This is a genomic window from Chryseobacterium sp. UYP7 (assembly GCF_056279225.1).
The window spans coordinates 460,332-691,017 of the sequence record NZ_JBWBQW010000001.1 but is presented as its reverse complement, the minus strand read 5'-3'; the positions used below and the strand labels follow the sequence as shown (position 1 = coordinate 691,017).

Genomic DNA, 230,686 nt, shown 5'->3' with positions numbered 1-230,686 from the left:
TTTCAAAGGAAATATTGATCTCGAAAAATTGGAACTGGTTTATCAATCGTATCCGCAGGAGAAAATTCCGTTTTGTTTAATTACGATTACTTGTAATTCTTCTGGCGGACAACCGGTTTCTCTGGAAAATGTAAAAGCGGTGAAAGAACTTTCTGACCGTTATGGGATTCCGATCTATTTTGATTCTGCGCGGTTTGCAGAAAATGCTTACTTCATTAAAATGAGGGAAAAAGGTCAGGAAAACAAAACGATCAAGGAGATTGCGAAAGAAGTTTTTTCTTACGGAGTTGGAATGACGATGAGTTCTAAAAAAGACGGTTTGGTCAACATCGGTGGTTTCATCGCTTTGAATGATAAAAAGATTTTTAGAGCTGCTTCGAACTTCACCATTATTTATGAAGGTTTTATTACTTATGGCGGAATGGCGGGACGCGATATGGCAGCTTTAGCGGTTGGTTTGAATGAAGCTACAGAATTTGCTTATTTGGAAAGCCGTATTTCTCAGGTAGAATATTTAGGAAACCGATTGATCGAGTTTGGAATTCCTGTACAGAAACCAATTGGTGGACACGCTGTATTTATCGATTCTTTGAAATTCTTACCGAATATTCCGAGAGATCAATATCCGGCGCAAACTTTAGCCAACGAAATTTATAAAGAAGCCGGAATCAGAACCGTAGAAATCGGAACTTTATTGGCCGACAGAGATCCTGAAACCCGGGAAAACCGTTATCCAAAATTAGAACTGGTTCGTCTAGCGATTCCTCGCCGAACGTACACCAACAATCACATGGATTATATTGCGGTTGCGATTAAAAATGTTTTTGACCGAAAAGACGAAATTCAAAAAGGATATAACATTACCTGGGAATCTGATATTCTGCGTCACTTCACAGTGCAACTGGAAGAAGCTTAAAATCATCTTCCATATTTTAAAATATAAAAAACCTCGGCTTTCGTCGAGGTTTTGCATTGCTATCTTCAAGAAATTGAAGTTTTATTTTTTGATCAAACCCAATTCAACCAGTCTTTCATATAAAAATTCTCCGGCGGTCGTATCTTCATACAATTTCGGGTTATCTTCATCTACACAATTTTCTAAAGCATTCAGTGACATTTCGCTCACCGGATGCATAAAAAACGGGATCGAATATCTTGAAGTTCCCCACATTTCTCTTGGTGGATTTACAACCTGGTGAATCGTAGATTTCAGTTTGTTGTTCGTTAATCTCGAGAGCATATCGCCAACATTGATCATTAGTTCATCTGGTTGCGCAATCGCATCAATCCATTCGCCTTCGTGGTTTTTTACCTGAAGACCTTTCCCTTGAGCGCCCATTAAAAGGGTGATCAAATTAATGTCGCCATGAGCTGCGGCGCGAACTGCATTATCAGGTTCAGACGTGATTGGTGGATAATGAATGGGTCTTAAAATAGAATTTCCTTCACCTACGAACTTGTCGAAATAAAACTCATCCAGTCCAAGATAAAGTGCCAAAGCTCTGAGAACATAAATTCCAGTTTTCTCCAGCATTTTAAAAGCTTCTTTTCCGACTGCATTGAATTTTGGATTTTCTGCTACTTCAACATTATCCGGATATTCTGCCGAATATTTAGAGCCTTCTTCTAAATACTGACCAAAATGCCAGAATTCTTTTAGATCCCCTTTTTTGAATCCTTTTGCAGTTTCTTTACCAAAACCGACGTAGCCACGTTGTCCGCCAATTCCGGGGATCTCGTATTTCTGTTTTGTTTCTACATTCAGATCAAAGAATTGCTTCACTTCTTCATAAAGTTCAGCAACCAATTGGTCATCTAGAAAATGTCCTTTTAGAGCGACGAAGCCGATTTCTTCGTATGCTTTTCCGATTTCATTTACAAATTTTTGTTTGCGTTCCGGGTCACCCGAAAGGAAATCACGCAAATCCACACTTGGGATCTGTTTCATTTTGTTAGATTTAAAATTGAACTGCAAAATTAAGATATTTAGATTAAGATTACAATCTTGATGATGTCTCAAATTCTATTAAGATTGATACTTCCCATTAAAAGCGTTCCGAAAAGTGTCTTGGAAATAAATGCCTTTTTGAAGTATACTATTAATGTAGATTTTATATTTTTACGCAAACTATATAAATGAGCCACGGAAAACTTAGAGAAGAGAAAAACTGCCTGAATTGCGGACATACCGTGGACGAAAAGTTCTGCCCCAACTGTGGACAGGAAAATACAGAAAACCGAAAGCCATTTCATTATCTCTTTACTCATTTTGTAGAAGATTTTACGCATTACGACGGGCAGTTTTGGGGAACGATCAAAAATCTCCTTTTTAGACCGGGAAAACTGACAGAAACATATATTGAAGGGAAACGACAGCGATTTGTTCCACCTGTAAAACTGTATATTTTCATTAGTTTTATTACCTTTTTCCTGTTTGCTATTTTTCCACCTTATAAGGTTTATGATAATGCGCCAAAATCTGAAGCCGAAAAGACCGCAAAATTAAAAGCAGAAAATAGTGCGGTAGTGCAGATGCAAAATGAGCTGGAAAAACTGGAAACTCAAAAAAATATAAGTCCTGAAGATTCAGTGAGTATTGGACGGCTTTCAGCTCTTATGAAGGATACAGTATCGCTCAAAAAACTGCAGATGAGCACGGATTTAAATACAGGATTAGAAGGATTTCGTTATAAAAACGCTTTAACCAGAAAATCGTACGATTCTGCACAGGCAAAAAACCCAATGTTTTGGGACTTTATCGATAAGCCGATCGCTCACAAATTATTTGAATTAAAAGAAAAAGGCGTAAAAAAGGGAGACATTTTACGAAATCTGTCGGAAACATTGCTTCATAATTTACCAAAAGCACTGTTTTTTTACCTTCCTGTTTTTGCTTTCTTTTTATGGATCATTCACAATAAGAAAAAGTGGTGGTATTTTGAACACGGTGTTTTCACGCTGCATTACTTTTCTTTCTTGCTGCTGACTATTTTAGTGCTGTCTTTATTAACCAAATTGATACAAATAATAGATTCCAGATTCATTGATACTCTTCTTTATATTTTAATAACAGTGTCCGCGGTTTACAGTTTACTCTATTTTTTCTTTGCACATCACCGAGTTTACAAATATCGTGGAAGAAGCAGTTTTGTTATCGGCTCTGCTTTATTTACAATTAATTTTATGGCATTTATGTTTGTGGTGAGTATCCTTAGTGTCATTAGTTTCTTAATGATTCATTAGGTTGAAATTCCTTTGAATTTAAGAAGAAAAAGGAATTGAACTTTTAGCCCCGATAGCAATGAAAATCCTTTTTTTGAAAGGGAAATGCAGCGGTGAAAAAAAGATTGTAATGGATAGCGGGTGGAATGTTGGGAAGAGTAAAAACTCTTTATGCTTCGGAAAAAACACCTTCGCGCCATTGTCTATTTGATTGATATTATGATTAAATTTGCAGATCAATCTATTACATGAAACAATTCTCTTCAAAACGAAGCATTCAAATATTAGCTTATCTCCTAAAAGAATACGAAATTTTCGATGTCGTTATTTCTCCCGGATCGCGAAATGCGCCTTTAGCGATTCACTTTTCCGAAAGTGATGATCTGAATTGCTACAGTATTGTGGATGAAAGAAGTGCCGCTTTTGTAGCAATGGGAATGGCGAAAAGTTTACAGAAACCTGTCGCAATAACGTGTACAAGTGGTTCTGCATCTGCAAATTATTATCCGGCAATTACCGAAGCGTTTTATTCGAATAACCCGCTCTTGATTTTAACAGCCGACCGACCTGTAGATTTTGTAGATATTTTTGATGGACAAACGATCCGGCAGAAAGATCTGTATCAGCAGCATTCTTACGGAGATTTTCAGTTGCTGGAAGATTCTGAAGAAAATGCGGAGGAAGAAAATTTCGCTTTAATTAAAAAAGCCATTGAACTTTGTTTTGAAAAACAAGGTCCGGTTCACATCAACATTCCTTTAGAAGAACCTTTGTATCAGTTGGTTTCTGAAATTCCGAACTTTCCGCCTGTAGAAAAAACGATCCAGAAAAAGACAATAGAATTTGCTCCGAATCTTGCCGCTGAGTGGAATACTTCGAAACGAATCATGATTTTGGTTGGAACAAGAGATTTCAGTGAAGAGCTGGAAATGCAGTTATCGCAATTGGTTAAAAATCACAGCGTTGTTGTATTGAAAGAAGCGAACTCCAATTTGAAACACGACAAATTTTTCGCTCATATCGATCGGTACATCTTTAATTTTAACGAAGAGGATTTCAAAACGTACGCACCGGACTTGTTGATCACCGTTGGGCAAAATATTGTTTCAAAAAAAATCAAACAATTCTTAAGAAAAGCAAAACCTAAAAATCACTGGCATGTCGATGAGTTTTGGCATCCTGATACCTTCTTTAGTCTCACAGAAAAAATTAAGATAAAGCCGGAAAAATTCTTTGGTAAATTATTGAATTTCATTTCTTTAGAGCCAAGTCCTTACTATAATTTATGGGATGTTTTGCGGGATAAAAAAGACCTCAAACATGCGAAATACTGCATTGGAACTTCTTACTCCGATTTTAAATTTTTCGAAATTCTGGCGCAGAAAATTCCGGAAAATGTCAACTTACATATCAGTAATTCGTCAGCAATTCGGTATGCGCAACTTTTTGATTTTCAAAAGAACAGCGTTTACTGCAATCGCGGAACAAGTGGAATTGATGGCTCAACTTCGACGGCGATGGGATTTGCGATGAAAGACTCCAAACAAACAATATTAGTGACGGGAGATCTTAGTTTCTTCTACGACATTAATGGCTTGTGGAATAATTACATTCCGCCTTATACGCGAATTATCGTTTTTAATAATGGCGGCGGCGACATTTTCAAAATTATTCCGGGTCCGGATTCTACTAATGCTTTGGATGAATTTATCTTGACGAAACATCATAAAAACGCAGAATATCTAGCGAAACATTTTGGTTTTGGTTATACGAAAGTGGAAGATGAAGACACACTCTCGCGAGTTTTAGATAATTTCTTTAAACCTGATGTTAAAGCAAAAATCCTGGAAATTGATACTTCCGCCATTGAAAATGCGGATGTTTTGAAAGGCTATTTTGAGTTCTTAAAGTAATTTAGAAATTCGCCTGAATACCGAACTTAATTCCAAATTTAGTAACATCTGGACGGTCGAGATAATTTCCGCGCCAGTTGAAATCGATGCGGAGAATCTTTAAATTTCCGAAACCGATATTCTCTAAACCGAAACCGTATTCGTAATAAATCTGTTGATCCGGAGCTGAATAAAGTCGATTTTCAAAATTGATATTTTTGGAAGCATTGCTTAAAGTTCCATACGCACCGCGCCAAAAAATAACCTCGCGAAGTTTCAGTTTTTTGATCAACGGAATATATGAAAACACTTTCCCCTGAAAATGATGTTCAACGTTTAAGGTCGAATAAGCATCAGCGACAAATTCATAATATTTCAGGAGCGCAAAAGTATTCGGAACCAGGCTGTAAGATTGATTTCCAGGAATAATATTCTGTAATGCTAAAGGAACCGTATCGAAATTTTTACCTGCTTCAACGTTAACGATCGTTCGTCCGAAATTCCCCAGGATGATCGGTTGTGAATACAAAAACTGCAATTTATTATAATCGAAATCGCCGTTCAGAACATTTTCAAAACCGTGTGTAAATTTGAGGACGAAGGTTGGCGAAAGCGTGGTAAATGAATAGCGGTCAACTCCGTACTGAGAGTATTTCGCACCCGGCGTCGCCATTAAAGTAAACGTCGTATGAAAATCATTTAACTCCGATTTCAGTGCATTGTTTTTATAAAAATCAAGATTAAAATTGAGTGGATTCGCGGATTTAATGTTCTGCACGGAAGCATCTAATCTCACCACAAAATTCTTCACGGGCTCCAGAGAAAAGAACATATTATTCTGTTTTACAAAACTCAATGAAGCATTGGTTCCGGAAGAAAAAACAGAAGACGACGCGAAAGACCTTGTCATTATTCCGTCATCATTCGTCAATTGTCCACCAAGTTGGATCACATCATTTCGACTTCCTAAACCGATGGTTGCGCGATTATTTCGGTTAAACATATATCGTCCTTCAACGCCATATTTAAATTGGTGATCTTTAAAACCGTAAGCGGTGTAACCTTCTAAACGCCACATATCGTTGGCTGAAAAATAAGTTCTTGCTCCAAGACGAATCCTATCACCTTCAACAACATTGTTCCCGTAAATTGAAAAGATATCTCCGAAATCGATGGCTTTCCAGGCATTAATATATCCGGATTGCAAAATCTCTACAATCTTCACGATCCTTTTAAACTTCGGTACATTTTCTAGCTGAGAAACCATTTGATAAACCTTCTTTTCAGACTCCAGCAAAGGCTCCTCTCTCTCCTTTTCCCAAAATTCATCGGGTTTTGTAAGATTGTTATCGCTTAAAGTCTGGCCTTTATCAGTTAAAAATGATTCGGCAAAGTTTTGATTAAAGAGATAATCGCTGTAAATATCTGTCCGTTTAAAAAGAACTCCTTTTGCATCTTTCTTCTTATTGAAGATGGACATTTCCAGTTCTGTATAGGTTTTCTTCGGCAGAAAAATGGTGTCGTTTGGCGAGTCATATTCCAGTTCCATATAAATTCCGTTCACAAAATTAACGTTGATCTTGTTAGTGGATTTCAGCGTCGCTTTTACAACATTATAAGTATCTCTGGAGATAAACAAATTTCCCTGGAATGCCAGAGTTTCCTTCCTTCTCGGCGAATATTTAATTAAATAACAATCAATGCCATTTACCGAAAGCGAATCAGAAAGTTCATATTCATAATTGCTAAAACCATCTGTTCCAACAGGACTTGGAAAACCGATATTGAAGAAATTTAAAGTGTTATCGTAAATATTAACGTCTTTAAACTGGTTCTTTGCAGTAGAAGCAATAAGTTCATTATTGTTAAATCCAGAAAATTTATTGGCGACAATAATTTTATTTTCCTTCTTTTCAGGTTGATTTCTTCCGTAGGTTTTGAAGATCGTTTCATTGAAAAAAACGGGCAGGGTCAATTTTTTTTCGAAGTTGGCTGAATCTGCATAATCAAAAACAAACTCGAGTTTATTAAAGATTTTTTTCTGCATAAAAGCACTGTCGATATTGTTCAGACCGATCTCAATTTTTTCGTATTCTTTGTATTGATAGTCGTCGTAATTAGCAAGACCATTCGTTTTTTTCCGCTTCCAGACCTCCTGCATGATCGCATACGCAGGATTTTCTTTTTTGTTTTTGTATTTTTTTTTGTTGATTCCTGAGAGCATTACCTCTTGAATTTGCTCTACTCTTTCCGCCTGCATTTTAACAACCAGATTTTCAAAATTGAGATCGTTGAAATTGAGGATTTCAGTTTTGTAATTTTTCTTGAAAAAAGAAGCGGTGGCAATGCCGGAATCGCCCACGATTGAAAAGTGGGAATCGCTCGTAATGATCTCGGATTTCTGGTGATTATTGATGAAGATCTCAACACCAGTAACTGGTTTCTGCGTTTTCGCATCAATGATGGTCCCGGAAATCTTATTTTGCGAAAAAAGCGTGGCACCAAACAGAAAAAAAAATAAGATTTTTATATTTGGAATTATCTGAAACAGGTACGGATTTCTTTTCTTCATAACGTCGCAGCAATTTTGCGAAGGCGAAAATGTTTCATAGCGAAAAACAGACCAACGGATGATTGGAGGAAATTATTTAAACTGCTAAGTACTCTGAATTTTCTGGCAAATTAGTGATTTTCGACATTGGATAGATAAACATGTCATCAAAATCATTCATCGCGTTAATGATTTGAAAGTGAGAGTATTCCTTTAAATTCTGCAAAGTGATCTCTGCTTCTTTAATTTTTTTAGCTTTAAGTAAATGCTGTCTTTGCACACCATTTAAAAGGTAAGTAGAAGGCGTAAACCAGTCTTTACCTTTTTTAAATAAGATGTTGGAATAGGAAGTATCGGTGATGTGATTATTTTTCACGATAATAATTTCGTCCGCTTTAGCTTTCTGTTTCATTCGCTCCAACTCCTTGCGATCCTCAAATTTAAAGGAGTAATCGTAGATATTGTTTTCTACCAAAGTAATTTTGTCAATCTCAGAGATGGCATAGGGAATCATTTGAGTCCGAACGCTTTTATTAAGATCATAGGTAATTTTAAGCTTGTATAAACCATCTTCGTTATGGTCCAGATTTTTAAAAACTGCAGCCAGATCCAGCGATCCTTCTTTCCCAAAATGCTCAAAAGTCTTATTGACTCTGGCTTGGTGAAGATCCAAAAGAAATATTTTTTGATCTTCTACCTTAATGCTTTCAATGAATTGGGACATAAATTTTGTTTTTCATTTCTTCGTATTCGTCGGCAAATTTACTCAAATGCGTGATTCCACCACCACTTTTAAAAAATAATTTTCCGTTTTCTTTTTCGATAAACCGGATCATGACGCAGGAATCCAAATTCTCTCCGTCGAACCAGCCGCAAACGCCGGTGTAGAAGCCTCTGTCATAATTTTCAGCTTTCCAGATTATTTCTAAGGTCTTTTGTTTTGGCGCGCCTAAAATTGATCCGGCCGGAAGCAATGTTTTTAAGACGCTCCCTATTTTGTTCTGAAATTCAGGTTTGAATTTTCCGGAAATCTCGGAACTCATCGCATACAAATTTTTTTGCTGCGTTTTTATATAGTCGATCCTTTGGAAGTCATCGAGTTTAACTTCATCTGCAACCATACTCAAGTCATTCCGAAGCAAATCGACAACGGTGTAATGTTCGGCTTTTTCCTTCGCATCATTTTTTAAAATTTCGACGGCATTTTCTATGGATGCATCGATCGTTCCCTTCATAGGATGTGTGCTGATTTGACCTTCAGTAATTTCAACAAAAGTCTCCGGAGAAAAAAATACGAAGCGATCTTTAAATAACACTTTATACTTGGCTTTGGAACGTTTGAAGATTTCCTCTAAAGTCAAATTAATCTTGATCTCCGATTTACAGGTGAAATTGGTAAGATAAGAATTCCCGAGTTTTAAATTTTTCTGAACATAGTCGAAACCTTTCCGGTAAGTCTCCGGACTCTCAGGAAATGCTTCCAGAATAATTTCTTTCTTTGGCTCTTTCTGTGAGGAAACGTTCGTAAAATTCGGGAAATCAATGAACAAGCCTGAATTACTTATTTCATTTTCGGTGATGACCTCTACATTTTCCATTGAGAAATCGATCATAAAAAAGAAGGGAACTTTCTGTTGAGAAAGCTCATCAATTCGATCGAAATTTGGATGATAAGTGGGGAACATTTCGGCAAAAATAAGGAAAAGAGCTAAGTAAAATATAAAAAGAAGAACGTTTAAACTTAAAAGATTATTTTTGCGCCATGGAAAACAATTATCCCATAAAAGCGGGAACCCAGAAGATCCTGAAAACGGCATTTGAGTACTGGATCAAAACCCTGCGTTTTCAACTGATTTACAGCTTGCTTTATTTCTCCCTGTTTTTTCTGGGGTACATTTATCTTTTCAAATATTTTGGGCTTTGGGATGAATTTTCAAAATACAGCGATCTTGTGAGAACCGATATGCCAGCCTTCAATAAAAAAATGGAGGAAATCGCCAGTTTGCCACAAGCTAAAAATTTCGGCTTGGCGTTCTTCTTTCTTCTTGCACTTATCAACCCTTTGAATGTGGGACTTTATAAAATATTTAGAAAGATAGATCTGAAAGAACCTGTTGTGATGAACGATCTTTTCGCAGGATATCTTGGTCTGGACTTCTTTAAATTTTTCGGTTTTTATTTATTCTGGATCATTATTTTCACCTATGCCAATGCACTTTTGATCTTAGGATTGGTGTGGGTTTTTGTGACTTTATTTTCGATCCCGCTGATGTTTTTCATGCAGGTAAATACTTTTGAAGGAATCAGTTTAACAGTGAAGGGTTTACGACGTAATTTAGGCACCGTGGTGATTTGTATTTTAATCGCCGCCCTTTTCAGTTTTTGTGGACTTTTACTTTTCGGAGTAGGATTTCTGCTTACTTTTCCTTTCTGGAATGCCATGATCTACACTCTTTATCAACACATTTACAAAGAAATAGGCTAAAAATTATTTTTAAATATCATAGTTTCGGATTTAAATTTTAAATTTGAGAAACATTAAAAATAAAACTATGGACAATTTTCAAGAATTTGAGCAGCCGGCTGGACCACAAAAGTCCTCGGGTGACATTATTTCTCACGCCTTCGAAATGTATAAAGGCGTTTTCCTTTACGCGCTTTTAGCAATGGTCATTTACATTTTGGCCTCTATTTTTATTCAGGCAATTTCGGGATTTGACTCTATGAGTATCTCCGAAGAAATGCGCTCCTCCGACGGAGATTTCTCAGGACTGAACTTATGGGGAATTCCTGGAATTAGAACTTATTACGGACTTTCCGGATTGTTGGGAGTTATTGTCGCTCCATTGTTTGTCGGAATTATTTACATGGCGAATAAATATAACTTTAAAGAACCTCTGCAGCTTTCTGATCTATTCATCGGTTACAAACAGAACGTTCTTAATATTATGATTTACAGCTTAATTTCCAGCATTATCATTACAATTTCTTTCGCCTTGTGCGTTATACCAGGATTCTTTGTAATGCCGCTTTTATTATTAGGCTATCCTGTTTTGCTATTTGAAAATGCTACTTTCTCTGAAGCTTTAAGTAAATCCTTTAATATTGCTAAAGAAAATTATGGTGTATTTTTAGGCGCATCTTTTTTAGGATTGCTCATTAGTGTGGCGGGAATTGTACTTTGCGGAATCGGAATTATTGCGACAATGCCGTTTTTCCTGATCGTAATGTACTCAACTTACTGCGCATTTTGTGGCAGACCGAGACCACTTGCTGTAGAAAATAAAATTTTGTAAAAAATAATACAATTTTATTGTACTTTTGAAAGCAACAGAAATTTCTGTTGCTTTTTTTATAAACCTCAGATATGCAGAATATTAAAGATCAAATAAGCGAAGTAAAAATAAAGCAGGTTTTCCTTCTTTTAGTTATTATCGTTCTGGCAGGACTGGTTTGCTTTAACCTTGCCATGTTCATTCCTTCAATTTTAGGAGCGATCACCCTTTACATTATTACGAGAAAGTACAATCTTTACCTACAGGAAGTTAAGAAGTGGAAACCCTGGGTGGCGTCGCTTGTAATTATTGTTGCCACTTTAATTGTATTGATCTTGCCCATTTATTTCATCGCTGATCTGCTCGTAGATAAGCTGGGGAATGCAAATGCTTACATGGGGAAGTTTAATATCTTTATTGATAAAATTCACGATTTCGTTTATCAGAAAGTTAAGATCGACATTCTGAGTAAAGAAAATATTACGAAACTAAAAGAAACTGCAGGCAGGTTTTCTACAAGTGCTTTAAGTGGCACTTTCAACACCATTACGGTAATTGCGTCGATGTATTTTATTCTCTATTTTATTTTAGAAAAACCGCGTCTTTTCGAAAGATTGCTAAGAAGTTCGGCACCCTTGAAAAAAGCCAATATTAATTTGTTAGGAGAAAAAATTCGTAAAATGGTGATCGCAAATGCTATAGGAATTCCGGTAGTTGCGATTGGTCAGGGAATTATAGCGCTTGTCGGATATTTTATTTTTGGAGCACCAAGTCCTGTTCTTTTATTTGCTTTAACGGTTGTTACGGCGATGATCCCGATTGTTGGAGCAGCGATCGTTTATCTGCCGGTTTGTATTTTTATGATTGCAGAAGGCAACACCGGTGCTGGTTTAGGACTGGCTGGTTATTGTGTGATCGTAGTTGGTTTAACCGATAATCTGATGCGATTTACGCTTTTGAAGAAGCTGGAAGATATTCATCCTTTAAATACTGTTTTTGGAATTATTTTAGGTCTGAATCTTTTTGGGTTTATGGGCTTGATCTTCGGACCAATTCTGGTTTCGATCACCGTAATGCTTATTCAGGTTTACCGTGATGAATTCGGTTATGATGAGCACGAAATTATCATGCCGGAACCACAGGAAATCGAAGAGAAAATAGATCTATCCATTTAGAAGTAAAATATAGAATATGACAGAAGGTTTAAACCCAGAAATATTACAGGAGATCTGCAAGGTCGAAATGCCTTTCGGAAAACATAAAGGAACTGTTTTGGCAGACCTTCCTATCAATTATCTGGAATGGTTTCAGCGCCAGGGAATGCCGCCGGGAAAACTCGGAATGCAGCTTTCCACTATTTATGAAATTAAAATGAATGGATTAATGGATCTGCTTACGCCACTTCGGGGAAAAGCACAAAAACAAAAACCTACAAATAAAATTTATAGGTTTTGATGATGTTAAGGTTAAAAAAATTATTAGTCCCTTTTCTAACAATTTTCATATTGACCGTTAACTTTTGGTACGTATTGGATTAGTCCGTGGATTCAGCTATATAAGAGACATTAAAGCAAATGCTGGTTTACTAGAAAAATATATTTGGATCAATTTCAATATTACTATTTGGATAATTATTTTTAATTTCTTTTACATTTTATTTTTATCTCTAAAAAGCTTTCGTTTAATTCTAAAAAATTTATACCCGAGTAATTAATTAAGGAGCAATTTTATATCCGGAATTCTCTGCAGCTTTTACCGCAATATTGTGGTCATTTTCTCCGCCTCCACCTCCGGAAACACCAATTCCACCGACAAGTACTCCATCTTTAAAAATTGGAGATCCACCACCCAATAAAAGAAGTTCCGGCAACGTATTTAAATTTTTAGCATCCGAACTTTTTTCTGCATTTTGCATCAGAATATAACTGGGCGTTTTAGTTGATAATGAAGTGTAGGCTTTTCTTCTTGAAGCTTCTGTATTGTGAGGTCCAACGTTGTCGCCTTTCAGTAAAAGTAAAGTAACTCCCGAGGAATTTAAAACCGTGATCGATACATTTTTATTCAATTTCTGCGCTTCCAGATTTGCCTGTTTTGCCAGTTGCATCGCTCCTTCCTGCGTTAAGTCGGCAGATTTTGCGACCATTTGCGCTGATAAAAAAGAGGTGAAAATTAAGAATAATACCAGTCCTGCTATTTTTTTAATATTGATCATAATTGTTATTTTTTATAAATTTATAAGCCTGTTTTAAGCTTTCAAAACTGCAAGCTCATCCCGCAATTTTGCAGCTTTGATGAAGTCTAAATTTTTTGCCGCCGCTTCCATCAGTTTTTGTTTTTCGGCGATCGCTTTTTCTAAATCCGGACTGGAATAAGTGCTCTTCTGTTCCGCAACTTTCTGTAGAATTTCTTTCTGAGTATATTTTTCATCGGGGAAATCTTTACTTCTACCGACCAGAATTTCGGATATTTTTTTATTTAAAGCCGTTGGAACTTGTCCGTGCTTCTCATTATATTCAATTTGTTTCTGTCGGCGATAAATCGTTTCATCAATCGTTGCCTGCATCGATTTGGTCATTTTGTCGGCGTACATGATCGCTTTACCATTCAGGTTTCTCGCAGCCCGACCAACAGTTTGGGTCATCGAACGTCGGGAACGCAACATTCCTTCTTTGTCTGCATCTAAGATCGCTACCAAAGAAACTTCCGGTAAATCAAGTCCTTCTCGCAATAAATTAACACCAACTAAAACATCAAACAATCCCACACGCAAATCCTGCATGATCTGAATTCGGTCCAGAGTTTCTACATCTGAGTGAATATATCGGGTTCTGATACCAAATTTTGTAAAATATTTCGTGAGCTCTTCTGCCATTTTCTTCGTTAAAGTCGTTACCAAAACGCGTTCATCAACTTCAGTTCGTTTGTGAATTTCTTCAATCAAATCATCGATCTGGTTAATGGAAGGGCGAACTTCAATAACAGGATCCAATAATCCTGTGGGACGAATAAGCTGCTCAATGTATTCTCCGCCACTTTTCTCCAATTCATAATCCGCTGGAGTTGCGGAAACGTAGATCACCTGATTTTGAATGCCTTCAAATTCCTCAAATTTCAAAGGTCTGTTATCCATCGCTGCCGGAAGTCGGAAACCATGTTCCACCAAAACTTCTTTTCTGCTTCTGTCGCCGCCGTACATGGCGTGAACCTGCGGAACCGTCACGTGACTTTCATCAATGACCATTAAAAAATCTTTCGGAAAATAATCTAAAAGACAAAAAGGTCTGGTTCCGGGTAGTCTCCCATCAAAATATCTGGAATAATTTTCGATACCGCTGCAATAACCGAGCTCCTTCATCATTTCCAGATCGAGTTCCGTTCTTTCCTGCAGGCGTTTTGCTTCGAAAGGTTTTTCGATATCCGTAAAGAAATCGACTTGTTTTACCATGTCGTCCTGAATTTCTTTGATCGCGCTCACCTGCGTTTCTTTCGAGGTCACAAACAAGTTCGCGGGATAAATAATAATCTCCTCAAAAACATCCATTACATTTCCGGAAACAGGATCAAAACTTTGAATGGTATCGATCTCATCGCCAAAAAACTGAATGCGCACTGCATTATCTGCATACGCCGGAAAAACATCAACAACATCTCCTTTAACGCGAAAAGTTCCTCGTCCAAATTCATTTAAAGTTCTGGAATACAGTGCACCAACAAGAGAATGAAGCAACGAAGTCCGCGTCATTTTCTCATTCTTTTTTACAGAAACTAAGGATTTGTGAAATTCCTTTGGATTTCCGATCCCGTAAATACAGGAAACAGAAGCGACAATAATGACGTCTCTTCGCCCTGAAAGTAAGCTCGCAGTCGCAGAAAGACGCAATTTTTCCACTTCCTCGTTGATGGAGAGATCTTTCTCAATATAAGTATTTGTGGAAGCGATAAAAGCTTCCGGCTGGTAATAATCGTAGTAAGAAACGAAATATTCTACGGCATTATCGGGGAAATATTCCTTAAACTCAACAAAAAGCTGAGCGGCCAATGTTTTATTGTGCGCTAAAACGATGGTTGGTTTCTGCGTATTCTGAACCACATTTGCCACCGTAAAAGTTTTCCCGGAACCGGTAACTCCAAGAAGGGTTTGGTATTTTTCGCCAATGTTTAAACCTTCCGTCAATTTTTCAATTGCCTGAGGTTGGTCACCGGTCGGTTTATATTCTGACTCTAGTCTAAATTGCATTTTGCAAAAATAAGGAAATAAAAATACTGAATTTTATTTCTTTACATTAAGCTTGAATAGAAAACTTCTATGGAAATGAAGAAAATTATAAGTCGATTAATCACATTTACTTTTCCGCGTATTGACGCTTTATTGATAATTGATTCGATGATTTAATTCAATTGGATTATTATTCTCCCGAATTTCGAGCTGCTCTCTTTCATTCATTTCTTTAAAGTTGGGAACTAATTCATTTCCCTGTTCATCGACCCATTTTAAGATGGGCGCTCCACTTCCCATATTTTTCCCATTAATTTCCCGCGTTGGATCGCTATAGTAATCTTTGGCTAATTTTCCATACTGTTTCCAAGAGATAGGAATGGCTTTTTCTTTTTCGTAAATCTGCCCGTTGGAATTGCGGATCTGGATCAAAGAAAAAAAGTAATTATTCTCATCATCATAGATATCAGTAATTAATCCGGGCAATCCATAAAAAATATACGGACCTTCCTGCAGCGGAATATCATTCGTAAACCACGCCGTCCAATTTCTACCTCCATAATTCACTGTTGCTTTTTGCGTTTTCATGGAAGATGTTACTTTCGTCTCACTCTCAATTTTCCATTTCAATTCTTCTTCCACTTTAATGGAAAAGAGCTTTTGAAAATTGTTAATGAACTTCTTGATCTCCTTTTCTTTTAAATCTTTGGAAACGCTCCGAAAATCTTTAAACGACGTCGTCATGAAACCAAAACGTTTCGTGAGATAAGCCGTAGAATCAGCCTCTTTATCTTTTACTGTCCGGAACATCGATTTCCCATCAGTAACATCTAAAATAAAAGTTTCCTTTGCAATACTGTCTTTGGTAGGATTAGGTTTGAATTTCAGTTCGTACACAAAACTTTTGCTTTGGGAAAAAAGAAGGCTAAAAAGGAAAAGAAAAAGCACATTCAGAATTTTTTTCATATTTAATAAATTACATGTATTTCAAATGTAAAGATTTTACCCGGAATAATTATTGTAATTTAATGCACCAAATCATTAAACATCAACCAATGAAATCAATACTGATTAAAAACCTTCCCCTTTTAGGATTAGCCCTACTAACCTCGTGTGGCGGAAGCACGAAGAATACCACCGAAAAGAACAAAGTTCTGGTAGAGAGTGGTCAGACTCCCAATCCTGAAACACTCGATAAAAATTCTCCGGAATACCAACCGGCTTTTGCTGGACAAACAAGAATTGCGGGTGTAAAAACTCAAACTCCGTACAATGTAGAAGTTATTAATGCTACACTGGGGAAACCTTGGGGAATTACCAATCTGCCTGATGGAAGATTTTTGATCACTGAAAAATCAGGATTTATGAATATTGTTTCAGCCGATGGAAAGACCGTATCGAAAGTCGAAGGCCTGCCAAAAGTTGTAGACAAAGGTCAGGGTGGGTTATTAGATGTTGTCCTGGATCCCGATTTCAAGAATAACAGAATGATCTTCTTTACTTTTTCTGAACCTGTTTCTGGTGGAAATCACACTTCTGTAGGTAAAGGAAAATTGTCAACGGACGAAAAAAAAGTTGAAAATGTGGAAGTGATCTTTCGCGCAACGCCAACTTATGATGGTGATAAACATTTTGGAAGCAGATTGGAATTCGCAAAAGACGGAAGCCTTTTTGTAAGTACAGGCGAACGTTCCGATATGGAAACAAGACCTTTAGCGCAAAACACAATGGCTTATTTAGGGAAGATCTTAAAAATTACAAAAGAAGGCAAGCCTGCACCAGGAAATCCATTTATTGGAAATGTAAAATATAAACCGGAGATCTATTCTTATGGTCAAAGAAATCCACAAGGTTTAGCGATGGATGAAAAAGGTCAGCTTTGGGAGGCTGAAATGGGTCCGAAAGGCGGTGATGAAGTAAATCTCATTCAACCCGGTAAAAATTACGGCTGGGGCGATGTAACTTATGGCCGGGAATATAGCGGCAAAAAAGTAGGTGCGGGAATTCAACAGAAAGAAGGTACAGAACAACCGGTTTATTATTGGGATCCTTCAATTTCCATGAGTGGAATAAGTTTTTACACGGGAAATATGTCGGAATGGAAAAATAATTTATTTTTAGGTTGTTTAAGCGGCGAAAAAATCATCCGTTTGGTGATTGAAAACAACAAAGTGGTTGGCGAAGAATGGCTTTTAAAAGACCAAAAAGAAAGATTTCGTGATGTTTTAAATGGACAGGATGGAAACCTTTATGGCATTACAGACAGCGGTAAATTATATAAAGTTTCGAATAAATAATCCAACTTCTAAGTAAAGAAAACCTCAACGTTGATTGAGGTTTTTTTGTGCTGTAATCCCGGCGAATTCAAATTGAAAAATACGGAAAAAGGAATTATTCTTTTAAATAAACGAGATCATTGCCGAAATCCTCTTCTACATTTTCTAAAATCTTTGCCGATTTAGTTTTATCTAAAAGATGTTCTATAAAAAAGCTGGTTTCGAAAAACTGGCGGTGAATTCCGGGCAGCATCTCTTCATAAAGATTCATCCCAACCAGGTTATTGTGCAGATCCATCTTTGTTTCCAAAGGTTTATTGGGGAAAAGTTCTTCGTGAAGATCGGTCATTCTTTTGCAGAAATCAAGTGCTTTTTTTGGGGAAGAAATTTTACTGCAGTACATCGTGATCAAACACGTCCAAAGTGCGTGGCGGAAAGCATTTCCAATTCCATTATTCGAATTGGTTTTCGGAAACTGATTTTTGGCAATAGCAAAACTCTTCATCGTCGCATAAAATCCCATGATCGCGAACAACGGATGTGGAACGAGAAGCTTCAAAAGTTTTATAATTTTTTTGAAACTTAATGTTCGCAGCGTATTAAAGAGTATTAGTAATGTTTTTCTCATAAAGAAATCTCTCCTTATGAGGAGAGATTTTAGCAATTAGTTATCTATTTTCTAAGAGTGAACCAATAGATTCACTGTTTTAGAAACTTTATCTTTTATCTCTGTTCTTTTCACAATAAAATCTACAAAACCTTTTTCCTGCAGGAATTCCGAAGTTTGGAAACCTTCCGGCAAATCCTTACCAATAGTTTCCCGAATTACTCTTGGACCCGCGAAACCGATCAAAGCTCCGGGTTCTGCCATTATAATATCGGCTGTCATTGCAAAAGATGCGGTAATTCCACCAAAAGTTGGATCACATAAATAAGCAATGTACAAAAGACCTGCTTCTGAAAGTTGAGCCAGTTTCGACTGAACTTTCGCCAATTGCATTAAAGAGTAGGTCGCTTCTTGCATTCTAGCACCACCCGATTGACAGATAATCATGTACGGAAGTCTGTTCTCAATACAATAATCTACTGCTCTTCGAATTTTTTCGCCCATCACCGATCCTAAAGAACCTCCGATAAAAGCGAAATCCATACAGGAGATGACCATTTTTGTTCCGTTTACGGTTCCAACTGCATTTCGGATAGAATCTTTCAGTTTAGTTTTGGCACTAACTTCTTTTAATCGATCAGCATACGCTTTTGTATCTTTAAAATGAAGCATATCAACACTTTCTACATTCTCATCGAGTTCCTGAAATTTGTTCTCATCAAAAAGAATAGAGAAAAACTCTCTGCTTCCGATCCTAACATGGAATCCATCCTCCGGAGAAACATAATTATTAGCTTTGAGTTCTTCGTGCTCGATAATTTTTCCCGTTGGCGTTTGATGCCACAGTCCTTTGGGAACGTCTTTCTTATCCTCCGTAGAAGTTGTGATATTTTGAGTTTTCCTTTTAAACCAGTCGAATGCCATGAACTTATATTTTAGATTCTAAATTTTAAATGCGCTTGCATAAAAATCTACTGTTTTTTATCAATAATTATTTAACAGTACCCACATTGTTCAGATCTTCGAAAGCCTCAACCAATCTCGTAGAGAATGTTTCCTCTCCTTTTCGAACCCAAACTCTTGGATCGTAATATTTTTTATTTGGTTTTTCTTCGCCATCCGGATTACCAACCTGAGTTTTTAAGTATTCAAGATTGTTCACCATATAATCTCTGATCCCTTCTGTATAGGCAAACTGCAGATCAGTATCAATATTCATTTTAATGGCTCCGTAACTTACGGCTTCTCTAATTTCTTCATTAGTAGAACCAGAACCACCATGGAATACGAAATTCACTGGTTTGTCACCTGTTCCGAATTTTTCCTGAACATATTTTTGAGAATTATCTAAAATCTTCGGAGTTAGTTTTACATTTCCTGGTTTGTAAACGCCGTGTACATTTCCGAAAGCTGCAGCAATAGTAAAGTTCGGAGAAATAGCGTTTAATCTTTCGTAAGCGTAAGCAACTTCGTCCGGCTGTGTGTATAATTTAGAGGAATCAACATCTGAATTATCAACACCATCTTCTTCACCACCGGTAACCCCTAATTCAATTTCTAAGGTCATTCCCATTTTCGCCATTCTTTCGAAATACTTACAGGAAATATCTAAATTTTCTTCGATAGGTTCTTCAGATAAATCGAGCATGTGCGAGGAATAAAGCGATTTTCCGGTTTGCGCGAAGAATTCTTCGTTCGCATCCATCAATCCGTCAATCCAGGTCAATAATTTTTTAGCACAGTGATCGGTGTGTAAAATTACGGTTGCGCCATACGCTTCCGCCAAAGTATGAATATGTTTTGCACCGGCAACAGCGCCTAAAATTGCAGCTTTTTGCCCATCATTACTCAATCCTTTTCCTGCATTGAAAGCAGCGCCTCCATTAGAAAACTGGATAATTACGGGGGAATTTAATTTGGCTGCCGTTTCCATTACTGCGTTTACGTTGCTCGACCCGATCACATTAACTGCAGGAAGGGCAAAGTTGTTTTCTTTCGCGTAATTAAAAATATCGGTAACCATTTGACCTGTTGCAACACCGGCCGGAAAAAGTCTGCTCATAATTTAAATTTTAAAGGATTTTCTACTAAAAATTTAGAAATGTAAAGTTAAGAATTTTATGCGGAAAACATTAGTTTCTTTTGTCTTTTCCCCAAAGCAATTTCTGCCGAATGGTTTCGTAAAAACTCAAATTATTAGGATGGATGAGTAAAATCTGGAACTTCGCTTTCCGTAGAACGATCTGCACATCAGTTTCCATGTGAATGAGTCTGGAATCCAGGGATAAGGAATATTGTGGAACCCGACTTTCAACTTTCAGGCGAATTTCTACATCATCATTTACTATTAAAGGACGCACATTTAAGTTATGCGGTGCAATTGGCGTGATAACAAAATTGTTGTTCGTCGGTGTAATAATTGGTCCGCCGCAACTTAAAGAGTAAGCTGTAGATCCGGTTGGCGTGGAAACGATAACGCCATCACCCCAAAAAACATTCAGGAATTCTTCATTTATATAAGATTCGACCGTAATCATTGCGGTAGTTTCTTTTCGGGAAATGGTAATATCGTTTAAAGCGTAGGGGAAAAACATCGATTTGTTGGGCGAAACGATCTCAATTACTGATCTTCTGCTGATCTTAACTTCGCCTTTAATAATGTCATCGAGCTCCAAAAAAACTTCATCTTTGGTAAAACTGGCTAAAAATCCGAGTCTTCCTGTATTTACTCCAACAACGGGGATTTCCAGATCCTGAATAAAAAGGAGTGAATTGACAATGGTTCCGTCGCCCCCGAAAGTAAAAAATAAATCAACTTTTTTTTCTTTCAGATCTTCTCTGGCCGCGAAGGTTTCGAAATCTTTCGAAAATTGCATGGCATTTGCCATTTCTTCGTAAAGAATAGGCTGGATTCCTCTTTTCTCGAGTTCAGATACGAATTTGCTCAAATACAGAAAAGTATCTAAATCATTTTTTTGGGAATAAATTGCTACTTTCATCTGTGTATTCTTGTTTTTTCAGGGGTCAGATGTAACAATAAAAAATCCTTATTTCTCTTCAGTAAACGATTAGCGTGTTTCATCATCTAAAATTCCAGGTATTTTTGAAAAAATCCGAATCGGTCTTTCATTAGTTCTTCTTTCTCGTCATCGTAATATTTATGCACGACGTTGTAACCATATCTTTCGAAAGTTTCATCAATGGAACTAAGATTTTCACTGCTAATTTTCAAGGTGATCTGAATAAAATCCTCGCCGATCTGATTAACAAAACAGCCATAAATTTTACCGTTGTTCGATTCTACGATTTTACAAACTTCCGTAAAAGAATATCGCATGTCGTTTGTCTGCACAATCATTACGGCACCATTTTCAGAGAAAAGCGGGTATTTTGAAAACTCATTAAAAATATCGTCACAGGAAAGATAACCCTGATATTTTTCTTTTTTTGAAATTACCGGAACCACGTTGGTATTAAAAGTATGGAAAAGTTTTATGGAATCTAATAAATTGCCATCATCAAGAATCGCAAATTTATCAAAATGCACATCTAAACTTCCAAGCGTTCCTTCCGGACTTTCCTCTAAAAAAGACTGACTGATCGCACCCTGGTAAATTCCTTTTTTCTTAATAAAGACGTGGGTATAGCCAAATTCTTTTGCCATTTCGTTAGCTTCCTCAATTCTGTCGCTGGAATTGAAGGCCGGATAATCTTTGGAAATGTAATCTTTGATAAACATACTGCTAATTTAAGAAAATATTAAAAAGAAGACGAAGTTTTAAATATATTTAAAATTCTGAAAAAATTGTTTGCATCATATTAAAACAAAATATATCTTTGTCGCCTTTCATTTTTACTTTTTATTAGATTTATTTCAAACTGCGATGCTTTCGGGCGTTGCAGTTTTTTTATTTGGTCAATATTGGTTTGGCTCGAAGGAAAATTAATCCAGCCAAAATAATCACTCCACCAAAACCTTGCAGCAGTGTTAATTTCTCTCCATCTAAAATCCCCCAGATCACAGCTACAACTGGCATTAATAAGGTAACTGTAGAAGCGAATAACGGTGTGGAAATATTGAGTAATCTGTAATTCAGCATCATTGCTAAACCGGTGCCGAAGATGGATAATAAACTTACGAATCCGAGTCCGATGAGTAGATCCTTATTGGGTTCCAGGTCAGTAAAAAATCCCGCAGAAACCAAAGCAATCATTGAGGGTAAAATCAACACAAAAGAAAAAACAAATGCGGATAAGATCTTGGCTGGAATTTCATGCAGCTTCGACTTTACAGTGGTCATAGAAACAGCATAACACAATGTGGCGATCAATAATAAAACGATCGGAATTAATTTTATATCTCCGCTTTCACCACCAGAAAGAGCTAAAATACAGGCGCCGGAAAAACTAATCGCAACTCCAACCAACTGTCTTTTTGTGGTAGAAAATTTCCAGAAAAGAGCACCAACGATGATTACGAATATGGGCATCATAGAGTTTACAATTCCGGCGATGCTGCTGCTAATCTGCGTTTCTGCAATTGGAAACAGAAACATCGGAATAAAATTCCCCGTTACTGCAGCAATAATTAGCCATTTCAAATTTTTTTTCGGAAACTTTTTAATATTTGTAATTGCCACCGGAAGCAAAAGAATTCCAGCGATCAAAACGCGCAAAGCCCCAACTTCGTAAGGATTAAAATGCTCAAGAGATTTTTTGATGAGTATAAATGAGGAACCCCAAATAAGGGAAAGCACCACGAGTAAGACCCATCTTTCTTTTTCAGTATTCATTATTTCTTTTTAAAATTGTTAAATAGTCTTTTTTAGAAATCATTGCCGCTCCTAAACTTTCCAGATGTTCGGAATGGATCTGACAGTCGATCAATTCTAATTTTTCTTTCTGATTTTGAATAAATTGAATAAATCCAGCTTTGGAAGCGTTGCTTACTTTTGCAAACATACTTTCGCCACAAAAAACTTTACCGATCTGAATTCCGTAGAAACCTCCGACCAGTTCATCGTTTTGCCAAACTTCGATGCTTTTTGCAATTCCACTTTCATGAAGTTCTACAAAAGAATCGATAAGCTCCTCTGAGATCCAGGTTCCGTCCTGATCTTCGCGGTAAGCATCTTTGCATTCCTCCATCACTTTTCGAAAACATTTATTTTCGGTAAATGTGAAAACCTCATCTCGTAAAATCTTTCGCATCGATTTTGAGATTTTTAAATCCTGTGGAAAAAGAACAAAACGCGGATCAGGGCACCACCATAATATTTCTTCGCCGGGATTAAACCATGGGAATAATCCTAATTGATAAGCAAAATTTATTCTTTCGCCAGATAGATCGCCGCCAATCGCCAATAATCCATTTTCGGAATCTGTAGATTCCGGATCGGGAAAAGAAATGATCTGAGGGTCTAGCAAAATCATTTTTCAAAAATGAAATCCTGCTCTTGGAAAGCAGGATCTCTATCAATTTTTAATATTTAAATACTAGAAAGGTAAGTCGTCTTCATCTTCTTCAAAAACATTTGAGCCTGAAGCAGGAGCAGTTGTTGCAGATGAGGCAGAAGCCTGTATTGGTTCCATACCGCCACCGGACTCTACATTTTCGATCTTCCAACCGGTAATAGAGTTGAAATATTTCACATCGCCTTGTGGGGAAGTCCATTCTCTACCACCAATATTGATAGAAACTTTCACTTTATCACCTTCTTTAAGTTGATTTAGCAAATCTCCTTTTTCCTTTAGAAATTCGATACTGATGGGCTGCGGATATTGTTCTTCGGTCACGAGAACCATTTCTCTTTTCTGAAATCCGCTCGGAAAGGTCTGAACCTCACCTAATTTCTTTATAATTCCTTGTAATTCCATAATTGATTGTTAAAGTGGTAAAAGTAAGAAATTACGGAGATAAAAAAAAGGGTTGAGATTTAAAACTTTGCTAAAAATAAAATTTTTAAACTTTTCTTGGTTTAAGACGAAAAAAGTATTTATATTTGCACTCATCAAAAAAAGAACAGTGTTCATTAGCGGATGTGATGTAATTGGTAGCCATGCCAGACTTAGGATCTGGTGCTGTGAGGCGTGTGGGTTCGAGTCCCTCCATCCGCACATTTTTTAGAAATATTTGTAGCTTTTACCAGCACGTTTCTAAAAAATATTATCGCGAAAATAGCTCAGCTGGTAGAGCACGACCTTGCCAAGGTCGGGGTCGCGGGTTCGAATCCCGTTTTTCGCTCTCCACTTTGCCTTGGTGGTGGAACTGGTAGACACGCAGGACTTAAAATCCTGTATTCGTAAGAATGTACGGGTTCAAGTCCCGTCCGAGGTACTTTAAACCCTCTGAAACGTAAGTTATCAGAGGGTTTTTTGTTTTTAGGGGGAACGTAAGGGGGACTTAAAGTTGGGGTTAATTTTAAATCATAAAATATTTTTATACATGTGATTTTAAATGAAAGGAGATAAATCCACTGTAGAAATATTTACTTAATTAAGTAGGAAGGACTTGTGCGAACAGGTTAATTTAGTTTATGATATAATTACGAGTGTAGAATTCTGGGTTAGTTTCTTTTTAAAGCAATTTATTAATGAATGTCTAAAACTTAAAACTATGAATATATTTAAAAGCGTAATTGTCGGAGTGGGTGCTATTGTGTGGAGCCATACACAAATTCGACTCGTAGGATTGATTAAACGACATTAATTTGACAAGATGATAGCAAGGGGGTTCGAATCCCCCTCTCCACTCTTTTATAAATTGAAAAAATTCAGGAGTCTTTTCCAAATATTAATTTTGCTATTTTCATGGTTAATTAATATTCCCGTTGACGGTTTGACTTCTTCAAAATATTCTATCTTTTTTTCTAAATCATTTTCTCGGCCAGAATCAATTTGGTCTTTAGTCCAACGACCCGCAAATTCAATTTTGTTATTTTTTATCCAGTAGTGAGATTGGCAATCAAAATTCCAATTACCTATAGATGGATACAGTGACACTGTTTTACCATTAAAAGTTAATTTCCAATCTGTCGGAGATAAAGGAGTTACAACCTCGTTTCCACAACCACAAATACATTTATGTATTGTGGTGCAATATTCTATTGAAATATAAAGAACCCCCTCCTCAATATTTCCGGGTATAAATTCAACGAACCTATGCTGTAACATCTTCATTAAAAATTTTAGATGTGCTAATAGTATATGAACTATGATGCTCATTTTCTAGATCTACATAAATTCCGCTTATTTTTTTCCACTTTAAGACAGCAAAAATTGCATTTAATGCATTTAATTCTGCAATCTGAATATTGGTAGCATAATCATTGTTATCAGAATCTTCAGAGAAAATACGAAGTGGTAAGTGGTCAAATTTTCTAGGGGTTGCTGATGTAACACGTACAGCACCAATTAATTGATCATCGACAATGTTCACTCCCAAGCCTACATCCGAGAAAGCCACACCTACATCAACCAGATAATCTGTAATTATTTTTCTCACACTATTCTTATCAACACATATAAAAACATAATTCATTTGATCCAACTCTTGTAAATTATCCTTCTTTATATAATAATCATGAGCATAAATATACTTGTGCATGTTTGAATAGATATTTTTGTAATAAATTGTTTTCCTCGGATTATTAATCAAATCATTCATTGATGCTGCACCAGGAGAACGAAAAGCATTATGCTGATCAAAACTATCACCGTCATAAATATGTATTTCATTTACCGGCGTTTTAGCAATCATATCTAAAATATATGCGCCGGTACCACCCAATCCAACAATTGCAATTTTTTGCCCTTCCAATTTAGAGTTAATTTTTTCAATATTTGCTCGACTGGAGTTTGTATCAATATATTGAAAGACCGTCTCATTGTTACTATCAGTAATAATTTTAAAAGTTTTTTCTGTAACTGATGAATCAATATATTTTGCAGGTGCAGATATCATATCAGCATACCTTTTAATTTTTTCGTAATAATTTGGATATCCTGCCGGTGGCCTATTTGAAAAGGATCTGTTTATAGTGATATAGTTATTAAGTACTGTCGTTGTATTACCATGCTGTATTGCTGTTATTAGCGTACCATCTACTTCGCAAGGATTTTCTCCTATAAAATGTATAACATGATTGTCTGGAGTTCCAGTCTGGTTGCTATTTATCAAAGTGAGTGTACTTACTAATACACCATATTGTATTTGCCTATTTGAATCCACAAAAGGAATATGATGGATAAGTAAATATCCACCATTTATTTCCATTTCGTAACCTTCGTCTCTTAAACGTTTAAGATCAGGACTATGATTTATCAGTTGCTGTGACATCGAATATCATTTTATTTTTTATACAAACACTTGAATTTTTCACCATAGTACCTTCTGGCTTTGGTTCGCAACCTCTGCTATAAGTTACCGTATATCCTTTATTTGGATTGTCTTCATAAGTTCCAAAAGCCAAGGCAATAAGTTCTTCAAAAGTTATCTTTTCTTCTTTCCTAATATGCGGTCTTGCATTTACAACAATTGTAAATTCTTTGAGTTTTGGTTTAGAAAAAAAATTCTCTTTCCCAGGTCTAGCAAGATCAACTATTTCATCATCCAAAATTTGATCGTCTTGCCACCCTTCTTGAAGGTCAAGAAAAACATCATCATTAATTGATATATTACCTAATTCTCTAATTTGAATACCCCGAATGTATTGTTTATACCATGTAAAAGGTTTTTTATTAATAAAAAACCTCAATTTTTTCTTTACAAAAAAATATTCTGTTTCAGGTCTGGCTAGATTTATTTGCTTTTCATTTTCAATAAGTTCATCTTTATAAGGTTTGCTTATTGATAAAAACAATTCGGTTTCTAAAGGTATTCCGGCAAGTTGTTTTAATTCTGCCCCAGTTTTGTACTGATCAAAAGTTTCATATTGTTTCCCTTCTATAATAAAATTTAAAGAAGTTGTTGGATTGTGGGAGTGCGGTATCCCTTGCTGCTTGTGTGAATTCATTTTTATAAATTTTAAATTATTATTGTGTTTTTAATTTTGGTGAAGGATTTTGCAACCGCAAAATTTGTTTTCTTGATGGTTTACCGTTATCTATTTATTAATGTTTTTTGTCTTTGATTGAACTTGGATCATTTCCAGGTTTTACGGTGTCACTATCTCGAATCGGACCACCATCTGGTCGATGTATTCTAACTTCCCCACCGCCATTATTAGATGAGTATTGTTTTGCTATTTTTTCAGCCTCTTTTTGAGTACTTACAATTGCCGAAGCTCTATTGCCTCCTTCTTTTTGAACATTCCATCCTTGTTGTCCCTTTTTCTGTGTTACATGGTAATTTGCCATTTTATTGTTTTTTAAAATTATTGGAGAAATTTTGTAACTTCCCTCTATATTATATACTTAATTCCGTGAATTTTATTTTTATATGAAATATTCACGGAACTAGGTATAACTTATATAAGCTTAACACTCGATGAAACAAATGCAAAAATTAAAGAATGAAGAAGATGATTCTGATGATGATTTGATAGAATTAATAGGTCTTAAAGAAGATTTTCCTAAAGAAGCCATGACCGCTTATGGATACTTTTATGACAGATTTTGGCATGAAATGCTTACTATAGCAATAAGAGTTACGAAGAATGAACAAAAAGCAATGGATCTTGTTGCTGATACTTTCAATATGGTTTATTCAAAGGCTTCCACTTTTAAAAAAGGGAAAATTAGAAATAAAGAAAATATTCACATCGCCATTCTTAATTGGATGAGCACAATAATGAGAAACGTCTTTTATGATAATTATCTTGACGAAGAATATAAACAATCAAAATCCCATGAAGAAAAATCTACGGATAATGAGTCTCAAAATATAATTGAAAACAATTTTAAACATAAACAATTTGATTCTTACGAAGAGGACTTTATCAATTTACTAGAAAAACAAGAGAATGATGCTCATAATGAATTGGCGCTATCCTATGAAATAATAAAAGATGAAGAAAAAGAAACCAAGTCTGAAAATTTAAAAAAAATTGAAGAATATCTTTCAAAAATTTCTGATAGAGATAGAGATATTATTTTAATGACTTATAATTATTATACACCAGGAAAAAAAACCCCAACCTCTGTATTGGACGAGTTAGAGCAAAGGTGGAGCACAAGCAGGGAAAATATTCGCCAAATATTAAGTAAGTTCAGGCGATCTATATCAGAAGATTTAAGCAATCAAATATTTTTAAGAAAATAAAAATCTAATAATGAGTACCATTTCAAATAATATCGATGATTTTTTAGATGATGAATTACATCAATCTCTATCGAAATTAGGACATATTTTTCCGAGTACTATAAGTGATTTCAAAGAAATTATAAAAAGTACTAAAGAGGAAAAACGCAAACAACCAAAACAATTGAAAGATCCTTATGAATTTCTAAATCATAAAGTTTATAACAGTCATAAAAAATTCATATCTATTAATGATGCAGCAGAGTATTCTGAAAAATTTGCTCAAGCTGCAAGAGAAGGGAAACAAATTTCCGAAGAAGTCAAAAATGAAATGCAAAACGATAAATTAAAATCGAGAGATAAAAACAGTAATGTCTAAATGTTATCTAAAAAAAGAGAAAATGAATTATCTGAACTTGCAGATTTTATTGCTAATCAATATTGTCCAAAAGGGATTATTGAACCAGCAATAATTGCAAAAGAAAAAAAAATATCTTATTGTTATGGTCAATATAAAGATTCTTTTGATGGCTTAATAGAATATGAAGCCGGTAGTTTTCATATTTATATTAATTCAAAAGATATTAATTCTCCTCGAACACGATTCACTTTTGCGCATGAGTTAGGCCATTACTTCATAGATGAACATAGAAACGCTTTGCTTGACGGAAAAACTCCTTCACATCCATCTCATACAAATTTCTCATCAAAAAATCTTGTAGAAATTGAGGCTGATTTTTTTGCGTCCAGTCTTCTTATGCCTGAATCAAGAATTAAACAGGATTGCTTCAGAAAAAAATTTAATTTTGAGTTAATTGAAAAAATATCTCAAAAGTATAATACGAGTATTACTGCAACAGTTTTAAAATTAATGACAATAGATCAACATCCTATAATGATTGTTTGCTCAATTAATAATAAGATTAAGTGGTTTAAATATAGTCATGACTTTCCTTTTAAATGGCTCAAAAAACCTAATAGCACTGTTCCTCAGGATAGCATTGCTGGTGAGTATTTTAAAAATATGAAAAAATATGAAAAAACAGTTCCTGTAGCTGCCGATGATTGGTTTGAATATGTTCCAGAAAAAGATTATGATCGGTACTTTTATGAAAAATGTATTTATGCGGATAAACACAATTTTGTTTTAAGCATAATTTGGGAAGACTAAATACTATTTTAATACTAATTTTTGTTTCTCAAAATCATATCTATAATTCAATATTCCCCCAGAAATAATTAATTCAATAACTTCGTTTATAATCGTCAAAGGCACTACAAACCATTCCCTTGGATTACTACGCTGCTTTTTTTCGTCAAAAATATCAATATTTAAACATGATTTTCCAAAAAACCTATGCAACAAACTTTCAAAATTCTGCGTATTGACATTGTAGCATTTATAACTTGCCACTATTTCTACATCCGCAAAAAGGTAAGTGGCTTCTTTTTTAGCATTCATTATTCTTTTCTGAACACTTGATGTTGAAAACCCGATCTTATATAAATTTTTCAATGCAATAATTTCCGAATTTTTAGATTTAGATTTTAAAACATAAATCCATCCGCTTTTTACATCTTCTTCAGATACTAGACCGGCATTTTTGAATAATTCATCTTCACTATATTCATTTGTGTCAGTAATTAATTTACCATTTTTTAAAATCGCTTTTCCTAAAGAACGAAAGAGCATATTTGATTTTGTGCCATTCTCAAAAATCGTTGTAGTTCTTCCCTCTAAACGAACTCGATCGCCGGATTGATTTTCCTTTAGTATTTTTTCGGCATTTGATTCTTCGAAATAAGCAATTATTCCATCTATTAAATAAAACTTTCCTTCAATAAGGTTAGTTTCGGCGTTATTAAATTCTGCTAATTTTCTTTTTCCTTCTTTTAACTCCTTATGAACTTGCCGGAACATGGTTTCATATTTCTCAAATTCCTTATCGGACATTGGCTTCCTTTGAGCCATAAAATCTATGGGTGCGCGATCCTCTGCTTTTGGTGTATGATTAAAATTAAATATAGAATTGTCTGATTCAGTGTCTAAAAGTCCTAATGTATCATCGTTTAAAATATCATCAATAGAAATATCTTCCATTTCAACCTCGCCCAGAAGATTAAATTTATCAAAACCTTTTACTGTTTTTTTATATTTCTCTTCAGCGCGTAAATTTTTCAGTCTTGCGCACAAACCATATTCTGCCATAGAAGTTTCTGATGGTTCTCTACCTCTTTTTTCAAAAAATTCATTTATTTCCAGAAATGAATCTATCAGTCGGTCGTCATCAGATTTTACAATAGATTTACTCTCCTTAAAATCAAGCAGACCAAAAGCATCATCGTTAAATATGTCTTCTAAACTTTTAGGCATCTTGCTCTTTTTTTCTTTTCAATTCGCGTAAATAAATAATTGCTTCTGCCATTCTAACTTCTTTCGGATCATAAGATTGCAAACTTGGTTGCTCCCCAGTTTTTTTATAGAATTCATTTATTTTCGGCCAAAGACAAATGGCTTCTTGCTCTGTCATTTCCAATTTTATCGAAGTTATAGTGTCTTGAATGGCTTTTAATACTCTGGTGGTAACATTTTTCGATAGAATTTCAAAAGCACGTTGAAATGGATTAATAGTATCAATTAAATCAATGTGAATATCATCAATATTTACAAAACTGCCCGCCATTTTTATAAATTTTTTCCCACCTTGTTCTTCAACAGTTCCTGCTTTAATTACAGAATCTACGACTACATATTGCCGAACTGATTCCACTTCTTCATCATTCAAATCGGGATAAACTTCCCGAATAATTTTAGGAATTAAAACCGTATTTATAACTTCCGGATCTACATTTCCCGGCATTGCTTTCAGCATCGTTGGATCTTGCAAAATTCTGGCTTTTAGATCGTTTATGTCACTTTCTACAATATCTTTTGCTCTTTGAGAAGTTGGTAATTTGAAACCTTCAATTTTTATTGTTCCAATTGTTCCATCTTCTTCCTCGTCATCTTCATCTAAATCGTCCGCTTGTTTTGGTTTAAATTTGAAATTTGGGGCTAACACCTGTTCCATTAATAATGAAGCCGTAATCGCTTTTAACATATTATTGACCGCTACTTTCACATCTTCATGTTCTGCTTCAGGCGATGCAATAAGGTTGGTAAATTGAGCGTGCGTTTTATTAGAACTATCACGAGTGGCTCTACCAATTATCTGAATAATTTCCGTTAATGATCCTCGATAACCAATGGTCAATGCATGCTCACAGAAAGGCCAGTCAAAGCCTTCTTTTGCCATTCCTAATGCTATGATGATATCAATATCTTCTGGCTGCGAAACGGCTCTTAAATAGGATATTACTTTATCGCGGGAACTTGGGTCATCATTAACTAAATCTGCGATTTTTAAAATCTTTCCAGTGCGTTTACTTTTGATATAAATGATTTTAGTTTCATCATCTTGGTATTCCATTTCTCCCAAACAATCGATAATATGATTTACTTCCTCATATTTCTGTTTAGAACTTTCCGCAGAATTAACGGACGGAATATGAATAATCGTTTTTTTATTTTCGTCTAAAATCTCCTCCAACGCAGAAAGACCGGTTTCCGGATTGGTTTTATAATACCTTCCCATGTAGAAATGATAACCGATTCCTAATGATTTTAAATAATCGTAACCATTTAATTGCTGATAATAATTGTAGGTCACTTTAGTAAATTTCGCTTCATCTTCTGGTAACAAAACAGGGACGCTGTCTCCTCGAAAATAAGAGCCAGTCATTGCTACCAAGTGTGTATTTGCTTTTTCTAATATCTTACGGATTACTTCCCCTAATTTATTATCGCCATCTGCCGAAACGTGGTGGAATTCATCGATTGCAAGCAAAGTATCATTTAGATCTGTGGGTTCTATTCTTTCAAAAGCAAAACGCAAAGTGGCATGAGTACAAATCAAAATTCTTTCCTCGCTTTCCAAGAATTGAATAAATGACTTAACCTTACTGGTATCACTTCCCGGTGTGCAAAGATTATATTTAAGATTTGGCTCCCAATTAGCATAAAAACCATGCGACATCAAATCTGTTGGACTGAAAGAACTTCCAATTGATCTCTCCGGTACAGCGACAATCACTTTTTTTATACCCTGTTTTACTAATTTATCCAAAGCAATAAACATCAATGCCCGAGATTTTCCAGAAGCAGGTGGCGCTTTTAATAATAAATATTGAGCAGTCCTGCCTTCAAATGCTTTTTGTTGCATTTCTCGCATTCCCATTTCATTTATCTTTTTACTTTGCCCCGTTCTTGCATATTCTACTTCTATCAAATTGATGGGCTTCACGTATTCAGGATGTTTGATCTCTTCCTTTTTAATAACTTTCTTTTCTCTTTTCTTGGTCGGAATCAAAATAGAAAAACCTACAGAATCATATTCTATCTTTCCTAAAATTAAGTTAATCGAATCTTCGTATCGGGCATAATTTGAAAAATCTGCGGAAGATGGATAATTCTTACCTTCAATTACCCAACCTTTGCATTCAATCAACATTCTAGGACTATCCGCATTGTAACCGCCCTGAAATAAAATATGTGTAATTGGTTTCATTGCCGAATAATTCTTCTCTTTATCTTTTAAAAATAATTTTGCAAGATAAAATTCTGAAACATCACGGTATTCCACGTCTTTTTCGCCAGACCTCATCTCGTGTAAATATTCATTCTTGATCGTCAGATATAGAATATTCTCTTTTTTAAGAGCCAATTCGTCTATTTTATTTTGAAGTTCTTTTGAATAATTCATTGGGTTTTTATAAAAATCTAAAGTTTGTCTAAAATGCTTCAAGTCTATTTAATTCTCACATCTCAATTTAGTGAATAGGTGAAATATAACTGTAATGTTTGTCTAAATGTTTGTCTAAATGTTTGTCTAAATGTTTGTCTAAATGTTTAAATATTTTCTGATTTTAGTTAAACTTTAGTCCAGACAGGATTTCTATTTGTGCCTAGATTAGTAATTATTCTGTCTTTTTTAGACATGGCATAAACAATATTCCTTAACTTATTTCTCTTCTGCTCAAACGACAATATGCTTGGTAACAAGTCTAATATTAATTTATCCATTTCTTCCTTTGAAGCTGTTTTATATTTATCCAGATACTCAATGATCATCTTTTTATAATGATCATCTTTCAAGCCCCTCATTTTTATATATTCATCTTTCTGTTCTGTCATATTTGCTATTTCAGAAGAGATATGAAAATTAGGCTTTCTTCCTTCTATTAATTTTTTTCTTTTTAGAATTTTTAATTCTTCATTATCTAAAACTTTATGCTTTGAAACTTTGTCTAAACAAATAATTTCTTCCAAAGTTAGATTAGGCATTTGTGCTAATTTCCGGGCAAAATCAATGTCTACAACTTTCCCTATAATTGTGACTTGAACCCGATTATTAGAGAGATCGTATTCTGGAAGCGGAAAAAACTTTTTACTTTGAATATTGAACATTCTTTTAATTCCACTACCAATTGTATCAATCATATTAAGATTTTTCATAGCCTCCGCAAGAAAACGATTGCGGTATTTTTCTTCAGGAATTTCTTTTGTAACAACATATTTTATGCTTTCAGGTATAAAACTTCCTGAATTGGAAAAACTCAAAATACCATCTTCATTCTCAACCACTATTATTTTTCCACCTAAAGTGTAATCCTGATGAGCAATCGCATTATTTAGTGCTTCACGAATTATATAAGGATCAAATTGATCTACTTCTTCGGGAAATAAGGTATCTGTGATGTACCGGTATTTCAAATTTCTTATTTTAGATCTTACTTCATCTACTGCAAGAATTAATGGGCAGGAAAAATGCTCGTAATCCTTTTCTATATTTTCTTTGTCTTTTAGAATCCAAGTTATCTTTGCAACAGCAGGTGTTAAAAAATATTCAGATTCAGGTTTTCCTAAAAGAATTATGGTGGCATTAGTAATTTGACCTTTAACTGTTATTTTTGCCTTATTCAGAAAAACTTTATCTGACCAGCCAATTATTTCTTCTGTGAGTTTAGGATTCTTTTTTGTGAATTCTTCTCTTGCTTTCTGTATTGCAGTTTCTGAAAGATCAGATATGTCTGCCTCTGTAATTATCTGTGCGCTCCAGTCAGTATTTGTTATCTGCTCTTCTATTCTTCGGCGTTCAGTGTCATTAAGTGCTCCTAAACTTTCGCCATCACGTCCATATTTATGCCCTTTCCAAGACATTGGAATACCTAGTGGTGTTGCGGGGATTTCTAACATTAATACATCTCCTTCTTCTCTCTTTATTCTATGTACTTCGATGAAAGAACTCTTTGGAGAAGTGTGGTTTGCAATCTCCAGTTTATATTCATTAATCTGTCTCTCCGAAATTTTAGTTCCTGAAATAGATTTGTCATTTTGTACACCAAAAATCATCCAGGCATTTTTTAATCCTTTAAGATTTGCTTCATTGCTTAAAGCAGAAAAATATTGCCCTAATTTATCCTTATCAAATTGATTTTCTGCTTTTTTAAATTCTACTATCTCATTTTCTTCAGGCATAGACAGTAAAGTATTTAAAATATTGTTTATGTTCATTTTACTGTTTTTTATCGTGTTTTCCTATCCTTCGCAAACAGCATGTCTTTTTTCTTCATTTGGACGTATAATTTAAATTTGTGAAAATTTAATAATCGATTAATAATTGTCATAAAAATTCTTATCTACTATTTCTCCACCCATTTTTGCTTCATAAACTAATTTGGTGCTTTGAGAAAGTTCATATTCTTTTTTACCTTTAAATTTTGCAAATGCTTTTATAAAATCTTTTTCAGGAATAAGTTTAAATACAGCCTGTTCAAAATCATCATACAAATATACTGTCCTGTTCATTTTTAAGTTATCGTATAAGAATTCAATATTGCTCATCTAACAAATTTACAACGCTTCGTTTTTATTTTAACAATTTATTTTTAATTTCAGCAAATAAGTCGTCTAACGAAGTTGGATGATTCCAAATTATATTTTGTACAGTAATTTTAAAATCATTGTCTTTGAATTCCACGCCTACACCATCGATAACTCCCTCTAAAAGAGTTTTTTTAAAGTCTTTTGACTTTTGAAAACCTTTTTCTAAATAGGTTCCAATATTTTTCACAACTTTAGTTTTTTTAGAAATAAAATCCACTCCTTCATCAGCATTTAAAATGCGTTGCCAATCTAATGGTCGTTCCAAAACACACAGTGCATAATTGTCTTTAAATGTTGTTGCACCAACTGCTTGATTATAGGACATTTTAACTTTTTTTGATTCTGTGTTTTCTGCTATGGATTTTAATTCTACATAATAAAAGAGCTCATCATTTATTATTTTAAAATCTGCGGGATTTTCCATCTTCTGAACTACAAATGGCAAATTTTGCTTTTCAAAATATTCCTTAAATAATAGTTCAAAAGCATTACCTATACTTTTCTTAAAAATAAAATCGCTTTTCTCTTCTTTTTTTTCTGCAATAAAATTCCTTACATCTTCTATTTTAACATCTTCAAGCTCTTCACTTAAAAGTATTAACTCATCAACTTCTTGATATGTATATTTTTCAAAAATTAATGCGAAATTGTTCAATTCTTCTATGGTTTTATTTTCTATAATCCTGCTTAATGCAACTATTTTATCTCCATCTGATTTTAGAATAGAAAACATAGCTTCTTTAACATCGCCTTCTTCAAATTTAAGTAATAAAACATGTGGTTTAAAATTCTTGAACCAATTAAAATGTTTTTCACAAATCTGTTTAGTAGTTGAATCTTTAGATACCCATTCAAGCAATTCTAACACATTATTTTTTTCTGCATTATTGGAGCTTCCCCAACCGTAGTATGTTTCTTCCGCCTTTTTATCCAAATCATTGCATATTTCTGATAGGTTTTTAGATTTGCCCATGTCGAATTCAAAGGAAGGCAGAAGTAAATAATTTTTCAATTCCAGATTAGACAACATTTTATCATGTAGGTCTATGATTTCAGCGGGAACTGGTTCACCTTTACTACCGATATTATAAATTGTAGAATAGTTAGAAAATTCTTCATGAAAATTCGGAAATACTTTCGCTTTTAACAAAATTTCGGCAAATGTTGAACTATCGCTTATAAATGACAATAAATCTTTTAACCACAATATTGAATCTTTTTTTGTTTTATCAATACAAAGTGAAAGTGCTTCTATAGTTTCTAATTCCTTTATTTCTTCTAGTATTAATTTAATTGCTTTCTTTGTAACAAGACTAAAATCAAAATTATCTTCTTCTCTTTTTATAATATTGAATTCATACTGAAATTTGAAAAGATCGCAATACGCTCTAAAAACTTTACTTTTAAAACTAATTTTATCGTCAAATTGAAGACGCAAAAATTGGTAAATTAAATTTCTCTCATCGTGATCTATTCCAAAATCATCTTCTTTAATTAAATCATCTATTTCTCGTAAAACATCTTTAGTTGTTTTTTTCTCATGTCCAACGCAAATTTTTACATCTTCATGGATTAAAAAATTTCGATATTGTTGTTGATCCAATTCTATTATTTGTAAAAACGCTTCTTGAATGTTAGCATTAATAGAAAGTTCTCTAAGAATAAGTAATTCCCCATAGGAATTAGGAATAATTTTCTCGGATTGGATAACATTCGCCATTCCATTTTTATGAAGAAATGAGAATAGTGCATTGAATTTATTTGTAAAATCTTTTGTTTCCGATGTTTCCGTGATTTTACTGAAGTCTGTTTCTTGAATTTGTATTAAAAGTTCTTCAACTGAGACTTTGAAATTAGTATCCCAATTACTATAATCACTTTTTACTGCTTTTAACCAGTATTTATATTCGTCAACATTTACTAATTCTGATTTAGAGTAAAAATGGCTGCAAATTTCATAAAATTCTTCCTGCTTGTAATTCTCTACAGGCTCTATAAATGGAATTTTAACATCTAATAAATTTTGAAAATTTCCATCAGCAGTTTTTGCCGTTAAATTTTCCAAAATAAATTTTTGGTAAGGCAATCTTACAAGTTCTTCAAACCATTCTTTTACATCATCTTTTAAGACAGTAGGGATTTTTGAGTTGGCAAACAAATAATTATTAGCATTATCTCCCAGTTCTTCTACAAAAGATTGTGCAAGTACATATGCATTGGCTAATATTTCTCGATTAGATATTACTTGAATATTCTCCTCGTTGACAAGATATAATCCGCTTCTAGTCTCATCAGGATAAAATTTATTGCTATTTATTACGAATGGACTATGAAATTTTTCTGAACCAATTAAAGGAAAATCTCGGTAGAGTTTCGGGGTATCATCATTCCACTTTATAGGTGTTAAATCAGTTGCAGAATTTACGCGTAAAGCAATTTGTAAATCATCGTTGCTTTTAATCCAAAAATAATCAGATTTTACATCACTAATTATTTCATAAACATCAGTATTTTCGTGAAACTTTTTTTCAAAGTTGTACACTTTACCTTTTATTTTATCTTCAACTATTAAATTTTTTATTTTTTCAACAAAGATTTGGGTTAGTGGTAGTGTATTCACCATATCATCAATCCCATCTTTTGCATATTTTAAACTTTTCTCATTCAGCGGGAATTCAAATACAGTTTCAAAATCTGTTTCAGCTTTATTAAAATCTATTATTTTTTTAAAATTAGAATTAATATCTGCATTAGAAACTTCAGAAATTAAATCTTGCATTTTTTTGGATAAATCTGTGCTGTTTGTTGAATCTCTATCTATTTCAATATTAAATAGATAAGAATTCAACCCTGCTTCGTGCAGAACTCCTTTTAGTTTTAATTTTTTCGACAACAAGTGAGTTACCATAAAACCCGTTCCAAATTTTCCTACAAAATCATCCTCATCTTCTTCTACTTTAGAAGAAACTTGCTGTATTAAATTAATAAGATTTTTAAGAGAAAAGGGGTTACCATTATGGCAGATTTTAATTGATTCTTTAGTTAAAATTAATTTTATAGAAACTCCACCCCATTTATTAGGTACATCTCTCGCATTCTGCATCAATTCCCAAAGCCATCTCCGTGAAGAAATTTCTGGATTTTCTTCAACCTTTACAATTCCTTGAAGAATTTTATCTGAGGCTAATTTTATAAGTGCTTCTCCACTTGTACGTAAGGTTAATTCTTTATAGTCCATATTATTTATATCTTTTTTCTCACTTTCTTCTCCTTCGCCCAAAGCGTGTCTTTCTTCGTCATTTCATCATACATTTTAAAGAGGTATTCTAACCGTTCTGCATCACTTGTAAAAGGTTGAATTCTATAAATTCTTTCTATGGCCTGGTCTAATTCCTGATGCGCTTTTAGCAGATCTTTGGGCATTGTTTCTGGGTTGTAAAGCCACGCCATTGTTTTTTGGGGAAATTTTGCACGCTCATCTAAAACCGCAAAAACATATTGGTTGATGATTTCTTTTTGTTTAATAGAAATTTCTGGAAACGGAAAAGTATTGTAACAAAGTGTTTTAGAATATTGAATGTCTGTTTTCATTTTCCCACCAATATTTTTAATCCAAATCATATGCATTTTCGAAGAGACAATACCTAAAACAAAAGGTTCATTTGTTGCTATTGTAAAAAATGAATCAGTAACTTTAAAAATTGAACCGTCCAATAAAGCAATGGGTAAATATTCCCTATTTTCAGAGGAAACTCGTGGAATAATTAAAACATTAGCATTTTCAGGTTGTGTTATTTGAGCAAAAAGATGAGAATTTTGTGCGAGTTGAGGACGTGATGATTTCAATCTAATTTCTCGAACTTCATTAATAACTTTTGAAATTTCTGGTAAATTTTTTATTTCTTCGTTCGTAATATCTTCTAACCATAAACACCATCTATCTCTTCCGTTCAAATATTCACGAGCAGAAACCAATTTTTTAAACCATTTTTCAGATGCAGGTTCTTTTGAAATAAATTCATCTTTATCTGCCGTATTAAATAAAAATTTTCCGCCATCCGCAGGCATATTTCCATGATTTATTTTGGGTAGTTTCGAGATTGAAACGCTTTTTTGCTCAATAAATATATTAGTTTTTGTTGGTATTAGATACGCATTAATATTTTCAACTTCTTTTCTAGTAACGCCATCAAAAAGGGTCGCCATATTTGAATTACTATTTTCTAAACCAATAATTATAACAGTAACTCCAGCATTTCCTCTTGCATTATTAGTCCATTTGAAAGAAGAATATGCATATTTAATTTTCACGTTTAAATCAAAAATATGCGGCCACAATAAGGAAACTTGTTCGCCTTGGCAAATGGAATTTGTAGAAACCAAACCAGATTTTATATTAAATCCTTTTAAATATTGTGCGCTTTTTAAAATCCAAATAGAAATATAATCGAGGTCTTTATATTTTTTGAATTTTTTAAACACGAGTTCTAATTCTTTCTTTTGTTCTTCTTTTTGTTTACGTGAACCTAGATATGGCGGATTTCCAATGATATAAATCTCATCATTCTCATCTTTTGGGCAGGCTTTTTCCCAATTCATTGTCGCTGCATTTCCCAAAGAGATCTGTCCACTTTCTTTTAAAGGTAAAATAGGCTTCGTCTGTCCAAAACCTTCCAACTGTTCCTCAAAAACTTTGTTCATCTGGTGTTCTGCTAACCAAAGAGAAAGAATGGCCATTTCGTGCGCAAAATCTTTGATCTCAATACCATAAAACTGGGAAAGTACAATTCTTGGGAAATGTATTTTCGCCTGTTTTCCTGCAAAATTTATTTTCTGTTGCGTAGCAGGAACACTTACTATTTCTCCTCTGCCACTAAAATTGAGTTTGCTTTGTGCATTGATTGTTAATTCTGCAGGTTCATTATCTAAATCTATGAGTTGCTGAATGATTTTAATTTCCAGCAAGCGCAATTCTTTGTAGGTAATGATCAGAAAATTTCCGCTACCACAGGCAGGATCAAAAAATTTAATAGTTGATAAACGTGCTAATAATTTTTCCAGTTTTTTAGGTTGATCTCTGTTGTTTTCAAATTCGTCATACAATTCATCTAAAAATAAAGGCTTTATTAATTTCAAAATATTCGGAACTGAAGTATAGTGCATTCCCAAACTTGTGCGTTCATCCGGATCTGCAACCGCCTGAATCATAGATCCGAAAATATCAGGATTAATTTCGTCCCAATTCAGATTTCCACAATCAATTAAAATATCCCGGGATTTCTTTGAAAATTTTGGAATTTTAATTTCATCTTTAAAAAGTCCACCATTCACATAAGGAAAAGATTTCACACTATTAGGAAAATCCGTTTTTCTACTGTTCAGTTTTGCAAAGAGATCTTTAAAGAAAACATCCAGATCTTTACCGTCTTCATTAGTATTATTTCCAATAGCATCTGTAAACAAACCTTGTTTTTCAAAAATGCCGGTATCTTCCGCAAAAAAGCAAAACAATAATCTTGATAATAAAATATTTAAACTGTGACTATCGCCTTTATACAGATCTGGATTGTCCTGAATTATGATATCATAGAAACGGGCCAAAGCATAAGATGCTTCCCGATCAACTTTGTTATCATTACTTGATTTATAAATTTCTGCACCCGTAAGCGGAATGAAAAAATCTTTAAAATTGGGCAGTTCTGCAATTGGAAAATCTTTACTTGCTTTGGTTTTTAAATCTTTTGCTACAATACTTTTGAAATCAGTAAGCAAAATAAAACGTGGCTTTTGTTTTAGAATTCTTTCATCTTTTGCCAAATCTTCACTATCAATAAGCATTTGACCAGTTTCACCAACTTTAAAAAAGATTTTTCCTTTGTAAAGAAATTCTCCCGCAATTTTAGATTGGTTGTAGTCGCCACTTTTAAATCTGGAAACCGACGCTTTCGGAAAACCAAAAGCCAAAAGAAAATCAAAAATGAAATCTTCGGGGTTTATATTTTGCGAAAGTTGTAGTAGATTTTGTTCTATTTCTTTTGGTGTCATCGGTTGGTTTCTATTGAAAAAAGTTTTTTTGGTCTGCTATTTTATTTAAAATCTTCAATAATTTTTTAAATTCCTTACTGTAAGATTCGGAAGATTCTACAACGATTTCTCCTTTTGCTTTTATCACTTTTGGATAGTCGTTACTACCAAACAAAATTTTGCTCGTTTTTCGGTTGTTGTATTTTATTTCCAGTTCCCATTGGGTTCCGTCACAGATTTCGTTATTATAATATTTTCTATTCCACTTCGGAAGATGAATTTCATTTAGAACAGAAATTAATTCTTGTTTTAGTTCCATAGAAAGTTCGTCATCTAGATTGGGCAGCATATTTAAAAAATCTTCTTTAGATTTCTTAATTTCAAAACAATTATCTTGAATTCTTATCTCATTGTAACCATCAAAGTAACCTCCAATATTAAATTGAAAAAATTCCAGAGATTTTATTTGAACTGCCATAATTTCAAAGATAACTATTTTGCATAAAAATTTAGAAACATATTAGAAGAAAAGTAATGGCATAAAAAAGTCCAATATTTCTATTGGACTTCAAAATAAATTAAACAATCTATTTTTTTGGTGTAGGAGGAGAAGTTTTTCCTGGAGCGGTAGAATTATTTCCTCTATTTCCGCCTGAAGGATTTCCTGTTTTACTTGGTCCATTTGCTGGAGTGTTTCCTTTTGCCATTTTAATTAATTTTTGTTTTGCTTACTACTTTTAACGTCTTTGTTGGGCTAGTTTTGACATGATTGATAATACGAAAGATATGCCAAATTTTAACATTTTATTAACGTTTTAGATATAATTTTAAAATTTATATATCATTGATATTCAAACTAAAAAAAAGAATCTAGAATCAACGAATTCGTAATTCAAAAATTTCCGGTTCGCTTTTTTAAAAATCGAAGTTTGCATTCTACGCATTCCCATTGGGGACTTTCTACAGTTATGCAGCATCCTCCTAAAACCAATTTCTTTTCGTCAGAAAGTTGCATTGCAAATTCAGTTGGTTCACCGTAAAGAATTTCCACAACCTTTCCTTTACAATTACCACATCTTACAGGTTTTCTATGCACATCTTTTATTTTAGAATCGTCCATTTATCTATTTTTATAATAATCTTAATTGCAATTAAATTTAAAATTCATTCCGTAAAAATAATGATAATCGGGGATAAGCAAAATATGAAAATTTTAACAAAACAAAAATTATCTCGGATATTTTCTTCTTACTAATTAGTTTAAGTTTATTTTTTTTCAGCAATAATTTATTATAAAAAGCGGCGAAAATTTTATTCAGATCTTACTTTAAAACAGAGCGATTTCAAAATAAAAAACGAGTTCCGAAGTTTTTTTATCCTTTTCGCAGAAAAGGCAAGAAAGTCCTTTGATAGTATAAAATGTAAATTTTGTATGCACAAAGACACATCTTGCTAGTACCTTTTTCAGAGTAATGAAATTTTATTTAGACTACCACATTTTAGACCAGTTAGAACAGCATATTTTAGTCTACGTCCGGTCGCCGGATATTTGGAGTTGTAAAGGCGGAATTGTTTTCATTAGGAAGAGATAATGCAATCATGTTTATGTTTTTTTCAAGAACAGATCGCCAATCCAAAATAGGTCTTCCAATTGCATTTTTCCAATCCGCTTTTTCCCATTGATGAAATTTATGAATCAATAGATCGTCTAATTTTACTGAATAATCTTTTAAGGTTTTGGCAAAATCCATAAACTGAATTAGAGTTGGGTATTTGGAAAACGAATTAGTTGCAATAATTTTTGGCTCTGAAATCCATTTTAAATGTTCAACAGGAATTTCTTTAACTTCAATTATTGTAGGTTTTTCATTAGGAAATTCATTTCCACTTAATATAAAACGATTTGGAAAACCAGGATTTCTTTGATAATCTAAAAGCCCTAAAAGTTTTAGTTTATTTTTCGCCGTAATTACCGTCTGTCTGGAAAGTCCAAGTTCTCTCGCCATTTCGTAATCAGACAAAACAGTTTCTTTTTGAGGATCTTCGCATTTGTAAAGAATAAATGTAAAAACGGTTATCGTAGTTGCACCAATTTTATTATTTGAATTTAATTCAAAAATCTTTTCAAATAAGTCTGCTTCAAAAATTTTGGAATCTTTCATCTTTTAAATGCAGATTTATAATGAATTTCAACTTCATTTGATGGATTTTCGTGAATCATCCAGTCATTTAAATCTTTAAAACTAGAATATAAAACCCTACAATCTTCTGCCTTTTTACTTTCACTTTTAATCATTTCAACAGCACGATTTCCAGCCTCGTCATTATCAAAATAAAGTTCAACATTTTGATAATTGCCCAAGTCATTTTTAATATTTTTTACCATCGAAACCGAATTCAAAATAATGTAATCCGAAGATTGTTTCTCCAAATATTTTTCTACATTTTTAAAGGAAATAAAGTCAAAAAATCCTTCGAAAATTCTTAAATCTTTGGAATCGTTTTTTATTGTTGTCACATCTTTTTTACCCAGACAAATTTTAGAATAAGCGTTTCTCATTTCATAACCTCCGGAATCATTTTTAAAACCAATTCCGAAATAGTTTTTATCATTCATTTGATAATGGATCTCTTTCAAAAATTCGGTTTGATTTTCTACTTTTCGGCTTTTTAAATATTCCAAAAGTGCTTGGTGCTGAATTTCTTTTACTGCCGCTATTTCGTAAGATTTGGAAATATTTGCCAGTTTCATTTTAGGGAGATTTCTTTGATTTTGAAAAGAAGAAAAATTTTGATTTCCTGCCCAAACTAAAACTTCAGATATTGAGGCGTTTAAATATTTCTTCATAAAATCGATATTATTTCCGCCAATTCCTTCTGAAAATAAATACCAAATATTGAGGCTTTTGTTTAGTTTAAAAGAGGCGTGGTTTTCTGATCCAAACGGATTCAGAAACCATGCTTCTTTTTCCATTTGTTTTGTGGGAATGTGTCCGAGATTTTGAAGGACTTCTTCCAATGAGATTTTATTAAATTGACTGCAATTCATTGTTGTGAGTTTTCTGGGTTTTGTGAGAGAGATTTTTTGTTGAATTGTTGAGGAAACCTTGTAACTTATTGATTGTATATTATTTAATTCCTCAACAAACTCTCAACAATTCAACAAACTGGAGTTTTTTCGCTCAACAAGCGCTCAACAAAAATGAGCGTATAAAAGTTTGTTGAGGATTTTGTTGAGAGTTAAGTATTTGATTTTCTTTTCATTATCAATCAATTCAACAATTCAACATATTTGTTAAGTATAAAATCCTTTTTTATGGTAAAATAGCGACCAACTGAATTATTTTGATAAAATGTTCCTGCAAAGTCGATGTCGTATCTGAAGTAAGTCAAACCATTATTTTGTGGATTTAATTTCCAGGTTTCTTTCAGCAAATTTCGAATGTCATTTCTCGTCCAATAAGTTGGTCGAAACATTTTATTCATCATATTGAGAAGATCTTGCGGAACAATATTAATTTCTTCGTCTTCATTGCTTTCAAAGAACTCGTAGAGTAATTCGATGATTTTTGATTCGAGCTTATTGTTATTTTTAAAAACTAATCTTTGCAGTGCTTTTGTTCTTATTTCATCAGCAGAAAACCACATTCTCGTTTTCTTATGGGTTGAAAATGGCCGCTCGATTAAAAACTGCAAGAAATTGGGTATTTCAGAAATTAGATTATTTAGAAATTCGGTGTTTTCGGTTTTGATGGGATTAATTTTTAAAATCCAGAATCGGATCTCATTTTCATCTATTTGAATGAAATTTTCTTCGTTATTGGAACACAAAATAAATTTGGCGAAAAAATCAATCTCTTCTCGGTCTTTTCCCTTTGCTTCCAATTTATCTTTGTTGGTTGTAGAGAGATATTTCAAACGTTCAGTAATTTCTTTTTTATCAAAGAAAACTTCATCGATTGCTACAACCAACATTGCTGCCCAATCGCTATTAAACTGGCTCCCGAATGAATCACCTTTGATGTAAGTCATGTTCAACCCAAAGATCTCTTTTAGCCATTTAATGAACGTTGTTTTGCCGGTTGCTCGTTCTTTAGATACCAAGCATAAGATCGGTAGAATTTGTGTCGGATACTGCAGCAGAATTTTCAAATAATCCAAACCCATTTCCAGTTGTTCTCCGAAAATGTGTTCTACAAAATTCAAGGAGAAAGGGATAGCATTTTTTAAATTATCATCTTCCGTAGAAGGCGAAAATGGAATTTCATTGTAAATATTATAGAAACCCTGTACGATTTGCTTGTACTCTAAATGTTCAGGAATACAACAAAAACCATCAAATTTCGGAATTCTTGAAACGTAGGTTTTTCCGTGATCGCTAATTATAGTTTCTCGATTCCACCGAACTAATATTGAAATTTTATCGCCTGAAATTAGTGGTTTTTCAATTGTTTTATAGTAGGTGGTTCCCACTCTTAAGTAGGGGATTTTTTGACTCATTTTAATGAATTATATGTTATACGGGATTTGTTAAAAAGATTTTGATGTAACTAAAAAGGATTAGTTGCGTTTATCTTTTCCGTATTTAAGCAATTCTTTTTTTGAGTAAAAGAACCTTCCATTAAAATTGTAATGAGGTAAATCTTTATGCTTTCTCCAGTCTATGATTGTGGGCATAGAAATATGTAGAAATTGTGCTGCTTCGCTTTGAGATATAAGATCTTCGGGATTTTCTGCAGTAGATTCGATTGGTAATCTAAAATCTTTGGCTTTGTTGAGAATAATTTCCACCGCCTTTTCCAAATCACTTTTGGAATGTGAATAAAGTTGTACTGACATATTATTGTATTTTAAATTAGTTTAAATTCAAATGCAATAATATTGTATTAATCGCTGATAATCAAATAGTTAAACTACCACCCAGAATAGCCCAAATTAGCCCAGAATAGACTTTTTAGGTTCTTTTTGAACCCAGAATAACCCAGATTAGCCCAAGTTAACATTTAAGAAAATTGTAAAATTTAACTGAATTTAACTAAATGCATATTTTTTTTAATAAAGTTTAACATAGTTAATTGAAATCTAAACGAAAATATTTTGCCTTCTATTAAATCAAAATAAGATGTTAGAAAAATTATCCCCATGCTTTATCCATCTGTTCATCTGTAAATGCTTCTGTGACTTTCATATATTTATCCAAAACAGCATCTTTTTTAATATTGGCAATTTTCTTGATCGCTTTGGGCTCCATTCCCAGAAGAAGGGAATTGGTTATGAAGGTTTTTCTTGCAGTATGGCTTGTTATGAATTTATACTTTGGCTGTGTTAAAGATTTTTTCTGATTTCCAACAAACCAATGGCTTGTAAATGGCTGATTGATTTTCGCTAATTCGCAGCAGTCCTTGATGTACTCGTTAAATTTCTGCGATGAAATTACTGGTAAAGGCTCATAAATTGTGCCTTTGTATTTATTCAAAATCTCTTTTGCGTACTTAATTAATTTTATAGCATGGTTTTGAGTTTTTGTTTTCTGAATAGAGATTACAATGTGGTCATCAGAAATATTTGCCAAATGAAGTTTTGATAAATCTGAAAAACGCAATCCCGTAAAGCAACCCATACAGTAAAAATCTCTGACTTGAGATAATTTATCGCTCTTCAAATCTTTATTATAAAGCGTCATTAATTCTTCGAACGATAAATAAATGATATCTATATCATGATCCGTAGCCTTAAATTTTTCGAAATCTCTCTTCGTGTTATATCCTTTTTCTGTTGCCCAGTTAAGGAAGGATTTTAGAACTTTAATTATTTTGCAAAAATAATTCTGTTTAATTTCTTTAGTTTGATAGGAGTAATCTCTCAACATGTCAAAATAATCTTCATCGATAATATTGAAAGATGTTACAAATCCTTTTTCTTCAGCAAAGTTCTCTAGAAAATTTCTCACTGTAACCTGACCCTTGATAGTGTTGTAAGTTTTAACCGGTTTCCCTTTCTCAATATAATCGTCAAAAGATTTAAAGAAATCTAATTCAGGAGAAACAGTCACTTCACCTTTTGAATCAAATTTATCAATAAAAGAATCTTTAGTCAGTTCTAATTTATTTGCTCTAAAAAATAAAGAAATGTCTTGAATTTTAGATTCTATTTTCTGCAACCCTTCATTGATTTCATCATGACCATAATTGTGTTCTTTTTTAGAATTCGCTTTTACACGGTTGTTTTGCCAATCTGCAGGCTTACAATTGAAACCAGTATTTCTTTTAATTACGGCACTATCTATTCTAAATAATAGTCTTATTGGCATTAAACCATCTTGTGTCACTTTGTCTTTCCTTAACTGAAAATTATATTTGATCATAGTATTAAAATAATTTAAATGAATGAAAGGGGGAACAAAAGGGGGACTAATTTTAAATTTAAACTTATTAAGATTGATGTTATTAATAAATCAAAATCCCTTTGCTCATCAAATTTATTGAATATAAACGGATTAAAAAGAGTGTAATAATAAATAAATTTAACAGTACCTCCGTCCGAGGTACTTTAAACGCTGTTAATCATTTGATTAGCAGCGTTTTTGTTTTAAGATCAGTAGATGTTTTTAAATTTCGGATTTCTCTTTAATCTCCACGGATATTTTTAATTACTTTTTGAAGTAACATCTACTTTAGCACAAACAACACAGCCGTTTGTACGTTTGAGAAATGTTCCGTGCACCATTCAGATACGATCATTTTTCTTTTCAAAAATTAATGGTTTTGTTTTATAATTGATTTCCCGTAAATTTTTACCAGTTTCAACTCTACAATATTGAATGCAATTTCATTATCAGAATGAATGATAAAACCTTGTCTGAGTTGTTTTTGCAGCCAACCAAAGTGAAGAATATCAGAAAAAAGGCTTATTTCATTTTGCAGAAATTTATATTCGTTGCTGTAATCTCAAAAATAATTATCTTTAAGACAATCAGACCATTTAAATATCAAGATCGTCCTTGTGCCTTAATATTTTTTCTCGGTGGTACTTTTTTTGTAGCTTTAGGAAACTAAATAAAATATCATGGAAGATAACAACTTAAAAACGCTTTCTCAGGTTCTGAACATTTTAATTAAGCGTGGGATCACCAAAGAGATCTGTATGAATGACCAACATCAAATGATTTTGGGAAAAGATGAAAAAACGTATCAGCCGGAAGATCTTTGTATTGTAAAATCCTATCGTTTTGAGGGAGACAGTAATCCCGATGATAACGCAGTCCTTTATCTGCTCGAAGACAAAGAAGGTCAGCTTTCAACAATATTAGATTCTTACGGTGCAGACAGTAATCACAGTGGCGAAGAATTTGATAATTTCCTGCGCAAGGTTCCCATACAGGAGAATCCAGAATATGATTTCGACTAATATAAGATCCGTCTCGCTTTAATTACGAGGCGGATTTCTTTTTAAAGATATTTTTGAGAACGCCTTTTTTCTTTGTTTCCTGAACTTTTTCTTTTACGGCTTCTACCTTTTTCTTTACTTCGACTTTGGTTTCCTGCAAGTCTTTTTTATTTTCCTGTAATGCAGTTTTTGTATTGTCTACCGTTTTTTTAATGGCTTCTTCTGTCTTTGGTGCAATTCCGAGGAGGGTTTTCTTCAAGCCCTGTTCAATACCCTTCCACAATAAATTGAAAAAAGATTTTGTTTTGTCTCGTTCTACCTCTTTAACCTCAACAGATTCAGGATAATTCCCCGAATTGGTTTTAACGAAAATGTTAGCAACTGCAGAAAGTACGGTATTTTTATTCCCAGATTCTGTTAGCAGTGAGATCTTTAGATTTTCGTGTTTCATATTTAAAGTTCCGCCCAGTCCGTTATAATTTCCTTTAAAATTGAAAATAAGATCCGATATTAAACCTGTTGCACGCACTTTTAAGTAAGGTTCTGTGAATGCATTAATTCTGGCAGCAGGCAGATCTGCAACATTTCCCGAAATATAAAATGCATCACTCGTATTTAAAGTATCGAAACCCCATTTAATATTCATGGGCGATGCATTCATAAAAAGACATTTTATAGCAATGGCAATCTGGGTAGATTTGCCTTTCATCTTCCCGGAGTTCAGGTTTTTAACGTTTAGATTAAAATTATTGAAAGTCAGTTTTCCCGGTCCATCGCTTTTTTTGGTATCTTCTTCATAAACCAAAAGAGAATTTTTAATATCTAAATTGTTGATGAACATTGGAAATTTAATACCTCGTAATAATTTAGAATACATTGGTTTTTCGGTCAGATCATCGTTTGGTATTTTACTTCGGAAGATATTCGCGTTAACATGATCTAAAGTCACCTTTGAAGCTTCCAAAAATTGATTGGCAGAGAAGAAATCCCAGTTTCCTTCCATCGTGATCTGATTGACTTTAATATCATACAAATCTTTTTCTGTGGGAATCATCCGTATAAACTGCGCTCGCGAAACCGTTGGAATCATGGCGAAGTTAGAAACCTGCACCGTATTTTTATTTAATTTCAGCAGAGAAGCTGACATATTATAGAATTTTGTTTTATATTTAAAATTACGACTTGATAAACTATAGAAACCAATTTTGAAAGGAACCGCTTCTTTAACAGTCTTTTCATTCATTTCGATATTTTGAATGGTCGCATTTAAATTCTCAAAAGCCAGCGGTTTGCTTCCCTTATCGTAAACCAGATTTGAATTTTTTAGACTTATATTTTTAATGATCAAAGGGAAAGCGATTCCCTCAAAAGCCGGTTTTTTTGTTTTCTTAGGATGATTAGATCCAACGATTTTACCGTTTAAGCCATTCACCAGAACATTGTCGATATTTAATTTTAATTTATTTTTTAAAAACTTCCAGTCATTAATTTTGAGGTTTAAATTTTGTACAGACAGATCGAGCAACGTTTTGTCGGAAGTAGAAACAGTTGGCTTCATTGAAATATTCTTAAAATCTGCCATTTTTGGATCCAGCGCGATCGTCGAAATATTTACATTTTGGGTATTGGAAACATAGTTGATCTTCTGCCCGTTTATTTTGAAATCGTTGTACTGAAAAGGTATATTCCCCTTTGCTGTTTCTTCATTCATTACAAACACCTTAATGTTCATGGTCAGATTTCCGGCAGAAAATAACGGCGAACCATTAGCCTGAACAATGTTGATCTTTGCATTGTCAAACAAAACATCTTTTAACTGAACATCGTATTTAAAACTTTTTTCCTTTTCTGCTGGTTTCACATTGGTCGTAAACATTTTGAGTTCTGGATTTTCAAAACGAACTTTAGTGAGCGTGACTTTATTATCCTTCAGCACAATATCTTTAAACTCCAGATCAGATGATTTAAAGTCGAAAAGGTTTCTTTTTTTCGGGTAATATTTTGTGAAATTCTGGTAAGAAAGCAGTGGAATCACCGCAAGATCTTTAACGCTAACCTGACCTTCTTTTGTTGTGATATATTTTGCAGTAAAAGCATAAATATTATCGGTGCGAAAATAAAGATTTTTCCCGTTGATCTGATAGTCGTCAAACGTAAAAGGTAATTTTCCCGAGGAAGCTTGTTCTGTCAACTGCAGATTATCTACCACAAGATTAAGGTCACTAACCGACAGCATTTTCTGTTTTGTTGCTTTGAAAACTTGAATATTTCCCTCCGTAATTTTGATGTTTTTCAGAATAATATCAGTTTGCTTCTTACCTTTTTTATCATTGTTTTTTGGAAGAATAATATTTAAATGAGGTTTGTTTAAAACCAGATCCGAGGTTTTAATTCTCTTTTTGAAGATGGCATCGTAGATCCCAAGCCTAGAAATAGAAATCGTATCAATCGTTCCCTGAAAACCGATAATTTCCTGATTCTGAGGATCCTTACTGTTGACAGTAACTCCAGTTGAAAAGATATTTCCGGTGCCCAGATCAACGTCGAGCGTATTATAGGTAACAATGTAATCAGAATTATTCTTGATGTAACTATCCAGATTATTCTTAAGCCAAAAATTAATCCCAAAATTAACCACGAGAAATAGCAGGAAAACGATTCCTGCAATAATTGAAAAAATTCGGATATGTTTTTTTTTCATAAAATGCACTATAAGAATTTTATGCCATTTAGTAGAGTTGACCTTTAAATATCAATTATTTAGCTCTTATAATTTCAAATCAAATATAAAAAAAACATCCTAATAAAGGATGTTCTAAATTTTATATCGAAAAAAGATGCCTTTACTTCCGTTGATCTTCTTTCAACTTTTCAGCGGCAGCTTTTTCCTTTTTAATAGCGTTCATTTCTTCATCCTGCACTCCTACCGAAGTTTTTACGGTTGCAGAGTCATCGCTCAGAATGGTAGAATCACTTACAATTAGGGAATCTGAAGGAGTAGAAACAACTGCCACATCATTTTTTACATTTGCGGTTTCCTTCTTATTGCAGGAGTTTATAATAAAGAAAGCAGTTGTAACCGCTAACGAGAATTGAATAATTTTTGTTTTCATCGTTTTAGTTTAACTCACCAATATTACAAATTATTTTCTCAATATTTTATGCTTCAAATCATACGTTGTGAATTACTTGCAGAAAATAGTGACGAACTATCTTTAATATGAAAATATTTTCACGAAAGAGTTTTCCAAAAAAACATGCTATTCAATTTCCAATTCGACTACGTAACCTTCATGTGCTCTCACGTTCACAAAATTTCCACCTTCAAAAGAAAGGTATTGCCCTTTTATTCCTCTTAAAACGCCGGTAAAGTCTGGATTTTTATCTAACGAAACAGAAACGATCTTTTCGGGTGCTTCATATGGATAATCTAATCTGCACATTTCGTCTGCCATCGAATAAAAGTTCTTAAACTCCTCTGGGAAATAATCTTTTACTTTCTCCCGGAAATCTGCCAGATCCAGATCGTCTTCAAAATCGTCCTCCAGCATTTTTCGCCAGTTCGTTTTGTCGGCGAGATGTTCCTTCATGGCAACCTCGATCATTCCGGCTTCATATCTGTTATCTGTTTTTGCAATTGGTAGCGCGAAAGTGGCTCCCTGATCGATCCAGCGCGTAGGGATTTGAGAAGCGCGGGTTACTCCCACTTTTACGTCGCCTGTATACGCGAGATATACAATATGTGGCGCGAGTTGTATGGATTGTTCCACTTCAAGATTACGTTCGCCAACTCCCAAATGTGCTTTCGAAAGTTCCGGACGAATGATCGATTCACTGGCATAAGGACTTTCGAAAAAACATCTTCGACAAAATCCCATCCGGTAGATCTTTTCGTCGTTACCACAGTTTACGCATTCAAAACCGATATGTTTTAACTTAATTTCTTTGCCGATAACCTGATTCATATTGATCAGATCATTTGAAAGATTAAGGTAATATTGAATAGGCTGCGCGTTTTGCGTCATCATTTTCAGGACTTGTCCGGAGAATTTCATGTAAATAAATTTCAGTAAAATTAATCATTTGAATTTAATTAAATTTGTATCAAGAAACAACAACGATGAACTATTTAGTTACTGGTGGAAGCGGATTTATTGGATCTCATTTGGTAGAGCACCTGCTTAAAAATGGACATTCTGTCATTAACATTGACAATTTTGATGACTTCTACGATTATGAAATTAAAATCAAAAATACATTAGAGTCGATCAATAAAACACTGGAGTTTTCTTTTCATGAAAAGGAGCTGGATATTCAGAAACTGATCTTCGAAACTTCATCCAAAGATTACCAACTTTATTATCAGGACATCAGAGATAAAGAGGGCTTAGAAAAGATCTTTGCCAAACATAAAATTGATTTTATTATTCACTTAGCCGCACTCGCCGGAGTTCGCCCTTCAATTGAGCGACCGCTGGATTATGAAGAGGTGAATGTTAAAGGAACTCTGAATCTATGGGAACTCTGTAAAGAATTTCAAATTGATAAGTTTATAAATGCCTCAAGTTCGAGCGTTTATGGAAACAATAAAAAAATTCCGTTTTCTGAGCAGGATGCGGTTGATGAGCCAATATCTCCTTATGCGGCTACCAAAAAATGTACAGAAATTCTGGGTCATGTTTACCATCATCTTTACGGAATTGATATGATCCATCTGCGTTTCTTTACCGTGTACGGACCGCGACAAAGACCGGATCTTGCGATCCATAAATTCACCAAGTTCATTAATGTAAATACAGAAATTCCTTTTTATGGCAACGGTTCCACCGCCAGAGATTATACGTACATTGATGATATTATTGATGGAATCCTTAAATCTATTAATTATTTGGAAACCCATCAAAATGTTCACGAGATCATTAACCTGGGCGAAAATGAAGTCATCAGTTTAAATCAGATGCTTTCTACCATCGAAGAAAATCTGGATAAAAAGTCTCAAAAAAGAATACTGCCACTGCAACCCGGCGATGTGCAAAAAACCAGCGCAGACATTACAAAAGCGCGGTCTTTGATCGGTTATCATCCAACAACGCATTTCCAAAATGGCATAAAAAAATTTGTGGAATGGTTTTTGAAAAATGGTTCCTGAAAAAATTAGCAGAAAAAAATCAAAGTTTATTGAAAATCAACGGCAAAAACCTTTTTTATGTCGCTGATTTTTATACTTTTGCAAAAAATTATATTATATGTATTGGACATTAGAATTAGCTTCTTATTTAAGTGACGCACCTTGGCCGATGACTAAGGCTGAACTTATTGATTATGCAATTAGAACAGGTGCACCAATGGAAGTTGTAGAGAATCTTCAGGCAATTGAAGATGAAGGTGAAATTTATGATTCTATCGAAGAAGTTTGGAGCGATTATCCAACCGATGATGATTACCTCTGGAATGAGGATGAATATTAAAAAACACTGCCGGTTGTCCTTAAAGACGATTGGCATTTATATTTTAGAAAAATTCTAAAAAATTAAAAATTTTAAAATGGTTAAATGTCTAGCACATTGAGCCTAAAGCGAATAATATGGGTTTTATAGACAATGTTCTTAAAGGTTTCCTGGGTGATAAAAACATAACCGACCTGAAGGAAGTAAAAAAAGTAGTATCAAAAATAAAAGCTACTGAGGTAGCTATTAACGAACTTTCAGATGACGGGTTAAGAGATAAGACCGCAGCGTTTAAAGAAAAATTAAAAGCTGCCACGGCAACTATTACTGCTCAGATCGACGAGACCAAAGAACAGATCAAAAACTCTACGAATGTTGATGAGAAGGAAGCACTTTTTGGCAAAATAGAACAGTTAAAAAAAGATTCCTATCAAGTAGAAGAAAAAGTACTTAACGAGATTCTACCCGAAGCTTTCACCTTAATAAAAGAAACATCCAGAAGATTGGCAGAAAACGGAGAAATTCGGGTCAAAGCTACAGAGCTGGACAGGGAACTCGCTTCTACGAAAGATTTCGTTTTAATTGATGGCGATACTGCAATCTGGCAAAATCATTGGGACGCAGCTGGAACACCGATCAAATGGGACATGGTACATTACGATGTTCAGTTTATTGGTGGCGTAATCCTACACAGTGGTAAAATTGCCGAAATGGCGACTGGTGAGGGTAAGACCTTAGTAGGAACCTTACCAATATACTTAAATGCACTTTCAGGACGTGGTGTTCACGTAGTTACCGTAAATGATTATCTGGCGAAACGCGACTCGGCCTGGATGGGACCTTTATACCAATTTCACGGTTTAACGATCGACTGTATTGATTTACACCAACCCAATTCAGACGCACGAAGAAAAGCTTACAATTCCAGTATTACTTACGGAACAAATAACGAATTCGGTTTCGATTATTTAAGAGATAACATGGTTACTTCGCCCACAGAACTTGTTCAGAGAGAACTGAACTTTGCGATTGTTGATGAGGTAGATTCAGTTTTGGTTGATGATGCAAGAACACCTTTAATCATTTCCGGACCGGTTCCTCAAGGTGACCGTCAGGAATTTGATGTGTTGAAACCTTCTGTAGACCGGATCGTTGACATTCAGAAAAAAACAGTTTCTGCCCTTTTTGCCGAAGCTAAAAAATTGATCACTAACGGAAAAAATAAAGAAGGCGGTTTCAAATTATTGCAGGCTTACAGAGGTTTGCCGAAATCACGACCTTTAATTAAATATTTATCAGAAAGCGGGCACAAAGCACTTCTTCAAAAAACAGAAGGAACTTATATGGCGGATAATAACCGCGATATGCCGATCGTAGATAAAGATCTGTATTTCGTTATCGACGAAAAAAATAACCAGATCGACCTTACCGATAAAGGAGTAGAATATATGTCTGCCGGGAATGAAGACAAAGATTTCTTCGTTTTGAATGACATAGGAACTGAGATCGCAGAACTGGAAGCGCAAAACTTAACAAAAGAAGAAGAGTTTGAAGCCAAAGAAAAAATATTCGGGGAGTTTGCTGTTAAATCTGAACGGGTTCACACTTTAAGCCAATTATTGAAAGCATACACATTATTTGAAAAAGATGACGAGTATGTAGTGATCGATGGCGAAGTAAAAATCGTAGATGAGCAAACCGGCCGTATTATGGAGGGAAGACGTTATTCAGACGGACTTCACCAGGCGATCGAAGCAAAAGAAAATGTAAAAATTGAAGCTGCAACCCAGACTTTTGCAACGGTAACGCTTCAAAATTACTTCCGGATGTATAATAAGCTTGCGGGAATGACGGGTACTGCAGAAACAGAAGCTGGCGAACTTTGGGAAATTTATAAACTGGATGTAGTGGTAATTCCTACAAACAGACCAATTACGAGAGATGACAGACAGGATCTGGTTTACAAAACCAATCGCGAAAAATATAATGCGGTAATTGAAGAAATCGAAAGATTAACAGCCGATGGAAGACCTGTTTTGGTTGGTACAACTTCGGTAGAGATCTCTCAGTTATTATCAAGAGCATTATCTTTAAGAAAAATTCAGCATAATGTATTAAATGCAAAGCTTCACGCAAGAGAAGCAGAAATCGTAGCAATGGCAGGTGGACCTGGAGTTGTAACGATTGCAACAAATATGGCAGGTCGTGGAACCGACATTAAATTGCAGGGCGACGTGAAGAAAAACGGCGGTTTGGCAATTATTGGAACTGAAAGACATGATTCAAGACGGGTCGACAGACAGCTTCGTGGTCGTGCCGGAAGACAGGGTGATCCAGGAAGTTCTCAGTTCTATGTTTCTTTGGAGGACAATTTAATGCGTCTTTTCGGTTCTGAAAGAATTGCGAAAATGATGGATAAAATGGGTCATAAAGAAGGTGAAGTAATTCAGCACGGAATGATCTCAAAATCAATTGAAAGAGCTCAGAAAAAAGTAGAGGAAAATAACTTCGGTGTCAGAAAAAGACTGTTGGAGTATGATGATGTAATGAACAAACAGCGTGATGTCATCTACAAAAGAAGAAAGAACGCACTATTTGGGGATCACTTGAAATATGATATTTCAAATATGATCTTCGATGTTTCGCAGTCTATCGTTACGCAAGGAAAATTACAAGGTGATTTTAAAGATTTCGAATATGAGATCATTAAGAACTTCACTATGGAAGCGCCTTTCACTGAAAATGAATTCAAAACGAAACAGGTTCCGGAATTAACGAATATGCTTTTCAAAGCAGCTTCCGACGATTATCAGATGAAGTTGAATCTGTTGAAAGAAAAATCTTTCCCGATCATCGAAAATGTATTCCAAAATCAGGGATCAATGTTTAAAATGATTCAGGTTCCGTTCACAGACGGTATTAAAACAATGACGATCGTTACGGATTTAAAAGAAGCTTTCGAAACGAAATGTGATTCTTTGGTAACCGATTTCGAAAAAAATATTTCGCTTGCGATCATCGATGAGAACTGGAAACTTCACTTAAGAGAAATGGATGATCTAAGACGTTCTTCGCAAGGTGCAGTTTACGAACAGAAAGATCCGTTGGTAATTTACAAACAGGAATCTTTTTATCTTTTCAGCGAAATGGTTGAAAAAGTAAATAAAGAAATTATTTCATTCTTATACAAAGGAGAAATTCCGGCGTAAGAATTCACAAATTATATTTAAAAACTTCTTCAATTTTTTTGAGGAAGTTTTTTTTATGATGCTTTACTAATTTTTGTATTTTTAATGACTAAATAATTTTGAATGTCATTAATAGACTTATCCAAACAAGTAGCACTCGGTGTAGACATTGGTGGAACCAATACCAAATACGGACTGGTAAATCACCGCGGAGAAATTTTAGACAAAGGAAGCCTCAAAACTGATGATTATCCGAAAGTTGAGGATTTTATTGATGCGCTTTACGAAACCGTTTCTCCCTTAATAATGAAGCATTGTGGCCAAAAGCAATTCGATGGTATCGGCGTGGGTGCGCCCAATGCGAATTACTTTCGTGGAACCATTGAGCAGGCTCCGAATTTACACTGGAAAGGCGTAGTTCCTTTTGCAGAATTAATGAAAGCGAAATTTGAAGTTTCCTGCAAAATGACCAATGACGCAAATGCTGCAGCTTTGGGTGAAATGATGTTTGGTGCCGCACGTGGAATGAAGGATTTTATTATGATGACGCTGGGAACCGGAGTTGGAAGCGGAATTATTTCTAATGGACAATTAATCTACGGTCACGACGGATTTGCGGGTGAATTGGGTCATACGATCGTAAAACCTGGTGGCAGAAAACACTGGAGCACTGGATCGGAAGGTTCTTTGGAAGCGTATGCCTCGGCAACGGGAATCACCATTACAGCCAAAAAAATGCGCGCAGAATTTCCGAGTTCTATGTTGAATGATTATCCGGAAGAACAGGTGAACTCAAAAGTCGTTTTTGAATGTGCAACAAAGGGAGATCCTATTGCGATTGAAGTATTTCGGTATACCGGACAGAAATTAGGAGAAGCTTTGGCAAATTTCGTCATGTTTTCTTCACCGGAAGCAATTTTACTTTTTGGTGGCGTTATAAAAGCAGGTGATTTTTTAATGAAACCGACTAAACTTCACATGGAAAGAAACCTGTTACCGATTTTTCGAAATAAAGTCAAACTTGTTTTCAGTGAACTCGATGAAGCTGATGCTGCTATTTTAGGCGCAAGTGCTTTGGTTTGGGAGAAGTGACTGGCATGGTTTTCGTGAGAATTAAACCCTAGAAAAGATTAATTCTTATCATCAACATATTTTAATTTTCAGACTGAACAGGAAATTAAAATTCAAAAAAATAACAAATAAATGAACAAACAGAATTTAGAAACGATCACTTTTGGTGGCGGTTGTTTTTGGTGCGTTGACAGCGTACTTGATTTATTAAAAGGCGTAGAATCTACGACATCAGGATATGCAGGCGGACATACAAAAAATCCTACCTACGAAGAAGTTTGTACTGGAAATACGGGTCATGCGGAAGTGGTTCAACTCACATACGATCCTGCCATTCTTTCTTATGACAAATTAATGGACGTTTTCTTTTTCCTACACGATCCAACGCAGTTGAACAGACAGGGAAATGATATCGGAACACAATATCGCTCTGTTATTTTTTATAATGACGAGGCTGAAAAGGAAAGAGCTGAAGAAGCAATGAAAAAATCAGAAGCTTCCGGGAAATACGAAGGTAAGTACGTTACAGAAATTACAAAGCTTGAGGAGTTTTTTCCGGCGGAACAATATCACCAGGGTTATTATGAGATCAATCCTAACCAACCTTACTGCAGTGCCGTAGTTGGACCGAAGATCGCGAAATTCAAAAAACATTTCGGAGAATTGGGAATGCTGAATACAGAAACTAATTAATATATAAAGCGGAGATTTTTCTTCGCTTTATTTTTTTCTGAAAATATAACAACCTGCTTCTGATGGATGATCCTGAACCAAATCTTCCTGATATTTCCCTTTGATGAGATTGTATATCATAATATCGCCTCTATCCGCACCTGAAAAAACAATTCCGAATATCATCAGTAAAAATGAACCCGTTGCAACGCCAACAATACCCGGAATTATACCAAGCACTAATAATGGTGCAAATAAGGCCATAATGTAGTGTTTCACTTTCAAAGGTTCTTTACAATGGAAGGGGTCAGCATTTTCCAGAGGACGCCAAACTTCACCGATTCTATTCCTTTTGAAGCAAAGGCTGCAAAAAATATCCCATGGATCAATTCATGCAGAACAATTCCAACAACGAAAACCAATAAGGGCAAAATCGCCTTCAACACTTTATTTTCAGGAAAAAGGCCAGAAAGATCAAATCCCCAGATGATATAAAACGGAAGTCCAAAAATCAGCGCAAAAAAAAGAAGATATTGTAATGCGGTCAAATTAGCTTTCGCCAGATCGATCGTCTTTAGATCTTTCGAATAATTTTCCAGATTCATCATTCAGTATTGTAGGTTAATATTCTTCTAAATTAAGATAATATCTTCTGCTTTCAAAACAAAAAAGACCGCTGAAAATTTCAGCGGTCTTTACTTAAAAATATCTTATTGGTTTATTTCACCAAAGTCATTTCGCTGATCAAGTGACCGGCTTTACCGTATTTTTCGATGGTCCAAAGAACCATTCTAATATCTACGTTGATGGTTTTCTGCCATTTCTGGTCGAAAATAATATCACCGCTTAATGCTTCGCTGTTTCCGTCGAAAGCTAAACCAAGCAGTCTTCCGTTTCCATCCATAATTGGAGAACCGGAGTTTCCACCAGTAATATCATTATCTGACAAGAAATTTACAGGCATAAATCCTTTTTTGTCAGCATAACGGCCGAAGTCTTTTTTCTTAACAAGATCAAGGAATCTTTGAGGTAAGTCAAATTCTTCATCACCTTTTTTATATTTTGCTACCATTCCGGTAACATCTGTATAATAATTATCTTTTGCACTGATGCCGAAATACTTTCTGTCTGTTCTTTCTGGCAACGTTGAGATTTTACCGTAAGTAAGTCTCATCGTAGAGTTTGCATCTGGATAGAAATCTTTGGTTGGTTGAGATTTTCTTAAACCATCTAAAAATATTCTGCTGTTTTTTGCAAATGCTTCATCAACTTTCGCGTATTTTTCTCCAGCTAACTTTTGATCGGTAACAAATCCGTTTGCCAGTTTGTACATTGGATCCGCGTCAATTTTTAATCGGTCCGGATTATTCACAAAATTCATTGCAGATTCTTTCGTTGCAAATATTGAAGAGAAAGCTTCCAATGAAAGTTTCTTTCCGTCTGTTGCCATTAAAGACGGAGAAGCAACATCTTTGTTCACTCTTTGTTGATAAAGGTCAACCATAGAATTTAACATTTCGCCTTCTAACTTGGTATTCAATCCGTCATAAGCTTTATCAATAGCTTCGGTAACTTTAGTTTTCATAGCAGCTTTTCCGTTGTCATCCTGGTCAGCATAGGATTTTAACAAAGTCCCCAATTGATAAGCGATCGGAATATATTTCGCATTTCTTTGAAGTTGAGAGGAATAATTTCGCTCTACATTTCTATCGGACATCTGCGTATAATTAGTTTTGATATCCGCTAAAACTCCACCGTACATCGCTTGATTTTCTGGCATCAAAGCCCAGTTCATATATTTTTCTTCTAAAGCTTTCTTCTCAGCGATTGTGCCGTTCATTTTTACTGCATCAATCGTTCCCTGTCTGTTTTTCCAGTAATTTGCAACAGAAGCGTATTGGGAAGCGTAATTAAGTTTTGTTGCCTGATCTTTGTCCATGTATATTTTCATTACATCCATAGCAACTTTTGAAGCTTCAACCCAAGCCGGATAATCTTTATTAACCATTTGCTCGATACCATAAGAAGTCAGATATCTGTTTGTTCTTCCCGGGAAACCAACGATCATTGCAAAATCTCCGGGTTTGTAACCTTTCAAAGAAATTGGCAGCGCGTGTTTTGGGGTCATTGGTACATTAGTCGGAGAATATTCTGCCGGGTTTCCGTTTGCATCTGCATAAACTCTGAATACAGAGAAATCTACAGTATGTCTTGGCCATTCCCAGTTATCGGTATCACCACCAAATTTTCCTAAAGAATTTGGAGGAGTTCCTACCAATCTTACATCTTTAAAATCCTGATAAACAAAATAATAAAATTCGTTTCCGCTAAAGAAATCTCTTACTACCACAGAATATTTACCGTTTTCGGAATTTTCTGTTTGGATGGCTTTGTATTCTGCATCGATGATCGCTTTTCTTTCATCCGCAGACATATTATTGTTTAACTTACCGTTAATCCGTTTTGTAACATCATCCATTCTCACTAAAAATCGTACAGAAAGACCTTTGGAAGGAAGTTCCTCACTTTTTTTCATCGCCCAGAAGCCATTGGTTAAGTGATCGTTTGCAGGAGTCGAAAGTTCTGCGATGGCTCCATAACCACAATGGTGATTTGTTAAAAGTAATCCTTCTTTAGAGACCATTTCGGCAGTACAACCACCACCAAACTGAACAATTGCATCTTTTAAACTGGAATTATTTACAGAATAAATTTCTTCGGCAGTCAGTTTTAGACCTTCTTTTTGCATATCAACTCCATTGAGTCGCTTGATCATCATTAAAAGCCACATTCCTTCGTCGGCCTTAAGTTGTAGGAAGCTCAACATGAACGTGAGCAGTAAAAATATTCTTTTCATTTATAAAATTTTTTAATAGGGCTAATTTACTAAAATCATTTCATATAGGACTTTAATAAAAAAGAATGGATGAGAAACCTCATCCATTCTTTTAAAAAAAATTATTTAAAATTATTTTTTAATGATTTTAGTATTTTCTACAGCACCATCAACGTATGATACTTGTAGAATATAAGTTCCTTTAGTTAAAGATGAAACGTTAATTTCTCCTTTAGTTTGAACGGATCTTACTTTTTTACCGGAAAGATCAATAATTGTTACTGCTTTAATTTCTCTGTTTGCAGAAACATTTACAACATCAACCGCTGGGTTAGGATATACCTTTAATCCAGTTTTAACCGCACTTTCGTTTGTTGCTAAAGCTAAATCACCACTAAATTTAAAGATTCCAGCAACACCTGTAGGTCCATCGCTGAAATAACCACACCACCCTGTTGTAGAATTAAGGAATTGAACAGTACCTCTTTGCTGTCCATTATCAATGGCAGTCCAGTTTAAACCACCATCTGTGGAATATGAACTCCCTGTCATCGTAGCATCAGCATTTGTGATTCCAGTAGAAACATAAGTATTTGCAGTTCCCGGAACGTAAGTGATATCACCGTAGTACCAAGGCCCGTTTGGATTCACTGGGCTCCATGTTGCTCCACCATCTGTTGTATTATAAAGTGCAGCTGTAGCAGTTTGTCCAGCAATAGCACCATCAGCAGTGATCAAAAGACCATTGCTAGAATCTTTGTAAGCCATGTGAGCTGATGATCCATCAACACCACCACCTGCAGCGCCACCACCAAAATCTAAAGCCGGGGAGAAATAAATATTCCAGGTAAGACCTTTATCATTTGAACGGGCAATTTTTCCGGTAGTAGTTCCGAACCAAACTGAATTTCCAGCAACAGCCTTAACTCCAGTTAAACCATACCCTGCGCCTACTGCACTTGGTGCATTTGCATTTGCAGTCCACGTCGCACCTCCATTTGAAGTGGTGTATACTTCAAATTTTGATGCTGCATTTGTAGGAGGATCACCTGCGGCAAAACCATTGTTAGCATCCCAGAAATAAACGAGATTTGCAAATGAAACAGTACTAAAAGCAGTTTGTTTAGCCCATGCACCACCACCATTGGTAGTTTTATAAATACCATTTCCTGCAGTACCGGCAGAAGGTGCAGTAACTACCCAAGCAGTATTTGCATCTAGACCAAAAATATCACCTACCAAAGCATTAGCTGGAGGTCCTGCGATATTACCAGGAGTCCAGGTTGTTCCGCCATTAGTTGTTTTGATGAATGTTTTAGGATAAGTTCCTCCACCTGAACCATCTGAAACCGATGCCCAAACAGTAGTAGCATTTACAATTGAAATTTCTCTTGGAGCAAAGGAAGTAGGAAGTTTCGTCGCCTGAGGCACCCAAGACTGAGCCTGTGTTGCCATTGAAACTAGCGCAAAGCCAGTAAGTAGAATTTTTTTCATAATATTTAAAGTTAAATGAATTTATGTAAAACTACATAATTCAGAAACTATATGCAAACAATATTGGAACTTTTTCAGCTTATTAGATTTAATGGTATGAATTTGATAATGTCAATTTAACATAATTTTGAACAGCAACGGCCATCACTGCACTAACAGGCGCAACTAAAGCTTCTACTCTTTGCGCATTTCCGTGTGTGGAATGTCGTCTTCTAAATAGGATTTTCCGGTAGATTGAAATCCGAGTTGAGTATAAAACTTAAACAGATAATCCTGTGCTGAAATTTTTACGCTGTTCGTATGAAATCTTGCTTCAATTGTATCTAAAGCAATCCTCATTAAAATTTTTCCAAGTTTTAAATTTCTAAAATCTGGATGCGTTAAAACCCTGCCGATAGAGGACTCCTCGTATTTTATATTGGGTTCGAAGATTCTGCAATACGCCACAATTGCTCCGTTCTTTTCTGCCCAAATATGAACCGCTTCCTCATCATGGCCATCTGCATCAAGATAAAAACAAGTCTGTTCTACTATAAAAACCTCCTGCCGAAGTTTTAAAATTTCATACAGCTGTTTAACAGAGAGTTCGCTGAATGTCTTAATTTTCCAGATAATGTCGTTCATTATTCAAACGTGACTTTATTCTTTACTAACATATCGTTGGTTGCGGTGATAAAATTCAAAATTTCATCTCCACCAATTTTTTTCTCTGCAGAAGTTACATACATATCAGGCAATTCTTCCCACGTTTTAAGGAGTTCTGTTCGGTACGCTTCAACATTAGCATTTACGGTGTTAGGCTTCAATTTATCGGCCTTCGTAAAAACGATAGAGAAGGGAATATCACTTTCGCCACACCATTCTATAAATTCAATATCGATTTGTTGCGGCGTATGACGGGAATCTACCAGGACAAAAAGGTTGACCAGGTTTTTTCGGTTAAGAATATAGTTGGTATTAATTTTCTCGAAGTCTCTTCTCATACTTTTTGAAACTCTTGCGTACCCATAACCGGGCAGATCTGTTAAGTACCATTTTTCATTGATTAAAAAATGATTGATCAACTGCGTTTTTCCAGGCGTCTGTGAAGTTTTCGCTAAATCCTTATGATTTAACATGGCATTGATCAGAGACGATTTTCCCACATTAGACCTTCCTATAAATGCATATTCCGGCAAAGTAGGTTCCGGACATTCCTGCCACTTTCCGCTACTCTTTAAAAATTCTGCTGTTTTGATAACCATTTGTTATTTTTTTAAAATTAAATTAAATAAAAAATGGAAGCTTAAACTTCCACTCTATTATTTTTCTAAGCTCTGTAACCAGTCGTACAATATTTTGTTGAATTCATCCGGCTTTTCCATCATCGCTGCATGACCACATTCTTCAATCCAGTTCAAAGATGAATTGGGCAAAAGTTTATGCATATCTACTGCAACTTCTGGCGGAGTTACATTATCCTGTCTCCCCCAAATTAGACAAACAGGTGTCGTAATTGTAGGCAAATCATTCATCATATTATGTTTAATGGCGCTGCGTGCAAGCATTACTGTTTTGATTCCTTTCATTCTGTCGTTAACTACAGAAAAAACCTCATCAACCAGTTCTTCAGTTGCTATAAAAGGATCGTAAAAAACTTCCTGCGTTTTTTTACGAATATATTCTTTGTCGGATTTTCTTGGAAAACTATCTCCGAAGGTTCTTTCGTAAAGTCCAGAACTTCCTGTTAACACTAAGTTTTTAACTAATTCTGGTCTGGCCAAAGTTAGAATTAAACCAATATGTCCGCCCATAGAATTCCCCACGATCGTTGCGGGTTCGTTCGTTTTCGCTTCAATAAACTTCGCAACATATTTCGCAATCGTTGTTAAGTTCGTATTTAAAACAGGCAAGTCATATATAGGAAGAACGGGTACGAAAACTTTGTAACCTCTTTCAGCAAAAAAGTTTACTGTTGAATCGAAGTTACTTAAACCACCCATTAATCCGTGTAATAAAACCAACGGATGCCCTTCTCCAGCTTCTATGAAAGAGAATTTCTTTTCTTTTTTCGTAATAAATCTCATAAAAATGCTTTATCAGCACTGCAAAAATACAAATTTAACACCAACTATAATTTAGGTCACCTAAATTTCATTAAAAATACATTTTTTTAAGAATACGGTTTAAAAAAACTTTCAGAATTTTCTAAAAATATCTGATCCCGCTAACTGCTTTTTAATCAATTATTTAATGATAATAATCAAAACTTATTAACAATAAGTCAAAAAGTGGGAAAAAGTGGGAAGTTTTAGAAATTTTTATATAAATTTGTCCCAAATGGAGAATTTCATCGGTACATATGAATGCAAAATGGACGACAAAGGTCGCATCAAACTCCCTTCATCTCTGGTAAAACAGATGGAGAATTTTGATGGTGATTCCTTTGTGGTAAAGCGTTCTGTGTTTCAATCCTGCCTAGAGGTTTATCCAATGCAGGGTTGGGAAAAACTGATGGAAAAAATAAATAAACTGAATCGCTTCCAAAAGAAGAATGCTGATTTCATTCGTCAGTTTACTGCAGGTTTAAAGACTGTTGAGCCAGATAATGCTGGAAGAATACAGATCTCGAAGGATTTAACTGTTTTTGCAAATCTCACAAAAGAGATCGTGATCACCAGTGCCGGCGAACTTTTTGAGATTTGGGATAAAGATGCTTATGAGCAGGTAATTGCCACTTCTGAAGAAGATTTTGCAAAACTGGCAGAAGAAGTGATGGGCGACATTAGCTTCGATGACGAAGAAAATTAATACGGATAATAACTAGAATATGTATCATAATCCCGTTTTGCTAAGAAAAAGTGTAGATGATTTGGTAACGAATCCCGACGGAATTTATGTGGACGTAACTTTCGGCGGCGGCGGTCATTCCAGAGAGGTCTTAAAGAAACTTTCTTCTAAAGGGAAGCTCTACGGTTTTGATCAGGATCTGGATGCATTGAAAAACACGTTTGAAGACGAAAGGTTTACACTCATCAATCAGAATTTCAGATTCTTGGAAAATTCTTTAATGGCTTACGGAATAAATAGCGTCGATGGGATTTTAGCGGATCTGGGCGTGTCGTCTCATCAGTTTGATGAAGCCGAGCGCGGATTTTCTACCCGAAGCAATGCACCGCTAGATATGCGAATGAATGTAATGCAGGATCTAAACGCAAAAAAGGTCATTAATGAATATGAAGAGGAGCAATTAGCCAATATCTTTTATTACTATGGCGAACTGCGGGAATCCAGAAAACTGGCGCGGGAAATTGTGCATCACCGTAAAATAAAAACAATTGAAACGACCGAAGATTTAAAAAAACTCTTCAGTTATATTCCTCAGTTCAAACAGAATAAATTCTTCGCTCAGGTTTTTCAGGCCGTGAGAATTGAAGTAAATCAGGAATTAGAAGTATTGAAGGAGTTACTTGTTCAATCCCATAAAATGTTAAAACCTAACGGCAGATTGGTCGTGATCTCTTATCATTCCCTGGAGGACAGACTCGTTAAAAGATTTTTGAAAAACGGAATGTTTGAGGGCGAACCCGCAAGAGATATTTATGGGAACTTTTCGAAAACATTTGAACTTCTTCAGACGAAAGCAATCATTCCGGATGAGGCAGAAATAGCAGAAAACTCCAGGGCAAGAAGCGCAAAAATGCGTGTCGGAATTAAGATATAAGTAATAATTAGTGGGCGATAAGCAATTAAATTACCCATTGTTAATTACTCATTACAGATAAAAGAACATGGCAAAAAGACCAACAAATCGTCCTCAGAAAAAACTCACTTTTATAGACATTGTAAAAGGGAATTTTCTGAACCGCGATGAGGTTAAAATACACTACAAATATTTTATGCTGGTCTTTGTATTAATGATGATCATTATTTACAGCAACCACCTGGTTAGTAAAAAAATAGAATTGGTGAACGATTTAAAAGAGCAGACAGAGGAGTTTAAATCCCGAAACGCTTACGCTCAAAGCAAATTAATTAAAGTAAAATTAGAATCGGAATTAGGAAAAGAAATGGTGCAGGATTCCTTATTATCATTGGAAAATCACCCTCATAAATTATTGATAAAATTAGACAGTACAGATGGCAGTTCAAAATGAATTCGAAAATAAACGCGCAAAAACACTACGATGGGGTTACTTCTTCGCAGGGTTTGCCTTTGTCTTATTCATTGTTTTTCTTGCCAGAATTATTGTCTTGCAAAACACTAATGTTCAGGAAATTAAAGATGATTACATCAATAAAAATTACCGCGAAGCAACTCTTAAAGCAGCGCGCGGAAATCTTTACGCAGCAGATGGTTCTATTTTAGCGACAACGGTAATGCGATATGATGTTTATTTAGATTTCAAAATCATCAAAGATTCTGTTTACTCAAACAATATTGGACCATTGACAGATTCTTTATCGAAAATGTTCGGTAAACCAAGAAGTTATTTCAGAGACCGTTTAGATCAGCAAAAAAAGGCGAAAAATCAATATTACGGACTGGTGAAAGGTTTAGATTTCGATGATTATGATCGGATCAGAAAATTCCCAATTTTTAGAAGAGGGAAAAATAAAGGAGGTTTTATTATCGACAGAAATTTCAAACGGGAATTGGCTACAACACAAATTGGCGCCGGAACGATTGGGATGGATAATGCCGCCGCACAATCAGGATTAGAAGGTGCTTTTTCTAAATATCTCACCGGAATAGACGGAACGAGGTTAGAACAAAGAGTAAATTCCAGTCAGTGGAAACCTATCGATTACTGGAAGGTTCAGGAGCCTGTTGATGGACAGGATGTTTACACCACAATTGATATGAGAATTCAGGACATTGCAAGTTCTGCTTTAGAGAAACAACTCGTAAAATTTGATGCGGAACACGGTTGCGTTCTCGTAATGGAAGTAGCGACAGGTAAAGTAAAAGCGATGGTCAATCTCCGCAGAACGGAACCCGGAATTTATGTTGATGCCTACAACTATGCTCTGAAAGACGCGACAGAACCAGGTTCAACATTTAAAACAGTTTCTCTTTTAGCAGCAATGGACGATGGTTTTATTGATGAAAATACGACGGTAAACGTTGGAAACGGAGTCTGGACTTACGCAAAACAGCGAATTTCCGATGGTCACGGCGGCGGAACATATGATATTTCTGATGTCCTGGCGAAATCAAGCAATGTTGGTTCGGCGAAACTCATCACAAAATTTTATGCAGATAATCCAGAAGTTTTCTTGGATCATTTAAGAAGATGGAAAATGTTCGATAAAATGGACATTGAACTTCCCGGAATTACGAAACCATATATCGTAACACCAGAAAGTAAAAGATGGAATGCCGCGACTTTGGCTTCTCTGGCTTACGGATATTCCTCCCGATTTAATCTTTTGCAGTTAACGACTTTCTACAACGGAATTGCCAATAAAGGAAAAATGCTGAAACCGCTTTTCATTGATAAAATTATGAAAGACGGCCGGATTTTATATGAAGCGAAACCTGCAACAATGGTTAACAAAATGGCTTCCGAAAAAGCCATAAAAATGATGACGAGTGCTTTAACCAAAGCTGTGGAGAAGGGAACCGGTAAAAGTATTTTTACACCGAATCTTAAAATGGCCGGAAAAACAGGAACGGCAAGATTTGAATACTGGAAACCTGGTCCACCAAAATATCAGGCGAGTTTCGCGGGATTTTATCCGGCAGACAATCCGAAATACACGTGTATCGTGATGGTCAACCAGCCGGATAATTCAAAAGGTTTTTATGGAGCAACTGTTTCAGCGCCGGTTTTTAAAGAAATCGCGGGTAAAACATTTTTGAAAACTCCTCAAAATATAGAAAAAGAATTGCTGGTTGATAAAAAGGTTGATTTGAGCAAAATGATCGAGCCGAATGTGAAAATTGCAGTTAGCGGAAATCAAATGCCGAAAATCGTCGGCTTGATCGGCAAGAATATTATTCCACAACTGGAAAACCAGGGTTACAGAGTGGATTACAAAGGAGTTGGTAGAATTAAAGAACAGTTTCCTTTAGAAGGAACCATCATTAATAAAAGCCAAAGAATTTATCTGCAGCTTCAGAATTAAAAAAATGTAGGTACAGGCCGCGACTTGTCCATTTGAAAATAACAAAATGAAATTAGAAGAACTATTAAAAAGAATCCCAGTTCTGCAAATCATCGGAAATCAAAATACCGATATTTCAGAAATCGTGTTCGACAGCCGAAAAGTTGTTGCGGATTCTCTTTATGTTGCCGTAAAAGGAACCATTTCCGATGGTCATTCTTTCATCGATTCTTCTATTGAAAAAGGCGCAACCGTAATTATTTGCGAGACATTACCAGAAACTCTAAAAGACCAAATAACCTTTGTGAAAGTGAAAGATGCCTCAAAAACTTTAGGCCAACTCGCTTCGAATTTTTACGGCAATCCTTCAGAAAAATTAAATTTAATAGGAATTACAGGCACAAATGGAAAAACATCTGTAGCAACATTACTATTTGATATTTTCGAAACCTTAGGTTTTAAATCGGCCTTGATTTCTACAGTGGAATATAGAATAGCAGGTGAAATTATTCCTTCAACGCATACAACACCCGATGTTATTCGCATCAACCAAATGCTAGCAAAGGCGGTAGAAGTTGGTTGCGAATATGCTTTTATGGAAGTTTCATCGCACGGCATTCATCAGAACAGAACGGAAGCTTTGCATTTTAAAATCGCCGGTTTTACTAATATTACGCACGATCACTTAGACTATCATAAGACTTTTGATGAGTACATAAAAACGAAAAAAAGATTTTTCGACGAACTGAATACGGAAGCCATCGCCATTACTAATGTTGATGACAAAAACGGGAAGGTCATGCTTCAAAATACAAAGGCGTTGAAAAAAAGCTACGCTTTGAAAACAATGGCAGATTTTCACGGAAAAATTTTGGAGGCAGATTTTAACGGAATGCTTCTCAACTTCAATGGAAAAGAGTTCTGGACAACCTTAACCGGAAAATTCAATGTTTACAATTTACTGCTCGCTTATGCAATTACGGTGGAAAGTGGATTTCACAGCGATGATGTTTTAAAAGCGATGTCTCAACTGAAAAAAGTAAAAGGCAGATTTGAAACTTTAAAATCAGAAGGCGGAATTTTCTTCGTCGTTGATTATGCACACACTCCGGATGCTCTAGAAAATATTTTAGATTCCATTAATGAGATCCGCACAAAAAACGAAAGACTTATCACAGTATTTGGCTGTGGTGGCGATCGGGACCAAGCAAAACGACCTGAAATGGGAAAAGTCGCTTCCCGGAAATCGACGTTAGCAATCATTACTTCCGACAATCCAAGAACGGAAGATCCTGCAGAGATCATCAAAGAAATCGAAGCGGGCGTGGAGCCACAATATTTCAGCAAATACACTTCGATTCCAGATCGGAAAGAAGCGATTAAAATGGCAATAAAATTTGCTGAGCCTAAAGATATTATTCTCGTAGCCGGAAAAGGACACGAAAATTACCAGGAAATAAATGGCGTAAAACACCATTTCGACGATAAAGAAATGATTATAGAATTGGCAAAATTAATGTCTAAATAAACCAGTAAACCAAACAGAATGTTATATTATTTCTACGAATATTGTACAGCGCACGGAATTCACGTTCCTGGTCTTGGTATGTTCAGATTTATCTCTTTTCGTGCAGGAATGTCGGTTTTGCTCTCCCTGATCATTGCTCTGGTTTTTGGGAAGAAGATCATTAATTATCTACGCAAAAGACAAATGGGCGAACTGGTTCGTGATTTGGGTTTAGATGGCCAGAAACAAAAAGAAGGCACGCCAACAATGGGTGGACTGATCATTATTCTAGCCACTTTAATTCCGGTTTTACTATTCACCAGAATATTTAATGTTTATATCGTTTTACTCATCGTGTCCGTCGTATGGATGGGTGCGATCGGTTTTATCGACGATTATTTAAAAAAAATCAAGAAAAACAAAGATGGTTTAAGCGGAAAATTTAAAGTGATCGGTCAGGTAGGTTTAGGTTTAATTATAGGAGTTACGATGTATTTTCACCCAGATATTACGGTGAAAAGAAAATATGCAGACGCCAAAGAAGTCAATAGAAATAACGTTGAAACTAACTTTATGCCCACGGAAAAAGCGACTGTTTCTACCGTGCCTTTTGTCAAAAATAATGAGTTCGATTATAGTGGTCTTTTATTCTGGATGACCCCGGAAAAAGCGCACGAATGGGCCTGGATCGTTTTTATCCCTATTGTAATTTTCATCGTAACAGCCGTTTCAAACGGAGCCAACATTTCAGATGGCGTCGATGGTCTCGCCGCAGGAACAAGTGTCGTCATACTGTTGACGCTCTCCTTTTTCGCCTACGTTTCGGGGAATATCATTTTCGCCGATTATCTAAATATTATGTTTCTGCCCAATATGGGTGAAACGACGATTTTTGCCCTCGCTCTGGTCGGAGCTGTTATTGGATTTTTTTGGTATAATACTTATCCGGCGCAGGTATTTATGGGTGATACGGGAAGTTTAATGTTGGGCGGTGTGATTGCAGTATTGGCAATTATCTTAAGAAAAGAACTCATGATCCCTGTTTTGTGCGGAATTTTCTTAATCGAAAATATTTCCGTGGTTGCGCAGGTTGCAGTCTTTAAATACAGAAAGAGAAAGTTTGGGATAGAATATGCCCAGAATAACAGATTGTTCAAAATGTCCCCACTTCATCATCATTACCAAAAAGAAGGGTACCACGAAAGTAAGATCGTGAATCGAATGGTGATTATGGGTGTACTGTTTGCGATTATTTGTTTAATTACCCTCAAGGTAAGATAAAAATTATATGAAAATAGTTGTTTTAGGAGGCGGAGAAAGCGGTTTTGGCGCAGCTTATTTAGCGAAGAAAAAAGGCATGGATGTTTTCTTGTCCGATAAAGGACTGATCAAAGAGGACTTCAAAAGACTTTTGTCTGAGGCCGGAATCGAGTTTGAAGAAGGGCAACATTCGGAAGAAAGAATTCTTTCCGCGGACTGGATCATAAAATCTCCGGGCATTCCAAAGAAAGCAGACATTATTTATAAAATAAATCAGAAAGGAATCAGACTCTCCTCTGAGATTGAATTCGCCTCGGAATTTACAGATGCAAAAATAATTGCGATCACCGGAAGCAACGGTAAAACGACGACCACTTCGCTAATCTATCATATCTTGAAAAATGATGATCTAAAAGTTGGTTTGGGCGGGAACATCGGAAAAAGTTTTGCAAAACAGGTTGCAGATGAAAATTTTGATTATTATGTTTTGGAAGTCAGCTCTTTTCAATTAGATGATATTCAGAACTTTAGACCTTATATTTCTTTATTATTGAATTTAAGTCAGGATCATTTAGATCAGTATAATTATAATTACGAAGAATATGCTTTAGCGAAATTCAGAATTACCGAAAATCAGGAGAATGATAATTTTTTCATCTATAACAAAGACGACGTAATGAGTTTGAGTCTTTTGGAAAAGTTAGAAGTGAAAGCAAAAATGATCCCTTTTTCCACGAAAGAAAAGTTGAAAGAAGGCGGTTACCTCAACGATAATAAAATGGTGGTAAAGTTGGCAGATGAGTTTATTATGAAGATCGATGAACTGTCCTTGGTTGGAAATCACAACATTGCAAACAGTTTAGCAGCTTCAATTGCCGGAAAGATTTTACAGATCAATAATGAAAGCATCCGTAATTCTTTAATGACTTTTCAGGCGGTGGAACATCGTTTAGAACAGGTTGCAGAAATCAACGGCGTAAAATTTATTAACGACAGCAAGGCAACGAACGTAAATGCGACTTACTATGCTCTGGAAAGTATGAAACAACCCGCAATTTGGATTGTTGGTGGCGTAGATAAAGGAAATGATTATACCGAAATCGAAGATCTCGTAAAGAAAAAAGTTAAAGCGATTGTTTGTTTAGGACTTGATAATCAGAAAATTATTGATTTTTTTCAGGATAAAACTGAATTGATCTACAGCACATCAAGTATGGAAGAAGCGGTGAAAGTTTCGAAATCTTTGGCAGAAAAAGGCAACACAGTTTTACTTTCTCCAAGTTGTGCAAGTTTCGACTTATTCAATAATTACGAAGACCGTGGAAATCAGTTTAAAAGTGAAGTATTAAAGTAGGGACAAGTCGCGACTTGTCTATGTTCAAAATATATAATCGGAAACGATTCAAACAAAATGCAGGAAACAGAAAACAAATTCGAACTTTTAAAAGGCGACAAAGTACTTTGGAGCGTGGTCTTGCTGATCTCGTTCTTCTCTGTATTTCCCGTCTATTCCGCGAGTTCAAATTTGGAATATATCGTAAATAACGGAACCACGACTTCTCACCTCATCAAGCATCTATTTTTCGTGGTGCTCGGTTTGGCTATTATGCGTGGAGTCGGCTTTTTGAAATACGAACATATTGGAAAACTCAGCAGTATTTTACTCGGAATAATGGTTCTGCTTCTTTGTTTAACCATGTTTACAGGTCAAAAGATCGACGGTGCTTCTGCCTCGCGGTGGTTAAAAATTCCGGGAACGCCAATATCATTTCAACCTTCATCATTTGCGTATTTGTTACTTGTGATCTATCTCTGCAGATATTTAACTAAAAGAATAAAAAGGGAACGGCTTCCTGTAGAAAACATCTTCTACATTTTCGGACCGGTCATGATTGTTTTTGGACTTGTTGCAAAAGACAATGGTTCTACCGCTTTGATGATCTTGATGGTTTCACTGGCTGTAATGATCATTGGGCAACTGAATAAAAAATATATTCTCGGCTTCATGGGAATCTCCACAGTTGCAATTGGGATGTTTATGTTTTTAGCCTTAAAGACAGATCTGATCGGAAATAATCGGGTTCACACCTGGATGAGTCGTGTGGAAACCTTCAGCAATACCAAAAAAACTACGGACGTTGAAGATGAAACCTTAAAAGCCAAAAATTATCAGGTAATGCAGGCAAAAGCCGCCATCGTTCATGGTGGAATTACCGGAATGGGACCTGGGAAAAGCGCTTTGAAACAGATGCTTCCTCAATCTGCCTCCGATTTTATCTTTGCCATTATTGTTGAAGAATATGGGTTTTTTGGGGCCGTATTTTTAGTCACGCTGTACCTCATTATGATCATACGAATTGTAATGATCGCCAGTAAAATGCCTGCTTTCTTTGGAAGCTTGCTGGTGCTCAGTTTGGGAATAATGATTTTCGTGCAGCTGTCGGTCAATATTGCCGTCGCCGTGAATTTGATTCCCGTTACCGGTCAGCCGTTGCCTTTGATCAGCTACGGTGGAACCTCGATGTTGGTAACCTATATCCAGTTAGGAATTATTTTAAATGTAAGTTCCAGAATACAGGTTTACGATGAAGAAGGCATGGGTAAAACGCAGAATATTGAAGAAATAAACGATATCGCATAAATCGCAGAGACGTAATTTATAGCGTGTCAAAGAAAGTTATATGAACAAAAATTTAAAAATAGTAATGAGCGGCGGCGGAACGGGTGGACACATCTTCCCGGCAATTGCTATTGCCGACGAGATCAAAAAAAGATTTCCGACGGCCGAATTTTTATTCATTGGTGCAAACGGAAAAATGGAGATGGAAAAAGTTCCACAGGCAGGTTATAAAATCGTGGGTTTAAATATCGCCGGATTTGACCGTGGAAGTTTATTAAAGAATTTAAATCTTCCTTTTAAAGTCATTTCAAGTTTGTTAAAAGCGAAGAAAACAATTAAAGAATTTAAACCAGACTTTGCTGTTGGAACAGGAGGGTTTGCGAGCGGACCTGCTTTATATACAGCTTCAAGATTAGGCGTTCCGATTTTTGTTCAGGAGCAGAATTCTTTACCCGGAAAAACGAATATATTTCTGTCTAAAAAGGCGAAAGCAGTTTTCACCGCCTATCCGAATATGGAGAAATTTTTCCACGGAACGAAAACCTTTTTCCTTGGAAATCCGATTCGTAAGAATATTATTACAGATTTAATCGAAACTAAATCCGCGAAAGAAAAATTAGGTTTAAATCCAGATAAATTAACCATTTTGTCCGTTGGCGGTTCTTTAGGATCACGAACATTAAATAACGGATGGAAAGAAAATCTAGACGAAATCAACAACAAAGATTATCAACTCATCTGGCAAACCGGAAAAACGGATTTTAAAGAATTATCATCAAGTATTGAAAGTTCAGCTCCCATCCAAATTAAGGAATTTATTTCCGATATGGCTTTAGCGTATTCTGCAGCAGATATAATTGTTTCCAGAGCCGGAGCGATTGCGATTTCAGAATTGGCGATGGCGAAAAAGCCCGTGCTTTTGGTGCCGTTTCCATTTGCTTCAGAAGATCATCAAACCAAAAATGCATTGACTTTGGTAGAAAAGAATGCAGCGAAAATGGTAAAAGACACAGAAATGAAAGAAAAATTTCTGCCTACTTTACTAGTGATCTGCGAGGATGAAAATTTAAGAAAAGAAATGTCAGCAAATCTAAATTTTTTTGCAAAACCAAAAGCAACGGAAGAAATTGTAAATGAGATTTTAGAAATATTAAAAATCAGTTCATAAACGAAAAATAAACAAGCCCTGAAAGGGAGCAATCAATAGCAAAGGGTGGAGCCCTTTGGAATAAAAAGATGATAACGAAAGCCACGAAGTGGCGCAATCAATAGCAAAGGGCGAAACCCTTTGACTTTGACAAAAAACAATAATAGAAAGCCCTGAAAGGGCGCAATCAATAACACGAAAATGAAACCTTTAACAAGCTATCAAAACTTCTACTTCGTAGGAATCGGCGGCATCGGAATGAGTGCTTTGGCGCGCTATTTTCAGGCCTCGAATCACCATGTTTTGGGATACGATAAAACCGTAACCAAGCTGACTAATATCTTGGTTTCAGAAGGGATTGATATTGTTTTTGAAGATATTATTAGCGATAAAATCAAAAATTTAGACAAAGAAAATACGCTTGTCATTTATACGCCCGCTATTAAAAAATTAGATATTCTCAATTATTTTAATGACAATGGTTTCACCGTTTTAAAAAGAGCGAAAGTTCTCGGAATGATCACCGAAAACACGAATTGTATCGCAATCGCAGGAACGCACGGTAAAACGACAACTTCCTCTTTAGTAGCGCATTTGTGTAAAGAAGCAGATCTACCTTTCTTTTGTTTTTTGGGAGGAATTGCAGAGAATTTTAAATCGAATTTTTTGTTTAATGGAAATGAAATTTCTGTTGTTGAAGCCGATGAGTACGATAGAAGTTTTTTAAACCTTTCTCCAAACTGGGCAGCAATAACTTCAATAGATGCAGATCATCTGGATATTTACGGCGATAAAGAAACGATCGAAAAAGGATTTAGAGATTTTGCAGATCTGGTTCCGGAAAGTGATCAGCTTTTTGTGCGAAAAGGAATTCAGATTGGAAGAGAAGCGAAAACCTACGCAGTTAATGAAGAAGCCGATTTCTATTCCGATAATATTCGGGAGATAGGCGATAAAATTCACTTTGATTTCCACACACCGAATGAGGAGATTGAAGATTTCGTTTGGGAAATTCCGGGAATTCATAATGTAGAAAATGCGACGGTTGCAATTGCAATCCTGAATAATTTAGGAGTGAATTTTGAATCATTAAAAAAGGGAATCGCCAATTTCAAAGGCATCAAAAGAAGATATACAAAACACAATTTCGAAAATGGTAAAATTTATATCGATGATTACGCGCATCATCCAACAGAATTAAATGCCGTGATTGGATCGATTAAAACTTTTTATCCACATCAAAAATTACTGGTGGTTTTTCAGCCCCATTTATTTAGCAGAACGCGGGATTTCGCAGATGGTTTTGCCGAAAGTTTAGACAAAGCAGAAGAATTGATCTTGCTTGATATTTATCCGGCGCGAGAATTACAGGAGAATTTTGAAGGTATTACTTCAAAATGGCTTTTAGAGAAAATTAAATTAGAGAAAAAGGAGATTTCAACTTTAGACGAAGCCTTTAATAAAATAAAAGAAAAGGATTTTGATATTATTCTAACAGTTGGGGCAGGCGATATTGATACGTTGTCTGATCCAGTGATTAAGTGGCTAACTGAAAAAAGTTCTGCCTGATGAATTTAAAATCTTTACAGTTAATATTGATTTTATTTTTTGGAATTGCTTTATCACAGTCCAAGGCAGAACTATTAGAAATAAAAAGAATTGATAATTATTCAAAAAAAATAGACAGCGATAAAAATGTAAAGAAGTACACATTTAATGTGAAAGGGAAGGATAAAACGATACGATATTCTTATCAGAAAAAAGGAAACATAGTCGTGAAACTCTCCAGAGAATGGAATGAGCAAAGAGATGATCTTACTTACACCTATTCAGATGATTTTTTATTGGAAAATGGAAAGAAGATTTATGCCTATCAAACCGAATTCTGGACAGATAAAGAAGCAAATGAATATGGCTGGTATTGTCAATTTTATATTAAAAACAATAAAGTCTTTTATATGCCGTCGATGGGTCACGGAAAAACAGAACTTGACGATTGGGATTATGAACTGGAGCTCAAAGAAAACTTAAGTTATATGTTAAAAACAGTAAAAAACTTTGATAATAAATTAAGTCAAAAAAGGTAAATGAAGAACAAATTCAGAATATTAAAAATTTTAATTACAGTGATCATCTTTGGATTCCTGCTGAGTTTTTCGTTGAAAAGATTCAATAATAAACCCATGGAAAAAGTTTCGGTGAATTTGACCAAAACTAAAAATCCGGTTTACTTTATTGATGAAAAAGATGTAAAAGAACTGGTAAAGAAATCTAATCCCACCAAGAGAATTGGCGATATCGATATTCCGGAATTAGAGAAAAAACTAAACCAACTCCCGTCCGTAGACAGCGCAAACGTATATTTGAATTTAAATGGAAACCTGAATCTAGACATCAAACAGCGGGTTCCGGCCTTCAGACTAAATAAAGATGGAAATGATTTTTATGTGGATGGAAAAGGAAATGAGTTTCCGATCTCGACAAATTATTCGTTCCCCTGCATGCTGGTAACAGGCGATGTACAAAAATCTGAATATAAAAAGTTAGCGGAATTGGTTGACAAGATCGACAGAGACGAATTCAGTAAAAGATATTTTATTGGGATATCAAAAGAAAAAGGTGGTTACAATTTGTTAACGAGCCAGGGAAATTATAAAGTGGAAATCGGTGATTTAGAAAGGATTCATCTCAAAGTAAAAGGCTTTAAAACCTTTGTCGAAAAATATTTGATTTATCAGCAACCTGAAAAATATACCCGGATCTCTGTAAAGTATGACAATCAAATTGTAACAACGCTCAATCCTAATTTTGCTGAAAATGACAGTATTATTAATGTAGGAAATAAAGAATTGGCCAAATTACCCATCATTGCTCAGAAAAAAGCAGAAGCTGCAAAACAGAACAGTTCAAGTGCCGCAAAAGTAGAATCGCCAAAACCGACGGTTAAAAAAACGATTACTAAAAAAGTGTCGTCCGCGAAATCAACTTCGACAAAACCGAAAACGACAGTCAAGAAAGAAATTGCGAAGCCAAAAACTTCAACCCCTAAAAAAACGACTACTTCTGCTTCAAAGACTTCAGTAAAACCGAAGCCTAAAGCGAAAGTTAAAATAGAATAAAATAGCAGTCACAAAGTGCGGACTAAATAAAGCAAAGGATAAAATCCTTTGGACATTTCAAAGTAAAGGATCAAATCCTTTGATAGTAAAAAGAAAAATCAAATCAAATCGACATACAAATGGAAAATCACGAGTATTCAGTAGGCCTCGACATCGGCACCACAAAAATTGTGACGATTGTTGGTAGAAGAAATGCCCACGGAAAAATTGAAATTCTCGGCGTTGGAAAAGCAAAAAGTTTGGGTGTTCACAAAGGTATTGTGAATAATATCTCCCAAACCATTCAGTCCATCAAAGCCGCAGTAGCAGAAGCGCAATCCAGTTCCGGCGTTCCTATTCACAAAGTTACAGTGGGAATTGCTGGCAAACACATTCGCTCTCTGCAACATTCAGATTATATTATGAGGGAAAATCCTGATCAATATATTACGGAAGACGATATCGAGAAGCTGAAAGATCAGGTTAAAAAATTAGTAATGCTTCCGGGTGAAGAGATCATTCATGTTCTTCCTCAAGAATATAAAGTCGATTCTGAAGGTGAAATTCAGGAACCGGTAGGCATGCACGGGAAACGTTTAGAGGCTAATTTCCACGTTGTTGTAGGACAAATGGGTAGCATTCGAAATATCGCAAGATGTGTTCGTGAAGCTGGTTTAGAAATGGAAGCTTTAACTTTAGAACCGTTGGCTTCTTCCGAATCGGTTTTAACGAAAGAAGAAAAAGAAGCTGGTGTTGCCATCGTAGATATTGGTGGTGGAACTACCGATATTGCTATTTTTAAAGACAACATTATTCGTCACACTTGCGTCATTCCTTACGGTGGTGGAATTATTACTGATGATATTAAAGAAGGTTGTTCTATCATTGAAAAACATGCAGAACAATTAAAAGTTAAATTCGGTTCTGCCGTTCCGGAACTGGAAAAAGATTCTACTTTCGTTACCATTCCAGGTTTACACGGAAGACCGGATAAAGAAATTTCCCTAAAAACTTTAGCGCAAGTTGTAAATGCCCGCGTCGAAGAAATTTTAGAAATGGTGAATACCGAATTGAAAGCTTACGGCGCTTTCGAACAAAAGAAAAAATTAATCGCTGGGATTGTTTTGACTGGAGGTGGTTCTAACCTTCGTCATCTTCGCCAGTTGGCCAATTATACGACTGGCTTCGACAGTAGAATTGGTTTTGCGAATGAGTATGTTGCCAACGACAAAAACCAACATTTAAAAGGTCCGGAATACGCAACATCCATCGGACTTTTAATGGAAAGTTTAAAGATCCGCGATAAGAAGAACGGTATTGAACCCGCAGAAGAAGTCAAGGAAAAAGAAGATGCAGTAACTCCAACTCAAAAAAGTGTTGCGACTGAATCTCCAGAATTTCGAACTGAAGAAGCAGCAAATTCTCAAGCAGTAGAAAAAAGAGCATATAAACTCACCATCGGACAAAAAATTATGGAAAGCGTTAAAAAATTCTTCGAAGAAGTAGAATAACTAAAAAAATACAACACTATGGAAAATATGAACACACAAGGATTTTCGTTTGATTTACCCAAAGGAAATTCATCAATTATAAAAGTTATCGGAGTTGGTGGCGGTGGAAACAACGCTTTGAAACACATGTACGAACGTGGAATCCACGGCGTAGATTTCGTGATCTGCAACACCGATTCGCAAACGCTTGACAATAATCCTGTTTCTAATAAAGTTCAGCTTGGTTTAGCTATTACAGAAGGTCTTGGCGCCGGAGCTGATCCTGAAGTGGGCGAGAAAGCGGCGATAGAAAGCATCGAGGATATTAAAGCTGCAATGGGACAAAACACCAAAATGGTTTTTATCACTGCCGGAATGGGTGGTGGAACCGGAACTGGTGCTGCTCCAATTATCGCGAAAGTGGCGAAAGACATGGGAATTCTTACTGTAGGAATCGTTACCATTCCTTTCAGTTTTGAGGGAAAAAGAAGATTGGAACAAGCAGATATCGGTTTAGAAAAATTAAGAAATAACGTTGATTCCCTGATCGTCATCAATAATGATAAATTACGCCAGCAGTTTGGAAACCTTGGATTTAAATCTGGTTTCTCTAAAGCTGATGAAGTTCTAACGAACGCAGCAAAAGGAATGGCTGAAGTTATTACCGGTTATTTCGATGTGAATATTGACTTCCGTGATGCAAAATCAGTTTTAGCTAATTCCGGGACCGCATTAATGTCAAATGGAGTTGCTTCAGGTGAAAACAAAGCAGAAGACGCTGTGAAGAAAGCCCTGGATTCTCCACTATTAAATGACAACAAAATCACAGGTGCGAAAAATGTATTGCTTTTGATCAGAAGTGGTTCCGAAGAAGTAACCATGGACGAAATCGGAGTTATCATGGATCACATTCAGAAAGAAGCAGGAAACACTGCCGATATTATTTTCGGGGTGGGAACTGATGAAGAATTAGGCGATTCAGTAAGCGTTTTGGTTATTGCAACTGGTTTTTCTAATGAAGATCAAAAGCACGCAGGATCAACGGAGAAAATCAAATTTTCTTTAGGTGATTCTATGGAACCGACCAGAATCTCTCCCTTCAAACAAAAAATGGAAAAGGAAGAAATTACGAGAGAAGATTTCAACAGGAAAAGTCTTTTTATCTTAGATGATGAAGATGATTTAAATACTCCGGAATTCAAAGTAAAATCCTCCTCAAGACCTTCTTTTATCGAGCAGGAAACTCCTACAGAAGTAAGGTACTATGATCTGGACGAAGAAGAAAAACCGGATCAAACATTTAATGTTTCTGCAGAAGAGAATGAAATGAATCTTTTCTCTTTCGATAATAATGAGGTTTCCGAATCTTTGGAAAGAGAATCTTTCACCTTTGAAACTGAAGAAAGAATAGAAAAAAAACCGACTCCAGCCAGTACTAATTTTTCTAACGAAATCTCCAACGAATTCACTTTTTTCGTAAACGAACCGATTGAGGAGCCAAAAGCTGTAACACCGCAGCCAAAAGCAGAAATTAAACCGCAACCGGTTCAGAAAACAGAAATTAAGGTGGAAGAAGAAGTCCTGGAAACTAACGAAGAATTATCAAAATTTGAATCAGAAGATGATTTTACCTTCATTACAAAAACAACTTCATCAGACAAAATTTTAGAAAGGAGAAACAAACTGAAAGAGTTCAACTCCCGATATCAAATTTCGGACACAGAAAGCGATTTTACAAACATCCCTGCCTTCCGACGTAAAAATATTGTTTTGGAGGGGAGCAAAGCCTCCGAACAAACCATCAACAATTTCTTAACAGAAACCGATGGCAGAATGCAGGTTCGCGAAAACAGATTCTTAAACAAAGATGTAGATTAAAATTAATGTGACAATGTGTTAATTTGTTAACGTGCTAATGAATTTGCATCACCAAATTTTCAAATTAAAAAATATGAGCTTAGAAATTATTATAACAGATGCGATCAAAGACGCAATGCGTGCGAAAGATAAAGTAGCTTTAGATGCTTTGCGTGCTGTAAAATCTCAAATCCTAATGTTGAAAACTGAAGCAAAAGGCGCCGAAGTTTCTGCAGAACAGGAAATTGCTATTTTACAGAGAATGATCAAGCAGAGAAAAGATTCTTACGACCAGTTTACCGCCCAAAACCGAAGCGACCTGGCTGAAGTGGAAGATGCGCAGTCTAAAGTCATTGAAAAATATCTTCCGCAGCAACTTTCAGCGGAAGAGTTAGAAACGGAAATAAAGAAGATCATTGCCGAAACAGGTGCAGAAAGCGCCAAAGACTTAGGAAAAGTAATGGGAATGGCTGGTAAAGCTCTTTCCGGAAAAAGCGATGGAAAAAGTATTTCCGACATGGCCAAAAAATTACTTTCCTAAGCGCGGGATGCTGGAAGATTAATGCTTGATGCTTGATGTTGATTATCATTAAAACAAACATCCGTCATCCGACTTCTGACATCCCTAAGAAACGGATATTCAACCTTTGCATATCGATTTGATTGAAACCCGGAGCATTTTATGTTTCCGGGTTTTTTCTGCCAAAAAGACAATTATCGAAAAATGGAATGATTTTGATCACTTCTTTAGATGAACTCAATAATTGAAAAAGTTTTAAATTTGCAAAAGAAATATTCTTAGTAGATTGAGTCAAAATAATAAACCAAAAATAATATAAATATGTATCCAGAAGAATTAGTAATGCCAATGAAGGCAGAGCTTACCGATAAAGGTTTCCAGGATTTAACTTCCTCAGAAGCTGTAGATAACGCAATTAAGCAAGAAGGAACAACTCTTTTAATGATCAATTCTGTTTGCGGTTGCGCAGCGGGAGCAGCAAGACCGGGAGCAATTTTTTCTTTGGCGGGCGAAAAGAAACCACAGCATTTAACAACTGTTTTTGCAGGTTTTGATGTTGAAGCGGTTAATGAAGCCCGTAAATTTCTAGCACCATTTCCACCAAGTTCACCATGTATCGCACTTTTTAAAGATGGTGAGCTGGTTCACATGCTAGAAAGACACCATATCGAAGGAAATCCAGCCGGAGCCATCGCTGCAAACCTTCAGGCTGCTTATGACGAATATTGCTAAACTAAACCTTTAGTTCAAAACAAATTCCGCTCTGTAAAGGGCGGAATTTTTCTTTTAACCTATTTTTCAAAATCCTTCTCTCTTCAGTTTAGTTTGAAAATCAAACCAAATTTCAATTTAAATTTTGCATTTTAAAATCGATCTTTTAACCTTCAAGGTCGTTTACGATGCGATACGTTTCACTTTACTGGTGTGAAGTTAACAGGTCTTTAACTGAAAAATATTATATTTGTCTATATGGCAACGAAAGCGCTTTTCAATACGGTGGTTAATTACTTTATTCGACAACGGATCGATCAGATTCAGAATTTCATGAACCATCCTATCGAGACGCAAAACGGGGTTTTACTTTCTCAACTTTATCAAGCCGAAAACACGGATTATGGTAAAGTTCATGGCTTCAACACCATTTCGTCCTACGACGATTTCCGTCGGAATATTCCCATCGTTACCTACGAAGATTTTGAACCTTACATTGAACAGGCGCGACAGGGAAAACCGGATATCAGCTGGCCCGGCTACATCCGAAAATTTGCTAAATCTTCGGGCACGACCAACGCCAAAAGTAAATTTATTCCCATATCCGATGAAAGTCTGGCGGATTGTCATTTTAAGGCAGGCAAAGATCTGGTTTCAATTTATGCTAACAATCATCCCGACAATTGCCTTTTCCTCAATAAAAATTTAAGACTTGGCGGCAGTTCCGAACTCTACAAAGATTTCAATACAAAATTTGGTGATCTTTCCGCGATCATTATCGAAAATTTGCCTTTTTGGGTGGAAATTACAACGACTCCAAGTAAAAAAGTTTCCCTTATGTCGGAATGGGAAAGCAAGTTGAAAGCCATTATTTCTGAAGTTAAGAATGAAGATGTCGGGAGTTTCACAGGTGTTCCCAGTTGGATGATGGTTTTGCTGCAACGTGTTTTAGCCGAAACCGGCAATAAAAATATTGCTGAACTCTGGCCGAATCTGGAAGTGTTTTTTCATGGCGGAATCAGCTTTAAACCTTATAAAGAACAGTACCGAAAACTCATTGGAAAAGACATTAATTATTACGAAATATATAATGCGTCTGAAGGTTTTTTTGGAATCCAGGACCAACACGGCAGCGATGAAATGTTGCTCATGCTCGACTACGGAATTTTCTACGAATTTATTCCTATGGAAACTTTTGATCCTAAAAATTTAGAAGCAATTCCTTTAGAAAAGGTAGAGATCGGTAAAAATTACGCAATGGTAATAACGACGAACAGTGGATTGTGGCGTTATTTAATTGGTGACACGGTAAGATTTACTTCTTTAAAACCCTTTAGAATAAAAATTTCCGGCAGAACCAAACACTTTATTAATGCTTTTGGGGAAGAATTGATGATCGACAATGTAGAAACCGCGCTTACGAAAGCTTGCGAAATCACAGAATCCTGCGTTTCCGACTTTACGGGAGCTCCCGTTTTTATGACTGATGGTGAAGGCGGTGCTCACGAATGGATCTTTCAATTCACAAAAGAGCCAGCAGATCTGAACCATTTTACAGAAATTTTCGACGGTCATTTAAAATCCATCAACTCCGATTACGAAGCCAAACGTTATAATGACATTACTTTAAAAAAGCCCATCGTTCATATTGCAAAACCTCATCTTTTTTACCAGTGGATGGCTGAACGCGGCAAATTGGGAGGACAAAATAAAGTTCCACGACTTAGCAACGACCGGGAATATATTGATCCACTATTAAAAATGAACCAATAAAAAATCCGTTGATGATCAACGGATTTACTATTATTTTTTCTGCAGATCTTCCTTCGCTTTTTCAGCACCTTTCTCGACTTTTTCTGCACCTCTCGCCGCAGCATCTTTTACGTCTTCACCTGCTTTTTTCAGGTTATCGCCCATTTTATCCGCGGCTACGTCGATTTTTTCTCCTGCAGTAGTCAGTTTTTCTTTGGCTTTATCAACCGTAGAATTTATTTTTGCAGAATCAAATGCGGTCGATTTCTGAGTTTCAACAGTCTTTGTTGTAACGCTTCCATCGGGATTTTCTAAAGTTTCGATCTTCGTTTCAGACTGTTTGCAACTGTTTAAAAACAAAGCGATTACCGCTGCTGATAAGAAATATTTTTTCATAATGTATTATTTTTACTGAATTCAAATATAAAGAAATTATGGCTTTGGTAAGCTCTGAGTTGCGGGAGCTTCCATTTCTTTGGTTTTCTCCTTTTTCAATTTTGAAGCTTCCGCCTTTTTCTTATCTTCTTCTGCTTTTTTATCTGCCTTATTCTTTTCATCGGTTTCTTTCTGAAGTAATTTTTCAGCATCCAGCTTTTTTCGGACATTCTTTAAGGAATCCTGATAGATCTGAGATGACATCTTGATCTTTCTGGCAATATTTACAGAGATCGCGCCTGTTGAAAAAGAATCTATCGCAATGGTATCATAAGGTGCTACTGAAGAATTGTCCTGCACGCTGAACTTCTTTGCAGCTTCTTTTTTCGTACAGGAAATCATCATTATAGAAATAAAAAACACAAAGATCTTTTTCATATTAATCTATTTTGAATTCTGCGATCACTGGAAAATGATCCGATAATTTCACACTGCGATCCACACGGTAACTGATTGGCTTAATTTCTTTGGAAGTAAAAATATAATCGATCCTGATCGGAAATTTGTAATCGTGAAAACTGGTTGAACTTCCTCTTCCTACTCCCACAAAAGCATCGGTTAAGCCTTTACCCAAATTGTAATACTCGTAAGAATTAGGAACCGAATTAAAATCTCCCGCTAAAATTACAGGATACGGCGAGTTATCGATTGCTCCCCGAATATCTTGAATCTCGTCCTGATGAATTTTGAAGGTAGGAATTAATCTTCTTAGAACATACATTATTTTGACTTTATTTTCTTCCAGATCTTCGGCAGGTTTTACCTTCGCCTTATCAAAGGAGAACGGATTCAGATATACATTGATGATGCGAATTACTTTTCCATTAATTTTTATATCTGCATAAAAAGCATTGCCATTTCCGCTGGTGGCTAATTTTTCCTGTTTCAGGATCTCATACTTCGAATTAATGGCGACAATTTCGTACTTATCCGTTCTGTATTCATAACCGGGAACTTTAAATTCGCTGCCATATTCTTGTCCGAAAATGATATCAGCATTTGTAGCTTTTAAATAGTCGTAGATCTTTTCCCGCCCCATTATGCCACTTTTTATATTCATGGTGACAATTTTCAGGTTCGGTTTTTCTGTTATTTTTGAAGTATAGTTTACCCATCTCTGCACAGGATTAAATAATAACAATGATATTAAAATAAAAAAAAACGCTCTCTTTTTACGTAAAATGATCCATAACAAACAGAGCAGAATATTGATGATCATTAAAATCGGGAACGCCAAAGAAAGCAGATTAAACCACGGAAAGGTTTTTGGTAAAACATAATCATTTAGCAAAGTCCCAAAAAGAAGAACAATGACAAAAAGATGCATCAACACTAAAAAAAATCTCAGGATCTTCACTTCAAGCTCTTAATTAATTTGGAAGCGGTTTCTCTTCCAGTACAACGCTAAAAGAAAACCTACAAGTGCACCACCAACATGGGCAAGATGCGCGATCCCTCCAACGTTTCCGGTAACTCCTAAAATAATAGAACCTCCAACGATCACGGGTAAAACATATTTTACTTTTACGGGAATTGGGATGAACATGATCCCAATTTCTGCATCTGGAAACAACGTTGCAAAAGCCGCTATCACTCCAAATATCGCTCCGGATGCTCCGACCATTGGAACGGAAATTATAGATTGTAAATTATCAACAAGTCCTTGCTGTGTCGCAATTGCGGCGGCATTTCCTTTAAAAGAAACACTTTCGCCAGATAAAAAGCCACTTAAATTAAAGCCGAAACTTTCTAAACTGGACTGGATCTGCTGAACCTCGATAAAATTCCACAAATTGAAAAGAAAAAAAGCGCCAAGTCCGCTCACAAAATAAAGAATGACGTATTTTTTTTCGCCTAAAACTCTTTCCAGCACCGGTCCAAAACTGTAAAGGGTGAACATATTAAAAAGAATGTGCATTAAACCACCATGCATAAACATGTGCGTAATGATCTGCCATGATCTGAAATACGGAGAAAAAGGGTAAAAAGCCGCAAACTTCATATAAAGTGCCTGGTTGCTGAGCAACGAGAAAACGATGAAAACAATAACATTTATGATGATTAAGTTTCGGGTAATTGGCGGTATCGTATTGAACATATTTTTTAAAATTTATTTTTTAATTCATCCAGCGGAACTTCTATAAAACATCTTTTTCCAGACGGTAGATAGTCGGGGAATCCTAATGCGGTAAAGTCGCGGATCACTTGTTCTGCATCAATTTTATAGAGGAAATCAAATCTGGATTTGCTTTGAATTTTATTCCATTGATTGTGATAAAAATGAAGGAACTCTTCTTCTGTTTTGTATTCTAAAATTTCGAAAAGCTGCTCCATAAATTTCATGACCTGCGTTTCCTTTAATCCTTCCGGAACGGCATCGATCCGCAAAACATTATCGTTGGCGATGATCATTTCGAAACCCAGATCAGGCAAAAACTTTTTGATGGAGCGAAACTTATTTTTTTCAGTTTCGTTCATGTGATACTCCAGAGAAAAAAGCAAAGTCTGTTTTTCGTTGCCGCGCTTTTTCTTGCCGTTTCTTTCGCTCACGATCAATCGGTGCATTCTGCCCAGATCGAGCATCAGGGTTTTGCCACTTTTATTAAAAAGCCAGTAACCGTTCGGAAGACGCATTAGATCTTCATCGAAATCTTCGTCTTCAAAAAGATTAATTTTCGACGGCTCTGCCGAATTATTTTGCTGATACATTTCGGTCATTGCAATTTTCTCAACTGCAGAAACCGTTTCTTCTAAGAAAGGATTGTAGTTTCGGTCAACCGTAATTTCCGGAGATTTATAACTGCCCGATTTATTGCTTTGATGAACGAAAGCATCAATCGCACTGTCTTTTTCGAAATCTAAACTTGGAGCAACATTGTAAATTCCGAGCGATCTTTTGATGGTAGAGCGCACCAAAGCGAAAATCAGATTTTCATCTTCAAACTTGACCTCTGTTTTTTGGGGATGAATATTTACATCAACTTTTTCGGGACCCAATTCTAAAAATAGAAAGAAGGTCGGGATATATCCGGGTAAAAGTAAGCCGTCAAAAGCTTCCTGAACTGCTTTGTTAAAATAAGCACTCCGGAAAAACCTTCCGTTGACAAAGAAAAACTGTTCACCCCGAACTTTCTTGGCTCCTTCGGGTTTTGCAACGAAACCATTCAGTTTTACCCAGCCCATATCTTCTCTGATCGGAACTAAAAGTGGCTGCAGTTTTCGTCCGAAAATCTCAATTATTCTTTGGAGTAAGTTGGATTTTCTTAGTCTGAAAATTACATCGTCGTTATGGAAAAGTTCGAAATCAACATTTTCATGTGCTAAAGCTACACGCTGAAATTCATCAATAATATGCCGGAATTCGACATTATTATTTTTGAGAAATTTTCGACGCGCCGGAACATTATAAAAAAGATTTTTGACGAGAAAGTTCGAACCTTCCATGGTTTGAATGGGTTCCTGAAACTGAAAACCACCGCCTTCAATATAAATATTAGTGCCAGCTTTGGCATCTTTGGTCTTCGTCTTCAATTCTACCTGAGAAACTGCCGCGATAGAAGCCAAAGCTTCACCCCGAAATCCCTTTGTAGAAATCCGGAAAATATCTTCGGTTGTGCTGATCTTAGAAGTGGCGTGTCTCTCGAAGGCGAGTCGCGCATCGGTATCGCTCATTCCGCTGCCGTTATCTACAACCTGAATAAGATTTTTTCCCGCATCGCGAATAATGAGTTCTACTTTTGTAGCATCCGCATCTATAGCGTTTTCCATAAGTTCTTTTACGATAGATGCAGGTCTTTGCACCACTTCGCCAGCGGCGATCTGGTTGGCAACATGATCGGGTAAAAGTTTAATAATATCTGACATATTTAAATAATCGCCACAAAAATAGTGATTCGAAAGGGGTTTATGGAATTATTTACTGAAATACTTTTCCCCAATTATTTATACTTGATCCCGTCGATTTTGTCTGAAACTTTTTTTGAAATTTTTTCGGTAATATTTCTTTGGTCTGAGAGGTGTTCTAGTCTGAATTTTTGCTTTTTTCGGATCACCATAAAATGGTAATCATCTACTTCCCAAATGCCGTACTTTTCAAAGAAAATGATTTCCAGATCATGTTTTTCTAAATGCTTCATCAGCGGAAATAATTCCACTTCCTGATCGATGACCTGTAAACTTTCGGGATGATTAAGTCTTGCGTAAGCGATATATTGCGGGTTCGGAATATTAATGGCGATCCTGGTTTTGTCGGTACAGATCTTCGCTAAATTCTGAAATAACTCTTCGTGCTGATCAAGGGGAATATGCTCAATCACATCCATTAAAGTGATAAAGTCGAAGTCTGAATTTTGAGGTTGGTATTTTACAACATCGGCGACATCTAAAAGAATATTATTCTTCCCTTTTAATTCTTTCTTTGCGACAGCGATGCTTTTTTCACTAAGATCTACGGATTCTAAAATCCCTGCCGTTAATTTTTTCGATAACAATTTGGTGAAAATTCCTACGCCGCAACCCAGTTCCAAGACTTTGGAATCTTCTTTCGAGCCTAAATTAAGGAGTCTTTTATACAAGAAACCAATCTTTCGTTCGCTCCAATTTTTAGTTGGCGCTGCACATATTCATCGTAAAAATCAGAAACCGCTTTTTGTTTCATGCGGTAAAAATAATTAATTTGCTTTTGTTTTTGTGGAAGAAATTAGAGGTGATCAATCATCAACTAAACCATAAATATTTAATTTAACAACCTGAACGCTTACAATAATTGGTAACTTTAGCCTAAAATCAGGAAAGCATATAATATTTTATCATCTAGTTTTTCATGCAGAAATTGAAATAATTAGAATATTAGACTAAGGAATGGATTTGAAAACCAAGATCGGCGATAAAAAATCCTAGTCACAATATTTAATTTCTTCAATCTATCTATGAAATACTTCGTTCACTATCTAAACAACTTTGTGCTAGTTTAATAGTAGAATTCTGAAATTTCTTTTTGTTTCATGTGGTAAAAAAATCACGTGTTTCTTAAACGCCTAATTCTAATTCGTTCCAAATCATCATTATAATCTTTTATAAACGATTCTCTATAATTATTTTTTATTAAATCTTTAACACTCTCCCTATCCCACTTTTTTACTAATGGAAAAGATAAATAATTTCTTTTTAATTCACTCAGATCGACGTTTAAAATTCCATTTTGTAAACTCTTGATCATTTTACAACATTCTAAAGGATTATTTAAAATTTGCTCTTCACAAAATCGTATTGTTACCCAAAGATTATCATGAAAAAATTTATTTCTTTTTGCATCAGATAAATGAAAGGGCTTTTTAGTTTTTAATGAATATGGCTCATCAATTTCAATTACGACTTTTAAATTATCGCGAATTACTGTGAAATCTGTAACGTATTTACCTCTTGGCTTTGAATCTTCAAAAGTATTATAGTCAACAAATTCAAAACTCTCATATTTCTCTGCAGATTTATCATGAATATCTACATATGTATTTTTAGATTTAATAGATAAATTTTCATAGATACTATCGTAATTATCCAAATCAAAACTTTCATTAAAGTTAAGTGCCATGATACCTTTAAAAGAATCATGTGAAAAACCTTTTCGATAATCATCGTTCTGAATAAAATCACTTGAATAATCTATTTCAAGTTTTAATTTCTGTAATTTCTCATTCTTAATATAAGTTTGAGCATCAGAATTGTAGAGTTTCATGTTTAAATAATATTTTTTTAGATCTTTTTCATAATTCTCCTTTTTTTTTAGGTAATTTTTAATTTGTTCTTGATCGGGTTCTTGATTGAAAATTTTGAATATACCTGAACTTAATCTCGGAAATTCAACTTCTATTGGCTTAATAGGCGAATAATTATTATTGTTAATTATATTAGTAAAGTATTTAGGAATAATAATTATAGGATAGTATTTTTGCATAAAATATCTGATTAAATAGTATTTTATCAAATTTACAAGTTTAGTCTTTAATATAAAAATCTCTAATTGTAAAAATCGACAATAGATTTGCATTACCGCAAACTTCTCACTTTAACATATATAAACAAACTCGTTGATATTTTTAAGTCTTCCCCAGAATCATTCCGTCTCCCAAATGAAGAACTTCGTTATCACCATGAAGAACTTCATCTACATTATGAAGAATTACGAAGCTTTATTGAATTACTTGGTTAGTTCTGTGAAGTTCATGTTGATAACGTTGAGGTACTGCGTTGATTCTCGAGGTTTTTCATTACTTCTTTGACGTATTGAAATGCCTATTTGAAATAAAATTGACCAGTCGTACTAGATTATTGTAGTGTTTTACATTTGAGCTTTTTTTTGGATATTTTGGAGAAACTTTTTTAGGTAAAAAACACTTGTAGTATATAATAAAACCTCGCAGCCCAGCCTGAATGGAGCTCTTTTTGGGAGGAACGAGCAAAAAAGCGGGAGTGGAGGATGGAAAAAGCTGCCCAAATAAAAATGATTATTGAGCACCTTTCCCAAGATTAACTTCTGCTATTTCTTCAATTCTTTAAATCCCATTTCAGAAAGTGCAAAACTTAAGATATCTGCATTCTCCCCGATTACCTGATCGGTACTTCTACCGGCGCCATGACCAGCATTGGTTTCAATTCGCACCAAAACCGGATTTTTACAGGATTGCTTTTCCTGCAGTTCTGCCCCAAATTTAAAGGAATGCGCGGGAACTACTCTATCGTCGTGATCGCTGGTAATGATCATTGTCGAAGGATAACAAACGCCTTTTTTCACATTTTGAACGGGAGAATAGGAGGCGAGATAATCAAACATTTCTTTGCTGTCTTCGGCGGTACCGTAATCGTAGCTCCAACCCGCTCCGGCAGTAAATTTATTGTAGCGCAACATATCTAAAACACCAACTCCCGGGAAAGCAACTTTTGCGATATCCGGACGCATGGTCATGGTTGCACCCACTAAAAGTCCACCATTTGACCGGCCCGAAAGCGCAGTATATTCTTTGGAGGTGTAATTATTTTTTTGCAAATATTCTGCAGCCGCTATAAAATCATCGAAGACATTTTTCTTTTGCATTTTGGTTCCGGCATCATGCCATTTCTTGCCGTATTCGCCTCCACCACGAATGTTTGGAACGGCGTAAATCCCACCGTTTTCCATCCAGATCGCATTGACTACAGAAAAAGCGGGTTGTAAACTGATATTGAATCCACCGTAAGAATAGAGAATCGTCGGGTTTTTTCCGTCGCGTTTCAGGCCCTTTTTGTAGTTGATCATCATCGGAATTTTTGTTCCGTCCGGTGAATAGTAAAAAACCTGCTCAGAAACATAATTTGCCGGATCAAACTTGACATTCGGTTTTTGATATACTTCCGAACTTCCGTTTTCTGAATTGTATTTGTAGATCGTGCCCGGCGTAATATAATTAGTAAAAGAAAAATACAGATCTTTCTCTTTTTCCTTACCACCAAAGCCACTTGCTGTGCCTATTCCAGGCAAATCTATCGTTCTGATCAACTTGCCTTTGTAATCAAACTGTTTTACAGAGGTTACAGCATCTTTCATATATTTCGCGAATAAATAACCGCCGCCTGTAGAGACGCTGAGTACATTTTCAGTTTCCGGAATAACATCGGTCCAGACATCGGGTTTGTTGATATTGAATTTCACCAGGCGCATATTCGGTGCGTTTTTATCGGTTAGAGCGTAAATAATATCGCCTTTGGAATCGATAAATTCGGTATTAAAATCATATCCTTTTTGAACCGGAATAAAATCTTTTTTACTTTTTAAATCTTTAATATAAAGTTCGTTTCCGTTTGTGGCTTCAGAAGCACTTAAAACCTGATAACGTTCATCATCAGAAACGCCAACGCCCATATATCTGCGTTTGAATTTATCGCCACCGATCACCAATTTATCCTGCGCCTGTTTTGTGCCGAGTTTATGGAAATACACTTTATGAGTGTCTGTTTTTGCCGAAAGCTCTGAACCTTTTGGCTTATCGTAACTCGAGTAGAAAAAACCTTGATCACCTAACCAGGACGCGCCGGAAAATTTTACATCGATAATGGTTTCATCGATCACTTCTTTGGTTAATGCATTGATAATGATTATTTTATTCCAGTCACTTCCACCTTCAGAAATAGAATAAGCTGCCAAATTTCCTTTTTTATTAAAGGACACTCCAGCTAACGATGTGGTTCCTTTTTCCGAGAATTTATTAGGATCTAAAAACACTTCAGTGTTGCCCGCTTTATCTGTTCGGTAAAGAACGGATTGTGCCTGAAGTCCATCGTTTTTATAGAAATAGGTATAATCTCCTTCTTTAAAAGGTGCGCTGATCTTTTCATAATTCCAGATATCTTTCAGCTGACTGCGAATCTCTTCGCGGAAAGGAATTTTGGCGAGGTAATCGTTTGTAAATTTAACTTCACGCTGCACCCAGTCTTTGGTGTCATCTGCACGGTCATCTTCTAACCAGCGGTAAGGATCATTTACTTTGGTTCCAAAGTATTCATCTACATGATCGATTTTTTTTGTCTCGGGATATTTCAAACTGCTCATTTTTTGTGACGCACAGGATGCAAGCAATAACGCAGATACACCAACTGTAAAGATTTTAATATTCATAAATCAAGGATTTGCTCAAAAATACCAATTTTAATTGAAAGCTAAAAGTCTGCAACGCATCTTAATTTATGGAGGTCTGATTTTATTCTTAACAAAAGATTAATCCTTTTCAAATCAATTTTAACAGACTTTAAACTTTATTTGTATTTTTAAGGAATACAATTTGCTAGATTTATAATTCAAAATTTTACAATGAAAAAGGAAACAGGAATTTTATTGGCAGGAAGCATCGGCATCTTAATAGGCCTGGGATTATTTGGAGTGCGTAGATTTTTACTAAAAAAGAGTAAAGATTACAACGATTACTATTCTGATTTTCACCGCCATTTTGACAAAAGAAAAGAAGAGGAAAACCACGATGGCGTGGAATTTTTAGCGATGCAATAAAAAATTAAAAAACCATAACTTACGATCCTGTCTTCAATTGAGACAGGATTTTTTTGTGGATAATTACAATCTAAAAGTTAATTATCAGAAAGAAATATCTTCTTAATTTTGAAACAATAAGAATTAAAATGTCTGCGGAAAACTTTAAAAAAGGGCAAGGTGCACAGCGAAACGAAATTAACCGTTTCGACCGCTACACTTTTGAGCCTGAAGAAGAAGAAGACTTCATCAACACCAAGACAAAATTTACAGAAGTCTTTCCAAAAACAATTGTCAACAAAGTAAAAAGTCCGGATCTTGCGATGGAATATTCCCTGAATCCTTACCAAGGCTGCGAACACGGTTGTTCCTATTGTTTTGCTAGACCGACTCATGAATACTGGGGATTCTCCGCAGGAACCGATTTCGAAAGAAAGATCATGGTGAAAAAAAATGCACCGCAATTGTTAGAGCAGTTTTTTCAGAAAAGAAATTATGTGCCCAAAACCATTATGCTTTCGGGAAACACCGATTGCTATCAACCTTCAGAACGGCAGTTTGAGATCACGCGCCAAATTTTAAAACTTTGTTTACAATATCGCCATCCGGTTTCTATATTGACGAAAAACGCTTTGGTTCTACGGGATTTAGATCTGTTGAAACCTATGGCAGAACAAAATCTTGTTTCCGTTTCCTTCAGTATTCCGACGATGAATGAAGAAATTCGGAGAAAAATGGAACCCCGCACTTCAACGGCGAGAAATAAATTGAAAGCTATTGAAACGCTTACAGAAAATAAAATACCGGTTGGCGTAATGGTCGCTCCGGTAATTCCGGGCTTAACGAGTGACGAAAGTCTTAGTATTTTAAAATCAATTTCGGATGCGGGTGCCTTAAAATTTGGATATGCTTTGGTTCGTCTTGATGATACGGTGGAACCTGTTTTTGTTCATTGGATCAATGCTAATTTTCCAGACAAAGCCCAGAAAGTTTTAAATTTGATTCGTTCGACTCGTGGTGGAAATCTAGGTGACAAAAGATTTCACGAACGGTATAAAGGCGAAGGGAATATTGCAGAAATGATTCACAACACTTTTGCCTTGGGAAAAAGAAAATTTTTCTCAGATAAAGAATTTCCTAAACTTTGTACAGAAAATTTTACAGGGACAAAAGAACAGCAGCTTAAACTCTTTTAGTAAAGATGAATAAAATGCTCAAAATCAATAAAATTTCTGTTGTTAAGCCTATTAAATAAAGTTTTTAGTTATTTTTAACAAAATTTTCAAAATGGTTCTCAGCAGAATTTGGAGTGGCTTTATTATCGTGGCGATCCTGGTAGCAAGTGTTAAATATTTGACATCCGATAATTACAACGCGATCTACAACGATATGGTCGTTGGGAAAAGTGGCGACACGGTTCAAATCGCTTCAAAAAAAATCAACGAATTTTCTCCTTTAATTAAGCAGGGTTTACTTTCAAAATCTGATTTTACAGATGATAGAATTCACTATAAAACCGATTCTGCCCAATCTCAGGTTGCCGTTTATCGCGTTCAGCAAACCGATGGTGTTATTGGAACTTCTGAAACTGCAGTAAAGATCTGTTTGGGTTTAATTGGAATCATGACCTTATTTATGGGTTTCATGAGCATCGCGGAAAAAGCCGGCGGAATTAATTTATTATCCAGAATGATTCAGCCTTTTTTCTCTAAACTCTTTCCGGAAATCCCGAAAAACCATCCGTCTTTCGGACATATGTTGCTCAATTTTTCCGCTAATTTATTAGGACTTGACAATGCTGCAACGCCGTTTGGATTAAAGGCGATGGAAAGTTTGCAAACCTTAAATCCCGACAAAGACCGGGCGAGCAATTCCCAGATTATGTTTTTGTGCTTGCATGCGGGAGGATTAACATTGATTCCGGTTTCTATTATTGCGATCCGGGCATCGATGGGATCTCAAACGCCGACCGATATTTTTCTACCATGTATGATTGCGACTTTTGCTGCCACATTATCCGCAATGATCGTGGTTTCGCTTTATCAAAAAATTAATTTACTACAGCCCGTTGTCATTGCTTATGTTGGTGGAATCGCTGCCATAATTGCGTTATTAGTTGTTTACCTAGTGAGTTTAAGCAAAGAAGGACTTGATAATTTCAGTATGCTATTGAGTAACGGAATTATCCTTTTGATTTTCTTCGCTATCGTTTTGGGGGCACTTTATAAAAAGATCAATGTTTTTGATGCCTTTATCGATGGAGCAAAAGAAGGATTCTGGACGTGTGTAAAAATTATTCCTTTTTTAGTCGGAATGTTGATCGCGATCTCTTTGTTGAGAACTTCGGGCGTTTTTGATGTTTTGATCGATGGTATGAAATGGGTTGCGATGGTTGTTGGTTTCGATACGCGATTTGTTGACGGATTACCAACCGCTTTGATCAAGCCACTATCCGGATCTGGCGCGCGAGGTATGATGGTTGATACCATGCAGACTTTTGGTGCAGACAGTTTCCAGGGAAGATTGGCTGCAGTTTTACAGGGAAGCTCGGATACAACTTTCTACGTGATTGCGGTATATTTTGGAGCAGTCGGAATTAAAAACACAAGATATACGGTGACTGCGATGCTTTTGGCAGATCTGGTTGGAATTATAACATCCGTAATTTTGGCTTATATATTTTTCGCGTAGTTCTAAACACTAATTGCACGAATTTTTTTCACTAATAACATGAATTCAAATTAATTTTAAAAAATTAGCGTTTAATTGTGCGTATTCATTTGTGACATTAGTGTTTTGAATAAGATTAATTTAATAGATTTTCCACTAAAATATCTTCGTCTAATTCTTCCCAGTGAATTCCTTCCCCGTCACCGATAAACCGCCAATTTTCAAGTTGTTTTTTTGAGGCTTTTCGTAAGGAGGAGAACCATTCCAACGGCACGGAAAATTCTCTGCCATCTTCTAAAGAAATAATCATTTTTCCATCATCAAATTTTAATGAGATTGCCTTGTTTGACTTATTTATTGCTAAAGTATTCATTCTATTTTTCAATTAAAAAGTTGATATTATTCTCAATTATGAGCCGAATTTCTTTAAGATCCTTTGCAGAAAATCTACTGCTTTTTACAAATTCTAAAGGAATTAAATTAAATTTTGCAATTGCATTTCCTTTTTCAATGTGAATATGAATCGGCAAATGTTCGTTACTGTAAAAGAAAAATCTAAATCCGTTAACTGAGAGAATCGTCGGCATTTTTTATTCAAATATAAAGAATTCCTTCTGAAATTATTTTTACATTTGACAAATTTTTAAAAATGATACACGATAAAGATTACATCATCAGAATTGTAAAGCAATTTTCAGAATTTCTTTCAAAAATGATTATTGGCGGGAAAAACGAGGGCGATCTTACAGAACTTCAAAGAATTTTTGATACGAACATGAACGACACCTTCAAGATGGATTTTGAGACATTGGCTTCTAAACCCACAGAAGAAATCCTACAACTCATCAATGAGAAAGAAAACGGTCATCATATTCCTTACTTCGAATTGCTTGGACATCTTTTTTACTATAAAAACAAAGAAAATCCAAATTCCGATTATGCCGAAAAAGCAAAAATCTTTTACGAACAGTATTTACAGAAAAGTGGAATTTTCTCCTTGCCGATCGTTTCCAGAATTGGTGAATTGAAAAAAGCTTAAAATTGGATGGACGAATTACAAATATTACTATCTCAAAAAAAAGAGACTCTTCAAAAATTACAACAAAAATTGACCGTTTTAGGTTGGATCCGTGTTGTTGTTTTCCTTTTGATCACGTTCTTTCTCCTAAAATATTTCATCCTTGAAAGTGGATCTCAAAGTCATTTATATTTAGGGATTTTCTTTACTGTCGGCTTCTTTATTTTAGGATATTTTCTTGTTAATGTAAAAGAAGAATTAAAATTCTATAAAAATTATCTGCATATTGGAGATGAAATCATCAACAAAACAGAATTCGATACAGGTTTAGATTTTGAGGAAGATATTGATCAACATTCTTTTGCAAAAGATCTGGATATTCTGGGTAAAAACTCGCTCTTCAGTTATCTTAATTACGGTGAAACACCTTTAGGTAAAGATAAACTCAAAGAGTTCCTTTTAAATCCAGGTGTTTCAAAAAAAGAAATAATTCAACGACAAAAATCGATAGCAGAATTATCGGAAAAGACGGCCTGGAATATTCATTTTTTGACTTTGGCGAAGTCGATGGAAATAAAAGGAGTAATCAGACATCCACAAAAATCAGATGCGGTTTTTAATAATGCCGTTTTGGCAAAGATCACAACAATTGCAGTTCCGCTTCTGACTTTTGTCACTGTGCTTTTAGCAATATTCACCTCAATATCTGGAGCATTTATCGGTTTAATGTTAGTTGGGATTTTAATTATTTCCCGGATTGTCCTTCATATTTATCGCGAAAAAATGGCGGATTTAGGCGAAAAGCTTTCTTTTGATTCGAATCAATATGAGCAGTTTCTGAATGTTTTCTCTCACATTGAAAAGGAAGATTTTAAGGAAGAACTCAATCAGTCACTTCAAAATAAACTCAGATCCGGGAAAAGCAAATCTTCCCGCAAAGAAATCGAAAAATTAGCTCGACTGCTTCGGAATTACGAAAGTGGCCAAAGTAATATTGGCGTTATTCTGAATAATTTTTTCTTGTGGAATCTTAATTTCACTATTAAAATTGAAAACCAGTTTAACAATATCGATGAGGATCTGCCACAATGGTTTGAGGCCTTTGCAGAATTTGAAGCTTTAATTTCGCTAGGGATTTTTAAATTTAAAAACCCAGACTACATCCTGCCCGAAATTAAAACAGAAGGTGTAAAATTTGAAACAGAAGAATTGATTCACCCATTATTATTTCAAAAAGAAGTAGTTTCTAATAATTTCACGATCGATGAAAATACAGAGATTTCAATTATTACCGGCGCGAATATGACGGGTAAAAGTACATTTCTGCGAACGGTTGGAATCAATTTGGTTTTAGCAATGATCGGTTGTCCGGTTGCGGCGAAAGAATTCAGTTTTATTCCGATGAAGCTTTTTACATCGATGCGAACGAGCGATTCTCTCAGCGACGGAACATCTTATTTTAATGCTGAAATTCTTCGGCTGCGAAAACTAGTTGAGAATTTAGAAAAAGGCGAACCTCAGTTTATTATTTTAGATGAGATTTTAAAAGGAACCAATTCTCAGGATAAATTAACGGGCTCAGAATTATTCCTGGAAAAATTAATGAAAAGCCATTCTCTCTTCTCCTGTCTTATTGCGACACACGATCTGGAGCTAACAAAAATAGAAGATAAATTTCCTATGAAAGTAAGGAATTATTGCTTCGAACTTCAAAACATTGATGGTGAACTGGAGACTGATTATAAACTTCAAAATGGTGTTACAAAAAGTATGAATGCCATTTATTTGATGAGAAAGTTTGGGATCATTGATGTTTAATCATTAAATCAAAGTGCCATTTGTAACAATTCGGCAAATTTATCGTCTTATTCTTTAAAATAAATCATGAAGAAATCTGCCCTTTTTTTGCTGAGTCTCTTTTCAGTTTTTGCTTTTTCTCAGAAGAAATGGACTCTTCAGGAATGCGTGAGTTATGCGGTGGAAAATAATTTGCAGGTGCAACAAAGTGGTTTAAATAATAAGAACCAGGATTTAAACTTAAGTATTGCAAAACGGGATTATTTGCCCTCTGTTTCCGGAACGGTGCAGACGAACAGTAATTTCGGACAACAACTGGTAGGAACTCAGACAGCGAGAAACGATAATTTTAACAACAATATTAATGTTGGTGCGAACATGCTCCTTTTCAACTATGGAAGATTGGCGAAACAGATCAGGAAAACGGAGTTTGATGTAGAAGCCAGCAAATTCGACACAGAGGCGATCAAAAATAATATCTCATTACAAATTGCTCAACAGTATTTATCGGTTTTATTAAACAAAGAAATTGTTAAAATCTCCAATAGCAGTCTGGAAAATTCTCAAAATGTTTATAGCAGATCCAAAATTACAACCGACGTTGGAACGACTGCAAAAACGGTTCTGGCAGAAGCTACAGCAGCTTTAGCACGGGAAAAACAAAATGTGCAGAATGCCCAGATCAATGTGAATAGAAGTTTATTTGCGCTCGCACAATTGCTTCAGCTTCCTCATTACAAAGATTTTGATGTTGTAGATGTTCCCGTGGAAGATCAACTGGATGCTCCGCTGTACTCCGCAGAAAATATTTTAGAAAAAGCAACTACAGATCAGCCAGAAATTAAAGCTGCACAAAGTCGGATTTCTGCTGCAGATGCACAAACGCAGGTTGCCCGTACTGCTTTTTGGCCAACCATTTCAGCTTCTGCTGGATTTGGAACCTTCTATTTTAATTCTTTGACGACGAATCTTCGTGGATATGATAGTGTGAATAATGTTCCACTGCAGGAACAAAACTTTTTTAGTCAGTCCAAAGATAATTTCGGACAACAGATAGGAATATCGGCTAACATTCCTATTTTTAATAAGGGAATTACACGCCTACAGGTTGAGCAAACGAAAATTAATGAAGATATAGCGAAAAATAATTTAGAGCAGAGCAAACAAACCATCAAGCAAAATGTACAACAGGCACAGTTCGATTCAGAAAGCAATTACGAGAGTTATCTCGCCGCTGTTGAAGCAGAAAAAAGTAGTGCTTTAGCTTTAGATTTCGCTCAAAAAAGTTTTGAGGCAGGAAGAACTACGATCTACGACCTGAGCAACGCCCGAAATAATCTGGCAAATGCGCAGGGATCAGTCGCACAGTCTAAATTTAATTATCTGTTTAGTTTAAAATTGCTTAATTTCTACGCGGGAATTCCTTTATCTTTATAACAAATTCCTCATTATTTTAAAGGATCATCGTAACCTATGTCGATTTCGCTTTTAGAAAAATATTTACCGAAAAACACGCTTCCTTATCTCAAGACTTGGTTTGCCGACTATTCCATTCATATTAAAGTAACGAAAGGCCGAAATTCAAAGCTTGGTGATTACAGGAAAATGCCGGACAAATCGCACCAGATCACAATTAATTCTACGCTTCAACCACCACTTTTCTTTTTCGTTTTAACGCATGAATTAGCACATCTTATTGCTTTTGACAAATTCGGAAACCGTATTTCTCCGCATGGATTAGAATGGAAAAATACATTCAGAATAATGCTTTTGGAAAGTCTTCCAATTTACGCAGACGATCTAAAATCCATTATTTTAAAATTTTCAAAATCTCCGAAAGCTAACTTTATGGCGAGTCCGGATCTTGTAAGATATTTTCATATCGAAGATTATGAAGATGAAAGTTCTTATATTGAAGATCTAAATGCAGGAGACCATTTTACTTACAAAAAGCAGACTTACCTCATAGAAGACAAACGTAAAAAAAACTATCTTTGTGTAAATCTCGACACACAGAAAAAGTATATTTTCAAACCATTAGCGAGAGTAGAAAAATTAAGTTAATAATGTCACAATCAAATAATTACTGCGTCATCATGGCGGGAGGAATCGGAAGTAGATTCTGGCCAATGAGCACGCAGAAATACCCGAAACAATTTCAAGATATTTTAGGAACTGGCAGAACAATGATCCAGCAAACTTATGATAGAATTCGTAAGATCGTTCCTGTAGAAAACATTTACGTCATCACCAATAAAGAATACGTTTCTCTGACAGAACAGCAGTTACCTGAATTAAAAATTGAAAATATTGTCGGAGAACCGATGATGAAAAATACGGCTGCCTGCAACATTTATATGGCAAAAAAGATTGCCATAAAAAATAATGACGCTAATATTATCGTACTTCCAGCGGATCATTTGATCTTGAAAGAAAATATATTTTTAAAAAAAGCCGAACTCGCTTTTAATCTGGCAGAAAAGAATGATTATCTCATTACCTTGGGAATTAAACCAACACGTCCGGACACGGGTTACGGATACATTCAGTTTGTTGAGAAGAAGAATTCTGAGTATTTTAAAGTTAAAACTTTTACAGAAAAACCAGATCTGGAGATTGCGAAAACTTTTCTTGAAAGTGGTGATTTTCTTTGGAACGCCGGTATATTTATTTGGAACGTACGATCTATCCTGTCTGCCTTCGAAACTTTTTTACCCGAGATGGCTCAGAATTTTGAAAGCTGCGACTATAATTCGGAAGGTGAAACACAGTGTATCGATCTAATTTATCCAAAAGTAAATAAGATCTCCATCGATAATGGGATTTTAGAAAAAGCAAAAAATGTTTTTGTTATTCCCGCGGATCTGGGTTGGAGCGATCTGGGAACTTGGAATTCCATTTATGAAAACTCAGATAAAGATGAACATCAGAATGCGGTAAAATCCCGTCATATCCTCAATTACAACTCGAAAGGAAATTTGATCAAAATAAAAAATCAGAGTAAAGCGGTTGTAATCGACGGTCTCGAAAATTATATTGTGGTGGACACTGATAAAGCACTTTTGATCTGTCCGCGAGAAAATGATCAGCTTTTGAAAGAATACATTCAGGATCTTCGGGCTTTGAAACAAGGGGAAAATTTTCTTTAAAACCCATTAGATAAATTTTAAAATCCTTTTAGTATTTAGAAGGATTTTTAATTTTATTGAATTAGACAATATCGATAATATTCTGAATATCAATCTCTTCCAGGCACGCCCAATCTCCACGATAACATTCCTTATCTCCAAACACAGAACAGGGTCTGCACGTGAGATCTTTCACCTGGATGATATCTGTTTCACTTTGTCCGTAACCCAGAAAGCCGGCATAAGGGTGTGTTGATCCCCAGATCGATACGCAGCGTGTTCCCACCAAACTTGCCAGGTGCATGTTTGCAGAATCCATAGAGATCATGGTTTGCAGTTGTGAAATTTTCTGAAGCTCTTCTTTTAAGGTTAATTTTCCCGCTACGTTTTCTGAATTAGGAATTTGGCTTACCCAATGATCTAAAGTTTCAACTTCTGATGGTCCGCCACCAAAGAAATAAATTTTATGATTTTTGGAGAGTATTTTAGCTACTTCAAAAGACTTCTCCAGCGGTAACATTTTTCCTTTATGCTGGGCAAATGGCGCGAAACCAATGCCGGATTTTAAAATAGATTTAGATCGGTATTGATTAGAAAGTGTTACGGGAAATCCCATTTCCCGAAAGACATCTGCGTAACGTTCTGTCGTATGCCTTAGCGGTTTCTTTTCTAAATTCCAAATATCTGTAAGATGTTCTTTGTCTTCTTTTCCTTTGTCGACAACAAAAACTGGGTAACCTCTTTTCCTGAAAATGGTATCTAAGATTTTCGTCCGAATCACGTTGTGAAGGTCAGCGACCATATTTGGACGAAATTCTTTAGTAAGTTCGTTGGTGAGTTTTCGCATTCCCCAAAAACCTTTGTAATCATCAATATCAATTCCTTTAAAAATTAGATTTGGAATGCCATCAAACAAAGCACGAAAGTTATTTCTGGAAACCAAAATAATTTCTAAATCAGAATTCTGTTCCAAAATTTCCCGAAAAACGGGTGCGATCATGGCAACATCACCGAATGCAGAAAATCTATATGTTAAAATGCGGGTCACTTCTTAAGTTGATAAGCTACGGCGTAAAATTTAATCTGCTTAGTCATAGCCATTAAACCATTAGCACGGGAAGGTGATAGAAATTCCTGTAAACCGATCTCGGAGATGAATTCAAAATCAGAATCCAAGATCTCCTTCGTGGAGTGACCGCTGTAAATAGAAACGAGAAGAGACACAATTCCTTTGGGTAAAATTCCGTCAGAATCAGCGTTAAAATTTAATTTACCATCTGTAAAATTAGCATCTATCCAAACTTTAGACTGGCAACCTTTGATTAAGTTATCGTCTGTTTTTTTATTGTCAGGCAGTCCTTTTAATTCTTTTCCAAGCTCGATTATATATTCGTATTTCTGTTCCCAATCTTCAAGAAAGGCGAATTCATCTACTATTTCCTGTTGTTTTTCTTTAAGGGTCATTATAAAAATTCTTTGTACAAAGGTAAGAAATGGATTTTAGAAATTTTCGGTTTTTACGTTTTTAAAGAGTTCGATAATTTTTGGTTCTTCCTTTTCCCAACAGAGTTCGGCGGCAGCTCTTTCAAGTTCAGGTTGGTAGAATTCTCTCCCATTATCAAGAACGATTTTTATTTTAGCTGCAATGTTTTCCGGATCATGGTTTTCTATTATTTCTCCGACCTTGAATTGATTATAAACTCGCATCATTTCTGGAAAATTTATTAAAACCAGGGGTACTCTAGACTGGATACAATCTGAAACTTTATTGGGCAAAGAATAAAGATAACTCACACCACCGTTTTCTTCAACACTTAAAGCAACATCTGCTTTTATCGTAAATTTTCGAAGTTCTGATGGTATTAATTTTCCAAGGAACTGAACTTTATCTTCCAAACCTTCGTCTTTGACAAGTTTTTCATATTCCATCCTTTTGGGTCCATCACCCGCGATTTTAAGAACAACATTACCTATATGTTTTGTCGCAAGAATAGCCTGCGAAATTCCACGGGATTGATTAATGACGCCTTGATAAATAATTACCTTTGGAGAGTTATTAGGAAACTCTATTTTTTCTGTAATTTTATTTGGAATATTTCTGACCACTATCGGTTTAACTCCATATTTCTCCGAAAACCATTCTGCATAGCTCACACTTTCGGTCATCATAAATTTAATATGTGGAACGAGTTTACGTTCTAATAACCTCCAGATCTTTTGCGTAAATTTACCTTGTAATGCAGGCATCTCCGTAAAAATTTCGTGACTATCGAATACGAGTGGAATTTTTAATTTTCGGGAAATAAGGTAATTAGGCAATAAAGCATCAAGATCATTGGCTAAAAGAATGGTACTGGAATCTGCAAGTCTACCGAGTTCCTTATAAAGTTTCATGTTGAATTCCGGGTAAGCCATTTTAAGGGACTTCGTGTGGTGATTGATGCGTTTAAATTCGTAAGGCCGAACCATTTCTCCTGCACCACCCCAATCATTACCAATCAGTAGTACTTCATACCCATTTTTATGCAGGGTGTTACAGACTTTCTCTATTCTTTGATCAGTATAGAGATTACTGAATGCAGATACAATCACTTTCATAAATAAAAAATTTACTTCTTTTTCAGCAGATGATAAATTTGAATGAAACACAAAATACCATTTGGAATGATAACCGGCCAAAGATAATTACTAAAAATTCCGTAGAGGACAAACAAAAAACAGCCAATTAGATTGACGATTCTAATTTTTACGATGTCCTTTAATGCAAAACTAAGTACAATAAAAAACGAAGCACCATAACCAAGAAGATCCGTAATTTCTAGGGACATGATATTTTTTTTAGGAAAACAAACGTACTCATTTTGTTCGAGATACTCAAGTTTTAATCTGCCATAAAGTCATTAAATATTTTTGGTAAAGTATTTGTAACTTTGGTTATATCATTAAAGACTTTTAATTATCTTTAATATTAGATTGAGAAAAAAATATGGATCATAAATTTTCAAATGGTTTGGACCAAGTTTTCAAACACAGTAAAAACGAAGCAAGACGCTTGCAGAGTGAATTTCTGAACACTGAGCATTTCCTTTTGGGAGTGATCAAATCCGACAATTCTGCAAAAGAGATCTTGAATAGTCTGGGCGCAGATTTAACACAAATAAAAAGAAAGATAGAAACTTTATCGGTAACAAGTTTAAATCCTTTTTTAGCCGGAAGCGATAAAATTTCATTCACCAAAATGGCAGATCAAGCGGTAAAACGTTCGGAACTCGAATGTAGACAATACCAAAGTTCTGAAATAAATACCGTACATCTTCTTTTGGGAATATTGTATAAATCTGAAGACCCAACGACTAACATTTTAAGCTCGTATGATATTGATTACGACAGCGTAACAAAGGAATATCAGTCAATGCTTAAAAACACAGGACAAAATCCTAAGATGAGCGCATACGATGACGATGAAGAAAGAGAGGAATTCGGACAAATGCGAAAACCGACCGGAAATCTCGGAACGGGCAAGAGTAAAACGCCGACCCTGGATAATTTCGGGCGGGATTTAACTTCTTTAGCCCGAGATGGGAAACTGGATCCTGTGATAGGTCGTGAAAAAGAAATTGAAAGAGTCTCTCAGATTCTATCAAGAAGAAAAAAGAATAACCCACTATTAATTGGTGAACCTGGAGTTGGGAAATCTGCAATTGCAGAAGGACTGGCTTTAAGAATCCAGCAGAAAAAAGTGTCGAGAGTTCTCTTCGGAAAAAGGGTGATCACTTTGGATCTTGCGAGTTTAGTTGCGGGAACAAAATACCGTGGTCAGTTCGAAGAAAGAATGAAAGCGATCATGACGGAACTCGAAAAAAGTCGCGATGTGATTCTCTTTATCGATGAGCTGCACACCATTGTTGGAGCGGGAAGTTCTACTGGAAGTTTAGATGCTTCAAACATGTTTAAACCTGCGTTAGCGAGAGGCGAAATCCAATGTATTGGTGCAACGACGCTGGATGAGTACAGACAGTATATCGAGAAAGATGGCGCTTTAGAAAGACGTTTTCAAAAAGTAATGGTTGAACCGACTTCTGTTGAAGAAACCGTGCTTATTTTGAATCAGATCAAAGATAAATATGAAGATCATCACAACGTAACTTATACAGATGATGCGATTTTAGCTTGTGTGAATTTAACAGCAAGATATATTACAGACCGTTTCTTACCCGATAAAGCAATTGATGCGATGGATGAAGCGGGATCGCGAGTGTATATCAAAAACATGAAAGTTCCGAATGAGATTATCGAAAACGAAAAGAAAATCGAAGAGATCAAGGACCAAAAACAAAAAGCGGTAAAAGCTCAGGATTATCTTGAAGCCAGAAAACTGAAGGATGAAGAAGAAAGATTGCAGATCGAACTGAACCTTGCGCAGGAAATTTGGGACAAAGATGTGAAAGAAAAGAAAGAAGTCGTGTCCGAAGAAAGTGTGGCAGAAGTAGTTTCTATGATGAGTGGAATTCCTGTTACCAAAGTAGGTAAAAACGAACTCGATAAGCTTGCACAAATGGACACAATGCTTAACGGCAAAGTGATCGGACAGGAAGAAGCGGTGAAAAAAGTAGTAAAAGCCATTCAAAGAAACCGGGCTGGATTGAAAGATCCAAACCGACCAATTGGAACCTTTATTTTCTTGGGAACAACTGGTGTTGGTAAAACTGAGCTGGCAAAAGTAATGGCGAGAGAACTTTTTGATTCCGATGAAGCACTTATCAGAATTGACATGAGTGAGTACATGGAAAAATTCGCGATCTCCCGATTAGTTGGAGCGCCTCCGGGATATGTTGGATATGAAGAAGGTGGACAATTAACGGAAGCTGTTCGTAGAAAACCTTATGCAGTTGTACTTTTAGATGAGATTGAAAAAGCGCATCCAGATGTTTTCAACATTTTGCTGCAAATTTTAGATGAAGGTTTTGTAACCGATTCTTTAGGTAGAAAAATTGATTTTAGAAACACCATCATTATCCTGACTTCCAATATTGGAACGCGGGATTTAAAAGATTTCGGCGACGGTGTTGGTTTTGGAACAACAGCGAAGAAAACAAATACCGATGCAAGAGCACGAAGTACGATCGAAAATGCCTTGAAAAAAGCTTTCGCACCAGAATTCCTGAATAGAATTGATGATATTGTGATCTTTAATAATTTAGAAAAGGAACACATTTCGAAAATCATCGATCTGGAGTTGGCCAAATTGTACAAACGTTTAGAAAAACTGAACTACACCGTTGAATTGACGGATGATGCTAAAGAGTTTATCGCCGAAAAAGGCTGGGACAAAGATTTTGGAGCCAGACCTTTGAAACGGGCTATTCAAAAGTACATTGAGGATTTATTAGCAGAAATGTTGGTAAATAAGCAACTGGTTGAAGGTGAAACCGTTGTTTTAAAATTAAACGAAGCGAAAGATTCACTGGAAGGTTCAACTTCTAAAAAGAAACAGAACGCGAAATAGATTCTTCGGAATATAAATAGTAAACCTTGTCAATTTAATTTGACAAGGTTTTTTTATTCTTAATTAAATTTAATAGAAAAAGAGACCGATCCGAATCTCCCCTTATTTCAAAAAAAGAACGCACCTTAACAGATGCGTTCTTTTGAATATCCTGAATTTTATTTCTTTTTTGTTTTAACTTTCTCCACTTCTTCTTTAATGAAAGGATATTTTTGCTTCATATCTTCTAAGAGATTTTGATCTAATCCCAAAGCAACGGAAAGGGCTTTTCTGCCATCTTTCTGATTGTTTAAATGGAAATAACAGTTACTCAGCTGAAAGAATAATTCCGCACGATCATGCATTTTTGTTGCCTTTTTTAAGATCTCAACGGCATCTTCATAATCGCCGATCAACATCAACACTTCTGCATAAGCATACCAATTGTAGAATCTCGTAGGTTCATAATCGACCAACGTTTTCATGCAAGCCAAACTTTCCTCAAATCTCCCGGAATCGATATATAAGAACGCCAGTCTTTTTTGATAATCTAAATTATTATCATTCAAAGAAATCGCTTCCTTCGCAAAATGAAGCGCTTCTTTCATGCTGCCCATTTCCTCATAAATATAGGATTGCTCCATCATCGAAAGATAAAACTGCGGATCATCCCGCAATGATCTTTGAAAGGAAGTAAGCGCTAAAACCAATTGCTTGTTTTCTTTATAACACAAACCAATCTTATAATAAGTAAACGATTTGGTATATTCTAAAGCTAACATTTCTTCGTAAACCTCAACCGCTTTTAACCATTCTCCCATCGCTTCAAAACACGCCGCTTTGTTTGCATACACACCCACAGATTGCGGATTGATCGCCAAAAGGTAATCGAAGCCTTTTATGGCTTCTTCGTAATTTTTTCTGTTGAAATAAAATTGTCCGTATTCGTACCAAGCTGTTTCAGAAAAGGCAAACTTGTCGAGATATCCATTGAGGAACTCGATGGCTTCATCGCTTCTTTTCAGTTGATTGTAGGAGAACATGACGTTTTCCAGCGAATATTCATCATTCTGATCAAAACTTAAAGCCAGCTTATAATGCTTCAAGGCTTTAAAAGGATCTTCCAGGTTTACGTGTTCATCTGCGATAAAGTTGTGAAGGAAATTTTCTTCTTCCTCCAGTAACAGCGCTTTTTCGCAATATTCTATGGCACGTCTCGGATTGCCTAAGTTTGAATAATATTTTGCGCAACACACCAAAAAATCAGTACTTTCCATTGAAGATTCCTTCAATTCCTGCATTAATTCCTTCGCTTGCACATAGCTTTCGAGCTCCAAAAAGACCTCGAATTTCTTTATTTTTAATTCTAAGGAATTAGGATGCAGCTTTAATGCATAATTTGTCGCCATTTCGGCAAACGAAATATCTCCCATTTCTAGGTAGTAAATAATAATGTCTTCATATTCTTCGGTATCGAAGTAGAGTTCCTCATTATTTTCTACCATTTCTTCGAACTTCTTTACGAGTTCATTTTCAAAAAATTCTTCCAATATATTTTCTCACTGTTCTTTACGACGATTGAAATTACCTTACAAACTTCGTGAAAAACTATTTTAATTAAACATTACTAAAATAAGGATTATTTATCTAAATCAGACTTTTAATCTTCGCTATCATTTGATCTCCTAATTGATCTGCTTCTTCCTGGGAAAAAGCTTCGGTATAAATTCTGATGATCGGTTCGGTGTTCGATTTTCGTAAATGAACCCAATTCTTTTCAAAATCAATCTTCACTCCATCAACCGTGGAAACCTCTTCATTTTGATACTCTTTTTGCATTTTAGTTAAAAGCGAATCAACATCAATTTCAGGCGTCAACTCAATTTTCTTTTTACCCATGAAATAGCTTGGATAAGTTGCACGAAGTTCTGAAACTGTTTTATTTTCTTTCGCTAAATGTGTCAAAAATAAGGCCACCCCGACTAAGGAATCTCTCCCGTAATGAAGATCCGGATAAATAATTCCACCATTACCTTCACCGCCGATCACTGCATTTTTTTCTTTCATTAAAGTCACCACATTCACTTCTCCTACAGCACTCGCGAAATACTCGGAGCCGTGCTTCTTTGCAACGTCTCTTAAAGCACGACTGGAAGAGAGATTAGATATGGCAACGCCTTTTTTATTTTTCAATAAATAATCTGCCACAGCAACCAAAGTATATTCTTCCCCAAAAAGATCACCATTCTCATCGACCAAAGCTAAACGGTCAACATCGGGATCTACAACAACTCCGACATCTGCCTTTTCCTTTTTTACCAATTCGCAAATATCTCCTAAATGTTCCTTTAAAGGTTCTGGGTTGTGTGGAAACTGTCCGTTTGGTTCACAATATAATTTCACGACTTCGCAGCCTAATTCTTGCAGTAATTGGGGAATTGCAATTCCTCCTGTAGAATTTACAGCATCTACAACGACTTTAAACTTTTTAGCTTTAATAGCTTCTGCATCAACCATTGGTAAATCCAGGATCTGTTGGATATGAATATCGAAAGCATCATTTCTGGTTTCATATTTTCCCAAATCATCCACCTCGGCGTAATCAAAGTTTTCACTTTCGGCTAATGCTAAAACTTCAGCACCGTTTTCGCCTGTTATAAATTCGCCTTTATCATTGAGCAATTTTAATGCGTTCCACTGCTTTGGATTATGAGAAGCGGTGAGAATAATTCCACCATCTGCATTTAGTTCCGGAACCATTATTTCTACCGTTGGTGTTGTAGAAAGTCCAAGATCAACAACATGAATTCCTAAACCCTGCAAAGTAGCAGTAACCAAAGAATTCACCATTAATCCAGAGATCCTCGCATCACGGCCAACAACAAGCGTTAAATCTTTTTTGTTTTTATTATTCTGAAGCCAGGTTCCAAAAGCGGAGGTAAATTTTACAACATCAAGTGGCGTTAAGTTCTCATTAACCTTGCCGCCGATCGTTCCGCGGATTCCTGAAATGGATTTTATTAAAGACATATTTTATTTATTCTATTACAATTTTTATTGGTAAGCGAAAGGCTGATTTATAAGGATGACCTCTATATTCTGGCAAAATAAACTCACCATTATATTTTTTTATAGTTTTTATTACTTCATTTTCCATATCCATATCCACATTATTCTGGGAGGTAATTTTTGAAATTTTACCATCTCCATCAATTTCTATTAATATTGATAATGAAACAGTTCCTGTTTTTTTTGCGGTTTTTCTTGGGATTTTTGTATTATTAGCAACATAATCTCTTAAATCATTAATTCCTTTTTTTGGATAAGGTATTACATCTACTACGGTATAAGGATATTTTTTATTATCAGAATCAATTCCTAAACCGTTGGTTAAGACATTATCATTATAATTTTCCTGATATTTATAATTTAAAGGCTTAATAAACCCCTCCCAATTTCCAGATTTCACTCCATTTTTTAAGAAACCTTTTTCATAAGAACCATCTTCATCTTCAATGAAATAGCTACCACTTCCATCTTTTACTAATTGATTGCCTTTTTCATCCCAAAAATTTATTATTAATAAATCTCCATCTTCTGTCTTGTATTGTCCTTCAATTTGAGATTTACCATTTGAATACCAACTTTTATACGCCCCAAAATATTTTGAATTTGAGTAATTAACAATAGAACTAATGTTTCCGGATTCATTATAATATTTGAATTCTCCCGTTTTTACCATTAAATTTTTATCCAAAAACGAACCCGTCATCTGTAATGTTCCGTTTTTATAGTAATCTTTCACTGGAAAAATTGAATTGTTTTCGTTGTAATCAGATGCAATTTCGTAAAAAGTATAATTTTCTGTGCATTTCATATCTTTCCATGAAGCATCAAAACAAGTTTTTCGATCTTGTGCTTCATAAGTTTGAAAGAAAAAAGACAGTAAAAATACGGTAAGTAATTTCATAGATAATTTAAAATAAATCTTCCGCAAAAATACAAAATAATGAACAAGGAAAAAGTAGAATAATTAAGAACCGCAACAATCTCTATCGCACCCAGGTTTTCCGTTCTTTTTGAATTTCTTGGAGCTGAAATTTCGGGCAATGATTTTGTAGAGAGAATAGGCTGCAAACAGTACGATTACAGCGATAATAATATATTGAAAAATAAGAGAATTATCCATTATTTTAAAATTTGATAGACAATAAAAGAAGCGATATAAGCCAATCCCGACATTCCGACGAGTTGCGCCATCATCCATTTCCAGGACTTGGTTTCTTTATATACAACGGCTAAAGTTGAGACACATTGCATGGCAAAGGCATAAAAAAACAAAATTGAAACACCGGTTGCAAAATTGAAAACTTTTTCGCCGTTTGGTTTTACATCTGCACGCATTTTATCGATAATCCGTCCTTCTGGCGCATCTTCATCCAAGCTGTAAAGGGTCGACATGGTTCCAACAAAAACTTCGCGCGCTACAAAACTCGTTAAAATTCCAACTCCCATTTTCCAGTCGTAGCCGAGCGGTGCAATTGCAGGCTCTATGGATTTACCCATTTTCGCCAAATAAGACTGTTCTAAATTTACATCGGTTGCGACATATTTCTGGTCGTTTTGTTTTGGTCCAATATAACTGAAGAACCATATCACAATACTAAATAAGAAAATTATTTTACCTGCACCTGTTACGAATTCCCACACCTTCCCAAGAACGATTTTGAAATCATATCCAAAAAGAGGCATTTTGTAAGAAGGCAGATCCATCACAAGGAATGAAGTTCCTTTACTTTTTATTATTTTTTTGAGGATCAAAGACGCCATTAATGATGTGAAAAATCCTAGAAAATACATGGCCATTAAGACCAAAGCTTTATAACTGATTCCGCCGAAATATTTATCGGGAATTATTAGTCCAATAATAATACTATAAACGGGCAGCCGAGCCGAACAGGTCATAAAAGGTGTGACTAAAATTGTGATCAGCCGTTCTTTTACATTCTCAATATTTCGGGTCGACATGATGGCCGGAATGGCGCATGCAGTACCGGAAACAAGTGGTACAATACTTTTACCATTTAGTCCGAAAGGTCTTAGAAAGCGATCCATTAAGAAAATTACCCGCGCCATATAGCCGGAATCTTCTAAAAGATAAAGAAAGTAGAGTAAAATTCCGATTTGCGGGGCGAAAACCATAATACCGCCTAATCCCGGAATTATTCCGTTCGCGATTAAAGAATTAATTGGCCCTGCGGGAAGATATGTATTAGCAAATGCTGAAAGCCAAAGGAAAAAATCGGAGATCCAGTTCATTGGATATTCAGCGAGAAAGAAAACACTCTGAAAAATAAACAGTAGAATAGCTCCAAAAATTACATAGCCCCAAATTCTGTGGACCAGAACTTTATCCAATTTCTCTGTTAACAACTCTTTGAACTGGGCTTTTTTTGATAAAACTTTAGAAATAATCCTGTCAATATTCTGATAACGTCTAATGGTTTCCTGAGTCTGTAATCTTTTAGGCACCAAACATTTAACCTGATCAGCATTCATCTGATCCTGTACTGTTTCCAGCTTTCCCAAATAAGTATCGGAGGAAAGTAAAGTCCAGACTTTATATTGATTTTCTTCTTTAGTTTCCGCAAGGATTTTAAAAACCAATCCTTTCTGTTCTAAAGGAATTTCGAACGAAACTTTTTCGGATTTTGAGAAACTCTTTTTGTAAATTTCTCCTCTAATTTCTTCGATGCCTTGATTCTGCTTGGCATTACTGGAAAGAACGGTAACGCCTAATTCCTTAGAAAGCTGTTCCAGATCAATACTTATTCCGCGTCTTTCGGCTTGATCAATTTGATTAACGACCAATAAAACAGGAATTCCCAGATCCTGGATCTGCTGAAAAAGAAGCAGTCCTCTTTTAATGCTTAAAGCTTCTAAAATATAAACGACTCCAGCATAATTCTGTTGCTCATCGATCAAATATTTAGAAAGAATCGCTTCATCTTCAGAAGTTGGATAAACGCTGTAGGAACCCGGAAGATCGATCACCTCAAAAGATTCACCTTTATAATCGTAGTTTCCGGAATGGCTTGCAACCGTTACCCCGGCGTAATTACCGGTTTTTTGTTTTTTGTTGCACAACAGATTAAAAACAGTGGACTTACCTACGTTCGGGTTGCCGACAAGAAGAATCTGTTTATTTTTGGAAGTTTCCTGCATTTTATTTCATTAATCATTAATACAATGATTAGAAAATTTTTAAGTTAACCGTTCGACGATGATAAAGCGTGCTTCTTCTTCCCGAAGTGCAATTCTACTTTTCTCTTCGCCAAATTCAATGTAAAGAGGTCCCTTGAACGGAGCCTGATATAGAATTCGGAATGTTGTTTCCGGCAAAAGACCCATTTCAATAATTTTATTAGGCATTATAAGGTCGTCGTTTTCGTAACCCACAATTTTGCCCGATTTGTCTTTCGGGAAACAGCATAATTTATTAGAAATATCTCTTCTCAATTCGTAAATTTGTGTTGCAAATATAGGTTATTTAAATTTAATCTAAATAAGGAAGAGCGTTAAAACTGATTAAATTCATAAAAAACCCTGAAACAAATTTTGAATCAAGGTTTTAACAAATATAAATAGGATAATGAATTCTACTTTTTAGTTTTCGCCGCTACTTCAGTAATTTCGATGGGATTGCTGTTCGCATCAAAAAACTCTTTCACCTTTTTTTCCTGCTCTTTAAACATTTCTCCGAGCGTAGTTTCGCTTCCCGGCATTTTTTGGGTAAGCATTTCCGGTCTCAGCATTGGTCTTATCGAAGCAAAAGGATCTTTTTTATAGTCTGTAAAAGTTTTGGTAAATTTTTCTTTACTTAATTCCTGTACTTTACCACCGCTTCCTCCTGGCATAACGGTCTCTAAATAGGTAATTTCAGAAAAATTAGGAACTTTTTTATTACCTTTTAATTCCCAGGAATAATTGTTACCACTATCCTCCACTTTAACGATCAAGCCGGGCAGACCATAAAATTTATAAGGTCCGTCTTGAATCGGAATATCTGAGGTAAACCACGCCGTCCATTTTCTACCACCAAAATCAGTTGTAGCTTTCTGGGTATTGTAACTTCCGATTTTCATTTTTTCATTTTCGATTTTCCAGTTGAATTTCGTATCATCATTATATCCAATGTTCATTGGCGTCATGCCACTGCTTATTCTTTCTACATACTGCACTTTCATATCCGGATAGAATTTATATACTTTTTCCGAAAATTTAGGCATCGTTATCATTTTCGACATATCCTTGAACTGACCTGATTTCTGCATCGCTTCAAACTGAACCTTCATAATAGAATCCTGCGCTACAATGGTGAAATCCCTGTAAATTGATTTGTCTTTGGTCACATCTAAAATAGTCATCACTTTATCCAGCCTTGCCGAATCTTTTTTTGGTTTAAAAGTGAGTTCGTAAAAGAACCTGTTTGCAGTTTCCTGTGCATTAAGCGCAAGGAATGCTGTTAATAAAAAGAGAGAGATCAATTTTTTCATGTCTGATATTTTTATCATTAGTAAGAAAAGTAAAATATTTGTTACACAATTATGAATATTTTATATTTTTTTTAATATTTTCTTAGTGCAAATTTCCAATTGGCGTTCCTACCTTTATCAAAACAAAAAATATGGAAAGCTTAGCTGCATTGAAAACAGAATTACAACAGGAGTACGAAACCACCAGAAAATTCTTAGACGTTTTTCCGGAGGGAATGAATGAATATTCGCCCCACGAGAAAAGCATGAAGCTTATGCCGCTAGCAACGCACGTCTCAGAAATTTTCGGCTGGCCAGACATTATGATGAAAACCGAAAAGTTGGATTTTGCAGCCGGTGATTATCAGCCGACCTTTCTTCAGACCAAAGCAGAGTTGCTGCAGAAATTAGAAGAAGATTATCAAAAGAGCCAGGCAACGTTTGAAAATATGAGCGAAAATGACTTAGATGGACGTTGGACGATGAATATGGGAGAACAGATTCTTGCAGATTTCAGTAAATATGGGGCCATTAGACATGCGTTAAACCAGATTACCCATCACAGAGCACAGTTGGGCGTTTATTACCGCTTAAATGATGTTGCACTTCCCGCAAGTTATGGACCAAGTGCAGATGCAGAAAATTTTTAGATCGTTTTGACAGGTTATTTAAATGAGGAATCCCGCTGTGTTTGATACAGCGGGATTTTTGTTGATTATTTAAAGTTAAATTTCACTGTAAACATGACCTGGCTTGGTCGCAGCTGCATTCTCAGAAAATCATCAGAAGTGGTGTTCGTGGAGAATCTTTCGAAAACTTTTCGGTTCGCAATATTTAACCACTTTATTTCGAAATCAACTTTCTTTTTTGCCCATGTATATTGGTAAGACAGATCATAAAAGGCATTACGGTAGTTGGTTAAATTGTTTCCGGAGTTGATCTGATCCCAGTTAAAGCCGATCGTATGATTTTCTACCGGATAAAAGAAAGCACTCAAATTATGATTAAAACCGGAGTTTTTCGAATCATTAAATTGATTGATCTGATGATTCCAGTTGAAGGACAAGTTGTAATCAACACTCACCCAGGAAAAATAAGTGTTGTTGAATTTAAATCCTGCAGTTTGCGATTCATTTCTATTCAAAAAGAAATATTCAACATTATTCTGATCAGTAGTCAAAGCGTCAGATTTTGAAAGCGTATTATTAAAAGTTAAAGAGGCGTTGGTTTTAAAGGAGGGAAAGTATTTACCAATTTCTGCACCTACAGAATTGGAATTACTTTGATTATCCCTTTCTGTAAAATTTGTCAAAATAAATCCAGATCCATCATTGATCGAATTTCCAATAATATTTCTGTTGGTCTTACTAAACCGGTAATTGACATTGAAAAATAAATTATTCAGTGGATTTCTGTACTCCAGTTTCGTGCCTGCCGATTTAGAAACAGTCTCCGGGATTGGATTATCTGCAGACATTGCAGACGGTGAAGTTGGCGAAGAAAATATAAACCCCGCGTACGTATCGTTGGTATCACCAAAAATATAATTCAAGTTTGCGCTTGCACTCGCTTTCCAAAAAGAGGCAAAAGAATACTGCGTATAAAGGGAAGGCTCAAAAGTTAATTTATTGATCTTTTTTGCAACATTCCTCACTGGATCATCTGCTTTAATATTATTGAAGTTAAAGGGAATTTGAGAATATAATAACCAGGCATCGCCCTTATAATTAATTCCCAATGAAGCATAAGGAACTGCGTTCGTAAATTTTAGATCATTTGCGTAATCCTTTCCGTAAGGCATTGCAACATTATTGGTGATGGTATAAAATTCAGAATTGAGATGATCGGTTGCGAAATTAAATCCTATTTCTGGTGTGAACGTCCATTTTTTTGCAGAGAAGCCGACACTCGCAGAATGGTTGATTTCTAAAGTTTTAATTCTTAAATTCTGTCTAACTGCATCGGTATTTTCGAACAGAAACTGCTGAGCGTTTGTAGAATCCAGGTCTTTAAACTTAAGGTATGAAGAGGGGGAAATTTCCAGAGATTGCTGATCATCCTGATAACTCACATAAGACATCAAATTCACCAGTTTTTCTTTCCAAGGAATAATCGTGCTCAGGGAATTTTGAAAAGAAGAAGTCGGCGATTCGATCGCTTCGGCACCAATTCTATTTCCGTAGATATCATTTCTAATCACATCTGCACGATCCGCATTCCAGAATTGGGAGAAAGTCGTTACGTTTTTGAAAAATCCTTTCTTCGCATTTTTTGTAAAAATTATTTCCCCTTTCGCCTTATCGGTATAAAAATTATTTCGAATATTTGTAAAATACTGCGTGTTATTAAGAAAGTTGTTGGTCGCCGTATAAGATTCGCGGGAAACAGCATTATTTGTATAGCTCGCATTCGCTTTCAGTTCCCATTCTTTATTCTTGAAAGGATTTGTTAAAAGATTTGCGGATAAATAATGGACATTATTGAGCAAATATCTTTTCTCCGGCAGATTTGGCGTATTCGCATTTTCAACGTTGAGCCAGTCATTTTGAGAAACGTTTCCTCTACGGCCTTCATAGCGATTTCCGAAGGAGAGAATATTTCCTTCCTTTTCAACCGTTTCGCCGTTATTGTTGGTTTTATAGTTAATTACCCATTGATTTTTCTGACCAAAAAACATCGGTGTAAGTTTCAAATTCCAGAGCCAGGGTTCGCCAAAACCAGTTCCGGCTTCTCCTCTACCGGTCATTGTTACGCTATTTTTAAGTTTCACGTTGATGGCTGCATTTTCGGAGGGAACTTTATCCTGAAGAATTTTTACAGGCTGGTGATTCTCCATCACCTCTACTTTTTGCACGGCATCTTTCGGCAAAGAATTATTAATGGTTCCATAACCGCCTTCCATTAGGTCTTTTCCATTAACGTAGAATTTATTTATGGGTTCGCCCTGATATAGAACAGTTCCATCCGCATTAACATCAATTCCCGGAATTTTCTTTAAAACATCGGCTAAAGTTCGGTCAGCTTTGCTTTCAAAAGCTTTCAGATCATAAGAAATAGTATCGCCTTTTTTGGTGATGAGTTTGGTTTTCAGTTTGACCTCTTTAATTTCCGTCGCGTCTGAATCCATACTGAAATTAAGATTCTGAGTTTGATTCTTGATGGACTTAAAAAGTGGTTTTTGATTAAAGGCTTTAATTTTTAAATCAACATCGGCTTCCGCTGAGGAAAAAGTCACTTTATATTCTCCTTTCGAATTTGAAATTGAAAATGCCATGATCGCATCTTTTCCCTGTTCTTCTATGGTTACACTCGCACTTGGGATCGGTTGTCCATCGGAATCAGTCACTTTTCCTGTAACAACAGTTTGTGCGTAAGATATAACGGCGAAGAAAATGGTGAAGAAAAGAGAGGATAGCTGTTTCATGAATGTTTTTGACATTAGTACTCTAATTAGAAATTTTGTTACAGTTCTGTTTAAGAAGAAAAGAGCGCTCCGTAGTTAAAGCGTGATTAGAAATAGATAAAAAGAATTATTTTTTGGAGAGTTAAAAATACTTTTCCCTAATTTTGCGAATTAACACTTACGTAATATGGGACTTCATTTAATGCCAATTGATGTTGTAGAAGACATTTCGAAGGAAGAGTTTAGGGAGAAATATTTAATTCCCCGCAAACCTGTCGTTCTGCGCAACATGGCAAAAAATTGGCCGGCCTACCAGAAATGGACCATGGAATACATGAAAGAAATGGTTGGCGATGTTGAAGTTCCGCTTTATGACTCCTCTAAAGCCGACCCTTCCGCGCCTATAAATTCGTCGGCCGCGAAAATGAAGTTCACCGACTATATCGATTTGATCAACGAAAAACCTACGGATCTACGAATTTTTCTATTCGATCCTATCAAATCAGCACCGAAGCTTTTAGACGATTATATTTCTCCAAAAGAGTTAATGGGTGGCTTTTTAGATAAATATCCGAATATGTTTTTTGGGGGAAAAGGTTCTGAAACGTTCCTTCATTTTGATATTGACATGGCGCATATCTTCCATACTCATTTCAACGGTAGAAAACATATTTTACTCTTCGATAACAAATGGAGAGAACGCCTGTATCAGATTCCATATGCTACTTATGCTTTGGAAGATTATGATATTTCTAATCCCGATTTTGAAAAATTCCCGGCTTTAGACGGTGTTGAAGGCGTTGAATGTTTCTTAGAACATGGCGATACGCTGTTTATGCCGACCGGTTGGTGGCATTATATGAGATATTTAGACGGCAGCTTTTCAATTTCTCAAAGAGCCTGGGATCAATCCTGGAGCGTAAAAGCACATTCCCTTTGGAATCTGACCGTACAGAGAAATTTTGATAATTTCATGAAGGGAAAATTCAAGAAAAAATATATGGACTGGAAAGAGAAAAAAGCCGTCGAACGTGCCAATACCGCATTAAGAAAAGGTTTACCCAAATAAAAAAACGCTTTCAAATATTTGAAAGCGTTTTTAGTAAAGTTGTATTCTGTAATTATTTAGACCTTTTCAATAGTTTCCAGCCCTCTGTAGAATAAAGCGTTAGAAAAATTAAAACAGGTTGAAAAAATAATCTTCCCAATCTTTTAGCATCCGAATCTAAACCAAAACCATCAAGATGTTCTGTATATTGGTGGATATTTCCGGGGAAAATGAGCACATAAAAAATTGCTAAAATTAATCCCACGTACTGTTTTTTCTTAACCAGAAAAACCATCGCGAGACCAAAAGATATTTCTACAATTCCAGAAGCGATCACTACAAAATCTTTTGAAAAGGGTATCCAATCCGGAACTTGGACCTGAAAAGTTTCCCGAACAAAAGAAAGGTGACCAATTCCCGCAAAAATCATTGCTATTCCTAAAGCGATCCTGATAAAGTTTTTCATATTATAAAATTTCGTCAATGTGTCCTGCGTTCGAAGAAATTGTTTCGCCAATTTCTTTAAACTTGCCTAAACCTGCTTTTTTCATCATCGAAACGAAAAAGCCTTTCATCTGAGAAATTTCTATATGTGGCGGCATCGCAAGAGCATTTGGATCGGTGTAAATATTAATAAGAGCCGGACCTTCATTTTCAAAAAATGCTTTCAAAGTGCTTTCTGCTTTTGAGGGATCTTTCAATTCGAAACCTCTGATGTTCATTAATTCGGCAATTTTATCGAAAGGTGGATTAACCATCTCGGTCTGCCAGTTCACGTAACCTTCAACTTCCATTTCTAATTTGACCATTCCTAAAGAACGGTTGTTAAAAACAATGATCTTTATGGGGAACTGATATTGCATTATGGTCGCCAAATCACCCATCAACATTGATAATCCACCGTCACCACACATGGCAACAACTTGTCTTTCTTTTTGAGAAGCTGCGGCACCAATCGCCATAGGCATCGCATTCGCCATAGATCCGTGATTAAAAGATCCCGTTAAATATCTTCCCTTTTTTCCTTTAATAAATCGTGCTGCCCAAACGGAGGTCATTCCTGTATCAACGGTGAAAATGGCATCGTCATCTGCAAGGTTATTAATGATTTCAGCAATATACTCCGGTTGAATTTCTTCAAAATCACCCTGTTTTTTGGCAAAGTCTTCTAAATGTTCTTCAGAATTATGGTATTCTTCCCGCATTTCTTTCAAAAATGTATCATCATCATTCCCTTTGAGTTTTGGGATCAAGGCCCGCAAAGTATCTGCAATGTCACCTGCGTAACCATAATTTACTTTCGCCCTGCGACCAATTCGCGCAGGTTTGTTGTCGATCTGTACGATGATGTTTTTGTCTGGCAGAAATTCTGTGTAAGGAAAATCGGTTCCGAGAAGGACCAAAACTTCCGACTTTTCACAAGCGGTATAACCTGAGGGATTTCCTAAAAGTCCGTTCATACCAACGGCGTGATCATTTCCTTCCGTATCAAAAAATATTTTCCCCCGAAAGGAATATGCAACGGCAGCTTTCAGGAGTTTTGCAAGTGCCATGGTTTCTTTCACCGCATCTTTACAACCGTGACCACAAAACAAAGTAATTTTTTTATGCGTGTTTAAAAGTTCTGCCAGCTCCTCGATTTGTGGATCTGCTGGACGATAAACTGAGGATGTGAAATAATTTTCGGTTGAAGTGACGATCTCTTCAGCTTTTGCAGAAGCTACATCTCCCGGTAAACCGATTACAGCAACTCCTTTTTCGGAAATTGCCGTCTGAATCGCAGCCTGGATCATGTGGGAAAACTGCTTGGGCGTACTTGCAACATAAAGATATTTGCTGCAATCCTGAAACAAATAAAATGGATTGGTTTCCTGAAAGTTATCCTGTCCTAATTTGTGAGTTTCAACGGTGCTTGCTATTGCGATAACGGGATTTCCAGCACGATTTGCGTCGTACAAACCATTGATCAAATGAACGTGTCCCGGTCCGGAACTTCCCATACAACATCCAATTCCATTAAGTTCTGCATCCATCGAAGCTGCATAAGCGCCAGCTTCTTCGTGACGAACATGAATCCATTCTAATCTTCCGTCCCGCCGAATCGCGTCATTTACAGGATTTAGACTGTCGCCTGTAATTGCGTAAACACGACGAACACCTGCATTATATAAATTCTCGACTAATAGATCGGATACATTTTTTGACATAGTTTATTTCTTAGGTCAAATTGCATGAAATAATAATGCCGCAAATTTCCTCCTGTTGTAGAGATTCGTTGAACATAAAAATTAAAATCTTCGGAAAAATACTGCTTCGATTGTGAAAAAAAAGCGAGATAATTTTCTTTTAGGAATTGCTTTTTATCATTGAATTCGATAGATCGGATACGTTCCCACACTTCCTTCATAATAGTCGGAATGTTTGTAGATCCAGTCTAACTGCGCTTTTCCATTTTTTGCAAAATCTGGATCAGCAACCTTTTCGAACTCGAAAGCGGTTCTTAAAACCTGACTCTTCTTTAACAGATCGGCGGCGGTATCCTCAAAAACATAATCAGAGTAATATTCTTTTTGTCCCAAAATTCCATCAAAGAAATTCCAGTTGAAGAAAGAATCGGTCGCTTCCGGCTCCAGCGTTTCTAATAAATATTTTACGCCGTACTGTTTCGTCGGGACTAAAACGTCGCCACTTTTAAATTTAAAGTTTTTTGAATCGGATTTCACTTGTGTCTCGTAGTGAAGATAATGACCTTCATATGGACTTTTCACTGTTTTATAATCTGAAATCTGATATTGCTGTGCGATAATGGTTGAGTCTTGCTGAATGACCTTTGTTTTGATGTTATTGCGTTTTAAATAGCCCAGCACTTTGACTTCTGACTTTGGAATCACGTAATAGGTTGGAATCGTAATTTGTTTCGTAGCGATATATTCACCGTAGAATTTTACTTTTCGGGTAAAAGGTTTCGTTTTATCGTAAAATAACCTCGGCTGTCCAGAAACCTGGCTCGGCTTTTTGCCGGCTTCATAACCTTTAAAATCGATCATTTTAAATTTGGTGCTGTCGATCTTCCACTGGATCGGATATTTCATTTTGGGTTGATAGTCCTTTAAATTGGTCACGATCAAGTCCTGAATTTCCTTTGCATTTTTTGCAGTGTAATTAATGGAACTCAACATGTTTTCATAAGTTGCATGAACACGGTCCTTATAAGGTTTTAACATATGCGTTTCGGCAACAGTTCCCATTGTATTAAAAAGCGTTGTATAACCAGTCGCATATCTCGGAGAATCCATAAAAGCCGGGAATCCTTCATCTGGAGAATCGCCGTGAATATTTACATAAGGCGTGGTCAAAATTCCCTGCTTCTCTAAATTCTGAAGAATTTCTGGTTGCATCTTTTGATCTAAATAATTTCCTAAAGTTTTTCCTAACCGTTCTTTATTGCTTGATATGTAAGTGAATAAATATTGATAATCTGCACCGTTTGAAACGTGGTTATCAATAAAATAAATGGGTTTAAAATGCTGAAAGATCTGTTGAAAAGCTTTCGCATTTTCGGTATCGTTTTTAATAAAATCCCTGTTCAGATCATAATTCCGCGCATTTCCACGAAAACCATATTCTTCCGGCCCGTTTTGATTGGCGCGACTGTATTTTCCGCGTCGCAACATTCCGGAAATATTATAGGCTTGAATTGCAACGATCCGCAAGTTTTTAACAGCAACCTGTCCAGTCGCAAAATCGCGCATCATCATCATTGTTGCATCGATCCCATCGGGTTCACCAGGATGAATACCGTTATTGATGAGGATCGTGGGATTATCTTTGTTAACAGATGCATTGTAAATGACCACTTTTACAGGTTCTCCATTATCGTCGGTTCCAAAAGATTTTACAGTGATTGTCGGATATTCTTTCGCCAGATCATCGTAGTATTTCACCATTTCCCCGTAAGTTGTGGTTTGGTTTCCGTTGCCTTTTTCAAATGGAGTCAGGAGTTTGGCCTGAGAGAAAAGACAAACTGAACTTAAAAGGAAAAGTGCGGTGAAGAATTTCATTTTTTAAATTTTTTCGAAATTACAAAAAACATTACCTTTAAAAAAATAATGTTATTTTAGTTTAATCCTATTTTAAAGCGTCGTAAAAAAGTGCTTAATAATTCACTTTTTTCTAATTGTAAAATTTAATAACTTCCTGTTATGTTTGGTTTATTCGGTAAAAAAAAGAAAGGTTTAATTGTTCATGATAAAATTTGGGCAACAGATAAAGCTAAATTTACGGCCTGTCTCGCCTCGGGGAAATCTGATCCAAATGTACTTTTTGTTGCTTGGTTTGAAGAAACCCAAAATAGTCTCCATACGTATTTCCGAGAAAATAATTTTGAAAAAGAAGTTTATTTAGCGGATCGTTTAGGCTTGATGCAACAGGATAAAAATTTTATTTTCGTAGAACACCATCCTTTGCAAACCGAAGAACAGCGAGTGGCTGCTCACTTTGGAAAACAGGAAATAACCGTTTTTTCTTCCTTAGCCGAACCTATTTTCCAGTTATTTGGAAGCGATCGAATAGTTGATATGATGAAAAACATGGGAATGAAAGAAGATGAGATGATTGAACACCAGATGATCGGCAAATCGATCATAAGAGCTCAGGAAAAAATTGTATCAGAATCATCCTTAAATATTTCTGCAAAATCGCAGGGAGAATGGTTGGTGAATGCCGGTGTAAGTAGACTTTAAAAAATAAAAAATTCCTGAACGGATTCAGGAATTATATATAAACTAAAGTTTTGAAGAAGCGAAAATCTGCAGCCCGGCTTGAGTGGATCCCAATGTAAAATCGGGAGGGAACGGAAGACGGAAAAAGCTGCCCAAATAAAGAATTTAATCGTTCAGTTTCAAAACCGCCATGAATGCGGATTGTGGGACCTCTACTCTACCGATTTGTTTCATTTTCTTTTTCCCTTCTTTTTGTTTCTCCAATAATTTACGCTTACGGGAAATATCGCCACCGTAACATTTTGCGGTAACATCTTTTCTTAATGCCTTGATGCTTTCTCTGGCAATAACTTTGGCTCCCAAAGCTGCTTGAACCGCGATATCAAATTGCTGACGCGGAATCAATTCGCGTAATTTCTCACACATTCTTTTTCCAATATAAAAAGCGTTGCTATCGTGGATCAGGGAAGAAAGTGCGTCAACCATATCACCGTTGATCAAAATATCCATCTTCACTAATTTGGAAGCGCGGAAACCGATCGGATGATAATCGAATGAGGCGTAACCTTTGGAAACAGATTTTAAACGGTCATAAAAATCGAAAACAACTTCGGCCAAAGGCATATTGAACACCAACTCTACCCGATCTGAAGTTAAATAACTTTGACCTACAATCTCGCCTCTTTTTTCGATACACAAAGTCATTACCGGACCAACATAATCGGATTTGGTGATGATGGATGCTTTGATGAAAGGCTCTTCAACACGATCCATGATCATTGGATCTGTCATTTCGGACGGGTTGTTAATTAAGATCATAGTGTCCGGATCTTTTTTGGTATAACCGTGATAGGAAACGTTGGGAACGGTCGTAATTACGTCCATGTTGAATTCGCGGTCTAGTCTTTCTTGTACAATCTCCATATGCAACATTCCAAGGAATCCGCAACGGAAACCGAAACCAAGTGCGGCTGAACTTTCAGGTTCGAAAACTAAGGAAGCATCGTTCAATCGTAATTTTTCTAAGGAGAAGCGCAGTTCTTCGAAATCTTCAGATTCAATTGGATAAATTCCGGCAAAAACCATTGGTTTTACTTCTTCGAAACCGTCGATCGCTTCAGTTGCACCATTTTCAAAAGTGGTGATCGTGTCTCCTACTTTTACTTCTCGTGCATCTTTAATTCCGGAAATTATATAACCAACATCACCGGTCTTGATCTCTTTTTTAGCTACTTGTTTTAGTTTTAAGGTTCCAACTTCATCTGCTTCGTACATTTTGTTCGTCGCCATGAATTTAATTCGCTGTCCTTTTTTAATGCTTCCATTGACTACTTTAAAATAAGCTTCAATTCCACGGAAAGGATTGTAAACTGAATCGAAGATCAAGGCCTGAAGCGGGCCGTCTTCATTTCCAACTGGTGCTGGAATTCTGTTGACGATATGTTCTAACAATTCGTGAACGCCTTCTCCAGTTTTCCCGGAAACACGTAAAACGTCTTCGTAATCACAGCCAATCAGGTTCATAATTTCGTCGGTTACTTCTTCCGGATTTGCAGAAGGTAAATCGATCTTATTCAAAATTGGAATAATGGTCAAATCATTTTCTAAAGCTAAATATAAGTTGCTTATCGTTTGAGCCTGAATACTTTGTGCGGCATCTACAATCAGAAGCGCACCTTCACAAGCTGCGATGGAACGGGAAACTTCGTAGGAAAAATCTACGTGTCCCGGAGTATCAATTAAGTTGAGAATATATTTCTCGCCATTTAATTCATAATCCATTTGAATGGCGTGAGATTTAATGGTGATTCCACGTTCTTTCTCAATATCCATATCGTCTAAAGTCTGAGACTGAAGTTCTCTTTGGGTAACGGTATTGGTATATTCCAAAAGCCGGTCTGCCAAAGTAGATTTACCGTGGTCAATATGTGCAATAATGCAGAAATTTCTAATGTTTTTCATTCAATTCTAGATAGTTTGCAAATTTAGTGTTTTTTGATGGATTCTACTGAAAATTTCGGGCAGTCTCTCGCGATAGGGATCGCAACGAAAACCCCGGAGTTTGCATTGGGAAAGATGTGGCGCGAGGAGTTGCAGTGTAGAGCCCGACCCAAGCAATGGATTGAGCACTGGAAAGGGGATCGCCCAAAAAGAACGACCTCTACAAAATTTCGTAGAGGTCGCTCAAACATTAAAAAAATAAACTATTATGGTCGCCTTCTCTGCGGACTCGGATTTCCTTGTCCGTCTTGTTTTTTGTCTAATATTTTGTTACGCATTTTACCTTCTGTCTGATACATTTGAAGGACTTGCTGCGGTTTAATGACTTTCATAAATTTTTCGCAGTACGTTTTACGGTTGTCTAAAAGTTCCTGACCGATAGCAAAACTCTCGTCGATCTGTCTTTTTGCTTCTTCGTCGCTCATGTTTTCGTAATCGCCGGAAGCTTTGAATTTACTTTTAATTTCGTTTTGCTTTTGCTGATATTCGGCGTACAAAGTTTTAAATTCATCTTCGTTGGTTTTTGGAACTTCTAATTCCGAAACCATCATATTCTCCCGAAATTCCTGTAAAAGAGACATTCTTTGAGTATGACTCATTTTTTGAATAACCTGTTTTCTTTGATCCGGCTTCATGGTTTTCCAATCATATTTTTGCTCTTGTGCAAAACTTTGTTGGGAAGCAACCAGGATCGTCAGCAATAATAAAATCTTTTTCATTGGTGTTTCGTTTAATTATACAAATCCAAATAAACATCCTGTTCTGCATTTTTCCCGAGATCTGCCAATTCAGCCGAAGTAAAATTAGCGAGAATTTGATCGACCTGAACTTCAGGATTTTGCGGAGCTGCCACTTTTTTCTGATTTATATATTTACCTGTATTCTGTTCTTCAACATTTACAGGAGCTTTATTTTCTATTTGATTCTCTGCAACCACATTAGTTAAATCACTTTCTAAAGTTTTATAAGCAATTGTTGCTTCTACTTTAGGTTCATCCGCTGATAATGAACTTGTTCCAGCTGATTGACGACTGTTTGCAAGTTGATTATCAATCGTGTTGCTCTGTGAATCACCGTTGTTCTGAGTAACGAAAAATGTAACGCCAAATAATAAGGCAATTGCGGCGGCGGCTGAATAAGCCCAGTTCATTTTGATGATCTTACCTTGCTTTTGCGGAGCGGTTTCCTGCAAAACTTTCATCTGCATTTGCGCGAAGAAATCGTCTGGCGCTTTGTAAATATTTTTACGTTCTAATTTTTCTAAATCTAAATTTTTCATGAGAGAAAAAGTTTTATTCTGTATAATTTGCTTTAATATAATCTTCTACTTTCTGTTTAGCATAGTGGTAATTCGTCTTTAGAGTTCCTACGGACATGTCTAAAATCTTGGAGATTTCTTCGTAAGGTAGATCCTCATAATACCGAAATGTAAACACCAACTTTTGCTTTTCCGGCAAAGACTGAATGGCTTTCTGCAATAAGATCTGAATTTCATCTGCATCTGCACTTGCATTTTCTGCCACTAAATTCTGAAGATGGTATTCTGAACCTTCGTCACTTTTCTGCATTTTTTTCATCTTGTTCAGCTGCTGCAACGATTCATTTGTAGCGATTCGGTATAACCAGGTGTAAAGCTGACTATCCTGTTTGAACTGATGAAAGTTTTGATAGGCTTTAATAAAAGTGTCCTGCAAAACATCCTGCGCTAAATCGTGATCAACAATTAATCTTCTAATGTGCCAGTATAACCTGCTCTGATACGCATCCATCATCAGGCGAACACCCTTTTCACGGGTTTTATCGCTCGACATCAACTCGATAATTTCGGTTTCTTGTATCTTCATTGAGATGCTTTCGGTGGTTTGATGGTAAATTTAATTAAAAGTTAAATAAGGATTTCAATTTTTAGTCCAAAGCAAAATAATTATCTTTGTTTATATTTATTTTCATGAAGATCGTTATTCTAGGCTCCGGCAATGTGGCTTATCATTTAGCAAAAGCTTTTAAGGAAAAAAACATTCCGGTTTCTCAAATTTTTGGAAGGAACGAAAATGATTTAAAGGAAATTTCAGAACGGTTCGAAATTCCTTATTCTGTTTCTGATCTTGGAGATGCAGATTTTTATTTGATCGCAGTAACTGATGACTCTATCCCGGAAATTTCAAAAAAAATTAATAAAGAAAATTGCATTGTCGCCCACACTTCGGGCTCTTTACCAAAAGAAATTTTGGAAGGTAATTATAGAAAAGCCAGTTTTTATCCCTTACAGACTTTCTCTAAATCAAAAGACCTGAACTATTCCGAAATTCCATTTTTTGTAGAAGCACAAAATGAAAACGATCTGAAAATGTTAGAAAATCTGGCGTTGAAGGTTTCGGAAAATGTAATGAAAAGTGATTATGAAAAGCGAAAGTACATTCATCTGACGGCAGTTTTTGCCTGCAATTTTGTAAATCATTTGTTTGCTCGGGCGAAAGAAATTTCAGATTCCCAAGATATTCCTTTTCAATACTTTTTGCCTTTAATAAAAGAAACTACTTCAAAGATTGATATAATGGATCCAAAAAAAGCGCAAACTGGACCTGCAGTAAGAAATGATGAAAAGATTTTACAACTTCATGAAGATCTAATTAAAGAAGAGGAACATCTCAAAATTTACAAAATCATGAATGAATCTATAAAAAAAATGTATGACTTATAAAACCAAACTTAAAAATATAAAAGCTTTCGTATTCGATGTTGACGGCGTTTTTACCGATGGAAGTGTTTATCTTTTACCCGGCGGAAATATGTGCAGAGTCATGAATGTTCTGGATGGTTATGCGGTTGTAAAAGCCATTAAAAACAATTATATGATTGGCGTTATTACAGGTGGAAACGATGAAGAAGTTCGTCACCGGATCAATTATCTGGGTATTAAAGATTACTACGCAAAATCACCGGACAAACTAACGGATTTTGAAGATTTCAAATCAAAATATAATTTGAAAAATGAGGAGATCCTCACGATGGGCGATGATCTTTCCGATATTGGGATCATGAGAATTTCAGAAATTTCTGCCTGTCCGAAAAATGCGGTTCCAGAAGTGAAAGAAATTTCAGACTATATTTCTACCATCGAAGGCGGAAAAGGTGCCGTTCGCGATGTGATCGAACAGGTAATGAAAATACAGGGCAAATGGCTGGAGGATGATACACAAAGCGTTTAAAATTTCAACTCAGAACAATTAAAAAATTATTAATGAAGATATTATTAGCCTCCAACTCCCCAAGACGAAAAGAATTGCTACAAAATCTGGGATATAATTTCGAGGTGGTTTCTGTGGAATGCGACGAAGTTTATCCGGAAAATTTAGAAGTTGAATATATTGCCACTTATCTGTCAGAACTTAAGGCGAACGCTTTTCGGAAACTGGAAAATGACGAAGTTCTAATCACTGCTGATACCATTGTAGCATTAGGAACAGAAATTCTGGGCAAACCTAAAAATGAGTCAGAGGCGAAAGATATGTTGGAAAAACTTTCGGGAAAAGTCCATCAGGTTTATACTGGGATTACGATTAGGAATTCGGTAAAAAGTATTTCAAAAGTAGATGTCGCTTCGGTTCAATTCGATGATTTAACCGATTTGGAAATTGATTTCTATATCAAAAACTACAAACCCTTCGATAAAGCCGGAAGCTATGGCGTTCAGGAATGGCTTGGAATGGCTAAAATTCGAAAAATTGAAGGAAGTTATTATACGATCATGGGACTTCCGACGCATTTGGTTTACTCGATTTTAAAAGATTTTGAATAAGTAGCTTTCAAAAATAAAAAATCATTATTTTTACAGAAATTAATCAGCATTTTCTATACTAAAATGCAGATTTGAAAGTTATTATGAAATAATGAAAAAAACTATACTCTTCCTTTTGGCAATCACCGTTTTCAATTCCTGTTCGACGCGAAAAAAGACGAATGATTCTACGTTTATGAAAGGATTTTTCTCCTACTACAATACGCTTTTTAACAGTAAAGATGCCTTAGAGACCGAACTTAAAAACCGGGATCTGGCGCATAAAGATAATTTTTACGCTCCATATATTCAGCTTCTTACTTACGATGAACAACCATTGGGAAGCGATTTAGGATCTGCAGGAATGTTTGATGACGATTCAACGCCACCTGGAAACATGGGTTCTAACGGTCCGGGAATTCCTGGGCGATCGTCTAACGCTAATAATGCAACCAATCAGCCAAAATCAGGAGCAAGTATTTTACAGATCTCTGAAGCTAAAGCGCTAAAAGCGATCGCTAAATATTCGGTGATGAAAGGCGGCCAGGAAAAGAATAAGAAAATTTTCGATGCTAATATTCTTTTGGCTCAATCCAGACTTTATCAAAACAAACCTTTAGAAGCTTTAGACGGATTGAACTATATTTTTTCGAATATGTCGAAAGATAAAAGACTTCCGATCGCCAAAATTTATCAGGGTTTAGCGTATTCGAAAATGGAGGATTATGCAAGAGCAGAAGATGTTTTTGCAGCCTTGAAAAAAGACAAACTTAAAAAGGACCAGCGAAAATTACTGAGTATTTATTATTCGGAAATGTTGCTCGAAGCGGGTAAAAAAGAAGAAGCGGTTGATGAGCTTGGAGACGCATACGTCTACAACAAAAACAGAAAACTGCGAAGTAGAATCGCCTTTCTGCGCGGACAAATCCTGGCCAACCTGGGTAAAAATGAGGAAGCACGGGAGAGTTTTGTGTCAGCATATAAAAATGCCAATAATTTTGAGTTCGAAGTAAAATCTCAAATTGAGATCGCAAAAACTTTTAATGGAAAAGACGATGATTATGCAGGTGCTAAAGATTATCTGGAAAAAATAAGTAAAAAAGGAACTTACGGTTCGCGGAAAAATGAGTTCTATTATGCATTAGGATTAATGGCGAAAAAAGCCGGTAAAAAGGAAGAAGCAAAAGCATTTTTCGCGCAATCTTTGAAAGAAAAAATGTCGGATCCACAAATTCGGGGTTTAAATTATTTCGAAATTGGGAAAGCTTATTTTGAAGACAGTGACTATCTTTCGGCAGGCGCTTATTATGATTCTGCATTAACGGTAATGAATTACGAACCGTCGAAAATTTTACTGGCGGAACAATCTCAAAACATCAAACAGGTCTCTGCAAATTACTATTTGATCAAGAAAAATGACAGTATTCTAACGTTGGCAAATATGCCGGAGCCGGAAAGAATCGCTTATTTCAACAAATATATTGAAGGTATAAAAGCCAAGGAAGCGAAAGATGAACTGGAATTGAGAAGAGCAGAACGCAGCAAAGGTTTTGATACCGGCGATTACGCCTCAAATTCTGTTTTCGCCGGAAATACAGGTGGTTTTCAAGATTTTGGAGAAAGTAAAGGTGGATTTTATTTCGCAAATGCAAGTACCGTTGCAAAGGGAGAATCATCGTTTAAACAATTATGGGGAAACCGTTCTCTGAGTGATAACTGGCGCACATCCGCAAGAAGCAATACTATTGAAGACCTGAAAAGCGAAGCTATGGGAATCACAAATGTGCCCGATCCAAGAAGATTAGAGCCCAGCTTTTACATTGAGCAGATCCCGACAGATCAAAAGCAAATTTTCGCTTTAAAAAAAGCAAGAGATACCGCAAGTTTAGGATTGGGAAGAATGTACGAATCCTATTTTTCCGACACGCCACTTGCCACAAAGACCTTATACGATTTAGCTGATACAAAACCAGAGGATGAGTTAAAACTTCAGGCGCTTTACCAGATCTTTGCTTTTAATTACGAGAAAAATCCGTCTGCTGCTGAACGCGCAAAACAAATGATTCTAACGGAATATCCGTATACGTCTTATGCTGAATTCGTGAAAAACCCGAAGAACAATTCTTTTGCAAAATCATCTGAAGAAGTTGAAAAGGCCTACGCACAAGCGTTCGATTTATATGCAACGGAAAAATATAGCGAGAGCAAAGATCTGATCGAATCATCTTTAGAAAAATATCCGAAAGATGCTTTGGTTCCAAAATTTGCTTTGTTGAATGCCTTTAATTCAGGAAAAATCGCAGGAAAAGAAATTATGATCCTGCAACTGGAGCAGATCGCTCTTAACTATGCCAGAACGAGTGAAGGTGAAAAAGCAGAAGAAATGCTGAAATATCTGAAAAGTGATCTGTCTATTGAAACTACGGATGAAAGTGGCAATAAAACAAATAACACCGGTCCGGGAACTCCTGCGCAACCTAATGAAGTGGAGAGTCAGGCTCCTGTTCCAACAGAACCGGCTTCCGAAAAGATCCCACGAAGACCTTCAAATAATAATTTCAATGGCGACATCAATTCTCCAAAAGCAAACGGCATGCAACCGTCAAAAGCGATGGAACCAGTTGGCGAACTGAAAATTAAATAATAGAAAAGCGAAGATCGATCTTCGCTTTTTTTGGACCTATTTTTTCCAGATTGGACATAATAAAGAAATTCTTCATTTATCATTTCCGAATCAGTTCAATTTCTTTTTTTTCACGCCTTGAAAATCCTTCAGATAAAATGGTTCAAAATAGGCGATATCTTCAAATTCTTTTTTATTGAATTTTTCAACGGCTTTCTTAATTAAATATTTTGCTGAGGGATAAACAGTCTGATCAAAATCAGCGGCAGAAAGCTGGAGCATTTCTTTTGCCTTTGTTGCGCCATCTCCCACGAAGATCACCTTCTTCCCATCAAATTCCTGAAAAGAGGTTTCATCTAAAACTTTTGCCTCGGTTTCGGTAAGCATTTGGCCGGACTTTCCGTCGAAAACGGCGCAGTAAACTTCCATTCTTCGTGCATCGATCATCGGAATAATAAAATCATAATCTTTGTCTAGGAAGGGATCGATCATTGTTTCTAAAGAATTTACAGCAACAAGTGGAATTCCCAATCCAAAGCAAAATCCTTTCGCCGAAGATGCTCCAATTCGCAATCCTGTGTAGGAGCCCGGTCCTTTTCCCAAACTTACTGCATCTAAATCCTGTAAGGTGATTTTTGCGCCTTCTAAAGCCCATTCAACGAAAGTATGTAAACTTTCGGACTGTTTATAATTTTCGGAAACTTCTTCGCAAACACATAAAATATTTTCTCCATCGGAAATAGCGACAGAACAGTTTTTAGATGAGGTTTCGAGGTGGAGGATTTTCATTGTGCAAATTTAGGAATTAATTAGCATCTAAATTTTCAAGATGATCGGTTGTTAATTTTTCCATTGTCGAAAAAGTTGCTAGGTGTTAATGTCCTCTTTTCAGAAATGAAATCTAATCAGATTGACTTTCATATTTATAAGTAGTCCGTCATAATTATTTTCAAACCTCACCAAATACCGATTAAGCCATTAAGAAAAATGATTTACATTTGTTTTTATAACATTACCTAATATGAAAATAAATTTATCCTTTACTTTTTTACTGCTTATTCTATCCTTTTTTAGCAGTTGTTCTGCTGATGAAAGAGAAATAGTTCAGTCAGATATTACTTCTTTTGTTTTGACTAAAGATGATGGTACTGTTTTCGACTCTTCAGAATTTTCTTTTGAGATCGTATCAGATTCGATCTTTGTTTCAATTCCACCTTTAGAATCCCGGACGAATTTAAAAACTAAAATTTCTCATACTGGCAACCGTATTTCACCTGAAAATGGATCTGTACTCGATTTTACTAATCCCGTGCAGTTTACGGTTTTTAACACAAATGGTACGGAGAAAAAATATTATGCAGTTGTAAAATATGCAACACCAAAAAATACAATGTTTATAGGAGCGATCAGAAATTACTTCGCGCTAGACAGCCAAAATGGGAGATTAAAATGGTCTTATACGGTTCCTAGTGGAGACTTTTCATATAGCACGGCATTTTTTCATAATAATGTACTGTATGTGGGTTGTACGGATCAGTATTTATATGCACTAAATGCATCTAACGGGAAATTTTTATGGAAATATAAAACAAACTTAGGAATAGAGTCTGGCGTTTATGTGTCCGATAATACGGTCTTTTTTGGCAGCGGTGATGATAATTTTTATGCTTTGGATGCTACAACAGGAAATCTTAAATGGAAATTTTCCACCGGTTTCAATGTGAGTTCCAGTCCAAAAGTATCGGGTGATACCGTCTATTTTGCAAGTGATGACAACAATATATATGCATTAGATAAAAGAAACGGAGATTTTAAATGGAAATATTATGCGAATGGAATCTTTAATTCATCTTCTTGCGCCATTGTGGGGAATGATCTATATGTAGGAAACCGAAATGGAAACATTTATAAAATTAATAAAAATTCTGGTGAATTAATATGGAGAAAACTCATAGGCAGTTCCAGCGAAAATTCTTCTCCAACAATCTCAGATGGATACTTATACACAACTGACAAAAGTGATCTATTTAAAATCGAAGCATCCACAGGAAATATTGTTTGGCAAAAATATAACATTAAAAAATATTCTTCCAGCCCTTATGTTAATGAAAAATACATAATAGTAAATAGTGGTTCGGATCTTATGGTTGTAAATAAATCTACGGGAAATATGATATGGCAAAAAACAATCTATTCTAACAGTGCAGAACCCATTTCTGTAAATACTTTCGTTTATTCAGGCGGTGGCGGGACAAACAGCATCTATTGTTTCTCTGAAAATGATGGCAAAGAAATCTGGAAATTTCCTATTAATTCTATAAATACAAGCGCACCAGTATTAATTAATAATGAGGGAAAATTGTTCTATCCAACCAAATCAGGTGGTAAAGATTAATATAAAGACTTTGATTCTGTTTATAGAAAATTAAAAGATAAAGGAACTACAAGCCTGCGTCTTTGTAAACCGTTCTCGATTCAGCTTGCGCACTCGGATAAATGGTCATATCCGAAACGCATACATGTTTTGGTGCATTGATACAGTAAGAAATTGCATCTGCAATGTCGTTTGGTTCTAAAGCTTTGTAACCCTGATAAACGGTTTTTGCACGATCTTCATCCCCTTTGAACCGCACTTTTGAAAAGTCTGTTTCGGTTAAGCCCGGTTGAACGTTAGTCACTTTAATCCCAAATTCTGTGAGTTCCAAACGCATTCCTTCCGAAATAACATCTACTGCTTTTTTAGAGGCGCAATACACTACTCCATTCGCGTAGGTTTGTCGTGCTGCGGTCGAAGAAATGTTCACGATATGTCCGGATTTTTGACTTTTCAGTCCGGGAATCAGGAGTTTAGAAATATAAAGAATTCCTTTCACGTTGCCATCGAGCATAGAATCCCAGTCCTCGATGTTTCCGTTTTCCAGAGAATCCATTCCATGAGCGTTTCCTGCATTATTAATTAACACATCAATTTTCTTCCAATTTTCAGGGAGGGAGTTAATCGCGTTCTCCACCTGAGAAAATTCCCGGATATCAAACTTCAAAGTAAATATTTCTGTAGGGACAGAAAGATCGGTTTTCATTTTTTTCAAAACTTCTTCATTACGGCCGCAAATAATGAGTCTGTAGTTCTGCGTAGCGAGTAATTCTGCGGTGGCTTTTCCTATTCCGGAAGTTGGTCCGGTGATGAGTGCTGTTTTCATTTTATTTGATCTGTTTAATTCGCATCGAAACTCTGAAAAGCATCTTCGATGTGGTTGATTTGTAATTTTCCGGACTCGTCTGGAAGAACGGTAATGATGTCGAAGCGAACTTCTTTATCGATATTTCGGTCGTTCATAAAAAAATCGGTGCACAGAACGATGGCTTTAATTTTCTTTTTGGTAACTGCTTCCTGAGGTTCCATAAAAATATCGGTTCCTCTGGCCTTTACTTCAACAACAACGATCAGGTCTTCAAATTCGGTGACGATATCGATTTCTGCCCTCTGATAACGAAAGTTTCGCACCAAAATTTTATAATTTTTTCTGGCCAAATAGTCTGCTGCTAAATCTTCTGCAAGATTCCCGAAATCGTTGTGTTCTGCCATTATTTAATAAATTGATAAGCCCACCAAATCATCAAAATTTGTAGGGGCAATCGTAAAATAGTCAACCAAAATCCTTTCTTTTTCCTTACGAAATATTTCCTCGACATTTCTACATTTGCAGGAAAAACGGCGATTAACAAAGCAATTGCTAAATAAGCTCCAATTGTTTGAGTCTCCGGAAAAAGTAATAAAACACCGCAAATAATTTCTGCAATTCCGCTTAAAATAACCAATGTACGATGTGCAGGAAGATAACCTGGCATTATTTTCAAGTAAAACCTGGGCTTTATAAAATGTAGAATTCCTGCAATAATAAGCAGAAATGCTAAAATATATTTTGAAATTTCCAGTGTATTCATTACAATTGAATTGTTGTTTTTTCCGAGACGTTCATTTTAATTGTTGAACCAATAATCAAAGGCCGATTGTCAAAAATATGTCCGTTTGGAAAACCAAATGCAGTCGGTAAATCATATTTTGCAATTCTTTCGGATATGATCTTGTACGCGAATGGGTCATAGCTTTCTTCGTACGACTTATTTTCCTTTTCATCGCCCATATTGGTCATTCCGCCGATGATTAACCCTTTAATCTTTCGAAAAACGCCGGCCAGATCTAAACTCATCAACATTCGGTCTAAAGCATAAAAATTCTCTCCAATATCTTCAATAAAAAGGATCTTATCTTTAAAATTAAAAGAATAATCAGTTCCGAGCAAGGCATAAATCAAAGCAAGATTTCCACCGACTAAAATTCCCTCGGCATTTCCATTTTTATTAAAATCATTTTTTTCAAAAGTATACGTCGGCCGACTTCCTTCCAGAATATCGAATATCAAATTATAGCTCTCATCGGATACTCCAAAACTGGATGTTTTTATGGTTTGTCCGTGAATAGAGGCAAAATTATTCTTTAAAAGAAAGCTTTGAATAACGGTATTGTCGGAATAACCGATATACCACTTTGGATCCTTCTTATACTTCGAAAGCGCGACATGCCGCAGCAAATGCTGGCAACCATAACCGCCTCTAGATGCCCAGACGGCTGATATATCTTCATCATTAAAAGCCCAGTTCAATTCTGAAATTCTTTCTTTTTCTGTTCCGGCATAGGAATAGCCATTAACGAATTTCGTGTAAACGTGTTTTCCCAGAACTGGTTCGTATCCTTTTGATTCTATAAGCTTTAATCCTTTTTCCAGCTGCGATTTTTCAACGGAACCTGCGGGCGAAATTAAGGCGATTTTATCTCCTTTTTTTAATGATTTTGGAAAAATTACTTCTTTCATTTATGAATCATTTTTTGCTCTGTTCTTTCTGCGTCTTCTAGCCTTCTGTCGAACTGATTGAATTTTTTGAAACTCTGCAGAAAAATAAAAATACTAAATCCTACCAAGATGAAACCGACACTCTTTCGAATATAATTGGTCACTTTCTCTGTCAAACGATCGTGAAATTGCTTTGCGAGCGAAATCTTAAAAAGATCGATAACCAAATAGGTTCCTACAACCAAAGCCATATAAAGCAGAAAATCATCGAGGTCTGGGTAGGAATTCCGCACCGAAATTACGGTAACCAGCCAAAATAAAACAACGCCGATGTTCAAAATATTAAAAAAGAAACCATTAATAAAGGTTTTTATATAATTTTGATTGATCATTTTTTCTTCACCTGCCAAGTGCATTTTTGTCTTAGAAACAATCATGTAAACGGCGTAAATTAGAATGATAAAGGACGTTATGCGATAAAATCCAGGATGCTTATCAATGATCTCTACCAGATCGCCGCTCGCAAAAAATGCGGCAGCGATGCATAGAATATCTGCGAAAATTACACCCAGATCTAAGGCAAAAGCGTGTTTTGGACCACGGGAGAAACTTGTTTCAATCAGCAGAAAAAAGATAGGTCCGATAAAAACCAAACTTAACATTATTCCTAAACCGACTGCGGACAATATGAGTTCTAACATAGAATAAAAGTCTTAACTTTTTGTATTTCAGTACTGTAGAAATATTATTTTTTTAACTAACGATCTTGAAATCCAATTGTTTTTGAATTAAATTCACCTTCATCACTTTGATAGTTACCTGATCGCCTAACTGATATTGATTTCCTGTTCTGCTTCCCTGTACCAAATGATTTTTTTGATCATAAGAGTAAGAATCATCTGTTAAATCACGAAGTTTAATTAAGCCTTCTGCTCCATTCTCCGGAATTTGAACCCAAAAGCCGAAATCTGCAACACCAGAAATGACACCGGTGAAATCCTCGCCCAAATGTTTCTCCATAAATTTAACCTGCATGAATTTAATGGAATCTCTTTCTGCATCTGCAGCCAAACGTTCCATCGCACTGCAATGCTTGCATTTTTCCTCGTATTCCTGCTTGTTTGGCGATTTGCCACCATCTAAGTAATGCTGCAACAAACGATGTGCAATTAAATCGGGATATCGTCGGATTGGAGACGTAAAGTGTGAGTAATAATCGAATCCTAAACCATAATGACCGATTGGATCAGTAGAATAGATTGCTTTACTCATAGATCGCATCGCTAATGTTTCGATCATATTTTCTTCGCCTTTTCCTTTGACCTCGCCCAATAATTTATTTAAAGATTGTGCGACTTTCTTCGTGTTCGCCAAATCCATTGTGTAACCAAATGTTCCGACAAAATCACGTAAAGCTTCTAATTTAGCCGGATCCGGATCGTCGTGAATTCTATAAATAAAAGTAAGATCCGATGGTGTTCCGCCTTTTTTCAAAGAAACAAACTCAGAAACCTTGCGATTCGCCAGGAGCATAAATTCTTCAATTAAATGATTGGAATCTTTACTCACTTTAAAATAAACTCCGATCGGCTGGCTGTTTTCATCTAAAGTGAAACGAACTTCGCTGCGGTCGAAAGTGATTGCACCATCGTCGATCCTTCTTTTCCGAAGAATCTTTGCCAGACGGTCTAAAACTAAAATTTCTTCTGTAAGATCGCCGGTTTGAGTTTCTATTCTTTCCTGAGCATCTTCGTAAGAAAATCTTCGGTCGGAATGGGTGATCGTTCTGCCGAACCATTCATTTTGAACTTCAGAATTTTCATTCAGTTCAAAAACTGCGGAAAACGTATATTTATCTTCATTAGGACGGAGAGAACAAACCTCGTTACTTAATACTTCAGGTAACATCGGCACCACTCTATCCACTAAATAAACAGAGGTTGCCCGACTGTAAGCTTCATCATCCAACAAAGTTCCGGGAACGACGTAGTGCGAAACATCGGCGATATGAACACCAATTTCCCAGTTGCCATTATCTAATTTTTGAATAGAAAGAGCATCATCAAAATCTTTTGCATCTTTTGGATCGATGGTGAACGTGCAAATATTTCGCATATCGCGTCTTTTTTCCAGTTCTTTTCCACCAATAGATTTATCGATATTTTGAGCTTCGTTTTCTACCTCTTCAGGAAAAACGTAAGGCAAACCGTACTCAGCTAAAATAGAGTGAATTTCTGTTTCGTGTTCTCCAGGCGCACCTAGAACTTTAATGATCGCACCGGTGGGATTTTTTTCTCCGGCCCGCCATTCTACCATTTTCACAACGACTTTGTCACCATCGTTTGCACCGCCAATATTATCACGCGGAACAAAAATATCGGTGTTGATGGATTTTTTATCACACACCACAAATCCGAAATCTTTTTCTTTGATCATCTGTAAAACGCCAACAAATTCATCGCGCTTTCTTTCAAGGACTTCCAAAACGGAACCCTCCATTTTTTTGCCTTTGAAATTATAGGTAACGATAAGAACTTTATCGCCTTGCAACGCATCTTTCACGTTTTTTGAATGAATGAAAACGTCATCTTTCATATCATCAACTCTAACATAAGCATTTCCGGCCTGGTTAAAGTCGATGGTTCCGGTTAAGGTTCCCTCTATATTAAGGTTGATGATGTATTTGCCTTTTTCAGTTTCTGTAATTCGCTTTTCCGAAAGTAATTTGTGTAAAGCCTGAATCACCTGTTCGCGCTGTCTGGGATTTTTATAATCGATCCCATCTGCAATCTGCTTATAATTGTAGATCTTCGCGGAGTTTTTGTTCATAAAATTAAAAATTAAACCTCCAATTTCCTGGAGTTTATTGGTGTTTTTATGAGATATAAATTTGCTTTTTTTAGCCATGTATTTTATTGTGTTGTGAGTAGGTAATTAGCAAAATGCGATCTTATCTACTCTATTTTGATGTCTGCCACCTTCGAAATCGGTGGTTAGAAATTTTTCTACGATATTAATCGCCAGGTCACTGCTGATGAAACGGGCAGGAAGAGCGATCATGTTCGCGTTGTTATGTTGTTTTGCCAGTGCTGCCAACTCTACTTCCCAGCACAACGCACAGCGAATTTCCTGATGTTTGTTAGCAGTAATAGCAACTCCTTCGCCGCTTCCACAGATCAGAATACCGAGGTCATTTGATCCGTTTTCTACAGAGGTTGCAGCGGGATGAACAAAATCGGGGTAATCTACAGAGTCTTTGGAATAAGTTCCGAAATCTTGAATGTCATATTGACCTTCGAGATGTTTTTTGATGATCTCTTTGTAATCGAAACCTGCGTGGTCGCAAGCAATAGCTATTTTTTTCATTTTTAAATGTAATTTATCAATTTACAATTCTTACAAATTTAATACTATTAATATAAATAAGGATTGATTGAATCTTAAATATTACGGGAGAGCATAAATTTATATTGATCAACCTGCTCTGCGTGAACGATGGTAGCGGTTACCCCACAGTCTTGTCTGCAAAGACGAGACGAGGAGTAGGAGCGGACAGCGCGGCCCAGGCGGCGGTATCAGGAAGGCGAGGGTCACGCCCAAATAAGTTTTGTTAGTAAGTCATAATATCACCCCTTATTGGTGTGGATAAGTAAATAAAAGAAATCCTTTTGTTATTCACCTTAAATTCATAGTGCATTTTGTTTCTGGATAAACGCTAAATTATTTGGAGAAAGTTTAGGAGGGAAAGTGAAGAGGTTCTCCATAAAATATTTGTTAATAGCACCGCTGTTCCTAAGTTACTGACAATTGTTAGCAACATGGCTAACTTATTATGAAACAAGGTCTTGAAATGTGAATTAAATATGAAGTAAACAGCTACTAAATGTGGTGAAGTTTAATCTTTATATTTCTCCCCAAACACCCAGACTACAACAACACTAATCATTCTCTTTTTTAATAAAAGAATATAATGTAGATAAAATGAGGCTTTGGGGATTGTGGAATTTTAAGTAAGATTAAATTTTTATTCGAGCGAATAAATCCTAAATTTGTGAAACCAAAAAAACAGAAAACTATGAAAACAATTAACGATTTTAACTTTAAAGATAAAAAGGCTCTGGTGCGGGTGGATTTTAATGTTCCACAAAGCGCTGATCTAAAAGTTACGGATAATAATCGGATTCAGGCCGTAAAACCGACCATTGATAAAATTTTAAATGACGGTGGATCTGTGATTTTGATGACTCATCTGGGACGGCCGAAAGGAAAAGTTTCCGCAGAATTTTCCCTAAAGAATATTGTTGGAGAAATTGAAAAAGTTTTAGGTCATGAAGTTAAATTCTGTCCGGATTGTTTGGGTGATGCTGCTGCGAATATGACCTCAGATCTTAAACCCGGAGAAATTCTTTTGTTAGAGAATCTTCGTTTTTACAATGAAGAAGAAAATGGAGATGTTGATTTTGCAAGAAAACTCTCGAAGTATGCAGATGTTTACGTAAATGATGCTTTTGGGACCGCGCACAGAAACCATGCTTCAACTGCAGTAATTGCGCAATTTTTCCCTAAAACTAAATTCTTCGGTTTACTGATGGCAAAAGAACTTGAGGCTATTGATAAAGTCTTGAAAAGTGGCGAAAAACCGATTACCGCCATTTTGGGTGGATCAAAAGTTTCCAGCAAAATCACTATTATCGAAAATATTTTACCCGCTATTGATCATCTTATAATTGGTGGTGGAATGGCTTTTACTTTTATTAAAGCCCTGGGTGGACAAATAGGTAATTCACTCATTGAAGATGACAAAATAAAGTTAGCACTGGAAATTTTAGAAAAAGCAAAGGCACTGAATGTTAAAGTTCACCTTCCGGCTGATGTGATTATTGCTGATGAATTTAGTAATGATGCAGAGCAAAAAGAAGTCGATATCTATGACATTCCTGAAGGCTGGATGGGATTGGATGCGGGAACCAAAACGCGCTTGCTGAATCATGATGTAGTTATGAATTCCAGAACTATTTTATGGAACGGCCCAATTGGTGTTTTCGAAATGCCGAACTTTTCTGCAGGAACTGTTGCTTTGGGAGACAGTATTGCTGAAGCGACAGAGTTAGGAGCTTTTTCTCTTGTTGGTGGTGGCGACAGTGTCGCATTCGTAAAACAATTTGGATATGAAGATAAAGTAAGTTATGTTTCTACCGGTGGAGGAGCGATGCTTGAAAGTTTGGAAGGAAAGGAACTTCCTGGTGTAAAAGCGATTAATGACTAATCAAACTAAGTATTTAGTTAACATAGCAAAGATTCCTGATTCAGGAATCTTTTTTTTTTATGTTTCAATTTTGTGAAAGTGAATTTGATGGCTGTGGTTAAAAATGATTTTTCAAGCTTACAATTAACTTTTATATTAATAATGAAAAAGTTGAACATTGTTTGAAAAATTCCTTTTTGAGAGAATTTCGCTAGAAAGCCAGAAATATGACCCTCAGAAGTAGTTCAAAAATCGAAAAACTATTTCTTTTCTATTATATATATCAAACTGGAATATTCCTGTGTTTTAAGTGCTTTAAAATTAGAAACGCTTCCTAAAATCAATCCTTTTAACCAATAGAACCTTGATTTTCTATATTTTTCACTTAACATCGAAATATAAAAAGAATCGAGTAGGAGAGGTTTGATTTTTTTTAGGTTCCAGTTTTTGGTATTCATCAGATTTTCCATACCTGATTTTGAAAAATGATAAACATGACGGGGAACGTCATATGCCGCCCAAAATTCTTTATAGTGTTTTGCATCGAATGAAGTTGGATTGGGAACTGCAATAATCAGTAAACCACTATCGTTCAGTTTGTTATGGAACATTTCTAACATATCTTGTTGATTTTCAATATGTTCGAAGACGTGCCAGAGGGTTATTGCATCTAAACTTCCATTTTCGATCAGATTAATATCACTTAGGATTTCAGTTTTCGTTGTTTTCTCTTTGGCGAAATTCCGTGCTGATTCGTTGGGTTCAAATCCTATAGTACGAAAATCATTTTCGATAAATTTTAAGAATTCACCAGCTCCGCATCCATAATCTAAAACCTTCGCATTTTTATTTATATAAGCATGCAGGATTTTACTTTTATATTTTAAATTAAATCCCTGCAGAAATTTATACAATTTTTCTTTTAGACTTCCGGAATCCTGATGGTGAGAAATGTAATCCACACTGTCATAATATTTATCCAGATTAGATGGAAGTGGAGTAGTTTTGAAAATACCTTTGGTTGAAGTTTCTTCGATTTCAAAAGTTTCTTTAGTAAGAAAATGGTCTTTAATCTTCATGAATAAGGAAATAATTTTTATGAGTAATCTAATCAGATATTATTGCACTGATAAAATTGTTTCACGTGAAACATTAAATTTTAACGTCCCAAATAGATAAGCAATACATTAATATCTGCTGGTGAAACTCCACTAATTCTTCCTGCTTGTGCGATGGATTGGGGTTTTACTTTATCGAGTTTTTGTTTAGCCTCTGAAGAAAGCGATTTAATAACGGTAAAGTCGAAATCTGAAGGAATTTTTATTGTTTCTAAACGATTGAGTTTTGCAACATTATCCTTTTCTTTTTCGATATAACCTCTGTACTTGATATTAATTTCCGCTTGTTCTTTTGCTTCCTCGGAAAAGTTAATAGTCTTTTCCTTAATGAAATCTATTTCCGATAATTTTTCTAAAGTCATATTAGGTCGGGTGAGAATTTGCGCAGCACGGTAAGCCTGATCAACAGGGGAGGATTCAATGCTGTTTAAAATAGGATTAATGATTCCAGGTTTCAGAGACGTTACTTTTAAAAAGCTTTCTAATTCATTGCTTTTACTAATTTTCTCCTGCACATTAATAAATCTTTCTTCACTTGCTAATCCTAATTTATGAGCTTTTTCTGTTAATCGAATATCTGCATTATCTTGTCTCAAAAGCAATCGGTATTCTGCTCTGGAGGTAAACATTCTATAAGGTTCATCCGTTCCTTTCGTGATTAAATCATCAATTAGAACACCAATGTATGCTTCATCCCGATTAAGAATAAATTCTCCTTCATCGTGAACTTTATTGTGGGCGTTAATTCCTGCCATTAATCCTTGTCCGGCTGCCTCTTCATAACCAGTTGTTCCGTTAATCTGTCCTGCGAAATATAGATTTTTAATCAGTTTTGTTTCGAGAGTATGGTAGAGTTGGGTAGGAGGGAAGTAGTCATATTCGATGGCATATCCGGGACGGAAAACTTTTACATTTTCGAAGCCTGGGATATGTTTCATAGCTTTAATTTGAATATCTTCCGGTAGAGATGAACTGAATCCATTAACGTAAATTTCAACAGTTCTCCATCCTTCCGGTTCTACGAATAACTGGTGACGGTTTCTTTCTGCAAATCTGTTTATTTTATCTTCAATACTGGGACAGTATCTTGGACCAGTACTTTGTATTGTTCCATTAAACATAGGACTTCTGGCAAAACCTTCGCGTAAAACATCATGGACTGTTTCATTGGTATAAACAATGTGACAGCTTAACTGTTTGGTTAATTTTGGAGTATCGGAATAGGAAAATTTTTGAGGTTTTTCATCACCTTTTTGTTCTTCCATTTTGGAATAATCTAGACTTCTGCCATCAACGCGGGGTGGAGTTCCGGTTTTCATTCTGCCAGATTCGAATCCTAAAGAAACCAATTGCTCGGTGATGCCCATTGCTTTAGGTTCACCCATTCTTCCACCGCCCAACTGTTTTTCGCCAACGTGGATCAATCCGTTTAAAAATGTTCCATTGGTTAAAACGACAGACTTTGCTCTTATGTTTATTCCCAAAGAGGTTACAACACCTACAACCTTATGATTCTCTATGATTAAACTTTTTACCATATCCTGGAAAAAATCTAAATTCTTTGTGTTTTCTAGTGCATATCGCCATTCCTCTGCGAACAGCATTCGGTCATTTTGTGTTCTGGGAGACCACATTGCAGGACCTTTTGAGAGGTTGAGCATTTTGAACTGTATCGCGGATTTATCTGCAACAATACCTGAATAACCACCCATTGCATCGATTTCCCGAACAATTTGTCCTTTTGCAATTCCGCCCATAGCAGGATTACAAGACATTTGTCCGATAGTTTGCATATTCATTGTAATAAGCAAAGTTTTAGATCCTAAGTTGGCAGCGGCTGCGGCAGCTTCGGAACCAGCGTGACCAGCTCCTACTACAATAACGTCGTATATTTCGTTTATCATTAATTTAATCGATAAAGTCGGTTAAGTTTACTATGTTTCACGTGAAACATTAATTTTTATAAAATTTTATTTGAAATAGCCCCGATTGCAGCGGCATCCTTTTGAGTAGCCTTTGGCAGGGCTTAAGAAAGGAAAAGGCGGAACAAAAGATAGAGCGGAAAGCGGGATTAAGCTCCTAAAATTTAGACAAATAAAAATCTTCTTTCTGGCGCATTTCTGAAATCTCTACTTCCGTTTTATCTTTATATCCGCATAAATGCAGGATTCCGTGAGCTAAAACCCGAAGTAATTCAGAATCAAAGTCTTTGGATAAAGAAGCATTCTCGGAAATGCGGTGCAAAGATACAAAAATATCTGCGGAAATGGTTTTGCCGCGAACGTAATCAAACGTTATCACATCTGTATAATAGTCATGTTTAAGGAAATTACGGTTGACCTGTAACAGATGTTCATCATCGCAGAAAATATAACTGATATCGCCAGGCTTCTTATTTTCGGTAACAATAAGATCTTCCAGCCAATTTTTTGTTGAGGGTGGAATAGGGATCTCGTCTATATTTTCGAAGAAAAATTGTATCATGATTTAAAAAGAATGTCCTAAAATAACACTGAAGACATTGTTATCTATTGTTAAAGAGCGGCTAAAGTTTACTTTGATCTGGCCAAACGGAGATTTATATCCAGCTGTTAAACCCGCCGACGACGCATTTACGTGAAAGATATCATCGACCTGAATATCGCTAAACAGATTCGCGACACTTACATTTGCTTCCAAATAGTAATTTTTATACACATTGTACTGAATGCTGTTTGAAGCCGTCAAAATGTTTTCTGCGTCTAATTGTCCAAATTCATAACCTTGAAATTTGACAAAGTTTCCTAAGTTCTGATCGAATATTCCGCCAATCCTGTACCGATAATAAGAGGGTAAGTTGTCGCCTAAAGTAAATCCACCCACTAATCCTAATTTGTAAGTGAATCGCGATGAAACCGGAAAGTTGAGCTGCGTAGTGATCTTTGCCTGAAAAGTGCGACCATCTTTATCATCATTTAGTAAATCTAAAAGTTTGCCTTCAGCATCGAGATAAAAACCTTTTGTGGGAAAACTCTTATCATCCTGGGTATCACTTTTAATAAAAATGTACGGATTGATATAATTGGTGGAGTTAGAAAAAGAGGAGTCTCCAGTGATTTTAGATTCGAAATAATCATGGCTAAATCCGCCTCCGATAGCGTATTTATCGCGCCAAACGGATTGGATAAAGGCTTCATTTCTAAACCAGTTCCAACGCTCGAAAATATTAGATTGCACGTCGTTTAACTCCAAGGTCATTCCGGAGGCATAAACGCCAAATCCTGGAATAAAACCATTGTCTATGAAATAATTTAAGTAATAACGCGGGTTATCACCTACGATGATATCCAGAGATATTGTGGAATTCCGGAAAAGGAGACGCTTAGCAGTTGCATTCAGAAGTAATCCGGTTTTAAAAACTTCATCATAATGGAGTCCAAATTTGAGGAAAAACCGGGTATCATCTTCCGTGACATCTAACTTCAGGTAATTTTTGTTATCCTGCTGAATAATATCGTAATTGATCAATTTATAATTGTTGGTAGCATAAAGTTTGTCGATCATTTTATTAATTCCGCCATAAGTCTGCAGAGAAGGAATGCGAAGATTCATTTTTCCCTGAATGTAATTTTTCCCGAAAATATGATTGTTGTCTATTATTAAACTGTCGATCTTATAAACATTAGAGTAGATCGAACTCATAGGCGAGCGCAGCATATTTATCTTCCTTTTGGGAAGCAAATTAAGCGGTTCTATGTATTTTTTGGCTTCAACGTAACCGGAATCCAGTATGGCTTTTTTAGCATCATAACTCGTTGCACCAAGCCCGCTTAGATCAGGATGGATGTTGATATCTGTATAATTATACTGATTCTTAGTTTCATTTTGAATACCGAAATCAATTACCTGGTTTAAGATATCGATGGCACTTTGTAAATTTTTAGCACTGGCTAATCCCTGACTTAAATCCACACCAATTACGATGTCAATTCCTTTATCTTTTAAGGGTTTCGACGGATAATTGATGGTCATTGCCCCGTCAATGTAAAGCGAATCCCCAATTTTTACGGGATCCATTAAGGACGGAAAGGCAGAACTTGCCATTATTGAACTTACGAGATCTCCTTTTTCAAATAGTTCAATTTTCCCACTCTCCAGGTTGGTCGCAACACACATAAAAGGAATAGGAAGTTTAGAGAAATCTGTTATCGTAGAAACATTTTTAAACAGTTCTTTTAATAAATAAATATTCTTTTGCCCTGTAGAAATTGCTTTGGGTAAAACATTGATCTTTCCGTCTTTCACCGGAATAGTAAGAATATATTTGTCGACTGTTTTACTGAAGAAAGAAGTTGCCTGCCGTGTTTTCTCATTGGCAATAATATTGTAGAAATCGGTGTCCATTACAATCTTCTCTATTTCTTTGCCTGTGTAACCAGATGAATAAAGTCCACCAACGATCGCACCCATGCTGGTCCCGGAAACATAATCGATTTTTACTCCCAGGGAATCAAGAACTTTCAAAACCCCAATATGGGCGAAGCCTTTTGCGCCACCACCGGAAAGCGATAATCCGATTTTGGCATTTGGCGGAAGTTTAAATCCTTCTTTAACCTGTGCGGTCAGGAAAATACTTAGAAATAAAAAGAGCAGAAGTTGTATTTTAATTTTCATTTAATCTTTGATATAAATTCTTTTAACGCGGCGAGAAATAGAGGTTAAAACCTCATAAGGAATAGTATTACAATAAGTTGCGAATTCTTCTAAAGAAGGTTTTGTGTTGAAAATGATCACTTCTTCTCCTTCATTTATAGTTTCATCTTCAATATTGATCATCATCATGTCCATACAGACACTGCCAACAATGGGAAAAAGTTTTTTGTGGATTCCCACTTTACCTACTTGATTACCAATGAGTCTCGGAATACCATCTGCATATCCCACAGGAATCGTTGCAATTTTTGTGGGATATTCTGCATAATAGTTTCTGCTGTAACCTACGGAATCTCCTCTATTTACTTCTGAAATCTGGGAGATGACCGTTTTAAAGCTGACCGCGTTTCGAAGTTGTTTTTTCACTTTCAGATTCGGAGAAACTCCCACCATTCCAATCCCGATTCTTACCATATCAAACTGATATTCCGGATAGTTTGCAATCCCGGAGGAATTTAAAATATGACGAATGGGTTCATAATTTAATCCCTTAACTAATTGGTCGGAACTGGCAGTAAAAATTTTAACCTGTTCCAATGTATATTCTTTTTCATTAACATCATCAGAGGAGGACAAATGACTGAATATCGATTTTACTTTAACATTCATTTCATTCAACTCCTGAATGAGTAGAGCCATCTCATCTTCTTTAAAACCAAGACGATGCATTCCGGTTTCCAATTTTAAATGGATTGGATATTTTCTTTGGATCCCTTTACGAATCAACTGCTCATTAAATCTCTTCAACACCCGAAAACTATAAATTTCCGGTTCTAAATTATAATCGATAATGCTATTATAACTGTGCTGCTCTGGATTCATTACCATGATCGGCGTGGTAATTCCATTTTTTCTTAAGTCAATGCCTTCGTCGGCATAAGCAACGCCTAGATAATCGATGTGATGATGCTGCAGAAATTCTGCAATTTCATAACCTCCTAATCCGTACGAATAGGCTTTTACCATCGCCATCATTTTAGTAGTAGGCTGCAGCAGAGCTTTATGAACATTTATATTATGAATAATTGCATTCAGATTAACTTCTAAAACAGTGTCGTGTTTCTGTAATTCTAAAAATGTTTTTAACCGGTCGATCTCAAATTTACGTGCTCCTTTCAACAAAATAAGCGCATCTTCAATCTGATTAAGTTGCGAACTTTCAATAAGTTCCTTTGTGTTACCAAAAGTATAAGTTTCAGCTTTAAAAAGATTTTCGAAATTTACAATTTCAGTGCCAATTAAAAAGATTTTATCAAAATTTTGTTGATTGGTGAGGTCTGCAACCTCATGATAAAGTTTCTCCGAATCTTTACCTTCAACAAAATCGGTTATAATTAAAGTTTTAGTGGATTTGTTGTATTGATGAATAAACTGAAAAGCGATCTTCAGTGAATCCAGATCGAGATTGTAGGAATCATTAATAATTAAGTTATTACGAAGTCCGTTAACACTTTCCAACCGCATTTCTACCGATCGCAAAGAATTGATCTTCTCGATGATGGTTTCGTTTTCAAAACCGAATTCTTTTACAACTGCTATAATGCATAATGCGTTACTGAGTGTCGCCTCATCTCTCTCCTGAATTGGTAAGGAAAACTCGCCCTTTGGATAATGAACAATAAGGTCTTTTGATTGATCTAAAAATAGGTCTTTAATATAAAAGTCATTAATTTCTTTAAAGCCGTAAGATATTAATTTTTTACTTGAGTAGAGGTCGGTTATCATTTTGTAGACCAACTCATTATCACCATTAAAAATTATGGTTTCGGAATTTTTAAACAATAAAATTTTCTCTGCAATTAATTGCTCTTCTGATTCAAAATTAGAAGAATGTGCAGAACCAATGTGGGTCAGAATTCCTATTTCCGGAGAAAACAAACCTTCCAAAACAGTCATTTCATTGGGTCTTGAAATGCCGACTTCAAAAATTCCCAGTTCATGGGTTTTATTTATTTCGAGGAGTGACAAGGGAAGACCAATTTGTGAATTAAAACTTTTCGGACTTTTCACGGTTACGAATCGATCAAATAAACTTTGATAAAGCCATTCTTTCACGATCGTCTTTCCGTTGCTGCCTGTAATTCCGATTGATTTTAAATGAAACTGTTCAGCGTGATATTGCGCTAACCGTTGAAGAAAAAGCACCGAATTTTCCACCAGAATACAAGTGATTTCTTTATCTTCAGGAATATAATGTTCAGAAATAATGATTTTAATGCCTTTTTCAATGGCTGACTGAATATATTTTTCTCCTGAATTTTTTGAAGTGTTGATGGCAATAAATGCAGTGTTTGCCCAGGAGTAAATATTCCTGCTGTCGAACTCAATATGTTTGATGGGGAGGTTTTCATCACCAATAAGTTTTGAACCTGTAATTTCCGCGATCTGTTTAGTAGAGTAATTCATTGGATTACTTGTTCATAAATTCGTCGTTGAAAACTCTTCGGCTCACAGCTTCGTAGCTTTCAGTTTCTCCAAGTTCAACCAGATCTTTACTCGCAGAAATCCGCATCGAGTAATTTGCAAGATTCCCGGTTCTTTTGCAGATCGCATGAACCTTCGTAACATATTCTGCAGTCGCCATTAAATTGGGAATGGGACCAAATGGGCGACCCATAAAATCCATGTCTAAGCCGGCGATAACTACACGTATTCCGCTGTTTGCCAATTTATTAGCGACTTCTACAATACTTTCATCAAAGAACTGCGCTTCATCAATTCCTACCACATCGCAATTGGACCCTAAAAGCAAAATTTCGTTTGGACTGTCAACGGGTGTACTTCTGATCTTGTTTTGATTATGCGAAACCACTTCCTCCGCAGCATATCTCACGTCCAGTTTTGGTTTGAAAATTTCTACGTTTTGTCCTGCCATTTCTGCACGTCGTAACCTTCGGATGAGTTCTTCGGTTTTCCCCGAAAACATCGATCCGCAGATGACCTCCATCCAGCCGCTTTGTTTTGCGTGATTAATTGTATTTTCTAAAAACATTTGTTAAATTAGCCGTAATATTCAGAGTCCAAAAATAGGGAAATTTAATAAGACTTTATCATGCAAAATCTTCAAGATCTACAAGAAAAAATTTTTTTTGAATCGAAAAATATTCTCGATACACTCTCTAAAATAAATTCTAAAGAGGAGTTATTGGCAAAACAGGATTTGTTTGCAGAAGTCGCGGATCGAATCGCATTTCTTCGGATTTTAGAGAAAAATAAGGAAAGCTTCCTCACAGAACAGCCGCAAGAATTCAGCGATACGCATGAGACTGGTTTCAACATAAATTCTCAAACTCAAGTAGAACATTTTGATGATTTCTCGTTTGAAGAAGATGTAATTGAAGAAGAAGTCATGTTCACCAACGAGATCAACGCCATTCAACAGGATGAAAGTCTCGTTGAAAATAGGAGAGAGGAAGAGTTAGAGACTGAAATTTTCAGCCAGGTGGAAACTGCTGAAATTTTATCGGTACCGGAAAACATCGAATTTACACCCGAAGAAAATATTACAGAGAATGAACTTGTTCCAGAGAAAGAAATCCCACTGGTTGTAGAACAGGAAGATCCCAATTATCAAGAACGGTTATTTCAGAAAGAACAGGAATTTCTTGATTCAGAAGAACGACGCCGAAAAATCGTGGAGATCAATAAGCATGACGTACAAAATGCAACTCCTGAAGAATTAATCCAGGATTATAAAACGCTGGAGCAGCAAACGGAGAAAAAATTTAAATTGTCTAATATTAAAGGACTGAAAGCCGTTCAGAATCTCTTTGATGAAGATCCACTGGAAAAAATTCAGGAAAAGAAATCGGAAAGTTCAGAAGATAACTTTGATAATGGAAGCCTGCTTAAAACCAACATTCCAACCGATTTTATGGAAGCGCCAAAAAAGCAGCACGAATTTAAACTGGATTTTAACGACAAAATTGCTTTTACAAAATTACTTTTCAAAGGAGATGAAAACGAACTTAAATTAACAATTGATAAATTAAATTCTTTTCATAATATGGAAGAAGCCCGCCAGTATTTAAGCGAAGTTTATTACCGGAAAGACTGGAGTAAAGTTGATGAATATGCGCAGCGTCTTTGGGATCTGGTAGAAAATAAATTGATGTAAAATCAATCGTTCAAAATCAGTCTATCATTAATCAGCAACAAGTAAAATATGTTAAAAAGTATTTCAGACTTCAAAAATGTCTTTTTTATTGGAGTAGCAGGAGTCGGAATGAGCGCGATTGCGCAATATTTAAAAGGAATTGGCAAAGAAGTTTCCGGAAGTGACCGTTATTTTCATCCCGAAGAATACAATAAAACAAAGGAACAGCTAGAAAAGGAGGGAATCAAATGTTTTCTCCAGGATGGAAGCGGAATTACAGAAAACACAGATTTAATCGTCGTCTCCACCGCAATTGAAGATACGGTTTTTGAAGTACAGAAAGCAAAAGAACTCGGGATCCAGATCATTAAAAGAAGCGAGTTATTATCAATCATTGCGAAAAGCAAAAAAACAATTGCAGTTGCTGGAACTTCAGGAAAATCTACGACGTCGGCGATGCTTTATCAGATCTTACTGGATGCGAAACTGGAGCCGAGTATTATTTCTGGTGCAGGTTTAACGAGCATTATCAAAGAAGGTAAAATAGGAAATGCTGCCGTCGGAAATGGGGACTGGCTCATCATTGAAGCGGACGAAAGCGACGGATCTGTGGTTCAATACAAACCAGAAATCGGCTTACTTTTAAATATTGATAAAGACCACCAGGAAATCGATGAATTAATTGATTTGTTTACTATTTTTAAAAACAATACGAAGCGTTTATTCGTTGTAAATCAATCTAATACATTAGCAAAATCATTGTCGGCAACTTCCAAAAATGATTTTGGTTTTGAAAATAAAGAGGTAGGTTATTCTGCAGAAAACTTTGAGCAGAATGGACTTTCATTAACCTTTGAAGTTTTGGATCAAAAATTTCAGATGAATTCTCTCGGCCAGCATTCTGTAGAAAATGCGACCGCAGCTATCGCAGTTGCAAATCGAATTGGCATTAACTTAAAAACATGTGCTGATAGTTTGGCGAATTATGAAGGGATTTATCGGCGTCATCAAATTTTAGGTCAAAAAAATGGCGTTTGGGTGATTGATGATTATGCGCACAATCCCGCGAAATGTGCAGCTTCAATTAAAGCCTGTCAACCTTTGGCAGAAAAAGTCATCGCCTGGTTTCAACCGCACGGTTACAAGCCAACACGTTTTCTAAAAGATGATTTTATTGAAGAAATTGCTGATGCTTTAAGACCCCAAGATGAAATATGGATGAGTGAAATTTTTTACGCCGGCGGAACAGCAATCAAAGATATTTCTGCCAACGATCTAATTGAAGGAATTAAAGCGAAAGGCAAGAAAGCCCATTTTATCGAAGACCGAAATGATCTGTTAGAAGCTTTGAAACCCGAATTGAATTCAGGAACTGTTTTACTTTTAATGGGTGCAAGAGATCCAAGTTTGGAGGAGTTCTGTAAAAACCTCTATCAAAATTTATAAATGAGCGGAATCCTGTATTTTGTTCCAACACCGATTGGAAACTTAGAAGATATGACTTTCAGAGCAGTAAGAATTCTGAAAGAAGTCGATTATATTTTATGTGAAGATACCCGAACTTCGGGTTTTCTTTTGAAGCATTATGAAATATCTAAACCATTGAAGTCGTATCATTTACATAACGAACATCAAACGACACAGAAAGTAATTGATGATTTAAAAAACGGACAAAACATCGCAATAATAACCGATGCCGGAACGCCGGGAATTTCAGATCCGGGTTATCTTTTGGCTCGAGCGGTTTCTGCTGAAAATTTAGAAATGCAGTGTTTGCCTGGAGCCACTGCTTTTGTTCCGGCCTTAGTAGTTTCAGGACTGCCCAATAATGAATTTTTGTTTGCAGGATTTTTACCTCAAAAAAAAGGGCGTCAGACAAAACTCAAACAACTTGCAGAGGAGAAAAAAACCATCATTTTGTATGAAAGTCCGCACAAGATCAACACCACTTTAGAACAGATCAAAGAATTTTTCGGCGAAGAAACAAAAGGCAGTTTAAGTCGGGAGATCTCAAAAAAATTCGAAGAAACTAAACGCGGAACAATTAATGAGTTAATCGACTTCTCCAAAAGCAAAACTTTAAAAGGAGAAATTGTTTTAGTCATCAGTAACGTCGAAAATAAAGCAGAGGATAACGAAAAACCGGTGTCAACAAATAAATATAAAAACTTAGAAAATTAAATAAGATATGGGATTATTAGAAGGAAAAGTTGCCCTGATCACAGGTGCAACCCGCGGAATAGGAAAAGGAATTGCCGAAGTTTTTGCCAAAGAAGGTGCTCATGTTGCTTTTACTTACGCTGGATCTGTAGATAAAGCAAAAGTTTTAGAAGAAGAATTAGGAAAAATCACGACAGTAAAATCTTATCAGTCTGATGCTTCAGATTATGACGCTGCGCAAAAATTAGCGGCAGATGTGATTGCTGACTTCGGTAAAATCGACATTTTGATCAATAACGCTGGAATAACGCGTGATAACTTAATGCTTAGAATGTCCAAAGATGACTGGGATACCATTATCAAAGTGAATTTGGATTCCGTTTTTAACCTTACAAAAGCGGTCATTAAACCCATGATGAAAGCACGGTCAGGTTCTATTATCAACATGACCTCGGTTGTAGGCGTAAAAGGAAATGCCGGACAGGCAAATTATGCAGCTTCAAAAGCGGGAGTGATCGGCTTTTCTAAATCGATCGCTTTGGAATTAGGTTCCCGAAATATCCGTTGTAACGCCATTGCTCCCGGATTTATAGAAACAGAAATGACTTTGGCTTTAGATGAAAAAACCGTTCAGGGTTGGAGAGATGCTATCCCGTTGAAACGTGGTGGTCAACCGGAAGATGTTGCAAATGCCTGTGTTTTTCTGGCGAGCGATATGTCCAATTACATTACGGGACAGGTGCTGAATGTAGATGGTGGAATGTTGACCTAGATTCTCTCAACTTTAAAAAAGATTTTTAGGTAACGATTTCAGGAGCACAAGAGTTTTTTTTCTTTCCAAAACCAGTCCTGCTCTTCGCTTTATCTTTTTGTTTTCTGAAAAAAACAAAAAGGATATCGCTGCGATCAGGGCTACAAAGAAAGTTGACGCTTCTTCGACAGATTTCAAGAGCTCTTTTGATTAATAGTAAGTTTACATACTAATTATTGCCGATTAGTTGGTAATTTATATATTGCGGAATATTTTTTGTATTGCACAGAACTTATATTTATCCAGATTTTATGAATCAACTACTAAAGAAATTTCAAAAGACTCGTGCTGAAACGGTTGCCCTTTGCGAGCCCCTACAAATAGAGGACTACATTCCACAACCTGTGGATTTTGCAAGTCCCCCGAAATGGCATTTAAGTCATTCGACCTGGTTTTTTGAGGAAATGGTCTTAAAAAAATTCGTTCCTGATTACAAGGTTTTTAATCCCCATTTTGCGTTTCTTTTCAACAGTTATTATCAAACTTTAGGTGATCGTGCTATTCGGACCGAACGTGGAACCATTACGCGCCCAACAGTTCAAGAAGTCTACGAATATCGGATCTATGTCGATCAACAGATTGCAAAATTATTAAAAGATAACTCCACTCCTGAACTGGAAGAATTGATGATCTTAGGAATCAATCACGAACAGCAGCATCAGGAACTTTTAATTACCGATTTAAAACACACTCTATCCTACAATCCAATTTATCCTGTGTACAAGGAAGGTTATAATCTCACCGCGCAGAAAAATACAGAAGAAGGTTGGCTAAAAATGTCTGAAGGAATTTATGAAATAGGTTTCGAAGGCGAAGGATTTCACTTTGATAATGAAGAAGGCAGACATAAAGTTTTTCTCCACGATTTCGAAATCTCAAGATCACTCGTTACAAATGGAGATTTTTTAGAATTTATGGAAGCTGGTGGATACAATAATTTTAAATTTTGGTTAGACGAAGGCTGGAATTGGGTCACCGAGAATCAAGTAAAATCACCACTCTACTGGAAACAGATCGATGGAAAGTGGCACTCCTTTACATTAGAAGGTTTAAAACCCATTCAGTCAGATGATATTTTAACGCATATCTCCTTTTACGAAGCGCAAGCCTTTGCAACCTGGAAAGGATTACGACTCCCTTCAGAATTTGAATGGGAAGCTGCAGCAGATCAGTTCAATTGGGGTAAACGCTGGGAATGGACGTATTCTGCCTATTTACCCTATCCAAATTTTAAAATTGCAGAAGGCGCAGTTGGCGAGTACAACGGCAAATTTATGATTAGTCAAATGGTATTGCGCGGTTGTTCAACGGCAACGCCGAAAGGTCACGAAAGAAAAACTTACAGAAACTTCTTCAGTCCAAAATACAGGTGGCAGATCACCGGAATAAGATTAGCAAAATGACGAAAAACGACTCCTTTTTAAAAGATGTGAATGATGGTCTCAGTCAGCATCCCAAATATATTTCTTCCCATTATTTTTATGATAAAGCCGGCGATGAACTCTTTCAGCAGATCATGGCAATTCCGGAATATTATCTGACAAATTCGGAACTGGAAATATTCAGCGAACAAAGTGAAAAAATTATTCAGTCCTTCCAGATCAGCACCGACGAAGAATTTGAACTCATCGAATTGGGAGCCGGAGACGGAAAGAAAACCCAGCATTTGTTGAAAACGTTGCTCGACAAAGGGTTTAACTTTAAATTTATTCCGGTCGACATTTCAAGCAACAGTCTTTCCGTAATAACTAATAGAATGGAAAGTCTATTTCCGGACCTGAGAACTGAGGCCCAACAAGGCGATTATTTTCAGGTTCTAGATCATCTTTTTCTTTCCGATAAACCAAAAGTAATTTTATTTATTGGCTCTAATTTGGGAAATATGGAAGATAAAATTGCTGCCCGGTTTCTCCAGAAGATCTCGCAACATCTCAAGGTGAATGAAAAATTGCTCTTAGGACTTGATCTTGTAAAATCCAAAGACATCGTACTTCCTGCGTATGACGATGCTGCAGGAATAACCAGAGATTTCAATTTAAACCTCTTGAAGCGGATTAATGCAGAATTTCAGGCAGATTTTGATCTGGAGAATTTTGAACATGTTCCGGAATATACAGAAGAAGAAGGGATTGCCAAAAGTTTTTTAAGAAGTAAGAAGAAACAAACCGTTTATATTAAGGAACTTCAAAAATCATTTAATTTTGAAGAAGGGGAAAATATTCACACCGAGATCTCCCGAAAATATAACGATGAGATTTTAAAGAATCTACTTAACGGTTCACTGTTAGAGATCACGGATAAATTATTAGATTCTAAAAATTATTTCGCCGATTATATCCTAACTAAAAGATGAGTTTAAAAAGATCGTGCAGAGGAATTTTAGGATTAGGCGCAGTGTCGACTCAATATTATTTGAAGCAAATATATGAGCAATATAATCAACAGAACGAAGAGTTCTCTACATGTCCGTTTGTTTTGTATCAAGTTGATTTTCAAGAAATAAACCTTTTTTTACCGGATCAGTTTTCAACTTTGATTCCGAAAGTGAAAGGTCATTTAGAAAATCTTCTAAATTTGGGAATCACAAAACTTTTGGTTCCAAATATTACGCTTCACGAAACTTTAGATCAAATTGAAATTCCAATTGAAATTTGTCATCCCGTTGATTTGACTTTAGAATATCTAAGAGAAAACACTATTTCAGAAGTCTGTCTTTTTGGGACTTCATACACCATGAATTCAGAGTATTTAAGGAGAAAATTTTCAGAAAATAAAATTGCCCTTTTAAAGCCAACGGAATCTGATCAAAATTGGATCGATGGTTTTAGGAAAAAGGTATATAAGGATAAAGCAAGTTCAGAAGAGATAAGTGAATTTCAAAATCTAATCCTAAAATATTCCAAAGAAACACCAGTTGTAATTGCCTGTACGGAACTTTCTGTCTTTTCCCTAAAAGAAAATCCCTCGTGTATAGACATGATGGATCTACAGATCAAGGAATTTTTAAAATAAGTCACGAATCGAATGTTCTATAATTCTGTTCCATGGAAAGGACCGTAAATGTAATTTCCCGGAAACTTTTTGGAATCTGTTTTGCAGATTTTCTCAGTCATTAACAGTACTTTTTTCATATAAATTGTAAAAAATATTTAATCTCCAAAAACCTGATTTTCCTGCTCCTGAACTCTAATGAAAGTAGTTCTCTTGGAAAGTTCCCGCAGTTGCGACGCGCCCACATAAGTACAGGTCGACCGCACACCACCCAAAATATCTTTCACAGTATCGGAAACCGCACCTTTATATTTGACTTTCACTGTTTTACCTTCGGAAGCGCGGTATTCTGCAACCCCGCCAGCATGTTTATCCATGGCAGTTTGAGAACTCATTCCATAAAAAAGGCGGTATCTTTTGCCGTTTTCCTCTACTATTTCACCACCGCTTTCGTCGTGCCCTGCGAACATTCCGCCTAACATAACGAAATCTGCACCGCCGCCAAAAGCTTTCGCAACATCTCCCGGAATTTTACAACCACCATCAGAAATAATATGGCCGCCAAGTCCATGTGCTGCATCGGCACATTCTATAATTGCAGAAAGTTGAGGATAACCTACGCCAGTTTTGATTCTCGTTGTACAAACAGAACCTGGTCCAATTCCTACTTTTATAATATCGGCGCCAGCCAAGATGAGTTCTTCAACCATTTCTCCCGTTACCAAGTTTCCAGCGATAATGGTTTTGTCCGGAAAAGCTTTCCGGATCTTTTTTACAAAATCTACAAAATTTTCAGAGTAGCCGTTCGCAACATCGATGCATAAAAAATTAATTTTTGGGTGAGCGTCTACGATATGCTGAATTTTTTCTTCATCAACTTTGCCGATTCCGGTGCTCAAGGCGATGTAATCGTAAATATCGTCGGTCTGATTGGTTAAGAAAGTATTCCAGTCTTCTAAAGTATAATGTTTATGAATCGCAGTAATAATTTTATCCTTTGCCAGAGCAGTTGCCATTTCAAAAGTTCCCACGGTGTCCATATTAGCAGCGATAATGGGAATTCCGCTCCATTTTTTCTGAGAATTAATGAAGGTGAAATTACGTTCCAGACTCACTTGCGAACGGGATTTTAAGGTGGAACGTTTGGGACGGATCATCACGTCTTTAAATCCTAATTTGAGTTCGTTTTCTATTCGCATGTTGGAAAGGTAAAATTGGTAATTGAGATTGATAAAGGAAAAATACTATTCCATTATTTTACGAAGGTTTTCTAATTCTTCATGAGCAGTCAGATCGAATTTAACAGGAACAATCGAGATATAACCAGTTGCCAAAGCAGTTTCATCGGCGTCTTCACCGGAATCCATATTGTTAAAATAACCGGTTAACCAGTAATATTTTTTACCGTGTGGATTAACTCTTTCATCAAAATTTTCTTCCCACTTTGCGTTGGCCTGTCGACAAACTTTGATGCCTTTAATTTCGTCTTTCAGTAATTTTGGAATATTCACGTTCAGCACAATCCCTTTTGGTAAAGGATTGTCTAAAACTTTTTTTACAATATTCTGAATATATTCTTTCGCTTGAGAAAAATCGGCATCCCAGGAAAAATCCAGTAAGGAAAAACCAATTGCCTGCAAACCTTCAACACCTGCTTCTACCGCGGCACTCATTGTTCCGGAGTAAATAACATTAATGGAGGAATTGGCGCCATGATTAATTCCGGAAACCACCAGATCGGGTTTCCTGATCAGAATTTTATCTAAGGCAAACTTTACACAATCAACAGGCGTCCCGCTCAGAGAGTAATCCTTCTGCGGTCCATCTAAACTAATTTCTTCAAAAGTAAGCGTGGAGTTGATCGTAATTGCGTGACCTTTACCGGATTGCGGGGAATTTGGTGCCACCACAACAACGTCTCCAATTTCATTCATAAATTCTACCAGATGCCTAATTCCGGGAGCTGTTATTCCGTCATCATTCGTTACTAAAATCAAAGGTTTTTGCATATAATCTCTAGGTTTTCCACAAATTTACTTAAAATAATAGTGCCCAAATATAAATAAGGTATTAATTTTGATACTTTGTAAAATCCTGTAACAAAAGGGAAAAATTCTTAACAAATTAGATATTAAATAATTATATGTTCAAAAAATTAAAACTCAATACATTACTGCTTTTCATTCCGCTTACGAGTTTGGTGTTCTGCTTTAATTCACCAAAGAATGACGACGATAAAATGTCGACCATCATGGTAAGTGTAAAAAATACGCTCAGTTATCTTCACTACTCTCCGAAAACCATTAACGATGCTTATTCTGAAGACGTATATAAGCAATATTTCGATATGGTAGATGCATCGAAAAGATATTTTCTACAGTCTGATATGGATGAGTTTGCGAAACACAAAACCAAATTAGATGATTATTTAAATCAGGGAGATCTTGTTTTCTATAAATTAACAGTCGACAGATTGTATCAAAGAGTTGATGAAATTGATAAGATCACGCAGGATATTTTAAGCAAACCCATTAATTTGAATGAAGATGAAACTCTGGTTCTAGAGCCGAAAATCAAAAGCAATGCAAAGAATGCTGCAGAACTTTCTACGGAATGGAAAAAATATATCAAGTATAATATCCTTCAGGAAATGGAATCTTTAACTGCAAAAGAAGAAATGCAGAAAGAGAAAAAAGATTCTGTGCAGAAATTTAATTTGAAAGATACCATTAAACTGGAAATTCTTACCCAGGAGCAGAAGAGGATTAAGGCAACTTCTGAAGTGAAAGATCTCGTAACAGACACTTTCCGAAGGTTTAAGAAAAGAAATAAAATGGACTGGTTTACGGTTTACATGAATGCTTACACCGAAGTTTTTGATCCACACACGAACTATTATTCGCCGAAAAATAAAGAAGATTTCGATACCCAGTTTACGGGGAAAGTAATTGGAATTGGCGCGATCATTCAGGAGAAGAAAGGATTTTTATATCTGGGAGCACTTAGCTTAGGCGCACCAGCCTGGAAATCGAAACAACTTTCAGATGGTGATAAGATCTTAAAAGTGAGATCGAAACCGGATGAAGATGCTGTAAATGTTGTTGGAATGCTTTCTGACGAGGCGGTACGGTTAATTCGGGGCGAAAAAGGAACGAAAGTAACTTTAACGGTGGAGAAGAAAGACAAAACCATTAAGGAAGTAACTATGATTCGTGAAGAAGTTGCGATCGAGGATACTTTTGCAAGAAGTATTATTGTTAACGCTTCCGATGGTAAAAAATACGGATTGATTAACCTTCCAAGTTTTAATGCTGATTTTGCAGATGCGAAAGGTAGAAATGCGTCCGACGATATTAAAAATGAATTGATCAAACTTAAAACCCAAAACGTTGAAGGAATTATTCTTGATCTTCGAAACAACGGTGGCGGAAGTTTAACCGAAGTTGGTGATATCATGGGGTTATTCATGAATGCAGGTGCTTATGTTCAGGTGAAAGATGGAAACGGAAAAATTCAAACCTTGAAAAATAAATCCAGTGCTCCTCTTTGGACGGGTCCTTTGATCATCATGCAGAATGAACTTTCAGCCTCAGCATCCGAGATTTTAGCCGGTGCAATGCAGGATTATGGTAGAGCCGTGATCATTGGTTCGCCTCAATCTTTCGGAAAAGGAACCGTACAAACATTCGTTGATCTTAACCGATTTTTGAATACGAGTGATGATTTCGGGTCTTTAAAATTAACCATCCAGAAATTTTACAGAATTACAGGAGAATCTACGCAACGAAAAGGTATTGAATCAGACATTAAAATGAAAGATTTTTACACCTATGCAGAAATAGGGGAACGTTACGATGAATATGCTCTGGCGTGGGATAAAATTCCGGCAGTCGCTTATCAACCAGTGAATTACTTTTCGGTTCAGGCCTTACAAAAAGGAATTGAGAGCCGGTTAGTAAGTAATAAAAATTATCAGTTGATGCAGGAATCGGCAAAGTGGAAAGAGAATTTAGATAAAGAAGAAACTATTTCCCTTAATCAGGAGAAGTTCAATGAAGTAATGAAAACCAGAAAAGCTCAAATTGAGAAATTTAAAGCTTTGGATAAGTTCAACAATGGTTTAAAATTCACTTTAAATACGGATGAGGTTGCCCGTGAAAAAAGCGATGAAGCCTTCACAAAGAAAACGCAGAACTGGACGAAAAATCTACAGCGTGATCTCTACTTGCAAGAAGCGGTGACAGTTGTAGGACAAATGAAATAATTTTTTTAAAATAATGACTATAAGAACCATCGGATTTCCGGTGGTTTTTTCTTTTTTACAAGTCGGTACGTAAAACCGACCCTTCGGTGATAATTTGTTGAAGAATGAACACGCGCGGAATATCTTTACACCATCAAATAAAAGCAATAATTAAATTTAAAAAAATGGAAACTTACAATTTTAACCAGGAAGAAAAATTCTCTCAAGCACAAAGAAGAGTGAAAAGCATTGAAGGATTTTATATTCACGCGACTGTTTATTTGGCCGTAAATGCGGTGATCATTGCAGGATGTGCGGTTGATAATATTAGCAGTTTATTGACTGCTGATCCTTACATGACAGCTTTGTTTTGGGGAATTGGTCTGGCTGCTCACGGAATGTCAGTTTTTGGACAAGACTTTATTCTTGGAAAAAACTGGGAGGAAAAAGAAATTCAGAAAATATTGAATAAATAACTGAAAAATTTCATTTATCATTAAATTTACGAAATGGAACTTAACAATTTAAAGAAGAGAACTAGGGATTTGTTGGTGATCTCTTTTGCGACTGGCTTATTCTTTTTTGTGTTTTTTACAGGTGACAAGAGTCTTAATAATTTATTGATTAGTTTTTTGGTTGCTTTTCTGTACACCTTGGTCTTTACTTTTGGGAATGGGTTGGTTAATGATTATCTAAATTCGAAATATTCCTGGATCGAGGATACAAAAACCCGAATTATTTTGGGAATCATTGCGACGCTATTGGTAAATGTCGTTTTGGTGATCGCTTGCAATTACATTAATTTTGTACTGCTGCAAAAAAGCGATCCTGCAAATTTTTTTAGAGGAAATTTAGGTTTTATCAATTGGATCATCGTTAATATTGCGCTTCTGGTTTCTGCAATTTTACATGCCAAAGGTTTTATCGAAGAGTGGAAGAAATCTACCCGAAAAGAAGTCGTAGAGCAGAAATTAATTGCAAAATCTGCAAACGCTCAGTTTGAAAGTTTAAAGAACCAACTCGATCCACATTTTCTCTTTAACTCTTTAAATGTTTTAAGTTCCTTAATCGATGAAAATCCGAATCAAGCTCAGAAATTTACCTCTTCCATGTCCAAAATTTACCGCTACGTTCTGGAGCAAAAAGATAAGGAACTCGTGACGGTAGAAGAAGAAATAGAATTTGCGAAAACCTATTGCGATCTTTTAAAAACCCGTTTCGAAGACAGCGTGAGTTTTGAATTTAATGTTAATGAAACTTCCCTGAGATCTTACGTAGTTCCACTTTCTCTACAATTACTTTTGGAAAACTGCATCAAACATAATTTTGCAACTTCGAGCAAACCTCTGCATATCAAGATCTATTCAGAACATGGATTTCTATTTATAGAAAATAATTTGCAGCAAAGAGAACAGATGAAAGAAAGTGCCGGAATTGGCCTCTCAAACATCGTTCAGCGCTATTCTTTACTTACTAAACAAAATGTTTTCATCGAAAAATCAGAGGAATTTTTCAGAGTAAAAATTCCCATGTTAACCCAAAAAATTACTGCTATGACTGCACAACCATCACAAGAATCAATGGCTTATCAAAGAGCCGCAAAAAGAGTAGAAGAGTTGAAAGGTTTCTACAGCAACCTGATTTCTTACTGTTTGATCATTCCTTTTTTAGTCTTCATCAACCTTTATACTTCGCCCCAATATTTATGGTTTATCTGGCCGATGTTAGGCTGGGGTTTTGGCTTATTGATGCATGCTTTAAAAGTGTACGGAATTGGCAAGAACTGGGAAGAGAAACAAATTCAGAAAATTTTAGACCGACAAAATTCAAAAAATTAATTTAAATGGAAAATTTAACAACAAAAGAAATTGATTATTCCATCGCGAAAGAAAGGGTACATCAACTGAAAAAATTCTATGCTAGTTTGCTTATTTTCATCATCCTATTTGCATTTTTCGGTTTTCGAAAATATGACATAACGGGAGAACTCAACTTTTTAAGATTTAATAACTGGTCCGCAATCTTCTGGATCTGGGGACTACTTTTAGCGCTTAAAGCAGTGAAATTATTTTTCTTTAATCAAAACTGGGAAAGAAGGATGATAGATAAACAACTCAATAAATAAGATCATGGAAAATTTTAATCAAGACGACATTAAATATTTAGAAGCTCAAAAACGCGTAAAACGCCTGAAAGGATTTTACATTCATGCCCTTGTTTACGTGTTGGTCAATCTTTTTATCATTGAGCAAAATGTGCAGTCCGGAGCTTCTCTTTCGAGTATGGATAATTACTGGACCGCTCTGTTTTGGGGAATCGGTTTGCTGGGACACGCGATCAGCGTTTTCTTGCCAAATGTGATCATGGGAAAAGATTGGGAAGAGAAAAAAATTCGGGAGTTAATGGATAAAAATAAATAAGATGAACACTCTAACAAATATCGTGATAACCCTTTGGGCGATCTCCGAAGTTTTTCTTCTTTTAAAAATGAGATCCGGTGGCGACGATGCGAAAGGTAAAGATAACAAAACGCTTTCCCGCTTGTGGCTGGTGATTGGATTCAGCATCTTCTTCGGAATTTTTGTTTCCAAGGCATGGAGCTCTCCCTTTTACAGCAGTAAAATAATACAGATCATTGGTTTAGTATTGCTTTTATTATCTGTTATTTTGAGGTTGATCGTCGTTTATCAATTAGGAAAGTATTTTACCGTAGACGTTACTATCAAAAAAGACCATCAATTAAAAACAAATGGGTTTTACAAATATGTGCTGCATCCATCTTACGCCTTTTCTTTGCTCACATTTGTAGGATTGGCAATTGTTCTCAATAATTTTATCTCTGCAATAATCCTTTTATTTCCAGTTTTTCTGATGTTTCTTTACCGAATTAAGATTGAAGAAAACGTATTGAAAGATCAATTTGGAAAAGATTATTCCAATTATATGCAGAAAACAAAAAGACTTATTCCTTTTATTTATTAATTTTAGAGTATGATAAAAACCGTCATCATCGAAGATGAAAGACCTGCCGCGCGAAAACTCGAAAGATTAATTAGTTTGTTTCCTGATTTAGAACTAGTTGCAACCCTAAATTCTGTTGATGAAGGTTCAGACTGGTTTCAGAATAATCCACATCCGGATTTGATATTTTCAGACATTGTTTTAGGCGATGGATTGTCGTTTGATATCTTCGAAAAAGTTCCGACGAAGAGTTTTATGATTTATACCACGGCGTTTGATCAGTACACATTGAAAGCTTTTAAACTCAATTCGATCGACTATCTTTTGAAGCCAATTATGGAAGAAGATCTGGAAAAAGCGATCAATAAATATAAAAGCTTCTTACCTTTCGATTCGTCTTATAATACTTTGGAAGTCAAATCGTTAATGAAAGAAGAGAAACAGAAATTATCGCGCATTCTAGTAAAAATAGGCTATAATTTAAAGATTGTTCAGACCGATGAGGTTTCGTGTTTTTATAGTGAAAACAAAATCGTTTATCTTCAAACCAAAGAACGAAATTATCCGACCGATTTTACTTTAGATGAACTACAAGAAGTTCTCGACGAGAAGAAATTTTTCCGCGTGAACCGGCAGTTTATGATCAATTCAAATTTCATTAAAAACATTCACACTTCGCCTTATTATAAAGTGGAAATGGAATTTCAGCCCGAAGAAGAAATAACCGTAAGTCGCGATCGAGTGAAAGATTTTAAGGATTGGCTGAGCAATTAAACAATTTCTTTATGAACTGGATCTTAATCATACAAATCATTTATATCCTATTTATAATCGGAGTTCTGCTTCGAATTATTTATGACACGCAAAGTGTCACCAAAACTTTGGCCTATTTACTTCTGGTCATTTTTCTACCCATTATTGGTGTTTTTATCTACTTCTCTTTCGGCATCAATTACCGGAAGAATAAACTCTACAGCAAAAAGATCATTCAGGATGAGAAACAGGAAGATTTGGTTCTCGCAAAACTGAAATCATATAATCTTAAAAATCTTGACGCAGTCGATGATAGTGATCACTTTGCAGGTTTAATGAAAATGATCTATGAAACCGACAGAAGCCCTTTAACCACGAATAATTCTGCGAAACTTTTGATCAACGGCGAAGAAAAATTCCCTGAAGTTTTACAGGAATTGCAAAATGCAAAACACCATATTCACATTGAGTATTATATTTATGAAGATGATGAGATCGGTCGCGCTATTGAAGAAATTCTGATGGCAAAAGCAAAATCCGGCGTTGAAGTTCGTTTTATTTATGATGATTTCGGCAGCGCTTCCATCCGGAAAACCTTAGCCAAAAGACTAAGAGAAAATGGAGTGAAAGCTTTCCCATTCTATAAGATTAAACTGATCAAGCTTGCAAATCGTTTAAACTATCGGAATCACCGAAAGATTATTATTGTTGATGGCCGCGTTTCTTTTGTCGGAGGAATCAACGTGAGTGATAAATATAATAATGCACATTTCGGTAACAAATTATTTTGGAGAGATACGCATTTGAAGATCGAAGGAGATGCGACTTCAATTCTACAACATTTGTTTATTGGAGACTGGAATTATTGTTCCAATGAAAAGTTAACCATCAATGATAATTATTTTCCAAAGCCAGAAAAAATGTCGGATCATACAAGAAATGTTCAGATTGTTTCCAGCGGACCGGATTCCGACCGACCTTCCATTTATTATGCAATCATTAAAGCCATACAATCTGCGAGGAAAGAGATCTTCCTGACTTCTCCCTATTTTATTCCGGGAGAAACCATTATTGATGCGCTGAAGATGGCCGCACTTTCCGGCGTTGATGTTCGGCTATTGGTTCCGGGAATTTCAGATTCCTTTATGGTCAACGCGGCTGCGAAATCCTATTATACCGAGCTTTTAAAAGCGGGAGTGAAAATTTATCTTTATAAAAAGGGATTTGTGCACGCGAAAACTTTGGTTGCGGATCAATCTTTAGCGATCGTTGGAACGGCCAATTTAGATTACCGAAGCTTTGATTTGAACTTTGAAGTCAATGCCGTAGTTTATGATGAAGATCTTGCGAAAGAATTGGCTTTCAATTTCGAAAAGGATATGCAGGATTCGGAACAGATTGAAATTAATTCCTGGCTTAATCGTCCGAAACATCTTCAGTTAATTGAGAAAATCGTGCGGTTGATTTCGCCGATGCTTTAAAAACCTACTTCTTTTACCGGTCAAAATATCTTTTAATGAGTTACAACTGTTTTGATATTTTGTGTAACTACTATATATTTGCCGAAATGGATTAATTCATTATAAATTCATATTTATAATAGCTTTTCCATTTGTTATCTATCGAATTTAAGAGAAATAATGATTGAATTTTCTGCTATCTAAACTCAAGTTGTGAAAATAGTAGCCTTTTAAAATTGAAAACTTTTTTAATAAAAATCTAAATAGAAATCTAAATAAAAAGAAAAATGAAAAGAATCTCAACTATCTTCTTAATGGTATTCGGTATCATTACTTTCGCACAAACACCGTGTAACGTTACGAATCCCAGTAATAATTTTCAGGGAGCCAGACAATGCAGCGTAAATAACAACTGGAGTGTTGCCAATGATATTATTATTGCTGCTGATACCAAAACAACTTTAAAAGCAATTATGCCAAGTATTGCAATGAACGCGGGTGTTACAGCAACTTCTGTTCGTGTTAGAATTTATAATGATGCAAATGGGATCCCGGGAACTTTATTAAATACTCAAAACATTGTCCCAACTTCTCAAGTGGTTAAAGGATCTAATTTTGGAGTGAATTTTTCCGACGTGAAGATTGATTTGAGCCCGGTTGTTTTGAACGGTTCTGCAGGTGCAGCAATTAGATATTGGGTAGCAATTCAGGTAGCGACTTCCAATAATAGTACGGCTTATATGGAAACTACGATGGGTTCGATGGTCGGCAAACCATTAACTTTTAGCGATGGTGGTACCTTTATTATTCCGAACGCTGCTCAAGATGGAGTATATACGTTCTTTGCAGATTGCGAACCGTTAATTGCGACTGGTTTTCCTGCTCCATATTGTGGTGCTTTGGTTTATGGGACCGTAGAACCTATTACGTTGGTCGAAGTTGCGGGAATTAATAATGTCTCGAATGCGGTTATCAATGGTTCTCCTGCTCATCAGGATTTTGTAGATAAAATTGGTGAAATGAAGCGTGGAAATACTTATCCAATTTCTTTAGGCGGAAATACAGCTGGAAACTTTTCGGATTCCCTTGTAGTATTCATCGATTGGAATCAGAATAATAAACTGGATGATGCTGGTGAAGTTTATGTAATCGCGGAAGCTTTAGTAAACTCAACCGGAACTGATGGCAAAAAAGTAATGGGAAATATTGTGGTTCCCGCTGATGCAAAAATAGGAACAACCAGAATGCGCGTGAAAAAATCTTACGAAGGACCTTTCTTAAATCCTTGTCAGTCACAAACAAACTGGGGTCAAGCTGAAGATTATTCGATTAATGTAATAGAAAATCTTGCAGTTTCTGAAAATAATGCAATCGCTGGATTCTCCTATTATCCGAATCCTTCGTCTGATGTCGTTAACTTCAAAGCTACCGATACTATCGAAAATGTTGCAATCTACAACATGGCAGGACAAAAAGTTATTGATCAAACGATAGGATCAAAAGCCGGCTCTTTAATAATAACTCGATTAACCGCAGGAACTTATATTCTTAAAGTTACTGTTGCAGGAAAAGTGGGAACTTATAAATTATTGAAGAAATAATAATTTCGTCATAAAAACAAAAGAGACTGTCTGAAAAGGCAGTCTCTTTTGTTTCTACATAAATGGCTATGAAAATTCTATAATTAGAAAGTCCTTGAACTAAAGTTAGGTTACGTTTTATAAAATAATCTCTGCCTGCCAATATTCAAAAGTCTTTTTTTCTCCAGTATCTAAAGTAAAATCAAATGAGGTTTTAAGGGTTTCAGAAATTGAAAACTTAACTTCTTTCTTAAACAAACCTCCAGCGTAAGATAAAGTATGATATTCACCGTTTTCTCCACAAACATCGATGTTCTTCGGAAATGAATTAATCAAATCAGCATCCAGATCTTTTCCAATAAAAGTCTCATCTAAAATATCCGCCTGAGTAACAATGATTTTTGATTTGATTCCTGAACTTACGAAATCGTCGATAACTTCCTGAGATGTTTTTTCCCAAAGCGGTTCTACAACTTCAATTCCCAAAGGCTGAAGTTTACTTTCCCGATAATCCTTTACGTCTGACAAAAAGATATCTCCAAAAACAAAATGCTTCACGCCTTGTTCTTTAAAATGCTTCACCGCTTCAGCCATTTTCTCTTCGTAATTTTTTAACGCAGTAGAAGATTCGACGGGATAAAGAGGAATGCCAATACTTTCTGCCTGTCTTTCTAAGATCTCCAACGGAATCGAATGCATCGAAGATTTTGCGGTTTCTTCATTCATCGTTGTCAGTAAGGTAATGACTTCAAATTCTTTTTCTGCCAGAACTTTTTGAAGTGCTAAAGCAGAATCTTTTCCGCCACTCCAGTTGAATACTGCTTTTTTCATTGAGGATTTGAATTTACAAAATTTGCGGTTTCACTGACGATGAACGTTATTTTATTCAATATTTATTTAGGTTAAATGTAAAGGAATTTGAAGACTGGTCGATGAAATATTTTTTTCTTATTTAAGAGAAATACCCAAAACCTTAAATAAGAAAAGTTTTATTTAAGGTTTTTGAAAATTAGTTTTTGAACAACTTAAGATAGTCATCAAATACATATATTTTTCCTCTCTGTGCGCCTGTAGTTTCCCGAATTATTTCTAATTTTTCTAAAATTGCAATTTGTTTATAAGCCGAGCCGTAGGATTTTTCAATTACTTTTTCAACTTTTTGGGCATCGGTTATTGGGTTTTCATATAAAGATGAAATTATCTTTCGTGCATCATCTGTGTTTCCTTTGTGGGAAATTAATTTTTCTTCTAAATCTTTCTGCAATTTCAAAATTCCGTCAAAAGTTTCTACCCCAATTTTTGCAGTTTCAATTACGCCGGTTAGAAAAAATTTAAGCCATTGCGTTAAATCATTTTGTGTTCTTACACGCATTAAATTATCATAATACAATGCTCTGTGTTTCTCAAAGAAATCAGACAAATATAAAATCGGTTGCTTTAAGATTCCCTTGCTTACTAAGTAAATAGGAATTAGTAAGCGTCCAATTCTTCCATTTCCATCCAGGAAAGGATGTATAGTTTTAAACTGGTAGTGAATAATTGCAATTTTTAATAAATCAGGTAAAACATTAAAATCATCGTTTGCAAATTTTTCCAGATCCGACATTAATTCTTCGACAGAAGTATGAACTGGAGGAACAAATGTGGCGTCGTTAATGGTGGCGCCGCCAATCCAGTTTTGACTTTTTCGGTATTCTCCGGGTAATTTATGTTTTCCCCGCACCCCTGAAATTAAAGTTTTATGCGTCTTTTTTATCAATCTGGATGATATTGGAAGTTTTTCTAAATCTCCGACCGCGGTTTTCATCGCCTGAATATAGTTGTGCACTTCTTCCCAATCATCTCTTTTATCTAAAGAAAGATCTTCTTTTTTTAAAAACGCTTCCTCCATACTGGTCTGCGTTCCTTCAATTTTGGTAGATTGGGTCGCTTCTTTCACAATGTGCATGCTGATAAAGAGATCGATATTAACGTATTGCGAAAAAGTATCTAATATTCCCAATTGTCTATCTGCTTTGCTCAGTAGATTCAAAACGTTCATATCATCAAGAATCCAATTTTTGTTGATTAGATTGGGCTGAAAACTTTTGTAATAACCCTGATTAATTTTTTTACCTGAGACAAAGTTTTTCATTTTTCTTAAATTAGATTTTCTTTATTTAACAAATATAGAAAAAAGCTTAAATAAGAGAAATTTTATTTAAGGTTTTCATAAATAACTATAAATAAGTAATTTTTAATTTAGGAAATTTCGCAGAATCTAGAACTTTGTTTTTCGAAAACAATTTTTCTGTGTGAACCTAAAGTCATCATTAATTTAAATTTCATAAAAAATATCCACACTTCGCCGTATTACAAAGTAGATCTTGATTTTCAACCCGAACTGGAAATTACCGTAAGCCGTGACCGCGTGAGGGAATTTAAGGACTGGCTTTCGAATTAATTTCTAATATTTCTAAATTTAGAATTCCGCCTGCCAATATTCAAAAGTCTTTGTTTCGCCAGTATCTAAAGTAAAATCAAAGGAGGTTTTAATGGTTTCAGAAATTGAAAACGCAACTTCCTTCTTAAACAAACCGCCGCCGTAAGATAAAGTGTGATACTCGCCGTTTTCTCCGCAAACATCGATGTTCTTCGGAAATGAGTTCACCAAATCAGCATCCAGATCTTTTCCAATAAAAGTTTCATCTAATAAATCTGCTTGAGTAACAATGATTTTTGATTGGATTCCGGATCGTAAAAAATCATCAATCACTTCCTGCGAGGTTTTCTCCCAAAGCGGTTCTACAACTTCAATTCCAAAAGGATGAAGTTTGCTTTCACGATAAGTCTTTACGTCTGATAAAAAGATATCGCCAAAAATAAAATGTTTCACGCCAAACTCTTTGAAATGATGAACCGCTTCACTCATTTTCTCCTCGTAATTTTTTTTTCTGTTGAAGATGTAACAGTATACAATGGAATTCCAATGCTTTTTGCCTGTCTTTCTAAAATCTGAAGTGGAATCTCATGCTTCGATGATTTTGAGGTTTCTTCTCTCATGGTTGTCAAAAGTGAAACGACTTCGAATTCCTTTTCTTCCAAAACTTTCTGAAGCGCTAAAGCAGAATCTTTTCCGCCACTCCAGTTGAATACTGCTTTTTTCATTGAATACAGTGATTGAAGAAATTAGAATTTTAATACAACTGAATCAAAACGTCAGCAGGAATATTTAGTTTTTCTTTCAGATTTCGAATCATTGTCAAACTCAGTTTTCTTTTACCCGAAAGAATTTCAGATTTACGGGAACGCGTTCCCAAAATTTTACTCAACTCACTTTCAGACATATTTCTTTGCTCCATTCGGAATTTGATGGCTTCGATAGGATTTGGCTTTGGAACAGGAAAGTTCACTAATTCGTACTCTTTTACCAAAATAGAAAGTATTTCCAATTCGTCAGAATCTTTAGAATCTTCCTTAATATCTTTTTGCATCAAGAGATAAATTCTCTCAAGAGAACTTTCGTATTGCTCCTTATTTTTTATTGGTTTTAACATAACTTATTTTTTTAGCATCGATCTTATCATATTCTTTATGCGTTCCGAACCACACAATAAAGATAATTTTCAATCGGTATTCTATATCCACGATTAATCGGTAACTATTTCCATGAATATTAAAAACAACTCTTTTATCCGTTAATATTGAAGCGTTCCTGTATTGTTCTTTCAGTTCATTCGGATTGTTCCATTCTGCGGTATTACCTTCTTCATACCAAGACAGCTAAGACTGTTTTGCTTGTGGAAACTCTTCCCAATAATCCTTTAAAGTATTTACAGCAATTATTCGCATCAACAAATGTACAAAAATGTTACCAAATTGGTGACGTTTATTTTAGTTATACTTTGCCGTTTTATAAGATGGAAATCGAATTTCAGCCGCAACAAAAAATCACGGTAAGTCTTCATTTGGTATAAGATTTTAAGGATTCGTGGTCGAAGTGATTCCGCCAGCAAGATTTCAGGTTCCGCCGGCGACGATTATTGTTTTACCTTTCATTTGGTTTTTATTCGAAGTTGCTAATGATTTTTAAAAGTCTTTGAAAATAGATCAAATCAGCATTTATCCTTTGCCCAGTCTCAAAAACAAACTACGTTACTACTCGTTCTTATGATTGGCAATATTAAAATTAAAATCCAGTATAATTATAATTATATATTTTTTTTAATGAATGACATGTAAAAATCGGTTCAAGTATATTTTTTTTGCTAATTTTGGGTTGTGGAAGAACAAGGTTTCATAGAAATTAGGGTTGATAATTTCGCGCAATCATTAACCCCAAAAGACGTCGATATTAACGAGGTCAAAACTGTTATATCCGATATCGAAACATTCTTGTACCCGACAAGAGATGAAAAAAAACTTAGACCACAAATATCTTATGATATTGAGTCTGGATCAGCTAAACACAAATTTTTTCTTCCTATTTCTGCCGTTATTCTTTTCAACGGACTCACTTCTGAGATTAATAAAAGAAAATCTTTAGATTTTTTAGATTACAAACGACAAGAAATAATTGATAAATTTCAACAAAAAGCACTTAAAGAAGGTTTTAAGATTGAATTTAAGAGTTCTTTAGCAAATGAACCACTACTAATTATTGATTCTCAAACTTCTTACAATATGATTTCGCCTCAATTTTATAACAGTGAGTTTTATCTATATGGTGAGATTTATCAAGAGGGTGGAAAAAATCCAAATATTCATATTTCAACATCAAAATTTGGAAATTTAACTATTTCTGCAACCAAGGAACAGATTTTAGATGGAGATAAAAAAACTTATAAGCCGTACGGGATAAAGGTAAGTGGAAAAAAAAACTTATCAGACGGTAAGTTTAGCGATTTGAAGTTGGTCGAATTTATATCATATCTTCCTGTTTTTGATCGAAGTCTATTAGATAAGGTTATTGAAAGAGCATCATGTAACTTGAGCAAAATAAAGAACGTTGATAACTGGATTGAGAGTTTAAAAACCGACAGCGTATGAAGGATATAAAAAGCGTCCTTCTAGATAATTCTTTTGTCACTAGACTATTAAAATCCGATGACGAATACCACGAAAATGTTGTGAAATATTATCAGTATTTCCTCGAGAATAATATTGTTTTATTTCTTTCTACAATTGTTGTAAGTGAGTATGCTGTTGCCGATAATCCTGATAATTTATTAGCGTTAAATTCTTTTCAATTATTAGAATTTGATTATGGCGATGCCAAAATTTCTGGTGAATATTTCGCATTTTTAAAAGATGATGATTCTTTAAGAGAAATTGAGAAAAGAAAGGTTATAATAAATGATTTAAAACTTTTTGCTCAGATAAAGAATAGAGGAATTGATGCATTTATCACTAAAGATAGAAAAGCACTTCCCAAAATGATTGAACCATTGAAACAAAATAAAGGGTTACATTTTGAATATATAGATTTGACAATTCCATTGGCAGATAGATTGGGAATTTTATTTTAATTCTTTATTTAACTAATCACGCCACTTCCCACCAACTCATCCTCCAAATACCAAGCAGCAAACTGTCCTTCTGCAATCGCAGATTGTGGGTTTTCAAATTCGATATAAAAACCTTCTTCAAATTGGTAAAGGGTCGCTTCTTCCAAAGTTTGCCGGTACCGGATCCTGGCTTTTACTTTCATCAATTCGCCATTTTGCAAACGCAAATCTTCGCGAACCCAATGAACTTCTGAATTTTCTATTTTTAAAGCGCTTCGGAAAAGTCCCGGGAAATTTTTTCCTTCGCCTACAAAAACAATATTTTTTTCAATATCTCTGGAAATCAAAAAGCAAGATGCTGCATGGCCGCCAATTCCCAAGCCTTTACTTTGACCGACCGTAAAATAATGCGCACCCTGATGTTTGCCAATTACTTTTCCATCCGATTTTTCGTAGTTGAATTTCTGAGACAGAAATTGTAATTCTTCTAATTTTGAAGAAAACTCAGGTGTTTCTTGATGAAAACCAGAGAAATCTTTAAAAATCTCTACAATTTCTCCTTCTTTCGGTTCCAACTGTTGTTGTAAAAAAGTCGGTAAACTCACTTTCCCGATGAAACATAAACCTTGCGAATCTTTTTTATCTGCCGTCACCAAACCCATTTCCCGGGCGATTTCCCGAACTTCAGGTTTTGTCAAATTTCCAATCGGAAACAATGATTTCGACAACTGATCCTGATTCAACTGACACAGAAAATACGACTGATCTTTATTGTTATCTGCTCCCGCCAAAAGATGAAAGATCTCTTTTCCATTTTCGTCGAAAGTAGAGTTCACTTGCGCGTAATGTCCCGTTGCAACTTTCTCAGCACCAAGCGATAAGGCTGTTTTCATGAATACGTCAAACTTCACTTCACGGTTACACAGAACATCAGGATTTGGCGTTCGGCCTTTTTTATATTCCTCGAACATATAATCCACGATTTTCTCCTTATACAATTCGCTCATATCGATGACCTGATAAGGAATTCCGAGTTTCTGCGCCACCATCAAAGCATCATTGCTATCTTCAATCCAAGGACATTCATCCTCCAAAGTCACCGATGCATCATTCCAGTTTCGCATAAAAAGCGCCACCACTTCATGACCTTGTTTCTGCAGCAAATACGCTGCAACACTGGAATCTACACCTCCAGAAAGTCCTACTACAATTTTCATATGTTCCTATTATAAAGCATTTCAAGGATGCTCTTTTGTGAGGTGCAAATTTACGATATTAAAAGCACTTTTTTAAGGAGCAACAAGAGTTTCGCTTCTTTCGAAAACCCAACCCGCTTTCCGTTCCAATCTTTTGTTTTTTATTCAAAAAACAAAAGGATTTCCACTCCAATCGGGGCTGGAAGATAGATTTTTTTCTCTTCCAAAATATTTTGATCGCAGGAAACCAATCAGTTTTAGAATAATAGAAATTTTCGATTTCAAAAAAAGAACTATTTTTGAAAGTACAATCAAGCACCTATGAAAAAATTCTTTTTACTTTCCCTTATAGGATTCGGACTGCACTTCAATGCCCAGATCGCAACTTCGACACCCGTTGGAAATACCGAATCAAAATTGACTTTCGGAGGTTCTGCAGGTTTAGGCGGATCGTTTGGAAGTGGCGGAGGCGGAACTTCCATTTATCTTTCTCCCAGAGTTGGCTACAAACTGACGGAAGATCTAGAAACCGGTTTAGCTTCAAACTTTACCTGGTCAAATTTCGAGTATTTTTCTGCAACCACAATTGGCGTTGGACCTTTTGTTAACTATTATATTTCCAGAAGCTTTTTTCTAAGTGGAATGTTTCAGGAATATTTCTTCAATCAGAAAAACAAATACGATCATTCAAAATACTCCGGGAATGAAGCCGCGCTTTATTTAGGTGGCGGTTACATGCAGAGAATTGGCGATCGCGCTTACATGCAGATCGGCGGAATGTATAATGTGTTGTACAAAAAAGATCAGTCGGTTTTTGGCAGTGGATTTATTCCAAGTGTTGGAGTCGTTTTTGGACTTTAAGGATAAACACAAATTGCACAAATATTTTTCACCAATCACACAAATTACAACACGCAGTTTCATTATAATCCTTAAACTTCTTAACCTGAATAAACTTGTTTATTCCTTAATTAATTGAATTTCTAATTTATTGTTAAATGATTGTTATTTAAATCATTAAGAGAAATTACGACAGAATAAACCTTAATGTCTTTAATGGTGGAAAAAAACAGCAATATCCACAAGAGGTTTCGACAAGCTCAACCTGACAAAGCAGTTTTTTCTTACATAAGGACCATGTCAGACTGAGCCTGTCGAAGTCTCTTCATTCTAAACTATTTTATAACAAAAAATCTCCCGAAATTCAGGAGATTTTTTTGTAAGCTGATGAAATTTAATTAAGGTTTGTTCGCCAGAAAATACTCAGCTTCTCCTTTGCCCCAGTTTGGATATAAAACCGTTTTTGGCTGATATGTTTTAAACTGATCCAAAGATTTTTGAAATAATTCCAGACCTTTTGCTTTGCTGCCACCAAATTGCTCCGGAGTGTAATAGGTATCCTCCGCTTTTAATAATGAAACACGGGGATTTTCCGGATCCAGTTTTTCTGCCTTTGCCAAAGCATCTGCACCCAACATTCCCTCGCTCATAAATCTTGCTTGCGGATCCACCATCATTTTTAAACCGTGAATCATTTTTTGTAAAATTAATATTTCGGCATTGTCTTTACTCAATTCAGACGCTTTATCTAAGTTTGTTTGCGCTTCTGCAGCAATCGCGTCCAGTTCGGTTAATTTACCGGTTCGCATTAGATTTCTTCCTTTTTCAATGGAGGCATGAGCTGCGTAATAATACGGAAGCCATTGTGTCTTTTCTTTGTCTCCAATTCTGGCGAAATCATTGGACACCGCGGTGAAATCTTCCGGAGTTTTAGACTGATCGAGTTTCGTGATCTTTTCTGTCATTGCTTTATCAAAAGTAGTTTGGGCGAAAGCGCTAACCGTAAATAGAAGAAGCGTAGTTAAAAATAATTTTTTCATTGTTTTGATTTTTGATGTTTTAGTATTTTGATAGATCAAAGGTATCTCAAAAAGTTTCTGCTTGAAATCTTTTTTTTCTGAAAGGTCGAATTTGATTTCTGAATGGTTTTAAAGGTTATTATTAATGGCGTCTTGTGTTCTGTCAACACCAAAGCTTATAAATGCACCGATGAAAATAAAGGTATTCACGGAAGGTAAAACGGCTCTGTTTCGCATTCCGTCATTCGAAAAGTTATAGCCGTAAATATTTTTTTGTCCTAAAATATTGTTGATTGCCAGAACCAATACCGTAAAAGATTTTGCATCTTTTTTTCCTAAACTCGGTAAATAGTTCAGACTGAAATTCAGCGCACTGAAATCTTTTAATCTTCCCTGATTGTTCAGGTGGTAATCACCGTTGTCGTTTGTAATAAAATTATAGTAAGGTCTGCCCGAAGCGTAGGTATAAGAAAGATTAAAACCCGTTTTCCAGTCGGTCACAAATTTTTTCGCCACAACAGAAAGGGTATGTTTTGCGGCAAAACTGGGGAATAAACTTTGGTCGTAGTTCTGAAAGTTTCTTTTAGAATCCAGAAAAGAGTAGGAAACCCAGTAATCAATATCTTTGATCGATTTCTTGTCCCGCCAGAAAACTTCAAAACCTTTTGCAAAACCGTCGCCGTTATTATTGATCGCAATTGGGCGGTAATCTAAAACTTTAGTTTTAATAAGATCGGTGTAGTTTTTATAGAAGGCTTCCAGTCTCAAGCTTCGTCCTTCTTCGGATTTTTGAACCTGAAAAACGTAGTGTGCCGCTTTTTGATAGCTGAGCGGTGCACTTCCAAAGAATTTATTTTCGGGATTTTGATAAAAGATTCCATATGCCAGAGAGCTCGTCCAGTTTTTAGAGATCCGGTAAGCCATTGCAAATCGGGGCGCGAGATTCCATTCGTTTACTGCAGTTGAATATTCTGAGCGTAAACCCACTTTCGCAGAAAGATTATTACTGAAACCTAAATCGGTCTCTGCAAAAAGGGAAGTAATTTCATCATTAAATTCGAAGGGAGCATCTGCAACCGCAACATCAGTTTTTTCCTGAGCTCTGTTGTATTCGATTCCGCCACGGATCGCGGATATTTTATTAATTTTTCTTTCAATAATGGCTTTCGTATTAAAGTAGTTCGCCTTGCTGTCAATGGAATTGCGGTTAATTTCTGAATTCTGAAACGTGTTGCTTAGATCAATGTAATTAGAATTGTAAGTGTAGGAACTTCCCAGATTCAAAAGATATTTTCCGAATTTCTGTTTAAAAGATAAATTGTGAAATGTATTTTTTCCTTTTAGCGACGTATTATCAAAATCAATATTGGGTTCTAAACTTTCAGACTGTAAGCCAATCCTGTTCGCATCAAAGCTTCCATAATATTTTAAAATTCCGCCATTTTTATTTTTTATTCTGAAGTTAAAGTTAGTGCCTAAACCTTCCGGAGCTTTCGTGAAATCATTATTAAACTTGATGAGCTTCGTCATTAAACCAATATTAGAATATCCTGCAGAGATCCCAAATGATCTGGTTTTTTCGTCATTTACATTTTGAAACCCTGCGTTAATAAAAATAGGTGAAATCCCAATGTCGATAGAATTCTTATCTGGAAAATCAATACTTTCCAACACCAAAACAGAAGACAAAGCCTGCCCGTAAAGTGCAGAATAACCGCCACTTGAAAAGACGTTGCCTTTAAACAGTGAAGTATTTAAACGATCCATGGATTTTATGCCCGGAATAGAATTCCCGAAAAAATTATTCACCAGATTTCCATCCATAAAAAATTTCGTCTCTTCGCCAGTGCCACCGCGTACAAACAAACCTTCCGTTTCCCCAATTTTCTGTACACCGGGAAGCGTTTCGAGCGCGGAAGAAATTTGTCCGTTTGCGCCCGCAGTTGTATAAATGTCAAGAGGTGTTAAAAGGGTAGTGGCTCTTTTTCGGTCACTGGCTTCAATGGAACCTGCAGAAATTACGACCGCATCAATTTCGGAGATCTGTTCTTTCAGATCTGAATTTAATTTTATATTCTCTGTAGAAATTACGATCGGTTTATCAATTTCGACAAATTTGGGATTAGAAAATACGATAATGTGATTTCCTTTTTCGGTGGTTTCAAAAGAAAAATTACCATTTGCATCGGTTGTAGTTCCGTCATAAGTATCTTTCAAGGTGACGGAAATATCTTTTACCCCTTTATTTTTGAAATTGACGGTTCCCGAAACGGTAATTTGAGCGCTCAGAAATAGTCCCGCCAGAAAAGACATCAAAATGAGGACTTTAGAAATGATGAACGTTTGCATGGTTTTAATTTTAGTACCGTAAAGATATTACGGAATAACTTTTGCTGAAAAGTATTTTTACTGAACGGTAAAATATCCCAACTGAATTGTATCAAATGAGATCCTATCTCATTTTCGTACCTTTATCATCATAAACATCAAACAATACTATTATGAAAGTTACAAAAATTTCTCTTTTTTTATGCAGCGCAATTTTTGCGGTGTCTTGTTCAACGACCAAAAACTACAAGATCAACTCTAAAAGCGGTACCAACACTCAGGGAACTGCCGATTTTGTACAGAACGGAAAGAATGTGAAAATGGAACTTAATGTTTACAAATTAACTCCCGGAATTCACGCTGTACATATTCATGAAAAAGGAGACTGCTCCGCAACCGATGGAAGTTCTGCTGGTGGGCACTGGAATCCATCCAAAAATGATCACGGAAAATGGGGTTCAGAACATTTCCACATGGGCGATATCGGAAATTTAGTAGCAGATAAAGACGGAACTGCAAGACTTCTGTTTGATACTGATAAATGGTGTATCGGCTGTAGTGACGAAAGTAAAAATATTGTGGGAAAATCTTTAATCATTCACGCCGGGAAAGATGACTTTCACACGCAACCTACGGGAGATGCAGGAGGAAGAGTTGGCTGTGTTGAAATTAAATAAGAATTTATTGTACTTTTAAAGGTAATATTTTTCGAGAAAGAAGAAAAATTCTTCCATTCTGAATAGATTATTTATTGCCAGATAGAAGAATAAAAGACCCACAGAAATAAATAAAAAAGATAGAATTTTCGGTGCGTTTTTGTAAGAATAGAAAAGCCATCCGATCATGAGTGGGAAAACGAATACGAAATGTCCACCATAAATGTAGGATGTGTGTAACCCAAATTTCAATACGCAGTGAATTAGAATATCAACAAAAAGGGAGATCATTAAGATCTGCACTAATTTATTTTTAAAGTTTTTGAAATAACTCCAGCAAACCAAAGCAATCATCGCTGCAACAAAAACATAAGGGAGCCAGAAATGGTAAACCTCCATAAAAAGGGCTTTGTAATAAAAGCCCTTTTTGTTGTGATAATCTCTCAATTCAAACCCGGCAAATAACATATTTCCACCAAAAAACCAGGATACGATCATGTCCCAGACAGGTGTTATTTTGGGTGTTGAGAATTTCTCATACTGTTCGCCGGATTTATTCAGAAACCGCATATAGTCGAAATTGATCCGGTTTAGGAACAGCAAAACAAAAGCTACAACAGATAAACTTACGCGTAAAACCGCACTGCCCAAATTTTTCCAGGTCCTGAAAAGGTTCTTTTCAAAAAAGAGCGGAATATAAACTTTTACAATATTCGTCACCGTTAAACCACCGATAGAAATGCTGGCTAAAGCAAGCGCGACGACTGGAATTTTTTCGTCTTTCTTTAATTTTAAGGCGGCGTAATAATTGAATAAAACGAGCAATAATAGAGTGTACGTATAATTTTCTGGCGTAAAGGAAAGTAAAATATTTGTAGAGAAAAATGCAAAAAAGAAAAGAATGAGCAAGGATATAACTTTCGGTAAAGCGATAATATTTTTTAAATATTTATAGATCTGAATCAAACTTAAACTCACCGCAAAATTGCTGCACCAAGCCAATACCAGACGAAAAATTTCATCTTTCTTACCGTCGGAAAATAGATAAGCAAAGTTTCGGACTCCATCGAAAAAATAATTGGATAAAGGATGTCTTTCGTAGCCACCACCCGTTAATACAATAGCTCGGTTGTCAAAACTGAAATAAGCATCCCACGGGATCCGGTCATCAAAAATAATCCGGTAATTTAATGCGATCGTACTTCCCAGAATACCGTAAACAGTAAGGAAGATCAGAAAAAGTAAAAACTCAAATTTCGTAGAAGGGAAAATCGTCTTCAGAAAATCGGTCAATTTTTGTTTGAAAACCAAGGTCGTAAATTTCTGCAAAATTAAGAAAATTTAGGAACTGCAGGAAAGCGTAGAACAGCCGCTTTGACCGTTATACATTGATGGTCTTTTTTTAGAAAACTCCGGATATAATTCTTCATACGGACTTTCCAGCGCCAGAAGAATTTTGTTGAGCAGCTCTTTTTTTCCTTCATTCACTTCATTAATACATTCAAAAAGAATATAATTACGAAGAATAAATTTGGGATTTGTTTTTCTCATCAGCGTTAATGATTCTTGTGGAGCAATCGTGTTTTTCTGCAGTCTTTCGAAATAATTTCTGATGAATTTTTCAAAAGTGGCGAACTGTTCGTCTGAAAGAAAATGATAGAAAATGTCTTCAAAATGTTTTCTCAGATTAGACGTTTCTGTAGCACTTTCTAGCTGGGTAAAGAAAAGCGTGTAATCGATCTTCAAATCTTCCATCACTTGCTGAGCTTCTGTAAAAAATGGACCATCACTTTTTAAAACGGTGTCGAAACCAAATTTTTTTGCCATCATTACATCATGTTTCTGCCAGAACATTTCAGTGAAATCGTTTAATATTTTTTCCAGAATTTTCTCGTCTTTAATCAAGGGAAACAGAGCGTTTGCGAGTTGCCACAAATTCCATTGCGCGATTTTGCCCTGATTTCCGAAAGCATAACGGCGACCCGGCAAATCGGTCGTGTTTGGGGTAAAATTTAAGTCATATTCATCCAGAAAAGAAAACGGACCATAATCAATCGTTAAACTTAAAATTGACATGTTATCGGTGTTCATCACGCCGTGAACAAAACCAACGCAATACCAATCAACCATTAGATCTGCGGTTTTCTCGGAAATGGTCTTGAAGAAGTCTGCGTACTTATTTGGGCTTTCCATATCAATTTCGGGGAAGTAATTCTTGATGGTAAAGTCCGCAAGTTTTTTCAAAGTTTCAGTTTCCTTTTGGGCGGTCAGCAATTCAAAATGGCCAAAACGCAAAAAACTTTCTGCGGTTCGCAACATTACTGCGCCTTTTTCATAGTCAGCATTTCCGTCGTACATCATGTCGCGCATCACCTCTTCTCCGGTGAAGGACAGGGAAAGACCTCGTGTCGTGGGAATTCCTAGATGATGCATGGCTTCACTCATCAAATATTCACGCACGGATGATCTTAAAACTGCTCTTCCATCTGCATGTCTGGAATAAGGAGTTGCTCCGGCGCCTTTCCACTGGATCTCTGTTTTTTTGCCGTTTTTGTTTTGAATTTCACCAGCGTATATTGCTCTACCGTCGCCTAATTGTCCGGCCCAGTTTCCAAATTGATGACCTGCATAAGCGGTTGCGTAGGTTTTTATATTTGCTGGAAGAGAAGCGGCATTCAGAAATTGGGTATCTTTTTCATTTTCTATTTTGCCCAGACCAATCTCCTCTGAGAGTCTTTCATTAAAAATAATCAATTCAGGATTTTCAAAACCCATGATTTCTGTAGTAGAAAATACAACTTTTGGAGTCTGTCTCTGTTGTGCACTTCCAGAGAAATCTCCGGGAAATTCTTTTAAAAAAGGCTGTGTAATCTGATCCAAATTCATGTTTCAAAGTTCGTTAAAAAAAACATCCTTCCAAAAGATTGAAAGGATGTTTTCGATTTATATTATGTATCGGAGTTACTTGTTAAAGTCGATATCGTCTCCGGTATTGATATTCTCGTTGACGTTTTCTTCCTTGGTACCGGAAGGTTTTTTAGGTCCGGAAGGCTGTACGACTTTCGGATTTTTAATCTCATCAATCGTTTGTAATCCTCCATCATCTCCGTAACCGCCTAATCCCTGCAGATCAGAACAGTTTCCGGTCCAGTTCGATGGTTTTACAAATTTATCATCGGGCGAAACACCGAGGTCTTTATCGGCCCAAACTTTCTTCATATAAATTGCCCAGATCGGAAGGGCCATTTTCGCACCCTGACCCTCACCAGTTCCCCAGAAATGGGTAGCTCGATCTTCCCAGCCTACCCAAACTCCGGTCGCTAGATTTGGCGTCATTCCCATAAACCAACCATCTGAATTATTTTGAGTTGTACCTGTTTTTGCTGCAATTTCCGTTGTTTTAGGAACTCCTCTTCGGCCCAGTTCGCCAGAAGCGGTACCGAACTGCGCGACCCCTTTCATTAAGTCGATCATTGTATAAGCATAAAGTTCGTTCATTACTTCTTTCAGCAGCGGTTTAACTTCCTTAATGACTCTACCATTTGCATCTTCGATACGCCATATCATTTCGGGTTTTATATAATTCCCGTAGTTGGCAAAGGTGCTGTACGCTCCTAACATTTCGAAAATTGTGATATCAGAAGATCCAAGAGCAATTGCGTATTCGTTTGGCATTTCTTCAGTTACTCCAAGATCACGTGCCGTTTGAATAACACTTTTTGGAGTTACCATTTCGATAAGACGAACAGCGACTGGATTTTTGGATTGAGCCAAAGCATCCCGTAATGTTAAACTTCCGCCAGAACCTTGTACAGACCAGCTTCCTTTTGTGTACGTTGCATTTGAAACTGTTGAGCAAGGAGTCATTCCCAGTTTCATGATCGCCGTCGCATAAACGAAAGGTTTAAAGGTGGAACCAACTTGTCTTTTCCCCTGTTTAATGTGATCATACTGAAAATGCTGCCAGTTGATCCCACCAACCCAGGCTTTTATTTCTCCGGTTCCTGGAACCATAGACATTAATCCAGCCTGTGCAATTTGCTTGTGATAACGGATGGAATCCCATGGTGACATTTCAACCTCTTCTTCGCCACCCCATGTAAATCTGGAAGTTTTGATCGGTTTTTTAAAGTCCAGCATGATCGAATCTTCGGAAACACCAGCATTTTTCAGCTGTTTGTATCTTCCGGTTCTTTTTACCGCACTCATCATAATAGAGTTAATTTCTTTGTCGTTGATGAGGTAGAAAGGTCTTTGCTTTCTGCTTTTTTGTTCAGCGTCGAATCTTTTCTGAAGATCTGTTAAGTGTTCTCTGATAGACTCTTCCGCATAACCCTGCATTTTAGAATCCAAGGTGATGTATATTTTAAGACCGTCTTTGAAAAGATTTAAGGTTTTACCCGTTTTCTTTTCGTAGTCTTTTAAATAGCCGTCAATTTCTTTTCTTAAATAAAATTTGTAGTACGCGGAATAACCATCATCAATCGATTTTATTGGCTGGTAATCCAGAGTGATCGGAGATTCTACCGCTTTCTGATAATTTTCCTGATCCAGATAACCCGTTTTCAACATTTGGTCTAAAACAACATCTCTTCTGGATTTTGCTCTTTCCATATTTCGCATCGGGTTATTTTTAACCGGATTCTCGAGCATTGCCACAAACATTGCTGCTTCTGGAAGCGTTAATTTAGAAGTTGGTTTGTTGAAATAAACACGTGACGCCATTTCAATTCCGTTTGCATTATAAAGGAAATCGAACTTATTGAAGTAAAGCGTTATGATTTCTTCTTTCGTATATCTTTTTTCTAAACTTACAGCAACGACCCATTCTTTCAATTTCTGAAAAACTGCAGTAGCTTTGTTTTGAGATCTTGTTCCTGTAAAAAGTAATTTTGCCAACTGTTGCGTAATAGTAGAACCACCACCGCGCTGTCCACCAAAAGCGACTGCTCTCGCAACAGATTGTAAATCAATTCCTGAATGTTCCTTGAAACGCTCATCTTCTTTTGCCTGAAGCGCATAAATTAAGTAAGGTGGCAACTCCTTATAAGTAACAGGTTGTGTTTTTTCTTTTTCGAATTTTCCGAGCATTTTACCATCAGAAGAATAAATTTCTGACGCGACATAAATATCTGGATTTTCCAGCTCTTTTACATCCGGCATGCTTCCGAAAAAGCCTTGGGAAACACCAAAAAACACAGCGGAAATTCCTAAAATAATAATGATAAGACCAATCCAGACCAATCTAACCCATTTTTTCCAACCTGTGTTCTTTTGTTTTTTTGGAGGTAGAGGAAACGTTTGCTTTGGTTTGTTCCCTTGGTTTTGTTTGTTTTCCATAAATGATATTACGGTTTTGCCGTTTCTATTTTTACACCAATATCTTCAATTCCCTTCAATTGATCCGTTCTCATTGCCTGAATAATTCCGATCGAATAATCGCCGTTTGCCGGGAATTTATAATTTAACTTATACTGAAACAAAGTTTCTTTTGTATCTCCAAATCCTTTACCGATCCACTCGCCGTTCGGTTGTGCCAAAACATAATTCAAAGTATCTGTATTTTTCATTTTTGTTTTCGCGTTCAAAAAATTCACGATCAAACGAATGTTACTGTATGGATAATCGTTATTGTTCCTTACAACAAATATAATATTTTTTGGATTTTGGGCATCATTCACCTTAAAGTCGAATTTTTGCTCTGTTTTCTTGTCCCAGTTTCCGTTGAGGTTTTTCATATCAACCTTTTCCGAGGAATTATTACAACTCACAAGAAACAGGAGAACGAAAAAAACACTCCCTATCTTATGCATTGTCATCGCGTTTTGGCTGAAACTTCTTTTTGAATTTTTTCGGTTGTTGATTCTGAGGCTGAGAATTTTGTGGTTGGTTATTCTCCGGACCTTTATTTCCTCTCTCAGCTTGATCTTCAGGACCTTTATTCACTGGTTTTTGTGCGTTGTTCGGTCTTTGGTTATTATTATTATTGTTGTTGTTGTTGTTGTTGTTGTTGTTGTTGTTGTTGTTGGGTTTTTTTCTGTTTGAATTTTTCGGGGAATTTTTATTTTTCCGTTCGAAACGGTCAATTGTATTTTCCTGAATTAAATCAACAGATCTTACCGGAATATCGTGAACTTTAATATCCTCTAACGCAGGAGCTTTCTCGCCTTTTTTGTTTTGAGCGATCATCTTTTTAACGTCGGCAACATCCAGATCAAACCAAGCCATAGAACGCTCTACGTAAGCGAACCACATTTTCTTTTTGAAGACGTCGATTTTAATACAAAAAGCTTTTCCGTTTACAGTGTCAATCGTAGATGATGAAGGAGGAAAATCACTTAACGCATCCAAATAACTGTCGAGTTCGTAATTCAAACAACATTTCAACTTTCCACATTGTCCTGCTAACTTTTGAGGATTGATGCTTAATTGCTGATAACGTGCGGCGTTCGTGTTTACAGAACGGAAATCAGTCAGCCAGGTTGAACAGCACAATTCTCTTCCACAAGAACCGATCCCACCAACTTTTGCGGCTTCCTGGCGGAATCCGATCTGTTTCATATCGATCTTTGTACGGAACGTTCCGGCAAACTCTTTAATTAACTGTCGGAAATCCACGCGGGTATCGGAGGTGTAATAGAAAGTAACCTTTCCACCATCACCCTGAAATTCCACATCAGTAATCTTCATGTCCAGGTTTAAACCGTACGCAATTTTACGGGCCTGAATTTTTACTGGCTCTTCTTTTCCTCTTGATTCCTGCCAAACCTCGATGTCTCGCTGGTTGGCTAAGCGGTAAATTTTCAGCGGGTTATCTTCAGTGACGAATTTTTTCTTCATCTGAATTTTTACTAACTCTCCGGTAAGGCTTACTACACCTATATCGTGACCTGGACTTGATTCTACTGTGATCACACTCCCCATATGGAGTGGTAAATTGTTTACGTTCTTATAAAAAAATTTACGATCGTTCTTAAATCTTACTTCCACAAAATCCGTTTGGGATGTTGATGGATTATGAATATTTGAGAGCCAATCGAAAACGCTTAATTTATAACTATTCCCGCAGGTATTTACACTTTCACATCCACTCCCCGATTTTGTTCCGCAGGAATGGCCAGAATCGCCAGATGTTTTGCATCCACAACTCATAATTTTATATATCTAATTGTTGCAAATTTAGTATAAATTTATTTTGTTTAATTCAATGGCGTAATAATTAACAGAATACTTTTTCTAAAATCAGCAATTAGTAGATTTTCTTGAGGATTTTTTAAACAATCACGGATTATTATGCAAATCATACAATTATAAATCACGTAAATTTTTAGTTTCTATTGAGATTATTTAGTTTAAACAGATGCGAATTTCTTCAGCACAAATTAAATAAAAGTCCCTAGAATACTAAGAAATATTATGGTTTTACAACGTCGAAATTTTAAACAAATACTGCAAAATGAAATTTGTTTAAAATAATTTATGATTTATTAACATTTGTTTAAAAAATAATTTTATATTTGGGTCATTAATAAAGATAATATGAAAAAAATTGTTGTAACAACAGCACTATTAGCCGGAGCTTTGGCATATGCAGGAGGTTTTAGAGTTTCTCTGCAAGGCGTAAAGCAATTGGCAATGGCTCATACAAGTGCACATGCAGAAGATGCGAGTGTTACTTTCTTCAATCCGGCCGGAATGTCTTTTATTCCCGCTAAATTAAGTGTAGCAGCTGGTGGTTTTGGCGCGAAATCAATCGTGACTTACCAAAACGCATCTACATTAGAGTCTTACGAAACTAATAGTCCAATTGGAACTCCCCTTTATGCTGCAGTAGCATATAGAGTTCTGGACAATGTTTCTGTAGGATTCAATTTCTCTACACCATTTGGTAGTACGATCGAATGGCCATCTGATTGGGCCGGACGCGAGATTGTACAGCGTTTGGAACTGAAAGCTTTCTATTTTCAACCAATGATCTCTTTTAAATTAGCACCTTGGGCATCGGTCGGTGGTAGCTATATTTATGCGAAGGGAAGTGTAGATTGGGATAAAGCTGCAACGCAATTAGGGGGAACTCTAAACCTTAATGATGATAAAGCTTCCGGAAGCGGTTTTGGTATCGGATTTTATTTCCAACCTAGTGAAAAGTTAGATGTAAGTATTGCTTACCGTTCTCCTATTGATATGAAAGCAGACAATGGAGTTGTAAGCTTTGATATTTCTCCGGCATTGTATCCTGCTTTAGGTTTGGATGCTTCTGGAAAAGATTCTTTTAAAGCAACTTTACCTTTGGTAGACGAGTATACGATTGGAGTTACCTATAAAGTGACACCGAAGTGGTTAGTTTCTGGAGATTTCAATTATAGTGGATGGGACCGATATAACAGTCTTACTTTGGATTTTGCAAACGCACCTATTGGGAATCAACCTAATGATCCAACCGTTTTAGTAAGTCCGAAGAATTTCGAAAGTACGCAAACATGGAGAGTAGGATCGCAATATCAAATTACAGATATGATTGCTGCGCGCGCTGGTTATTACTATGATGAATCGCCTTACACTGATGAAAATTTTCAAGCGGAAACTCCATCTTTCGACTCGAATGTTATTACTGCTGGTTTAGGATTTAAATTCGGTAGAGGAATAGGAGTTGATATTGCAGGCGCACTTGCACTTCCAAAAAGTAGAGCAGTGAAAAACACTTATAACAACTTTTACGGAGAGGCAAAAGCAAAAGCATATTACTTTGGTTTAGGCTTATCTTACAACGCATTTTAAGATTTAAATTTAATTATGAAAAAAATATTAATTTCAACAATCGCTGTTTCAGCATTGTTATTTACAGTAAGCTGTAATACGGACTTTGAAACCGATGTGAGCAGCATCGTAGTGACAAAAGGTGATGCTGATTTTACAAAATATGTGGCATTAGGAAATTCTCTTACTTCAGGATTTCGGGATAATGCTTTATATATAGATGGTCAAAATGAATCCTATCCCAATATGGTCGCACAGCAAATGATGCTTGCGGGTGGTGGAGTTTTCAAACAGCCATTAATGCCAAATAATGTAGGTGGATTTACTGGTATCCCAGGATTTCCGGGAAAATTGACTCTACAGGTTGTTAACGGAGCACTTTCACCAGTGCCAGGTGCACCAGGAGCTGCATTAGATAACATTTCCGCAGGGGCGCCTTACCAAAATTTAGGAGTGCCGGGAGCAAAATCCTTCCATTTGGGAATTAACGGATATGGTTCCCTGAACCCGTATTACTCAAGATTTGCTACAGGAGCATCTTCTTCTGTTATCGCAGATGCGGTAAGTCAGGCACCCACATTTTTCTCACTTTGGATTGGAAATAACGATGTTCTTTCTTACGCAACAAGCGGAGGAGTAGGCGTTGATCAAAAAGGAAACTTAAATCCTGCAACTTACGGTTCAAATGATATTACCGATCCAACAGTTCTTGCAAGTGTGATTAGTAATTATGTGACTGCATTAACTGCAAACGGAGCGAAAGGAGTACTTGCTAACATCCCGAATGTTACATCAATTCCATTTTTCACTAGAGTTCCTGCAAAGCCAATTGCTGGTTTAACAGATACTCAGGTTACGCAATTAAATACTGCTTACGCGCAATACAACGGTGGATTAGCACAGGCGAAAGCTTTAGGTTATCTTACAGACGCTGAATACCAAAAAAGGTTGATCAAATTTAATCCAACAGTTGCTAACGGAGCGGTGATAAAAGATAAAGATCTTACTAATCTTGCTGCCTTAGGAATTCCTTCTTTCAGACAAACAACATCGAAAGATTTTATTCTGTTAACTACTTCAACTGTTCTTCAACAAGGCGGTGGAACTGCTACACAGTTAGATGATCAATATGTTCTTACAGAAAAGGAAACTGCCAGAGTTCTTACAGCAACTGCAGCATTTAATGCATCTATTAAAGCAATCGCAGATTCAAAAGGACTTGCGTTTGTAGATGCTAACAAAAAAATGATCGAACTTTCAGGAGCATCAGGAATTTTGTTTGATGGCGTAAAATATACTGCAACATTCGTTACAGGAGGAACTTTCTCTTTAGACGGAGTTCACCTTACGGGCAGAGGTTATGCACTAATTGCAAATGAATTTATGAAAGCAATTAACACGACCTATAAATCGACGCTACCTATGGTTAACATTAATACGTACAGCGGCGTAACGTTCCCATAAAAATTTATTGAAAAATAAAAATATATAAAACCACTTGAATTCTTCGAGTGGTTTTATTTTTTTTAAATTTGTCCATCTAAAAAAGTAAAAATGGCTGAGCAGGCAAGTTATTTATTCTCCACAAGAACCAGTAAGGTTTTAGCGGAAAAAATCGCCCAATTCTACGGGCAGGAATTAGGAAAAATCAAAGTACAGGAATTCAGCGACGGCGAATTTGAACCGATTCTCGACCAGTCTGTAAGAGGCGGACGGGTTTTCTTGATCGGATCTACATTTCCACCCGCCGACAATCTTCTTGAATTATTACTCATGATCGATGCGGCAAAAAGAGCATCAGCAAAAAGTATCACGGTCGTTCTTCCTTACTATGGTTTGGCAAGACAGGACCGAAAAGATCAGCCACGAGCGCCAATCGGTGCCAAACTGGTAGCCAATCTTTTAACTGCTGCAGGTGCAACACGGGTCATGACGATGGATCTGCATGCAGATCAGATTCAGGGATTTTTCGAAATTCCTGTTGATCATCTTTACGCTTCTACTTTGTTTATCGATCACATCTTATCTTTAAACCTGGAGAATCTAACCATTGCCTCTCCGGATATGGGTGGTGCAAAAAGAGCCAAAAATTACGCAAGTCATTTAGGAGCTGATGTGGTGATTTGCTATAAAGAGAGAAAGAAAGCCAACGTCGTGGACGAAATGTTTTTAATTGGACATGTTGAAGGTAAAAATGTAATTCTCATCGACGATATGATCGATACCGCCGGAACATTATGCAAAGCTGCAGATATTTTAATGGCAAACGGCGCGATAAGCGTTCGAGCAATGGCATCTCACGGTGTTCTTTCCGGTAAAGCCTACGAAAATATAGAAAAATCAGCCCTTTCAGAAGTTATTGTTACTGATAGTATTCCGATCAAAACAGAACTTTCTTCTAAAATAAAAGTCCTTTCCTGTGCGCAACTTTTTGCAGATGTGATGAAAATGGTTCACGAACATAAATCAATCAGCGAGAAATTCATTATCTAAAAAAAAATCGGTACATTTGCACCCTTAAAATTTTTTAAACATATTATGAAATCTATCACAATTCAAGGTACAAAAAGAGAAAGCGTAGGTAAGAAATCTACAAAAGCTTTGCGCGATGCTGAATTAGTTCCTTGTGTTGTTTACGGTGGTGCCGAAACTTTAAATTTTTCTGCTGAAGAAAGATCTTTCAAAGGTTTGGTTTATACTCCGGACGCACACACGGTATCTATTGAGGTTGACGGAAAAACAATTCCGGCAATCCTTCAAGACATCCAGTTTCACCCATTAACCGACAAGATCTTACACGCTGATTTTTATCAGATGTCAGACGATAAACCGGTTGTTATGGAGGTTCCTGTAGCACTTACAGGTCGATCCAAAGGTGTTGTTGCCGGTGGTGCAATGAGACAGTCTTTCAGAAAACTAAAAGTAAAAGCACTTCCTGGTAATTTACCGGACGAAATCGTTGTTGACGTTACTTCTCTAAAAATCGGAGGTAAATTATATGTTGGCGACATTAAAACCAATAATTTCAGTTTCATGCATCCAGACAACGCAGTAGTTGTTGCTGTTAAGATGTCTAGAACTGCTATGAAAGGTGGTGCTGCTGGAGATGACGAAGAAGATGAGGCAGAAGCTGCAGAAGTTAAAGATCAATCTCCGGATGTTCCGACAACGGAAGAAAAATCTTTTGAAGCATAAAATTTTCTCAAAATTTACAGATTCCCGCTCATTTATTTGAGCGGGAATTTTTTTATTTAGGAGCAACCAGAATTTTGCGAATTCCCACAGGTGGTCCCGCTTTCACTACTCGCTTCCCGGGCAAATGCCTCGGGAGAGCTCAAACAGACCGTTCAATCGGGGCTGGAATACAATTGATCTTTTCGTTCAACAGGAAATTCGATTGGTCGTTTAACGTTTACGAATTTATTGATTCAAAAAAAAAAGGAACATCGAATTTTATCAACACAGTTCAAAAATGTTCGTACAATCGTGGCAAAGAATTTTCGCACCTCTTGTTCGAGTCTAATCAATTCAGATCACATTCATATTTTTTACTTACTTTTACAATACTCCAAAACTTTTTAGTGTCAAAAAAAATATTTTATATTATCCTCTTTTGCAGCAGTTATCTTTTGCATGCCCAACAAAACGAAGAGTTTCAGTTGGCGAAGAAATATTTTGACTATCAGCGGTTTATGCTCAATAATGAGTTCAAGAAGAAATTCGATAATGAGATTGACCGTACTGAAAAATTGACCATCAAAAGAGACTTTTCAGAATTCATGACGAAGCTCGACAGTATTCAGAATACAGCCTTTATCGGAACTTTAATTAAAGTGAAAAACCGGGAAGATCTACATCGGTTAAGTACGAAAACTTCTCTTCAATACCTTTCAGAAAATCCTCAGAAAAAGGAATTAAATGAAGAAGCAAAATATCCCGGCGGTTTCGATATTCTAAGAAAGCAGGTTTTTGATCTGTTTTATACAGAAGCATTCCTGCCCGACCAAAAAGTAATAAAAACCAATGTTGTATATGTGGTTGAAAAAGATGGCACTATAAGTTCGGTGCATGCCGAAGGTGATCATTTCGCTTTCAACCGTCAGGCAGAAATTGCCATGTATCTTCTCCCCGAAAAATTTTCCCCCGCCATTATAAAAGGAACGCCAGTCCGGTACAGATTCCGACTTCCACTCGCAATGAATTTTGAATAATGATAAAAAAACTTCTACTTATTAATTTCTTCGCAGCAACAGTTTTTGTCTTCGGTCAACAAACCAAACAGTTGCGGACCATTAAACAAAAATACGATGCAGAAATAGAAAATTTCAGCAAAACCTGCAAAAAAGATGTGGAGAAATCCGGTTCGGAACTGACAAAGCGGGAGATTTCTAACAAATGCAGAACTGCTATTTCCCTGATCAACTCGCGCAGAAACGCGGAAAATCTTCAGGAACTGACTCGAATAAAATCTGAAGGGACAGGAAATAACATTGCAGGTTCCAAAGAAGATTCAGACTTTAATACCCAAACAGAAGAAATCCCGGAATATCCTGGCGGTTTTAACCAGTTCAGGAATGAAGTCAGCAATAATTTTGACACCGAAGCGATCACAGGTGACGGAATATTTAGATGTGAGATTATATTTGTCATCGAACGCGACGGATCTATAAATGCAGTAAAAGCTACCGGAAATAATAGTGGTTTTAATATCCAGGCTGAACTTGCTGTATATCTAATTGAAAATAAATTTTCAGTAGCAAAATTTAATGGAGTTCCGGTGAGATACAGAATGAGACTTCCGCTAAGTTTATCTTTTGAATAAAATTTTAAATGTAAATATCATATTTAGCATTCAGCATCCAGCATTCAGCATCCAGCATCCAACACCCAACACCCAACATCTCCACCATGTTCACCGACGAATATTTTATGAAAATGGCTTTACAGGAAGCCGAGACAGCCCTCGCAAAAGAGGAGGTCCCGATCGGATGCGTCATTGTTTGCAATAATCAAGTTATTGCCAGAGCCCACAATCTTACAGAAACTTTGAACGATGTTACCGCACATGCAGAAATGCAGGCAATCACCTCTGCGGCGAATTTTCTGGGTGGTAAGTATTTGCAGGATTGTACGCTTTATGTGACGCTGGAGCCGTGCGTGATGTGTTGTGGAGCATTAAACTGGGCTCAGATTTCGAAAGTGGTGATCGGTGCCAGAGATGAACAGCGTGGTTTTATCAACAAATCTCTAAAACTGCATCCAAAAACAGAGATTGTTATTGGCGTTTTAGAAAACGATTGTTCGGTGATCGTGAAGGAATTTTTTAGAAATAGGAGATGATTTTTGGGATCAATTCCTGCGGGTGAAATCTTTCAGGTGAATTCCTGTGGGTGAATTTTCTATGAGTGAATTATAAAGTAGATCTTCTTTTTCAAAATAGCGAATATCAAATTCACTATTCACAGCAAAGCGATTGACCATTCACGAAAACATCTCATTTTCTTTACAGATCCTTCCCCAGATAATACAATCCCTTCAAAGTATGCAGTCGGTCCGCGATATGTATTTTTTCCGTCAATGGTTTGTAAACGTGAGAAACTCCACCAGTTGAGATAACGAAGCAATCTGCTTGAACCTCATCATTAATGCGGTCTACGAAACCTTCAACCATTCCCAGGTAACCGTAAACCATTCCGCTTTGCATGCAGGAAACGGTATCTAAGCCCAAAACTGATTTGGGCTTAATGAGTTCAATCTCCGGGAGTTGGGCTGTGTCATGAATTAATGAGTTTAGCGCCGTAATAATTCCAGGCGCAATAATTACGCCCACTGTTTCCCCTTTCTCATCAATGCAGCTTGCGGTCAACGCCGTTCCGAAATCGAAGATAATTTTCTTTTTATCTGCGGGATAAAGATGATGGGCGGCGACGAGATTTGCATAAATATCGGTTCCCATTTGTTTTGATTTCGGTTGAACTTTTGAAGGTGTATTCCGGTCAACAACAATAGGGTTTTTACCATGAATTTTTTTGAGAGCTCTGGTAATATCGTAAGTCAATTGCGGAACAACGGAACCAACAATTACTCTATCAATATTCACCGCTTCAATTTTGTGATTTTGGTACATCATCATAAACTGAGCCTGCATTTCATCACTTGTCCGGTAAGGTTTCGTATTGATGATCCAGGAAATATCGCAGTTATCGTCATCGAACAGGCCGAAACGAATATTGGTATTTCCAATGTTGATGACGATTGAATTCATTGATTTTTATTTCTCGTAGATTTCGCTTACGGTTATTGCTATTGAATCCTTCGGATTCCGTCCGGCTATTTCTTTTATTTCGAATATTTTAAAGCTGCCATAAAATTAGTTAATCGTAAAAAATTTAACAGTTTTACTTTACCCAATTAATTCCTGTATCTTTTAAAATTTCGGTATTGTCTTTTGGTAAACTTTCCATTTTTAACCATAAAAAATATTCGTAATCTTTTAAAGAAGGAACTTTTCTTTCCATTTCAGGATCAATTTTTTTTATGCGGTTAAGTTTGTCGATATCTAGGTTTACATTTATTTCACTGTTTGCGCCAGTGAAAAAGTAATCTTTACCATTTTTCGAAATTTTCCCGTAATAAATTTTTACGTCATTTTCCTTTTGTACATTTTCGATTATTAAAACAATTGATTTATTAGTTAGAAACTGAAAATTATCTTTAACTTCAATTTCAGATTTTGAGCACGAAAAAAAGAGTAAAAAAATTAAAAAGTAAGTGAAAATCTTCATTGGTAAGAATCTATTATTTCACTTCCACCATATTATCCGCCAGGTTCACATCTGCTAATCTTTGAGAAAAATCAATTCCTAAAACAGAAATCTGGGCTTTGTTAAACGGAATTGTAAACGTATATTCTTTCTGCGTCCACGGCCAGTAATTTAAGGTCGTGAAGTCGCCATAAATATCTTTGCTTTTCCAAACATGGGTCATGTTCAGTGGGATTTGATAATTGATCACTTTTTTATCTTTGGTTAAGATTGAAAAATCGATCGGCATCGGAACCGAACCTTTATTTTCTAAAGTGATCGTGGTTGAAGTATCATCGTATTTTACATTTTTAATTCCATAATCGATTGTTTTCGTCGTATTGATCCAGTAATTTTGAAACCACTTTAAATCCATTCCGGAAACTCTCTGTGCAATGTGCATCAAATCTCTATCGCTGGGATGTTTAAGTTTCCAGGTTTGATAAAATTCTTTCATGGTCGCGGATAGATTCTCTTCCCCCATAATGTAACCAAGTTGAACTAGAAAAAGCTCCCCTTTTGTATAAGAAGCCACAGAATAAGCAGAACCGTTGTCGTGATGATCGCCAAACCAAACTGCAGGTTCTTCGATTCCTCTCTTCACGAAATTCCTGTAACTGTTCAAAGTTCCTACAAACGGATTTGCAGTCGGCTCTTTTGGCGGAAGAATTTGGTGCATCACTAAACTTTCATAATAACTCGTAAAACCTTCATCCATCCAGGGACGAACGCTTTCGTTGTAAGCCATGATCTGTTGATTCCAGGAATGTCCACCTTCGTGAACCATTAATCCAAGCAAACCTTCTAAGCTTGTTGCATTTCCTAAGATCATCGTACACATCCCGTATTCCATTCCGCCGTCGCCTCCCTGAATAAAAGCGTAAGTCGGATAAGTGTATCGTCCGAATGAGGCATTCATCAACTGGAAAAATTTAGTGATGTAAGACTTGGACTCTTCCCAAAGTTTTGTTTTCTCAGATTTTTGATAAACGTAATACACTTTTGGTCCGTCCAGAACAGTGAAATTTTCTACGGTATAATCACGGTCTGCAGCCCAGGCAAAGTCGAGCATATTTTTTGCGCTCCATTTCCAGGTCGCTTTATTTTTATTGTCCGTTTTTATTGTCGCTTTGGTGTCGTAACCTTTGACTTCAAGAGGATTTTCTAAACTTCCGCCAGCTCCAATAACGTAATCTTTGTCAATTTTAATGTTGACATCGAAATCTGCGAAAGGTGCATGAAACTCTCGGCCGATATAATCAAAAGTTGCCCAGCCATCGTAATCGTATTCTGCAATTTTCGGATACCATTGCGTTACGGTCATATCGATTCCTTCGCGGTTATTTCTTCCGGCGCGGCGAATTTGAATTGGAATTACTGCATCCCAATCCATGGTAAATGTTGTCGAAGAGTTTGGTTTAATTGGAGTTGCCAGTTCCACTTTCATAACCGTTTCCTGAATTTCAAATTTCAGGTCTTTGCCATTTTGTTTGATCCAGTGAATATTTTGAGCACCTTCTTCCTCTTTTGGAATAGAAGCCAAGCGGGAAATACCATTGTTTTGTAATCTCGAATCGCCGTTTTTTCCCTGTCCGCCGACTCTTTGGTCCATCATAGAACCTGCTTTGAAAGCATTCCAATAAAGATGAAAGTAAACGACTTTTAATTCGTCGGGTGAATTATTGGTGTAGGTTAAAGTTTGTTTTCCCTGGTAAGTGAAGTTTTCGGCGTCAACATCAATATCCATTTTATATTTGGCGTGTTGTTGATAGTAGGCGTTTTGTTGCGCTGAAACCAGTCCGAAAACGAGGGCGAAAATTACGAGAAGTCCTTTATTCATTTCTTAAAAATTTTTGAAATGGAAAGATAGGAAAATTTGAAAAAAGAAAAACCCTTTCAGCCTTTTAAAGGCTGAAAGGGTTATATAAAATTTGTTGATAATCCGGCGTTTGTTAGATAATCCCAGTTGCGCCCCGACTTGAACGTAAATCCTTTTTTTTTGCGCTGGCTCCCTCGCCTTCGGAGAGGGTTAGGGTGAGGAAAAAAAGATTGGGAGTAGAAGGCGGATCAAGGCGCCCAAATCAATCTACTTCTTCGGAACAGAGGAAGCTAAAATTTTCTCTAAAATCCGTAAAGTAATGAGATAAGTTGGTTTTACACCGGTTAATCCCAAACCACCGGAAGATAGTGTAGATCCCGTTTCCAAAGGATTATCAGATGCATAATACGCATACATTACGAACAGATCTTCCGAAATATGATGACGGATCTTGGAGGCGACCTGAATCGCTTTTTGGTAGTGTGCACCTTCCATTTCCAAACCGATCGCTTTCCAGGAAGTATCCATAAAATAGCGCAGAATATCTTTATTTTGAAGGGAAGTTCCTAAAACGGAAACCATTCCACCTTCGAAAGCCTGCAATTCATCGTCTTCGAAATCTGCTAATTTCAAAGCATTCTCAAAAGGATAATTATCTGCAGTTCCTTCGAATACGTGGGAAGTTGGGATCATAATGTCGCCTTTGCCACCCATTAAAATTCCGGCTTTCCCCATGATAGAGATCGATTTCACTTTCATGGTGTAAATTTCGCCGTTGTAATCGTAAGGTCGCAACAATTCGTCCATCACTTCAAACGCCTGTTCGCCAAAAGCGTAATCGAAAACCAAGATCACATCGTCGCCCGAAAATTTCATTCCGGAGAAAGGCGTGTTTTTTAAATCAGTTTTTGAGAGGTCGATGATTTGCACATCGATATTACTTCCACTTTGATCGTCAATATAAATCAAACCCGCTTTCTGAGAATGTTTTAACACTTTTTCCTGTAAAGATTTGGTGTTCGAAATTTCTTCGTATAATTTGTAATCTACGTCTTTCGTGGTTTTTTTTCCGATGGCATCATTCGCATAAAGCATGTTTTTTACCGAATGCATATTGGCAGAAATAATGTGCAAAGGTCGCATGTGCAGATCATTTTCTGCTAAAACCTGCTTCACCTTATTAGCCCATTTTTCGCCAAAGAAGTGATGCCCAACTCTTTCGCGAAGTATTGCGGAGAAATGAACTTCGCGTTCCCGAATTTTTTTGGAATCGTTGAAACTCTCGTCTCCGAGGTGATAAATAATTTTGAAAAGACGGTCTGGATTTTTGTCATCACCAAAGTGATTGTAAGCATTTAATGTTTCAGCAAACGTTCTTCCCAAAAGCGAAGATAAATGAATCAAGGCTACTTCTTTTTCCTTACGGCTGAATTTTTTCTCCCCTTTTGCTACCTCTTCAATAATTTTCCAGGCTCTTGTTGGCTTGTCGTTTTCATCGGAAATAAAAGCAAGATTTCGAATTTTATCCGCTTCTATATATAAGAAGGTGAGGTGAGTCAGAATGTCATAAATCTCCGAACGACCGAGAAGAACTTCAATATTCATCTGATGTTCGTCGATCCTGTAACAGTTACGTCGTCTCTTTTTAGGAACGATCACTTCAAAACTTCCTTTTTCAAAACCTTCATCGGAAGTCAGGTGAATGAATGAACATTCTTCAATTCCCTCCGGAAGTCGGTCGAGAACATACAAAAGTCCGTCGAGTTCTATTTTATTTGGAACGCCCATTGTCCCGTAAATTTCGGGGTTAATGGTTGTTAGTAATGATCTTAGGCTTTCTCCGGAGATCCCGGATGGTTTGAAAAAACCGCGATAGAATAAGTGTCGCATAGAAACATAAAGTCGCTCAATCGCTTCAGTCGTTTCTCTTGCACGTGAATTTACCATAGTGTATCTTTTGGCAAAGATAATACATATTGGCAGTTTTAAAAAATATCTAGGATCTTACCAGATTATTAATTGTTAATGTAATGGGTTTTTGTGTTTTATGAATGCTTTTGCGATGAATAAATGAGGGTTTTATCTGAAATTAATGGCCTTTTCCTATTCTTTCAATTTCTTTTTTCATGTCTTTAAATGGAATCTTAGTTGCGCTTTTTATCATTTTCCCCTTATCGAATAACTGCAGATCATAAGTATCATTTTTAAGATCAGTGATCAAAATTCCTTCTTTTGGTTTTCCTGTCGAATCCCGTACTATTGCTGCAATTGTGCTTTCGTCGTCTGATTTGTCTAAAAATTCACCACTGCTAAGATTTTCCGATAGTTTGTTGAAAATTTCTGGTGCGCTTTTTAAATGGTCGTCAATCGAATTATAGACCATAAATATAAATTTCGATTCGCCATAATTTTCGTTTGGCTTTTCATAAAGATCTATAGTCGCTGAATTTATTTTTTCATCTTTAATATAATAAAGTGTAACTCTTTCATAAAATTTATCATTCTTGGTTTCCGCGGAAGAATAGGTTCTGGATTCCAGAAGTTTGCCGTCAATCAACAATTTTTTTGTAAATCCTTTGTCTGAGTTTTCAATTTTGATGGTTGCTTTTTTCTTTTCCTGCAGATCGCTAACCTCAATAGCGTCACCCTTTAATTCAAAATGAATTCTGTTAAAATAATTAACTGCAAACAAATCCCAGTCGAAACTTTGAAGCACGCCATTTTTTAAGTTCCTGGAGATAAATTGACGATTTTTTAATATGTATTCTACGCCATCATATATTTTCCCGTCTTTGTAGATAGATTTTATGTTGTACGATTGGTAGCGATAATTATCCATATTTTCCAGATAATTATTGGAGTATTGAAACTTCGGACTGCCATTTTCGTAATAGTCAATTTCTTGAAATTCACTGTCTTCATCAGTCACAAAATATCCGGAGTAAGGTGTACCGTTTTTGAAAATCCCTTCGTAAAATTCTTGTGGCTGATCCTGAATTGAAAAAGACTGATCTAATATTTTTACAAGAACTCCATTTTCATAAAACTTTTTCTTTGCGATATTGTCTTCTTCTTTTGAGTATTCATCCTTATAAATAGTTTCCGTTTCTATTTTACCATTTTTATAAAAGGTTGTTTCTTTTCTTTCGATTAAATTTCCGTTATAAGGTTCATCATTTTTATAGTCGATCATGGCAGTAACTTTTCCATCATCATCATAAAAAGTCGTCGTTCCATTAAGTTTTTCGTTTTGAATGGTGTAGGTTTTTTCAAGATTTTCTAAGCGGTAATTAAATACTTTTTGAAGACCGGTTTTTTTAAAGTTTTCAACGTTAATTAATTCCTCTTTTCCGTCATAGCCTTCTTCTTTGATAATAAAAGTTCCGTTGAAGGGTTTTCCATTTTTATAAATTCCTTTGGTAATTATTTCTTGGTCTTCATTTGTAGCAATGGCTTCTCCTTCTTTAACACCGTTTTTATAATTTTCATTGATGGTGATATCACCCATTTTATTTTCGAAATTACCCTGAAAAGGCTCGTTTTCTTTATAAATTCTTTTGCTTTTGAGGGTGCCTTTTTCAGAAAAAATCATTTCATCACCAACTTTTAAACCTTCACGATAATTCGTTTCAGAAGAAACGCCGCCTTTAGGATAATAGGAAAGCGCTTTTCCGGATTTTTCACCATTCACATAATGAGTAGATGATTCTAAACCGGTGGCGAAATTATTTTGAAGATAATATTTGTAAACTACGCCGTTGCGGATCCGGTGGTTGTATTCTTCTAGATTATTTTCCGTGATGGTTTGAATTAATTTTCCTGATTGATCATAATTTTTTTGCCCAATAAGATTAAGATCATCATTTGTCACGTCGTAAACTTTTTCTTCAGCCAGTTTAATTGAATTAGCCCAGAATGTTTTTTGAGTAATTGTTTTGTCATAAACTTTTTTTGTTTTTTCAGAAGTAGCGGAGGACGACATTTGAGGTACCAGTCCAACCGTTTGCTGCAATTGTGGTTCATCTTCTGAAGCATTGTTATCGTACTCGTCTGTTATCGTTTCAAAATCGCCACTTTTTGGCTTTCCTTTAGAATAGATACCTTCCATTAAAACGCCACCGTCTTTATTATAAATAATGGTTTTGCCGTCTTTAACGCCATTTTTGTATTGAACCGTTTTTCGAATTTTACCGTTTGCATGATAATAGGTTAAGGTTGCATTTTTTGTACGGTTATAATATTGTCTGAACGTGGTGTCGTTTCCGTTCTCATCATACCAAATAATATCTCCGGCATAAGCGTTCTCATTATCTTTTAATATGTAACCTTCAAATTGAGGAGTTCCGTTCAGATAAAAATCTTGCAGTAGATTTATATTCGCCCAATTCTTTTAAAGGCATTAATCGGTAATAGGAAGCGTTCGCAGTTGCAGTTACTTTCCAGTCTTTGTCAAAATAAATCTTGGTTGAATTTTGAGAAAGTATTATTTGGAAGGACAGAAATGAAAGGCAGAGAATAAATTTGGAGATCATATATTCGTTATTTACTCAAAAATAAACATTTTTAAGATGCGACCGCCGATATAGAAAGAAACTAAATTACAGAATATCATGTGAGAAGCTATATTAAAAATAGGGGTCTGTGTAAAAAAAGCATAATATTTTATATTTTGTAAGAATTATTTAGGGGTGAAATAATTTTTTAGCTGATTATTTTGTATTTTTGTAGAACTAAAATCAAATCAAATGGCATATTTAAGATTTAAAGCATTAGAAATGCTTTCCTTTAAAGATTATAGAAAAGATAACGCAGTGGTTGTTCCTGCGAAATTATCCGAGCTTTTCTGTCAGAATGTATTTTCTGAAGAAACGATGAGGTCTTATTTGACTCAGGAAGCATTTAAGTCTATCCAGGATGCTATTAAAAGAGGAACAAAAATTCAGCGCGACGTTGCAGATCAAATTGCAGTTGCTATGAAAGACTGGGCTTTAAGCAAAGGCGCAACTCATTATACGCACTGGTTTCAGCCTTTGACTGGATCAACTGCGGAAAAGCATGATTCATTTTTTACGCCTTTTGAAACTGATCGAGCGATCGAAAGATTCTCAGGTGGAATGTTGATCCAGCAGGAGCCAGATGCTTCTTCTTTTCCGAATGGTGGAATTAGAAATACTTTCGAAGCGAGAGGTTATACCGCCTGGGATCCAACTTCGCCAGCATTTATTGTAGGAACAACGCTTTGTATTCCTTCAATCTTTATATCATACACAGGAGAAACTCTCGATTACAAAGCCCCTTTATTAAGAGCTTTACACGCGGTTGATACTGCTGCAACGGATATTTGCAGATCTTACTTCGATAAGAATGTCACCAAGGTAAGTCCGACTTTAGGTTGGGAACAGGAATATTTCCTCGTAGATTCTGCGTTGTATCAATCCAGACCGGATCTGGTCATCACAGGAAAGACTTTAATGGGACATTCCCCAGCAAAAGGCCAGCAGTTAGATGATCATTATTTCGGTTCTATTCCGACAAGAGTAATGAACTTTATGAAGGAACTGGAGATCGAGTGTATGAAATTAGGAATTCCAGTGACCACACGTCATAACGAGGTTGCCCCAAACCAGTTCGAGTTGGCTCCAATGTTTGAAGAAGTAAATGTCGCAGTTGATCACAACTCCTTATTAATGGATATTATGGCGAGAGTTGCGCACAAGCATCATTTTCATATTCTTTTCCATGAGAAACCTTTCGCAGGGGTTAATGGAAGTGGGAAACACAATAACTGGAGTATGGCAACGGATACCGGGGAAAATCTTTTAAGCCCGGGAAAAAATCCGAAAAAGAATTTACAGTTCCTGACCTTCTTTGTTAATACGATAAAAGCGGTGCACGATTATGCAGATTTGTTACGGGCAAGTATCGCTTCAGCAAGCAACGATCACAGATTGGGCGCTAACGAAGCTCCGCCTGCAATTATTTCTACATTTATAGGGACACAACTTTTTAGTGTTTTAGAAGAACTGGAAAAAGTCACAGACGGAAAATTGTCTCCGGAAGAAAAAACGGAACTCAAATTAAATGTTGTTGGTAAGATCCCAATGATTTTGTTAGACAATACAGATCGGAACAGAACTTCTCCGTTTGCTTTTACCGGTAATAAATTCGAAATCAGAGCGGTGGGCTCTTCTGCGAATTGTGCAGAAGTAATGACGGTGATGAATTCTATTGTCGCGAAACAACTCCAAACATTCAAGATCGAAGTTGACGCTTTAATTGAAAAAGGTTTAAAAAAGGATGAAGCCATCTTTAATATATTAAGAGAGTATATTAAATTGTCTAAAAATATTATGTTTGAAGGCGATGGTTATTCAGACGATTGGGCCGTAGAAGCGGAGAAAAGAGGATTAAGTAATTTAAAAACTACACCTGAAGCTTTAAAAAGAGAAATGGATGATAAATTCGTTGCACTTTACGAAGACCTTGGTATTTATACGCACAGAGAAATTGAGGCGAGAAACGAAATTAAATTAGAAAAATATTCTACCGTAATTTCTATTGAAGCCACTGTACTTGCCGATATTGCCAGAAATCATATTATTCCTTGTGCCCTAAACTATCAAAATAGATTGATAGAGAACGTGAAAGGATTGAAGGATATCTTCGATGAAAAAGAATTTAAAAAATTAGCGGGGGAGCAAATGAATATGATCGCCGAAATTTCGGAACATGTTTCTATTATAAAAGTGGAAGTTGACCGTTTGTTGAAAGCAATTACGGAAGCGAAAATGGCAGACAATTCCCAACTGATGGCAGAAATGTTTTGTAACGATGTGAAGCCTCTATTTGATAAGATCAGAAATTCTTCAGACGAGCTGGAGATGATGGTTGATGATGAACTTTGGCCAATGACGAAGTATCGCGAATTATTATTTACAAGATAAATCGTTAAATAATTATAATCCTGCATTTATGCAGGATTTTTTTTGCGATTTAGTCAATCATCATAGAAGAATTTTATAAATGAAATAGATGAGATGAATAAATGTTAACAAATCATAATAAAAATAAAAACGCAATCACCTAAATAAAGGGATTGCGGATTATTTTCTCTTAACATTACATTGCATACTGTTAAAATGTGTTAAAATAACTTTTGCGGAAAGGTGTTTACACCTATACTAAAGAGTGAATACTTACTTTTGCTTTGCATTTAAAAACAAATATTACTTTTTAACACAGAAATTAAATATATATATGAAGAAAAGAGTTCTGTTTTATCTAGTTGGAGCGATTGCGACATTTTCACTGCAATCTTGTGTTACCAACTACGCGGTCTCAGCACCTACGGCTTATATTAATGAATACAAATCAGATGCCAAACTTGCATCTATCGATAATAAAAAATTAGAAATTGCTAAGACGCAACTACTTAATAGCTTCAAAGATGAAAAGATCGCTGCAGCAAAAAGTTTAGAAGCTTCTTTAAAGAATGAAGAAATCGCGAAGACGGTAAGATTCACAAGTAAGATCGATGATATTTTAACGGAAGCAGAATCTTATTTAGGAACTCCTTACCGTTATGGTGGAATGACCAGAAAAGGAATAGACTGTTCCGCATTTGTACTTTCAGTTTTTGGCGCAGCAGCCGGTATGAATTTGCCAAGAGTTGCCGCTTCACAAGCTCAGGAAGGTGACAAAATTGATAAAGAGAACCTTCAGAAAGGAGATTTAGTTTTCTTTTCCCACGGTAGAGGAAGAATTTCCCACGTTGGAATTGTAGAGAACGTTACAGCGGAAGGAGATATTAGATTTATTCATGCAGCCACGTCGAGGGGTGTGATGATCTCTTCTTTAAGTGATTCCTACTGGGGACCAAAATTCAGATTTGCGAAGCGGGTAATGTCGCAAGAAGTTTTTAACAGTAATTTTGCAAATATTAACTAACTCAGATATTTTAAGTAATTGATATGAAGCTACCAGAAATGGTAGCTTTTTTTATGCGAAGAAACTTCAAAATTAATGCATCAAACATTGATCTGTTATGCTTTAAAGTTCTGGATGGAACACTGATTAAAAATGATGGACCAGATTTTTGGGAACGTAGAAATCTGCTCTTTTAAGCAACACATTAAAACATTGATGTTTTGATTCAGTCGTGAAATAACGACGAAATTGCACCCTCTAGAATCAACATAATAGATGGGATTGAAAGGATAAGATTAAAAATCAGGTAAGTTTAATAATAACCGCAATGTCAACTTCAGAAGAAAAGCCTTAAACAAGACTGTTTCGATCCGTATAATTGAGTTTAAAGAAGATAAACGTCATGATCGAAAAGGCCAGAAGAGAAGATCCGCCATAACTGAAAAACGGCAGTGGAATCCCAACGGTAGGGAACAGTCCCATGACCATTCCTAAATTAATGGCAAAGTGCATTAAAAGTATGGAGGCAAAGCAATATCCGAACACGCGGTTGAAAGTCGATTTCTGCATTTCCGACAGGTAATAAATTCTCCCGATAAATATGGCGTAAAAGAGAACGAGAATTGATGCTCCAAAAAAGCCCCATTCTTCCCCAACCGTACAGAAAATATAATCCGTCTCCTGTTCCGGTACAAACTTACCCTGCGTTACCGAACCTTCTTTATACCCTTTCCCAAAAAATCCGCCGGAACCGATTGCCGTTTTCGAATAGAGTAAATTATATCCCGACGTGTCCCGAAAGGCTTTTTCACCCTTGTACAAAACTTCAATTCTTTCTCTCTGGTGTTTAGGCATCTTCTCCAGAATGGTGGGCGAAACAAAAGCAAGTCCGCAAAGCAGTATGAATGATCCCAAAAAGTTAGCGACAGAAAAAATATTCCAGTGAATTCTGGAGTAATTAAATAGGATAATGAAACCATAGATCACCGCAACGCCCGCAATTACATAAAGCGGGTCCACAGCAAGCGCCACTAAAAAAACAGCCGCTAAAATCCCTCCAACTCCGAAAAACCAGCCACTTAATCCTTCGCGAAAAAGCGCAATAAAATAAGCCGTAAATACAAGTAAGGAACCTACATCCGGAATCGCCAAAACCACGATAGCCGGTATTCCAATAATAGCAAGAGAAGTCCACAAGGATTTTTTTACTTTCAGATTAAAATCCGGCCCGGAAACATAGTTAGCGAGCATCAAAGAAACTCCAATTTTTGCGAACTCAACGGGCTGCATGGTTAAGCCACCGAATTTATACCAGTTTTTTTGTCCTAAAATTTCCGTTCCAAAAGGAAAAAGACCTATCAGTAAAAGAACACCACCAACATAGATGATACTGGAGAAATTCTCGAAAAACTTCGTTCGCATCATAAAAATGATCAAACCGATAAAAAGAGAAATTCCAAAATAAATAAGCTGTTTTTGGCCCAAAGTTTCGTTTACACTGTAGATATTCGCTATTGCAAAAGTGCAAATTGCGAGGTATAAAAAAATACTGAGTTTGTCTAAACCTTCTGTCCACTTCATTTGGCCGGGGTGTTACTTTTTAATTTTGTTCGAAGGGAATCTCGTTTATAAATCAATTTCGCGCGAATAACCTCATTTTTTATAAATTTAAGGCTGTCTTCTATATTTCGAATTTTTACTGAATCTTTATTCGGTTCTTTATAAAGTCCTTTTCTTTTAAGTTCTCCAACCCATTGTCTTTGATATTCGGGCATAAAACTCGCGTTCACTAATTTGTTATAGAGTTGCTCGCGCTTTAAATCACCAGTTAAATATTTTTCTGCAATTGCTGTTGCAGCCGGACCAGCCCAGGTTCCGCCGAAACCCGCATGTTCAAAAACAGCAGCAATTACTATCTTGGGATTTTCTGCCGGAGCGGCCAATACGAAAATCGAATTATCTTTTCCTTGTGGAACCTGCGCTGTTCCTGTTTTTGCAAGCATGGTGAAATCGTTGGATTTTAAACTTCTGGCAGTTCCATGAAGAACAACGGCTTCCATTCCTTTGATGATAGGTTCGAAGTGTTTCGGATCAACCAGTGTTTTATGCTTTACTTTAAATCTCGGATCTGGATTTGGTTTTCCGTCGATCGATTTTACAATGTGTGGCGTGTAATACCAACCTCTGTTAACAATTGCTGCAACAACATTTGCCATTTGTAAAGGCGTTAAAAGAACATCGCCCTGACCCATTCCGTTAAAAACAGAACCATTCATGGTGTAAGCAGAAGACCAGTCTTTTTTACCACCACTCCTCTTTTCATAAAATTCTCCGGTAGGAATTCTTCCTTTCGAACCAACAGCAATATCGGTGTTCAAAAATTCACCCACTCCAAAACTGCTCATGATTTTTTTCCATTCGTTAACCCCTCTTGTGGGATCTCCCGGATATTTATCCATGATCGCGATATAGGCATGAGAAAAGTAACAGTTGCTGGAAATCTGGATCGCCGGAATTAGTGGATCAGCACCACCATGGCCTTTAATTCTTAAACCCCGATAATTAAATCCGCCACCACAGGGGAAAATTGTATTTTCGTCCATCACCCCCATTTGCATCCCAGCCGCAGCAGTAAGAAGTTTAAAAGTAGAACCCGGCGGATAAGCCGCCTGAACTGATCGGTCGAAAGTAGGTCTGTTATTATAAACCGTATCCATTTGTAATCGATACAGATTTTTTGTTTTTTCCGGTCCAATAAAAAGATTGGGATCAATATCCGGTCCGGTCGCCAGAACTAAAATCTCGCCGGTCGCGGGATCAATCGCTACAATGGCACCTTGCTTATTCACCATCATTTCTTCTGCCATTTTCTGCAGATCATAATCGATGGTCAGTGTAATGTCCTTTCCAGTCACTACATCTTTATCTAATGTCCCATTTTTATAGGATCCAATACTTCTAAGTCGGATATCTTTCTGAATATACTGTATGCCTTTTTCCCCACGAAGATCTTTTTCATAGGATTTTTCAATACCCGTTTTTCCAATAAAATCACCTGGCAAATAGTAGACGGAATCTTTTTTGATCTCCCGATCATTAACCTCATTGGTGTAACCCAGCAGATTTCCGGAAGTGGAAACTTCATACTGTCGTTGAGGTCTTGAAACGATATTGAAAGCCGGATATTTAAAAATGATTTCCTGAATTCTTGCGATTTCTTCCCGGCTTAAATTTTTACTAAAAGTGATCGGTGTAAGTTTCGAATAGTATTTTTCTTTTTTGATGGCATTGATCCTCGTGATAAATTCCGATTTGCTGATCTTCATTAAATTACAGAAATCTAAAGTATCAAAATCCGGTCGCATGAGTGCTTCGGTAAAAGAAATTTCGTAAGAAGGTTGATTGCCAACCATGATCTTTCCATTTCGGTCGAAAATAACGCCACGCTGCGGGATTATATATTCTGTTTTGATAGAGGTATTTGCCGCGTTAAGCGCATACCGATCGGTGAAGAGTTGTAAATAAGCAAGTCTTGCAATAAGTATTAGAGCAAGAACGGATAGTACGACGGTGATTTTGAGATATTGTGATTTCAAACTTTCTGTTTGATTTTAAATGCTAAAGAGTAAAGCACGATGAATATAAAGGAAATGGCACTGGTTGCTAAAATATTGATGAAAATTTCGAAGATTCTACTCAGTTTAAAAAATTCAATATACTGAACTAAAAACTGGTGCAGGAAAATACTGGAAAATATAAAGAACAAATATTGCGACCATTGTAACGTTTGAAAAGAGAAGAAATCCGTAGATGTATCGGTAGAAGTACGAAAGATCAACGTTCGGAAATAAGCGATCATCACTGTTGCAAAAGCATTAATTCCCCAGGTGTAAAGAAAGGAATCAATCCCTAATCCTAAAAGAAAACTCAAGACCAGAAACTGAAATTTGTTTCTGAAGAAAGGATAAAACATTACAAAAACAGGATATAAAACCGGTGTGTATTTCCCAAAAAGGGTAATTCGGTTCAGCACAAAAATTTGTAATGCAATGAGCAAAACAATGATCAGAATATCTGTAAAAAGTGTTCTGCTTATCATTTTTCTTTATTTATCGTCGCTTGCAACGTATCCTGAATTTTTTGAACTTCTGCTTTCTTCAAATTTTTAACAACGAAAATTTTGCTCAGATTCCCCATTTTCTCACTCAGTTCCACAGAGATATCCCAGAATCCTGTTTTGCTGTCCACTTCATATCCAGAAATTTTTCCAACCGTTACTCCTTGTGGGAAAAGTGCAGATTTCCCGTCGGTTACAATGGTATCTCCGATCTGAAGCGGTACATATTTAGGGACATCAGAAAGGTGCATCGTTCTGGAGTCTGTGCCTTTCCAGGTTAATGTTCCAAAGTAACCGGATTTTTTCAGGGAGGCGTTAATTTTAATCTTATTAATACTTAAAATCGACTGGACCAAAGCGTAGGATTCGGTGGTGTTAATAACGATTCCTGCAATTCCTTTCGGCGCCATTACTCCCATTTTAGGAAGAACGCCGTCTCTTTTTCCACGGTTAATGGTAAAGTAATTATCTTTTCGGTTAATGCTGTTAAAAACAATTTCACCATCAACGAAAGTATAAATCTGTCCGCCGCCGATTGTATCGTGAACTTTTCTGAATTGAGGAATTTCGGTAGAATTTTTTCCGTAAAGCTGCTCCATCAAATCCTTGTTCTGAGAAACCAGCTGATCATTGATCTGTTTGAGTTTCAGGTAAGAAGCGCCTTCGTCAATATAGCCGGAAACCCAGGAATTGAAAGCTGCAGTTTGCCCCGCAATCCACGACTGCTGCATTGAGTTTCTGCCGAAAATCAATACCAAAGCAATGAGTTGCAGAAATATAAAGAAGACGAATAGGCCGTTCTTCGAAAATAATCTCAGCAAAAATCCCATCAGTTAATGTCGTAAAAAGTTAAAATTTATTTGATCAGGAAGTTGAATTTATCCATGTTTTTTAGTGCGATACCAGTTCCGCGAACTACAGCTCTCAAAGGATCTTCAGCAACAAAAACGGGCAATCCTGTTTTCTTGTGAAGTCGGTCTGCAAGTCCTCTCAACAAAGCGCCACCGCCTGCAAGATAAATACCTGTTTTGTAAATATCGGCTGCTAATTCCGGCGGAGTAAGAGAAAGTGTTTCCATTACGGCATCTTCGATTCGAATGATGGATTTATCTAAAGCACGTGCGATCTCTTTGTAGTTCACCATAATTTCTTTTGGTTTACCGGTGATCAAATCACGTCCCTGTACTGGAACATCGTCAATATCCACATCTAATTCTTCAACAGCGGAACCTGCTTCAATTTTAATTCTTTCTGCAGTTCTTTCTCCGATATATAAATTGTGATGTGTTCTTAAATAATAGGCAATATCATTGGTAAAAACGTCACCTGCGATCTTCACAGATTTATCACAAACGATTCCTCCCAAAGCAACAACCGCAATTTCTGTAGTTCCGCCTCCTATGTCGATGATCATATTTCCTTCTGGTTTTTGAACATCAATTCCAACACCTATTGCGGCGGCCATTGGTTCATAGATCAAACGTACTTCTTTAGCGTTTACTTTTTGCGCAGAATCACGTACTGCTCTTTTTTCTACTTCTGTAATGCCAGATGGAATACAGATTACAATTTTTAAAGTGGGTTGAAAAAGTTTCCCTTTGATGCCTGGAATCTGTTTAATGAATTCCTTGATCATATGTTCAGATGCATGAAAATCAGCAATTACGCCGTCTTTCAAAGGTCGAATGGTCTTAATGTCTTCGTGGGTTTTCCCTTGCATATGTTTTGCCTTCTCCCCAACCGCAATTGGTTTCCCGGTCGAACGTTCAATTGCTACAATAGATGGCTGATCAATAACAATCTTGTTGTTGTGTATAATAAGTGTGTTCGCTGTTCCTAGATCAATCGCAATATCCTGCGTGAACATATCAAATAACCCCATTTTTTTCCTGATTTTTTTAAGTGTACAAAGATATAAATTTAGAACCGTTCTAAAAATTACATTTCAACTAATTTTGGTTAAAGTTTTATTAAAGTTCAGCGCCAGGATAATATAACTTTTTTCTTGCCTAAATATTTCATTTACAACGTAAAATAGAAGTTTTGGAGTCTGTTTAAATAGATTTTGCTGATAATCTTCATAAGGCAATACTTGCTTTCTTTCATTTAAAAATCTTAAATTTGCGATTGTCTATGAATCAAGATCACAATATTCACAAAACCGCGAATTTTGCCGTTCTCAGTATCAGTTTCGAGAAAGCTGATGCAGAAACACGGGGTAAATTTTCATTTTTTGATGAGAATATTAAAAATTTCGTCAACGAAATCCATGAGCAAAATTTAGGCGACGCTTTTGTAGTTTCTACCTGCAACCGCACCGAAATTTATACGACCACTCAAAATTACCTTCTGATCGCTGAACTTTACTGCAGGATCATCGGCGTAAGTCTCACCGAATTCATGAAATATGTGAATGTTCTGAAACGGGAAGAAGCCTTGAATCATCTTTTTCGTGTGGCGGCAGGTTTAGAAAGTCAGATCATCGGTGATTTCGAAATTATCGGTCAGATCAAAAACGCTTATTACCGCTTCAAAAAAGAAAAGAAAAATTCTAATCCTTTTCTGGAAAGGTCGATTAATTCTGCTATTCAAATTTCAAAAAGAATAAAGAACGAAACCGGGATCTCAAACGGAGCAGCTTCCGTTTCTTATGCTGCGGTTCATTATATCTTGAAAAACCAACCTCAAATTTCCGAGAAAAATATATTACTTCTGGGAGTCGGAGAGATCGGGCAGAACACCGTGGAGAACCTGGTAAAACACGTTTACAAACCGAAAGTAAAAATTGCGAACAGAAGTTTAGACAAGGCAGAAAAAATTGCTGAGAAATATCAGATTCCGCACATCGAATTTGATCAGTTCCAGGAGGAATTGAGTAAAACCGATATTTTAATTGTCGCAACAGGAGCGCAACATCCAATTATCAATAAAAGTCATTTCCCGAACGGAAAGGAAACGTTGGTCATCGATCTTTCTATTCCGAATAATGTGGAAAAAAATATTACGGAAAATACGAATGTAAGTTTAGTTGATGTAGATCAGCTTTCGCTTCACATCAGCGAAACCATGTTGCAGCGTCAAAAAGAAATTCCTAAAGCCGAAGAGATCATTAAAGAGATGACAAAAGACTTTATGGAGTGGGAAAAGAAACGAAAACTGGCGCCGAATATTCATCATTTTAAAGCTGCTTTAAAAAACATGGAGCGTAATGAGATGCACAATATTCATAAAAAACACCAATATGTGGGGGTTGATGATATGGCACTTTCAGATAAAATGATCCAGAAAATTACCAATCGTTTCGCAAAATACATCATCGATAATCCCTGGAAAGCCGAGGAAATTAGCAAATTGATGCACGAGATTTTAGTTGAACAGCCAAATAACGAATTCAATGAGAAGCATTAAAATAGGCACCCGAAATTCTCCGCTTGCTCTTTGGCAGGCAAGAGAAGTTGCCCGAAATCTTCAAAATAAAAATTATACAACAGAGATTGTCCCGATCCTTTCTTCAGGAGACAAAAATCTTACTCAACCGCTTTATTCCTTGGGAATTACCGGAATTTTTACAAAAGATCTAGATGTTGCTTTGCTGAATAACGAAGTTGATATTGCTGTTCATTCCCTGAAAGATATTCCCACAGAATTACCAGAAAAGCTTACCATTATTGCCGTTTTAGAACGCGATTACCCGGAAGATGTTTTGGTTAGAAAAAAGGATTCTGCTACTTTGGAAATGAAAGAGCTGAAGATCGCGACAAGCAGTTTACGCCGTCGTGCCTTTTGGTTGCGCGAATTTCCAGAAACGCACTTTTCAGATATTCGCGGTAATGTTCAAACCAGATTAAAAAAATTAGAAGAAAATGATTTTGATGCCACATTATTTTCTCTAGCGGCAATTGCAAGAATGGGTTTAAATGTTGATTATGAGCAACTTCCAATGATGATTTCGGCGCCTGCGCAAGGAGTTGTCGCTGTTTGTGGAAGGAGCGATGATGGCGAGATTCAGGAAATTTTTGCCGACATCAATCATAAAAGAACACAGATCTGTATCGACATTGAAAGAAATTTTTTAAATGCTTTGGAAGGTGGCTGTACCGCCCCAATTGGTGCTTTCGCCGAAATTAATGATAGTGATGAAATTCGTTTTGTTGGAAGATTATGTTCCCTGGACGGAAAAAACTGCATCGAAACCGACGAGATCTTTGCGTGGAACGAAACTGAAAACTTCGGTCAAAAACTCGCTCAGAAAATCCTGGATAATGGCGGAAAAGCATTGATGCAGGAAATAAAAAATTCATTCTAAAGTTTTCTTCAAGGACTTTGCAATACAGATAAATATGAAAATTCTTTTCACAAAAAAACTAAATAAATTAGTGATTTCCAAGAAATTAGGGAGTCATTTTTCTTATGATTTTTTGGAAGTCATCAAAATAAATCCGGTGCAGGTTGAACCTTTCGACCTGAAAAACAGATCCTTAATTTTTACGAGCGTTAATGCAGTAGATTCTTTTTTCGCGAGTAATTTCAAACCAAATGAGAGTTTTGTTGACAAGAATTTTAACAAAATTTATGCAGTAGGTTTAAAAACAAAAGCGGCTCTGCGAAAACGTGGTTTTGGAACTTTCAAGGTGGCGAAACATGCAAAAGAGCTTTCAGAATTTATTATCGATAACAGCACGAAAGAGAAGTTTATTCATTTTTGTGGAGATCTTGCTTTAGATGTTTTAGATAAAACTTTACCGCTGCAAAACATTTCCTACAAGAAATTTGTGATGTATGAAACAAAACTGATCTATCCGAAAGCTTCCGGCGAATACGATGCGGTCTGTTTTTTTAGTCCGAGTGGAGTTCGTAGTTTTGCAAAGTTTAATTCTTTGGATCACCACCAGCTTTTTTCCATTGGTGAAACGACTGAAAGCGAACTGAAAAAATTCACAAAAAATTCGATTATAACAAGTAAAGAAAGCAATCTTGATGATTTGCTGAAATTAATTTCTGCTCAGGAAAAATAAAACTGAGGAGGGAAAATTTAAAATTATGATTAAAAACGACCTGTATTTAAAAGCTTTAAGAGGAGAAACCGTTGAAAGACCACCTGTCTGGATGATGCGGCAAGCCGGCAGATTTTTACCGGAGTTTCGGGAGTTGCGCGATAAATACGATTTTTTTACAAGATGCCAAACGCCGGAATTAGCATCGGAGATCACAATGATGCCGATTCGCCGTTATCCGTTAGATGCTGCGATTTTATTTTCGGATATTTTGGTTATTCCGCAGGCGATGGGAATGGATTTCGAAATGCGGGAAGGAGTTGGACCCTGGTTAGAAAAACCCATCCGAAGTTTAGAAGATGTTGAAAATGTTTACGTACCTAATGTTGATGATACTTTAGGTTATGTTTTTGATGCTATCGAGCTGACTTTACATAAGTTAGATAACGATATTCCTTTGATCGGTTTTGCCGGTTCGCCCTGGACGATCTTGTGTTATTGTGTAGAAGGTAAAGGTTCCAAAACGTTTGATATCGCGAAGAAATTCTGTTTCCAGAATCCGGAAGCTGCTCATTTATTATTACAGAAAATTACAGATACCACGATCGCTTATCTGAAAAGAAAAGTAGAGAAAGGGGTTTCTGCAGTTCAGGTTTTTGATTCCTGGGGCGGAATGTTATCGCCGGAAGATTATCAGGTTTTTTCTTATCAATATATCAATCAGATCGTTGCGGCTTTAAGTCCATTAACGCACGTAGTTGTTTTCGGAAAAGGCTGTTGGTTTGCGCTGGAAGAAATGATGCTTTCGAAAGTTTCTGCTTTGGGCGTTGACTGGACCATTCATCCGGAAGTTGCACGAACTTTAACGAATAACACCATGACTTTGCAGGGGAATTTTGATCCTTCCCGATTATATTCTTCTCCGGAAACCATTAAGAAAATGGTAAAGGAAATGATAGACCGATTCGGAAAAGACCGGTACATCGTTAACTTAGGACACGGAATTTTGCCTAATATTCCTTTAGAAAACGCTGAAGCTTTTATTCGCGCGGTAGTTGACTGGAAGCCGAACTAGAAAAATTTTAAATATATTTTAGAACGCATCTTCGGGTGCGTTTTTTTATTGAAGTTTTTCAATTTCATAATACAGCAATTCTTCCTCGTCATCTGGCAGACGAACAGTTTTCAAATAGTTCAAGCCCAGTTTCTGAATTAAGTTTTGGGACGCCACATTTTCTTTGGATGTAATTGCGGAGATCTTGTCTAAACCAAATTCCGTAAAAGCAACTTCTAAAAGTTTAGAAGCGGATTCAAATCCATAACCTTTCCCCTGAAATTCTTCCAGAAAAGAAAATCCAATATCATTTACGTCTAAACCTTCTCTTTGAAAAATTCCTACAGCACCAACTTTCAAATTGTCGGATTTCCGAACGATCAGGTAATTTCCGTATCCCAATCTTTCCAGTTGAGGTAAAAATTTTTCGGTAATATAATTTTCGGCATCTTCAACCGTCCTGATATTTCGATCCCCAATAAATTGGATGAACTTTGGGGAATTATACAACTCCAGGATGAATGGCGCGTCAGACTTTGACATTGCCTTCAGCAGCAATCTTTCAGTTTCCAAATTTCTAATTTTCTCCATTATTTTTTCTTGTAATCCACAAAGCTCAATTTCATAAAAGCAGCACCTCAAATATAGAAAAAAGGTGGCACAGAAATGGAAGACTAGTGAGAAATTTAGAAAATGAAAAATATTGTAAGGAGCTTCTTAGCCGTATTCACATTGCTTTTTTTAGCAAACTGTACCTCGCAAATGACGAATTCTGATCATGTAAAAAGAGAATGGATGTTAGTCGAATTTCAGAACTTTAGCAAAGATTTGATGATAATTAATAAGGCTAACATGAACTTGACAAACATAAAAGACGCAGGAAAATTTTCTGCAAATATGGGTTGTAACAACATGTTTGGATCAGCGACTTTTAATGCAAACGGTACCGTGAAATTTTCGCAGATCGGGAGCACGATGATATTTTGCGATAAGGCGATGAATTTAGAATCTGCCTTTGGTAAAGCCTTACCGATGATGACGACCTATAAAATTGAGGGACATTATCTTACGCTTTCCGATGGCAAAGGTCAGATGATGAAGTTTGTTGCTGCAGACTGGGACTAAAAATACTATGAAGGAAAAAGTGATCTCAGATAATTTTATCTGAGATTTTTTATTAGTGAAAATCAAATTATTATCTTTGTACAAATGCCGAAAGGAAATTTATGTTAGAAAAAAAAGAACATTTATACGAAAAAGCCGTTTTAGTCGGCTTAATTACCCAAAATCAAAGTGAAGATAAGCTCAACGAATATTTTGACGAACTGGAGTTTCTGGCTTTAACAGCAGGAGCGACCGTACAGAAAAGATTCACGCAAAGGCTTACACAACCAGATTCTAAAACTTTTATCGGAAGCGGAAAAGCCCAGGAAATTAGAGTTTATATAAAGGAACATGAGATCGGAACTGTAATTTTCGATGATGAACTTTCGCCATCACAATTGAAGAATCTCGAAAAAGAGATGGAAGTTAAAATTCTCGACAGAACGAATTTAATTCTGGATATTTTTGCGCAGAGAGCTCAAACTTCCTACGCAAGAACGCAGGTAGAATTAGCGCAGTACCAATATCTTCTGCCGCGATTGACCAGAATGTGGACTCACCTCGAAAGACAGAAAGGGGGAATTGGAATGCGTGGTCCGGGGGAAACGGAGATCGAAACAGACAGAAGGATCATCCGGGACCGAATCACTTTATTGAAAGAGAAATTAAAAACGATCGATAAGCAAATGGCTACCCAGCGGAATAACCGTGGGAAAATGGTTCGTGTTGCGCTTGTTGGCTATACCAATGTTGGAAAATCAACGTTGATGAATGCCATTTCAAAATCTGAAGTTTTTGCGGAAAATAAATTATTTGCCACTTTAGATACCACCGTTCGAAAAGTCGTTATAGGAAATTTACCTTTCTTATTAACCGACACGGTTGGGTTTATACGGAAGTTACCCACGCAACTGGTAGAAAGTTTTAAATCAACTTTAGATGAGGTTAGGGAAGCTGATCTCTTGATTCATGTTGTAGATATTTCCCACGAAAGTTTTGAAGATCACATTAATTCTGTTAATCAAACTTTAATGGAAATTAATGCCCATCAAAAACCCATGATCATGGTTTTCAATAAAATTGATGCCTTCGCTTACGAGAAAAAAGAAGAGGACGATCTTACGCCCGAAACACGGAAAAACATTTCTCTGGAGGACTGGAAAAAAACATGGATGTCGAAGTCACAATATCCAACGGTTTTTATCTCGGCCCTAACAAAAGAGAACTTCCCGGAAATGAAAAAAATGATCTACGATGAGGTTTTAAAGATCCATATCGCCAGATTTCCGTACAACGATTTCCTCTTTGAATATCATGATGATGAGGAGGAAAGCCAGGAAACTGAGATTTAGGATATTTTAGTCTCAAAAGATTTCAGTTTAATTCGTAAAAATTTTAAAACAATGACCATAAAGAAAACAATTTTCTTGTTTTTATTTTTCTTTCTTTTAATGCTAAATATCAGCTGCGATAAAGACCGGGAAGATTGTTTTACTCCGCCACAACCAGCTTATTTTAAATTTGTAGACGCCGTAACGGGTGAAAATTTGATCACTAACGGAATGCTGTCTTCCGCGGACTTCAAACTAAAAGATGAAAATAATAATACTGAAAGTTTTCGGGTAATAACGGAAAATAATTTAAACGCGGTTTTAGTAAATATCGGTTGGACAGAGGGAACAAAAAATTACACCTTCGATCTAGGAAACTCCAAAACCTTTAAGTTTAAAGTCGTATCCAGAAAACTGACTGGAAATTGTGGAGGTTACGGAGTTGAAAAAGTAGAAATCATTGACGCCGCTTTTACAATGGACAATTATTTTTACTTAATTAAATTATAAGGATTGTATTTTAAAACCGTAAAAGATTGCTATGAAAATCTCCCGCATTGCGCTTCCGTTTCGAGTATTTCTTCTCTGCATTTTTCTTTTCCCAATGGTTTTTTGTGCACAATCTGCACAATTCTTTAAACAGGGGAAAGTACAAATCGATAGCAACATTATAAAAATTCCGCTCCAGTATATTAATCATCTCCCGATCGTAAAAGTGAAAATTGGCGACCAATTCTATAATTTTATTTTCGACTCCGGAGCACCAACAGTAATTTCTAAAAAGATTTACAACTTATTGGGTCTGACTCCAGGTAAAACAAAAAATGTAGTCGATTCGCAAAAAGCAGAAAGTAAGCAGATCATTACCGTTTTGCCAAAAATGCAGATAGAAACAATGGAATATGAAAATATAGGGAGTATTGTTATCGATTTCTCTGATCATGAATTTACCTGTAATCAGATCGAGGGGATTTTTGGGGCAAATCAAATGGAAAAACTTTACTGGAGAATAAATTATAACGAGCAGGTAATTGAAGCCTCTAAAAATCTTGCGGATTTTAATCTTGATGGATATACCAAAATTCTGTTTAAAACAGAAGAACAGCAAACTCCCAAAGTTAAGGCTGAAATCTTTGGTAAGGCCTTAAGTTTAACTTTTGACACAGGATTTACCGGAATCGTAAAAGTAAGTAATTCTGATGGTTTTCTGGAAAAGAAAGTTTCTGCCTCCCAATTATAACGAAAGTGAGGGTATAAATGCTGTAGGCATTTTTGGAGCCGGTAAAAATAATAAAATATTCATCGCAAAAATATCATCACTCCTAATAGATCAGAATGATTTTGGTAAAACCCTTATCTTGTCCGGAAATTCAAATCTAATTGGTAACAGATTTTTCGAAAATTATTCTGTTATATTGAACTGGAAGGCGAAACTAATTTATTTAAAAAAATTAAAAAATGGTGCAGACGATGAATCTACATTCGGTTTTGGTTATAGATTTATTGATAAAAAAGCGATTATTGTACAAGTTGAAAAAAACGCTGCAGCCGGATTAAAAACAGGTGACGAAATTTTAAGTATCGATGGAGTGAGTCTGGAAAATCTCACTGCAGAAGAAGCTTGCAATTATTACACAAACAGGCTGGAGTCTGGCAAACAAAAAATTGCTCTAAAAATTAGAAGGGAAAATTCTATATTTAATTTTGAAGTAAGAAAACATGGCTTCTTCACCAATTAATTTAATCCCGGTTTTGTGAAAAAAAATTACGAACACATCATCTCAACCACTTTTAAGAAAATTCTTTCAAGGGAAAATCTTGGAAAAGTGCCGGATTATATCCCGGAAATCGCATGTATCGATGAAAATAAATTTGGCGTTTCTATTACAGATTTAGAAGGATTTAATTGTGGCGAGGGCGATTTCGAAGAGAAATTTTCCATCCAGAGTATTTCGAAAGTTTTTGCGCTCTCTTTTGTCTATGAAAAATTAGGAGAAAAAGTGTGGAGTCGTGTTGATGTAGAACCTTCGGGGAATGCATTTAATTCTCTTTTGCAGTTAGAAGCCGATAACGGAATTCCACGAAATCCTTTCATCAACGCCGGCGCTTTGGTGATCTGTGATTTATTACTGGAAATTTGTAAAAATCCGAAAGTGGAATTAATCAAATTTATTCGCGATCTGGCTGATGATGCTCAAATTTTCTTCAATGAAAAGGTAGCTTCCAGCGAAATGCAAAACAGCTACCGAAATTCTGCCATGTGTAATTATATGAAATCGTTTGGCAACATCAACAGCAAACCTGAAGATGTTATTGAACTTTACTGTCATCTTTGTTCCATCGAAATGACCTGCAAACAACTGAGCAAAAGCTTTTTATACTTAGCAAATAAAGGTAGAAAACCTTTCGACAACGAACCTATTTTATCATCCAGCAAGGCAAAAAGAATTAATGCGATCTTACTAACATGCGGATTTTACGACGAATCCGGCGAGTTTTCTTTTCTCGTAGGTTTACCTGGAAAAAGTGGAGTTGGAGGCGGAATCGTCGCCATTTATCCTAAACATTACTGCATTGCCGTGTGGAGTCCGAAACTCAATCAGAAAGGTAATTCCTATCGTGGTATGAAATTTTTAGAAGAGTTTACGACCCAAACCGGAGAAAGCATCTTTTAAAAGAAGTGGGTTATAAGTTGCTGATCAAATTTCAATTTTCTGAAATTATCTCTTATCCTTTCAACAAAAATTCAGTAATTACTGTTCATGTTTTTTGCGAGGAAGGCAATGATTAAATTTAATCAATGTCAATAAATTGGTAAGTGCTTTAATTTCCTGTGAAAAATTTATCTTTGTGGAAATACAATGACAAATTCTGTGAAAAATTATCTTAAATCTTTCTTATTTTTATTCGCCTTTCTTACTTTAACGAGTTGTTTTGAAATTCTTGATAAAGTAAATATCAAGGCCGACGGAAGTGGAGAATATTCCATTATTCTCAACGCCAGTAAAAGCAAAACGCGCATCGCCTCCATTTCTAAAATGGAGACCATCAACGGGAAAGCGGTGCCGAAAAAATCAGAAATTCAAAGCAAAGTCAGTCAAGCTGCGGCTGTTTTCAAAACAACTCCCGGAATTACCAACGTAAAAACAAGTACGGACTTCGAAAATTACATTATCAAACTCAGTTGTAATTTTCAAAAGATCGAAAATATCAACGAAGGAATTGAGCGTCTGAAAGCGAAAAAGATCATCGGTAAATTATTTCCTTCTCAACTGTACACGAATAATCTCGCGGCAAAAGCTTTCACGAAAAACAAGATCAATTCGTACAAAAGTAATTATGAAGAGTTGAGCAAAGCAGATAAAGAAATCTTTAGTACAGCTAAATACACCACGATTTTACAGTTTGAAAACACCATAAAATCACAGACAAATTCAGCTTTTACGATGTCACCAAACAAAAAAGCTCTGAAATTAGAAGGAAATATTTTAGATTTCATTCTTCAAAAAAAGCAATTATACAATACCATTCTCTTTAATTAAAATCGATATGCAATATTCTTTACTCCAAAAATCTTTCTCGTTCCTAAGTCTCTTCTGCTTTCTGGCAATTTACGGACAAAACACATTTAAGCTCCCTGAAAATGCCGTTTTCTACATGGAAATGAATGGGCAACAACTTAATAAAAAAGTGAATTGGGCAAAACTGAATCCCGTTTTTCAGGAGGTTTTAAAGAATGAAAATAAAACGAATATCTGGAATGATTATTCCAAAACCGGGCTCAAATACGACGATAAGCAAATTCATTATTTCATCTTCAATGATTCCGTAAAAGCGTATAATGCTCATTTCATTTTAGAGGACGAAAAGCGTTTCCAGAATTTTGTTAATTCTGCGACAAAAGAAGGATTAGAAATTACGAAGAAAGCTAAATATTCCTATGTAAGTTTAGATGAGAAAACCTTTATTGCCTGGAATCAAAATCATGCATTCTTGAAAATCATTAATTATACAAAGCCTTTTGAGTATGATGATTTAGAGGACGAAGCAGACAGTACCGTCGTCGTAGACAGTGTGGCTGCGGTTCCGGCGATGCCACATATTGAAAATAATTCGGAGGAAAATATGGCTGATGCGGAAGAGAAAGCATTCGACGATAAAGAAGAAATTCAGTATTTAGAAGAAGATCTGGCCTACTACAGAGAATCGGTCAAAAGTTCCCAGTCCGAAATCGAAAGCATACAAAAAGACATCAAGTATCTAAAAAAATATCACAAATATCCGAAGGAAAAAGTGGAAGCAGATGCTGTAGAAAATGAAGACAGTACGATGGCGCCCGATGAAATGGATTCTGCAGATGAAGAATCAGATGAAGCTTATGAAAAGAGAATGGATTCCATTAAGATCGATGAGTTTAAGATCGTAAGCAATCTGGCAGAAAGCTCATTTGAAGACTTTTTTAATTCGAACTTTATGATTGAAGTGCCTCAGAATACGACCAAATTTAAAGATTCAAAGGCAGATCTTTTTGCTTTTACGAATCTGGGGAATATTTTTAAAAACAGCATGAACTTATACGGGATGCCAAATGTTGGCGGTGTACAAAATTACATGCAGAAAATGTATGATGCAGATTCCTCTTATAATCTCTATTTTGAGGAGGATCAAGTAAAATTGGTTACCAATTATCAACATCAGGATCCGAAGATGCAGAAAAGCTTTGCAGAAATGTATGATGGCAAAACCAGCAGGAAACTTGCGAAATTACTTTCAGATCAAACGGTCGGCTATTTTTCTATGAATTTTAATAGCTATAAAAGTTTCGATGCGATGTATGATCTAATAGAGAATGTTACCGAAAATCAAGAGTACCAGAAAGAGATCTCGTTAATGGTTGAAACCATGAAGATTGCATTAGACGAAAAAGCCCTTTCTAAAATTGTACCCGGTAACATGATTTTTATTCTTAATGATCTGGCTTATAAAAAAGTTGATTATACCGATTATGACTATGACGACGATTACAACGAGGTTGAAGTAACAAAAACCAAAGACGTTGCGATCCCCAATTTCACCTTTGCCTTTGAAACGGAAAATGAAGGATACTGGAACCGCTTCTTCGATATGTTGGCAACCAATAAAAATACGGCCGAAAATTTTGTGAAGAACGGAGATTCCTACGCGTTCAAAGAAAAAGAAAACACGCAGTTTGATCAACTTGTCTTTACCGTAAAAGAAGGGATCGTTTATATCACGACTTCTGCAGCCAACGTTGGAGCGAAAACACAATCCGGTACTACGAGAAAATGGTCCAAAGAAGTGGGTAAACATTCAATTTCTGGCTGGTTGAACACTCCAAAATTAGTTGAAGGTTTAGAAAAAGAATTTACCGATAAGAAAGACACGGCGATTTATCGTTTACTGCGCAAAAATTTAGGAGAGATCACATACAAAACCGACGTTAAATCGGAAAGTATTCAAACCGAAATGAACTACAATATCGATAATTCGTCGGAAAATAGTTTGATGTATTTCTTTGATCTTTTTGATGAGATATACAAAATTACTTCCCCAGACAAGCAACCTAAAAAGTTGTAAATGAAGAAGAAAATAGCAGTTATTCTTTTTGTATTAATTGCAATCGGAATATATCTGGTCTTTTATAAGACCGATAAAACTTTGAAATTTGTCCCAAAAGATGCTAATGTTGTGATTTTGATCGATGTTAAAAAATTAGCGCGACAGTCGATTTTTCATTTTGTCACAAATCCTTCGGAGTGGTTTACAGGTTCAGAAAATAAAAAGGTTTTAACTTCTATCCGAAAGTCCGGACTGAAAATTCCGGATTATCTGCAGATCTTCAATGTGAAAAATAACCAGCTTTTAAATTTTTATACGGTTGTCGAAATTAAAGACCATCAAAAATTAGTCGCATTTTTAAAGGAAAATCGCTTTAAAAATCCAGAATCCAATCGCTTTCAGAAAGAGAACTTAAACTTCATCATTGTTGAAGATCAATGCATTATTACAAACTCGGTTTTTTCTTCAGCTAACATTGAAAATTCTATTCATCAAACAAAAGTTTTTCAAGCCGATCAGTTCATCGGTAATTCGGTTGCAAGCGTTTCTTATATTTCTGGGCAGAAGATTCAAAACTTTGGAATTGATGTATCCGAAGATGAAATTGAAATCAGAAATACTTCAAATATCTCCAGGTTTACAAAACTTATAAAAAATCTAAGCGCGCAAAACCATTCCTTAGATCTCGAACTGGACAAAAAGAATATTCAACTTTTTAGCCGTATTTCTAGTAAAAACCAAATTGATTCGGCTCAGATTTCGGGTGTGAAAATAGCAGCAGAATTTGAATTGGTGAATGATACAATCATCACTTACGGATATGATGATAATTTTGATGAGACCGAAATAAAAACCGTACAAAAGATTTTACAACCGAATTTTACGGCCATTTTAAAAAGTAGGAACACCGAAAATGCCTGGGATTATTTCAGACATAAAAAATGGATCAATGATGATTTTCAATTTACAGCCTTGCCTTTGGGACCGAATGAAATATCGAAGAATCAAAACGGAATAATCACACGATCGCTTCGAAAACCTTTACCGTCGGGTAAGTGGCAAAATCAAAATTATATTTTCCTCAACAACAATGTAAAGTTCCATCCAAACGGAAGTAATAAAAACTCCTTTGAAAATAAACTTATTTCGAGTCTTAATTATATTTTTTACGGGAATAAAGATGAAGATTATTATTTGAAAATGAAATTTAAGAAAGGGAAATTAAAATCAATGTTCAAACTATAAAAGATCGGATAGACAATGAGCGATCATTTCTCTTAAAACCTGAACAAATTTTCTCTTGCTTTCTAATTCGAAAATTTCTATATTTTCAAAAATCGAATATGAAATTAAAGAAGTTACTGCACTGGACCATCATTTTCCCAGTTTTGTCCGCCGCTTTTTATTTACTTGGATTCTTGAACGATTCCATTATCAGTAATATTTTAGGTGCTATTCTTTTGTTTTCCAGCGTTTTAGCCGCAGTTCATCACGCCGAAGTTATCGCCCATAAAGTTGGCGAACCGTACGGAACCATCATTCTTGCGATCTGCATTACTATTTTAGAAGTGGGCTTAATCATTTCTTTCATGCTTTCCGGCAGCGAAGGCGCACAAACGTACGCCAGAGATACTGTTTTTGCAGCCGTGATGATCATCCTCAACGGAATTCTTGGGATCTGTATCTGGGTTGGAAGCCGAAAATACAAAGAACAGTTTTTCATCACCAATTCAGCAACCTCTTATCTGGTAAGTTTGGTGGCGATCTTGGTTTTAACTTTGATCTTACCTAATTATACTTCAAGCGCGCGTGGACCTTATTATTCCGAAGCGCAGCTCATTTTTATATCATTAGCCTGTCTTACAATTTACGGCAGTTTTTTGATGTTTCAAACCGTTCGTCACCGCAACTATTTCGTGATCGAAACGCCCGGCGAGGCTTTACATGAAGCCGATCCACCTTCCTTGCAGAATACATTACTGAGTTTAGGAATGCTTATCGTCTGTCTTGCGATCGTGATTTTTATGGCAAAAGGCCTTTCACCAGTGATTGAAGATTTTGTCGAAAATGTTGGAGCTCCCAGAGCTTTGGTCGGAGTAATTATTGCCGCGGTTGTGCTTTTACCGGAAGGTTTAGCTGCGATTCGCGCTGCACGAAATAATCAAATTCAATCTTCAATTAATCTCGGTTTAGGTTCTGCCCTGGCAAGTGTCGGACTTACCATTCCCGCAGTTTCGGCGGTTTGTATTTTTTACGATATTCCTTTTGTTCTGGGACTCGACATGAAATCGATCATTTTACTGGCGCTTTCCGTCTTCATCGTTATGCTTTCTTTGAGTCGTGGCAAAACAAATCATTTGTACGGAACCGTGCTTTTGGTCAATTTAGCAGCTTATATTTTTACCGTAATTGTGCCTTAAATTAATTGAGTTTTCTGGCCATTTCCATTTTATAACCCATCAGATTTGCAATGTTAGTCGCTTTGTAGATCGCAGTTTCAGCCATTTCGCCCGTGAAGTTTTCCTCAATCGTTTGCGTCCATAATTTTATCCAGTGTTCAAAGTGGAATTTTTCCATCGCAACTTTAGAATTAATCGGGAAATGAACGGCCATCGGATTTCCTTTGTAAGAAACGTTTCCTAACAATAGCGTTTCCCAGAACGAATACATTTTCGGTAAATGATGACTCCAATCGACCTTTGCCACGTCATTGAAGAAGAATCCAATCGTTTCGTCACTTCCTACTTTATCGTAAAATTTATTCACTAAAAACTCAATATCTTCTCTCGTTTCCAATTTTTTCATAGGTCAAAATTAAGGAATTTATAAGCATTCGTTTATGATCTGAAGCATGATAATTATTGGGGCGGACAATTCGCGCTATTCACTCCTACACCTCAATCGTCGGCTCCACTTTGTTCCGCCAACTCTTTCGGGGGTAACCGTTGCTATCGCGGCCGCAGATCCCGCTGTTAAGATAAATTTCATCTGCATTTTGATGATCTTTTCTCACAGATAGCACAGATTTTCACAGAGATTATATAAAAATGAACCATACTTTAACCCTTCGTTGAGTAAACGCCTTTGCGAATGTAATAATGCTCAGCCTCGAAAAAATAACTTTGCGTTCCTCGCGTGAAAATAAATTCAAATCCTGCGTCACATCTTTCGACCAAAAGAAATAAAAGTATTTTATTAATTTTTCGACTAATTTTGCACAATGGCAAAAACCAAAGGCAGATTTTCCCGTTTAAAATCCCGCGACGATAGTGGCTTCAGTTCGAATGCCACGGGAAGATTTATAAACAAAAACGGAGTCCCAAATATCAAGCGCGCCGGTTTATCAAATCCACTCGAAAAATACAGTTGGTATCACACTTTGCTCGATTTACCTTCCTGGAAATTTCTGTTGTTTCTTGTTCTGGGATATATTTTAGCGAATATATTTTTTGCACTTGTTTACTATATGATCGGCATCGAACATCTTACTGGAATCGATAAAAGTACAACCGTCAATGAGTTTACCGATGTTTTCTTTTTCAGTTCCCAAACTTTTACGACGGTAGGTTATGGTCGAATTGCACCTGTTGGATTTTTAGCGAGTTTAGTTGCGACATTCGAAGCCTTCCTGGGATTATTAGGTTTCGCAATTGCCACTGGTTTATTTTACGGAAGATTCTCCCGACCAAGAGCTTTTTTAAAATTTAGTACAATAGCGTTAATCGTCCCTTTTGAAGAAACAACAGCGTTGATGCTGAGAATGGCGCCTTATAAAAACAATCTGTTAACAGATGCTCAAATTATTCTCAATTGCGCCATCGAAGTTATCGACGAGGACGGTAAAGCAGAAAGTAAATTCTTTGTCTTAGAAACGCAGCTCAGCAAAATTAATACACTCGCTCTTAACTGGACCGTTGTTCATAAGATCGATGAAAATTCGCCTTTCTTTGAATTAACGAAAGATGATTTTACCAAAATGAATATTGAAATCTTTGCACATGTTCGGGCTTTTGATGAGGTTTTTGCGAATACTGTGGTGCAGCGGACTTCTTATTCTTCACCCGACAACGAAATTATTTTCGGCGAGAAATTCAATAAGATGTATGCGCCATCAAAAGATCAAAAAACAACTGTGCTGTATCTAGATTTGATTGATTCTTACACTCCTGCAAAAATTTAGAAGATGATGGATCTCGAATTTTATAAATCACAGGCCGCTTTAAAACAGAAAGAACACAAGAAAGTTCTGGAGAATATTAAGCGGAAACCGCCGAAAAATCTGGATTACATTGTGCAGGAAACGCACGACGAAGTTTTCGAAAAAATAGATTGTCTGCAGTGTGCGAACTGCTGCAAAACAACCGGTCCACTTTTTACACAAAAAGATATAGAGCGCATCTCAAAACATCTGCGCATGAAACCTGCGGATTTTGAAAAGAAATATTTACAGACCGATGAAGATCAGGATAAGGTCTTGCAAAATCTGCCTTGTTGGTTTCTGAATACAGATAACACCTGTTCAATTTATGAGGTTCGCCCGAAAGCCTGTCGCGAATTCCCGCACACCGATCGAAAGAAGATTTACCAGATCAATCATTTAACCATCAAAAATACTTTGATTTGT

At 36.0% G+C, this 230,686-nt stretch carries 211 protein-coding genes, 3 tRNA genes and 2 pseudogenes (2 of these 216 only partly in view); 102 read left to right on the top strand and 114 right to left on the bottom strand.

The window, feature by feature from the left end:
* Positions 1–916, top strand: the 3' portion of a protein-coding gene (locus tag ACZ9HT_RS03260; protein ID WP_476039010.1) for a tryptophanase. It extends 461 nt beyond the left edge of the window; only the last 916 of its 1,377 coding nucleotides appear in the window; its start codon lies beyond the left edge, outside the window; its stop codon occupies positions 914–916.
* A gap of 81 nt (positions 917–997) precedes the next feature.
* Here the strand turns inward: ACZ9HT_RS03260 and ACZ9HT_RS03255 are convergent, their stop codons facing one another.
* Entirely contained in the window at positions 998–1,948 is a 951-nt protein-coding gene (locus tag ACZ9HT_RS03255; protein ID WP_476039009.1) for an isopenicillin N synthase family dioxygenase, read from the bottom strand.
* A 188-nt stretch (positions 1,949–2,136) separates the two neighbouring features.
* Between ACZ9HT_RS03255 and ACZ9HT_RS03250 the strand changes: the two genes are divergently transcribed.
* Both ACZ9HT_RS03250 and menD read left to right on the top strand, forming a co-directional pair.
* Positions 2,137–3,243 carry a DUF3667 domain-containing protein gene (locus ACZ9HT_RS03250; protein ID WP_476039008.1) on the top strand — a complete coding sequence of 369 codons (1,107 nt, stop codon included), beginning with the start codon at positions 2,137–2,139 and terminating at the stop codon, positions 3,241–3,243.
* A 227-nt stretch (positions 3,244–3,470) separates the two neighbouring features.
* On the top strand, positions 3,471–5,135 hold the full coding sequence (gene menD, locus ACZ9HT_RS03245; RefSeq protein ID WP_476039007.1) for a 2-succinyl-5-enolpyruvyl-6-hydroxy-3-cyclohexene-1-carboxylic-acid synthase: 1,665 nt from the start codon (positions 3,471–3,473) through the stop codon (positions 5,133–5,135).
* 1 nt (position 5,136) lies between these two features.
* Here the strand turns inward: menD and ACZ9HT_RS03240 are convergent, their stop codons facing one another.
* The 3 genes from ACZ9HT_RS03240 to ACZ9HT_RS03230 all read right to left on the bottom strand — a co-directional run bounded on the left by ACZ9HT_RS03240 (position 5,137) and on the right by ACZ9HT_RS03230 (position 9,350).
* Complete coding sequence (locus ACZ9HT_RS03240; protein WP_476039006.1) at positions 5,137–7,686, bottom strand: DUF5686 family protein; 2,550 nt, start codon at positions 7,684–7,686, stop codon at positions 5,137–5,139.
* Between the two features lie 76 nt (positions 7,687–7,762).
* The gene (locus tag ACZ9HT_RS03235; protein ID WP_476039005.1) at positions 7,763–8,389 is read right to left on the bottom strand and encodes an aminotransferase class IV; all 627 of its coding nucleotides are present in this window, start codon (positions 8,387–8,389) and stop codon (positions 7,763–7,765) included.
* Positions 8,373–9,350, bottom strand: coding sequence for an aminodeoxychorismate synthase component I (locus ACZ9HT_RS03230; protein WP_476039004.1), 978 nt, complete (start codon positions 9,348–9,350; stop codon positions 8,373–8,375). Before ACZ9HT_RS03230 ends, ACZ9HT_RS03235 begins: the two co-directional genes overlap by 17 nt.
* A 77-nt stretch (positions 9,351–9,427) precedes the next feature.
* Here ACZ9HT_RS03230 and ACZ9HT_RS03225 point away from each other — a divergent pair, with 77 nt between their 5' ends.
* From ACZ9HT_RS03225 to ACZ9HT_RS03210, 4 genes are all read left to right on the top strand, one after another.
* Positions 9,428–10,150: a hypothetical protein gene (locus tag ACZ9HT_RS03225; RefSeq protein ID WP_476039003.1), complete on the top strand. Its 723-nt coding sequence runs from the start codon at positions 9,428–9,430 to the stop codon at positions 10,148–10,150.
* A gap of 67 nt (positions 10,151–10,217) precedes the next feature.
* The gene (locus ACZ9HT_RS03220) at positions 10,218–10,961 is read left to right on the top strand and encodes a beta-carotene 15,15'-monooxygenase (protein ID WP_476039002.1); all 744 of its coding nucleotides are present in this window, start codon (positions 10,218–10,220) and stop codon (positions 10,959–10,961) included.
* A 71-nt stretch (positions 10,962–11,032) separates the two neighbouring features.
* Entirely contained in the window at positions 11,033–12,115 is a 1,083-nt protein-coding gene (locus ACZ9HT_RS03215; protein ID WP_476039001.1) for an AI-2E family transporter, read from the top strand.
* Between the two features lie 16 nt (positions 12,116–12,131).
* Positions 12,132–12,395 carry a DUF3820 family protein gene (locus tag ACZ9HT_RS03210; protein WP_476039000.1) on the top strand — a complete coding sequence of 88 codons (264 nt, stop codon included), beginning with the start codon at positions 12,132–12,134 and terminating at the stop codon, positions 12,393–12,395.
* 259 nt (positions 12,396–12,654) lie between these two features.
* On the opposite strand, the gene ACZ9HT_RS03205 is transcribed toward ACZ9HT_RS03210, so the two are convergent.
* From ACZ9HT_RS03205 to ACZ9HT_RS03195, 3 genes are all read right to left on the bottom strand, one after another.
* Positions 12,655–13,152, bottom strand: a complete 498-nt coding sequence (locus ACZ9HT_RS03205) for a heme-binding protein (protein WP_476038999.1) — start codon at positions 13,150–13,152, stop codon at positions 12,655–12,657.
* A 33-nt stretch (positions 13,153–13,185) separates the two neighbouring features.
* The gene (uvrB, locus tag ACZ9HT_RS03200; protein WP_476038998.1) at positions 13,186–15,177 is read right to left on the bottom strand and encodes an excinuclease ABC subunit UvrB; all 1,992 of its coding nucleotides are present in this window, start codon (positions 15,175–15,177) and stop codon (positions 13,186–13,188) included.
* Between the two features lie 129 nt (positions 15,178–15,306).
* Positions 15,307–16,122 (bottom strand): GLPGLI family protein, encoded by an 816-nt coding sequence (locus ACZ9HT_RS03195; protein ID WP_476038997.1) that lies wholly within the window; start codon positions 16,120–16,122, stop codon positions 15,307–15,309.
* Positions 16,123–16,211: 89 nt separating this feature from the next.
* On the opposite strand from ACZ9HT_RS03195, the gene ACZ9HT_RS03190 reads away from it, so the two are divergent.
* Positions 16,212–17,453, top strand: coding sequence for a PQQ-dependent sugar dehydrogenase (locus ACZ9HT_RS03190; protein ID WP_476038996.1), 1,242 nt, complete (start codon positions 16,212–16,214; stop codon positions 17,451–17,453).
* 94 nt (positions 17,454–17,547) lie between these two features.
* On the opposite strand, the gene ACZ9HT_RS03185 is transcribed toward ACZ9HT_RS03190, so the two are convergent.
* The 8 genes from ACZ9HT_RS03185 to ACZ9HT_RS03150 form a co-directional block, all read right to left on the bottom strand.
* A complete protein-coding gene (locus ACZ9HT_RS03185; protein WP_476038994.1) occupies positions 17,548–18,060 on the bottom strand; it encodes a DUF6973 domain-containing protein in 513 nt (170 codons plus the stop codon).
* 51 nt (positions 18,061–18,111) lie between these two features.
* Complete coding sequence (gene accD, locus ACZ9HT_RS03180) at positions 18,112–18,963, bottom strand: acetyl-CoA carboxylase, carboxyltransferase subunit beta (RefSeq protein ID WP_476038993.1); 852 nt, start codon at positions 18,961–18,963, stop codon at positions 18,112–18,114.
* 67 nt (positions 18,964–19,030) lie between these two features.
* Positions 19,031–20,101, bottom strand: a complete 1,071-nt coding sequence (gene fbaA, locus ACZ9HT_RS03175) for a class II fructose-bisphosphate aldolase (protein ID WP_476038992.1) — start codon at positions 20,099–20,101, stop codon at positions 19,031–19,033.
* A gap of 70 nt (positions 20,102–20,171) precedes the next feature.
* Positions 20,172–21,038, bottom strand: coding sequence for an NAD kinase (locus ACZ9HT_RS03170; RefSeq protein ID WP_476038991.1), 867 nt, complete (start codon positions 21,036–21,038; stop codon positions 20,172–20,174).
* Positions 21,039–21,124: 86 nt separating this feature from the next.
* Positions 21,125–21,778 carry a CBS domain-containing protein gene (locus ACZ9HT_RS03165; RefSeq protein WP_476038990.1) on the bottom strand — a complete coding sequence of 218 codons (654 nt, stop codon included), beginning with the start codon at positions 21,776–21,778 and terminating at the stop codon, positions 21,125–21,127.
* 169 nt (positions 21,779–21,947) lie between these two features.
* On the bottom strand, positions 21,948–22,832 hold the full coding sequence (locus ACZ9HT_RS03160) for a DMT family transporter (protein WP_476038988.1): 885 nt from the start codon (positions 22,830–22,832) through the stop codon (positions 21,948–21,950).
* On the bottom strand, positions 22,822–23,472 hold the full coding sequence (gene aat / locus ACZ9HT_RS03155) for a leucyl/phenylalanyl-tRNA--protein transferase (protein ID WP_476038987.1): 651 nt from the start codon (positions 23,470–23,472) through the stop codon (positions 22,822–22,824). The genes ACZ9HT_RS03160 and aat overlap by 11 nt, the downstream gene beginning before the upstream one ends.
* A gap of 63 nt (positions 23,473–23,535) precedes the next feature.
* Positions 23,536–23,916 (bottom strand): DUF3127 domain-containing protein, encoded by a 381-nt coding sequence (locus tag ACZ9HT_RS03150; RefSeq protein ID WP_476038986.1) that lies wholly within the window; start codon positions 23,914–23,916, stop codon positions 23,536–23,538.
* 158 nt (positions 23,917–24,074) lie between these two features.
* Here ACZ9HT_RS03150 and ACZ9HT_RS03145 point away from each other — a divergent pair.
* From ACZ9HT_RS03145 to ACZ9HT_RS03135, 3 genes are all read left to right on the top strand, one after another.
* Positions 24,075–24,156, top strand: a tRNA-Leu gene (locus tag ACZ9HT_RS03145).
* A 54-nt stretch (positions 24,157–24,210) separates the two neighbouring features.
* A tRNA-Gly gene (locus tag ACZ9HT_RS03140) sits at positions 24,211–24,283 on the top strand.
* Between the two features lie 9 nt (positions 24,284–24,292).
* Positions 24,293–24,376: transfer RNA gene (locus ACZ9HT_RS03135), tRNA-Leu, on the top strand.
* A 419-nt stretch (positions 24,377–24,795) separates the two neighbouring features.
* Here the strand turns inward: ACZ9HT_RS03135 and ACZ9HT_RS03130 are convergent.
* The 4 genes from ACZ9HT_RS03130 to ACZ9HT_RS03115 form a co-directional block, all read right to left on the bottom strand.
* Positions 24,796–25,218 carry a ubiquitination-like system serine protease family protein gene (locus tag ACZ9HT_RS03130; protein ID WP_476038985.1) on the bottom strand — a complete coding sequence of 141 codons (423 nt, stop codon included), beginning with the start codon at positions 25,216–25,218 and terminating at the stop codon, positions 24,796–24,798.
* The gene (locus tag ACZ9HT_RS03125) at positions 25,199–26,377 is read right to left on the bottom strand and encodes a ThiF family adenylyltransferase (protein ID WP_476038984.1); all 1,179 of its coding nucleotides are present in this window, start codon (positions 26,375–26,377) and stop codon (positions 25,199–25,201) included. The genes ACZ9HT_RS03130 and ACZ9HT_RS03125 overlap by 20 nt, the downstream gene beginning before the upstream one ends.
* A complete protein-coding gene (locus ACZ9HT_RS03120) occupies positions 26,352–27,053 on the bottom strand; it encodes a multiubiquitin domain-containing protein (protein WP_476038982.1) in 702 nt (233 codons plus the stop codon). Before ACZ9HT_RS03120 ends, ACZ9HT_RS03125 begins: the two co-directional genes overlap by 26 nt.
* 97 nt (positions 27,054–27,150) lie before the next feature.
* Positions 27,151–27,396: a DUF2188 domain-containing protein gene (locus tag ACZ9HT_RS03115; protein ID WP_476038980.1), complete on the bottom strand. Its 246-nt coding sequence runs from the start codon at positions 27,394–27,396 to the stop codon at positions 27,151–27,153.
* Between the two features lie 139 nt (positions 27,397–27,535).
* Between ACZ9HT_RS03115 and ACZ9HT_RS03110 the strand changes: the two genes are divergently transcribed.
* Genes ACZ9HT_RS03110 through ACZ9HT_RS03100 form a run of 3 tightly spaced genes read left to right on the top strand, consistent with a single transcriptional unit; the run spans position 27,536 to position 29,450 of the window.
* Complete coding sequence (locus ACZ9HT_RS03110; protein ID WP_476038978.1) at positions 27,536–28,300, top strand: RNA polymerase sigma factor; 765 nt, start codon at positions 27,536–27,538, stop codon at positions 28,298–28,300.
* Positions 28,301–28,310: 10 nt separating this feature from the next.
* The gene (locus ACZ9HT_RS03105) at positions 28,311–28,658 is read left to right on the top strand and encodes a hypothetical protein (protein WP_476038977.1); all 348 of its coding nucleotides are present in this window, start codon (positions 28,311–28,313) and stop codon (positions 28,656–28,658) included.
* Positions 28,659–29,450, top strand: coding sequence for an ImmA/IrrE family metallo-endopeptidase (locus ACZ9HT_RS03100; RefSeq protein ID WP_476038976.1), 792 nt, complete (start codon positions 28,659–28,661; stop codon positions 29,448–29,450).
* A gap of 3 nt (positions 29,451–29,453) precedes the next feature.
* Here the strand turns inward: ACZ9HT_RS03100 and ACZ9HT_RS03095 are convergent, their stop codons facing one another.
* The 13 genes from ACZ9HT_RS03095 to ACZ9HT_RS03035 all read right to left on the bottom strand — a co-directional run bounded on the left by ACZ9HT_RS03095 (position 29,454) and on the right by ACZ9HT_RS03035 (position 47,652).
* Positions 29,454–30,488 (bottom strand): GIY-YIG nuclease family protein, encoded by a 1,035-nt coding sequence (locus ACZ9HT_RS03095; RefSeq protein ID WP_476038975.1) that lies wholly within the window; start codon positions 30,486–30,488, stop codon positions 29,454–29,456.
* Between the two features lie 157 nt (positions 30,489–30,645).
* Positions 30,646–33,081, bottom strand: coding sequence for a DEAD/DEAH box helicase (locus ACZ9HT_RS03090; RefSeq protein ID WP_476038974.1), 2,436 nt, complete (start codon positions 33,079–33,081; stop codon positions 30,646–30,648).
* Positions 33,082–33,248: 167 nt separating this feature from the next.
* A complete protein-coding gene (locus ACZ9HT_RS03085) occupies positions 33,249–34,892 on the bottom strand; it encodes an RNA-binding domain-containing protein (protein ID WP_476038973.1) in 1,644 nt (547 codons plus the stop codon).
* A gap of 99 nt (positions 34,893–34,991) precedes the next feature.
* The gene (locus tag ACZ9HT_RS03080) at positions 34,992–35,186 is read right to left on the bottom strand and encodes a hypothetical protein (protein ID WP_476038972.1); all 195 of its coding nucleotides are present in this window, start codon (positions 35,184–35,186) and stop codon (positions 34,992–34,994) included.
* 61 nt (positions 35,187–35,247) lie between these two features.
* Positions 35,248–38,544, bottom strand: a complete 3,297-nt coding sequence (locus ACZ9HT_RS03075; protein WP_476038971.1) for a sacsin N-terminal ATP-binding-like domain-containing protein — start codon at positions 38,542–38,544, stop codon at positions 35,248–35,250.
* Entirely contained in the window at positions 38,508–41,309 is a 2,802-nt protein-coding gene (locus ACZ9HT_RS03070) for a class I SAM-dependent DNA methyltransferase (RefSeq protein ID WP_476038969.1), read from the bottom strand. Before ACZ9HT_RS03070 ends, ACZ9HT_RS03075 begins: the two co-directional genes overlap by 37 nt.
* Positions 41,310–41,319: 10 nt before the next feature.
* Complete coding sequence (locus ACZ9HT_RS03065; RefSeq protein ID WP_476038968.1) at positions 41,320–41,766, bottom strand: hypothetical protein; 447 nt, start codon at positions 41,764–41,766, stop codon at positions 41,320–41,322.
* A 414-nt stretch (positions 41,767–42,180) separates the two neighbouring features.
* Positions 42,181–42,408, bottom strand: coding sequence for a hypothetical protein (locus tag ACZ9HT_RS03060; protein WP_476038966.1), 228 nt, complete (start codon positions 42,406–42,408; stop codon positions 42,181–42,183).
* Between the two features lie 403 nt (positions 42,409–42,811).
* Positions 42,812–43,450: a hypothetical protein gene (locus ACZ9HT_RS03055; RefSeq protein WP_476038965.1), complete on the bottom strand. Its 639-nt coding sequence runs from the start codon at positions 43,448–43,450 to the stop codon at positions 42,812–42,814.
* Positions 43,447–44,337, bottom strand: a complete 891-nt coding sequence (locus ACZ9HT_RS03050) for a toprim domain-containing protein (protein WP_476038963.1) — start codon at positions 44,335–44,337, stop codon at positions 43,447–43,449. The genes ACZ9HT_RS03055 and ACZ9HT_RS03050 overlap by 4 nt, the downstream gene beginning before the upstream one ends.
* A 221-nt stretch (positions 44,338–44,558) precedes the next feature.
* Complete coding sequence (locus tag ACZ9HT_RS03045) at positions 44,559–45,788, bottom strand: primase-helicase family protein (protein WP_476038961.1); 1,230 nt, start codon at positions 45,786–45,788, stop codon at positions 44,559–44,561.
* Positions 45,789–45,848: 60 nt separating this feature from the next.
* Positions 45,849–46,127, bottom strand: coding sequence for a helix-turn-helix domain-containing protein (locus ACZ9HT_RS03040; RefSeq protein WP_476038960.1), 279 nt, complete (start codon positions 46,125–46,127; stop codon positions 45,849–45,851).
* A 295-nt stretch (positions 46,128–46,422) separates the two neighbouring features.
* Positions 46,423–47,652 carry a tyrosine-type recombinase/integrase gene (locus ACZ9HT_RS03035; RefSeq protein WP_476038959.1) on the bottom strand — a complete coding sequence of 410 codons (1,230 nt, stop codon included), beginning with the start codon at positions 47,650–47,652 and terminating at the stop codon, positions 46,423–46,425.
* Between the two features lie 701 nt (positions 47,653–48,353).
* On the opposite strand from ACZ9HT_RS03035, the gene ACZ9HT_RS03030 reads away from it, so the two are divergent.
* Complete coding sequence (locus ACZ9HT_RS03030) at positions 48,354–48,695, top strand: hypothetical protein (RefSeq protein ID WP_476038958.1); 342 nt, start codon at positions 48,354–48,356, stop codon at positions 48,693–48,695.
* A gap of 22 nt (positions 48,696–48,717) precedes the next feature.
* On the opposite strand, the gene ACZ9HT_RS03025 is transcribed toward ACZ9HT_RS03030, so the two are convergent.
* From ACZ9HT_RS03025 to ACZ9HT_RS03015, 3 genes are all read right to left on the bottom strand, one after another.
* On the bottom strand, positions 48,718–51,375 hold the full coding sequence (locus ACZ9HT_RS03025) for an AsmA family protein (RefSeq protein WP_476038957.1): 2,658 nt from the start codon (positions 51,373–51,375) through the stop codon (positions 48,718–48,720).
* Positions 51,376–51,517: 142 nt separating this feature from the next.
* Positions 51,518–51,787, bottom strand: coding sequence for a hypothetical protein (locus tag ACZ9HT_RS03020; RefSeq protein WP_476038956.1), 270 nt, complete (start codon positions 51,785–51,787; stop codon positions 51,518–51,520).
* Positions 51,788–51,934: 147 nt separating this feature from the next.
* Positions 51,935–52,729 (bottom strand): DUF2797 domain-containing protein, encoded by a 795-nt coding sequence (locus ACZ9HT_RS03015; protein ID WP_476038955.1) that lies wholly within the window; start codon positions 52,727–52,729, stop codon positions 51,935–51,937.
* Positions 52,730–52,794: 65 nt separating this feature from the next.
* On the opposite strand from ACZ9HT_RS03015, the gene ACZ9HT_RS03010 reads away from it, so the two are divergent.
* The 5 genes from ACZ9HT_RS03010 to msrA all read left to right on the top strand — a co-directional run bounded on the left by ACZ9HT_RS03010 (position 52,795) and on the right by msrA (position 59,073).
* Complete coding sequence (locus ACZ9HT_RS03010; protein ID WP_476038954.1) at positions 52,795–53,823, top strand: GDP-mannose 4,6-dehydratase; 1,029 nt, start codon at positions 52,795–52,797, stop codon at positions 53,821–53,823.
* 97 nt (positions 53,824–53,920) lie between these two features.
* Complete coding sequence (locus ACZ9HT_RS03005) at positions 53,921–54,142, top strand: DUF2795 domain-containing protein (RefSeq protein WP_133439307.1); 222 nt, start codon at positions 53,921–53,923, stop codon at positions 54,140–54,142.
* A gap of 116 nt (positions 54,143–54,258) precedes the next feature.
* Positions 54,259–57,330, top strand: coding sequence for a preprotein translocase subunit SecA (secA, locus tag ACZ9HT_RS03000; protein ID WP_476038953.1), 3,072 nt, complete (start codon positions 54,259–54,261; stop codon positions 57,328–57,330).
* Positions 57,331–57,432: 102 nt separating this feature from the next.
* Positions 57,433–58,401, top strand: a complete 969-nt coding sequence (locus ACZ9HT_RS02995) for an ROK family protein (protein ID WP_476038952.1) — start codon at positions 57,433–57,435, stop codon at positions 58,399–58,401.
* A gap of 111 nt (positions 58,402–58,512) precedes the next feature.
* The gene (gene msrA, locus ACZ9HT_RS02990) at positions 58,513–59,073 is read left to right on the top strand and encodes a peptide-methionine (S)-S-oxide reductase MsrA (RefSeq protein ID WP_476038951.1); all 561 of its coding nucleotides are present in this window, start codon (positions 58,513–58,515) and stop codon (positions 59,071–59,073) included.
* A 27-nt stretch (positions 59,074–59,100) separates the two neighbouring features.
* Here msrA and ACZ9HT_RS02985 read toward each other — a convergent pair whose 3' ends face one another.
* The 7 genes from ACZ9HT_RS02985 to ACZ9HT_RS02955 form a co-directional block, all read right to left on the bottom strand.
* Positions 59,101–59,331: a hypothetical protein gene (locus ACZ9HT_RS02985; RefSeq protein ID WP_476038950.1), complete on the bottom strand. Its 231-nt coding sequence runs from the start codon at positions 59,329–59,331 to the stop codon at positions 59,101–59,103.
* A gap of 2 nt (positions 59,332–59,333) precedes the next feature.
* Positions 59,334–59,660, bottom strand: a complete 327-nt coding sequence (locus ACZ9HT_RS02980; RefSeq protein ID WP_476038949.1) for a hypothetical protein — start codon at positions 59,658–59,660, stop codon at positions 59,334–59,336.
* 110 nt (positions 59,661–59,770) lie between these two features.
* Positions 59,771–61,909: a S46 family peptidase gene (locus ACZ9HT_RS02975; RefSeq protein WP_476038948.1), complete on the bottom strand. Its 2,139-nt coding sequence runs from the start codon at positions 61,907–61,909 to the stop codon at positions 59,771–59,773.
* A 111-nt stretch (positions 61,910–62,020) separates the two neighbouring features.
* Positions 62,021–63,382: a T9SS type A sorting domain-containing protein gene (locus ACZ9HT_RS02970; protein WP_476038947.1), complete on the bottom strand. Its 1,362-nt coding sequence runs from the start codon at positions 63,380–63,382 to the stop codon at positions 62,021–62,023.
* 174 nt (positions 63,383–63,556) lie between these two features.
* Positions 63,557–64,006 (bottom strand): GNAT family N-acetyltransferase, encoded by a 450-nt coding sequence (locus ACZ9HT_RS02965; protein ID WP_476038946.1) that lies wholly within the window; start codon positions 64,004–64,006, stop codon positions 63,557–63,559.
* Positions 64,006–64,626, bottom strand: coding sequence for a ribosome biogenesis GTP-binding protein YihA/YsxC (yihA, locus tag ACZ9HT_RS02960; RefSeq protein ID WP_476038945.1), 621 nt, complete (start codon positions 64,624–64,626; stop codon positions 64,006–64,008). Before yihA ends, ACZ9HT_RS02965 begins: the two co-directional genes overlap by 1 nt.
* 57 nt (positions 64,627–64,683) lie before the next feature.
* A complete protein-coding gene (locus ACZ9HT_RS02955) occupies positions 64,684–65,448 on the bottom strand; it encodes an alpha/beta fold hydrolase (protein ID WP_476038944.1) in 765 nt (254 codons plus the stop codon).
* A gap of 253 nt (positions 65,449–65,701) precedes the next feature.
* Here ACZ9HT_RS02955 and mraZ point away from each other — a divergent pair, with 253 nt between their 5' ends.
* The 17 genes from mraZ to ACZ9HT_RS02870 all read left to right on the top strand — a co-directional run bounded on the left by mraZ (position 65,702) and on the right by ACZ9HT_RS02870 (position 85,455).
* Entirely contained in the window at positions 65,702–66,172 is a 471-nt protein-coding gene (gene mraZ / locus ACZ9HT_RS02950; protein ID WP_476038943.1) for a division/cell wall cluster transcriptional repressor MraZ, read from the top strand.
* A 19-nt stretch (positions 66,173–66,191) separates the two neighbouring features.
* The gene (gene rsmH, locus ACZ9HT_RS02945; protein WP_476038942.1) at positions 66,192–67,085 is read left to right on the top strand and encodes a 16S rRNA (cytosine(1402)-N(4))-methyltransferase RsmH; all 894 of its coding nucleotides are present in this window, start codon (positions 66,192–66,194) and stop codon (positions 67,083–67,085) included.
* 67 nt (positions 67,086–67,152) lie between these two features.
* Positions 67,153–67,518, top strand: a complete 366-nt coding sequence (locus ACZ9HT_RS02940) for an FtsL-like putative cell division protein (protein WP_476038941.1) — start codon at positions 67,153–67,155, stop codon at positions 67,516–67,518.
* Positions 67,502–69,493 (top strand): penicillin-binding transpeptidase domain-containing protein, encoded by a 1,992-nt coding sequence (locus ACZ9HT_RS02935; RefSeq protein ID WP_476038940.1) that lies wholly within the window; start codon positions 67,502–67,504, stop codon positions 69,491–69,493. The genes ACZ9HT_RS02940 and ACZ9HT_RS02935 overlap by 17 nt, the downstream gene beginning before the upstream one ends.
* 46 nt (positions 69,494–69,539) lie before the next feature.
* The gene (locus tag ACZ9HT_RS02930; protein ID WP_476038939.1) at positions 69,540–71,000 is read left to right on the top strand and encodes a UDP-N-acetylmuramoyl-L-alanyl-D-glutamate--2,6-diaminopimelate ligase; all 1,461 of its coding nucleotides are present in this window, start codon (positions 69,540–69,542) and stop codon (positions 70,998–71,000) included.
* A gap of 18 nt (positions 71,001–71,018) precedes the next feature.
* A complete protein-coding gene (mraY, locus tag ACZ9HT_RS02925; protein ID WP_476038938.1) occupies positions 71,019–72,260 on the top strand; it encodes a phospho-N-acetylmuramoyl-pentapeptide-transferase in 1,242 nt (413 codons plus the stop codon).
* A gap of 7 nt (positions 72,261–72,267) precedes the next feature.
* Entirely contained in the window at positions 72,268–73,593 is a 1,326-nt protein-coding gene (gene murD / locus ACZ9HT_RS02920) for a UDP-N-acetylmuramoyl-L-alanine--D-glutamate ligase (RefSeq protein ID WP_476038937.1), read from the top strand.
* A gap of 57 nt (positions 73,594–73,650) precedes the next feature.
* On the top strand, positions 73,651–74,880 hold the full coding sequence (locus tag ACZ9HT_RS02915) for an FtsW/RodA/SpoVE family cell cycle protein (protein ID WP_476038936.1): 1,230 nt from the start codon (positions 73,651–73,653) through the stop codon (positions 74,878–74,880).
* A gap of 40 nt (positions 74,881–74,920) precedes the next feature.
* On the top strand, positions 74,921–76,027 hold the full coding sequence (gene murG, locus ACZ9HT_RS02910; protein ID WP_476038935.1) for an undecaprenyldiphospho-muramoylpentapeptide beta-N-acetylglucosaminyltransferase: 1,107 nt from the start codon (positions 74,921–74,923) through the stop codon (positions 76,025–76,027).
* Between the two features lie 180 nt (positions 76,028–76,207).
* Entirely contained in the window at positions 76,208–77,575 is a 1,368-nt protein-coding gene (gene murC, locus ACZ9HT_RS02905; protein ID WP_476038934.1) for a UDP-N-acetylmuramate--L-alanine ligase, read from the top strand.
* Complete coding sequence (locus tag ACZ9HT_RS02900) at positions 77,575–78,093, top strand: hypothetical protein (protein ID WP_476038933.1); 519 nt, start codon at positions 77,575–77,577, stop codon at positions 78,091–78,093. The genes murC and ACZ9HT_RS02900 overlap by 1 nt, the downstream gene beginning before the upstream one ends.
* Complete coding sequence (locus tag ACZ9HT_RS02895; RefSeq protein WP_476038932.1) at positions 78,094–79,125, top strand: cell division protein FtsQ/DivIB; 1,032 nt, start codon at positions 78,094–78,096, stop codon at positions 79,123–79,125.
* A 119-nt stretch (positions 79,126–79,244) separates the two neighbouring features.
* Entirely contained in the window at positions 79,245–80,615 is a 1,371-nt protein-coding gene (gene ftsA / locus ACZ9HT_RS02890) for a cell division protein FtsA (protein WP_476038931.1), read from the top strand.
* Between the two features lie 18 nt (positions 80,616–80,633).
* Positions 80,634–82,472: a cell division protein FtsZ gene (gene ftsZ, locus ACZ9HT_RS02885; protein WP_476038930.1), complete on the top strand. Its 1,839-nt coding sequence runs from the start codon at positions 80,634–80,636 to the stop codon at positions 82,470–82,472.
* 73 nt (positions 82,473–82,545) lie between these two features.
* Complete coding sequence (locus ACZ9HT_RS02880; protein WP_476038929.1) at positions 82,546–82,992, top strand: GatB/YqeY domain-containing protein; 447 nt, start codon at positions 82,546–82,548, stop codon at positions 82,990–82,992.
* A gap of 300 nt (positions 82,993–83,292) precedes the next feature.
* A complete protein-coding gene (locus tag ACZ9HT_RS02875) occupies positions 83,293–83,703 on the top strand; it encodes a BrxA/BrxB family bacilliredoxin (RefSeq protein ID WP_476038928.1) in 411 nt (136 codons plus the stop codon).
* Between the two features lie 237 nt (positions 83,704–83,940).
* Entirely contained in the window at positions 83,941–85,455 is a 1,515-nt protein-coding gene (locus tag ACZ9HT_RS02870; RefSeq protein ID WP_476038927.1) for a GH3 auxin-responsive promoter family protein, read from the top strand.
* A gap of 30 nt (positions 85,456–85,485) precedes the next feature.
* Here the strand turns inward: ACZ9HT_RS02870 and ACZ9HT_RS02865 are convergent, their stop codons facing one another.
* The 8 genes from ACZ9HT_RS02865 to ACZ9HT_RS02830 form a co-directional block, all read right to left on the bottom strand.
* Positions 85,486–85,830: a hypothetical protein gene (locus tag ACZ9HT_RS02865; RefSeq protein ID WP_476038926.1), complete on the bottom strand. Its 345-nt coding sequence runs from the start codon at positions 85,828–85,830 to the stop codon at positions 85,486–85,488.
* A gap of 36 nt (positions 85,831–85,866) precedes the next feature.
* Complete coding sequence (locus ACZ9HT_RS02860) at positions 85,867–86,247, bottom strand: hypothetical protein (protein WP_476038925.1); 381 nt, start codon at positions 86,245–86,247, stop codon at positions 85,867–85,869.
* A gap of 1 nt (position 86,248) precedes the next feature.
* Positions 86,249–87,226 (bottom strand): endonuclease/exonuclease/phosphatase family protein, encoded by a 978-nt coding sequence (locus ACZ9HT_RS02855; protein WP_476038924.1) that lies wholly within the window; start codon positions 87,224–87,226, stop codon positions 86,249–86,251.
* A gap of 9 nt (positions 87,227–87,235) precedes the next feature.
* Positions 87,236–87,967: a rhomboid family intramembrane serine protease gene (locus ACZ9HT_RS02850; protein WP_476038923.1), complete on the bottom strand. Its 732-nt coding sequence runs from the start codon at positions 87,965–87,967 to the stop codon at positions 87,236–87,238.
* Between the two features lie 5 nt (positions 87,968–87,972).
* Entirely contained in the window at positions 87,973–89,733 is a 1,761-nt protein-coding gene (mutL, locus tag ACZ9HT_RS02845; RefSeq protein ID WP_476038922.1) for a DNA mismatch repair endonuclease MutL, read from the bottom strand.
* Between the two features lie 74 nt (positions 89,734–89,807).
* Positions 89,808–90,443 (bottom strand): class I SAM-dependent methyltransferase, encoded by a 636-nt coding sequence (locus tag ACZ9HT_RS02840; RefSeq protein ID WP_476038921.1) that lies wholly within the window; start codon positions 90,441–90,443, stop codon positions 89,808–89,810.
* A 443-nt stretch (positions 90,444–90,886) separates the two neighbouring features.
* Complete coding sequence (locus tag ACZ9HT_RS02835; protein ID WP_476038920.1) at positions 90,887–91,822, bottom strand: DUF559 domain-containing protein; 936 nt, start codon at positions 91,820–91,822, stop codon at positions 90,887–90,889.
* Between the two features lie 582 nt (positions 91,823–92,404).
* A complete protein-coding gene (locus ACZ9HT_RS02830) occupies positions 92,405–94,516 on the bottom strand; it encodes a prolyl oligopeptidase family serine peptidase (RefSeq protein ID WP_476038919.1) in 2,112 nt (703 codons plus the stop codon).
* A 192-nt stretch (positions 94,517–94,708) separates the two neighbouring features.
* Between ACZ9HT_RS02830 and ACZ9HT_RS02825 the strand changes: the two genes are divergently transcribed.
* From ACZ9HT_RS02825 to ACZ9HT_RS02815, 3 genes are all read left to right on the top strand, one after another.
* Entirely contained in the window at positions 94,709–94,903 is a 195-nt protein-coding gene (locus ACZ9HT_RS02825; RefSeq protein ID WP_476038918.1) for a hypothetical protein, read from the top strand.
* 128 nt (positions 94,904–95,031) lie between these two features.
* Positions 95,032–96,078 carry a PA0069 family radical SAM protein gene (locus tag ACZ9HT_RS02820; protein ID WP_476038917.1) on the top strand — a complete coding sequence of 349 codons (1,047 nt, stop codon included), beginning with the start codon at positions 95,032–95,034 and terminating at the stop codon, positions 96,076–96,078.
* 91 nt (positions 96,079–96,169) lie between these two features.
* Complete coding sequence (locus ACZ9HT_RS02815; RefSeq protein WP_476038916.1) at positions 96,170–97,573, top strand: nucleoside recognition domain-containing protein; 1,404 nt, start codon at positions 96,170–96,172, stop codon at positions 97,571–97,573.
* Between the two features lie 115 nt (positions 97,574–97,688).
* Here the strand turns inward: ACZ9HT_RS02815 and ACZ9HT_RS02810 are convergent, their stop codons facing one another.
* Entirely contained in the window at positions 97,689–97,925 is a 237-nt protein-coding gene (locus ACZ9HT_RS02810; protein WP_476038915.1) for a DUF2442 domain-containing protein, read from the bottom strand.
* A 1-nt stretch (position 97,926) separates the two neighbouring features.
* Entirely contained in the window at positions 97,927–98,139 is a 213-nt protein-coding gene (locus ACZ9HT_RS02805; RefSeq protein WP_476038914.1) for a DUF4160 domain-containing protein, read from the bottom strand.
* Positions 98,140–98,201: 62 nt separating this feature from the next.
* On the opposite strand from ACZ9HT_RS02805, the gene ACZ9HT_RS02800 reads away from it, so the two are divergent.
* From ACZ9HT_RS02800 to ACZ9HT_RS02780, 5 genes are all read left to right on the top strand, one after another.
* Complete coding sequence (locus tag ACZ9HT_RS02800; protein WP_476038913.1) at positions 98,202–98,591, top strand: hypothetical protein; 390 nt, start codon at positions 98,202–98,204, stop codon at positions 98,589–98,591.
* A 6-nt stretch (positions 98,592–98,597) separates the two neighbouring features.
* A complete protein-coding gene (locus tag ACZ9HT_RS02795) occupies positions 98,598–100,388 on the top strand; it encodes a MutS-related protein (RefSeq protein ID WP_476038912.1) in 1,791 nt (596 codons plus the stop codon).
* Between the two features lie 66 nt (positions 100,389–100,454).
* The gene (locus ACZ9HT_RS02790) at positions 100,455–101,804 is read left to right on the top strand and encodes a TolC family protein (RefSeq protein WP_476038911.1); all 1,350 of its coding nucleotides are present in this window, start codon (positions 100,455–100,457) and stop codon (positions 101,802–101,804) included.
* A gap of 36 nt (positions 101,805–101,840) precedes the next feature.
* Entirely contained in the window at positions 101,841–102,431 is a 591-nt protein-coding gene (locus ACZ9HT_RS02785) for a SprT-like domain-containing protein (protein ID WP_476038910.1), read from the top strand.
* Between the two features lie 2 nt (positions 102,432–102,433).
* Positions 102,434–103,516, top strand: coding sequence for a mannose-1-phosphate guanylyltransferase (locus tag ACZ9HT_RS02780; protein WP_476038909.1), 1,083 nt, complete (start codon positions 102,434–102,436; stop codon positions 103,514–103,516).
* Between the two features lie 61 nt (positions 103,517–103,577).
* Here the strand turns inward: ACZ9HT_RS02780 and ACZ9HT_RS02775 are convergent, their stop codons facing one another.
* From ACZ9HT_RS02775 to ACZ9HT_RS02765, 3 genes are read right to left on the bottom strand one after another with little or no spacing between them, the layout of a single operon-like run.
* The gene (locus ACZ9HT_RS02775) at positions 103,578–104,543 is read right to left on the bottom strand and encodes a glycosyltransferase family 9 protein (RefSeq protein ID WP_476038908.1); all 966 of its coding nucleotides are present in this window, start codon (positions 104,541–104,543) and stop codon (positions 103,578–103,580) included.
* Complete coding sequence (locus ACZ9HT_RS02770) at positions 104,540–104,959, bottom strand: SufE family protein (protein ID WP_476038907.1); 420 nt, start codon at positions 104,957–104,959, stop codon at positions 104,540–104,542. The genes ACZ9HT_RS02775 and ACZ9HT_RS02770 overlap by 4 nt, the downstream gene beginning before the upstream one ends.
* 36 nt (positions 104,960–104,995) lie before the next feature.
* A complete protein-coding gene (locus tag ACZ9HT_RS02765) occupies positions 104,996–106,093 on the bottom strand; it encodes a glycosyltransferase (protein ID WP_476038906.1) in 1,098 nt (365 codons plus the stop codon).
* 388 nt (positions 106,094–106,481) lie between these two features.
* Between ACZ9HT_RS02765 and ACZ9HT_RS02760 the strand changes: the two genes are divergently transcribed.
* Positions 106,482–109,001 (top strand): ATP-dependent Clp protease ATP-binding subunit, encoded by a 2,520-nt coding sequence (locus ACZ9HT_RS02760; RefSeq protein ID WP_476038905.1) that lies wholly within the window; start codon positions 106,482–106,484, stop codon positions 108,999–109,001.
* A 158-nt stretch (positions 109,002–109,159) separates the two neighbouring features.
* On the opposite strand, the gene ACZ9HT_RS02755 is transcribed toward ACZ9HT_RS02760, so the two are convergent.
* The 7 genes from ACZ9HT_RS02755 to ACZ9HT_RS02725 all read right to left on the bottom strand — a co-directional run bounded on the left by ACZ9HT_RS02755 (position 109,160) and on the right by ACZ9HT_RS02725 (position 116,536).
* The gene (locus ACZ9HT_RS02755) at positions 109,160–110,530 is read right to left on the bottom strand and encodes a tetratricopeptide repeat protein (protein ID WP_476038904.1); all 1,371 of its coding nucleotides are present in this window, start codon (positions 110,528–110,530) and stop codon (positions 109,160–109,162) included.
* A gap of 97 nt (positions 110,531–110,627) precedes the next feature.
* On the bottom strand, positions 110,628–112,010 hold the full coding sequence (gene glmM / locus ACZ9HT_RS02750; RefSeq protein WP_476038903.1) for a phosphoglucosamine mutase: 1,383 nt from the start codon (positions 112,008–112,010) through the stop codon (positions 110,628–110,630).
* Positions 112,011–112,017: 7 nt separating this feature from the next.
* Positions 112,018–112,950 carry a toxin-antitoxin system YwqK family antitoxin gene (locus ACZ9HT_RS02745; protein WP_476038902.1) on the bottom strand — a complete coding sequence of 311 codons (933 nt, stop codon included), beginning with the start codon at positions 112,948–112,950 and terminating at the stop codon, positions 112,018–112,020.
* Between the two features lie 63 nt (positions 112,951–113,013).
* A complete protein-coding gene (locus ACZ9HT_RS02740; RefSeq protein WP_476038901.1) occupies positions 113,014–113,169 on the bottom strand; it encodes a hypothetical protein in 156 nt (51 codons plus the stop codon).
* Positions 113,169–115,205: a ferrous iron transport protein B gene (gene feoB / locus ACZ9HT_RS02735; RefSeq protein ID WP_476038900.1), complete on the bottom strand. Its 2,037-nt coding sequence runs from the start codon at positions 115,203–115,205 to the stop codon at positions 113,169–113,171. The genes ACZ9HT_RS02740 and feoB overlap by 1 nt, the downstream gene beginning before the upstream one ends.
* Before the next feature lie 39 nt (positions 115,206–115,244).
* The gene (locus ACZ9HT_RS02730) at positions 115,245–115,499 is read right to left on the bottom strand and encodes a FeoA family protein (protein ID WP_476038899.1); all 255 of its coding nucleotides are present in this window, start codon (positions 115,497–115,499) and stop codon (positions 115,245–115,247) included.
* A 140-nt stretch (positions 115,500–115,639) separates the two neighbouring features.
* On the bottom strand, positions 115,640–116,536 hold the full coding sequence (locus ACZ9HT_RS02725) for a GLPGLI family protein (RefSeq protein ID WP_476038898.1): 897 nt from the start codon (positions 116,534–116,536) through the stop codon (positions 115,640–115,642).
* A gap of 131 nt (positions 116,537–116,667) precedes the next feature.
* Between ACZ9HT_RS02725 and ACZ9HT_RS02720 the strand changes: the two genes are divergently transcribed.
* Complete coding sequence (locus ACZ9HT_RS02720; protein ID WP_476038897.1) at positions 116,668–117,165, top strand: DinB family protein; 498 nt, start codon at positions 116,668–116,670, stop codon at positions 117,163–117,165.
* Between the two features lie 65 nt (positions 117,166–117,230).
* On the opposite strand, the gene ACZ9HT_RS02715 is transcribed toward ACZ9HT_RS02720, so the two are convergent.
* Entirely contained in the window at positions 117,231–119,939 is a 2,709-nt protein-coding gene (locus ACZ9HT_RS02715) for a hypothetical protein (RefSeq protein ID WP_476038896.1), read from the bottom strand.
* A 166-nt stretch (positions 119,940–120,105) separates the two neighbouring features.
* On the opposite strand from ACZ9HT_RS02715, the gene ACZ9HT_RS02710 reads away from it, so the two are divergent.
* Positions 120,106–120,987: a cupin-like domain-containing protein gene (locus tag ACZ9HT_RS02710; protein ID WP_476038895.1), complete on the top strand. Its 882-nt coding sequence runs from the start codon at positions 120,106–120,108 to the stop codon at positions 120,985–120,987.
* A 52-nt stretch (positions 120,988–121,039) separates the two neighbouring features.
* Here ACZ9HT_RS02710 and ACZ9HT_RS02705 read toward each other — a convergent pair whose 3' ends face one another.
* From ACZ9HT_RS02705 to ACZ9HT_RS02695, 3 genes are all read right to left on the bottom strand, one after another.
* Positions 121,040–121,432 carry a DoxX family protein gene (locus ACZ9HT_RS02705; RefSeq protein WP_476038894.1) on the bottom strand — a complete coding sequence of 131 codons (393 nt, stop codon included), beginning with the start codon at positions 121,430–121,432 and terminating at the stop codon, positions 121,040–121,042.
* 1 nt (position 121,433) lies between these two features.
* Positions 121,434–123,173: a thiamine pyrophosphate-dependent enzyme gene (locus ACZ9HT_RS02700; RefSeq protein ID WP_476038893.1), complete on the bottom strand. Its 1,740-nt coding sequence runs from the start codon at positions 123,171–123,173 to the stop codon at positions 121,434–121,436.
* Positions 123,174–123,329: 156 nt separating this feature from the next.
* Entirely contained in the window at positions 123,330–125,027 is a 1,698-nt protein-coding gene (locus tag ACZ9HT_RS02695; protein WP_476038892.1) for a M14 family metallopeptidase, read from the bottom strand.
* Between the two features lie 141 nt (positions 125,028–125,168).
* On the opposite strand from ACZ9HT_RS02695, the gene ACZ9HT_RS02690 reads away from it, so the two are divergent.
* Positions 125,169–125,708, top strand: a complete 540-nt coding sequence (locus ACZ9HT_RS02690) for a hypothetical protein (protein ID WP_476038891.1) — start codon at positions 125,169–125,171, stop codon at positions 125,706–125,708.
* 144 nt (positions 125,709–125,852) lie between these two features.
* Here the strand turns inward: ACZ9HT_RS02690 and lepA are convergent, their stop codons facing one another.
* The 4 genes from lepA to ACZ9HT_RS02670 form a co-directional block, all read right to left on the bottom strand.
* Positions 125,853–127,649, bottom strand: a complete 1,797-nt coding sequence (gene lepA, locus ACZ9HT_RS02685; protein WP_476038890.1) for a translation elongation factor 4 — start codon at positions 127,647–127,649, stop codon at positions 125,853–125,855.
* A 245-nt stretch (positions 127,650–127,894) separates the two neighbouring features.
* Positions 127,895–128,407: a hypothetical protein gene (locus ACZ9HT_RS02680; protein ID WP_476038889.1), complete on the bottom strand. Its 513-nt coding sequence runs from the start codon at positions 128,405–128,407 to the stop codon at positions 127,895–127,897.
* Between the two features lie 11 nt (positions 128,408–128,418).
* Positions 128,419–128,967: a hypothetical protein gene (locus ACZ9HT_RS02675; RefSeq protein WP_476038888.1), complete on the bottom strand. Its 549-nt coding sequence runs from the start codon at positions 128,965–128,967 to the stop codon at positions 128,419–128,421.
* 13 nt (positions 128,968–128,980) lie between these two features.
* The gene (locus ACZ9HT_RS02670; protein WP_476038887.1) at positions 128,981–129,532 is read right to left on the bottom strand and encodes an RNA polymerase sigma factor; all 552 of its coding nucleotides are present in this window, start codon (positions 129,530–129,532) and stop codon (positions 128,981–128,983) included.
* Positions 129,533–129,636: 104 nt separating this feature from the next.
* Here ACZ9HT_RS02670 and ACZ9HT_RS02665 point away from each other — a divergent pair, with 104 nt between their 5' ends.
* The 4 genes from ACZ9HT_RS02665 to porW all read left to right on the top strand — a co-directional run bounded on the left by ACZ9HT_RS02665 (position 129,637) and on the right by porW (position 134,110).
* Entirely contained in the window at positions 129,637–130,389 is a 753-nt protein-coding gene (locus ACZ9HT_RS02665; protein WP_476039199.1) for a Rossmann-like and DUF2520 domain-containing protein, read from the top strand.
* Entirely contained in the window at positions 130,379–130,897 is a 519-nt protein-coding gene (locus ACZ9HT_RS02660; protein WP_476038886.1) for a KdsC family phosphatase, read from the top strand. The genes ACZ9HT_RS02665 and ACZ9HT_RS02660 overlap by 11 nt, the downstream gene beginning before the upstream one ends.
* A gap of 32 nt (positions 130,898–130,929) precedes the next feature.
* Positions 130,930–131,487, top strand: a complete 558-nt coding sequence (locus ACZ9HT_RS02655; RefSeq protein WP_476038885.1) for a Maf family protein — start codon at positions 130,930–130,932, stop codon at positions 131,485–131,487.
* Between the two features lie 91 nt (positions 131,488–131,578).
* On the top strand, positions 131,579–134,110 hold the full coding sequence (gene porW, locus ACZ9HT_RS02650) for a type IX secretion system periplasmic lipoprotein PorW/SprE (RefSeq protein WP_476038884.1): 2,532 nt from the start codon (positions 131,579–131,581) through the stop codon (positions 134,108–134,110).
* A gap of 90 nt (positions 134,111–134,200) precedes the next feature.
* On the opposite strand, the gene tsaB is transcribed toward porW, so the two are convergent.
* A complete protein-coding gene (gene tsaB / locus ACZ9HT_RS02645) occupies positions 134,201–134,878 on the bottom strand; it encodes a tRNA (adenosine(37)-N6)-threonylcarbamoyltransferase complex dimerization subunit type 1 TsaB (RefSeq protein ID WP_476038883.1) in 678 nt (225 codons plus the stop codon).
* Between the two features lie 232 nt (positions 134,879–135,110).
* Here tsaB and ACZ9HT_RS02640 point away from each other — a divergent pair, with 232 nt between their 5' ends.
* Complete coding sequence (locus tag ACZ9HT_RS02640; RefSeq protein WP_476038882.1) at positions 135,111–136,484, top strand: outer membrane protein assembly factor BamB family protein; 1,374 nt, start codon at positions 135,111–135,113, stop codon at positions 136,482–136,484.
* Between the two features lie 46 nt (positions 136,485–136,530).
* Here the strand turns inward: ACZ9HT_RS02640 and ACZ9HT_RS02635 are convergent, their stop codons facing one another.
* The 7 genes from ACZ9HT_RS02635 to rpiB are packed head-to-tail and all read right to left on the bottom strand — an operon-like array spanning position 136,531 to position 142,308.
* On the bottom strand, positions 136,531–137,289 hold the full coding sequence (locus ACZ9HT_RS02635) for an SDR family NAD(P)-dependent oxidoreductase (protein WP_476038881.1): 759 nt from the start codon (positions 137,287–137,289) through the stop codon (positions 136,531–136,533).
* A gap of 14 nt (positions 137,290–137,303) precedes the next feature.
* Positions 137,304–137,675: a YraN family protein gene (locus ACZ9HT_RS02630; protein WP_476038880.1), complete on the bottom strand. Its 372-nt coding sequence runs from the start codon at positions 137,673–137,675 to the stop codon at positions 137,304–137,306.
* Positions 137,675–138,034, bottom strand: coding sequence for a DoxX family protein (locus tag ACZ9HT_RS02625; protein WP_476038879.1), 360 nt, complete (start codon positions 138,032–138,034; stop codon positions 137,675–137,677). The genes ACZ9HT_RS02630 and ACZ9HT_RS02625 overlap by 1 nt, the downstream gene beginning before the upstream one ends.
* Positions 138,034–138,963 (bottom strand): S66 peptidase family protein, encoded by a 930-nt coding sequence (locus tag ACZ9HT_RS02620; RefSeq protein WP_476038878.1) that lies wholly within the window; start codon positions 138,961–138,963, stop codon positions 138,034–138,036. The genes ACZ9HT_RS02625 and ACZ9HT_RS02620 overlap by 1 nt, the downstream gene beginning before the upstream one ends.
* A complete protein-coding gene (locus tag ACZ9HT_RS02615; RefSeq protein WP_476038877.1) occupies positions 138,960–139,643 on the bottom strand; it encodes a LysE family translocator in 684 nt (227 codons plus the stop codon). Before ACZ9HT_RS02615 ends, ACZ9HT_RS02620 begins: the two co-directional genes overlap by 4 nt.
* 52 nt (positions 139,644–139,695) lie before the next feature.
* Complete coding sequence (gene rnr, locus ACZ9HT_RS02610) at positions 139,696–141,849, bottom strand: ribonuclease R (protein ID WP_476038876.1); 2,154 nt, start codon at positions 141,847–141,849, stop codon at positions 139,696–139,698.
* Between the two features lie 27 nt (positions 141,850–141,876).
* On the bottom strand, positions 141,877–142,308 hold the full coding sequence (gene rpiB / locus ACZ9HT_RS02605; RefSeq protein WP_476038875.1) for a ribose 5-phosphate isomerase B: 432 nt from the start codon (positions 142,306–142,308) through the stop codon (positions 141,877–141,879).
* Between the two features lie 709 nt (positions 142,309–143,017).
* Here rpiB and ACZ9HT_RS02600 point away from each other — a divergent pair.
* On the top strand, positions 143,018–144,208 hold the full coding sequence (locus ACZ9HT_RS02600) for a phosphoglycerate kinase (RefSeq protein ID WP_476038874.1): 1,191 nt from the start codon (positions 143,018–143,020) through the stop codon (positions 144,206–144,208).
* 239 nt (positions 144,209–144,447) lie between these two features.
* Here the strand turns inward: ACZ9HT_RS02600 and ACZ9HT_RS02595 are convergent, their stop codons facing one another.
* The 6 genes from ACZ9HT_RS02595 to ACZ9HT_RS02570 all read right to left on the bottom strand — a co-directional run bounded on the left by ACZ9HT_RS02595 (position 144,448) and on the right by ACZ9HT_RS02570 (position 152,989).
* Entirely contained in the window at positions 144,448–145,266 is an 819-nt protein-coding gene (locus tag ACZ9HT_RS02595) for a class I SAM-dependent methyltransferase (RefSeq protein WP_476038873.1), read from the bottom strand.
* An 80-nt stretch (positions 145,267–145,346) separates the two neighbouring features.
* Positions 145,347–147,209: a tRNA uridine-5-carboxymethylaminomethyl(34) synthesis enzyme MnmG gene (gene mnmG / locus ACZ9HT_RS02590; RefSeq protein WP_476038872.1), complete on the bottom strand. Its 1,863-nt coding sequence runs from the start codon at positions 147,207–147,209 to the stop codon at positions 145,347–145,349.
* A gap of 175 nt (positions 147,210–147,384) precedes the next feature.
* Positions 147,385–147,789: an rRNA maturation RNase YbeY gene (gene ybeY, locus ACZ9HT_RS02585; protein ID WP_476038871.1), complete on the bottom strand. Its 405-nt coding sequence runs from the start codon at positions 147,787–147,789 to the stop codon at positions 147,385–147,387.
* A 3-nt stretch (positions 147,790–147,792) separates the two neighbouring features.
* The gene (locus ACZ9HT_RS02580) at positions 147,793–149,958 is read right to left on the bottom strand and encodes a patatin-like phospholipase family protein (RefSeq protein ID WP_476038870.1); all 2,166 of its coding nucleotides are present in this window, start codon (positions 149,956–149,958) and stop codon (positions 147,793–147,795) included.
* The gene (locus tag ACZ9HT_RS02575; protein WP_476038869.1) at positions 149,959–152,403 is read right to left on the bottom strand and encodes a bifunctional UDP-N-acetylmuramoyl-tripeptide:D-alanyl-D-alanine ligase/alanine racemase; all 2,445 of its coding nucleotides are present in this window, start codon (positions 152,401–152,403) and stop codon (positions 149,959–149,961) included.
* 4 nt (positions 152,404–152,407) lie between these two features.
* Positions 152,408–152,989, bottom strand: a complete 582-nt coding sequence (locus ACZ9HT_RS02570; RefSeq protein ID WP_476038868.1) for a thymidine kinase — start codon at positions 152,987–152,989, stop codon at positions 152,408–152,410.
* A 60-nt stretch (positions 152,990–153,049) separates the two neighbouring features.
* On the opposite strand from ACZ9HT_RS02570, the gene ACZ9HT_RS02565 reads away from it, so the two are divergent.
* The 7 genes from ACZ9HT_RS02565 to ACZ9HT_RS02535 all read left to right on the top strand — a co-directional run bounded on the left by ACZ9HT_RS02565 (position 153,050) and on the right by ACZ9HT_RS02535 (position 160,076).
* On the top strand, positions 153,050–154,114 hold the full coding sequence (locus ACZ9HT_RS02565; RefSeq protein ID WP_476038867.1) for a hypothetical protein: 1,065 nt from the start codon (positions 153,050–153,052) through the stop codon (positions 154,112–154,114).
* Positions 154,115–154,162: 48 nt separating this feature from the next.
* On the top strand, positions 154,163–155,539 hold the full coding sequence (locus ACZ9HT_RS02560; protein ID WP_476038866.1) for a UDP-N-acetylmuramate--L-alanine ligase: 1,377 nt from the start codon (positions 154,163–154,165) through the stop codon (positions 155,537–155,539).
* Positions 155,540–156,274: a 16S rRNA (cytidine(1402)-2'-O)-methyltransferase gene (gene rsmI, locus ACZ9HT_RS02555; RefSeq protein WP_476038865.1), complete on the top strand. Its 735-nt coding sequence runs from the start codon at positions 155,540–155,542 to the stop codon at positions 156,272–156,274.
* Positions 156,275–156,281: 7 nt separating this feature from the next.
* Positions 156,282–157,025, top strand: a complete 744-nt coding sequence (fabG, locus tag ACZ9HT_RS02550) for a 3-oxoacyl-[acyl-carrier-protein] reductase (protein WP_476038864.1) — start codon at positions 156,282–156,284, stop codon at positions 157,023–157,025.
* A 290-nt stretch (positions 157,026–157,315) separates the two neighbouring features.
* Complete coding sequence (gene egtB / locus ACZ9HT_RS02545; protein WP_476038863.1) at positions 157,316–158,467, top strand: ergothioneine biosynthesis protein EgtB; 1,152 nt, start codon at positions 157,316–157,318, stop codon at positions 158,465–158,467.
* Positions 158,464–159,417: an L-histidine N(alpha)-methyltransferase gene (locus ACZ9HT_RS02540; RefSeq protein WP_476038862.1), complete on the top strand. Its 954-nt coding sequence runs from the start codon at positions 158,464–158,466 to the stop codon at positions 159,415–159,417. Before egtB ends, ACZ9HT_RS02540 begins: the two co-directional genes overlap by 4 nt.
* A complete protein-coding gene (locus tag ACZ9HT_RS02535; protein WP_476038861.1) occupies positions 159,414–160,076 on the top strand; it encodes an aspartate/glutamate racemase family protein in 663 nt (220 codons plus the stop codon). Before ACZ9HT_RS02540 ends, ACZ9HT_RS02535 begins: the two co-directional genes overlap by 4 nt.
* A 137-nt stretch (positions 160,077–160,213) precedes the next feature.
* Here ACZ9HT_RS02535 and ACZ9HT_RS02530 read toward each other — a convergent pair whose 3' ends face one another.
* Together ACZ9HT_RS02530 and surE are read right to left on the bottom strand one after the other, a co-directional pair.
* A complete protein-coding gene (locus ACZ9HT_RS02530; RefSeq protein WP_476038860.1) occupies positions 160,214–161,254 on the bottom strand; it encodes a GMP reductase in 1,041 nt (346 codons plus the stop codon).
* Between the two features lie 45 nt (positions 161,255–161,299).
* Positions 161,300–162,064, bottom strand: coding sequence for a 5'/3'-nucleotidase SurE (gene surE / locus ACZ9HT_RS02525; protein WP_476038859.1), 765 nt, complete (start codon positions 162,062–162,064; stop codon positions 161,300–161,302).
* 134 nt (positions 162,065–162,198) lie between these two features.
* Here surE and ACZ9HT_RS02520 point away from each other — a divergent pair, with 134 nt between their 5' ends.
* From ACZ9HT_RS02520 to ACZ9HT_RS02480, 9 genes are all read left to right on the top strand, one after another.
* Positions 162,199–164,319 carry a carboxy terminal-processing peptidase gene (locus ACZ9HT_RS02520; RefSeq protein ID WP_476038858.1) on the top strand — a complete coding sequence of 707 codons (2,121 nt, stop codon included), beginning with the start codon at positions 162,199–162,201 and terminating at the stop codon, positions 164,317–164,319.
* Positions 164,320–164,483: 164 nt separating this feature from the next.
* Positions 164,484–164,774, top strand: a complete 291-nt coding sequence (locus ACZ9HT_RS02515; RefSeq protein WP_476038857.1) for a 2TM domain-containing protein — start codon at positions 164,484–164,486, stop codon at positions 164,772–164,774.
* A gap of 33 nt (positions 164,775–164,807) precedes the next feature.
* Entirely contained in the window at positions 164,808–166,136 is a 1,329-nt protein-coding gene (locus ACZ9HT_RS02510) for a 2TM domain-containing protein (protein ID WP_476038856.1), read from the top strand.
* 5 nt (positions 166,137–166,141) lie between these two features.
* Complete coding sequence (locus ACZ9HT_RS02505; protein ID WP_476038855.1) at positions 166,142–166,423, top strand: 2TM domain-containing protein; 282 nt, start codon at positions 166,142–166,144, stop codon at positions 166,421–166,423.
* A 4-nt stretch (positions 166,424–166,427) separates the two neighbouring features.
* The gene (locus ACZ9HT_RS02500) at positions 166,428–166,718 is read left to right on the top strand and encodes a 2TM domain-containing protein (protein ID WP_476038854.1); all 291 of its coding nucleotides are present in this window, start codon (positions 166,428–166,430) and stop codon (positions 166,716–166,718) included.
* A 1-nt stretch (position 166,719) separates the two neighbouring features.
* Entirely contained in the window at positions 166,720–167,280 is a 561-nt protein-coding gene (locus ACZ9HT_RS02495; protein ID WP_476038853.1) for a methyltransferase family protein, read from the top strand.
* 9 nt (positions 167,281–167,289) lie between these two features.
* Positions 167,290–168,033, top strand: coding sequence for a LytR/AlgR family response regulator transcription factor (locus tag ACZ9HT_RS02490; protein WP_476038852.1), 744 nt, complete (start codon positions 167,290–167,292; stop codon positions 168,031–168,033).
* 11 nt (positions 168,034–168,044) lie between these two features.
* Positions 168,045–169,493, top strand: coding sequence for a cardiolipin synthase (gene cls, locus ACZ9HT_RS02485; protein ID WP_476038851.1), 1,449 nt, complete (start codon positions 168,045–168,047; stop codon positions 169,491–169,493).
* Positions 169,494–169,759: 266 nt separating this feature from the next.
* Positions 169,760–171,073: a T9SS type A sorting domain-containing protein gene (locus ACZ9HT_RS02480; protein WP_476038850.1), complete on the top strand. Its 1,314-nt coding sequence runs from the start codon at positions 169,760–169,762 to the stop codon at positions 171,071–171,073.
* A 117-nt stretch (positions 171,074–171,190) separates the two neighbouring features.
* On the opposite strand, the gene ACZ9HT_RS02475 is transcribed toward ACZ9HT_RS02480, so the two are convergent.
* Positions 171,191–171,883 carry a Dph6-related ATP pyrophosphatase gene (locus tag ACZ9HT_RS02475; RefSeq protein ID WP_476038849.1) on the bottom strand — a complete coding sequence of 231 codons (693 nt, stop codon included), beginning with the start codon at positions 171,881–171,883 and terminating at the stop codon, positions 171,191–171,193.
* Positions 171,884–172,061: 178 nt separating this feature from the next.
* Positions 172,062–173,186 carry a Fic family protein gene (locus ACZ9HT_RS02470; protein WP_476038848.1) on the bottom strand — a complete coding sequence of 375 codons (1,125 nt, stop codon included), beginning with the start codon at positions 173,184–173,186 and terminating at the stop codon, positions 172,062–172,064.
* A 171-nt stretch (positions 173,187–173,357) separates the two neighbouring features.
* Here ACZ9HT_RS02470 and ACZ9HT_RS02465 point away from each other — a divergent pair.
* Positions 173,358–173,495 (top strand): annotated as a pseudogene (locus ACZ9HT_RS02465) (LytTR family transcriptional regulator DNA-binding domain-containing protein); the annotation flags it as partial.
* 18 nt (positions 173,496–173,513) lie between these two features.
* Here the strand turns inward: ACZ9HT_RS02465 and ACZ9HT_RS02460 are convergent.
* The 4 genes from ACZ9HT_RS02460 to ACZ9HT_RS02445 are packed head-to-tail and all read right to left on the bottom strand — an operon-like array spanning position 173,514 to position 174,814.
* On the bottom strand, positions 173,514–173,963 hold the full coding sequence (locus ACZ9HT_RS02460) for a Dph6-related ATP pyrophosphatase (protein ID WP_476038847.1): 450 nt from the start codon (positions 173,961–173,963) through the stop codon (positions 173,514–173,516).
* Positions 173,960–174,199, bottom strand: a complete 240-nt coding sequence (locus tag ACZ9HT_RS02455; protein WP_476038846.1) for a Dph6-related ATP pyrophosphatase — start codon at positions 174,197–174,199, stop codon at positions 173,960–173,962. The genes ACZ9HT_RS02460 and ACZ9HT_RS02455 overlap by 4 nt, the downstream gene beginning before the upstream one ends.
* Positions 174,200–174,228: 29 nt before the next feature.
* Positions 174,229–174,588: a helix-turn-helix domain-containing protein gene (locus ACZ9HT_RS02450; protein WP_476038845.1), complete on the bottom strand. Its 360-nt coding sequence runs from the start codon at positions 174,586–174,588 to the stop codon at positions 174,229–174,231.
* Positions 174,566–174,814 carry a type II toxin-antitoxin system HigB family toxin gene (locus ACZ9HT_RS02445; RefSeq protein WP_476039198.1) on the bottom strand — a complete coding sequence of 83 codons (249 nt, stop codon included), beginning with the start codon at positions 174,812–174,814 and terminating at the stop codon, positions 174,566–174,568. Before ACZ9HT_RS02445 ends, ACZ9HT_RS02450 begins: the two co-directional genes overlap by 23 nt.
* A 498-nt stretch (positions 174,815–175,312) precedes the next feature.
* On the opposite strand from ACZ9HT_RS02445, the gene ACZ9HT_RS02440 reads away from it, so the two are divergent.
* Both ACZ9HT_RS02440 and ACZ9HT_RS02435 read left to right on the top strand, forming a co-directional pair.
* On the top strand, positions 175,313–176,080 hold the full coding sequence (locus ACZ9HT_RS02440; protein WP_476038844.1) for a hypothetical protein: 768 nt from the start codon (positions 175,313–175,315) through the stop codon (positions 176,078–176,080).
* Positions 176,077–176,559 (top strand): PIN domain-containing protein, encoded by a 483-nt coding sequence (locus tag ACZ9HT_RS02435; RefSeq protein ID WP_476038843.1) that lies wholly within the window; start codon positions 176,077–176,079, stop codon positions 176,557–176,559. Before ACZ9HT_RS02440 ends, ACZ9HT_RS02435 begins: the two co-directional genes overlap by 4 nt.
* 8 nt (positions 176,560–176,567) lie before the next feature.
* On the opposite strand, the gene mnmA is transcribed toward ACZ9HT_RS02435, so the two are convergent.
* Entirely contained in the window at positions 176,568–177,755 is a 1,188-nt protein-coding gene (mnmA, locus tag ACZ9HT_RS02430) for a tRNA 2-thiouridine(34) synthase MnmA (RefSeq protein ID WP_476038842.1), read from the bottom strand.
* A 300-nt stretch (positions 177,756–178,055) separates the two neighbouring features.
* Here mnmA and ACZ9HT_RS02425 point away from each other — a divergent pair, with 300 nt between their 5' ends.
* On the top strand, positions 178,056–178,595 hold the full coding sequence (locus tag ACZ9HT_RS02425; RefSeq protein ID WP_476038841.1) for a hypothetical protein: 540 nt from the start codon (positions 178,056–178,058) through the stop codon (positions 178,593–178,595).
* 377 nt (positions 178,596–178,972) lie between these two features.
* On the opposite strand, the gene ACZ9HT_RS02420 is transcribed toward ACZ9HT_RS02425, so the two are convergent.
* Positions 178,973–179,614, bottom strand: a complete 642-nt coding sequence (locus ACZ9HT_RS02420; RefSeq protein ID WP_476038840.1) for a hypothetical protein — start codon at positions 179,612–179,614, stop codon at positions 178,973–178,975.
* A gap of 108 nt (positions 179,615–179,722) precedes the next feature.
* On the bottom strand, positions 179,723–181,942 hold the full coding sequence (locus ACZ9HT_RS02415) for a TonB-dependent receptor (protein ID WP_476038839.1): 2,220 nt from the start codon (positions 181,940–181,942) through the stop codon (positions 179,723–179,725).
* A gap of 152 nt (positions 181,943–182,094) precedes the next feature.
* On the opposite strand from ACZ9HT_RS02415, the gene ACZ9HT_RS02410 reads away from it, so the two are divergent.
* Positions 182,095–182,598 carry a superoxide dismutase family protein gene (locus ACZ9HT_RS02410; protein WP_476038838.1) on the top strand — a complete coding sequence of 168 codons (504 nt, stop codon included), beginning with the start codon at positions 182,095–182,097 and terminating at the stop codon, positions 182,596–182,598.
* A gap of 15 nt (positions 182,599–182,613) precedes the next feature.
* Here ACZ9HT_RS02410 and ACZ9HT_RS02405 read toward each other — a convergent pair whose 3' ends face one another.
* From ACZ9HT_RS02405 to ACZ9HT_RS02385, 5 genes are all read right to left on the bottom strand, one after another.
* Positions 182,614–183,906: a DUF6080 domain-containing protein gene (locus ACZ9HT_RS02405; RefSeq protein WP_476038837.1), complete on the bottom strand. Its 1,293-nt coding sequence runs from the start codon at positions 183,904–183,906 to the stop codon at positions 182,614–182,616.
* A gap of 12 nt (positions 183,907–183,918) precedes the next feature.
* A complete protein-coding gene (locus ACZ9HT_RS02400) occupies positions 183,919–185,463 on the bottom strand; it encodes a protein adenylyltransferase SelO (RefSeq protein WP_476038836.1) in 1,545 nt (514 codons plus the stop codon).
* A gap of 75 nt (positions 185,464–185,538) precedes the next feature.
* Positions 185,539–187,917, bottom strand: a complete 2,379-nt coding sequence (locus ACZ9HT_RS02395) for a transglycosylase domain-containing protein (RefSeq protein ID WP_476038835.1) — start codon at positions 187,915–187,917, stop codon at positions 185,539–185,541.
* Between the two features lie 8 nt (positions 187,918–187,925).
* On the bottom strand, positions 187,926–188,390 hold the full coding sequence (locus tag ACZ9HT_RS02390; protein WP_476038834.1) for a gliding motility lipoprotein GldH: 465 nt from the start codon (positions 188,388–188,390) through the stop codon (positions 187,926–187,928).
* Positions 188,383–189,729, bottom strand: a complete 1,347-nt coding sequence (locus ACZ9HT_RS02385) for a PSP1 domain-containing protein (protein WP_476038833.1) — start codon at positions 189,727–189,729, stop codon at positions 188,383–188,385. Before ACZ9HT_RS02385 ends, ACZ9HT_RS02390 begins: the two co-directional genes overlap by 8 nt.
* Before the next feature lie 387 nt (positions 189,730–190,116).
* On the opposite strand from ACZ9HT_RS02385, the gene ACZ9HT_RS02380 reads away from it, so the two are divergent.
* The 7 genes from ACZ9HT_RS02380 (at position 190,117) to ACZ9HT_RS02350 (ending at position 196,674) form a co-directional block, all read left to right on the top strand.
* Positions 190,117–191,355, top strand: a complete 1,239-nt coding sequence (locus ACZ9HT_RS02380; protein WP_476038832.1) for an OmpP1/FadL family transporter — start codon at positions 190,117–190,119, stop codon at positions 191,353–191,355.
* Positions 191,356–191,370: 15 nt separating this feature from the next.
* Complete coding sequence (locus ACZ9HT_RS02375; protein ID WP_476038831.1) at positions 191,371–192,798, top strand: SGNH/GDSL hydrolase family protein; 1,428 nt, start codon at positions 191,371–191,373, stop codon at positions 192,796–192,798.
* A 90-nt stretch (positions 192,799–192,888) separates the two neighbouring features.
* A complete protein-coding gene (locus tag ACZ9HT_RS02370) occupies positions 192,889–193,827 on the top strand; it encodes a ribose-phosphate pyrophosphokinase (RefSeq protein ID WP_476038830.1) in 939 nt (312 codons plus the stop codon).
* 45 nt (positions 193,828–193,872) lie between these two features.
* Complete coding sequence (locus tag ACZ9HT_RS02365; protein WP_476038829.1) at positions 193,873–194,529, top strand: 50S ribosomal protein L25/general stress protein Ctc; 657 nt, start codon at positions 193,873–193,875, stop codon at positions 194,527–194,529.
* A 386-nt stretch (positions 194,530–194,915) separates the two neighbouring features.
* Positions 194,916–195,545, top strand: a complete 630-nt coding sequence (locus ACZ9HT_RS02360; protein WP_476038828.1) for an energy transducer TonB — start codon at positions 194,916–194,918, stop codon at positions 195,543–195,545.
* Positions 195,545–196,156 carry a hypothetical protein gene (locus tag ACZ9HT_RS02355; RefSeq protein ID WP_476038827.1) on the top strand — a complete coding sequence of 204 codons (612 nt, stop codon included), beginning with the start codon at positions 195,545–195,547 and terminating at the stop codon, positions 196,154–196,156. The genes ACZ9HT_RS02360 and ACZ9HT_RS02355 overlap by 1 nt, the downstream gene beginning before the upstream one ends.
* Positions 196,157–196,242: 86 nt before the next feature.
* Entirely contained in the window at positions 196,243–196,674 is a 432-nt protein-coding gene (locus tag ACZ9HT_RS02350) for a nucleoside deaminase (RefSeq protein ID WP_476038826.1), read from the top strand.
* 163 nt (positions 196,675–196,837) lie between these two features.
* On the opposite strand, the gene ACZ9HT_RS02345 is transcribed toward ACZ9HT_RS02350, so the two are convergent.
* The 7 genes and pseudogenes from ACZ9HT_RS02345 to ACZ9HT_RS02315 all read right to left on the bottom strand — a co-directional run bounded on the left by ACZ9HT_RS02345 (position 196,838) and on the right by ACZ9HT_RS02315 (position 204,488).
* Positions 196,838–197,599, bottom strand: coding sequence for a type III pantothenate kinase (locus ACZ9HT_RS02345; RefSeq protein WP_476038825.1), 762 nt, complete (start codon positions 197,597–197,599; stop codon positions 196,838–196,840).
* Positions 197,600–197,732: 133 nt separating this feature from the next.
* A complete protein-coding gene (locus ACZ9HT_RS02340; protein WP_476038824.1) occupies positions 197,733–198,119 on the bottom strand; it encodes a hypothetical protein in 387 nt (128 codons plus the stop codon).
* A 13-nt stretch (positions 198,120–198,132) separates the two neighbouring features.
* Positions 198,133–199,977 carry a M1 family metallopeptidase gene (locus ACZ9HT_RS02335; RefSeq protein WP_476038823.1) on the bottom strand — a complete coding sequence of 615 codons (1,845 nt, stop codon included), beginning with the start codon at positions 199,975–199,977 and terminating at the stop codon, positions 198,133–198,135.
* A gap of 246 nt (positions 199,978–200,223) precedes the next feature.
* Positions 200,224–201,903, bottom strand: a complete 1,680-nt coding sequence (locus ACZ9HT_RS02330) for a DUF6909 family protein (RefSeq protein WP_476038822.1) — start codon at positions 201,901–201,903, stop codon at positions 200,224–200,226.
* 142 nt (positions 201,904–202,045) lie between these two features.
* Positions 202,046–204,064, bottom strand: coding sequence for a toxin-antitoxin system YwqK family antitoxin (locus tag ACZ9HT_RS02325; protein ID WP_476038821.1), 2,019 nt, complete (start codon positions 204,062–204,064; stop codon positions 202,046–202,048).
* A gap of 51 nt (positions 204,065–204,115) precedes the next feature.
* Positions 204,116–204,238, bottom strand: a pseudogene (locus tag ACZ9HT_RS02320) (hypothetical protein); the annotation flags it as partial.
* A gap of 46 nt (positions 204,239–204,284) precedes the next feature.
* Positions 204,285–204,488 carry a hypothetical protein gene (locus ACZ9HT_RS02315; RefSeq protein ID WP_476038820.1) on the bottom strand — a complete coding sequence of 68 codons (204 nt, stop codon included), beginning with the start codon at positions 204,486–204,488 and terminating at the stop codon, positions 204,285–204,287.
* Positions 204,489–204,701: 213 nt separating this feature from the next.
* Here ACZ9HT_RS02315 and ACZ9HT_RS02310 point away from each other — a divergent pair, with 213 nt between their 5' ends.
* The 3 genes from ACZ9HT_RS02310 to ACZ9HT_RS02300 all read left to right on the top strand — a co-directional run bounded on the left by ACZ9HT_RS02310 (position 204,702) and on the right by ACZ9HT_RS02300 (position 208,079).
* Positions 204,702–206,900 carry a glutamine synthetase III family protein gene (locus ACZ9HT_RS02310; protein ID WP_476038819.1) on the top strand — a complete coding sequence of 733 codons (2,199 nt, stop codon included), beginning with the start codon at positions 204,702–204,704 and terminating at the stop codon, positions 206,898–206,900.
* A 313-nt stretch (positions 206,901–207,213) separates the two neighbouring features.
* Positions 207,214–207,903: a C40 family peptidase gene (locus tag ACZ9HT_RS02305; RefSeq protein ID WP_476038818.1), complete on the top strand. Its 690-nt coding sequence runs from the start codon at positions 207,214–207,216 to the stop codon at positions 207,901–207,903.
* A 23-nt stretch (positions 207,904–207,926) separates the two neighbouring features.
* A complete protein-coding gene (locus tag ACZ9HT_RS02300; RefSeq protein WP_476038817.1) occupies positions 207,927–208,079 on the top strand; it encodes a hypothetical protein in 153 nt (50 codons plus the stop codon).
* Between the two features lie 154 nt (positions 208,080–208,233).
* Here the strand turns inward: ACZ9HT_RS02300 and rodA are convergent, their stop codons facing one another.
* From rodA to ACZ9HT_RS02275, 5 genes are read right to left on the bottom strand one after another with little or no spacing between them, the layout of a single operon-like run.
* Positions 208,234–209,463, bottom strand: coding sequence for a rod shape-determining protein RodA (rodA, locus tag ACZ9HT_RS02295; RefSeq protein ID WP_476038816.1), 1,230 nt, complete (start codon positions 209,461–209,463; stop codon positions 208,234–208,236).
* Positions 209,460–211,478 (bottom strand): penicillin-binding transpeptidase domain-containing protein, encoded by a 2,019-nt coding sequence (locus ACZ9HT_RS02290; protein WP_476038815.1) that lies wholly within the window; start codon positions 211,476–211,478, stop codon positions 209,460–209,462. The genes rodA and ACZ9HT_RS02290 overlap by 4 nt, the downstream gene beginning before the upstream one ends.
* Complete coding sequence (locus ACZ9HT_RS02285) at positions 211,475–211,981, bottom strand: rod shape-determining protein MreD (protein ID WP_476038814.1); 507 nt, start codon at positions 211,979–211,981, stop codon at positions 211,475–211,477. Before ACZ9HT_RS02285 ends, ACZ9HT_RS02290 begins: the two co-directional genes overlap by 4 nt.
* Positions 211,978–212,829 carry a rod shape-determining protein MreC gene (mreC, locus tag ACZ9HT_RS02280; RefSeq protein WP_476038813.1) on the bottom strand — a complete coding sequence of 284 codons (852 nt, stop codon included), beginning with the start codon at positions 212,827–212,829 and terminating at the stop codon, positions 211,978–211,980. Before mreC ends, ACZ9HT_RS02285 begins: the two co-directional genes overlap by 4 nt.
* A gap of 26 nt (positions 212,830–212,855) precedes the next feature.
* On the bottom strand, positions 212,856–213,881 hold the full coding sequence (locus tag ACZ9HT_RS02275) for a rod shape-determining protein (RefSeq protein WP_476038812.1): 1,026 nt from the start codon (positions 213,879–213,881) through the stop codon (positions 212,856–212,858).
* A 251-nt stretch (positions 213,882–214,132) separates the two neighbouring features.
* On the opposite strand from ACZ9HT_RS02275, the gene hemA reads away from it, so the two are divergent.
* From hemA to hemE, 4 genes are read left to right on the top strand one after another with little or no spacing between them, the layout of a single operon-like run.
* On the top strand, positions 214,133–215,407 hold the full coding sequence (gene hemA / locus ACZ9HT_RS02270) for a glutamyl-tRNA reductase (RefSeq protein ID WP_476038811.1): 1,275 nt from the start codon (positions 214,133–214,135) through the stop codon (positions 215,405–215,407).
* On the top strand, positions 215,394–216,305 hold the full coding sequence (gene hemC / locus ACZ9HT_RS02265) for a hydroxymethylbilane synthase (protein ID WP_476038810.1): 912 nt from the start codon (positions 215,394–215,396) through the stop codon (positions 216,303–216,305). Before hemA ends, hemC begins: the two co-directional genes overlap by 14 nt.
* Before the next feature lie 34 nt (positions 216,306–216,339).
* Positions 216,340–217,014: a uroporphyrinogen-III synthase gene (locus tag ACZ9HT_RS02260; RefSeq protein ID WP_476038809.1), complete on the top strand. Its 675-nt coding sequence runs from the start codon at positions 216,340–216,342 to the stop codon at positions 217,012–217,014.
* A gap of 25 nt (positions 217,015–217,039) precedes the next feature.
* Entirely contained in the window at positions 217,040–218,068 is a 1,029-nt protein-coding gene (gene hemE, locus ACZ9HT_RS02255) for a uroporphyrinogen decarboxylase (protein WP_476038808.1), read from the top strand.
* A gap of 45 nt (positions 218,069–218,113) precedes the next feature.
* Here hemE and ACZ9HT_RS02250 read toward each other — a convergent pair whose 3' ends face one another.
* Positions 218,114–218,638, bottom strand: a complete 525-nt coding sequence (locus ACZ9HT_RS02250; RefSeq protein WP_476038807.1) for a GNAT family N-acetyltransferase — start codon at positions 218,636–218,638, stop codon at positions 218,114–218,116.
* Between the two features lie 102 nt (positions 218,639–218,740).
* Here ACZ9HT_RS02250 and ACZ9HT_RS02245 point away from each other — a divergent pair, with 102 nt between their 5' ends.
* The 10 genes from ACZ9HT_RS02245 to ACZ9HT_RS02200 all read left to right on the top strand — a co-directional run bounded on the left by ACZ9HT_RS02245 (position 218,741) and on the right by ACZ9HT_RS02200 (position 228,482).
* Positions 218,741–219,172, top strand: a complete 432-nt coding sequence (locus ACZ9HT_RS02245) for an META domain-containing protein (protein ID WP_476038806.1) — start codon at positions 218,741–218,743, stop codon at positions 219,170–219,172.
* 101 nt (positions 219,173–219,273) lie between these two features.
* Entirely contained in the window at positions 219,274–220,503 is a 1,230-nt protein-coding gene (gene hflX / locus ACZ9HT_RS02240; protein WP_476038805.1) for a GTPase HflX, read from the top strand.
* A gap of 51 nt (positions 220,504–220,554) precedes the next feature.
* A complete protein-coding gene (locus ACZ9HT_RS02235) occupies positions 220,555–220,992 on the top strand; it encodes a hypothetical protein (protein ID WP_476038804.1) in 438 nt (145 codons plus the stop codon).
* A 31-nt stretch (positions 220,993–221,023) separates the two neighbouring features.
* Positions 221,024–221,722: an aspartyl protease family protein gene (locus ACZ9HT_RS02230; RefSeq protein ID WP_476038802.1), complete on the top strand. Its 699-nt coding sequence runs from the start codon at positions 221,024–221,026 to the stop codon at positions 221,720–221,722.
* Positions 221,682–222,221 carry a PDZ domain-containing protein gene (locus ACZ9HT_RS02225; protein WP_476038801.1) on the top strand — a complete coding sequence of 180 codons (540 nt, stop codon included), beginning with the start codon at positions 221,682–221,684 and terminating at the stop codon, positions 222,219–222,221. The genes ACZ9HT_RS02230 and ACZ9HT_RS02225 overlap by 41 nt, the downstream gene beginning before the upstream one ends.
* Before the next feature lie 15 nt (positions 222,222–222,236).
* Positions 222,237–223,157, top strand: a complete 921-nt coding sequence (locus tag ACZ9HT_RS02220; RefSeq protein WP_476038800.1) for a glutaminase — start codon at positions 222,237–222,239, stop codon at positions 223,155–223,157.
* Between the two features lie 186 nt (positions 223,158–223,343).
* Entirely contained in the window at positions 223,344–224,024 is a 681-nt protein-coding gene (locus ACZ9HT_RS02215) for a hypothetical protein (protein ID WP_476038799.1), read from the top strand.
* Positions 224,025–224,031: 7 nt separating this feature from the next.
* On the top strand, positions 224,032–226,080 hold the full coding sequence (locus ACZ9HT_RS02210; RefSeq protein ID WP_476038798.1) for a hypothetical protein: 2,049 nt from the start codon (positions 224,032–224,034) through the stop codon (positions 226,078–226,080).
* Complete coding sequence (locus ACZ9HT_RS02205; RefSeq protein WP_476038797.1) at positions 226,081–227,307, top strand: hypothetical protein; 1,227 nt, start codon at positions 226,081–226,083, stop codon at positions 227,305–227,307.
* A 98-nt stretch (positions 227,308–227,405) separates the two neighbouring features.
* A complete protein-coding gene (locus ACZ9HT_RS02200) occupies positions 227,406–228,482 on the top strand; it encodes a calcium:cation antiporter (RefSeq protein WP_476038796.1) in 1,077 nt (358 codons plus the stop codon).
* A 1-nt stretch (position 228,483) separates the two neighbouring features.
* Here ACZ9HT_RS02200 and ACZ9HT_RS02195 read toward each other — a convergent pair whose 3' ends face one another.
* Positions 228,484–228,867 (bottom strand): group III truncated hemoglobin, encoded by a 384-nt coding sequence (locus tag ACZ9HT_RS02195; RefSeq protein WP_476038795.1) that lies wholly within the window; start codon positions 228,865–228,867, stop codon positions 228,484–228,486.
* A 415-nt stretch (positions 228,868–229,282) separates the two neighbouring features.
* On the opposite strand from ACZ9HT_RS02195, the gene ACZ9HT_RS02190 reads away from it, so the two are divergent.
* The gene (locus tag ACZ9HT_RS02190; RefSeq protein WP_476038794.1) at positions 229,283–230,242 is read left to right on the top strand and encodes an ion channel; all 960 of its coding nucleotides are present in this window, start codon (positions 229,283–229,285) and stop codon (positions 230,240–230,242) included.
* Between the two features lie 6 nt (positions 230,243–230,248).
* Positions 230,249–230,686, top strand: partial view of a YkgJ family cysteine cluster protein gene (locus ACZ9HT_RS02185; RefSeq protein ID WP_476039197.1) — the 5' portion only. It continues 54 nt past the right edge of the window; the window shows 438 of its 492 coding nt (coding positions 1–438); the start codon lies at positions 230,249–230,251; its stop codon lies off the right edge, out of view.

What these genes read in the sequence shown, in the direction of transcription:
- ACZ9HT_RS03255 (WP_476039009.1), bottom strand. Translation starts at nt 1,948, where the DNA reads ATGAAACAGATCCCAAGTGTGGATTTGCGTGATTTCCTTTCGGGTGAC.
- ACZ9HT_RS03250 (WP_476039008.1), top strand. Translation starts at nt 2,137, where the DNA reads ATGAGCCACGGAAAACTTAGAGAAGAGAAAAACTGCCTGAATTGCGGA.
- menD (WP_476039007.1), top strand. Translation starts at nt 3,471, where the DNA reads ATGAAACAATTCTCTTCAAAACGAAGCATTCAAATATTAGCTTATCTC.
- ACZ9HT_RS03240 (WP_476039006.1), bottom strand. Translation starts at nt 7,686, where the DNA reads ATGAAGAAAAGAAATCCGTACCTGTTTCAGATAATTCCAAATATAAAA.
- ACZ9HT_RS03235 (WP_476039005.1), bottom strand. Translation starts at nt 8,389, where the DNA reads ATGTCCCAATTCATTGAAAGCATTAAGGTAGAAGATCAAAAAATATTT.
- ACZ9HT_RS03230 (WP_476039004.1), bottom strand. Translation starts at nt 9,350, where the DNA reads ATGTTCCCCACTTATCATCCAAATTTCGATCGAATTGATGAGCTTTCT.
- ACZ9HT_RS03225 (WP_476039003.1), top strand. Translation starts at nt 9,428, where the DNA reads ATGGAAAACAATTATCCCATAAAAGCGGGAACCCAGAAGATCCTGAAA.
- ACZ9HT_RS03220 (WP_476039002.1), top strand. Translation starts at nt 10,218, where the DNA reads ATGGACAATTTTCAAGAATTTGAGCAGCCGGCTGGACCACAAAAGTCC.
- ACZ9HT_RS03215 (WP_476039001.1), top strand. Translation starts at nt 11,033, where the DNA reads ATGCAGAATATTAAAGATCAAATAAGCGAAGTAAAAATAAAGCAGGTT.
- ACZ9HT_RS03210 (WP_476039000.1), top strand. Translation starts at nt 12,132, where the DNA reads ATGACAGAAGGTTTAAACCCAGAAATATTACAGGAGATCTGCAAGGTC.
- ACZ9HT_RS03205 (WP_476038999.1), bottom strand. Translation starts at nt 13,152, where the DNA reads ATGATCAATATTAAAAAAATAGCAGGACTGGTATTATTCTTAATTTTC.
- uvrB (WP_476038998.1), bottom strand. Translation starts at nt 15,177, where the DNA reads ATGCAATTTAGACTAGAGTCAGAATATAAACCGACCGGTGACCAACCT.
- ACZ9HT_RS03195 (WP_476038997.1), bottom strand. Translation starts at nt 16,122, where the DNA reads ATGAAAAAAATTCTGAATGTGCTTTTTCTTTTCCTTTTTAGCCTTCTT.
- ACZ9HT_RS03190 (WP_476038996.1), top strand. Translation starts at nt 16,212, where the DNA reads ATGAAATCAATACTGATTAAAAACCTTCCCCTTTTAGGATTAGCCCTA.
- ACZ9HT_RS03185 (WP_476038994.1), bottom strand. Translation starts at nt 18,060, where the DNA reads ATGAGAAAAACATTACTAATACTCTTTAATACGCTGCGAACATTAAGT.
- accD (WP_476038993.1), bottom strand. Translation starts at nt 18,963, where the DNA reads ATGGCATTCGACTGGTTTAAAAGGAAAACTCAAAATATCACAACTTCT.
- fbaA (WP_476038992.1), bottom strand. Translation starts at nt 20,101, where the DNA reads ATGAGCAGACTTTTTCCGGCCGGTGTTGCAACAGGTCAAATGGTTACC.
- ACZ9HT_RS03170 (WP_476038991.1), bottom strand. Translation starts at nt 21,038, where the DNA reads ATGAAAGTAGCAATTTATTCCCAAAAAAATGATTTAGATACTTTTCTG.
- ACZ9HT_RS03165 (WP_476038990.1), bottom strand. Translation starts at nt 21,778, where the DNA reads ATGTTTATCAAAGATTACATTTCCAAAGATTATCCGGCCTTCAATTCC.
- ACZ9HT_RS03160 (WP_476038988.1), bottom strand. Translation starts at nt 22,832, where the DNA reads ATGAATACTGAAAAAGAAAGATGGGTCTTACTCGTGGTGCTTTCCCTT.
- aat (WP_476038987.1), bottom strand. Translation starts at nt 23,472, where the DNA reads ATGATTTTGCTAGACCCTCAGATCATTTCTTTTCCCGATCCGGAATCT.
- ACZ9HT_RS03150 (WP_476038986.1), bottom strand. Translation starts at nt 23,916, where the DNA reads ATGGAATTACAAGGAATTATAAAGAAATTAGGTGAGGTTCAGACCTTT.
- ACZ9HT_RS03130 (WP_476038985.1), bottom strand. Translation starts at nt 25,218, where the DNA reads ATGAAGATGTTACAGCATAGGTTCGTTGAATTTATACCCGGAAATATT.
- ACZ9HT_RS03125 (WP_476038984.1), bottom strand. Translation starts at nt 26,377, where the DNA reads ATGTCACAGCAACTGATAAATCATAGTCCTGATCTTAAACGTTTAAGA.
- ACZ9HT_RS03120 (WP_476038982.1), bottom strand. Translation starts at nt 27,053, where the DNA reads ATGAATTCACACAAGCAGCAAGGGATACCGCACTCCCACAATCCAACA.
- ACZ9HT_RS03115 (WP_476038980.1), bottom strand. Translation starts at nt 27,396, where the DNA reads ATGGCAAATTACCATGTAACACAGAAAAAGGGACAACAAGGATGGAAT.
- ACZ9HT_RS03110 (WP_476038978.1), top strand. Translation starts at nt 27,536, where the DNA reads ATGCAAAAATTAAAGAATGAAGAAGATGATTCTGATGATGATTTGATA.
- ACZ9HT_RS03105 (WP_476038977.1), top strand. Translation starts at nt 28,311, where the DNA reads ATGAGTACCATTTCAAATAATATCGATGATTTTTTAGATGATGAATTA.
- ACZ9HT_RS03100 (WP_476038976.1), top strand. Translation starts at nt 28,659, where the DNA reads ATGTTATCTAAAAAAAGAGAAAATGAATTATCTGAACTTGCAGATTTT.
- ACZ9HT_RS03095 (WP_476038975.1), bottom strand. Translation starts at nt 30,488, where the DNA reads ATGGCAGAATATGGTTTGTGCGCAAGACTGAAAAATTTACGCGCTGAA.
- ACZ9HT_RS03090 (WP_476038974.1), bottom strand. Translation starts at nt 33,081, where the DNA reads ATGAATTATTCAAAAGAACTTCAAAATAAAATAGACGAATTGGCTCTT.
- ACZ9HT_RS03085 (WP_476038973.1), bottom strand. Translation starts at nt 34,892, where the DNA reads ATGAACATAAACAATATTTTAAATACTTTACTGTCTATGCCTGAAGAA.
- ACZ9HT_RS03080 (WP_476038972.1), bottom strand. Translation starts at nt 35,186, where the DNA reads ATGAACAGGACAGTATATTTGTATGATGATTTTGAACAGGCTGTATTT.
- ACZ9HT_RS03070 (WP_476038969.1), bottom strand. Translation starts at nt 41,309, where the DNA reads ATGACACCAAAAGAAATAGAACAAAATCTACTACAACTTTCGCAAAAT.
- ACZ9HT_RS03065 (WP_476038968.1), bottom strand. Translation starts at nt 41,766, where the DNA reads ATGGCAGTTCAAATAAAATCTCTGGAATTTTTTCAATTTAATATTGGA.
- ACZ9HT_RS03060 (WP_476038966.1), bottom strand. Translation starts at nt 42,408, where the DNA reads ATGGACGATTCTAAAATAAAAGATGTGCATAGAAAACCTGTAAGATGT.
- ACZ9HT_RS03055 (WP_476038965.1), bottom strand. Translation starts at nt 43,450, where the DNA reads ATGAAAGATTCCAAAATTTTTGAAGCAGACTTATTTGAAAAGATTTTT.
- ACZ9HT_RS03050 (WP_476038963.1), bottom strand. Translation starts at nt 44,337, where the DNA reads ATGAATTGCAGTCAATTTAATAAAATCTCATTGGAAGAAGTCCTTCAA.
- ACZ9HT_RS03045 (WP_476038961.1), bottom strand. Translation starts at nt 45,788, where the DNA reads ATGAGTCAAAAAATCCCCTACTTAAGAGTGGGAACCACCTACTATAAA.
- ACZ9HT_RS03040 (WP_476038960.1), bottom strand. Translation starts at nt 46,127, where the DNA reads ATGTCAGTACAACTTTATTCACATTCCAAAAGTGATTTGGAAAAGGCG.
- ACZ9HT_RS03035 (WP_476038959.1), bottom strand. Translation starts at nt 47,652, where the DNA reads ATGATCAAATATAATTTTCAGTTAAGGAAAGACAAAGTGACACAAGAT.
- ACZ9HT_RS03030 (WP_476038958.1), top strand. Translation starts at nt 48,354, where the DNA reads ATGGAAGATAACAACTTAAAAACGCTTTCTCAGGTTCTGAACATTTTA.
- ACZ9HT_RS03025 (WP_476038957.1), bottom strand. Translation starts at nt 51,375, where the DNA reads ATGAAAAAAAAACATATCCGAATTTTTTCAATTATTGCAGGAATCGTT.
- ACZ9HT_RS03020 (WP_476038956.1), bottom strand. Translation starts at nt 51,787, where the DNA reads ATGAAAACAAAAATTATTCAATTCTCGTTAGCGGTTACAACTGCTTTC.
- ACZ9HT_RS03015 (WP_476038955.1), bottom strand. Translation starts at nt 52,729, where the DNA reads ATGAAATTCTCCGGACAAGTCCTGAAAATGATGACGCAAAACGCGCAG.
- ACZ9HT_RS03010 (WP_476038954.1), top strand. Translation starts at nt 52,795, where the DNA reads ATGAACTATTTAGTTACTGGTGGAAGCGGATTTATTGGATCTCATTTG.
- ACZ9HT_RS03005 (WP_133439307.1), top strand. Translation starts at nt 53,921, where the DNA reads ATGTATTGGACATTAGAATTAGCTTCTTATTTAAGTGACGCACCTTGG.
- secA (WP_476038953.1), top strand. Translation starts at nt 54,259, where the DNA reads ATGGGTTTTATAGACAATGTTCTTAAAGGTTTCCTGGGTGATAAAAAC.
- ACZ9HT_RS02995 (WP_476038952.1), top strand. Translation starts at nt 57,433, where the DNA reads ATGTCATTAATAGACTTATCCAAACAAGTAGCACTCGGTGTAGACATT.
- msrA (WP_476038951.1), top strand. Translation starts at nt 58,513, where the DNA reads ATGAACAAACAGAATTTAGAAACGATCACTTTTGGTGGCGGTTGTTTT.
- ACZ9HT_RS02980 (WP_476038949.1), bottom strand. Translation starts at nt 59,660, where the DNA reads ATGATGAATCTGGAAAATTATTCGAAAGATCTAAAGACGATCGATCTG.
- ACZ9HT_RS02975 (WP_476038948.1), bottom strand. Translation starts at nt 61,909, where the DNA reads ATGAAAAGAATATTTTTACTGCTCACGTTCATGTTGAGCTTCCTACAA.
- ACZ9HT_RS02970 (WP_476038947.1), bottom strand. Translation starts at nt 63,382, where the DNA reads ATGAAAAAAATTCTACTTACTGGCTTTGCGCTAGTTTCAATGGCAACA.
- ACZ9HT_RS02965 (WP_476038946.1), bottom strand. Translation starts at nt 64,006, where the DNA reads ATGAACGACATTATCTGGAAAATTAAGACATTCAGCGAACTCTCTGTT.
- yihA (WP_476038945.1), bottom strand. Translation starts at nt 64,626, where the DNA reads ATGGTTATCAAAACAGCAGAATTTTTAAAGAGTAGCGGAAAGTGGCAG.
- ACZ9HT_RS02955 (WP_476038944.1), bottom strand. Translation starts at nt 65,448, where the DNA reads ATGAGATTTATTACGAAAAAAGAAAAGAAATTCTCTTTCATAGAAGCT.
- mraZ (WP_476038943.1), top strand. Translation starts at nt 65,702, where the DNA reads ATGGAGAATTTCATCGGTACATATGAATGCAAAATGGACGACAAAGGT.
- rsmH (WP_476038942.1), top strand. Translation starts at nt 66,192, where the DNA reads ATGTATCATAATCCCGTTTTGCTAAGAAAAAGTGTAGATGATTTGGTA.
- ACZ9HT_RS02940 (WP_476038941.1), top strand. Translation starts at nt 67,153, where the DNA reads ATGGCAAAAAGACCAACAAATCGTCCTCAGAAAAAACTCACTTTTATA.
- ACZ9HT_RS02935 (WP_476038940.1), top strand. Translation starts at nt 67,502, where the DNA reads ATGGCAGTTCAAAATGAATTCGAAAATAAACGCGCAAAAACACTACGA.
- ACZ9HT_RS02930 (WP_476038939.1), top strand. Translation starts at nt 69,540, where the DNA reads ATGAAATTAGAAGAACTATTAAAAAGAATCCCAGTTCTGCAAATCATC.
- mraY (WP_476038938.1), top strand. Translation starts at nt 71,019, where the DNA reads ATGTTATATTATTTCTACGAATATTGTACAGCGCACGGAATTCACGTT.
- murD (WP_476038937.1), top strand. Translation starts at nt 72,268, where the DNA reads ATGAAAATAGTTGTTTTAGGAGGCGGAGAAAGCGGTTTTGGCGCAGCT.
- ACZ9HT_RS02915 (WP_476038936.1), top strand. Translation starts at nt 73,651, where the DNA reads ATGCAGGAAACAGAAAACAAATTCGAACTTTTAAAAGGCGACAAAGTA.
- murG (WP_476038935.1), top strand. Translation starts at nt 74,921, where the DNA reads ATGAACAAAAATTTAAAAATAGTAATGAGCGGCGGCGGAACGGGTGGA.
- murC (WP_476038934.1), top strand. Translation starts at nt 76,208, where the DNA reads ATGAAACCTTTAACAAGCTATCAAAACTTCTACTTCGTAGGAATCGGC.
- ACZ9HT_RS02900 (WP_476038933.1), top strand. Translation starts at nt 77,575, where the DNA reads ATGAATTTAAAATCTTTACAGTTAATATTGATTTTATTTTTTGGAATT.
- ACZ9HT_RS02895 (WP_476038932.1), top strand. Translation starts at nt 78,094, where the DNA reads ATGAAGAACAAATTCAGAATATTAAAAATTTTAATTACAGTGATCATC.
- ftsA (WP_476038931.1), top strand. Translation starts at nt 79,245, where the DNA reads ATGGAAAATCACGAGTATTCAGTAGGCCTCGACATCGGCACCACAAAA.
- ftsZ (WP_476038930.1), top strand. Translation starts at nt 80,634, where the DNA reads ATGGAAAATATGAACACACAAGGATTTTCGTTTGATTTACCCAAAGGA.
- ACZ9HT_RS02880 (WP_476038929.1), top strand. Translation starts at nt 82,546, where the DNA reads ATGAGCTTAGAAATTATTATAACAGATGCGATCAAAGACGCAATGCGT.
- ACZ9HT_RS02875 (WP_476038928.1), top strand. Translation starts at nt 83,293, where the DNA reads ATGTATCCAGAAGAATTAGTAATGCCAATGAAGGCAGAGCTTACCGAT.
- ACZ9HT_RS02870 (WP_476038927.1), top strand. Translation starts at nt 83,941, where the DNA reads ATGGCAACGAAAGCGCTTTTCAATACGGTGGTTAATTACTTTATTCGA.
- ACZ9HT_RS02865 (WP_476038926.1), bottom strand. Translation starts at nt 85,830, where the DNA reads ATGAAAAAATATTTCTTATCAGCAGCGGTAATCGCTTTGTTTTTAAAC.
- ACZ9HT_RS02860 (WP_476038925.1), bottom strand. Translation starts at nt 86,247, where the DNA reads ATGAAAAAGATCTTTGTGTTTTTTATTTCTATAATGATGATTTCCTGT.
- ACZ9HT_RS02850 (WP_476038923.1), bottom strand. Translation starts at nt 87,967, where the DNA reads ATGTTCAATACGATACCGCCAATTACCCGAAACTTAATCATCATAAAT.
- mutL (WP_476038922.1), bottom strand. Translation starts at nt 89,733, where the DNA reads ATGTCAGATATTATTAAACTTTTACCCGATCATGTTGCCAACCAGATC.
- ACZ9HT_RS02835 (WP_476038920.1), bottom strand. Translation starts at nt 91,822, where the DNA reads ATGCAAAAATACTATCCTATAATTATTATTCCTAAATACTTTACTAAT.
- ACZ9HT_RS02830 (WP_476038919.1), bottom strand. Translation starts at nt 94,516, where the DNA reads ATGAATATTAAAATCTTTACAGTTGGTGTATCTGCGTTATTGCTTGCA.
- ACZ9HT_RS02825 (WP_476038918.1), top strand. Translation starts at nt 94,709, where the DNA reads ATGAAAAAGGAAACAGGAATTTTATTGGCAGGAAGCATCGGCATCTTA.
- ACZ9HT_RS02820 (WP_476038917.1), top strand. Translation starts at nt 95,032, where the DNA reads ATGTCTGCGGAAAACTTTAAAAAAGGGCAAGGTGCACAGCGAAACGAA.
- ACZ9HT_RS02815 (WP_476038916.1), top strand. Translation starts at nt 96,170, where the DNA reads ATGGTTCTCAGCAGAATTTGGAGTGGCTTTATTATCGTGGCGATCCTG.
- ACZ9HT_RS02810 (WP_476038915.1), bottom strand. Translation starts at nt 97,925, where the DNA reads ATGAATACTTTAGCAATAAATAAGTCAAACAAGGCAATCTCATTAAAA.
- ACZ9HT_RS02805 (WP_476038914.1), bottom strand. Translation starts at nt 98,139, where the DNA reads ATGCCGACGATTCTCTCAGTTAACGGATTTAGATTTTTCTTTTACAGT.
- ACZ9HT_RS02800 (WP_476038913.1), top strand. Translation starts at nt 98,202, where the DNA reads ATGATACACGATAAAGATTACATCATCAGAATTGTAAAGCAATTTTCA.
- ACZ9HT_RS02795 (WP_476038912.1), top strand. Translation starts at nt 98,598, where the DNA reads ATGGACGAATTACAAATATTACTATCTCAAAAAAAAGAGACTCTTCAA.
- ACZ9HT_RS02790 (WP_476038911.1), top strand. Translation starts at nt 100,455, where the DNA reads ATGAAGAAATCTGCCCTTTTTTTGCTGAGTCTCTTTTCAGTTTTTGCT.
- ACZ9HT_RS02785 (WP_476038910.1), top strand. Translation starts at nt 101,841, where the DNA reads ATGTCGATTTCGCTTTTAGAAAAATATTTACCGAAAAACACGCTTCCT.
- ACZ9HT_RS02780 (WP_476038909.1), top strand. Translation starts at nt 102,434, where the DNA reads ATGTCACAATCAAATAATTACTGCGTCATCATGGCGGGAGGAATCGGA.
- ACZ9HT_RS02770 (WP_476038907.1), bottom strand. Translation starts at nt 104,959, where the DNA reads ATGACCCTTAAAGAAAAACAACAGGAAATAGTAGATGAATTCGCCTTT.
- ACZ9HT_RS02765 (WP_476038906.1), bottom strand. Translation starts at nt 106,093, where the DNA reads ATGAAAGTGATTGTATCTGCATTCAGTAATCTCTATACTGATCAAAGA.
- ACZ9HT_RS02760 (WP_476038905.1), top strand. Translation starts at nt 106,482, where the DNA reads ATGGATCATAAATTTTCAAATGGTTTGGACCAAGTTTTCAAACACAGT.
- glmM (WP_476038903.1), bottom strand. Translation starts at nt 112,010, where the DNA reads ATGTCTTTAATAAAATCCATTTCAGGAATCCGCGGAACGATCGGCGGC.
- ACZ9HT_RS02745 (WP_476038902.1), bottom strand. Translation starts at nt 112,950, where the DNA reads ATGAAATTACTTACCGTATTTTTACTGTCTTTTTTCTTTCAAACTTAT.
- ACZ9HT_RS02740 (WP_476038901.1), bottom strand. Translation starts at nt 113,169, where the DNA reads ATGGATAATTCTCTTATTTTTCAATATATTATTATCGCTGTAATCGTA.
- feoB (WP_476038900.1), bottom strand. Translation starts at nt 115,205, where the DNA reads ATGCAGGAAACTTCCAAAAATAAACAGATTCTTCTTGTCGGCAACCCG.
- ACZ9HT_RS02725 (WP_476038898.1), bottom strand. Translation starts at nt 116,536, where the DNA reads ATGAAAAAATTGATCTCTCTCTTTTTATTAACAGCATTCCTTGCGCTT.
- ACZ9HT_RS02720 (WP_476038897.1), top strand. Translation starts at nt 116,668, where the DNA reads ATGGAAAGCTTAGCTGCATTGAAAACAGAATTACAACAGGAGTACGAA.
- ACZ9HT_RS02715 (WP_476038896.1), bottom strand. Translation starts at nt 119,939, where the DNA reads ATGAAACAGCTATCCTCTCTTTTCTTCACCATTTTCTTCGCCGTTATA.
- ACZ9HT_RS02710 (WP_476038895.1), top strand. Translation starts at nt 120,106, where the DNA reads ATGGGACTTCATTTAATGCCAATTGATGTTGTAGAAGACATTTCGAAG.
- ACZ9HT_RS02705 (WP_476038894.1), bottom strand. Translation starts at nt 121,432, where the DNA reads ATGAAAAACTTTATCAGGATCGCTTTAGGAATAGCAATGATTTTTGCG.
- ACZ9HT_RS02700 (WP_476038893.1), bottom strand. Translation starts at nt 123,173, where the DNA reads ATGTCAAAAAATGTATCCGATCTATTAGTCGAGAATTTATATAATGCA.
- ACZ9HT_RS02695 (WP_476038892.1), bottom strand. Translation starts at nt 125,027, where the DNA reads ATGAAATTCTTCACCGCACTTTTCCTTTTAAGTTCAGTTTGTCTTTTC.
- ACZ9HT_RS02690 (WP_476038891.1), top strand. Translation starts at nt 125,169, where the DNA reads ATGTTTGGTTTATTCGGTAAAAAAAAGAAAGGTTTAATTGTTCATGAT.
- lepA (WP_476038890.1), bottom strand. Translation starts at nt 127,649, where the DNA reads ATGAAAAACATTAGAAATTTCTGCATTATTGCACATATTGACCACGGT.
- ACZ9HT_RS02680 (WP_476038889.1), bottom strand. Translation starts at nt 128,407, where the DNA reads ATGAAAAAGATTTTATTATTGCTGACGATCCTGGTTGCTTCCCAACAA.
- ACZ9HT_RS02675 (WP_476038888.1), bottom strand. Translation starts at nt 128,967, where the DNA reads ATGAAAAATTTAGATTTAGAAAAATTAGAACGTAAAAATATTTACAAA.
- ACZ9HT_RS02670 (WP_476038887.1), bottom strand. Translation starts at nt 129,532, where the DNA reads ATGAAGATACAAGAAACCGAAATTATCGAGTTGATGTCGAGCGATAAA.
- ACZ9HT_RS02665 (WP_476039199.1), top strand. Translation starts at nt 129,637, where the DNA reads ATGAAGATCGTTATTCTAGGCTCCGGCAATGTGGCTTATCATTTAGCA.
- ACZ9HT_RS02660 (WP_476038886.1), top strand. Translation starts at nt 130,379, where the DNA reads ATGACTTATAAAACCAAACTTAAAAATATAAAAGCTTTCGTATTCGAT.
- ACZ9HT_RS02655 (WP_476038885.1), top strand. Translation starts at nt 130,930, where the DNA reads ATGAAGATATTATTAGCCTCCAACTCCCCAAGACGAAAAGAATTGCTA.
- porW (WP_476038884.1), top strand. Translation starts at nt 131,579, where the DNA reads ATGAAAAAAACTATACTCTTCCTTTTGGCAATCACCGTTTTCAATTCC.
- tsaB (WP_476038883.1), bottom strand. Translation starts at nt 134,878, where the DNA reads ATGAAAATCCTCCACCTCGAAACCTCATCTAAAAACTGTTCTGTCGCT.
- ACZ9HT_RS02640 (WP_476038882.1), top strand. Translation starts at nt 135,111, where the DNA reads ATGAAAATAAATTTATCCTTTACTTTTTTACTGCTTATTCTATCCTTT.
- ACZ9HT_RS02635 (WP_476038881.1), bottom strand. Translation starts at nt 137,289, where the DNA reads ATGAAAACAGCACTCATCACCGGACCAACTTCCGGAATAGGAAAAGCC.
- ACZ9HT_RS02630 (WP_476038880.1), bottom strand. Translation starts at nt 137,675, where the DNA reads ATGGCAGAACACAACGATTTCGGGAATCTTGCAGAAGATTTAGCAGCA.
- ACZ9HT_RS02625 (WP_476038879.1), bottom strand. Translation starts at nt 138,034, where the DNA reads ATGAATACACTGGAAATTTCAAAATATATTTTAGCATTTCTGCTTATT.
- ACZ9HT_RS02620 (WP_476038878.1), bottom strand. Translation starts at nt 138,963, where the DNA reads ATGAAAGAAGTAATTTTTCCAAAATCATTAAAAAAAGGAGATAAAATC.
- ACZ9HT_RS02615 (WP_476038877.1), bottom strand. Translation starts at nt 139,643, where the DNA reads ATGTTAGAACTCATATTGTCCGCAGTCGGTTTAGGAATAATGTTAAGT.
- rnr (WP_476038876.1), bottom strand. Translation starts at nt 141,849, where the DNA reads ATGGCTAAAAAAAGCAAATTTATATCTCATAAAAACACCAATAAACTC.
- rpiB (WP_476038875.1), bottom strand. Translation starts at nt 142,308, where the DNA reads ATGAAAAAAATAGCTATTGCTTGCGACCACGCAGGTTTCGATTACAAA.
- ACZ9HT_RS02600 (WP_476038874.1), top strand. Translation starts at nt 143,018, where the DNA reads ATGAAAACAATTAACGATTTTAACTTTAAAGATAAAAAGGCTCTGGTG.
- ACZ9HT_RS02595 (WP_476038873.1), bottom strand. Translation starts at nt 145,266, where the DNA reads ATGAAGATTAAAGACCATTTTCTTACTAAAGAAACTTTTGAAATCGAA.
- mnmG (WP_476038872.1), bottom strand. Translation starts at nt 147,209, where the DNA reads ATGATAAACGAAATATACGACGTTATTGTAGTAGGAGCTGGTCACGCT.
- ybeY (WP_476038871.1), bottom strand. Translation starts at nt 147,789, where the DNA reads ATGATACAATTTTTCTTCGAAAATATAGACGAGATCCCTATTCCACCC.
- ACZ9HT_RS02580 (WP_476038870.1), bottom strand. Translation starts at nt 149,958, where the DNA reads ATGAAAATTAAAATACAACTTCTGCTCTTTTTATTTCTAAGTATTTTC.
- ACZ9HT_RS02575 (WP_476038869.1), bottom strand. Translation starts at nt 152,403, where the DNA reads ATGAATTACTCTACTAAACAGATCGCGGAAATTACAGGTTCAAAACTT.
- ACZ9HT_RS02570 (WP_476038868.1), bottom strand. Translation starts at nt 152,989, where the DNA reads ATGTTTTTAGAAAATACAATTAATCACGCAAAACAAAGCGGCTGGATG.
- ACZ9HT_RS02565 (WP_476038867.1), top strand. Translation starts at nt 153,050, where the DNA reads ATGCAAAATCTTCAAGATCTACAAGAAAAAATTTTTTTTGAATCGAAA.
- ACZ9HT_RS02560 (WP_476038866.1), top strand. Translation starts at nt 154,163, where the DNA reads ATGTTAAAAAGTATTTCAGACTTCAAAAATGTCTTTTTTATTGGAGTA.
- rsmI (WP_476038865.1), top strand. Translation starts at nt 155,540, where the DNA reads ATGAGCGGAATCCTGTATTTTGTTCCAACACCGATTGGAAACTTAGAA.
- fabG (WP_476038864.1), top strand. Translation starts at nt 156,282, where the DNA reads ATGGGATTATTAGAAGGAAAAGTTGCCCTGATCACAGGTGCAACCCGC.
- egtB (WP_476038863.1), top strand. Translation starts at nt 157,316, where the DNA reads ATGAATCAACTACTAAAGAAATTTCAAAAGACTCGTGCTGAAACGGTT.
- ACZ9HT_RS02540 (WP_476038862.1), top strand. Translation starts at nt 158,464, where the DNA reads ATGACGAAAAACGACTCCTTTTTAAAAGATGTGAATGATGGTCTCAGT.
- ACZ9HT_RS02535 (WP_476038861.1), top strand. Translation starts at nt 159,414, where the DNA reads ATGAGTTTAAAAAGATCGTGCAGAGGAATTTTAGGATTAGGCGCAGTG.
- ACZ9HT_RS02530 (WP_476038860.1), bottom strand. Translation starts at nt 161,254, where the DNA reads ATGCGAATAGAAAACGAACTCAAATTAGGATTTAAAGACGTGATGATC.
- surE (WP_476038859.1), bottom strand. Translation starts at nt 162,064, where the DNA reads ATGCAAAAACCTTTGATTTTAGTAACGAATGATGACGGAATAACAGCT.
- ACZ9HT_RS02520 (WP_476038858.1), top strand. Translation starts at nt 162,199, where the DNA reads ATGTTCAAAAAATTAAAACTCAATACATTACTGCTTTTCATTCCGCTT.
- ACZ9HT_RS02515 (WP_476038857.1), top strand. Translation starts at nt 164,484, where the DNA reads ATGGAAACTTACAATTTTAACCAGGAAGAAAAATTCTCTCAAGCACAA.
- ACZ9HT_RS02510 (WP_476038856.1), top strand. Translation starts at nt 164,808, where the DNA reads ATGGAACTTAACAATTTAAAGAAGAGAACTAGGGATTTGTTGGTGATC.
- ACZ9HT_RS02505 (WP_476038855.1), top strand. Translation starts at nt 166,142, where the DNA reads ATGGAAAATTTAACAACAAAAGAAATTGATTATTCCATCGCGAAAGAA.
- ACZ9HT_RS02500 (WP_476038854.1), top strand. Translation starts at nt 166,428, where the DNA reads ATGGAAAATTTTAATCAAGACGACATTAAATATTTAGAAGCTCAAAAA.
- ACZ9HT_RS02495 (WP_476038853.1), top strand. Translation starts at nt 166,720, where the DNA reads ATGAACACTCTAACAAATATCGTGATAACCCTTTGGGCGATCTCCGAA.
- ACZ9HT_RS02490 (WP_476038852.1), top strand. Translation starts at nt 167,290, where the DNA reads ATGATAAAAACCGTCATCATCGAAGATGAAAGACCTGCCGCGCGAAAA.
- cls (WP_476038851.1), top strand. Translation starts at nt 168,045, where the DNA reads ATGAACTGGATCTTAATCATACAAATCATTTATATCCTATTTATAATC.
- ACZ9HT_RS02480 (WP_476038850.1), top strand. Translation starts at nt 169,760, where the DNA reads ATGAAAAGAATCTCAACTATCTTCTTAATGGTATTCGGTATCATTACT.
- ACZ9HT_RS02475 (WP_476038849.1), bottom strand. Translation starts at nt 171,883, where the DNA reads ATGAAAAAAGCAGTATTCAACTGGAGTGGCGGAAAAGATTCTGCTTTA.
- ACZ9HT_RS02470 (WP_476038848.1), bottom strand. Translation starts at nt 173,186, where the DNA reads ATGAAAAACTTTGTCTCAGGTAAAAAAATTAATCAGGGTTATTACAAA.
- ACZ9HT_RS02460 (WP_476038847.1), bottom strand. Translation starts at nt 173,963, where the DNA reads ATGAGTGAAGCGGTTCATCATTTCAAAGAGTTTGGCGTGAAACATTTT.
- ACZ9HT_RS02455 (WP_476038846.1), bottom strand. Translation starts at nt 174,199, where the DNA reads ATGAAAAAAGCAGTATTCAACTGGAGTGGCGGAAAAGATTCTGCTTTA.
- ACZ9HT_RS02450 (WP_476038845.1), bottom strand. Translation starts at nt 174,588, where the DNA reads ATGTTAAAACCAATAAAAAATAAGGAGCAATACGAAAGTTCTCTTGAG.
- ACZ9HT_RS02435 (WP_476038843.1), top strand. Translation starts at nt 176,077, where the DNA reads ATGAAGGATATAAAAAGCGTCCTTCTAGATAATTCTTTTGTCACTAGA.
- mnmA (WP_476038842.1), bottom strand. Translation starts at nt 177,755, where the DNA reads ATGAAAATTGTAGTAGGACTTTCTGGAGGTGTAGATTCCAGTGTTGCA.
- ACZ9HT_RS02425 (WP_476038841.1), top strand. Translation starts at nt 178,056, where the DNA reads ATGAAAAAATTCTTTTTACTTTCCCTTATAGGATTCGGACTGCACTTC.
- ACZ9HT_RS02420 (WP_476038840.1), bottom strand. Translation starts at nt 179,614, where the DNA reads ATGAAAAAATTATTTTTAACTACGCTTCTTCTATTTACGGTTAGCGCT.
- ACZ9HT_RS02415 (WP_476038839.1), bottom strand. Translation starts at nt 181,942, where the DNA reads ATGCAAACGTTCATCATTTCTAAAGTCCTCATTTTGATGTCTTTTCTG.
- ACZ9HT_RS02410 (WP_476038838.1), top strand. Translation starts at nt 182,095, where the DNA reads ATGAAAGTTACAAAAATTTCTCTTTTTTTATGCAGCGCAATTTTTGCG.
- ACZ9HT_RS02400 (WP_476038836.1), bottom strand. Translation starts at nt 185,463, where the DNA reads ATGAATTTGGATCAGATTACACAGCCTTTTTTAAAAGAATTTCCCGGA.
- ACZ9HT_RS02395 (WP_476038835.1), bottom strand. Translation starts at nt 187,917, where the DNA reads ATGGAAAACAAACAAAACCAAGGGAACAAACCAAAGCAAACGTTTCCT.
- ACZ9HT_RS02390 (WP_476038834.1), bottom strand. Translation starts at nt 188,390, where the DNA reads ATGCATAAGATAGGGAGTGTTTTTTTCGTTCTCCTGTTTCTTGTGAGT.
- ACZ9HT_RS02385 (WP_476038833.1), bottom strand. Translation starts at nt 189,729, where the DNA reads ATGAGTTGTGGATGCAAAACATCTGGCGATTCTGGCCATTCCTGCGGA.
- ACZ9HT_RS02380 (WP_476038832.1), top strand. Translation starts at nt 190,117, where the DNA reads ATGAAAAAAATTGTTGTAACAACAGCACTATTAGCCGGAGCTTTGGCA.
- ACZ9HT_RS02375 (WP_476038831.1), top strand. Translation starts at nt 191,371, where the DNA reads ATGAAAAAAATATTAATTTCAACAATCGCTGTTTCAGCATTGTTATTT.
- ACZ9HT_RS02370 (WP_476038830.1), top strand. Translation starts at nt 192,889, where the DNA reads ATGGCTGAGCAGGCAAGTTATTTATTCTCCACAAGAACCAGTAAGGTT.
- ACZ9HT_RS02365 (WP_476038829.1), top strand. Translation starts at nt 193,873, where the DNA reads ATGAAATCTATCACAATTCAAGGTACAAAAAGAGAAAGCGTAGGTAAG.
- ACZ9HT_RS02355 (WP_476038827.1), top strand. Translation starts at nt 195,545, where the DNA reads ATGATAAAAAAACTTCTACTTATTAATTTCTTCGCAGCAACAGTTTTT.
- ACZ9HT_RS02350 (WP_476038826.1), top strand. Translation starts at nt 196,243, where the DNA reads ATGTTCACCGACGAATATTTTATGAAAATGGCTTTACAGGAAGCCGAG.
- ACZ9HT_RS02345 (WP_476038825.1), bottom strand. Translation starts at nt 197,599, where the DNA reads ATGAATTCAATCGTCATCAACATTGGAAATACCAATATTCGTTTCGGC.
- ACZ9HT_RS02340 (WP_476038824.1), bottom strand. Translation starts at nt 198,119, where the DNA reads ATGAAGATTTTCACTTACTTTTTAATTTTTTTACTCTTTTTTTCGTGC.
- ACZ9HT_RS02335 (WP_476038823.1), bottom strand. Translation starts at nt 199,977, where the DNA reads ATGAATAAAGGACTTCTCGTAATTTTCGCCCTCGTTTTCGGACTGGTT.
- ACZ9HT_RS02330 (WP_476038822.1), bottom strand. Translation starts at nt 201,903, where the DNA reads ATGGTAAATTCACGTGCAAGAGAAACGACTGAAGCGATTGAGCGACTT.
- ACZ9HT_RS02325 (WP_476038821.1), bottom strand. Translation starts at nt 204,064, where the DNA reads ATGGAAGGTATCTATTCTAAAGGAAAGCCAAAAAGTGGCGATTTTGAA.
- ACZ9HT_RS02315 (WP_476038820.1), bottom strand. Translation starts at nt 204,488, where the DNA reads ATGATCTCCAAATTTATTCTCTGCCTTTCATTTCTGTCCTTCCAAATA.
- ACZ9HT_RS02310 (WP_476038819.1), top strand. Translation starts at nt 204,702, where the DNA reads ATGGCATATTTAAGATTTAAAGCATTAGAAATGCTTTCCTTTAAAGAT.
- ACZ9HT_RS02305 (WP_476038818.1), top strand. Translation starts at nt 207,214, where the DNA reads ATGAAGAAAAGAGTTCTGTTTTATCTAGTTGGAGCGATTGCGACATTT.
- ACZ9HT_RS02300 (WP_476038817.1), top strand. Translation starts at nt 207,927, where the DNA reads ATGAAGCTACCAGAAATGGTAGCTTTTTTTATGCGAAGAAACTTCAAA.
- rodA (WP_476038816.1), bottom strand. Translation starts at nt 209,463, where the DNA reads ATGAAGTGGACAGAAGGTTTAGACAAACTCAGTATTTTTTTATACCTC.
- ACZ9HT_RS02285 (WP_476038814.1), bottom strand. Translation starts at nt 211,981, where the DNA reads ATGATAAGCAGAACACTTTTTACAGATATTCTGATCATTGTTTTGCTC.
- mreC (WP_476038813.1), bottom strand. Translation starts at nt 212,829, where the DNA reads ATGGGATTTTTGCTGAGATTATTTTCGAAGAACGGCCTATTCGTCTTC.
- ACZ9HT_RS02275 (WP_476038812.1), bottom strand. Translation starts at nt 213,881, where the DNA reads ATGGGGTTATTTGATATGTTCACGCAGGATATTGCGATTGATCTAGGA.
- hemA (WP_476038811.1), top strand. Translation starts at nt 214,133, where the DNA reads ATGAATCAAGATCACAATATTCACAAAACCGCGAATTTTGCCGTTCTC.
- hemC (WP_476038810.1), top strand. Translation starts at nt 215,394, where the DNA reads ATGAGAAGCATTAAAATAGGCACCCGAAATTCTCCGCTTGCTCTTTGG.
- ACZ9HT_RS02260 (WP_476038809.1), top strand. Translation starts at nt 216,340, where the DNA reads ATGAAAATTCTTTTCACAAAAAAACTAAATAAATTAGTGATTTCCAAG.
- hemE (WP_476038808.1), top strand. Translation starts at nt 217,040, where the DNA reads ATGATTAAAAACGACCTGTATTTAAAAGCTTTAAGAGGAGAAACCGTT.
- ACZ9HT_RS02250 (WP_476038807.1), bottom strand. Translation starts at nt 218,638, where the DNA reads ATGGAGAAAATTAGAAATTTGGAAACTGAAAGATTGCTGCTGAAGGCA.
- ACZ9HT_RS02245 (WP_476038806.1), top strand. Translation starts at nt 218,741, where the DNA reads ATGAAAAATATTGTAAGGAGCTTCTTAGCCGTATTCACATTGCTTTTT.
- hflX (WP_476038805.1), top strand. Translation starts at nt 219,274, where the DNA reads ATGTTAGAAAAAAAAGAACATTTATACGAAAAAGCCGTTTTAGTCGGC.
- ACZ9HT_RS02235 (WP_476038804.1), top strand. Translation starts at nt 220,555, where the DNA reads ATGACCATAAAGAAAACAATTTTCTTGTTTTTATTTTTCTTTCTTTTA.
- ACZ9HT_RS02230 (WP_476038802.1), top strand. Translation starts at nt 221,024, where the DNA reads ATGAAAATCTCCCGCATTGCGCTTCCGTTTCGAGTATTTCTTCTCTGC.
- ACZ9HT_RS02225 (WP_476038801.1), top strand. Translation starts at nt 221,682, where the DNA reads ATGGTTTTCTGGAAAAGAAAGTTTCTGCCTCCCAATTATAACGAAAGT.
- ACZ9HT_RS02215 (WP_476038799.1), top strand. Translation starts at nt 223,344, where the DNA reads ATGACAAATTCTGTGAAAAATTATCTTAAATCTTTCTTATTTTTATTC.
- ACZ9HT_RS02210 (WP_476038798.1), top strand. Translation starts at nt 224,032, where the DNA reads ATGCAATATTCTTTACTCCAAAAATCTTTCTCGTTCCTAAGTCTCTTC.
- ACZ9HT_RS02205 (WP_476038797.1), top strand. Translation starts at nt 226,081, where the DNA reads ATGAAGAAGAAAATAGCAGTTATTCTTTTTGTATTAATTGCAATCGGA.
- ACZ9HT_RS02200 (WP_476038796.1), top strand. Translation starts at nt 227,406, where the DNA reads ATGAAATTAAAGAAGTTACTGCACTGGACCATCATTTTCCCAGTTTTG.
- ACZ9HT_RS02195 (WP_476038795.1), bottom strand. Translation starts at nt 228,867, where the DNA reads ATGAAAAAATTGGAAACGAGAGAAGATATTGAGTTTTTAGTGAATAAA.
- ACZ9HT_RS02190 (WP_476038794.1), top strand. Translation starts at nt 229,283, where the DNA reads ATGGCAAAAACCAAAGGCAGATTTTCCCGTTTAAAATCCCGCGACGAT.